The following is a 226,334-nucleotide window of genomic DNA, read 5'->3' on the forward strand; positions in this document are numbered from 1 at the left end:
CAAACCCGAACCCATCGCCATAAAAGCCCAGCAAAGTTAGCAAAACGTTAATGATGATGACCGACCCTGATTTTGTCCTGCGCTTGGCCCAAGATGAGGCTGACCTGATCGCGGCCCAGCGATTGCGTTATGATGTGTTCATCGATGAGTTGGGCGGCACAGGAGATCTGATCGATCATGATGCCCGGTTAGAACGTGATGCGTTTGACCCCTATTTCGATCATCTGATCCTGTTTGATCAGGCCCGCGAAGGGTGTCCTGCGGTGGGTGTCTATCGGCTGCTAAAAGGCGACAGCCTGTCGATAACCGACAACACTGTTTCACGGTTCTATTCCGAGGATGAATATGACCTGACCCTTCTGAGAACTTCGGGACGTAAGTTGTTGGAATTGGGTCGTTCCTGCCTCCATCCGGATTATCGTGGCGGCAGAGCTATGATGGTTCTATGGGGCGGGCTGGCCGACTATGTGGCCGAACACGAGATCGACCTTATGTTCGGTGTCGCTTCGTTTCACGGCACCGATATTGACGCGCTGGCTGCACCATTATCATTGCTCCACCACCGTCATTTGGCCCCCGACGCGTTGCGGGTAAAAGCGCAAGCAGCACATTACCAAGCCATGAACCTGATGGAAGAAGAACAGATCGACAGGCCCGCTGCAATGCGGGCTGTGCCATCCTTGATCAAAGCCTATCTGCGGTTGGGGGGGTATGTCGGTGACGGAGCATATGTTGATCATGCGTTCAACACGACCGATGTATGTTTGATTATGGATACCAAGCAAATGAGCGCGAGACACAAGGCCATTTATTCTACAAAGGCGCGCGCATGACAGCCCTCTGGCAAGGCGAGCCAGAGCCGCACGCATTCCATCCGTCTGGTATGGATTGGGTGCGTATCGTTGCGCGCGGGCTTCCTTTGGCGGTGCTTGTTTTTGGAGGTTTGGGTGTGCTGTTGTTGATCCGCTTGATCGAACGGCCGTTTTTTGGGATCAAACGTCCCTTTACACCTCGTATCACGCAGTTTGTCTGTCGCACGGCCTTTCTGATCCTTGGTATTCCGTTCAAAGCAATCGGAACCCCGATGCGTCAGAAAGGGGCGGTGGTCGCCAATCACGCGGGGTGGCTGGATATTTTCTCGCTCAACGCCAAGAAGCGCGTCTATTTCGTGTCGAAATCCGAGGTCGCAGACTGGCCCGGCATTGGCTGGCTGGCGCGTGCAACGGGCACCGTGTTCATCAATCGCGACCGGCGTGAAGCGACCCAACAGATCGAAGTCTTCCGCGAGCGTCTTCAGGCCGGGCACAAACTGTTGTTTTTCCCGGAAGGTACGTCCAGCGATTCACGCCGCGTTCTACCTTTTAAATCAACGCTTTTTGCGGCCTTCTTCACGCCGAAACTACGCGAATTCATGTGGGTGCAGCCGGTGACTGTGCGCTATATTGCGCCTGACGGCGTCGATCCGCGCTTCTATGGCTGGTGGGGCGACATGGATTTCGCACCGCATCTGGTCCAAACTCTTGCAGCCCGCAAGCAAGGCCGCATTGAAGTGATTTATCATCCCCCGATCAAAGTGTCGGAGTTTACCAATCGAAAAGATCTGGCGGCATATTGCGAAGCCGCCGTGCGGGACGGCTTGGGCGAGTTAGACGTCGAACCTGCTTAGCCTTCCATCGTAGCCAACAGCCGGGTCAGCGTTGCCGATGGATCATCTGTGCGCCAAATCTCTTCGCCGATGGCAAAGAAATCGGTGAAGGGGGTCAGGGCACGGATCGTGTCTTCGTCCAATGCGCCTTCGGCCACTACGGGCACTTCGATCATCTTTGACCACCAGTCGAACAGGTCCGCTTCCGCGCGTGTGCCATCCCCAAGCCCGCTTGCGCCTGCAGGCCCAAAGCTGACGTAATCCGCGCCGACTTCTCCGGCTGTCATGCCGTCATGGCGCGAGACGGCGCAAAAAGCTCCGACAATGGAGTCAGCTCCCAGATCATCGCGGGTCTTGCGCACCCGACGCGCACCGTCGCTCAGATGTACGCCGTCCAGTCCAAGGCGTTCGACCATCAATGCGTGATCTGTAATCACGATCGGCACATCACGGGCATGGGCCACCTCGCGGCAGGCGTCGGCGGCGCGCATGATGCGGTCCTCGTCCGATGTGGCGAGCGACAGCCGAAGACAGGCCGTGTCATGAGTATCCAGCACGTAAGCCAACTGTTCGGGAAAACGCGACAGTTCAAACTCGGGCGGTGTCACAAGATAGAGCTGGGGAAGTTCAATGTCTGTCTCGGCCATCGCGCGCGATCCTCTTCGTGGGGTGTTTGCAGCTTCATAGACGGCTAGAGCGTCTTTGCAAGCCTGACAAGGGGTTGGGCGTCACTTAGGGGGCAGGGTGGTGACATATTCAAGTGCCAAGTGAAGCAACGCAGCGCGTGCGTCTTCGGCAGCCATCGCCTCGGGTCCAGCGTCTATGAAGCCCCCCATACGGCGCCCTGTAAAGGCCATCGGTTTTGCTCCTGGCACGGCAAGTGCTGCGGCTTCATTTTCCTTGCCGACGCGATACATCGCTCCGTCCATGTGCACCCCGCACAGCATGTTTCCATTCAGCATGAAGGCAACGCCACCGAACATCCGTTTCTCCTCCAGACCTTGAAGATCTGCCAGATCGTCCTTGAGAAGCTCATATAGCCCTTCGTCATACGCCATGTGCGACCTCGTGCTTGCCCTGATCCTGCGCTCAGCGTATCACGCGCCCAATCAAAAGGAAGGGTCGGCGGTGGCGGATCAAAAGACGGATACTCTGGGGCCGCAGCCCGAAATCGTGCTGGTGCGCCCACAAATGGGTGAAAACATCGGCGCGGCAGCGCGGGCAATGCTGAATTTCGGGCTGGAACGTATGAGGATCATCGCCCCGCGTGATGGCTGGCCGAACCCGTCAGCGGTTGCCATGGCGTCCGGGGCTGGGCGGGTGCTGGACAAGGCGGGGGTCTACGACACGCTCGCGGACGGGGTTGGTGACTGCGATTATGTTTATGCCACGACGGCACGCTCACGCGATCTGGCAAAACCGATCCTTAGCCCTGAACGCGCGATGGCCGAGGCGCGGGCGATGCGGGCAGCGGGCAAGAAGGTTGCGATCCTGTTCGGGCCAGAGCGGACCGGATTGGAAAATGACGAAGTGGCGCGGGCCAACGCGATCATATCGGTCCCGGTGAACCCGGAATTTGCGTCGTTAAACCTTGCGCAATGCGTGTTGTTGACGGCCTATGAATGGCGCCGCCAGACGACCGATGTTCAACATGACGTGATGGAATGGGCCGGGTCCGAACGCGCGCAGGCGATCGAGGTCGAGAAACTGGCCGAGCATTATGAAACCCGTCTGGATGAAGCTGGATTCTTTTATCCGCCGACAAAAGCTCCTGTAATGAAAACCGCTCTGCGCAATATGTGGAGCCGGATGCCGATGACCCGCGCTGATGTGCAGATTTTTCACGGTATCCTGCGCCAGTTGCTCAGGGGCAAACAGAACTGATCAGGATTTGCGGGTGGCGGCCATGACCCAAATGACGGCTAGAACCAACGATCCGACCGCGTTCAGATTCGCCATGGTGATGCCAAACATCTCCCACGGGATTTCGTCGCAGCGGATCAGGGGGGCTTCGTTGATCTTCGACAGCAGATCGTCAACAGACAGGTCGGCCACGCCGCCACCTGTGCAGGCGGTCGGGCCGTCCCACAGCTTGCGTTCGACGCCCGAGTGATAGAAGCCCAGCGCCGATGTGATCGCGGCAGCCAGTGCACCTAGCCAGGCAAGGGCCTTCTTCTTTGTCGACAGTGCCACGCCTCCAATCACAATAGCTGCGGCATGGGGCCATCGTTGCCAAAGGCACAGCTTACAGGGCGCATAGCCCAAAGCCTGAAAGAGAAACGCGCCGCCTAGGATCAGCGCCGACGAAAGGGCCGCGAAGGCAATAATCTGTGAGGTCGAAAACCGGTCAAGAAGTCTCATAGGTATTTCACCAGATAGAAACCGCCCAGCAGAATCACGACGAACAGGATGAACATCAGGCCCAATCGCCGTTCGATGAAATCACGTATGGGGGCGCCGAATTTCCACAAAAGTGCTGCAACAACGAAGAAGCGCAAACCCCGCGCGATCACACTGGAGACCATGAAGACACCAAAGTTCAATCCCGTGGACCCGGACAGGATCGTGATGACCTTGTAGGGGAACGGGGTGATGCCCGCGATCAGGACCGCCCAAGCCCCCCACTGGTTGTAGGTGTCGGCGAAGTGATCAAACTCACCTGTTTTGCCATAGAATTCCAGCACCGGTTGACCGACGCTTTCAAACAGTCCCCAGCCGATGAAGTAGCCAAACGCACCGCCAAGGACGGACGCAACCAGCGCGACCGTGGCAATGACAAAGGCGCGGGACGGGCGGGCGATGATCATCGGGATCATCAGAATATCGGGCGGGATCGGGAAGACTGAGCTTTCCAGAAACGCCACGAATGCCAACCCCCACAGCGCGTGGCGCGTGTCTGCCAACCCCATGGTCCAATCGTAAAGACGCCTGATCATCTGCGTGCCTCTTGCTTTTTGCTCACGAACCACGCCGCGTGCGTAAGGTCAAGTGACAGGTGGGCTATCATGTCTTGATAGAAGTGGTTTGGCCGGTAAACTGACCGTGAAACGATTGTGTAATGGTCCGATGCGTCAGTTGTCGGGTGGGTAAAAGGAAACATCACGATGAAATGGCAAGGTCGGCGCGGAAGTCGAAACATTGAAGATCGCAGACGCGCAGGCGGCGCAGCGCAAGTCGGCGGACTTGGTTTGTTGGCAGTGCTGGCCATCGGGTATTTCCTTGGCGTGGATGTGACGCCCTTTCTTCAGGGTGGCGGCACGCTGAGTGGTAGCGGTGGCGGCGAGATTACCGAAGCTGACCGGCAGGAAGGAGAGTTCGTGTCTGTCACTTTGGCGGATACGGAAGAGGTGTGGGACGACTTGTTTCGCAGCCAAGTCGGGCAGCCCTACAATCCGGTAACATTGGTGTTGTATAAGGGCGTCACCCAAAGCCCCTGCGGCGGTGCGTCGGGTGCCACCGGTCCGTTCTATTGCCCCGGTGATCGCAAAGTCTATCTGGACACCGCGTTTTTCACCACGCTGTCGCGTCAGTTGGGAGCGAAAGGGGACTTTGCGGCGGCCTATGTGGTCGCACACGAAGTGGCCCACCACGTACAGAATGAATTGGGCATTCTAGGGCAGGCGAATTCAATTCGCGCGCAGGTCAGCGAAGCCGAGGCGAACGCGATTTCTGTCAGGATTGAACTTCAGGCCGATTGCTATTCCGGTATCTGGGCGCGCGAGGCGCAGGCGCGTTTTGGCACGCTGGAACGTGGCGATATTGCCGAGGCGATGAATGCGGCCCGTCAGATTGGCGATGATACGTTGCAACGCAACTCTGGCCGCGTTCCCATGCCCCACACCTTTACCCATGGCACCTCTGAGCAGCGCCAAAACTGGTTTGTGCGCGGGTTTGAAAGCGGTGACATGCGGAGCTGTGACACGTTCTCGGCGGATAGGTTGTAAGTGGTGATTCTTTCTAAACGGTTCGTAATTTGAACCGTTCCTGATCGTGGTAGAGGCCTGTACGCCTTTATTTCATACGTTAAGTAGCAGAAATTTCACCATGTTTATAAGGTTGTTGCGCGTGCAACGAGTTTTGTTTACGAATATTTCAGCGACAGGATCATAACCAAACCCGACCGCGCAGTCGATAATACTTGCGTGTCAGGGTCGAGCCTGTTTTTATCGGACTGTCTGCAGGGTGGAGGAGCCGCCATAGGCAGGCCGGAGATAGTTCGCGTTTGGGAGGAAGCGATATGAAATTCACCATGAAAACTGCTTTTATCGGCGCTGTCGCCTTGGGGGTGACTGCAGGGGCCAGCTTTGCACAAGAGGTCACGCTCCGGTGCCAGCACTTTTTGCCGCCAAAAGGGTCAACGCCGCTCTACTTCATGACGCCATGGGCTGAGAAGGTGGAAAAAGAATCCGGTGGACGGATCAAGGTCGAGCTGTATCCGGCCATGCAACTTGGCGGCAAGCCGCAGGCGCTCTATGACCAGATCCGCGATGGCGTGATTGATTGTGGCTGGGCGCTGCCCGCCTATACGCCGGGCCGTTTCCCCGAAGCCGAAGCGTTCGAGCTGCCATTCATGACCAGCCGTGACGCTGCTGCATCATCGAAAGCTGCGTGGGAGTTTTCTGAAAAATACCTGATGGATCGGATGGGGGACGTCAAACTGTTGGCCACCCATGTTCATGGTCCCGGCATTGTTCATAAGAAAGGCGAGCCTGTGATGGCGCTGGAGGATTTCCAGGGCTTGAAGCTGCGCGGCCCATCGCGCCAGGCCAACGCCTTGCTTGAGACTCTTGGCGCATCGCCCGTTGGCATGCCCATGCCGACCTTCCCCGAAGCCTTGTCCAAAGGTGTTGTTGATGGGGGCGTGACACCTTGGGAAATCGTGCCGCCGCTGAAGCTGCACGAATTGGCTGACAGCCACACAGAATTCCCGGGTGACCGTTCGCTTTACAACACGTTTTTCATCTGGGCGATGAACAAGGACACCTATGCAAACTTGCCGGATGACCTGAAAGCCGTCATCGATGCCAACTCGGGTCTCGAAACCTCGGGCTGGGCCGGCGCGTCCTTTGACAAAGGTGACGTGATTGGTCGCGAAATCGTCGCGGGATCGGATAACAATATTCACCAACTGGATCCTGCTGTCGTCGCCGAAATCCGTGCGCTGGGTGACAAGCAAACGGAAGCCTGGGCGGCTGATATGACCTCGAAGGGGTTGGACGGTGAAGGTATGGTGGCCTTGGCGAAAGAGCTGGTCGAAAAATACTCCGATAACTGATCGTTGATGGATGTGGCTTCGGGCAACAAAGTTTGTCCGAAGCTTTTTTTTGCGCAGGCAATGTTCAACTGCGCATTAACGGATAAGGGGGGCAGTCGTGGCTATCGCAAAAACGGCACAGGTGCGGGTGGGTCGCGTGATGGAGTTTGCAAGCCGCTGGATGGCGTATTCCGGTGGGGCAATTCTGGTTGCGATCGCGCTGACAACGGTGGTCTCGATCATCGGTCGGACGCTTTCGGGCTTTGGCCTTGGCCCTGTCAAAGGCGATTATGAGATTGTTGAAATGGGCTGTGCAGTCGCGGTCTTTGCGTTCATGCCGTGGTGCCAACTGAAGCGCGGTCATGTGACCGTGGACATATTCATTTCGCGGCTGTCCGACAGAAAGCAGGCGATTCTTGGTCTGATCGGGGATCTGTTCCTGACCGGGGCAGCCTTCATCATTTTGTGGCGTTTGTGGTTGGGATTTGGCGAGAAATTCCCCTTTGGCTCGGAAGGGCTGCGCAATGCCCTCGGTATGGGTGACAAACCCTTCTTTCCTGAAAGCACCTATGAGCTTGAAGTCCCGCTGTGGATACCGTTCGGTCTGTGCTTGATCGGCGCGGCATTTTTTCTGATCGTTGCAACCTACTCGGTCTGGCGGTCCTTCAACTGGGTGCTTGATGGCAAGGAGCAACGGGTATGACCGGAATTGAACTGGCGATCATCGCCTTTGCCCTGATGCTGCTTGCGATTTTCCTGCGTCTGCCCATTGGGCTTGCGATGGGGCTGACGGGATTTTTTGGCATCTGGTATTTGATGGGGCATCCTTCCGTGACGCTGAGCCAGCTGAAGACGCTGTCTTACGACACGTTCTCAAGCTATTCGCTGTCCATCGTGCCGCTGTTTCTGCTGATGGGGCAGTTTGCCACCAAGTCCGGCATGTCCGGTGCGTTGTTCGAGGCCGCAAGCGATTGGCTTGGGCATCGTAAAGGCGGTGTAGCGATGGCTGCTGTCGGGGCCTGTGCAGGTTTTGGCGCGGTGTGTGGCTCGTCGCTGGCGACGGCGTCCACGATGGGGCAGGTGGCTTTGCCCGAGATGCGCAAGCGTGGCTATTCCGATGCTTTGTCGACCGGTGTTCTGGCGGCAGGGGGCACGTTGGGCATCCTGATTCCGCCTTCGGTCATTCTGGTGATCTATGCGATCCTGACCGAACAGAACATTGTAAAAATGTTCATTGCCGCACTTGTGCCAGGCATTCTCGCAGCGCTGGGTTACATGCTGACCGTGGCGGTGATGGTGCGCATCAACCCCGATAGCGCAACGACAGCCGAACGGATGCCTTATGCACATCGGTTCCGGACGTTGCTGTCGATCTGGCCGGTCGTGGTGATTTTTGGTCTGGTGATGGGCGGGATTGCGGCCGACTGGAACTGGATAAAACCCGGGGTTCAGGCACTGTTTACACCTACAGAAGGTGCCGCTGTCGGTGCCGTGGCCACGGGGCTGTATGGCGCGATGACCGGTGGACTGACATGGAAAGGGCTTTTGGAAAGCATCCTGGCCACGGCCCAATCCACCGCAATGATCTTTTTCATCGTGCTGGGTGCGCAGATTTTTAACTCGTTCCTTGCCTTTACGCAGGCACCGCAAATGCTGGCTGAATGGGTTTCGGCACAGGGATACGCCCCGTTGGTTGTGCTAACTTTGATGCTGGTTGCCTATCTGGTCTTTGGCTGTGTGATGGACAGCTTGTCGATGATCCTTCTGACCATTCCAATCTTCTATCCGATCATCGAGGTGCTCGATTTCGGTCTGACCCCGGAAGAAGCCGGTATCTGGTTTGGCATCCTTGCCCTGATCGTGGTCGAGGTTGGGCTGATCACGCCACCGGTGGGCATGAACCTGTTCATCATCAACTCGATGGCGCGTGACATTCCGATGTCGGCAACCTACCGCGGGGTCGCGCCCTTCGTGCTGTCCGACCTGATCCGCGTCGTGGTTCTGGTCGCTTTTCCGGGCATCACGCTCTGGCTGGTCGGGGTAATGTTCTAGCTGCAAATAAAAACGCAAGGGGCAGGGAAAAACCTCGTTGACCTTGCCCCGGCGCTTGGGTAATCCCATCGCAGTGCCCAAGTGGCGGAATGGTAGACGCAGGGGATTCAAAATCCCCCGCCTTCACGGGCGTGAGAGTTCGAGTCTCTCCTTGGGCACCACTCCGATGTCAGATGGAACAGTCGTCAGATGGCGCATGTTTGCGCGATGTGTCGTGGGGGATCGAAGTATGAACAAAGCTTCAGGGAAACGTGCCGCTGATCTGTTGCACCTGCGCGGGCAGGGGCTATCGAAGGGCGACCCTGTCGCGTTGCCACTGGTTTCCAGTTCGATGTTTCACCTGCCGGGTGATCCAGATGGTGCGGCAGCCTATGGGCGCATTGACAACCCGACATGGGAGGCATTGGAGCATAGTCTGTCCGTCATAGAAGGCGCGCCTTGTGTCGCATTCCCGTCTGGCATGGCGGCCATCTCGGCGGCGCTGTTTACAACGCTAAAGGCTGGGCAAACCCTGCTGATTCCATCCGACGGTTATTATGTTACCCGGTTGTTGTCTGACCGGTTCCTGTCGCAGTTTGGAGTGCAGGTGATTGAACGGCCCACTATTGGCTTTACCGATGGCGGGTTTGAAGGCATCGACGTGGTGTTCATGGAAAGCCCGTCAAACCCAACACTTGACCTGTGCGATATTGAATCAATTGCTGCGGCAGTGCGCAAAGCTGGCGGGGTAACCATCGTTGACAACACCACGATGACCCCGTTCGGCCAGCGTCCTCTCGATTTGGGAGTGGATATCGTCGTGGCCTCGGATACCAAGGCCCCTGGCGGGCACTCTGATGTGTTGATGGGGCATGTTGCCACGCGCAACGACGCACTGCACGAGGCTGTTCTGGATTGGCGCAAAATGTCTGGCTCCATCCCGTCACCCCATGCGGCTTGGTTGCTGCATCGAGGTCTTGAAACGCTTGAGGTGCGGTTTGATCGTATGTGTCAGTCGGCACAGATCATCGCAGAGGCACTGTCAAATCATCCTGCCGTTTCTCTGCTTCGCTATCCGGGTCTGGTGCATGATCCGTCGTATGAACTGGCGAAACAGCAGATGTCGCAGTTTGGATTTCTGATCGGGTTGACGTTGAACACAAAGGACGTGGCTGAAGCCTTCATTTCTGGTTGTCAGTATCTTCGGCCAGCCACCTCGTTTGGTGGTTTACACAGTTCAGCAGAACGGCGGGCGCGCTGGGGGGATGATGTGGCAGACGGATTTGTGCGGCTGTCCGTTGGCTGTGAACCGGTTGATGAGCTTTTGACTGACTTTACGTCATCTTTAAATGGGCTGACGTGCGATTAACGTAGATAATTCTGAAGGAATCGCGCAAATGTCGCCGCAATGACTTCGGGTGGTTCGACAAGATGTTTGCCTCAACCTTAGGTCGTGAAATATGGCGCTGGAATGGCGCGATCGTCCAAGAAACACCCGCAAGGATTGAAAGCGCCCTGATTTTCAAAGGTTTTCTTCATAATTTCGGCGCAAATTGGTAGTATGTATGTGTTGCCGGACGGGGTATCCGGCTTGTTTTTAGGGGTAATTGAGTTGAGCTTGCGTGACATCCGAGTACAGGAATCGATCCCGATCCACTGGACGGGGTTTTCATCGACATCGACAGTTGACGATCCAATGCGGGGGCGCCATTCCCGCAGGGGTATTGCTTCTTCGGGCCTGTCTGCCAATACACGGGTCGAAACGCTGCGTGGCCCGGTGATTGCACGTGAGTTGCAAATCGGCGATCAGGTGAAGACCTATGGCGGCGGGTATTCTACCCTGCGTTGGGTTGGCACGTCGCGTTTGGGTGACGACGCCGGTGTTCCTATGCGAAGGACTTCATTTGATGGACGTGAAAGCACAACGCTTGTGTCGTCAGATCAATTGGTTCTTGTCGCGCACAATCAAAACGATGCCCTGTTTGGCACAAGCGAAGTTATGTGCCCGGCTGTACTTCTGGCTGCGGCTGGTCTGTTCACACCGGACCCGACAGTGAATCCGACAATTGTTCATTTGCTGTTTGATACCTATGAGCTTGTGAAATGTGGTGACGATTGGGTGGAAAGCCTGCGGCCAGACATGGATCAGATTCGCACCGAAGACGCGGAAACGGCAGACGAAATCCTGTCACATCTGCCCAAGTTGGTCAGCCGACAAGGTCATGCGGCCTATGTCCGCACGCGACCTGTACTTGACGAGCGCGAGGTTGCCTTGCTTTTTGGGGCGTAAATCGCGACTGGCGATTTTACGGCGTGGTTCGGTCCATCCACAACTGCCAGTCTTCCTCGGTATCAATATCAAAGAATGCGTGATCCTGCGGCAAGGGGATAATCCGTGTCGGCATTCCCTTCAGACTGCTTTGTGCCCCTTGATCGCCAGCAAGTGACTCTAGCCTGTCTAGATAACGAGCTGGAACAAGCACCGGGTGGCCGGGCGCAAGATCTTGTGTACCACCTCTAATAATACGATCAGGATCATAGGCTGCGCAGGTTTGGCAAAGATCATCTGCTGTCAGTGCAGGCATGTCAGCCAGCAGGATCAACACCCCATGATGCTCGTCCGGTAACATCCCTATCGCTTCCGACAGGCTGTGGCCCATGCCGAGATGAGCATTGGGGCAGGAAAGCGGAGTAGCTTTTGTCTCCGATACCAATTCACGACGAGGGCTATCATGCTGTGGCAATGCGACAAACACGCGATGCCCTGTTTTGATTGCGGTATCGATCCGATTGGTCAGCAAAGCGACCCCATCCGATCCACAAAGCAACAGCTTGTCGCGCCCCATCCGCCGCGATTGGCCTGCGGCCATGATCAACACGGCAAGGGATGGGGCTTGGGACATGATGGCGCTACTTCTCGGGGATCAGACCTTTCGGGCTGAAACGTAGCACCAAAAGTAGAATGATCCCCATCGAGAACAGGCGCATATGGGCAGCTGAATCCAGAAGATGCGTTTTCAGGGCTGATCCGTCTGTCATACCAGAAGTGACAATCGACATCACCCAGTTGCCGATCGGTTCGACCTGTATCCAGAAAAACCAGATCACGAACGCCCCCAGCACGGACCCAAGGTTGTTGCCCGACCCACCCACGATCACCATCACCCAGATGAGGAAGGTATAGCGCAGGGGCTGGTAGGTGCCCGGCGTCAACTGCCCATCCAGCGTGGTCATCATAGCGCCTGCCAGACCACACAAGGCCGAACCCAGCACGAAGATTTGCAAATGCCGGCGCGTCACGTCCTTGCCCATCGCCTGAGCCGCAACTTCGTTGTCGCGAATGGCGCGCATCATGCGGCCCCACGGTGATTTCAGGGACAGTTGCGCAAGGATCACCAGAACCACCAACACAGCTGTGAACAGCAGGGAATAAGACAGCTTCACAGCCAAAGTCGAGGCTGTGGTGACATTCATGCCAATCGCATCGGCTTTTTCGATGAAACTGGTGCTTTGTTGCAGGTCCACCTCGTAAGGCACGGGGCGGGGAAGGCCGATCACGTTCTTCACACCGCGCCCGAGCCAATCTTCGTTCTTGACAACGGCCAGAATGATTTCTGCAATGCCCAGTGTTGCGATGGCAAGGTAATCCGACCTAAGGCCAAGTGCGGTCTTACCAACCAACCAAGCGGCGCCTGCTGCCAGCAATCCGCCCACCGGCCATGCCAGTAAAGTCATGTATCCATGACCGCGATAATTGTCTTGCCCGCCGGGGTTCAGACCGCCCAGATACCCGGTTTGCGCCGGATTGATCGCTTCGACCCCCGCGACGCCTGCATCAAAAATCCAGCGGAACACGAAAAAGCCGACCACAAGGGTGGCAAACATGACCAGCGCGCGCAGGCGCCCTTGGGCCATGGATTTGTATTGCCAAACCATCAGCATGATCGTTGCTGCGCCCATGATCAGGCCAGCGACGATCCTTAGGCCGCCACCGCTCCATGCTCCCGGAGTGGGCGGCATCGAGATCAAGACGGTTGCCAGACCACCCAGCGCCACGAACCCCATGATCCCGACGTTGAACAGACCCGCATATCCCCATTGCAGGTTCACACCCAATGCCATCACGGCAGAAATCAAAGCCATGTTCAGGATGGTAATGGACGAGTTCCAGCTGCCTGAGAAGATCCAGACCTGGGTCGAGCCTTCAAGGACAAACAGAAGCGCAACAAGGGCGAACATAAGCGGTGTGCGAAGGGATTGGCTCATACCGATTGCCCCTTAAAAAGACCCGTGGGTTTAAACAGCAAGACGATGATCAGGATGACAAAGCTGACCGCGAATTTGTAGTCTGTGGACATCAACTGCACGAGGCCGGACGGCTCAAGGCTTTCAGGCAGCACATAGGTCGCGACCTTCTTCCAGGCATAGGTCACGGCAACCTCAGAGAAGGCGATGACAAAACCACCCGCAATTGCACCCAGCGGACTGCCGAGCCCACCAACAATCGCCGAGGCAAAAATTGGCAAGAGGAGCTGGAAATAGGTGAACGGCTTGAACGTCTTGTCCAGGCCGTAAAGCACACCCGCGATGGTGATCAGCCCAGCCACGATGATCCATGTGATCATGACGACGCGTTCGGGGTTGATGCCTGACAGAAGCGCCAGATCTTCGTTGTCTGAAAAGGCGCGCATGGATTTTCCGGTACGGGTTTTGTTCAGGAACCAGAACAATGCAGCAACGACGATGACGGCTGTCACGATGGTCAAACCTTGGCTGGTCTTAAATGCCAGACCCTCGTCCAAGCCTGTCATGGTCTTGAAATCACGCGCGCTGATGATGAACCGTGCACCGTCACCAAATTGCTGGTCATCAGGTCCGATGATGAAACGCACAACACCATTCATGATAAACATCACGCCCATCGAGGCCATGACAAAGACGATGGGTTTGGCTTTGACCCGTCGGTAAAAGCGATAGACGACCCGGTCAGTGGCCAAAAGCATCAGCGCGGTACCGACAATGCCGAAGGGCAGGGCAAGAAGCGCCGTGGGCAGCGGGTCAATCGACACGCCCATGGATTGGAACCACCACGTCACAAGGATCGTCACCATCGCCCCGAAAGCCATGCTGTCACCATGCGCAAAGTTCGAGAACCGCAAGATGCCATAAATCAGCGTGACGCCCAGCGCACCCAGCGCCAACTGGCTGCCATAGGCCATCGCGGGGATCACGACGAAGTTGAGAAGCGCCACAACGGCGTTCAGAATGTCCATCAGAACTCTCCCTCGCAGGTTCCTAGATAGGTGATCGCGGTCGGCCCGTCATTGGAATGGGCCGTGAAGCGCGCGGTGTCGCCGTTGCGCGACAATAGGTATTCCGCGCCTTCACCTGTCGCAAAGACGGTGGTCAGCGGTGCGACCCGTTTGACACCCACGACAGTCAGATCGCCGAAATCGGTGATCAGCTTTGCGTCATCCAACTCGGCGGTCAGCGCGAAGCTGGTGTCCTGGCAGGTCTCGGCCTCGTAGCATTCCGCGGTGAAGGTGCAGGTTTGGGCAAGGGCGGGCAGGGCGACAAAGCAGGTCGCAGCCGCCGCGCAAATTTGTTTCAGCATCCTCATCCCCCCAGAAACGACCGACGCACTTCAGGATCGGCCAGAAGGTCTTTGCCTGACCCCGTGTGCGCGTTCGCACCCTGCACCAGAACATAGCCTTTATCCGCAATCTCAAGGGCTTGGCGTGCGTTCTGCTCAACCATCAGGATCGAGATGCCGGTGCGCGCGACCTCGATGATCCGATCAAACAGCTCGTCCATCACGATGGGGCTGACGCCAGCCGTCGGCTCGTCCAGCATCAATACCTTCGGTTTGGTCATCAGCGCGCGGCCAACGGCCACCTGTTGACGCTGGCCGCCCGATAGCTCTCCGGCCGCCTGATTGCGTTTTTCATAGAGGATCGGGAACAGCTCATAGACCTGTGCCATGGTCTGGGAAATGTCATCCTCGCGAATGAACGCCCCCATTTCGAGGTTTTCTTTTACCGTCATTGACGTGAAAATATTCTGTGTCTGAGGTACGAAGCCCATGCCCTTATGGACACGTGCCTGCGGGGACAGGTCGGTGATATCTTCACCATCCAGACGGACCGAGCCTTGCCGCAGGTTCAGCATCCCGAACACCGCCTTCATACCGGTGGATTTGCCCGCGCCGTTGGGGCCGACGATCACCGCAATTTGCCCCTTGTCGACGGCGATGGTGCAGTCATGCAAAATGTCGGGGCCGGATTTGCCATAGCCGCCGGTCATGCTGTCGCCGATCAGAAAGGCGTCGCCCGTGTGCATCTGGTGCCCGGTGCCAGCTGCAGGGATTAGTGAACCCTGACCTTTGGGGTTCACGATCGACGCATCCTTATTGCCGCGATCGTCCTGATAGGGGTTACCGCTCATGCGCCCACCTTGTCCTTGTTTTTCAAACCAGTACCCAGATAAGCCTCGATCACGTGCTCGTTGGCTTTGATCTCGTCCAACGTGCCTTGAGCCAGCACCTTACCTTCGGCCATACAGATCACCGGGTCGCACAGGCGGTCGATGAAATCCATGTCGTGTTCAATGACGACAAACGTGTATCCGCGTTCCTCGTTCAGACGTTTGATGGCGTCGGCGATGGTGTAGAGCAGGGTGCGGTTTACGCCTGCGCCGACCTCGTCCAGGAAAACGATCTTGGCGTCGACCATCATCGTGCGACCCAGTTCCAGCAGTTTCTTCTGCCCGCCCGAGATTTCGCCTGCCCGCAGATCGGCGATGTGAGAAATCGTTAGAAATTCAAGCACTTCATCGGCCTTGGCGCGCAGGGCGCGTTCTTCATCGGCGATCCGTTTCCGGCCAAACCACGTGTTCCAGAGCTGTTCGCCCGACTGACCGCCCGGAACCATCATCAGGTTTTCGCGACAGGTCATCGACCCGAATTCATGCGCGATCTGGAAGGTGCGCAGGAGCCCCTTGTGAAACAGCTCGTGCGGCGGCAGGCCTGTGATGTCTTCGCCCGCCATGGTGATGCGCCCCGAGGTCGGGGGCAGTACACCGGCGATTACATTGAACAAGGTCGTCTTGCCCGCCCCATTGGGTCCGATCAACCCGGTGATCGAGCGTTCCTCGATCCGCATTGTTGCGCCGTCCACTGCGTGAAAGCCGCCAAAATGCTTGTGAACGTCTTCGATGACGATCATGTCTGTCCCCTCTCGCAACCGGAAGTTGGCCGCCCGTCTTACCAAAACAGCCCGGAAAACATCCGGGCTGTTTCGTTAGGTTTATAAGGTTGTTTAGTGGAACTTAACAGCCTCGATGGCACCGTCTTTGATTTCGATCTCACGATAGCTGCCACCGCTTTCACCGGGGCCGATCAGCTCAACGTCCGAGCCACCGACATAGTCGATGTCACCGCCAGCTGCGAGGATCTCAAGACCTTTGGCCAGTTCACCCGGTCCGATGGGTTCACCGGGGGCGTTGGCCACCTCGGTCACAGCAGCGCTGACGGCTGCACCGTCGGTTGAGCCTGCGGCTTGCATCGCCAGAAGCAGAACAGCGGCACTGTCATAGCCTTCCTTGGCATAGGGCGATGTGCCGTCAATACCTGCGGCTGCCAGCATTTCTTCCAACTTGCCCGCACCATCATTGGCCGAGCTTGGGTGCTGGCCAAAGCTGCCGTCGATGTCGCTTCCGAACTTCTCGGTCAGGATGTCAGACACCATGCCGTCAGGAAGGACGAATGTGTCAAACGCACCTGTATCAAGCGAGCCTTGGATGATGCCCGAACCGCCTTGGTCCGAATAACCAGCCACGACAAGCGCTTGACCACCAGCAGATGCCAGCGCGCCAACTTCGGCCGAATAGTCGGCTTTGCCTTCTTCGTGGGCAGCGTTGATGGTCACGGTGCCTCCGGCGGCTTCGAAAGCAGCGGCGAAGCTGTCGGCCAGACCTTTACCATAGTCGTTGTTTGTATAGGTAACAGCCACTTCATTGATGCCGCGGCTGGTGATGATGTCGGCCATGATTTCACCCTGACGCGCATCAGACGGAGCCATGCGGAAGAACAAGCCATTGTCTTCAATGGTCGACAGACCCGGCGAAGTTGCCGAAGGCGAGATCTGCACGATCCCGTTGGGCAGTGCAACGCTGGTCAGAACGGCGCCAGTTGCGCCCGAGCACATGGCCCCAACGATGCCTGCAACGCCGTCACCTGTGACCAGGCGTTCAGCGGCAGCGGTGGCCGCAGCGGCATCCACACAGGTTGAATCGCCCCGTACAGCAGTCACGGTGGATCCGTCCATGAACTGACCCGAATCGTTGACCTCGGCAATCGCCAATTCTGCACCGCCAGCGATGTGCGGTGCCAGCGATTCAAGCGGGCCGGTGAAGCCAAGAAGGACACCCACCTTCACGTCTTCTGCAAAGGCTGCGCCGCTCATCAGTGCGCTGGCGGCGGTTGCCATAAGAATCTTTTTCATACTTTCTCTCCCAGTTGGAAAATATCCGAAGCAGAGCCTAGGCAAGCGTTTCGGAAAAGAAAAGGGCCAAGCTGCACCTGACGTGAAAAAGCCCGTACGGTCGGCCAGTTATAGCTCGGGGCGATGTTCGGATCTGGGCTGTTGGGCCTGTGCGACTGGGCGCGTTACGGCGTAACCTTGGCGGCATGGCTGCCGCGTTCACGATAAGGCGTGGTATCGTAGTGCGCGCGGTAACACTTGGAAAAATGAGACGGGCTGGAAAACCCGCAGGCCAGCGCCACGTTGATCACGCTCATATCCGTTTGCATCAACAAGTTGCGCGCCTTCTGAAGCCGCAACTCCATGTAATAGCGTTTGGGCGAACGGTTCAGATAGCGTCGGAACAATCGCTCAAGCTGTCGCGTGGACATACCCACATCGGCGGCTAATATCGACGGCGAAATCGGCTCTTCGATATTGGCTTCCATTTTCTGGATCACATCGCTGAGCTTGGGGTGACGCACTCCGATCCTTGTGGGTACCGACAGACGTTGTGTGTCACGGTCTGTTCGGATCGAGGTGTAAATCTGCTGATCAGCCACGATATTGGCGATGTCCTCGCCGTGCTCATCCGCAATCAGTTTCAGCATAAGGTCAATCGACGATGTGCCGCCCGCAGCCGTCATGATATTACCGTCGATTACGAACACACGTTTAGTCAGATCAACCTCATCAAAGGCTTCGGCGAAGCTGTCGTGGTTTTCCCAGTGAATGGTCGCGCGTTTGTCGTTCAACAAACCCGCTTTGGCGATCACATGCGCGGCAGTGCACAAACCTGCCACCTTTACGCCCCGGCGCGCTTCGCGGCGTAACCAGTTCAGAAGTTTGGTCGAACAATGGGTCTGGACGTCCACGCCCGAACAGATGATCACCGTGTCGTCGCGCCGAAGCTCGCCAAGGTCGCTGTCAAGATTGAACGAAGGGCCTGCAGATGATGTGATGGTCTGGCCGCCTTCGCCCATGATCACCCATTCATATAAGGTGCGACCTGCGGCTCGGTTTGCGATGCGCAAGGCATCCACGGCACCTGCAAAGCTGAGCAGAGTAAACCCTTCGACAAGCACAAAAACAAACCGCTGGGGGGTTGAGCGTGTCGATACAGGCTTTTCAGTCATCCGAGTCACCTTTTGAAGATCGGTCTTTTATGTTGCCGGGGACCACATCAGGTTTGAACGAAAGCGGCAAGAGCGAAACCACCAACATTTGCACAACCGGTCAGGACCGGCATTTCAGGACTTTAACGCGACCTATCCCTATTCCATAACGGTAATTGCACGTTAGCGCTGACCACGCTAGAAGAAGGGCCTTGAACCCGCAGGCGCGGGATAACGACGTAAGACGGAGCAAAGACATGACGGATTGGGACAAGTCGACCTGGCGCAAGAAGCCACGGGTGCAGATGCCTGACTATACCGACGCGGCCAAATTGGCTGAAGTCGAGGCACAGCTTGCGAAGTATCCCCCGCTGGTCTTTGCAGGTGAAGCAATGCGCCTGCGCGCACAGCTTGGGCGCGCCTCACGTGGGGAAGCCTTTTTGTTGCAGGGCGGGGACTGCGCCGAAAGCTTCTCGGACTTTTCGGCGGATGCTATCCGCGACACGTTCAAAGTGATGCTGCAAATGGCGATGGTGCTGACCTATGGCGCGAAAGTGCCGGTCATCAAGGTCGGCCGCATGGCCGGTCAGTTCGCCAAGCCGCGATCGGCCCCGACAGAAACCGTCGGCGGGATAGAGCTTCCCAGCTACCGCGGTGACATCATCAACGAATTGGATTTCACCGAAACCTCGCGCGTGCCGGACCCTCAGAAGATGCTGCAGGCCTATACGCAGGCGGCCGCGACGCTGAACCTACTGCGCGCGTTTTCAACAGGTGGTCTGGCGGATGTGCATAAGGTGCACAGCTGGACGCTTGGGTTCACCGAAAACGATGAAGCCGAGAAATACCGCGAAATGGCCGAACGCATTCAGGATACGCTGGATTTCATGCGGGCTGCTGGCGTTGACAGCGATCGGGCGCACACGTTGCAGACCGTGGACTTCTACACCTCGCATGAAGGTCTGCTGCTGGAATATGAAGAGGCGCTGACCCGTTTGGACGCGACCACTGGCAAGACTGTTGCAGGGTCGGGCCACATGCTGTGGATCGGCGACCGCACACGTCAACCCGACGGCGCCCATGTCGAATTCTGCCGTGGTGTGGTCAACCCGATCGGTCTGAAATGCGGGCCGACCACGACAGCGGAAGATCTTAAGGTTCTGATGGCCAAGCTGAACCCGAACAATGACGCCGGGCGTTTGACCCTGATCGCGCGTTTTGGGGCAGGGAAAGTAGCCGAACATCTGCCACGCCTGATCCAGACCGTAAAAGAGGAAGGTGCGAATGTTGTTTGGTCCTGTGACCCGATGCATGGCAACACCATCAAATCGGCCACCGGCTACAAGACCCGACCTTTCGACGCGGTGCTGAAAGAGGTGCAGGAATTCTTCGCCGTCCACAAATCCGAAAGCACCATCCCCGGCGGTGTGCATTTCGAGATGACGGGTGCGGACGTGACCGAATGCACCGGTGGTGTGCGTGCCGTTACGGACGAAGATCTGTCGGACCGTTATCACACAGCTTGCGACCCGCGCCTGAATGCCAGCCAATCGCTGGAACTGGCGTTTCTGGTGGCAGAAGAACTGTCGTCGATGCGCGCCGAGGATGCAGCGGCAGCCAAAGCCAGCTGATCACCCGATCGCGCGATTGCAAAAAAAAAGAAAACCCCGGTCCGAATGGCCGGGGTTTTTGTAATCTGTGATGGTCGCAAAAAGATTGCGCGGACGACTAGTCCTGTTTCACAAGGCGTAAATGACCACCGGGCCGCGCCGGAGCATTCATGCTCATGGGCCGCGAGGTGCCATGAAAACTTGCCGCAAGTTCCGCCATGCCGGGTACAGGGACGCCACTGGTGTCGGAAGGGCGCATGATGTGGCCTTCGCTTTTGCGGTTTTGACCGATTTGGGTGGGGCGGATGTCAACGCGGGTCACGTCCGGTTTGTCAGATCCCGTTGATCGCGCCGTAGGTGCACCACGGATGTCCCAGTATCCAGGTCGCGCGATGTCGCGTTTTTGGCGACGTGCCGCATCGCTGCTTTTCCTACCAGCGGCTTGTTCCACGGTAAGGGGACGCATCTCTAGACTGCTGATGGTGAAGCGCTGCGGGCCACGGCCCAGTTTGCCATCGACTTGAAACCCACCAAGTACGCGGGTGACATTGCCGTGGATGTCTTTCAGGGGCAGAAGGATAAGTTGGGCATCCAGCTTTTTGTGAAACAGGCTGCTTTCGCTGCGAAGTGTCAGGCTGACTTCGGCAGGCGTTGTGAAGACGCTTTCCAGCGCTTCCTGCACCTCTGGACGAGCGTCAGGTGTAAACAATGCACTTAGCGGCATGCCGCGAACTTCCATTGAAAGAACATCGCTGAGATGTTGACCCGCCAGTCGGATCCGGGCATGACCCGGTGCGATACGTTCTAGGATCATCGCAAAAGATAGGTTTTCGCCGATACCACGGGGATCAACGTCACCGCGTGTGGGCATCAGGCGACCATTCCGCAAGGCATGCCAATAAGCTTCTATCTGCGCGATGGCGGGAAATTTGATCGTCCGCCGGGCTGACGCCAGCGTGACAACATTACCATCTTTAAGATATTCAATTTTCATCTTCGCGTCCCAGGGTTTGAAACGAATTTAATAAATTTGGTGATAACCAGCGAGCTTGTTCAAATTGTGACCGTTTGTTAACGATTGGAAGGATAATCCTTACCGATGTCTTAATATGTCATATTCCATTCGAAATTGGCATAAAAACTTAGCAAATGGTTAATACTACATGCCACAATCCATGACGGGCTTTGCCAGCACCGCGTCAGAAGACGCCGGTTACAACTGGGTCTGGGACTTGCGATCGGTGAATGCGCGCGGGCTGGACATCAAAATTCGCGTGCCCGATTGGCTAAACGGATTGGAAGAAGCTCTGCGCAATAGCCTTAAGAAGGCAGTGGCGCGGGGAAGTGTCTCGGTCAGCCTGAAGATCACCCGTCGGGATGAGGTCGGGGCGCAGTTTATTAATGCTGATGAACTTGCGCGGGTGCTGACCCAACTGACCGCAATTGCCGCCGAGGCCGAGGCGCGTGGTTTGCCCGTCGCACCAGTGCAACCCACTGAAATTGCTGGCATGCGGGGTGTAATGGAACAGCGCGCTATGGCCGACGACGACTTAGCACCTTTGATTGAAAGACTAACGAGCGATATACCCGAATTGATCGAGCAGTTTGTTGCCTCACGTGCGCAAGAAGGCGCCGCTCTGACGCAGGTCTTGTCGGAGCAAATAGACGAAGTGGTTCGGCTTGTCACGGCGGCCGAGGCCGTGTTGGACGCCCGGCAGGATGCACAGATCGCCGGTCTGCATGATGCCTTGTCTCGGGTGATGGACAACTCGGGTGGTGCAGACCCCGATCGCGTTGCGCAAGAACTTGCCATATTGGCCGTGAAAACCGATGTGCGCGAAGAAATCGACAGGCTGAAAGCCCATGTCGACGCCGCGCGTACACATCTGACCTCGGACCAGCCAGTTGGGCGCAAACTTGATTTCCTGATGCAAGAATTCAACCGAGAGGCCAATACATTGTGTTCCAAGGCACAATTCAAAGACCTGACCGCCATTGGCCTTGACCTAAAGCATGTCATAGATCAGATGCGCGAGCAGGTTCAGAACGTGGAGTAACGATATGTCCGACAGGCGCGGCCTTCTTATTATCCTGTCTTCGCCCTCGGGTGCGGGTAAATCGACTCTGGCACGGCGGCTGATGGACTGGGATCCAACGCTCAGCTTCTCGGTGTCGGCCACCACGCGCGCGCCGCGGGACGGCGAGGTGGATGGGCAGCATTACCATTTCGTTGATGAAAGCCGGTTTCGCGAGATGGTAACCGAGGGCGAAATGCTGGAACACGCGCATGTTTTTGGCAACTTCTATGGTTCGCCCGAAGGCCCGGTGCGCCATTCCATCGAAAGCGGCCGCGATGTTCTGTTCGACGTGGATTGGCAGGGGGAGGTGCAGATCCGAAACTCGGCCATGGCGTCGCATTCCCTGTCGATCTTCATCTTACCGCCATCCATCAAAGAGCTGCGCGCGCGGCTGGAAGGGCGCGGGCAGGATGATGCCGCCACCATCGCAAAGCGGATGCAGAAAAGCTGGGACGAGATCAGCCATTGGGGCAGCTATGATTACGTGCTGATCAACGATGATCTGGAAGAGACCGCGCAAAAGCTGATCACAATTGTCGAAGCCACCCGACAGCGCCGCAACCAGCAACCAGGATTGTTGAACCATGTCCGTAAGTTGCAGGCCGAGTTTGAAGAGGGGAACCAATGATTTATGAACTGGGCGGAGTTTCACCTGACATAGCCGACGACGCGTTCATCGCGCCTGACGCCAACCTAATCGGCAAGGTGCGGATCGGCGCGCGCGCTTCGGTCTGGTTCGGCAGCACATTGCGCGGCGATAACGAGTTGATCGACGTGGGCGCGGGCACCAATGTGCAGGAGAACTGCGTGTTTCACACCGATATGGGCTTTCCGCTGACCATTGGAGAGAACGTCACGGTCGGCCACAAGGTGCTTCTGCACGGCTGCACCATCGGTGACGGCAGCCTGATCGGCATGAACGCCACCGTGATGAACGGCGCGGTGATCGGCAAGAACTGCCTGATCGGGGCGGGGGCGTTGGTGACCGAAGGCAAGGTGATCCCCGACGGGTCCATGGTTCTAGGCGCGCCGGGCAAAGTGGTGCGCGAGCTTGACGCGGCCACGATCAACGGGCTGGAGGAGTCCGCCGTGCACTATCAAGAGAACGCGGCGCGGTTTTTGACGGGGTTGAAGGTGGTTGGCGCCTAGCGGTTGCTATGACCCCTTATTGACACGTTCTCACGGATCATTGAGCCTTCCCACTTAGCTAAACAAAAAATTCTAGCCGCCAGAGGATACAGCTTCCCGCTACGGACGGTTCGAAGTCCAAGCCATCGGACGCTGCACGCTATGAATTGTTTACTGAGGATGCACTTATGAATTCAACTGGCCCACTCATCTGCATCTTCATCGGACTTTTGCTCTTTTTCGTTGCGTGGATGTCGGGCTTTGAACCGCCTGATCACAACATCGGGCGTGGCATCGTCAGCGGAATTTTGCGGCAAGTGTATGTGGTTCTTGGTGGCTTGTTCTGTTTTGTGGGCCTTACTTGGTTTCTAGTCCGCTGGTTCGGACGGCCACCAAGATGAACCTTCGTCAAGATAGCAGGTCCTCGCTACCGTCCTTCATCCTCATCAATACGATATAAACTCAGGCGAAGTGGTCATTTGGCTGTGGTGAGCTCAAACCTACGTCGCCAAACGTCGCCCCTATCCACTCAAATTGCTGTCGCTTTTGTTGGGATAGAAGTTCATTTTGCACATAGTTCGTAAAGCAATTTGTCCTTTGAAGAAATACAGTGGTGAGCGCAGTTTTCGGCACCTTCGATGATACCAATAGTCTTCACTGCCATGATGCCTCTATTGATTGAAGCAATAGAACCTGCAGCAGTGTGCAACTAACTTAGTTTGACGACATCGGCGCAAAGCCCGCAAAGCTGGCAAAACACCCTTGTGTTTAAGTCTATGCCGAAAATGATTGGGGCCGCTGAAATCAGCGGCCCTTTCTGTCTGTCAGTCTGAAACGCCTTAAGCGACTTTCTCAGCCGCCTCTTTCAGCCACGCCAGAACCGTTTCGGGTGCGCTTTCGCCATAGGGGTCTTCACCGTGGTTGTCGCAGCGGCCCGGCTCTTCAAACCATGCTTCGACCACACCGTCATTGATGACAGCGGCATAGCGCCACGAGCGTGCGCCGAAGCCCAGATTGTCTTTCTGCACCAGCATGCCGACCTGACGGGTGAACTCGCCCGAGCCATCGGGGATGACTTTGACGTTCGCAAGCTCTTGGTTGCGCGCCCATGCGTTCATGACAAAGCTGTCATTGACGGACATGCAGTAGATCTCGTCGATGCCCTGGGCGCGGAAGTCGTCAGCGCCGTTTTCAAAGCCGGGCAGTTGGTAGGTCGAGCAGGTCGGGGTAAACGCGCCGGGCAGCGAGAACAGAACGACGCGTTTGCCTTTGAAGTAATCGTCCGAGGTCATGTCCTGCCAGCGAAACGGGTTGGGGCCGTCGATGCTGTCGTCACGAACACGGGTGCGGAAGGTGATGTTGGGAACGCGAACGCCAGTTTGCATGTCAAAATCCTTTCAACTATGTCCCGCGCGGGGAATCGCGAGGGCTTGGTCGGGTATGGTGTTAGAACGATTCCAAATGGGTCTCAACGACGATTTTGCAAGTGCAGCATTGGGTCGCAGGCCATGCGCCAAGCACATAACAGCCATGCGGCTTTCAAGGTGACTTGGCCGCGCGATGACGTTATATGTCACGTAGCCGATTTTGGCGCGGAGGAATGCCATGCGTGATCTGAAAATCCCGGAAAGCCGCCATCCTGAAAAGGCGCATCGCCCGGATAATGCACAGCCTAAAAAACCCAGCTGGATCCGTGTGAAAGCGCCCGGCGGCAAAGGCTATGCCGAAACGCACAGGATCATGCGCGAAAACAAGCTGTCCACCGTGTGTGAAGAGGCTGCGTGCCCCAATGCTGGCGAGTGTTGGAGCCAGGGCCATGCCACCATGATGATCATGGGCGAGATTTGCACCCGTGGTTGTACCTTCTGTAACGTTGCAACCGGACGTCCCGACGATCTGGACGCGTTCGAGCCCGGTCGCGTGGCCCATGCGGTGAAAAAGCTGGGATTGAACCACGTGGTGATCACTTCTGTCGACCGCGACGATTTGAAAGACGGTGGGGCGGACCATTTCGCCCAGACCATCCGCGCCATTCGCCATCAGTCGCCCGACACCACCATCGAGATTCTGACCCCGGATTTCCTGAAATGCGATCCGTCCGTTCTGGAAACCGTGGTCGAGGCGCGGCCGGACGTGTTCAACCACAACCTTGAAACCGTGCCCGGCCTTTATCCACAAGTGCGCCCCGGCGCGCGGTATTTTCATTCGCTGCGTCTTTTGCAGCGCGTGAAAGAGCTTGATCCGTCGATGTTTACCAAATCCGGCATCATGGTCGGCCTGGGCGAAGATCGGCAGGGCGTCTTGCAGGTCATGGATGATATGCGCGCCGCTGATATCGACTTTTTGACCATCGGGCAGTATTTGCAACCGACACCGAAACACCATGCGGTGAAACGGTTCGTGCATCCGGACGAGTTCAAGGACCACGAGACCGCGGCTTATGGCAAAGGCTTTCTGATGGTGTCTTCAACCCCGTTGACACGGTCGTCTTACCACGCAGGCGATGATTTCGCCCGCCTGCGCACGGCACGTGAGGAATATCTTGCAAAAGGTTGATCGAAAACAGGATTAAGGTCTGAAACGGATGCGTTCGATTTGCATCCACTCCGGCATACCGAACAGTTTTTCGATCGCCACAAGCAGCACACAAATCGCAACCACGGCAAACACCAGCTTGACCCGCTTTGCCGAGGGCGGATTGCGCGCCCATTTGGACATGCGCATGAACCAACGTGGGTTCATGCCCTAGGCTTCATCCAAAAACCGCACCTTGCCGATATGCGGCAGGTTGCGGTCTCGCTGCGCAAAGTCGATGCCATAGCCGACAACAAATTCGTCCGGAATTTCAAAACCGATCCAGTCGGCGCGGATGTCGACCTCACGCCGGGACGGCTTATCAAGCAGCGCGATAGTCTTGAGCTTTCGCGGGGATTTTGCTTTCAGCAGCCCAACCACATGTTTCAGGGTGAAACCCGTATCCACGATGTCTTCCACGACCAAAACGTCGCGTCCTGAAATCTCGCCGCGCAAATCTTTCAGAATACGCACTTCACGGCTGCTTTCGGTCGAATCGCCATAGGAGGACGCCTCGAGAAAATCGACTTCGACGGGCAGATCCAGTTCCCGAACCACATCGGCGATGAACACGAATGATCCGCGCAACAACCCCACGACCACCAGTTTATCTGTGCCTTTGAACTCGTCATGGATTTCCTGCGACAACTCTTCAACCCGCGCCGCGATCTGCTTGGCCGAGATCATCGTGTCGATGACATATGGTCGCTGTGCCATGTCTTCCCCCTTGATTTCCGGTCGTATTCCTAGGACATGTGCGGGCAAGTGAGAAGGGAAAACGTCGTCATGCCGACACATGGGGAAAAACGCGTCCTGCCATACACGGCAGATCAGATGTATGATCTCGTGGCGGATGTGGGTCGGTATCCCGAGTTTTTGCCTTGGAATTCCGCCGCACGCGTGCGCCGTGTGACACCGCAACCCGACGGGCGCGACCTGATGGACGCTGATCTGGTGATCAGTTTCAAGGTATTTCGCGAACGCTTCGCCAGCCGCGTCTGGCTGGATCAGGCGGGCCGTCGGATTGATACGGAGTATCTGGATGGTCCGTTCAAATATTTGAAATCACACTGGATATTTCACCCGCACGCGGATGGGTGCGAGGTGGAGTTCTTTGTGGATTTCGAGTTCAAGAGCGCGATATTGCAAAAGGTGATCGGGCTTGTGTTCAACGAGGCGATGCACCGCATTGTTGCGGCCTTTGAAAAACGCGCATCCGAGCTTTACCCCCTAACCGGGCAGACACCGACCGGCTAGAATCCAAAACCTGCTTCAGGGTTTCCGCCGTTTCGGCGCACTGTCACCGCCTTTTGCTTTCGCAATTGCCTTGGCGGCAGCACGTGCCCTATTTTTCTTGCTGGACGCTTTTCCTTTTGGCGGGGGTGGTCCTTTTTTGCCGTCGGTCGGGCGCTTAACCTTGGGCTTGTCTCCATCGGGTTTAGACGCCTTGCGTGGTTTTCGGTCCTCGTCTTTCGACTTGGCATAGGCTTTGACCGGACGGTCTGCGTCCTTGTCGTCTTTCCACTTATGCTTGGGGTTGGGCTTGCGTTCGGACGGCGCTGCCCCTTTGGCTGTCCCTTTGCGATGCGGCTTTGGGTCTGTCTTGTCAAACTTGCGCGGCTTGCCACGCGGGGCAGGTTTGCTGCCGCGTACAAGGTCAGGCGGCGTGGTCAGTCGTTCGACGGCAAACGTCTCAATCGTCATGCCTGCGCCGAGGGTAGAGAGGAACCCTTCTACCTGAGCCTCCTTCACTTCGAAGAAGGAGAGATCATCCTGAATGCGAATGGCCCCGATGTCATTGCGGGTGATATTGCCCGCCTTGCACAGCATAGGCAGAAGGTGGCGCGGATCAGCGCCTTGGTTGCGGCCCTTAGAAAGGGTGAACCAAACGCTTGGGCCAAACGGCTTGCGCTCCTCTTGTTTGGCGTTGGCAGCGGACAGCTCTTCAGGGGCGGCATGGGCCGTGTGGTAAAGCTGAAGGTAAGCGGTGGCCAATTGTGCAGGGCTGAATTTCGCGACCAGTTCTTCGGCTAGGGCGGCTTCGTTTGCGGTAGGCTCCTGCGTCCAGACTTCGTCTTCCAGGATGCGTTTCTGATCCTCGGCGTGTACTTCTTGCGCAGATGGGGCAGGGCCCCAGTCCGCAGTCAGCTTGGCAAAGCGCAGCAGGCGCTCTGCCTTTTTACGCGATGCGGGCGGCACAATCAGCGTGCTGACGCCCTTTCGACCGGCGCGGCCTGTGCGGCCCGACCGGTGCAACAGGGTTTCATGGTTGTTGGGCAGTTCGGCATGGATGACAAGATCAAGCTTCGGCAGGTCAATCCCGCGCGCGGCCACATCGGTCGCCACACAGATCCGTGCGCGTCCGTCGCGCATGGATTGCAACGCGTTGGAGCGTTCGTTCTGTGTCAACTCGCCCGATAGTGCCACGACCGAAAAGCCTCGGTTCGACAGGCGGGTCGCCAACCTGCTGACCATCGCGCGGGTGTTGCAGAAGATGATCGCGTTCGGGGCGTCGAAAAATCGCAGCACGTTGATGATGGCGTTTTCGCCGTCACGTGGGGCCACTGCCATGGCACGATATTCGATATCGCTGTGCTGGCTTTTCTCGGCCACCGTGGTCACGCGTTGCGCGTCTTTCTGATACCGCGCGGCGAGCGTTGCGATGCTTTTCGGCACCGTCGCGGAAAAGAGCAGGGTTTGGCGGTCGCTCGGGGTTTCGTCCAGAATGAACTCAAGATCTTCGCGGAAACCGAGATCCAGCATTTCGTCTGCTTCGTCCAGCACCACGCTGCGCAGCGCCGACAAATCAATTGACTCACGCATGACATGATCGCGTAGACGCCCCGGTGTGGCGACGACGATATGGGCACCGCGGGCCAAAGCGCGACGTTCATCGCGCATATCCATGCCGCCCACGCAGGACGCAACCACCGCGCCGGTTTTGGCAAACAACCAGTTCAGCTCGCGTTTCACCTGCATGGCCAGTTCGCGGGTCGGGGCGATGACCAATCCCAGCGGGCTGGCGGCGGGTCCAAATTGATCATCTCCGCCCAACAACACGGGGGCAATAGCAAGGCCGAATCCAACCGTCTTGCCCGATCCGGTCTGCGCAGACACCAAAAGGTCCGCACCTTGCAATGCCGGGTCGGACACGGCGGTCTGGACAGGGGTCAGGGTGTCATATCCGCGCTCGGCGAGCGCGTCAGAAATAAGCTGTTTCACGGGCGATCAATTCTGTTGTTTCGGTAAGGCAGCACGGGTGATCCGTCACGGCAGGTCTGCAATGCAGGGGCGAAAGCGGGCTGATAGCCTGTCTGCACAGGATTGTATAGCGCAATAACGTCCTAATCCGTGTCTGCAAGGGGATGGTGGGTCAGGACGAGGTCTTTCAGACGTTCCTCTAACACATGCGTATATATCTCGGTGGTCGAGATGTCGGCATGGCCCAGAAGGGTCTGGATCGACCGCAGGTCTGCGCCATGGGCCAAAAGGTGGGTGGCGAATGCGTGGCGCAAACGGTGAGGCGTCACAGCCGCGGGCGAAACTCCGGCGGCCACGGCGATTTCTTTGATCAAGCCATAGAAACGATGCCGGGTAAGGTGGCCGTATTTTCCACTAGAAGGAAACAAAAAGGATGATGGCTTTGCGCCTGTCTTGATGCGCGCGTCATCCTCGGCCCCGTCGCGGGCGGAAAGCCATGCGGCCAGCGCATCACGAGCAGGGGCAGAGAGCGGAACCATACGTTCCTTGCCGCCCTTGCCCTTGACCAGCAACATGTGCGGTTCGCCCCGGGCGGCAGCGACGGGCAGGCCCACAAGCTCGCTGACCCGCATCCCGGTGGCATAAAGCAATTCCATCAGGCAGGTGTTGCGCAGTTGATCTTCGCGGCTGCGACCATGGCTGCGGGCGGTGAGCAAAAGAGCCTCGACCTGATCTTCGCTCAGGATTTTTGGCAGGGATTTTGACCGTCCCGGCCCTTTAATCTTGATCGCTGGATTGTCCGTTCGCCAGCCTTCTTCATAGGCGAAACGGTAAAGCTGTTTGATCGCTGACAAGCGACGGGCGCGAGTCGATTGGGCCAACCCCATCGTGTCGCACTCAACCATGAAAGTCTCGATATGGGAACGGGTGATGTCAGCAAAATCAATCTCTTTATCGCCCGCAAACTCAGCAAACCCCTTCAGGTCGCGTCCATAGGCTAAAAGTGTATTCTCTGACGCGTCAAGCTCGGCTGCCTGTGCTTCCAGAAAGGTGGAAATCCAGCGGACGTGGTCGGCGTTCATCCGCGCCTCTCAAGGATCAGAAATTCAAGTGCTGCCTGTCGGGCAACCTGTTCCAGACCCACCTGCCGAAAGAAGGCCAGCGCATCGGTCAACTCGTCTAGATCGCCATTGCTGCCTGACGTGAACAGTTCAATCGCGCGCAGGATCGCTTCACCCAGCCGATCCTGTTCGACAAGCGACCGCAGGCGAACGGGCAGATCGGTGGCAGCAAACCCTTCCAAGACCGCGCGGGTGCGATCATCCATAGGTGTTAGGTCGGCGGTTTGACCGCGCGCAATGCCCAGAAGGATCGTGGCAAGCGGGTCATCCGCATTTGGATGTGCCATTTCGGCCACTTTCTCATGATCCGCTGACAGAAGCCCAAGCCGCAGTGAGATGTCGCCTGCTTTTTCGGGCAAATTGCGCGCGGCAAGCTCGGGGCCGAAGATTTGCGCGAAGGGCACTTCCAGACCGCTTTCTTCCAAATGAGGCCAAAGGTTCAGAACGGCGTGCGCCGTTTGACCATCATCTTTTGCAGCCAAAGCCGTTTCAACGCTTTTTACCGCACGCATGCGATCCCAAATGCCGCCTGACGCGGCGGGTCTGCGTTCGGAATACAGGCCCAGAAGTTGGTTTTCAGTTACTGCCCCCACACGAGCCAACCGTTCGCCCGCCTCGGCGCGGGCTTTCCAGCCGATATTGGCACGCAGGTCAGACTGTGCGAACGCCAAAGGCAGTGAACCTGTGTTGATATGAAGCCCGATGGCTTCGAACATCCTAAAGGTCAGGGGGGACGGGTGATCAGGTCGGGGCAGGTCGGGTTCACCTTCAAACAGGTCCGGGTCAAGAAACCGCGCGAGCAGAGCATCCTCTTCATCACTGATATATCCCAGCGCCCGTCCAGTTTCCAAGGTCAGCACAGCGGCATCCCAATCGCCGCTTCGTGCAAGACAGAAAACCCGTGCTGGATAGGTGGGACTAAGCTCGGGCGTGGCGCGCAGTGTTGTGCATTGCAAGTCTTCGTTGCCCAGCAGAAGCGCGGTATCGAAGGCACGACGAAAAACGCGGGGATTCACCGAACCGGAACGGGACAGCAATGCCTCGGCCTGGTCCAGTGCACCCAGCGACAACAGCCGGTCGACCCGAGCCAGAAACAGGCGATCTTCGCCCGCGCTGGCCCCTTTGGGAGGATCAAGTTCGGCCAGCATCAGCTTTTGAAGCAGGCTTTGCATCGCCGGCTGTAAATCCAGATCAAGCGCCGCAATGCGGCGTGCAAGATCATCGGGGCGTGACAGACCCCAAAGGTCACGCGGCAACCCTGTCACCACACCGGGTAACAATCCGACCGCATCTAAAACCGGCGTTTCCAACAGTGCCATTGTCACCTCGGCGACAGAGGCTCCGGTGCTTGTGGCCGGTTCATCCAATGCCGGGGGCAGGATAGCGCTCTCGGATGACGGGGGCGGCAGCGCGATACTGTCTGAAAGCCAATCGATGGCCGACAAGGGACCAGCCCCTTGCGGAGTCTGTGCCGTAGTAGGGGACGCCAAACTGCTTAGAACACACAACAGCGCGCCGCTCAGGTAAGCGGCGCGTCCTGATTGTCCGTCCCGTCGCCGCTCAGCCACCATTCAGCGTCACAGTACTGCTTTGCGGTGCGGTCCTTGGTGCCATGTCGCCAAAGAACGCGAAACCGGTCAGCCCGATAAAGCCAACGATTGCCAAGAAGAATATAAGCTTGATCAAACGGATCAGCATGTCGTTCCACCCATTTTCTGCCTCAAGTGGTGTTTTGTCTAATTTTATATATGGCATTTTCTGTAAGATCACGCCATTCAGGAAAGAAATTCAAATTTGGGCAAGTGGGCGCCGTTTTGCCATTCAAGTTGAAGAAATCCATCGTCATGGTTGGCATGATGGGTGCGGGCAAGACCGCGGTCGGACAGGCGGTGGCCAACCGTCTGCATGTGCCGTTTCTGGACAGTGACGAAGAAATCGTGCGCGCCGCCAACATGTCCATAGCAGAAATCTTCGAACGGGATGGGGAAGCATTTTTCCGCAAACGCGAGACTGAGGTGATCGGCCGCCTGCTGGACACTGAACGCGCGGTTCTATCCACCGGGGGTGGGGCATTTATGTCCGAGCAGAATCGGAACATGATCTCGGAGCGGGGTGTGGCAGTTTGGTTGAACGCTGATCTTGATTTGCTGTGGGCGCGGGTCAAGCACAAGGACACCCGTCCCTTGCTGCGGACCCCTGATCCCAAGGCAACGTTGACCCAGATCTATGACACCCGTGTGCCTGTCTACGCCAAGGCAGATCTGTCGGTTGAGGCGCAACGCGATTTTACGATTGCAGATATGGCAAATGCGGTGGTGGCGGCGTTGCTGACACGCCCCGACGTGCTTGAGGAGACCTGACATGACCACGGTTCATGTGCCACTTGGTGATCGCGCTTATGACGTGCGGATCGGACCCGGGCTGTTGTCGCGGGCGGGTGCAGAGATTGCGCCTCTGCTGAACCGGCCAAGGGTCTGGATCGTGACGGAACAGACTGTCGCGGGGCTGCATCTTGCAACGCTTCAGGATGGTCTGTCGGCCGAGGGGATTGACTCGGAAGCCCTGATATTACCGCCTGGCGAGGGAACGAAAAGCTGGCCTTACCTGACACAAACTGTCGAATGGTTATTGGATGAACGGGTCGAGCGTAACGACGTTGTCATCGCTTTTGGTGGCGGCGTTATCGGTGATCTGGTGGGTTTTGCTGCCGCAATCCTTCGCCGTGGCGTGCGCTTTGTGCAATTGCCCACCTCGCTGCTCGCGCAGGTCGACAGTTCGGTCGGGGGCAAGACCGGGATAAATGCGCCGCAAGGTAAGAACCTGATCGGCGCTTTTCATCAACCCTCTCTTGTTCTGGCCGATGTCGAGGTTTTGGGCACGCTGACCGCGCGCGATTTTCTGGCCGGTTACGGCGAGGTTGTGAAATACGGCGGTCTTGGCGATGGCGCGTTTTTTGAATGGCTTGAAGTCAACGGCTCTGCGCTGGCCGCTGGGGATATAAGCCTGCGCGAAGAAGCCGTGCGTCGTTCAGTCCAGATGAAAGCCGACATCGTGGTGCGGGATGAAACGGAACAGGGCGACCGCGCACTTTTAAACCTTGGTCATACGTTCGGACACGCGCTTGAGGCGGCGACCGGCTATTCCGACCGGTTGCTGCATGGTGAAGGCGTTGCCATCGGATGTGTGCTGGCTTTCGAAACCTCAGCCCGGTTGGGGCTGATCAGTCAAGAAAGCCCCTCGCGCTTCCGTGCGCATCTGGCCAAGATGGGCATGAAGAAAGACCTGTCCGACATACAGGGCGACTTGCCAGATACCGACGGTCTGATCACGCTGATGGGGCAAGACAAGAAGGTCGAACAGGGCAAGCTGCGTTTCGTGCTGGCCCGCGCCATTGGGGACGCTTTCGTAGCTGATGACGTCGATATGGGCGTCGTTCGATCTGTGTTGGATGACGCTTTGGCGGGACGTTAACGACCTTGCGCGTTTAGGCGGCTCAGGTGGGTTTGCTTGAACGCCTTTGAAGACTTCAGCCCATAGCCAACCGAACGATCAATCCCGATGTGGGCGATCCAAATCAACACCAACGGCAGATAAGGCGGCTGGTAGCTCCAACAAAGTAAGCCAAAAACCATTGGCCCGATATAGCTATGGACTAAGTTATAGCACCACGACCCGATCCGCGCGTTGATCAGATAGCCCAAGGCTGACAAATCCGGCACCAAAAACAGAACGGCGTAAAGGATCCAGTTGCCGGAGAGTGAAGCATAAAGAACGGTGGCTGTGATAAAGACCGCCAAACCCTCAAGTCGGAGTATGGAAATGATGGGTCGTTCGGTGATCGGATGGTTTGAAGTTTCAATGTTCACAGGTGCCTCTTCCGTCATGCGGGCTGATGAAAGCGGGTTCTGAAACCAAAACAGCCGCCCGAAGGGGCGACTGTTTCAGAATATCTGGCTGATCTAGAACGGGATTTCGTCATCGAAACCGCCGCCAGCTGGGGCAGGGCCGGGATCGCCGCCACCATAGCCGCCCTGATTGCCACCGCCTTGATTACCGCCGCCACCGCCTTCACCGCGGCCGTCCAGCATCGTCAACGTGCCGTCGAATCCCTGCAACACAACCTCGGTTGAGTAGCGATCATTGCCGGACTGGTCTTGCCACTTGCGGGTTTGCAGTTTGCCTTCGACGAAAACCTTCGATCCTTTGCGCAGGTATTGCTCGCAGATGCGGACCAAACCTTCCTGGAAGATTGCAACCGAATGCCATTCGGTCTTCTCACGCCGCTCGCCAGTGTTTCGATCTTTCCAGGTTTCTGACGTGGCGATGCGCAGGTTGCACACCTTGCCACCGTTCTGGAATGTGCGCACTTCCGGGTCAGCGCCCAGATTGCCGATGAGCATGACCTTGTTAAGCGAACCCGCCATCCGTCGTCCTTTCGATTCTGTAATTCGACCTCATGGTTACACCATGTGGTGGCACAGTTGAAAACGGAAATCCCCATAAAGCCATTAGATTAACCTGCCCAGACGGGCGGTATTTCCTGCCCATACCGAGCCCGGTTTTGCAAAATGCCGCACCCTCTTCCCCAAAAAGCCGAAGTTGCGTATATTGCGCCCGAGGATTTCAGGGGACAGGTATGTCGCGCAAGATTTTTTTGAAGACGTATGGTGCTGTTTTGGGTCTTGCAGCGGGCATCGCGCCGATTGGCGAAATGGCGTTTGCAGACAACCTTTTCTCGAGTTCGGGTGGGCGGGCCGCCTTTGCGTCGCAAACCCGTGTATTGGATACACGCGCGGCCCAGCAATATGCGGCCAGCACGCGTCTGACCCCGAACAAAGACGCCGAGCCGGCTTATGGCATTCCGTCCTTCACCGGAAAATACAAGGGCGAGTATCTTGCTCTGGCAAAAGCTGCCGCACAACGCCACGGCATTCCACAAGACCTGTTCTTACGATTGGTGCAGCAGGAAAGCGGTTGGAATCCACGCGCGTTAAGCCATGCCGGTGCCATTGGATTGGCGCAGCTTATGCCCTTCACGGCACGCAAACTGGGCGTCGATCCCCATAACCCTGCACAAAACCTTGAGGGCGGAGCACGTTACCTGCGCCAGCAATATGATCGGTTCCGGTCGTGGAAACTGGCCCTTGCGGCATATAATGCCGGGCCGGAAGCCGTGCAAAAATATTCAGGGGTGCCGCCCTATAAAGAAACGCGCGGCTATGTGCGCGCCATTTTGGGCGGCTAAGCGGACATTTAGACGGATCGGCCCTGCGGCCCGGAATACGCGCGTTCAACCTTTGCTACACGAAGATTGTATCTTTCATACCAGCCCTTGATCCCCAGCTTCTGTGCGATCAGATGCTCTGACACCTGCTTCCACGCCTGAATTGCGGCTTCATCCGCCCAATAGGACACGGTGATCCCAAGACCTGTGGCGTCACGAGTGGTCTCAGCGCCCAGATACCCCTGTTGGGTTTGCGCAAGCTCGAAAATCTTATCTGCCATCGCATCATATCCCGGCGCGGTTTCGGCCAGTTGATTGGTGAAAATCACCGCGTAGTAAGGGGGAGTTGGCAAGGGTGCGAAACGGGATTGGGTCATCTGGGCGTGGCCTTATTTGGATCGCGCCCAGACTAGAGTGGCGGTCTTGCTTATTCTACCCCGGACAGCTCTTTCTTATGTAGCCATTCAGCGTGTTTGGGCGCACGTTTGGTCTTGGCCCATTCGTTCAGCATCTCCCATTTAACCTCGTCCATACGAGCCAACATCGCGTCTTCTTCAGGGTCGGGGCAGGCCAGTTCGACCCGGTGCCCATTGGGGTCGAAGAAATATATAGAATGGAAGAGCGAATGGTCGGTGACCCCCAGAACCTCGACACCTTCCTTCTCAAGATGTTCTTTGAACTCAATCAGCTCGTCGCGGTCTTTCACTCTGAAGGCGATGTGCTGAACCCAGATCGGCGTGTTTGGATCGCGTCCCATTTCGGCTTTTGTCGGAAGCTCAAAAAACGCCAGAACGTTGCCGTTCCCGGCGTCCAGAAAGACATGCATATACGGGTCAGGTTCGTGGGTCGATGGAACATGGTCCTCGGCGATTGCCAAAACGAAATCCATATTCAGCATTTTCCCATACCATTCAACAGTTTCCTTTGCGTCCTTACAGCGATAGGCAACATGGTGAATCTGTTCAATCTTCATTGTATCCTCCTAGTTTCACTGTTAACTAACATAAAGTCGTTGCAAATGCAACGAAAAGGGTAAGCAGGCAATACCAGACCATGTTTGACGGCGTTGTAAGGGTAGAGGGGGTGTCAACGAAGGGATGCGAAAGCACCCTGGGGGTTATCCGCCTTTACGAAAAGCGGATGGCGTGGTGCCGGTTTGCTTCTGGAAGGCCCGGGTGAAATAGGCCGCTGAGGCAAAGCCAAGCGAGTCCGCGATATCCTTGATCGGGATATGCGTTTCGGTCAGCAAACGGCGTGCTTCGTAGTGAATGCGATCTTGCAAAATGGCTGATGCCGGACGCCCACAGGTCTTGTTGCACACTCGGCTCAGATGGGTGGGTGTGACGCCCAGTTCGGCCGCATAGTCGCGCACCGTCTTGTCGGTGTGAAACTCTTGTTCAACCAGCGCGGTGAAGGCATTGACCAGCCGTCCTGTCGCCCCGATTTCAGAATGTTCGACCTTGGTGTCGTTTAGTTGCCGTTCCAGCCATACAGACAACAGGCCTGCGTGGCACATCAGGGCACGGTGGGCGGTGTCCGTGCCTTTCTCCATCTCGCGTTGCAGGTCGTCAACAAGACTGTTCAAAACCATTTGCTTGTCGGCTTCGCGCAGACGCATATGAACGGCTTCATCCGGCAAGGCCAGAACATCTTCGCTGCCTTGCGGGAAGACCACGATGGTGCCGTTGACCTGATTGGACATTTCGAATCCGTGCATGGTGCCGGCGGGCAAAAACAGGCAGTTGTGCGGACCATAACCGGCGGTGACACCATTGACGGTGATCCGGCCCTGGCCACGGATGAACCATAAAAGAACCGGTGCGCCATAGGATCGCATCGCTTCAGTGCGCCACCTGCCACCACTGGCCAACCGGGCAAGCGGCAAGACACGGAAGGGCGATGAAAAAGTATCGGATTTTGTCATAGTTTCAGCGTCAGACGTCTAATACGGGCAATAAATAGTAACGTAACATGGGTATCGTAAAAACGCGCTGCTGTCCCAAGATTTTTTCCGACAACTGTGTTATCCACAGCTTGTCCACAGATTCAGGGCGACAAATGATCGGGTTTCGGCGGATTGATGCAGAAATGACAACGGTCCTACGGGGTGTGATGCCCGGTCGCCGTTGTTAGGGCAGGGGAATCACCTGCCAGTTGCCCATCCTTTTGCGAAACCAAGTCCTTTGCCGCTTGGCATATTGCTGCGAGGCGACAATTGCACGATTGCGCGCGTCCTCCAGCGTCATTTCGCCCTTCAGATGCGCGATCAGTTCGGCGGCGCCAATGGCCTTTGCGCTCGGATCCTTGGGGTTCCAATGGGGAAGGTTGGCGCGCGCCTCGTCAAGCGCGCCCTGTTCCAACATCAGATCAAAGCGGCGTGCGATACGGTCACGCAACCAATCCCGGTCGGTATGAAGCACAAAGGGACAGGTATCAGAGAGCGGCAGCAGTGGTGGCGGTGTGCTGTCCTGCCAACTGGCCAACCCGCGACCGGTGGTGCGCTGCACTTCCCAGGCGCGAGCCACACGGGCCGGGTTTTGCCAGTCGATCCGGTCAAGGGTCGCGGTGTCCAGATCAGCCAAAAGGGCAGGTATCCCCCCCTCGGCCATACGTCGTGCGCCTTCGACGCGGATCTCGGGCGGTGTCTGGGGGATGTCGGCCAGTCCCTCGGTCAGGGCGCTCAAGTTCAGGCCGGTTCCTCCGACAATAATTGGACGCAGCGGACCTTTCAGGATCGGGGCTATATCACGCAGCCAATGTCCGGCAGAGAAGGGATAGTTGCGCGGCACATACCCATAGAGCTTGTGCGGCACGCGGGCTTCCTCTTCTGGCGAAGGACGGGCGGTCAAGATACGCCAGTTCTCGAAAATCTGAAGAGCGTCGGCATTGACGATCACCCCACCTGAGGCCTCGGCGATGGCCATGGCCAAGGCTGATTTGCCGGACGCGGTTGGCCCTGCAATCAACACCGGTCGGTCTTTCGGCACGCTTTTAGCGATGGTCGGTATGTCTATTCGGGTCTCGGACATGTGGCCTCGTGCACATCGTGCCCCGATGGGGCTTTTTTGACTTAGGACGTGGATCGCGCATTGAATAATGTGCGTCGATCGGTCATTTTGCGCCAAAACAATCACGACAACCAGAAAGTGGCAACCGATGAGTGATCAGGCCTCAGGGGTTCCGGACACGGACGCGTCAAACAGCGACGCAGACATCCCGCAACCGACCTATAACCGCGTCATGTTGAAAATTTCCGGCGAAGCGCTGATGGGGGATCAGGGGTTCGGTCTGAACCCGCCCACCGTCGAACGCATCGCGCAAGAGGTCAAGTCCGTGCACGACATGGGCGTCGAGATTTGCATGGTGATCGGCGGCGGTAATATTTTCCGGGGCCTGCAAGGTTCAGCCCAGGGAATGGAGCGTACGACTGCCGATTATATGGGAATGCTTGCCACGGTCATGAACGCGCTGGCAATGCAATCCGCGCTGGAAGGGTTGGGTGTCTTTACCCGTGTGATCTCGGCTATTCCGATGGATCAGGTCTGCGAGCCATATATTCGCCGCCGTGCTGTGCGCCACCTTGAAAAAGGCCGAGTTTGCATCTTTGCTGCGGGCACAGGAAACCCGTATTTCACCACTGATACAGCGGCAACTTTGCGAGCAAATGAAATGGCTTGCGAGGCGATCTTTAAGGGAACGAAGGTCGATGGAGTTTATGACAAAGACCCAGTCAAGAACGCGGATGCCGTGCGTTATGACCATGTTTCCTATGACGATGTTCTGGCCAAACGGCTGGGTGTAATGGATGCGTCGGCGATTGCGTTGGCACGTGACAATAACTTGCCGATCATTGTATTTTCGCTGGATGAGCCGGGTGGATTCCGGGGCATCCTGTCCGGCGAGGGCACATATACCCGCGTGGGCAGCTGACGGACAGAGATAGGTGGGGCGATTTTTCGCCAACCGTTGAAACACCGCGCAGGGTTCGGCGAACCAGCCTATACATCTAATGGCTGCTGGCGTTATACCGGGCGAAAGACGCTCGGACGTATATGCGAGAAGAAGACAAGGGGAAGCCACAAGATGGCAAACGAAGATTTTGAATTGGATATGGGTGATCTGGAGCGCCGGATGGATGGTGCGATTGCATCGCTCAGAACGGAATTCGCGTCATTGCGCACGGGACGCGCTTCGGCCTCCATGCTGGAGCCGATCATGGTCGAAGCGTACGGCCAGCGCACACCGATCAACCAGGTCGGCACTGTGAACGTGCCGGAGCCACGTATGGTGACCATCAATGTCTGGGACAAAAGCATGGTCAACGCGGTTGAGAAAGCGATCCGCGAAAGCGGACTGGGTATCAATCCGCAGCTGAACGGCACCATCATCATGTTGCCGATCCCCGAATTGAACGAAGAGCGTCGTCGCGAATTGACCCGTGTCGCCGCGCAATATGCCGAGCACGCGCGCGTTTCTATTCGCAACGTTCGCCGTGATGGCATGGAACAGCTTAAAAAAGCGAAAAATGACGGAATGAGTGAAGATGATCACAAATTCTGGCATGATGAAGTGCAGGGCCTGACAGACAAATTTGTTGGTAACGTCGACAAGGCTCTTGAGGTAAAACAAGAAGAGATCATGCAGGTCTGACCCTATAACGGGTGAATGTGATCTAAAAAACAGAATTGGGCATGTCGATGGGCAGAAAAGCCGCGGACAAAGCAGAGAAGGCGCAAAAGTCGCCTGATCACGTTGCCATTATTATGGATGGCAATGGCCGTTGGGCGCAAAGCCGTGGGAAACCGCGGCTTTTCGGTCATCACGCGGGTGCCAAACGTGTGCGCGAGATTGTCGAAGCCTGCCCGGATCTGGGCGTGAAATACATCACCATCTTTGCGTTCTCGACCGAAAACTGGAAGCGTACCCAAACCGAAGTTGCGGGTTTGATGAGCTTGTTTCGCCGCTATATCCAGAAAGAAGCGCGTGCGCTTTTGGCGGAAGGCGTTCGGGTGCGCTTTATCGGTGATCGGGACCGGCTGGACAAGAAGCTGATCGCCCTGATGCACGAGCTGGAAGCTATGACCGAAGGCAACGACCGCGTGCATCTGACCATCGCCCTGAACTATGGTGGGCGGGACGAAGTCGCGCGTGCAACGCGCCGCATGGCGTTGGATGTGGCTGCGGGCAAGCTTGACCCTGAAAGCGTTAATGAGCAAACGCTTACAAGTTATTTGGATACATGCGTTTTACCCGATCCTGATCTTGTGATCCGAACGTCAGGTGAAGCTCGGATTTCAAATTTCCTACTCTGGCAATCCGCCTATGCGGAATACGAGTTTATTGACACGCTGTGGCCTGATTTTTCAGCCGAAGTGTTCGAAGAAGTGGTTGACCGCTTTGCCGGGCGCGAGCGTCGGTTCGGTGCGGTAGAGACCGCCGCCGAATAACTCTTAAGATACGACGTTGATTGACCCAACAGAGCGCGACATTTGCGCCACGCCGTCCCATTGCCCGACACCCGCGCGATCAACCGCTTGAGGGCCGGGCGTGTGAGTGCCATAAACCCCGCATGACAAGCCCCAATCCTTCATCGAAATGGTCCGATCTGGCACCGCGAGTGCTCTCAGCCGTCGTTATGGCGGGCGTTGCGGTCTTGGCTGTTGCGTTGGGTAACCCGATTTACCTGATCATGATCAGCATCGTGATCGGATTGTGTGTCGGAGAACTTGGCCGTTTGCTGCATCCTACGCCACCACGCATCTATGTTCTGTTGGGTGGTTTGGCAGCGATCGCCACGTTCCTTGTAGGTTACAAGATCGCCCCAAACAGCCCGTTCGGCAACGTGATCGCAACCAAGTCACTTCTCTTACTGATTCCACCGCTGTTGGGTGCGGGATTGATCAAGCAGCACAAGGTGTTGTTTCTGGGCTATTGCAGTCTGATCATGTTGGCGGGACTTGGATTTGTCGTCATCGGACCAGGAGATGTTTTGATTTGGTTTCTGCTGATCATCATCATGTCTGACGTTGCAGGCTATTTCGTCGGGCGCACCGTGGGCGGACCAAAGTTCTGGCCACGCGTCAGCCCTAAGAAAACATGGTCTGGCACGATCGCGGGCTGGGTCGGGGCGCTGTTGATCGGGTTGATCGGGGCCGGTTTCGGGGTGTTTACCCCTACCGAGGCTATGTTTGCACCATTGATCGCCTTCGCCGGTCAAATGGGTGACATTGCTGAAAGCGCGATCAAGCGGAAAGTGAATGTGAAGGACAGCTCGCAGCTTATTCCCGGCCATGGCGGCGTGTTGGATCGGTTTGATGCGATGATCGGTGCCTCGGCGGTGCTTCTGCTGCTCACAGGTGCCGCATGGCTCATGATCTCGACTGGATGACGGGGCAGGGCGTATGACACCGACAGCGCAGCGCAGGGTCTCTATTTTTGGGGCGACCGGTTCCATCGGGCAATCCACCATCGACCTGATTGCCCGTGATCCGGACGCTTATGACGTGGTGGCGCTGACCGGCGGACATAACGTGTCGCAATTGGCGCGGGATGCGATCCGGCTGGATGCTGATATCGCCGTCACTGCACATGAAGATAAACTGCCCGCCCTGCGCGATGCTTTGTCTGGATCTGGGATTGACGCCGCGGCGGGTGAAGTGGCAATTGAAGAAGCGGCCACCCGACCTGCCGATTGGGTTATGTCTGCAATCGTCGGAGCCGCGGGACTTTTGCCCGGATTGCGCGCGTTAGAAGCGCACGCCACCCTTGCGCTGGCCAACAAGGAAAGCCTTGTGACCGCCGGGCCGCTGATGATGGCCACCGCCAAGGCCCATCATGCGCGCATTTTGCCAGTAGACAGCGAACATTCGGCGGTCTTTCAGGGTCTGGTTGGTGAAGACATGGCGGCGGTTGAACGGGTGATCATCACCGCTTCGGGCGGGGCGTTTCGCGACTGGCCGCTGGACAGGCTGGCGCAGGCCACGTTGGAACAGGCCAGCGCCCATCCGAATTGGGACATGGGGCAGCGGATCACCATCGACAGTGCCTCGATGTTCAACAAGGCGCTGGAAGTGATAGAAACCAAAGAGTTTTTCAATTTTCGACCAGATCAGATCGAGGTGCTCGTGCACCCGCAGAGCCTGGTTCATGCTTTGGTGGGGTTCAATGATGGTGCCTTGATGGCGCATCTGGGGGCGCCGGACATGCGTCATGCCATCGGATACGCGTTGCATTGGCCGGATCGGCGCGATCTGCCGGTGGATCGGCTGGACCTGGCCCGGATCGCCACGCTGGAGTTTCGTGCCCCCGACGAAGCCCGTTACCCCGCTTTGCGCCTTGCGCGCGAGGTGATGGCCACAGGTGGGCTGAGTGGCGCGATTTTCAATGCGGCGAAAGAGAAAGCCCTGGACGCCTTCATTGCCGGGGCCATCGGATTCATGGACATGGCAGAGGTGGTGGAACAGGTGCTGACCTGGCTTGACGCAGATGTGTCCCTAATGCAGGGCGCCATGACCCTTGATAATGTGCGTGCCGCCGACCAAATGGGACGCAGAACCGCCCAACTGGTTATCGACACCCGCCCCGCAGTGTAAGCGGCCAAAAGAACAAGAGCAGGAGAGACACCCCATGGAACTGACCGGGTTGCTTCCCGATTTCGGAAACCTCGCCTTTACGATATTGGCGTTCCTGGCGGCATTGACCGTGATTGTGGCGGTGCATGAATATGGCCACTACATCGTGGGGCGCTGGACCGGGATCAAGGCGGATGTGTTCTCGATCGGGATGGGGCCGGTGCTGGCCTCGAAAAAGGACAAGCACGGGACCAGTTGGCAGATCGCGGCTCTTCCGATTGGTGGCTATGTGAAGTTTCGCGGCGATGCGAATGTGGCGTCAGGCAGTGCCGACGAGGGTGCAATAGCTGCGATGAGCGACGAAGAACGCCGTCATACGATGCACGGTGCCCCTCTTTGGGCGCGGGCGGCCACGGTGGCTGCAGGACCGGTCTTCAATTTTATCCTGTCGATTATCATTTTCGCGGGTCTGGCTCTGGCCACAGGTGTAGCGCGCGATCCGCTTTCGGTTGCCAAACCGCTGAACGTACCGGGAATGGAAGACGGGCTGCGGTCCGGTGATGAGATCCTGTCGATTGCCGGAATTGAAACACCACCTTTGGCGGACTTTGCCACACTGGTCGAACAACTGCCTGATACGGCAATGATCGACTATCAGGTTCGTCGCGATGGGCAAGTGATCAATCTGACCGCTACGCATCCGTTTCCCGCTCTTGTTGGCTCGGTCAGCCCGCAATCAGCCGCAATAGATGCAGGGCTGCAAGATGGCGACTTTATCTCGACGGTCGATGGTGCGCCGGTGCCCACCTTCAACACGCTGCGCGAAATTGTGGTGAACGGGGAAGGCGAGCCCCTGACTTTGGGAATCGTGCGCGATGGTGCGCCACTTGAGGTGACACTGACTCCACGGCGGCAGGACATCCCCAGTGCCGATGGCGGGTTTGAAACGCGGTGGCTGATCGGTATTACGTCGGGAATGGTGTTTGAGCCGGCAACCCGCACGCCGGGGGTATGGGAAAGCCTTGTTTCCGGTGCCGATCGGGTGATCTATATCATCAATGCCAGCCTGTCGGGGCTTTGGCATATGATCACCGGCGCGATCTCAAGCTGCAACTTGTCAGGACCGATCGGCATCGCTCAGGTCTCGGGGCAGGCGGCGTCTTTGGGGGCGACTAGCTTCATTAGCTTTATCGCAATGCTGTCCACAGCCATCGGCCTGCTGAACCTGTTTCCGATCCCGGTGTTGGACGGTGGTCATCTAGTGTTTTATGCGTGGGAGGCCGTGACCGGCAAAGCGCCGTCCGACAAAGTGCTGAATGTCTTGTTGGCGATTGGCCTGTCGCTGGTGCTGTCCTTGATGGTGTTTGGGGTCACAAACGACCTGTTTTGTCCGTAGAACATCCAAAAGTTCCCGGAAAAACAGCGTGCGCCACAATCTTGCCACATTTCTGTAGCGGTGACGCCGTAATCCTTACTTATCTTTTGACGTGTCGCCTACCGCGACTCGTTGAAAGGATTTGATTATGGACAGGGCAGATCGCGGATCAACCGCACTTACTGTTTTGGTTGATCTGAACTGGGACCGCTTTTTCTTCGCGGGCGCAATCTCCGCAGCGCTGGTTTTAAGTGCGGCGTTGCACAGCTTTCTGTAACTTAAGTCTGGTCAGACACTCTGCCTGGCGCCATCGTTGACTCAACCCGCCGCAGCAAGGCTGTGCACGGTATTAGTGTTGCCCCAAAGGGCAATTTGCTCTGCACAGCTTATGCACCCAACCACTCCTATTCTGACCGTTGAATTGGCACCTTGCCGCCCCCCTTCGAAAGTCTGCTTTCGCGCTTTGACAAGACCGTCACAACCCCTTATCCACATTGGCACTGGGATGTCTGGGGAAAGTAGATACGATGACATTTGATAAGGGGTTGAGCAGCAACCGTTTCAAAACAACAGGGCGCGGTGCAAAAGGTCTTTTGACCAGCAGCGGACTGGCATTTTTTCTTGCAATTTCCGGTGTTACGGTCACAGCACCTCAGGTCGTTGTCGCGCAATCCTATGCGTTCCAACGGATCGAGATTGAAGGCACGCAGCGGATCGAAGCTGCTACCATTCTGTCCTATTTGGGAATCGCTCAAGGGGAAACAGTCTCGGCAGCGCAGTTGAACGATGGTTATCAACGACTTGTCGGATCAGGTCTTTTCGAAGATGTCCAGATCCTCCCGCGCGGCAACACTCTGGTTGTGAAGGTTCGCGAATACCCCACAATCAATGTCGTGTCGGTTGAAGGGAACCGGAAAGTCAAAGATGATATTTTTTCCCCGCTGCTGAAATCTCAGCCGCGCCAGGTTTATAACCCGGCCAATGCAGAGCTGGACGTTCAAACCATCACCGAGGTCTATCAGGCGCAAGGTAGGTTGGCCGCACAGGTCACGCCAAAAATTATCCGACGATCAAACAACCGCGTTGATCTGGTGTTCGAAGTTGTCGAAGGTAAGAATGTCGAAGTCGAGCGTCTGTCTTTCGTCGGCAACCGACAGTTTTCCGACAGCCGTCTGCGGCGGGTTCTTGAAACCAAACAAGCTGGCATCCTGCGTGCCCTGATCCGTGCGGACACTTATGCGCCCGAACGGATCGAGTTTGATAAACAGGTTCTGCGCGATTTCTATCTGTCGCGTGGCTATGTGGATTTCAAAACTACGGGTGTCACAAGCGAATTTTCCCGCGAACGCGATGCTTTCTTCATCACCTTTTCGGTGCAGGAAGGACAGCAATTCCGGTTTGGCAACATCACAACCTCGTCCGAAGTGACGGGCGTAGACGCAGCTGACTATCAGGCGGTGCATAAATTGCGTTCCGGTGTTGTCTACAGCCCCGCGCTGATGGACAACGCAATTGCGCGCATGGAACGTTTGGCCATTCGCAATGGTCAGGATTTTGTCCGTGTTGAACCGCGCGTGACCCGCAACGAGCGCGCCCGCACGCTGGACATTGATCTGGTTCTTGTCCGCGGCCCACGCATCATTGTCGAGCGAATTGACATTGAAGGCAACGCAACCACGCTGGACCGCGTTGTGCGCAACCAGTTTCGTGTGGTTGAAGGCGACCCGTTTAACCCACGCGAGATTCGCGAAGCCGCAGAGCGTGTGCGCGCACTTGGCTATTTCTCAAACTCAAATGTCGAGGCGCGTGAAGGGTCGGCCCCGGATCAGGTTGTGATCGACGTTGACGTTGAAGAAGCCCCAACCGGTTCGCTTAGCTTCGGCGGTGTCTATAGTCTGGAAAACGGGTTTGGTCTGAACATCGCGTTCAAAGAGCGCAACTTCCTTGGACGTGGGCAATTTATCAGTGCCAGCTATTCAAGCGGCGAGGATGCATCGAGTTTCTCGTTCAAATTTGCTGAGCCTAATTTCCTGGATCGCGATCTGGAACTGGGGTTCGAAGCCTATTATCAGGAAACGGCATTTGCATCGTCTTTCTATAATACGCGGTCTTTGGCGCTACGGCCATCAATCTCGTTCCCGATCAGCGAATACTCCCGGCTCGGGTTGCGCGTCTATGGCGACGGTGCAGAGATCACTGATGTCGATGCTGACAGCTCGCAAGTCCTGAAGAACGAAAGCGCGCGTGGCCGACAAGTAGGCGCAGGCGTCGGATTGACGTGGAGCTATGACACACGGCGTACGGGACTGGATCCCAACCGTGGATATCTTCTGCAGTTCGACGGGGATCTTGGCGGTTTTGGTGCAGATTACCAATACGCAAGAGCAACCGCTTTGGCGCAGGCCCAGACCAAGATCTGGAATGATCAGGTGACTTTGACGGCGACTGTCGAAGGCGGGATCCTTCACGGTCTTGATGGTGCGTCATCCCGTGTGACCGATCGCTTCCGTCTTGGCCCGTCCAAGCTGCGCGGCTTTGCAACCAACGGGATCGGCCCTCGTGACCTGACCGCGATCAACCAAGACACTCTGGGTGGCAACAAGTTTGCCGTCGCTCGACTTGAGGCGCAATTCCCGGTCGGTTTGCCGGAAGAATACGGCATCACCGGCGGTCTTTTCCTTGATGCGGGTACGTTGTGGGGTCTGGACAACACGTTGGGTGGCACGATTGATGATAGCGCACATTTGCGTTCCTCGATCGGAGCGTCGATCTTCTGGGACACGCCGATTGGTCCGCTTCGTTTCAACTTCTCGCACGCGTTGGCCAAGGAAGATTATGACGAAGAAAACAGCTTCGAACTTACGATCTCGGCACAGTTCTGATCTATTGATCTGGAAGACGCTGCGATACGCATTTTGCGGCTTGCGGCGTCATGCCATCGGGGTCGTTTGCCCGGTTACGCTGGCTGCGGGATTTGTTTTCGGATCCGTTCCCGCGTCTGTGCTTGCCCAGCAAGCGGGCAGTGTCGTGTCCCAAATCGTAACCATTGATCGGCAAAGCCTGTTTTCAGACACGCAGTACGGCCGCCGGGTGGTCGAAACGGTCGAAACCGAACGGGTGCGGCTGGCCAGCGAAACGCGAAAAGTCGAAGAAGCGTTGGTGAAGGAAGAACGCGAACTAACCGACAAGCGGGACAGCATGTCGCCCGAAGAATTTCGCAAGATCGCTAAAGCCTTCGACGAAAAAGTTCAGGCATTGCGGACAGAAGGAACCGAGCGCGAGCAGGAATTCGTTCGAACGCTGGAGCGCGAACAAGCAGCATTCTTTGATCGGATCGGTCCGATTTTGGGTCAGCTTGTGCGCGAATTGGGCGCAGTTGTGATCTTGGATCGTCGCGCCATTTTGCTGACGACCCGAAATATTGATATCACCAAACTTGCCGTTGAGCGCATTGATCAAGTGTTGGGTGACGGACGCGATATTCAAGACGGCGCATCCACAACCCCTGCGGGAGAGACTTCCAATCCGGATCAGCCAGCGCCAGAAATGCCTGCCTTTCCCTTGGGCGACGTGACCCCGGATAGCACATCAACCGAGAACTGATTGCAATTGTTTCAGCCGTTCCAGACTGATAGTCAGTTAGGACTGGGCCACCAAGAGCCCCTTATTCAAAGGACGTGAACATGACATCAGACGTGCCCAGCACCGCCGATATTCAGTTGATCCAACAGTGTATTCCCCATCGCTATCCATTTTTGCTGGTGGATCGGGTTGAAGATATCCGCGCCAAGGAGTTTGCCAAGGGCATTAAGATGGTCACGATGAACGAGCCGCATTTTCAAGGTCATTTCCCGGGGCTGCCGATCATGCCGGGGGTCACAATCATCGAGGCGATGGCGCAGACCTCGGCGGTGATGGTGTCATTGTCGCTTGGGTTGGTTGGATCGGGTGCGGTCGTGTATTTCATGGGCATCGACAGTGCCAAGTTCCGTCGAAAGGTGGTGCCGGGCGATGTGCTTGAACTACATGTGACCACCATTCGCGGCGGCGCCAAGGTCTGGAAATTCGACGGACGTGCGATGGTCGGCGATGAATTGGCCTGCGAGGCGACCTTCATGGCGATGATCGACGTGACTGGTGGGAAAGGCTGACCAATGACTGCCAAAGGGGGCGTTGATCCCACTGCTGAGGTTCATGCCAGTGCCATTATTGAAGACGGCGCCGTAATCGGTGCCAATTGTCGGATTGGGCCATTTTGTTTGATCGGACCTAATGTCCAGATCGGCACCGGGGTCGAGGTGAAGTCTCATGTGGTGATCACGGGCGATACCGAGATCGGTGATGACACTGTGATCTTTTCATTTTCGGTGATCGGCGAGATCCCACAGGATCTAAAATTTGCGGGCGAAGACACCCGGCTTGTAATCGGCAAACGCAATCGCATCCGCGAACACGTCACCATGAACACTGGCACTGCTGGTGGTGGGTTTGTCACTCGGATCGGCGATGATGGGTTGTTTATGGCGGGTTGCCATGTCGCCCATGACGCACAGATCGGCAATAACGTCATTCTGGTGAACAATGTCGCCGTGGCTGGTCATGTGGTCATTGAAGACGATGTGATCGTCGGCGGTCTGTCTGGTCTGCATCAATGGATCCGCATCGGACGCGGAGCCATCATTGGGGCACTGTCGATGGTCACCGCAGATGTGTTGCCTTACGGGTTGGTGCAGGGGCCGCGCGCGGAACTGGATGGGCTGAACCTTGTCGGGCTGAAGCGGCGCGGAGTGGCGCGCAGCGACATATCGGCGTTACGAGCCGCGCTGAATGGTTTGAAAACAGGCGAGGGATCGTTCCGAGATCGCGCCGCCGGATTGATGGACGGCGCAGACAGTGACTATGTCCGCGAACTGGTCGCCTTTATCACCGGTGACAGCGATCGTGGGTTCCTGACCCCAAAATAGCGAGCAGCCATGACGACCGACCGCCTTGCCATCATCGCCGGAACCGGGGACTTGCCGCACCGTATTGCCGCCAGCAATCCGAATGCGCTGTTCGTCACCATCAAGGGCGTCGATGTGGCAGTTCCGGACGGGTATGAGTTGGTCGAAGCGAGTTATGAAAAGCTGGGAGCCCTGTTCAAATCTCTGCGCGGGGCAGGGGTTGCTCGGGTGGTTTTTGCCGGCAAGGTCGATCGGCCCAAGCTGAACCCTTTGCGGATGGACCGAGTCACGCTGGGTCTGTTTCCGCGGGTTAAGGCCGTGTTGGGCAAGGGTGATGATGCGCTTTTGCGTCTGGTGGCCGAGGTTTTCGAGGAACAGGGATTTCAGGTTGTCGCCGCAACGGATGTGGCGCAGGGGCTAAGTCTTGACGAGACAATCATTGGACGCGCACCCAGTGACCAAGATCGACGCGATGCAGATCGTGCATGGTCCATTTTGTCGACATTGGTCGCGGAAGACCTGGCGCAGGGAGCCGTGGTGGCAGGGGGGCAATGTTTGGGGATCGAGACCATTCAAGGCACCGACGCCATGCTGCGTTTTGTCTCTGAAACTCCAGAACATCTGAAGCAAGGCGCACGCGGCGTGTTTGTAAAACGGTCGAAACCGGGGCAGGACAGTCGCATGGACATCCCCACCATCGGCCCCGCAACCATCCAGGCTGTCGCCGCCGCTGGTTTGGGGGGCATCGTGATCCCGGCAGGGGACGTCATCGTTATGGAGCAGGACGAGGTGACGCGGCTGATCAAGACTCATGACCTGTTTCTGGATGTGCGCGGGGCGGGGTCATGAAGGTCTTTCTGATTGCGGGCGAACCATCAGGTGATCGGCTGGGGGCTGCGCTGATGGCAGGGCTGAAGACGCTTGTAGACGATATCGAGTTTCTGGGCGTTGGCGGGAGCGCGATGACGGCGGAGGGACTGCAGTCGCAGTTTCCGATGTCCGAATTGTCCATCATGGGCATTGCGGAAGTTGCACCCAAGTATTTTCACCTGAAACGGCGCATTCGCGAAACCGCCGAGGCGGTGATAGGTGCCAATCCCGATGTTCTGATCACCATAGATAGCCCAGATTTTTGTCTGCGTGTGGCGCGGATCGTCAAAGAGGACGAGGTCGAAGGTCTGACCTTTGGACACGACATTCCCACGGTGCATTACGTCGCGCCCTCGGTCTGGGCCTGGCGTCCGAAACGGGCGGAGAAGATGGCGCAATGGATCGATCATGTGCTGGCGCTTCTGCCGTTCGAGCCTCCCTATATGGAAGCTGCGGGGATGAGCTGTGACTTTGTCGGCCATCCGGTCGTGGCCGAACCTGTGGCCTCGGACGCTGAGGCACAGGCGTTTCGCGAACTGCACGGGGTTGATGATGGCCCTCTGATTCTGGCGTTGCCCGGTTCGCGCAAAGGCGAGGTAACGCGGCTCGCGGACCGTTTTGGAAAGAGTTTGGGCCGCGTTCAACACGACCACCCTAGTTTGAAGGTTGCGCTTCCGGTGGCACAAGGCGTGGAAGGGCTGGTGCGGGACGTGACGGTCAATTGGCCTGTGCGTCCGATCCTGATCCCCGCAGAACAAGCAGATCAAAAACGGGTAGCGTTTCGCGCGGCCGATGTGGCGCTTGCGGCATCGGGCACGGTGTCACTTGAGCTGGCCGCTGCTGGAACGCCGATGGTGATTGCCTATGATATGAACTGGCTGAGCCGATTGTTGATCGGACGTCTGTTAAAGGTGGACACAGTTACGTTGGTCAATCTGGTGTCTGAGACGCGCGTTGTGCCCGAGTTTTTGGGTCGCGACTGCGCGCCAGATCTGATCGCCCCGGCGCTGCTGTCGACGCTGGCCGACCCCTCGGCCCAGAAAGACGCGATGGCATTGACCATGGACCGTCTCGGCAAAAGGGGTGAGGCTCCCGGCCTTCGGGCGGCGCGTTCGGTGCTGGACGTGGTGACGCAAAGGCAAGCCATCTGACACGCCACCTGTCAAAATTCAGACTTTATTGCGCGTCGTTGCTTTCGCTCAGGATGGCCTGAACTTTGGGAATGATCTCGGGCATTTTTTCCTGCACCATCTTCAACACCATCGGTGTTTGGCGCTCAGTGACCTGCGGCAGTTTGCTCATCGCTGATCGTCCCAGATCGGTGGCGTAAAAGTCGCGAATGGCCTTGATCTCTTCAAATGTGAATAGTTCGGCCATCACGGAAGCCTGATCACGCATGATGTCATACATCGGACCGGTCATTTCATCCTGATACAGCTGATCAATCCGGGCAATCTGACCATCGTTCAGTGGAATACCCTTGGCGGTCACATCGGCCACAAGCGGTTGCCACATGGTCTTGACCATCGCATCCATGTCAATGTCTTCCAGCGTCGCTTCGATATATCCGGTGGCGATCGCCAGACGTTGTTCATATGTCTCTTCAGCCAAAAGCGGCGTGCCAAGAAGGGCGGCAGCGGCGAGGGCGGGAAACAATCTGCGCATGGGAAATCCTTTTCATGTTACTTCCCACCCATTCTTGACCCATTAAAAGGGCACCGCAAACACATTGGTCAAGTGGCGCGCCCTCTGAGAAAAATTGCTTAGCCGCGCCAGATCCAACCGCCGCCAAAAACCCGCGGGCCGTCCGGGGCATAGAACACACAGGCCTGACCGGGGCTGACACCTTCTTCGGGTGTTAGAAGCTCAACTTCAGCCTCTGTGTCGGAAATCGGGCGGATGATCGCCTCACGCGGCGGGCGGGTCGATCGGATTTTGACGCCCAAATGCCACTCCTTCCGCGCGGTGAACGGCTCGTCGCCCAACCAGTTGATTTCACGCACCGGGACGGTGCGGGTGGCCAGCAACTCTTTCGGGCCAACCACGACCTGTTTGGTGTCCACATCCAGCTTGACCACATAAAGCGGCTCGGACAGCCCGCCGATGCCAAGGCCGCGCCGTTGACCGATGGTGTAGTGGATAACACCATCATGGCGGGCCAGCACGCGCCCGTCGGCGTGAATGATGTCACCGGGTTCGGCCGCACCGGGCCGCAACTTTTCAATGACGCTGGCATAGTTGCCATCGGGCACGAAACAAATATCCTGACTGTCCGGCTTGTCGGCGACTTCAAGCCCGTATTTGCGGGCAAGCGCACGGGTTTCATCCTTGGTTTCCAGGTGGCCGAGTGGGAACCGCAGGTAATTCAACTGCTCTGGCGTGGTCGAGAACAGGAAATAACTTTGATCGCGGGCGGGATCGGCTGCGCAGTGAAGTTCAGGCCCGGCTGTACCATCCACGCGTTGGATATAGTGTCCCGTCGCCATGCAATCAGCGCCCAAATCGCGCGCGGTTTCAAGCAGGTCTTTGAACTTCACCCGCTCGTTACAACGGATGCAAGGCACAGGGGTGGCCCCGCCCAGATAGCTGTCGGCAAACTCTTCGATCACGGCATCTTGGAAGATGTTTTCATAGTCGAGGACATAATGCGGAAACCCCATACTTTCAGCAACATGTCGGGCGTCGTGAATGTCGATTCCGGCGCAGCACGCACCTTTCTTGGCCAAGGCCGCGCCGTGGTCATAAAGCTGCAAGGTCACACCGATCACGTCATAGCCTTCTTCGGCCAGCATCGCAGCCACGACTGAACTGTCCACGCCACCCGACATCGCGACCACGACACGGGTCTCGGCGGGCGGTTTGGCGAATCCCAGCGAATTCACCACCGGAGCGTCTTGCATTTTCACGGCCGTGGACATGACCAAATCCTTTCGAGAAGAATGACGGAATATATGAAAATTCGAACGAACAACAAGGGGCAGCTTCACGTCTCTTTAAGTGTACGGGGTGAAAATTGTCACAGACCAAGACGTGAGGGCTGAATATGTTTTTAAAAAAAGTAGAGGGGCCGCGCGCTGTGACCCTACCGGATGGGTCAGTCATGACCCGCGCTGATCTGCCTCCCAAAACCACGCGGCGTTGGGTGGCCAGTCGCAAAGCAGCGGTTGTGCGGGGCGTGATGTCCGGGTTGATTTCCGAAAAAGACGCGCAAGAGCTTTATGCGTTGTCGGAAGAAGAATTGGCAGAGTGGATCAAGGCAGTTTCCGACCATGGTGAAGCGGCTTTGAAAGCGACATCGCTACAAAGGTATAGACAACCATAGATTGTTTTCGCTAAAAGTTCTGCATGGGTAACGTGTGGTTAACCATTTCACGAGATGCTGACTGCGAACTTTAGGACTTTTAAGCGGAGAACCCAAAACATGCGTATCCTTTTGGTGGAAGACGACCCGACCACATCGCGAAGCATCGAACTGATGCTGACTCACGCCAATCTGAATGTCTATGCAACCGATCTGGGCGAAGAAGGGATCGATCTGGCCAAGCTCTATGACTATGACCTGATCCTTCTGGACCTTAACCTGCCGGACATGAACGGGCACGAAGTGCTGCGCCAGTTGCGCATGGCGCGGGTTGAAACACCCATCCTGATCCTGTCCGGTGCCGATGACACGGAAAACAAGATCAAGGGGTTTGGCTTCGGGGCAGACGACTACATGACAAAGCCGTTCCACCGCGAAGAACTGATCGCCCGCATTCATGCGATCATCCGCAGGTCAAAAGGCCATTCGCAATCGGTGATCAAGACGGGGCCAATTGCCGTCAATCTTGATGCAAAAACTGTCGATGTTGACGGGCGCACCGTTCATTTGACCGGAAAGGAATACCAGATGTTGGAACTTTTGTCGTTGCGCAAGGGCACAACCCTAACGAAAGAGATGTTTCTAAATCATCTTTACGGCGGGATGGATGAACCCGAATTGAAGATCATCGACGTGTTCATCTGTAAACTGCGCAAAAAACTGTCGACGGCGACTGGCGGCGACAGCCACATCGAAACCGTTTGGGGGCGCGGCTATGTTCTGCGCGATCCTGAGCCTGCTGAACTGGACGCAAAGATCGCGATGGGCGCCTAAGTCGGCACCGATCCGCTTTGCGTGACGGATCGGTAGCCTATTAGGGAAAACTCTGGTCAGACCTTCAGTTCACTGGCAATGCGCGCAGCAAGGCGCGCATTGTTTTTGACAAGGGCAATATTTGCCACCAAGGATGCGCCATCAGTTGCGTGAAAGATGCGATCCAACAGATATGGTGTTACGGATTTGGCCGCGACTCCTTCTGCGGCGGCGGCGGTCAAAGCCTCTTCGATCACCGGGGTGATCACCTCGGTCGGGATCTCATCCTCTGAAGGGATCGGGTTGGCGACGAAATGCCCACCCGCCAGGTTCATGCTTTGCCGCATTTTTATTGCGCGAGCGATTTGGGCTGGATCGTTCATCGACAAGGGAGCGGGCAGCCCGGAACTGCGCGACCAAAACGCCGGAAAGTCTGTTTGTCCAAAGGCAATGACCGGCACGCCGAGCGTTTCCAGAACTTCGAGCGTCTTTGGCAGGTCAAGGATGGCTTTTGCCCCAGCCCCAACAACCGTCACCGGTGTCTTGGCAAGCTCATGTAAATCGGCGGAGATATCGAAGCTGTCTTCTGCACCACGATGCACGCCACCGATGCCTCCGGTCGCAAAAACCTCGATGCCTGCCAGATGCGCCGCAATCATCGTCGCGGCGACCGTCGTTGCGCCTGTGCCCCCGGTCGCGATGCACGCGGCCAGATCAGCGCGCGATAGCTTGGCCACATCCTGGGCCTGACCCAAAGCCTCAAGCTCGGCATCGGTCAGACCGATATGCAACTGTCCGTCAAGAATAGCGATGGTCGCTGGGACGGCACCATTTTCGCGGATGACGGCCTCAACCTCGCGCGCAGTCTCAACATTCTGTGGCCATGGCATACCATGCGTGATGATCGTGCTTTCCAGCGCGACGATGGGTTGGCCGGTGCTACGTGCCGTTTCGACTTCGGGCGAGAAATGCAGGTCTATGGTCATGATACTTCTTCTCCGGATACATAATGGGCAGCGGTTTTCTGGGCGTGAGCCAGGGCTTCGATCCGGCTTTTGCCGGCCGTTTCGGCGGCGATATGGGCGGCCATGAAAGTATCGCCTGCGCCTGTTATGCGACGTACGCGCACAGCAGGGCAGGGGGTTTGGATAACATCTTCTGCTTTGCTGCCATCCGCGGCAAAACTGCCGCCATCCGTGACCAACACCCGGTTGGCACCTGCAGCAAGCAGCCCCTCGGCGGCCTCCAGCGCGTTGTCGAATGCTCTGCCAGCCAGATATCCTGCCTCTTCACGGTTCAGATAGAGCGTGGCGCCGGGATGCGACATCAATGGCAACAAGCGGCGTGCTTTGCCGGGGCTGGCTGGAGCGATGCGTAAATCTGCCGCCGCAAAGCTGGGCCGTTTGGCAATGTCCGTCAGCAGAGGTGCCGTCAGATTGCCATCAAGCGCGATCAAACCCGCAAAAGGTGCGTCGGCTGAACCCAACGTGCCATCTTCCAATGGAATCAGGATTGCATCGCCGGCAGCTTCCAACGAATGGGCATCAGCCAGTGCAGAAACAAGTCCCTGTGGACCTTCAATGGCCATGTAGATATCCGTCGGCAGACCGGAGGGGCGGTAAACGTATGAGGTGATAATCCCGCGTGCGCCGCATTCGGCCAACAATTCTTCACCTTCGGCGTCACGCCCGATGGCGGTCAAAATCGCGGGGCGCAGGTTGAACCGCTGCACCGTTTTGGCGATGTTCATCGCGACACCGCCGGGCAGGCGGGTGATGCGGCCGGGCTCGTCCGAGCCGATATCCATCGGCTGCTGTGTGCGCCCGATCACGTCCCACAAAACGGACCCGATGCAAAGAATATCGTGCTTCATGTTCATATCCCTGTTCTGCCGAGGATTCCGAAGCGATACAAGAGTGGATGCGTCTTGCATCCGCATCACCCCATGCGCCAGCAAAATATGGGCAAAACCTTTCTTTTGGGCTTGTCAGGGTTGGACCAGACGTCTATACGCCCCCCATCAATCCACAGGCGGGGTTGGGCTGATGAGGGAGAAATCCTCGGACGTCCGCCGGTTGAGCCGGGGAATGACCAAATGATCCAAGCCGCGAAAGCGGTTTGATTGCAAGGACATGAACCGCTCGTATGGCCCCGTTAAGGTAGAAACCGGAAAGGAAAAGAACATGGCGCTGCCTGATTTTTCGCTGCGTCAGCTTTTGGAAGCTGGCGTTCACTTTGGTCACCAGACCCAACGCTGGAACCCCCGTATGGCTCCGTTCATCTATGGTGAACGCAATGGGATCCACATTTTTGACCTGACGCAAACCTTGCCGATGCTCGACGCCGCGCTGAACGCCGTGCGCGAGACCGTTGCCAAGGGTGGTCGTGTGCTGTTCGTCGGCACCAAGCGTCAAGCTGCTGGAGCAATTGCAGAAGCCGCTGAGAAGTCGGCCCAGTATTATATGAACCACCGTTGGCTGGGTGGCACGCTGACAAACTGGCAGACCGTATCGCAGTCGATCAACCGTCTGAAAGAATTTGACGAGAAACTTGCAAACGGCGCTGAAGGCCTGACCAAGAAAGAGCGTCTGGGCATGGAGCGCGAGCAGGCAAAACTGCAAGCCTCGCTGGGCGGTATCCGCGATATGGGTGGCGTGCCTGATCTTCTGTTCGTCATCGACGTGAAAAAAGAAGCACTGGCGATCGCTGAAGCCAACAAGCTGGGCATCCCGGTTGTAGCTGTCGTCGACACCAACTGCCCGCCGGAAGGTGTGGATTACATCATTCCGGGCAATGACGATGCAGCGCGCGCAATTGCTCTGTATTGCGATCTGGTGTCGCGTTCGGCACTGGACGGTATGTCGGCACAGCTTGGTGCCGCTGGTGTTGATATCGGCGCAATGGAAGAAGCCCCGGCAGAAGAAGCTGTGGCTGAAGCTGCAGAAGAAGCTGCCCCGGCCGAATAACGACCGCACAAACGCGGGGCAGGGAGACTTGCCTCGCGTATCTGTCACAGAATTGATACGGGGCGCATGAATACAGGGCGGCATGTTAACGCGCCTGACACCCCCGACACACCAAGGAGCTGAGATATGGCAATCACTGCTGCACTCGTCAAAGAACTGCGCGAATCCACAGGCGTCGGCATGATGGACGCGAAAAAAGCACTGGTCGAAAACGATGGCGACATGGACGCCGCTGTCGACTGGCTACGCACCAAGGGCCTGGCAAAGGCCGCCAAGAAAGCTGGCCGCACGGCCGCAGAAGGACTGGTGGCTGTCGCCGTGTCTGGCGGTAAAGGCGTGGCCGTTGAAGTGAATTCGGAAACTGACTTCGTTGCAAAGAACGCAGAATTCCAACAGATGGTTTCAGGGATCGCCAATGCTGCTCTGAACGCGGCTGATCTGGACGCGCTGAACGCGGCTGATCTGGGTGGCAAGTCTGTTGCCGATACGATCACCAACAAGATCGCCACCATTGGTGAAAACATGTCACTGCGCCGCATGGCGTCGATCGAAGGTGAAAGCGTTGTTACTTATGTTCACAACGCTGCCGCTGATGGCATGGGCAAGATCGGCGTTCTGGTTGCGATGAATGGCGGCTCGGAAGAATTTGGACGTCAGGTTGCGATGCACATTGCTGCTGCCAACCCGCAAGCCCTGAACGAAGCCGAACTTGACGGTGCTGTTGTTGAGAAAGAACGCACGATCCTGACCGAGCAAGCGCGTGAAAGCGGCAAGCCCGAAAACATTATTGAGAACATGATCAAAGGCCGCATGAAGAAATTCCTGGCCGAAGTGACCCTGCTGGGTCAGGACTTCGTGATCAACCCCGACCTGACCGTCGAAGCTGCCGCGAAAGAAGCCGGCGCCGAGATTGTCGGATATGTCCGCATGGAAGTGGGCGAAGGGATCGCAAAAGAAGAAGCCGATTTTGCTGCCGAAGTGGCCGCTGCCGTTCAAGGCTGATCGGGCCTGACCATTGGATTTGGACAGGGCCGGGCAACCGGCCCTTTTTTTTCGTCTGCAGATTGAGCATAGGTCTGATTGGATCGCCAAATGAATTGCGGCGCCAACGGGAAGGTTGACGCCGCTAAGATTCACACGGGACATGTGTGTTTCTATGTCGATTTCCGGGTATTTAGGTTGCTGGTGTCTCAGGTAAGAATATTCCTTTGACACCAGCTCCCGGTTTCCCGGAAGAATGAGACGTTGTCTGAAATCGCAGTACGTCCACCCCTTCAAGTTCCAACGGCTTCAAAGCCACCACTCACGGAACAAGATCATTATGCCTCAAAATGATGCGAAATGGAAGTCAGGGTTTCCGTACCGTAAGGTCAATAAGACGTGATTATTTGTTCTCGGACGGTCGACAATTTAGGGATTTTACTGCGGATCAGTTCCTACATGCCGCTCTAATCAACCATGAGGGGAGCGAATCTGATTCAGGTAGGAAATTTTGAGAATGGCCTGTGCAGTTGTGTCGACCCCAAGTTTCGACCGAGCGATTCGCAAATGCTTCTCAACTGTAGCGGCTGAAACGCCCATGATCGTCGCGATATCCTGATTGGTCTTGCCGGTGCCTACCCATTCCAAAACCTCACGTTGACGCGCAGACAGTTTCGCACGGTCCGTTTGTTGGGGCAGGGACATGATTTTCAGATGCACTACATGGTTCAGTGTCTCGATGATATTCCCGTGCTCGTCCCAGATTTGATCGACCTGATCCTGAGTTAATCCGCTTCTCGCGGTCAAGGCCATCAATGCGCGCGTTCGTCTAGAGGATTCTGGAAACGAGATCGTATAGCCCGCAGTCACATTCATTTGCCGGTTGATATCCCGGACCTGCAAACCTTTTTCCGACAGTTTATCGACATTTTCATGCACCCAGGACCAACTGCATGCACCGCTGTTCTGCGAGGCCCATTCGATCATCGGTGAATGGCGATAGAGTTCGTCTTCGGTGTACAGACGCTCAACATACTCGCGCGGATGAGATGACAGGATCAGTGTATCTTCACGCGGGCCCAGAGATGTCGGTGTCGTGAAGTGAGTGCAGCCATAGACCAGACGATCGAATTCAAATTCGTTCATGGCCTCACAATGAACATCCCAAAGCTCGGTGACGGACGTGCATTGGCACATACGTGCAACGTAATCGAGCTTGGGATCCATTCAGACAGCTCCAGACATTTCAACGATGGTGTCATGCGGCGATGCCAAGCAGGTCGAGTGTCCAATTGGTGCCGACAATTCACGGCGCGGTGCGTCCAGAACGTGAAACGAAATCATCAATTAAATCCTTTTCTCGACCGTATTCTTTGCTTCTTTAGTAATAATTGTCGAGAAAAAACCTAAGGACAGGGCAACAACGGTGTTAATCCGTCGCATTTCAGCGAAACAACTGCACCAAGGCGAAGTTGCGACCGTGATTGTGACTGCCAGAAAAGCTTATTGGGCAGTAGTGAAACGCCCTTAGCGCTGTACATGAACAAGTTACAGGGTGTTGTTAACAAATACATACATCTGCATCAGATACAATTAACATAATACCGATTATACGCGAATGGTTAAGCGGAGTGTGCCTTACCCCAATGCGTAGCCAGTGCCACGCACAGTTCGCAGCGGATCATCTCCACCCTGTCGACACAGCGCTTTGCGCAGCCGTCCGACATGTACATCAACAGTGCGAGTGTCGACATAGACATCGCGACCCCAAACACGGTCCAGCAATTGTTCGCGGCTCCAGACCCGTCCGGGCTTTTCCATCAAGGTGGACAGAAGACGAAATTCGGTTGGTCCCAGTTTTACCGTGGCCCCGGCCCTCGTCACCCGGTGGCTTTCGCCGTCCAGCAGGATGTCCTGATACTCCAAAAGCTGTCCGACCGCTGCCGGACGTGTGCGCCGCAGTTGGGTGCGGATGCGCGCCATCAATTCACTGACTGAAAACGGCTTCACCACATAGTCATCTGCGCCGGTTTCTAGCCCGCGCACGCGGTCCACCTCTTCTGATCGGGCCGATAGCATGATCACAGGAATCGCGCGGGTTTCCTTGCGAGTTTTCAGGCGGCGGCAGATTTCGATGCCGGACACGCCGGGAAGCATCCAGTCCAGTAACACAAGGTCTGGCTTCACTTCTTCGATCAGGATCAATGCGTCGTCGCCGTTCTCCGCCATGGTGACATCATAGCCCTCTGCGCTCAGGTTGTAGCGCAGGATTTCCCGTTGGGCCGGTTCGTCTTCAACCAGCAAAACACAAGGTGCAGTGGCGCTCATGCCTTGGCTCCGGCATCGGTGGCGGTCGGAATTTCATAGTTGGGCGCATTGCCTTTCGGGCGTGCCTCGTCCGGCATTTCACCTGTGACCAGATAGATCACCTGATCCGCAATCGACGTTACATGATCCCCCATCCGTTCGATATTTTTCGCGATGAAATGCAGATGCATACAGGATGAAATGTTACGCGGATCCTCCATCATGAAGGTCAAAAACTCGCGAAACAGAGCGTTGTACATCTGGTCGATCTCAAGGTCGCGCTGGCGCACATCATGCGCCAGATCAGCATCGCGGCGTATATAGGCATCCAGCGCGTCCGTAAGCATAGATTGCGCTTCCCCTGCCATGCGTTTGATTGCCCCTGATGCGCCATCAATCGGATGCATATGCACCAGAACAGTGGTGCGTTTGGCCATGTTTTTGGCATAGTCGCCAATCCTTTCCAGATTTGCGGCGACTTTCATTACCGTCAGAACCGTGCGCAGATCCGATGCAATCGGCTGACGCAAAGCCAGCAAACGCGCGCATTCCTCTTGGATTTGCAAATCCAGCGCGTCAATCTTCTTGTCATTTTTGCGCACGGTTTCGGCCAGTTCCTCGTCCCGACGCTTCAGCGATCTGGCCCCTTCGCGGATGGCGTCTTCGACCATCCCGCCCATTTTCATCAGGTGGGCCTGGATTTCTTCAAGGTCGCGGTCAAACGCGGATGCGATATGTTGTTCGGTCATGTAAGTCTCCTGCCCCAGAGTTGGGCGAACCGTCGTCAGCCAATACGGCCAGTGATATAGCTTTCAGTGCGCGGGTCTGTGGGATTGGTAAATATCCGATCCGTATCCCCATATTCCACAAGGTTGCCCAAATGGAAGAACGCGGTTTTCTGGCTGACCCGTGCAGCTTGCTGCATCGAGTGTGTGACGATCACCACCGAGTAGTTTTCGCGCAGTTCGTCGATCAGTTCTTCGACCTGCGCGGTGGCAATCGGATCCAACGCCGAGCAAGGTTCGTCCATCAACAGCACCTCGGGCTCGGTTGCAATCGCACGCGCGATGCACAGGCGCTGTTGCTGGCCACCGGACAGCCCGGTGCCGGGTGCATGCAGACGGTCTTTCACCTCGTCCCAGATAGCGCCGCGTCGCAGGGATTTCTCGACGATCTCGTCCAGATCAGCCTTGTTGCGGGCCAGCCCGTGGATGCGCGGCCCATAGGCAATGTTGTCATAGATCGACTTGGGGAACGGGTTGGGTTTCTGGAACACCATGCCGACCTTGGCGCGCAATTGCACGGGATCGACGCGCTTGTCATAGATGTCTTCGCCGTCCAGACGAATATCGCCGTCGACCCGGCAAATGTCGATCGTGTCGTTCATCCGGTTCAGGCAGCGCAGGAAGGTAGATTTGCCGCAACCAGACGGGCCGATAAAGGCGGTCACGGTGTTGTCCTGAATGTCGACCGATACATCCTTGATGGCGTGGGTGTCACCATAGTGGACCTGCACGTTCTTCGCGGTGATCTTGATGTCATGCATCGCTGCGGTCCTTTCAATCTTCGTCATATCGTTCATGTGTTCGGTCTTTCATCTTGTTTTTGCGGTTGGCTTCAAGCCGCTCACCAGCGACGCTCGAACCGGCGGCGCAGGATGATTGCGATGATATTCATGCTCATGAGGAAAAGAAGCAGGATGATGATGCCGCCCCATGCCCGTTCATAATACGCGGGATCGGCGCGCTTGGCCCATTCATAGATTTGCGCGGGCATGGCCGAGTTCGGCGCCATGAACCCTTCGATCAAACCATCGGGGTAGTTCGACGCGATATAGCCCACCATACCGATCAAAAGCAGCGGTGCAGTTTCGCCAAGTGCCTGCGCCAGACCAATGATCGTGCCTGTCAGGATGCCCGGCATGGCCAACGGCAACACATGGTGGAACACCGTTTGCATTTTAGAGGCTCCTACCCCAAGAGCCGCTTCGCGGATCGACGGCGGGACTGATTTCAACGACGCGCGGGTCGAGATGATGATCGTCGGCAACGTCATCAGGGTCAGGACCAGCCCGCCCACCAGCGGCGCGGATTGCGGCAAATGCGCGAACTGGATGAACACAGCAAGGCCAAGGATGCCGAAAACGATGGACGGGACCGCGGCAAGATTTGCAATGTTGACTTCGATCAGATCGGTGAACCTGTTTTGCAGGGCAAATTCTTCAAGATAGATGGACGCCGCCACGCCGATTGGTAATGCGCATGCGAGCACCACTAGCATCATATAGAGACTGCCCAACATTGACACACCGATCCCCGCCTGTTCCGGGCGGCTTTCCGAGGCATCCGCCCCGGTGATAAAATCCAGATTAAAGGATCTGTTCACCAGCCCGGCCGTTTGCAACGCATCGACGATATCTAGATGTGCTGGCGTCAGGTTCTTGTCCCGCGCCAGGCTTTCTCGAGTCACGCGGCCCTTCAGATAGCCATCGACTCTAGACGATGCGAGCAGTTTGAATTCCACCGTTTCACCGATCTGTTCGGGATGGGCGATGACATGGTCACGAATGTCCGCCGCCGCGCCCGAACTGATCATCTTGCGAAGATCTTTGCCTTTGGTAAACGGGTTTTCCATACCTGTATCGGCTATGGCGCGGGCAATGGCATCGTCAATCAGCGGGTTGTAACCAAACGTTGTCACCTTCTTGATGGCCTCGATGTCACGGGTGCCGGATTTGTCCAGTTTTGCTTCCTGAAGGTCGACACTCAAGGTGATGAAGCTTTGCTGAAACGCGCCCACGCCCTTGAAAAAAATCGAACTGATCAGAACCACAAGAAAGATCAGTCCAACCGCGATGGCTGCGATGCCATAGGCGCGGAAACGGGCCTCGGCCGTGTTGCGTTTCTTGGTGCGGGCGTCCTGCGTCAACAGTGACGATGCGGCGTGCGGGGCAGAATTGGGCGCGCCGTCCGAAAATGCTGCGTCGGTCATTCGTATTGCTCCCTGTATTTGCGAACGATCATCAGCGCTAGGATGTTCAGGCCGAGCGTCAGGACGAAGAGCGTCATACCAAGCGCGAAGGCGACAAGCGCCTCAGGGCTGGCGAAGTCGCTGTCACCGGTCAACTGGCTGACAATCTTGGCGGTGACAGTGGTCATCGCCTCGAACGGGTTCAGGTCCAGCCGGGCTGCGGCCCCTGCCCCCATCACCACGATCATGGTTTCCCCGATCGCGCGACTGGCGGCCAGCAGCACAGCGCCGACGATCCCCGGAAGTGCTGCGGGCAAAACCACATGACGCACTGTTTCCGACTGCGTGGCACCCAAACCGAAGGATCCGTCCCGCATCGCCTGCGGCACCGCGTTGATGATGTCATCGGACAGCGAACTGACAAAGGGGATTAGCATGATGCCCATGACCAGACCCGCCGTCATCACCGAGCGTGCGCCCTGCATCCACCCCAGCCCGTCCGCGCCGAATACGCCCACCAGCATTGGCCCAACCACTGTCAGGGCAAACAAACCGTAGACGATGGTGGGAATACCAGCGAGCACTTCAAGCAACGGTTTGGCGAAGGCACGTGTGGTGCGGCTGGCATATTCCGCCAGATAGATCGCTGCAAACAGGCCGATGGGCACCGCGACCAGCAGTGCGACCAGCGATATGTAAAGTGTGCCCCACAGAAGCGGTAGGATGCCCAAATGTTCAGATCCGCCGCGTCCCTCGGGGCTCCAGACTGTGCCGAACAAGAAATCACTGGCCGGGAACATGCCGAAAAAGCTGATCGTGTTGAAGACCAGTGACAGGACGATGCCGATTGTGGTCAGGATCGCAAGGGATGCCGCCCCGATCAGCAACAATTTCACCCCAGCCTCGACCCGGTTGCGGGCCCGGAAAGTTCCCGAGGTCATGCGCATTGCGGCCAGAAAACCACCCGCTGCGATGATCAGGACAACCACCATCAATGCCAAATTTCCAGTTTCAGTTTTGCTGCGCAGCACTTGCGCAGCGGCCAGAACGGCGGGGCTGATATCGCCTCCAACGACGACACCGACCTGTGCCAGTTGCCCGCGCAGATCAGTGGAGGCAGCGTCAAGGTTGGTCACCCCGGCCTCGGTCAGGGAAGTTTGGAGGACCAGTTGGTCCAGCCCGACAGCCACGCGGTTTACGTCGCTCATGATCAGGTTCAACTGACCGCCATCCTCATAAAGCCCGTCGGGGATCAAACTCGCCACACTGGCGTTGATCGCAATGGGCTGCACGACAACCCACAGCGTTAGAACAAGAAGGGCTGGCACCAGGGCCAGCATCGCGACATTGAATCCATAATAATTCGGTAGGGAGTGAAGTTTCCGCCGATCCCCGTCGACCGAGGCCAGCGCGCGGCGGCGTCCAAGGAAAAAACCAAAAACAGCCAGCGCCAGTATGATCACGAGAAGCCAAAGTGCGGACATTGAATAACTCTTACAACAGCGATGCAGATCCTTAAGTGGATCTGTGGAATGATGCGGTGCGGGACCCCTGCCCCGCACCGTTTGGACTTAGTTGGTCAGAACGTCTTCCGCGGCCACCGCGGCTTGTGTGGCGCTCAGCTGGGGATCAGAAACAAGACCGTATTCCGACAGCGGGCCGTCTGGGCCAGCAATCTCGTCCGCGACGAAGAACTCGGCGAATTCCTTCAGGCCGGGGATCACGCCGATATGCGCTTTCTTGATGTAGAAATAGAGCGGACGCGACACCGGGTATGCGCCGGTTGCGATGGTTTCAGTCGACGGCAGAACCCCTGACATGGTGGCCACGTTCAGCGTGTCGGTGTTGTTTTCATAAAACGCCAGCCCAAAGATGCCGATGCCGTCCTTGTTCGAAGAAATCGAAGCCAGCGTCTCTGTATAGTCCCCGTCGATATCGACCGATTTGCCATCGGTGCGCACCGCGATACAGGCTTTCTCGGCGGCTTTTGTCTTGGCTTTTTCATCGTCACCTTCGGCTGCTTCAAGATAGAGCTCGAATGCGCCCGTGGCCTCGCATCCGGCCAGCAGCACCTTGTCCTCGAACACTTCGCGCGTCCCGTGCTTGGTGCCGGGGATGAAGGCGGCGATGTTGGCGGCGGGCAGCGTGTCGTTGAAGTCGGCCCACTGATTGTAAGGATTGTCGACCAGCGCACCGTCGACCACGACCTTCGCGCCCAGGGCGTTGAAGATATCGATGGGTTCGAAGGCGTCAAAATCCGGGCCGTCAATCTGGCTGGCGAAGACGATGCCGTCATAACCGATGCGCACCTCGACAATGTCTGTCACACCAGCGGCGGCGCAGGCTTCAACCTCAGATGCTTTGATCTTGCGTGAGGCGTTCGCGATGTCGATGGTGTTTTCCCCCACCCCTTCGCAGAACCGCTTCAACCCGGCAGACGACCCACCCGATTCGACCACTGGCGTCGGAAAGTCGAAATTTTCCCCGAAGGCTTCGGCCACGATCGACGCATAAGGCAGCACGGTCGACGATCCGGCAACCTGCACCTGATCACGGGCAGACGCAGCGGTTGCAGAGGCGGCAGCAATGGCCAGGGTGGAAGCGGTCAGTTTCACGAATGACATGGATAGCTCCTGATTAAATACGGCATCGCCCCCTCGGACGACATGTGGCTGTCCTATGGGTGTTGATCAAAGGTTTTGTGTAAATTTTGTAAAAGTAATGTGACAAACCGCGTTGCGCAGAGATTTTTCTGGGAAAGATCGCCAAAAATGTCAGGCAGTTTCCGGCATGGGCAGGCTTACAGTGAAGCAACTGCCCGCTCCCGGCGCGCTTTCGATCCGCAACCGTCCACGATGCCGGTTCACGATATGCTTAACGATGGCAAGACCCAGCCCCGTACCGCCCAACTCGCGTGATCGATGGTTGTCGACACGGTAAAACCGTTCGGTCAAACGACCCAAATGCTTGGGGTCGATCCCGTCACCATCGTCTTGCACTGCGACCTCCAGCCCCGGCCCCTTGAAAGCGGACACCTGCGGCAATGCATTCATTGTAATTCGAACAGTCCCACCTTTGCGCCCATATTTGATCGCATTTTCGATCAGATTGGTGAAAACCTGCGTCAACTGATCGCTCTCCCCAACAACGATGGTGGGTTGATCAGTTTCAAAGAAGAAACGGAAATCGACATCGCGATCCCTGGCAGAGGGGCTAAGCGCATTAATGACCAACGAAATCACCTGATCTAACTCGACCAAGTCGGTGGGGCGCACTCGTTCCAAATCTTCAACCCGGCTAAGCGATAACAGTTCCGTGACCAAACGGTTCATGCGGCTTGCTTCTTCTTCCATGATGTCCAGAAACCGCGCGCGCGCATCGGGGTCATCGCGTGCCGGGCCGCGTAGGGTTTCAATGAAACCGGACAGCGCAGTCAAGGGAGTGCGTAACTCATGACTGACATTTGCGACGAAATCCGACCGCATCTGTCCAGCTTCCTCATGGGGCGAGACATCTAGAAAGGTTAGCAGTACACTGTGGTCCGACACCAACTCAGCCAAATGTACGTCGTAGAGCATATCGCGACCATGTTTGGAAATTACCAGCCGCGCATCGGCGTGGGCGTCGCCGGTCAACACAGTTTCGATGGCCTCAAGTAATGAAGGTTGACGGATGGCCGTGGCAACGTGACGCCCAACCAAGTCCACCCCGAAAATGTTCGTCGCGCCATCATTTTGACCGGTGACGCGTTGATCACACCCGACCACCAAAACAGGCACGGGAAAGGCTTGCAACACTTCGTCGGACGACATCAAACAGAAGAACCCTTGGACCAATCTACACTTGCACAGGGATGGCGGCATTATGTCGCCACGTCAAACACCAAAATTGCGAAATTCATCGTGATGCTAGAATTGCAAACCGCAGGCTCGCCTTATATGTGTGATCCGAAAAAGCGAACGACAGGCGGACAACACGATCCTGCGTCGCTGTGCATATCATAGTTGGGGCCACAAGGTTTGCGAACGAGTGTTGGGGTGATGACAGACAGCCACACAAAAAAACCGATGCTGCTTGTATTGGGCGACGGAGTGATCTCAGACGACAGGCTGACCCAGTCATGTCGCCTGACCCATATGTCATGCGATATGTTTTTTGATCTGACACGCGCAGAATTTGATAAACAAGACATTCAATTGGTCGTGTCAGCTCTGTTTTCCACGCAAACAGATTGCATCGAGATTGGACAGCATCTTAGCACAATCGGTTTTCACGGTACCTATCTGATCTGTACCGACACGTTGCCCAATCCGAAGGTCATCAAACGCGAACTGCACCAGCTTTATCCGGACTTACACTGCTTGATTATGACTCCGGACGACCTGATCGATTTTCTAAACAGCGCGCGCCCGGCCGCTGCTCAGTAAATCAGATCATGGTCATCTCCTGTCAATTTATCATAGTGACGCGCTAGATAGCTGAGCGCGACCCGCAGCATGTATTTCCCAGACCGAGCAGGCATCGCCATGTCAGCTTCAATCCGCTCCATGCCGCGTTCGTGGCAACAGACGGCCATTGCTACCTGCGCTAGCTCTGGTCCAAGGGCTGTCATCGCTTCACCAAACCGCTTGCGTGCATCAAGCTTTCGATCAGACGGGTGCCCAGATGCAGATGTTCCTGAAGACTGAATGGCGGCCTGAACACGGTCCCACGTGTTTAGGCCAGAGACCGCGCACTGGCCTAATGCGAAATCGCGGTGCAACCGCTCGGCTGCGCGGACCAAATCGGGACCCAGATAGGGATCTTGTCGACCCTTTGCGCGTGCCAGCACCCGCACGGGGCTGTCAGCGCCAATCGGGCGTTTTGTCCGATTGGCGACATTTTTTTGGATACCGGCACCAAGTTGTTTAGATACCCCCATAAAACTTGCTTGAGATTCCGCAAATCCAGTCGCGCGGCTTTCCATTTGTGCCAATATACGGTTTAGGGCGATACGACCGTCCGGGGTCATGTGATAGCGACAAATCCGTCCCTTTGTGCTGCCTTCGATCCATCCGCGTAGCGCCATCACTTCAACAACCTCGGTGGGGCCTTTGGCCAAGGTCGCCGGATCACCATCATCACGAGCAGCCAACACAACAGCGGTATCAACGCCCTGACTGACAACCATTACAGCCCGGTCCTTCATCATCGCCCGCAGCAAACGAAGCATATGGGGTGAAACCGGATCATCTTCCGGGCTGTCCTGAACGTGTTCACCGGCTTCAAGATCGGTCTGACCGTCGCGCACCCCTGCCCCCAAGCGAGTCAGCAGCGCGTCAACCAAGGGATCATCTCTGCGGGATTCGGTTTTCCGCACCTGCCGCATCACGGTCGAGGCATGAACACCCATGTCGCGTGCAAGTGCCCGGATCGACGTGCCCTTTTCCGTGTGTTTCAGATACAGGTGAACCTCGTCCGGCAACCAGCGCAGTACAGAGTTGTGTTCGATCCCAGATGGCGTCGCGTTTTGCATTCAAGCCCCTTCCAATTGGCATACCGTGCGTTTCGCGATATTCCACCGCGCAACCGCAGGTTGAATTTTAGCCGGTTAGACCTATCATTTGATTGGTTAGCGGTTCGTTAACCTACATTGTCTGCTGTAAGGATTGTTGCTGAACCAGTAAGATTTGTTAAAGGCTGCGCACGGTGACAACAAGGTTGACGCAACACCCGCTTGGGTTGTGCCACGATCACGGGGAATCATTGAAAGGATACTCCATGACCGACCCCTTTATCTGTATCAAAGCCCTTCGCCGTCCTCGCATTCTGGTACGCGCTGCACGGTTTGGATTGGTTGACTACAATCGGGATAGAGATTTGAAAAAGCTCATGAAAACAACGGCAACTCCTTCTCCAACCAAAGCCATTGACGACCTGCTTCAGGAAGAGGCACGGCTAGAGAATACGCGGACATCGGGGGATGCGTCCTATTCAATCGCCCATCATGTCGAGGTTCTGATCGCGCTGATGTCTGAACTGCGTTTGCTGCCCCAAGGCCCTCGCGAAGTTCAGTAGTGCCTACACCCGATCACAAAAAGCTAAGGGGGCAGTTAAGCCCCCTTATCCTGCTGTTAACCGACGAGAACGGATCGCGAACGATTCCACCTTAGCCGAACGCATCCGGCATCGATGCTTTCTTGCTTTCCACATAGTCGCGCAGACCTTCGGCGATCCCTGGATCCATACCGGGTTGTTGGTAATCGGTCAGCAACTTCTGCACCCGTGCCGTGGCAAGCGTTTCGGTGTCACGCGCACCTTCTTCTTCCCATGTTTCAAACGGTTTGTAATCCAGAAGGTCAGACCGCCAGAACGCGGTTTTGAAGTTGGCTTGTGTATGTGCACATCCCAGATAATGCCCACCCGGTCCGACCTCGCGGATGGCGTCCATAGCTTGTGCGTTCTCGTCCACGGCAATGCCTTTGGCCAGATGATGCAACGCACCCAACTGGTCGGCATCCATCACGAACTTCTCAAAGCTCGCAACCAGCCCACCTTCCAGCCAGCCCGCGGCGTGCAACATAAAGTTCACGCCGGACAGAAGCCCCATGTTCAGACTATTGGCGCTTTCATACGCCGCCTGCGCATCGGGCAGTTTCGATCCGTTGAACGATCCGGCAGACCGATATGGAAGGCCCAGTCGGCGGAACAACTGACCCGCGCCATAGGTTACATGGGCAGCCTCTGGTGTGCCGAATGTCGGCGCGCCCGAGTTCATGTCGATCGACGATACAAACGTCCCAGCCACGACCGGTGCGCCTTTGCGCACCAGTTGGCTATAAGCCACACCGGCCAGAACCTCGGCCAGAACTTGCGTCAGCGTACCGGCCACTGACACCGGCGCCATAGCCCCACCCACGATGAACGGCGAAATGATCGAGGCCTGATTGTTGGCCGCAAACACCTCCATCGCGCCCATCATGACGTCGTCATATTGCATGGGCGAGTTGATGTTGACCAACGATGTCATCACCGTGTTTTGCTGCACGAAGTCTTTGCCGAAAAGAATCTCGGACATCTCGACGCTGTCTTGCGCGCGTTCAGGTGCCGTGACCGACCCCATATAAGGCTTGTCGGACAGGGTCATGTGGGCCAGCAACATGTCCAGATGACGCTTGTTGACCGCAACATCTGTCGGTTCGCACACAGTGCCTCCGGAATGATGCAACCACTTGGACATATAGGTCAGTTTTACGAACTTACGGAAATCCTCCATCGTTGCATAGCGACGACCGTTTTTACCGTCGCGCACGAAAGGTGGGCCATAGACCGGCGCAAGCACCAAGTTGTTTCCGCCAATTTCGACGTTCCGTTCGGGATTCCGGGCATGTTGTGTAAAGCTGCTGGGTGCGGTCTTGCACAATTCGCGTGCCAATCCACGTGGAATGCGCACCCGTTCCCCACTGACATCCGCGCCCGCATCTTTCCAGCGTTCAAGAGCTGCCGGATTTTCGACGAAGTTGACACCAACTTCTTCCAGCACGGTTTCTGCGTTGTACTCTATGATCTCTAACGCTTCATCGTTGAGGATCTCAAGGTTGGGAATGTTGCGCGAGATGGTCTTGGCGCATTCAATGCGCACGGCGGTGCGTTCTGCGCGACGTGCTGCGCCTCCGCCTCCGCGACCACGACGTCTGGGTGCCTCGGTCATGGATGTCCTCCAAATTATCCTGTTGAATTGTGAATATCCTGCGCCTTCGTTCAAATCCGCTCGCAAGCGTCCTTCATGAGGCAAAAACGACATCGGGTGAGAAAAGGCGAAAAAAATGTTAGTCAAGCGTGCGAAGTGCCTGTCGCAGGACTTGCGTTGCACCGGCCCCTGCCCTAATCGGTTTCCATGACAGATCAGAGCCACGACCGCCTTCTTATCATCGACTTCGGCAGCCAGGTGACGCAGCTTATCGCGCGACGTCTGCGCGAGTTGAACGTCTATTGTGAAATCCACCCCTACCAGAACGTCACGATGGGTTTCGTGCGCGAGATGGCCCCGAAAGCCGTCATTCTGTCTGGTGGCCCCGACAGTGTCACGCGTGAAGGCAGCCCCCGCGCCCCGCAAGAGATCTTCGATTATGGCGTGCCGATTCTGGGCATTTGCTATGGACAGCAAACGATGATGACGCAGCTTGGCGGCAAGGTGGTCAGTGGCCATGGCACGGCCGAGTTTGGCCGCGCTTACGTCACCCCCGAGGCCAAGCTGGATCTTCTGGACGGATGGTTCGAACACGGGGTCGAGCAGGTCTGGATGAGCCACGGCGATCATGTGTCTGAAATTGCACCGGGTTTTCAGGTGTTTGGCACCTCGCCCAACGCGCCCTTTGCGATTACGGCCGATACGTCGCGACATTTCTATGCTGTGCAATTTCACCCCGAAGTGCACCACACGCCGAAGGGCGCAAAGCTGTATGAGAACTTCGTTAAGATGGCCGGGTTCAAGGGCGACTGGACCATGGACGCCTATCGCGAAGAAGCGATCCGCGTCATTCGCGAACAGGTGGGTGACAAGAAGGTCATTTGCGGGCTGTCCGGCGGTGTCGACAGTTCAGTTGCCGCCGTTCTGATCCACGAGGCGATCGGCGATCAGCTAACATGCGTGTTCGTCGACCACGGGTTGCTGCGCAAGGGTGAGGCCGAAGAGGTCGTCACCATGTTCCGCGACCACTACAACATGCAACTGATTCATGCCGATGAGCAGGAGCTGTTTCTCGGCGAGCTGGACGGACAATCCGACCCCGAAACCAAACGCAAGATCATCGGCCGGCTGTTCATCGACGTGTTCCAGAAGCACGCCGATCAGATCGAGGGAGCCGAGTTTCTGGCCCAGGGTACACTGTATCCGGACGTGATCGAAAGCGTCAGTTTCTCGGGTGGGCCGTCGGTCACGATCAAGTCGCATCATAATGTCGGTGGCCTACCTGAAAAGATGGGCCTGAAGCTGGTTGAACCGCTACGCGAGTTGTTCAAGGACGAAGTGCGCGCCTTGGGTCGCGAACTGGGCCTGCCCGACCATTTCATCGGGCGCCACCCCTTCCCCGGACCCGGTTTGGCAATCCGCTGCCCCGGAGAGATCACCCGCGCCAAGCTTGATATTCTTCGCGAGGCTGACGCAGTCTATATCGACCAGATCCGTAAACACGGGCTCTATGACGAAATCTGGCAAGCCTTTGTGGCGATCCTACCTGTCCGCACAGTGGGCGTGATGGGCGACGGGCGCACCTATGATTATGCCTGCGCGCTACGTGCTGTGACATCCGTCGATGGGATGACGGCGGATTACTACCCGTTCAGCCATGATTTCCTTGGCGAAACCGCCACGCGCATCATCAACGAGGTGAAAGGTATAAACCGCGTCACCTATGACGTGACCTCGAAACCACCGGGTACAATCGAGTGGGAATAGCCGCTCCTCCGCGCTTTCTATCGGCAAATTTAACCGTGCGTGGTGCATTTGCATCTTAGGGTAGTGTTATACTTGATTAACACGCCTGATAGGTGTTGACTGCTGCGAGGGTTCGGCCATCGTGGGAATGTGCACATGAAAGAAAACTTGCAGAGGGCCATCACCTTCTTCACTTCGCATTTGCGGTTTCGCCCTGTCCTAATCGCGCTGCAGAAATGCTATCATTTCCCGCCTGTGCGCCGTGTCGCGCGATTTTTCGATCCGAATTACATCAGAAAAATCAGACCGTTCCGATATCAACCCTCCTTGGCGCATATTGATTGGCAGGGCACCCGATTGTTGGTGGACGTCAACGACCATATTGGATTTCAGACCTTTATACGAAACGAACCGTTTGAAATGGCGGTCTATGCGATTGCCCAAAAGCTGGACCTGTCACGCGGCGACGTCATTCTGGATATCGGCGCCAACATCGGGACTGCCAGCATCCCTATTTGCCGCGAGCGTGGTTGTGAGCTTGCGGCGGTTGAAGCGTCGAAAGATACGGCGGCACAGCTTCTCAGAAATATCTCGCTAAACGGTGTAAAAGCCCATGTGGATGTCATCGCTCTCAGCTCTGAAACAGGAGATGACGGCTTTCTGAAATTGCATCTGCACGACGGGAACCGGGGGGCGAACTCGCTTCAGGAAGACTGGGCGGTATCGGTTGTCGACAACTTATTCGAATGGGTACCTAGTCAATCGCTTGACGACTACATCGCACGGTCGCCATTCGCTGACCGGATCAGTCTGATCAAGATTGATGTCGAAGGCGCTGAGTTGGATGTCCTGCGCAGCGGAGGTATCTTTCTGTCTCACAACACCGCGCCAATCCTTATGGAGTACCGAATAGACGCGAATGAAAAGACACGGGCGATGCTGCACCAAGTTCTGGATGATCTACACGATTCCTATGAGGTTCATGCATTGGACGAGGATGGAAACAAACAACCCTTTGATCGCAACACTGCTTATTCAAACGTGTTTTTTGAACGGCGAAAGCAGAATGTAACTGTCTGATTGTTTTGGCTTTCAAAACCGAAAGTGTCTGTTAACGTGCCGCCATGACAAAGATCCGATTGACCGGCTACATTGATGTTCCTGCGGCCCGTCTTGCGATGGTGCAAGCCGCCCTTCCCACCCATATCGCCCTGACGAGGGATGAGGTAGGCTGTCTTGAGTTCGACGTCACAGAAGACGAAACCCATCCGGGCCGTTATCTTGTTTCTGAATTGTTTGCTTCGCGCGCTGATTTTGACGCCCATCAGGCACGCTCGACTGACAGCCCATGGGCTGCAGTCACAGCGGGCATTCCGCGACATTACACCATAGAAGAGGTTTCGGCGTGACACCCACCTTGCGGGCTGCGCTCTGGATGACCGGCGCAATTGCCTCGTTCTCGGCGATGGCCATAGCGGGTCGCGCGGTCAGTCACCAGCTCGATACGTTCGAGCTTATGCTCTATCGGTCCTGTGTTGGCTTGATCATCGTCCTGTGTATTCTGTTTGTTCATAAACGTCATGACGAAATTACGACGGTCAACGCTCCGCTGCACCTTGTGCGCAACCTTGCCCATTTCGCAGGACAAAATCTGTGGTTTTTTGCGTTGACAGCTATCCCACTGGCCCAAGTCTTTGCATTGGAATTCACATCGCCTCTCTGGGTGGCTGCACTATCGCCACTGGTGTTAGGCGAAAGGCTGACGATGACACGGACGATGAGCGCCGCAGTTGGCTTTGTGGGCATTCTGATCATCGCACAACCCTTCTCGGGCACAGGGATATCGACGGGGCTTGGTGCGGCAGCGTTGTCTGCAGTGTGTTTCGCCTTTACGGCGATGTTCACGCGGCGTTTGACCCGCACTGAAACGACATTGGCGATCCTGCTTTGGCTGACGGCGACGCAGTTGCTATTCGGTTTGATTGCGGCGGGATATGATGCGGACATCACCTTGCCCAGTCTGGTCACAGCACCGTGGTTGGTTCTGATCGGCTGTGCGGGTCTTCTGGCTCATGCCTGCCTGACCACAGCCCTTTCATTGGCCCCCGCTTCTGTTGTGATCCCAATCGACTTTACTCGACTGCCTCTGATTGCCCTGATCGGCGCCCTGTTTTATGACGAACCAATCGGCATCGCACTCGTGCTTGGGGCGAGTCTGATTGTCATCGCAAACCTTGTTAACATTCGTGCAGAAGCAGCGAACAGCGCAAGCTAAATTCCACTGCACAACCTATGCACTAGAGCGTCGCAGCTAAATTTTGGTGCAAAATCGTGTCCTTTCCACATCGTTTGTTCGGATAAAAATGGCGCTGAGTTATCTGACCCAAGGTAACGATTGACCAATATCAAGTGCGACAAATAGCCTTGTCTTAATGTAACCCATCCAATTCGGACAGTTTGTGGTTCACGGGAGGAATGATGAACAAACTTACACTCACAACGGCTGCGCTTTTCACCGCTGCAGCAACCACCGCGCAGGCGGGTATCGACAGGTCTGACCAAGACATCTCGATCTTGTTTGAGGAAGGCAACTACCTGTCTTTCTCATATGCGAATGTCAGCCCGACGATCGAAGGTGTCGGCGCCGGCGTTTTCCCGATCAGCCAATCAGCTGTCGATTTCTCGATGTTCTCGCTTGGGTACAAAACCCAGCTGAGCGACAACCTGAGCCTCGCGCTGATTTGGGACCAACCCTATGGCGCAAGCATCGAATATATTGATGCACCTCTTGCACCCGGCATGGCTGAAGTCAAAAGCTCTGCCCTGACAGGTATTCTGCGCTATGAAATGGGCAACGGGTTCTCGGTTCACGGTGGTGTGCGCGCCCAGAAAGTCTCGGGCGAAATCATTTCAAGCCTTGGCGCCCTGAGTGCCGAAAGTGGCAATGAATGGGGTGGTCTGGTTGGTGTGGCTTATGAAAAGCCAGAAATCGCATTGCGGGTCGCCCTGACCTATTTCACTTCGGTTGACCACACACTGACTGGTTTCCGCGCCACACCGTTTGGTGTGGACGCCGTGACCGGTTCCGTGACCATGCCAGAAGCCTTCAACCTTGATTTCCAGACAGGTATTGCCGAAAACACGCTTGTTTTCGGTTCGATCCGCCATGCAAAATGGGATGGTATCTCACTTGATACAACTGGCCCGGCCTTTGGCGACGCCAACTGGGTAAACTTTGTCGAAGACATCACCTCGTACGAGCTGGGCATCGGTCGCCGCCTGAACGACAACTGGTCTGTTTCGCTTTCGCTGGGATATGAAGGTGGGGCCGACACCGGAACGACGTTCCTGGCCCCGGCTGGCGCTTCGAAATCTATTGCCGTTGGAGCGAAATACACCCAAGGCAACTATGATATCTCGGCTGGTGTTCAGTACACCAAGTTTGACAGCAAAACCGTTACATCGGGTGGTCTGCCCGTTGTATATGACGGCGGCAGCGCCGTCGCCATCGGCGTGAAAATGGGCCTGCGCTTCTAAGCAACCTGTTGAGCTATGAAACACTGAATGCCCCGTGCCCACAGCGCGGGGCGTTTTTCATTTTCTCTTTCCGTCCCAACCTGATGCGAACCATTTGACCCGCCCGGCTTCGCCCCTTACCAAGGTGCAAAATGGTGGACGCAAGATGCTGTATCAAAACGCACAAGAATGGTTGAACGCCCCGCACAAACGGGTGCTGTTCTTTGGAATGTCCGGGTTGGGCAAGACCTATCTTTCGACCATGCTGCGCGAACAGGGTGATTGGTTTCACTATTCCATAGATTACCGGATCGGCACCCGGTACATGGACGAGTTCATCACCGACAATCTGAAAATCGAGGCGATGAAGGTTCCGTTCTTGCGCGAACTTTTGCTGTCGGATTCGATCCGCATTGCCCCAAAGATCCGGTTCGATCACCTGACCCCCGTTGCGACCTATCTAGGAAAACCAGGCGCACCCGCCAAGGGCGGTGTGCCGATCGAAGAATATCGCAGACGGCAAGATCAGTTCCGAACTGCCGAGATCGCTGCCTTGATGGACACAGGTCATTTCATTGACCGTGCCGAGAACATCTATGGCTATCCTCATTTCATTTGCGACAGCGGCGGCTCCATTTGCGAATGGATTGACCCGGCCTTGTGTGAAAACGATCCATTGATTGCCGAACTCAGCCAGCACTGCCTTCTGGTCTGGCTTCGGGGTGACGAGGCTCATACCCAACGATTGGTCGAACGCTTTGACCGCGCTCCAAAACCGATGGCCTATCAACCGGAATTTCTGGCACGAGTGTGGGAAGATTACTTGTTGAAAAACAGCCTTAAAGCCGATGATGTTGAACCGGATGACTTTATCCGCTGGACCTATGCACAGGCGTTGGCACATCGCCAACCGCTTTATGAACATATGGCGCGCTATGGTGTGTCGCTCTGCGCCCATGAAGTTGCCGCGATTAAAACACCGGATGATTTCACGGCAATGATCGCCACAGCGATTGACGCCGCCTGATCAGCCTCTATCTGACAGTTCACCCCACAATCCAAGGACATGTGACATGCCGATCAAGATACCCTCCACCCTTCCCGCAGCAAACGTGCTGAAGGACGAGGGCGTGATGGTCATGTCTGTGGATCAGGCCGACAAGCAAGATATTCGGCCCATGCGCATTGCGATTTTGAACCTGATGCCCAAGAAGATCGAGACCGAGACGCAGTTTGCGCGCCTCATCGGGGCTCACCCGCTGCAGATCGAACTGACTTTGCTGCGTCCGTCCGAGCATACCTCGAAAACCACCAGTCAGGCGCATATCGGCGCGTTCTACCAACCGTGGGAGGACGTGCGCGATCAGAAGTTTGACGGGTTGATCATCACCGGCGCGCCGATTGAACATATGCCGTTCGAGGACGTCACCTATTGGGACGAGATCAGCCAGATATTTGACTGGACCCAGACCAACGTGCATTCGACATTCGGGGTGTGCTGGGGTGGGATGGCGATGATCTATCACTTCCACAAAGTGAAAAAGCACATTCTGGATGCCAAGGCCTTCGGATGTTTCCCACAAAAGAACCGCGATCCAGCATCGCCCTATCTGCGCGGGTTTTCCGATACTTGCGTGGTTCCGGTCAGCCGCTGGACCGAGATGCGGCAAGACGAGATTGATGCGGCAGACGGGTTGACCACTCTGTTGGGGTCGGACGAGGTGGGGCCTTGTCTGGTTGAAGACACCGCCCATCGTGCGCTCTATATCTTCAATCATTTCGAATATGACACGGGCACCTTGAAAGGCGAATATGACCGTGATGTCGCGAAGGGCGCTCCGATCAACGTGCCGATCAACTACTATCCCGGTAACGATCCAACCAAGCGGCCCGAGAACCGGTGGCGCAGTCATGCCCATCTGCTTTACGCCAACTGGATCAGCGAAATGTATCTGACGACGCCGTTCGACATCGACCAGATCGGCGAAAGCAAAGAGGACCGCCGCAACTGACCCGACTGATGCAGTGTTCCAATTGCCAACCCGCAGCCTTCACCCCATAATGGCGTGAAATCAGGAGTTTGCGTATGTCTTTGCCGTTCGATGGTGCCATCTCGAAATTCTTTCAAGAGACCGCGCCAGATGCGGTCCGCGAGGCGATCCAAGACGGTCGCAAGAAGGATATTCTGTCCGACAGCTATCCCTATGACGCCCGCATCGACAAGGATATCTATGAAGCCGAGATTGAAGCTCTGCAGCTTGAACTGGTAAAGTTACAGGCCGATGTGAAAGCCACCGGCAAACGCGTGGTCGTCATCTTCGAAGGACGCGATGCGGCGGGCAAAGGCGGCACCATCAAACGGTTTCGCGAAAACCTGAACCCGCGTGTCGCGCGAGTGGTGGCCTTGTCCAAACCGTCGGACCGCGAGGCAGGCGAGTGGTATTTTCAACGCTATGTCAAACATTTACCGACCGAAGGTGAGATAGCATTATTCGACCGCTCGTGGTACAATCGTGCGGTGGTTGAGAAGGTGTTCGACTTCTGCACTGACCGCGAGCGCGAGGCCTTCTTCCGCCAACTGCCCGAGTTCGAAGATATGCTGGTCGACGAAGGCATCCATTTCGTCAAGCTCTGGCTGAATGTGGGACGAGCCGAACAATTGCGCCGATTCCTTGCCCGCGAAAAAGATCCTCTGAAACAGTGGAAGCTCAGTTGGATTGACGTGGAAGGGTTAAACCGTTGGGATGCCTATACCGACGCGATCAAGGAAACCTTTGATCGCACCCACAACACGCGCGCACCGTGGACCATTGTGCGGTCAGACGACAAGAAACGCGCGCGCCTTGCCGCCATTCGCGCCGTCCTTCAAGGCCTTGATTACGCCGGAAAAGATGAGAACGTCGCCCATGCGCCTGACGGCACTATCTGTGGCGGTCCAGAGGTTTGGGATGGCTAAGCGCGGCTATCATCATGGCAACTTGCGGCAGGCGCTGGTCGATGCGGCGCTTGAGCTGATCGAGGCGAAAGGCCCGACCGGCTTTACCTTGTCGGAAGCCGCCAAGCAGGCGGGTGTGACACCTGCCGCCGTATATCGCCACTTTGCCGGTCGTGAAGACCTGATTGCCGAAGCCGCGCGTCAAGGTTATGAGATTTTTGCCGATCTGATGGTCTATGCCTATGACAAGGGGCAGCCCTCTGCACTGGCCAGTTTCGAAGCAACCGGACGCGCCTATCTGGCCTTTGCGCGCAAGTATCCCGGCCATTACATCTCGATGTTCGAAAGCGGGATTTCAACCAACCATTCTTCAGATCTGGCCCGTGTCGCAGGGCGCGCGATGGGAGTTCTGGAAAAAGCCGCGGAAAAGTTGGCAGAAAACATTCCTGAGGACAAACGCCCCCCGTCGCGAATGGTCAGCGCGCATATCTGGGCAATGAGCCATGGGGTTGTCGAATTGTTTGGGCGCGGCAGTCCGGGTCAGAAAAGTCCTTTTCCGCCCGAAGAATTGTTGGAAAGCGGGATCGGGATCTATCTGCGCGGACTTGGGTTGATCCGTCCTGACGGCTGACGTGGGTCAACTGAGGTCAGACCAAAAGGCGGTGACAAAGCTCCAGCCCGTCGATCAACCGATCAACCTCGTCCTTGGTGTTGTAAAGCCCAAACGAGGCACGCGCGGTTGCCGATACGCCCAGATGCGCCATCAATGGCTTGGCACAATGATGCCCTGCCCGAACTGCGATCCCCTTCTTGTCCAGAATGGTCGAGATGTCATGCGCATGCGCCGCACCTTCCATCGTTAACGAAAAGATCGCGGCCTTACCCGGCGCCGTGCCTTGCACATTAACCCAGTTCAACCCGGCCAGTCGTTCGGATGTATAAGTGGCAAGTGCTGCCTCGTGGGCGGCGACGTTTTTCATACCCAGCTCCATCAGGTATTCCAACGCGGCGCCCATGCCGATGGTTTGCACGATACCGGGTGTTCCGGCTTCGAATTTCAACGGAGGCGCCGCATAGGTTACATTTTCTTTCGTCACCTCGTTGATCATATCGCCGCCGCCAAAAAAGGGCTGCATCTCGGCCTGACGGTCCGTGCGGATATAGATCGCGCCTGATCCGGACGGACCATAGAGCTTATGCCCGGTGATCGCATAGAAATCGCAGCCGATATCCTGCACATCGACTGGCATATGCACAGCGCCTTGTGACCCATCCACCAAGACAGGCACGCCCCGGTTTCGCGCTTCGGAGCAAATGGTTTTTACGTCCACCACGGTTCCAAAGACATTCGAACACTGGGTGATGGCGATCAATTTCGTGCGGTCCGTGATTGCGCCCAGCACCTTCTGTGGATCGAGCGACCCGTCAGGCTCCGGGTCGACCCATTTCAGAATCACTCCCTGACGCTCGCGCAAGAAATGCCACGGCACGATATTGGCGTGATGTTCCAGCGTGGACAAAACGATCTCGTCCCCTGCCTGCATGCGCGGGGCAGCCCACGCGTAGGACACAAGGTTGATGCCCTCGGTGGTGCCAGAGTTGAATATGATTTCGGCCTCGGATCCTGCATTCAGGAACCGCGCAACGGTGCCACGCACCGCTTCGTATTTTTCGGTCGCGAGGTTGGACAGGAAATGCAGACCCCTATGAACGTTTGAATATTCCTCGGCATAAGCGCGGGTCACTGCGTCAATGACCACCTGCGGCTTCTGAGCCGATGCGCCATTGTCCAGATAGGTCAGTGGTTGGCCGTTCACTTGCCGGGACAAGATCGGGAAATCGGCGCGGACTTTGTTGATATCAAACATGACGCGGGCTCCGATCAGTTGGGAAGGGTCATGGGCACAGGTTCAACACCCAGAATGACCAAAATGAACGACAGGGCGAAGACGGCAAGGATCATAAAGCCCAGGATTGACGCAAAGACCAATCCGGTCGACGCAAAGCCGTGGCTTTCCGTGGTGAAGTGGCTCAGTATCCAGAAGAACAACACCACGGATCCGATCATGAGGATGGCAGCCAAACCCGGTGCAAAAAACGTCAGCACCAGCGTCAGCGCCTGAAACATCAGGAAGATGAACTCCATCCAGACAACGGTAATGATCGCGTCGGACAGATAACCCTGCCCTCCGAACATTCTACCAATCGCGTAGATGCCCCACGCCATTCCGAACATGAACACGGCCTCGATCACACCCAGTAGAACCGGACTGGACAGGATGGCACCCATCTGGGTCGGGTCCAGCGGATACATCATCCCAGCCAGCACGCCCAGTGCGGCATTCACCACGACGACCAGCGCCAGCGCGGTCCACAGGACTTCGCGTGGAAGGTTCAAGTCGAACAGGTCACGAGCCACCTTGCGCGGTTCGGGCACCGTTTGCAGCGCCATACCAAACAGATAACCGGGATCAAACCGCATGGATCATCCTTCCACCCTACGTTCCGCTTCACGCAGGTTGATGGACCAGAACAGCAAGAAAGCCAACAGCGCAAGCGCACCGGTCAGGGTCATCTGCACACCTTCGCCAATAAACCCCGCAACCAAACCCCATAAAAGCCAAAGCGGAGTGGCGCAAAGAAGCGCCCAGAAAAGGGCAAAGCGCGCAGCGAAGGCGGTGCCCTGGCCGCCCACAAGTCGCATCAGGACATGACTGAGCGTTCCGATCACATAGAAGACCAGCGGCATGATGAAGATCCACGCCAGCATGGTCGCCCCCATCAGCATATTCAGTTCCTGTCCGGTTTCATGCGCGACGCGCGCCAGACGCGGTAGCTGGGCCGCAAAGACCAGAAGGCAAGCCCCCATCAAGACTGCCAAGGCCTTGTCCTCGCGCGTGCCCATGCTCAACCGATGCCGAAACACTGCGCGAGGCGCGCGATAGCTTCGGATCACATCATCAATCACAGACATAGCATTGGGCCTTGATCAGCCGCGATGGCGGGCAAGCCACGCATCCAGTCGGTCATTGATCTCGGCGGCGATGGCATCGTCTTCGATTTCTTCAATGGCATCGGCCAGGAAGGCCAAAACCAGAAGATCGGTCGCGATATGGGCAGGCACGCCGCGCGAGCGCAGATAGAACAATGCCTCGTCATCAATTGCACCCGAGGTCGAGCCGTGCGAACAGATCACATCGTCGGCATAGATCTCAAGCTCGGGTTTGGCTTGAAAACTAGCGTCTTCGTCTAGCAACAGCGACTGCGACTTTTGATAGCCGTCGGTCTTTTGCGCATCCGGTTTGACAAGAATTTTACCCTGAAACACACCTTTTGCGCCGTTTTTCAGCACTTTCTTGAACACTTGACGGCTTTCGCAGGCTACGGCGTCATGAGTGATAAAGACAGTGTCATCGTGATGAAAATCTGCGTCCGCCCCGTCGCCCAAAGCTGCACCGGCCACATGGGCAATCGCATCATCACCCAGAAGTTCAAGGACACATTCGTTGCGCGTCAGCTTGCCGTTCACGGTCATGGTAAAGCTCTTGAACACCGATTCTGCGCCAAGACGGGCAAACAAGTGGGTGATTGCCAGCCGTTCATGATCGCGTCCCTGCGCGCGGATGTGGTGGAACTCGGCTTTGTCGGCCACGTCCACTTCGCAAACATTTGAAAAACGAGCCGCAGCGGCACCGTTTTCCAGAAGCGTCAGTTTCGCGCCTTCTTCGACACGGATTACATGGTGTAAAACCGCGTCCGAGTTGGTGTCTTCGTGACGATAGAACAGGCTAACCGGACGATTGACCTGCCCGGTGACGCGGATCACCAGACCATCGGTGGCCATCGCTGTATTATGGGCAGCCAATGGGCGGGCGACGGGCGTTTGGCCGCGCGCTTCCAAAACACCATAAAGATCCTTAGCCCAATGGATGTCAGCGGCAGCTGCATCCGCCAGACGCTCGATCTCGATCCCTTCGCCGGACAGATCGTCCGAGGCATCAGCATCGAACACACCATCGACAAAGACGATTTTCAACCGGTCGATCGCATGAAAGACCGGCGGCTCGCCTGCATAATCAAAAACCGCGGCAGGAGACGGCGTGGCGTCGATCAGACTGTCAGGACGGGTCCATTTCCAGTATTCGTCGCGGCGTGTCGGCAGACCCATATTTGCCAAACGCTGTGCGGCGTCAGCCCGCGCCTCTTGCGCCCATGCACCCGAGACCGGGCGCGCATCGGCACTGATCATGGGTGTGGCTTGTTTCGTGGCGGTGTTCATGACTCGACCTCCATCTCGGCAAGGATGTCGGCGTAGCCGTTGTTTTCCACCTCAAGCGCCAGTTCAGGACCGCCGGATTTCACAATGCGCCCTTCGGCCATGATATGTACCACGTCCGGTTTGATATGGTCCAACAGACGTTGATAGTGGGTGATAACGAGGAACGCGCGACCCTGATCGCGCAGGGCGTTCACGCCTTCCGACACCAGTTTCATCGCGTCCACATCCAGACCTGAATCGGTCTCATCCAGAATGCACATTTTGGGTTCCAGCATTGCCATTTGCAGGATCTCATTGCGCTTCTTCTCACCGCCCGAGAAACCCACATTGACAGGGCGTTTCAGCATTTCGGCGTCGATTTTCAGCTCTTTTGCCTTGGCGCGGATGAACTTCAGAAAGTCGGCGGCCGACATCTCCTCTTCCCCGCGCGCCTTGCGCTGCGCATTTACCGCGGTGCGCAGGAAGGTCATGTTGCCCACGCCCGGTATTTCAACCGGGTATTGGAACGCCAGAAAAAGTCCTGCGGCGGCGCGTTCTTCCGGCTCCATCTCTAACAGGTCTTCGCCTTCCAACGAGGCACTGCCTTCGGTCACTTCATAGCCATCACGGCCCGACAGGACATAGGACAATGTCGATTTGCCCGAACCATTTGGCCCCATGATCGCATGTACAGACCCGGCGGGCACTTCGAGGTCGACACCTTTCAGGATTCGCTTATCTTCTTCTTCAAGTTTGACGTGCAGGTTATTGATTTTTAGCATTATATCTGTCCTTACGAAACAGTGACAGCCGTGCCCGAGGCCGACACCATCAGCATGTTGTTGATCACTTCATAGTCGAGGTCCACGCCCACGACCGCGTTGGCGCCCAAGGACACCGCATGTTCTTCCATCTCGGCCAGCGCGGTTTTGCGAGCCTTTCCCAGTTCTTCTTCATAAGCGCCCGAGCGGCCGCCCACGATGTCACGCACCTGCGCGAAGATGTCGCGAAAGATGTTTGCGCCCAGAATGGCCTCGCCGGTGACGATACCGTGATATTTCACGATGGGATTGCCTTCGACGGAAGGGGTAGTTGTGATGATCATCTCGTCCGCTCCTTCAAGTCACGCCGTATCAGCGCCACAGATCCAACAGTTTCATCACACCGCGCGACGTAGCCCATCCCAGAAAGATCCCGAACGGGATCCAGATCATCGGGTTCATCTGATCCATCTTGTGAGTGTTGATGTAAATCACTGCCGCCCCGCCACCGATCGCCGGCAACACATAGGGCAACGCCGATTCAACACTGGCCCAAAATGCCTGACCTTTGTTGTTTTGTTCCATGGTCAATCCTCGGATCATTCGGGGCGTTGGTCAGCCAACGCTCCCTTCCAGCGAAATCGCCACAAGCTGTTGAGCTTCCATGGCAAATTCCATCGGCAGCGCTTGCAGCACTTCCTTGGCGAAGCCATTGACGATCAGGGCAACGGCCTCTTCTTCGTCCATGCCCCGCTGGCGGCAATAGAACATTTGCTCGTCATCCACCTTCGAGGTCGTCGCCTCATGTTCCACGCGCGAGGAATTGTTCTTCACTTCGATATACGGCACGGTGTGCGCACCGCATTTATCGCCGATCAAAAGGCTGTCGCACTGTGTGTAGTTGCGCGAGTTCTTGGCCTTCGGGTGCATCGACACCAAACCGCGATATGTGTTCTGCGCCACCCCCGCCGAAATCCCCTTGGAGACGATCCGTGATTTGGTATCACGCCCCAGATGCACCATCTTGGTGCCTGTATCGGCCTGCTGGTGGTTGTTGGTGATCGCGATGGAATAGAACTCGCCCTGGCTTTCATTGCCGCGGAGCAGGCAGGACGGATATTTCCACGTCACGGCGGAACCGGTTTCCACCTGTGTCCACATCACCTTGGACCGGTCGCCCCGGCAATCGGCGCGTTTGGTCACGAAGTTGTAGATTCCGCCCTTGCCGTTCTCGTCGCCGGGGAACCAGTTTTGAACGGTCGAGTATTTCACTTCCGCGTCTTCTTCGACGATGATCTCGACCACGGCAGCGTGCAACTGCGCGGTGTCACGCTTAGGGGCCGTGCAGCCTTCCAGATAACTGACATACGACCCCTTGTCGGCGATGATCAGCGTACGTTCGAACTGACCGGTATTTTCCGCGTTGATGCGGAAATAGGTCGACAGCTCCATCGGGCAGCGCGTGTTGGGCGGGATGTAAACAAACGACCCGTCCGAGAACACGGCCGAATTCAGCGTCGCATAGTAGTTGTCCGAGACCGGCACGACCGAGCCCAGGTATTTCTTCACCAACTCCGGGTGTTCCTTGATCGCTTCCGAGATCGAGCAGAAGATGACACCGGCCTTTTTCAGTTCGGCCTGAAACGTGGTCCCCACGGACACCGAGTCAAATACCGCGTCCACCGCAACCTTGCGGCCTTCTGCGGGCACGTCTTCGGCGCCTTCGACACCGGCCAGGATCATCTGCTCTTTCAGCGGAATACCCAGTTTTTCGTATGTTGCCAACAGCTTGGGGTCGACCTCGTCCAGCGACTTGGGCTTGACCTCCATCGACTTGGGACGGGCGTAATAATACTGATCCTGAAAGTCGATCTCGGGATAGCTCAGCATCGCCCATTCCGGTTCGACCATCTTTTCCCAGCGCGCGAAGGCTCCAAGACGCCATTCGGTCATCCATTCCGGCTCTTCGTTCTTTTCAGAAATCAGCCGCACGATATCGGTATTAAGGCCCTTGGGGGCATACTCCATCTCGATATCCGTTTCCCAGCCATACTTATATTGGCCGGCCAGCGATTTTACCGCCTCGACGGTTTCTTCTTCCACGCCTTCTTTGACGTTCAGTTCATCTACACCGGCCATGTTGTCCTTTCATCCGGGGATGGGGTTATCGGCCCCGCACCCGAAATTTCTCGTATTCTCTGATCCACGCCTTGGCAAAGGCGCGCACCTCATCCTCACTCGTCATGGGGCCAAGCGAGACACGCATAGCGCATCCCGCATGATCCCGGTCAAAGCCCATTGCCACCAAGGCGGCGCTGGATTTTACCTTCCCGGATGAACAGGCCGAACCTGCGGAAACCGCAAACCCGGCAAGGTCCATCACCATCACCTGCGTTTCCCCCTTCCAGCCTGGAGTGACGAAACACGAGGTGTTGGGAAGCCTGTTCGCGTCTTTCCCGACAAAAATAGTCTCTTTTGCCGATTCCGCAATGGTGTTTTCTAGAATCTTTCTAAGTTTTTCGGTGGCGGTCCAGATGCCTGCCTCCAGATCCGCCTGTGCAGCCTTCGCAGCGGCAGCGAATCCGGCAATGCCGACGACGTTTTCCGTGCCGGACCGGCGGCCCATTTCTTGCCCGCCGCCCTTGATCTGTGCTTCGATATCGGTGCCGCGTTTGACGATCAGCGCGCCCACGCCCTTGGGTCCGCCCAGCTTGTGTGCCGAGACAATCGCCATCTGCGCCCCGCACCAGTTGAAGGCAAAGGGGATCTTGCCGAAGGCCTGTGTTGCGTCGGTCAGCGCCAGCCCCTCCGGCAGGGTCTGGATCACCCCGGTTTCCGAATTCGCGACCTGCACCGCGCTGCGGGCCGGGTCGGGCACCGAGACCGCGCCGTCGATACCGACGCTCAGGCCTTCATCGCACCAACTGCGCACGGCATCATGTTCGATCCCGGCGCAGGCGATCCCACGCCCCTGCAAGGCCAGCGCCGCCGCCTCGGTCGCCGACGAGGTGAAGATAATATCGGCCCCCTCGGCCCCCAGAGCCGCCGCCAGATCCTTCCGCGCCCGTTCGATCAGACCCTTCGCTGCGCGCCCCTCGGCATGGACAGAAGATGGGTTGCCCACCACATCCATGGCCGCAATCATCGCGTCGCGCGCCTCAACTCGCAGTGGCGTTGTGGCATTCCAGTCAAGATAGGTTCGTTTCACCGGCGGGTCCTATTTTGCTTACACGTCTCAGGATGGAAAACAGACGGCACTGCCGCCTATCATTCCTCGTCAACCACCGCAAACAGGGTCGGCACCGCAGGGCACGGGGTCAGCTCGTTCTTCACCACATCCGACAGGCGGGTCTGGTGCAGGAACACATAAACATGGGCCGACAGCCCTTCCCACAGACGGTTGGTCATGGATTGGGCTTTGGAGCCAGAACTGGCGCCCGACGCCCCTGCCCCCTTGTGCATCGCAGACACGGTTTCATCCACGGCCTCAAGCACTTCTGACACGCGAATATCTGACGCAGCACGCGCCAGTCTATAGCCGCCACCCGGACCACGCACGCTGTCCACAAGCCCGGCACGCCGCAATTTAACAAAAAGCTGCTCCAGATATGGCAGGGAAATATCCTGCCGTTTGGCAAGATCGGTCAGCGACAAAAGGCTATCGCCGTCCTGCAAGGCCAGATCGGCCAGCGCGACCATGGCGTAACGCCCCTTGGTTGACAGCTTCATCGCGTAACCTCCCGCAAAAACATTGACCTTTTGGACTATCACCACTAGGTCACTTAGGACTGGTAAAGGCAGGTCTAACACCTGCCAAATCGCCACCCCTGTATTATGGTGCGGGTCCGTATGCGTCAAGAAAGCTGACAGTGGCAGCCTGACGCAGGATCTGACGAAAAAAAAGAGGCTACGACCGAATGCCCGAAGTGATTTTTCCCGGCCCCGAAGGCCGTCTTGAAGGCCGCTATCACGCTCAAAAGGAAAAAGACGCCCCCATCGCCATCATCCTTCATCCGCACCCGCAGTTCGGCGGAACGATGAACAACAAAGTCGTCTACAACCTGCATTATGCGTTTCATAATATGGGCTTCAACGTGCTGCGGTTCAATTTCCGAGGCGTGGGTCGCAGCCAAGGCGAATACGATCAAGGTGTGGGCGAATTGTCCGATGCCGCATCTGCGCTGGATTACCTGCAATCCATGAACCAGAACGCCAAACATTGCTGGGTCGCAGGCTTTTCCTTCGGCGCTTGGATCGGTATGCAACTGCTGATGCGTCGCCCGGAAATCACCGGCTTCATCTCGGTCAGCCCGCCCGCCAACATGTATGATTTCAGCTTTCTGGCACCCTGCCCCAGTTCCGGCCTGATCATCAACGGCACCGCCGACCGCGTGGCGCCGCCGGCAGATACACATGCGTTGGTGAACAAGCTGCATGAACAGAAGGGCATCACCATCACCCATACCGAGATCGAACGCTCCGGTCACTTCTTTGAAAATGACCATATGGACACGATGATCACTCATGTGGATGAATATGTCCGTCGCCGCCTGACCGAAACGACACGCTAAACGGGGCGCGGATGGACCTTCTTGAACAAGTTGCAGACACTCTGGCCAAAGATGTGTTGGAAGCGGTCGAATTGACCGGCAACGAGGATCTGGTGGACGAGATCAAGAAAACCATTGGCGCATCCTCAACCACGCTGGAAGAGGCCTTTATGACCGCCGTTCGCATTCGCCGCGCCGAAGCGCGCGGGCGGGCGCAGCTTAAGCTGTTGTTGCGGAAACTGACCTGAAGCCGCTCTGGCCTAGTTTGCGTTTTCAGTGCGAGAATCGTCCCATTCACATGGTTGCCAAAGCTCAATTTTGTTGCCCTCGGGGTCCATGATCCACGCAAAATCACCGTTCTCATGGCGTTCAGGTCCGGCGACGGACTGCACACCCGCCGTTTTCAGTTGGGCAAGCAAGCCGGCCAGATCGTCGACGCGATAGTTGATCATGAATCTTGCAGAGCTTGGAGCAAACCAATTGCTGTTGCTGTCTGCGGTTGCCCAAACGGTCAGCCCTCCATCGCTGGCGTTGTCGTCCTGCCATTTCAGAATCGCCCCGCCAAAATCAGAGAGTTCAATCCCCAAATGGTCTCGATACCACTTCGCCAGCACCGCACCGTCGCCAGTCGACTTGATGAACACGCCTCCAATGCCAGTTACTTTTGCCATATGAAACCCTCCTGATCATCAGTTCTTACCATGAATGATGGTTGATCGATTGTCTGCATTGAGCCCGCTTTACTGTTTTTCTGTGGCGCGGCGAATGTCGGTTCCCGCGGCCGGTCAGATACGTCTGCAGTCTCAAGTGCTGCAGGTGCGTGTGATCGAGGCCTGATCAGTTTTTGGGTTGCTGGAGAAAGCCCTTTTTCAGACGATCCTATCTTGCAGGGTCAATTGGCCCAGGGCGGCACAGCAAGTGCGAAATGTGTAATCGTCGCATCGAGAGCGTAGAATCCCCAATGCAGTCCGTAGGCCCAGCGGAAACCGTGCCGTTTGCGAAGGTAAAGATAGGGAATGATCAGCCCGAACAGAGTCGCGGCGACGGTAAAGCGGGCGACATAAAGCGGGGTAAACCCGTCCAGCGCCAGCGTCAGGTGAAAGCCACCAAACAAGATGGCCATGAGGATAGAGATTGTCCGGATTGGCAGTCCAACGACATCTGCCCGGCGGACCATCACGGCGACAAGGACCTGCTGGAAGAGGATATCAACCGACTTTGGCAGGTAATAACACGCCGAGGCGAACATGAACTCCGGCGGGTTCCGCGGTGCGCGAACAACGGATACATCCGGCAAAAGCGGCAGCGCGAACGTGACGAAGGCCGCGTAAATCAAGAGAAGCGGAGCCAGGGTGATGGCGTGACCGAAGAACACCGGGCGCGACATCTCGCTCCTTAACGTTCTGCGAAACAGCCAGAGAGCCAATAGCGTCCAACCAAAGTAGAAACCGGCGAAGAGGACAGGCGCGTCATCATAGCCACTTTCTATTTCGAGCACTTCGACCAGCGCATAATAGCCCCAGCTGGAAACGGACCAAAGCAGCGCAATAAGAGCGAAGGTCGGAGCCATCTGCACGAATAGTGAGGCAATAGGCTTGGCGGAGGCTGTCGCGTTCGATGGGTTGGTGTCGGCTTTCGAAATTCGGTCGGTCACGGGAAGGCAATCTTGTTAGGGCTTGTTTATTCCAAATATTTAGCATACGAACTGTTCGTATGCAAACTGACTCATTCAAACTTCACTACTTGCTTCATTCCGCCACCCTGCTGGAGGATCATCTGCGCATGCGGCTTGCCGCCCTGTCCATTCACCCCAGACAGGCGCGCGTTATTGATGCTTTGTCCCGGATGGAGCCCGCATCGCAGGTTCAGCTTGCCCGGGCATTCGGCACCAAGCCCGCCAGCATGAGCACGATGACCGCCCGATTGATCGATGCCGGGTTCATAACGCGCGAGATCGACCCAAAGGAAGCACGCGCTCATGTCTTGCGCCTAACCGATCGGGGTCGCGGTCTCCTGGCCAACATCCACACCGCCTGGCGCGACATCGACCGTCTGATCGAGGACCGGATCGGAGCGGACAGTGCCGCCCAACTCGCCAATCTGACCCGCGATCTGCGCGACTCGCTCGGTGGGCGCGTTCCGGGTGCAGTGCCCGCCAGCACAGCCAATATAGACATTAATAATAGCTGACACTGCCAGCAAAGCGACCGACCCTGACGACCGCATCAACGCCCAACCCCGATCGGAGAAACGCCATGATCCCGAAAGCCACCCTCCTTTGCGCGACTCTGGCCACTCTACCTGGCTATGTCATTGCGGACACGAATGGCGACAGGCTGCATGACCTCAATCACTTTTTTGAAGCCGCCGACGTTCGTGCGGGTCCAGAGATTGTCGATTGCACACTCTCCGAAGGGACCGAGACAACATGTTTCAGGATCACCGTCGCCGCGACCCCGCTGACCTACACGCCCGGTCCGTGGTGTCCGACGCATATCGACGAAGGCGCCGAGGCGGGCGGTATCTGGTTCCTTGATGGCGAGACCGTGGACGTCGATGGCGATTTCATATCACAGCTGTCGGAGATTTACGGCGACACGAACTGGAAACTTTACGATCCCGAAACTGGCGACATCCGCTATACCGGCACGCTGGAGGAATGCGAGGCTGCCGCGCGGCCCGATGTGGACCCCGCTTACCAGAATTACTGCGTGCAGTGCTTGCCGGAAACGCTTCCGGAAGAGGCGGTCGTCACCTATGTGGTCCCACTCGAACCTGTCGCGGCGTCCCGGACAGCCCCCACGAACATGAGCGGCTCCGGCGTGGCCTATAACGGCGTGCGCCTCGATGGTCCGGCCCCGGTCGATGCAATTCTCGGAGCCTACACCATTGCGCCCTTCGACGATTGCGGCGGGCATGTGAACCCCTTCGTGGGCTATCACTATCACGCGGTGACCGATTGTCTGGACGAAGCCCCCGACGTGGCGGAGGCCGACAATCACGGCGCGCCCATCGGCGTTGCGATGGACGGATTTCTAATCTTGCCACACTTGATGGGCGATGGCGTTGCACCGGAAAACCTTGATCAGTGCAACGGGCACGCGGGTGAGGACGGCAGCTATCACTATCACGCAGGCGAGGCTGGTTCGAACGCGATCCTCGGTTGTTTGACGGCGCAGGCAGGTTGCACCCTCGATGATCCGGACGGCACCTGCGACGCCTCGGTCCGTCCGCCACGCCCCTGATATCCAAACCATTTCGATACCGTCATTGCGAAAGGGAATCTGTAATGAACACCTTACCGCACACCGCACTACTACTCGCCCTTGCTGCGACAGCCAGCCACGCACAAGATCTGACTTATCCGGTCGTCGACACGATGCAGGAGACCTGTTTCGATCTTTTGGGCGACGCAATTGATTGCCCCACCGAGGGAGAAGCGCTTTACGGCCAGGATGCCCAATATGCGCGGCTGCCCGCATCCTACAACGACAACGGGGACGGCACGGTTCTGGACAACAACACGACGTTGGTCTGGCAGCAGACGCCACAGGATGATCGTCTGCAATATCTTGACGCCATTGCCTATTGCAGCGCACTGGACCTCGGCGGGCGCACAGATTGGCGGGTGCCTTCGATAAAGGAACTCTATTCGCTTGCCGATAATCGGGGCGAATTGCTGACACCCGAGGAAGGCGAGCCGACCCCTTATATCGACACCTCGGTCTTTGATTTCGAATATCCGCAAGGTCAGATGGCCTTCGCCGGACAATACTGGAGTTCGACGCTCTACGTGAAAGGCCCGGTCCAGAACGGGCGCAATCAGGCCGCCTTCGGGTTCAACTTTGCTGACGGGCATATCAAGGCCTATGGCACCGGCCTCGACTTCTTCACTGGCGCCGCCGCAACCGTCGGTCTGTCAGGGCCGGATGGGCAGGCGCCGGGCAACTATGTGCGCTGCGTCAGCGGCGAGGAAGGTGTTTACGGCGTCAACGCCTTTGTCGACAATGGCGACGGTACCGTCACCGACGACGCCAGCGGCCTGATGTGGCAGCAATCCGATGACGGCACCCGCCGCGAATGGGCCGAGGCGCTGGCCTATTGCGAAGCGCTGGACCTTGCGGACTATGACGACTGGACCCTGCCCAGTTCCAAGGAACTGCAAAGCATCGTGGATTACAATCGCACAGGTTTCCCCGCGATCGACGAGGACTTCTTCACCATCACCGAAGACTCCGAAACGCTGGATTTCTGGACTAGCACGACTTTTGGCGACTGGAAGAACTACGCCAATGTCATCGCCTTCGGCCTCGCTCTCAGTAAATCGGGTGAACAGACCGAATACACCGACTGGCACGGCGCGGGGGCGCAGCGCTCCTCGATCAAGACGATCATCGGTCAGGAGATGACCGAAGATACCACCTGCTAGATCAACGCCTGTGACTACAACCGCTCCGACAACCTCGTGCGCTGCGTGCGCTAGCCACCCATAGGCGGGCCGTCGAATGGCCCGCCGTTTCATCTGCAAGAAGGACACACCATGACACGCCTCATCGCCGCACTGATATTGGTAGCTGGCCCGACAATCGGACAGGCCGAACAATTCACAACTGGCATTTGGGCCGACAACTGGTTCGAAATGCGCGTGGACGGCGTGCAGGTCGCCGAAGACAGCGTGCCGATCACGACAGAGCGTTCCTTCAACGCGGAGAGCTTCACCTTCGAGGCGGAGCGGCCTTTCGTCATCGGCCTTGTCGCGCGGGACTTCATCGAAAACGACACAGGCCTTGAATACATCGGCACCGGGCGGCAGCAGATGGGCGATGGAGGTGTCATCTTGCAGATCATGGATGCGGCAGGTGGAACGGTCGCCGTCAGCAATGCCGACTGGCAGTGTCTTGTGATCCATACGGCACCGCTGGACAAATCCTGCGAGGATGAAACCGATCCGGTTGCGGGCGAAGGTGTCTGCGCCTTTGACATCTTGGACGAACCGGACGGCTGGGACACCGCAGGTTTCGACGCCTCCGACTGGTCGCAGGCCGATGTCTACACCGCCGCACAGGTCGACCCGAAGATGGGCTACGACGATATCGACTGGTCAGTTGAGGCCGAATTTATCTGGGGGCCGGATCTTGAACAAAGCAACACCGTTCTTTGTCGCCTGACCGTCGACTGAGACACCGAAACGTTTCCCCACCCAACACACAGGAATTTTCCAATGCTCAAATTCGCAACATCTGCCGCACTTCTGCTGACAGCCTCCATGGTCCATGCAGAGACCGTCGAAATCTACGCGATCGACCTGCTCGACAACACGCAGAACGGCTATTGTATCGACATCTCCGGCGGACAGGGGGCGCAGGCCGATCCTGCAAACGGCGTGCAAGGGCATACCTGCTACAGCCCCTCGGGCGAAATCTTTGTTGATCAGGGCTTTGATAGCGAAGGCTTCGCCGAAGGTGTTCTCTATATGCCCGAGTTCGATGTCTGTGTCGAAGTCGCCGGAATGGAAGCTGGTTCGGCAATTGGTCTTGCCGAATGCGACGGCAGCGCCGAACAGACCTTTGCCTTCTCAGGCGACGGCACCATCACCCCCGCCAACGCCGCCGACATGTGCCTGACATTGGGCGAGGACACGCGCTCAGGCCGCAGCGACACCAACCAGATCAAGGCGCTGTCGCTTGAGGCGTGCAGTGAAGACAGTACGGCCTACCAGACATGGAGCCACCGGACCGCCGGAGACTGACAGGCCTGATTGCGACCCAAGGGCCTTGACCCTCCCTCTATGTATCAATACTTCAAGAAGTATGGATAAGAAACACGCGCTCGACGCCTTCGCGGCCCTCAGCCAGTCGACTCGTCTCGATGTCTTCCGCCTGCTCGTCAAGGCCGGGGAGGCGGGTATGTCGGCGGGTGACATCAGCGACACCCTTGGGGTTCGCCAGAACACAATGTCGACCAATCTGGGCGTTCTGGCCCGTTCCGGCCTGATCCACAGCGTTCGCGAAGGGCGCACCATCCGCTACTTCGCTGACATGGAAGGAATGCGCGGGCTGCTGGCCTTCCTGATGGAGGACTGCTGCGGCGGACGCCCCGAGATTTGCCAACCTGCCATCAATGAACTCGCCTGTGTTTGCGAGCCCCAACTTGACCTAACAAGAACCGAAAACCTCACATGACCGATACATCGATCCCCGCAAATGCGGGTCTGGGAACCTTCGAACGCGGGCTGTCCGTCTGGGTCGCACTGGCCATCGGCGCGGGATTACTTCTGGGCAATCTTTTTCCCGGCGTCTTTTCTTTGCTGGCCTCGCTCGAGGTTGCCTCGGTGAACCTGCCCGTGGCAGTTCTGATCTGGGCCATGGTCTACCCGATGATGGTCGGCGTCGATTTCGGCGCGTTGCGGCAGGTCGGCGACAAGCCAAAGGGGCTGGTCGTGACGCTGGTGGTCAACTGGCTGATCAAGCCCTTCACGATGGCCGCCCTTGGCGTGCTGTTCTTCAATTACGTTTTCGCGGGGCTTATCCCGCCGGACGATGCACAGGCCTATCTAGCGGGGGTCATTCTGCTGGGGGCCGCGCCCTGCACCGCGATGGTCTTCGTCTGGTCGAACCTCACGCGGGGCGATGCCACCTATACACTGGTGCAGGTCAGCGTGAATGACGTGATCATGGTCTTCGCCTTTGCGCCCATCGTTGCGTTCCTGTTGGGTGTCACGGATATCGTCGTGCCGTGGGACACGCTGCTGCTGTCGGTCGGCCTTTACGTCATGCTGCCGCTGCTGGCCGGGCATGTCACCCGCCGGAACCTTGTGGCCAAGGACGGCGAAGCGGCCGTCGACGCTTTCAAATCCCGTGTGCAACCGTTCTCGATCATCGGGCTGCTGGTGACAGTGGTGCTGCTCTTCGGGTTTCAGGGCGAAGTCATCCTCGACCGCCCGCTTGTCATCGCGCTTATCGCGGTACCGCTGCTCATCCAGTCCTACGGCATTTTCTTCGTGGCCTATGGCGCGGCACGGGCCTGGGGCATTCCATTCAACGTGGCCGCCCCCTGCGCACTGATCGGCACGTCGAACTTCTTTGAACTGGCCGTCGCCGTCGCCATCAGCCTGTTTGGACTGGGGTCGGGCGCTGCCTTGGCCACCGTCGTTGGCGTGCTGGTTGAAGTGCCAGTGATGCTCTCGCTCGTCGCCTTCGCCAACCGGACCCAGCATTGGTTTCCGAAGGATGGAAATGCGTCGTGAGCATCGTCATTCACCACAACCCCGAGTGCGGCACCTCGCGCAATGTGCTGGCGATTATCGAAGCGTCGGGCGAGACGCCCGTGGTCATCGAATACCTTCAAACCGGCTGGACCCGCCCGCAGCTTCAGGCACTGTACGCCGCCGCCGACCTGACGCCACGCACGGCGTTGCGGACAACGAAATCCCCTGCCGATGAACTGGGGCTGCTCGATCCATCTGTTGATGACGAAACCTTGCTCGCCTCGATGCTGGTCCACCCTGTTTTGGTCAATCGCCCGATCGTTTGCTCGCCAAAGGGGGTCCGGCTCTGCCGCCCCAGTGAAACCGTCCTCGACCTGCTTGACCGGCTGCCACCCGGCCCGATGTCGAAAGAGGACGGCACGCCGCTGATCGACGCGGATGGCAATCGCATTGGCTGACACCCCGAACATAGAAGAGGCGCATTCCCACACCGTCGACACGGACCGCCTGTTCTCACCCGCGCGAGCGACACATCTCCCGCACATCCAACTGCTCGGCGGCGTACGCTCGGCACAGGGCAAGACGCTGGCCAACATGCCGGTCAGCGGCAGCTGGATGCGCCGTCTGACCATCCGGAACTAGTCCTCGACCCCACGTCGTTCCCACAGTTTGAAGATGCGGGCCGCATGAAACCCTCGCCGATCTATGACCGGATGGTCGAAGTTATTGAAGCGTTGAAGACGTTTGCGCCGCCCACCCGTGACAACATGATCGAACTGCCAGGTCGTCAAAACTGAGATCAGCGCGACTGAAGCGAAATGTCGCCATAACCGCGCCTCGTTTGTTGGTCCCGGTTGCGGCGAATGTGCGGCCCCAATTTCACCCGTCAGACTGGCTTTGAATGGCGGCGCTGGCGACGCTTGCTGCGTATCGGCGACACCTACGCCGCCCCTGCGGGGTTCTGCGTTAGCAATAGCCGCAGCTGCATTGGTCCGCTTTGTCCGCGCAGCCGCCATAGACTCGTAGTCGCCAAGCCCCGAACTGCACATTGCTAACTCTTTTAGGCCTCTCGCATCATATCCGATAAATCTCGCCAAACTTCGCTTCCAGATAGGACAGCAGTGGTTCGACCGAGACTGGCCTTCCGGTTGCGCGTTCGATCACTTCTTGCGGCGCATAAAGCGCGCCGTGCTGCTGGACGTTGGCGCGCAGCCAGTTGGTCGCATAGGTCGCGTTGCCCTGTGCCAGTTGCGCATCCAGATCGGGTCGGTCGTTGCGCAAGGCCGCGTGTAGACAGCCTGCATAGACATTGCCAAGACTATAGGTCGGGAAATAGCCAAACAGACCCACCGCCCAATGCACATCCTGCAATACTCCGTTTGAGGCGCGGTCGATCTCGTATCCGAAATCGGCCACGAAACGTGCATTCCAAGCCTCTTCAAGATCGGCGACGTCCAACTGGCCCGCGATCAGGCGACGCTCCAGATCGAAACGCAGCATCACATGCAGATTATACTGCACTTCGTCCGATTCCGTGCGGATGTAGCCCTTTTCCAGCCGATTCACCGTGCCATAGAAGGTATCCGCATCGCTGGCAGGCGCATAGCCAAAGCGGCGGTGCATGCGATCAAAAAGCCACGCCGAAAAGGCGCGCGAGCGGCCAAGCTGGTTTTCGTATATCCGTGACTGGCTTTCATGAACTCCCATCGACGCTCCGCGCCCGATCGGTGTAAGCAAATAGGCGCGGTCGACATTCTGTTCGTAACAAGCGTGGCCGACTTCGTGGATGGTGGAATAGAAACAGTTGAACGGATCGGTTTCGCTGGTGCGGGTGGTGATACGCACGTCCAAACCGGAACCGGAACTGAACGGATGCACCGCCTTGTCGATCCGCCCATGGGTCAGGTCATAGCCAAAGGTGCGCGCCAACTTGGCAGACAGCTTCATCTGTTTTTTTGACGGATAGGTGCCGATCACCTTCTCGGGCTGGTGGGTTGATCCAAGTGCCGCATTCCGCAGCTTGACCAATCGGGGACGCATCGCGTCAAACATCGTTTGAATGTCCTGACCCGATGCACCGGGTTCGTAGTCATCCAGCAATGCGTCATAAAGATCGCCGCCATCTGCTAGGGCGGCGGCCTCTTCCCTCCGCAGCGCAACGATTTCCTCCAACACAGGGCAAAAAGCGGTGAAATCATCCTTGGCTCGCGCATCCGCCCATTTGCGTTGCGCCGCCGAGGTGGCACGGGCGATTGCCATCGACAAATCCACCGGCACCTTCAATGCACGTGCCTGTGCCCGTTTGATTTCCCGTATCTGGGCCGCATCAGCAGGGGACAATTGGCTGGATTCAATCGACCCCAACCAATCAGCAATCTTGGGATCTATCCGCCGCGCATGCAGCACGTTTTCAATAGCCGCCATTTCCTCGGCCCGTTGTGGCGCAGCCCCTTCGGGCATAACGGTTTCCTGATCCCAACCAAGGCGACCTGCGATTTCGGCCAGCGCCTGCGTGTCGCGCTGAAACCTCATCAACTCGTCAAAAGCTGTCATCTGTCACCCTCATTTACGAATGGATTGCTCGGCGGGATAACCAGCCAGGAAACGCGCGTTCAGGATCAAAACCCAAGTCAGGATCGCGCCAACTTGATGGGTAATCGCCACATGCAGGGGTGAGGCCTGCAAGACCGTGGTGATGCCCAGCACCACCTGACCCAGCACCATTAACGTGGCAAGGGTGAAACCCGACCGAACCATCTGGTTGCCTGACCGCCGCGAAACGCGCCACGTGACAATGGCGAAGACCAACAGCAGATAGCCAGTGATCCGATGCATGAATTGCACAAGCCCCGCGTTTTCAAAGAAGTTGCGCCAGATCGGGGAAAGGTCAAACGCATCAGGCGGGAAGAACTGACCTGCCATCCACGGCCAATCAACAAAGCTGCGGCCCGCGTCAATCCCGGCAACCAACGCGCCCAGAAGTATCTGCAACAGCGCCAGATGCATAAGACCAGTGCTCATCCCGAACAATTTTGCCTCGCGCCCGCGACGCGCGGCCATCAGGCTCGCCTCTTTCCGGCCCAGCATCAGTACATACCACGCGATCAGCCCCAAAATGACAAAGGCCAACCCCAAATGTATGGCCAGACGGTAGGACGCGACATCGACGCGATCCCCTGACAAGCCAGAAGACACCATCCACCAGCCGATTGCCCCCTGCGCGCCACCAAGCGCGCCTAGAAACAACAACCGCCCAGTCCAGCCATTGGGGATCTTCCGTGCAGCCAAAAGGCCAAAGAAACCAACCGCCCAGACCAGGCCAATGAACCGACCCAACTGACGATGACCCCATTCCCACCAATAGATGGATTTGAACTCGGCGACGTCCATGCCGGTGTTTTGCAACTTGAATTCTGGAATTTGCTGGTACTTCTCAAACTCCGTCACCCAATCGGCGTCATTCATCGGTGGCATCGCTCCGGTAATGGGCGCCCATTCGGTGATCGACAGACCCGAATCCGTCAGCCGTGTCAGCCCGCCAACGACAACCATCATCGCGACCAACGCAAACAGAAGCATCAGCCACAAGCGCACGGCCCCACGCGACGCGCCTCCGCCTGAACCCCGTTCAATCGCGCCCGCTTTTGGCGCGGTGCGCGACGCGGTGCTGTCGTCACTGACTTCTTCAAAAATGCTGCGGGGTTTGGACATTCGGCTCTCCCATAGGCTTTCGCGCGATACTCGTTTACTTGGTCAAGATTGCCAAGGGGGCAAGCCCTAAGAAAATCCGTGAAATTCCGCTGGTTTCCGGGACAAATCCAGTCCTTTCGGTTGCCCCTGCCATCAGGCCGATGATATAGTTTCCCGAACTAGATATAGTGTGAAACGCACCAAAACGGCGGACAACGTGACAGACACCCCAGAACCCCCTGAGCAGACAGGCGAATTGCCGCCTGAACGACCCCATTACGACGGTCCCCAGATCTCGATCGAAGAGGAGATGAAGACCTCCTATCTCGATTATGCGATGAGCGTGATCGTCAGCCGGGCAATTCCTGATCTGCGCGACGGTCTGAAACCCGTTCACCGGCGTATTCTTTATGCGATGTACGGGACGGGCAACACGCACGACAAACCCTATCGAAAATCGGCCCGCCCAGTTGGCGATACGATGGGGAAGTATCACCCACACGGCGATTCAGCGATATATGACGCGTTGGTACGGATGGCGCAGCCGTTTTCCATGTCTCTGCCGCTTTTGGATGGTCAGGGGAACTTTGGCTCGATGGACGGCGATAATGCCGCCGCCATGCGATACACAGAAGTGCGGATGGACAAGCCTGCCGCCTCGCTTCTGGCGGATATCGAAAAAGATACAGTCGATTTTCAAGACAATTACGACGGCAAAGACCTTGAGCCGACCGTCCTGCCTGCTCGTTTCCCGAACATGCTGGTCAACGGCGCAGGTGGTATTGCGGTTGGTATGGCCACCAATATTCCGCCCCACAATCTGGGAGAGGTCGTAGACGCCACGCTCGCGCTGATCGAAAACCCGGACCTGACGTCTGAGGGGCTGATGGAGTATGTGCCGGGCCCCGATTTCCCGACAGGTGGTATCATGCTGGGCCGGTCCGGTGCGCGAAAGGCGTATCTGGAAGGGCGTGGCAGCGTCATCATGCGTGCCAAGACCCGGATCGAAGAGATCCGCAAGGACCGTTACGCTATCGTGCTGGATGAAATTCCCTATCAGGTGAACAAGGCCACGATGATCGAAAAGATCGCTGAACTTGTGCGTGACAAGCGGATCGAAGGCATTTCAGCCGTTCAGGATGAAAGCGACCGGATCGGGGTTCGTGTGGTGGTCGAGTTGAAGCGCGACGCGACACCAGAGGTCGTGTTGAACCAACTGTTCCGCTTCACGCCGATGCAAACCTCGTTCGGCTGCAACATGCTGGCCCTGAACGGCGGTCGCCCCGAACAGCTGACCTTGCGCGATTTTCTAAGCTATTTCATTAGCTTCCGTGAAGAAGTTGTCACACGTCGCACGGCGTTTGAACTGCGCAAGGCGCGTGAGCGCAGCCATGTGCTGTGCGGTCTGGCCGTGGCCGTCACCAATGTGGACGAAGTTGTGGCAACCATTCGTGCGTCGCATGACCCGGCAGATGCCCGCGCCAAGCTGATGGAACGTCGCTGGCCCGCCCATGACATCGCGGAATACATCCAGCTCATTGATGATCCAACCCACAAGATGAACGAGGACGGGACTTATAACCTGTCTGAAACACAGGCCCGCGCGATCCTAGAGTTGCGCCTGCAGCGTCTGACTGCCATGGGTGTGAAAGAGGTCACAGACGAACTTCAAGACCTTGCCGCAAAGATCAGAGATTACTTGGATATTCTGCGGTCGCGTGAGCGCATCATGGCGATTATTTCGGACGAGCTTACCGAGGTGAAGGAAGCTTACGCCGTGCCACGCCGGACCGAGATCGTCGACTGGTCCGGTGACATGGACGACGAAGATCTGATCGAACGCGAAGACATGGTTGTGACCATCACCGCTAGCGGTTGGGCCAAGCGAACCCCACTGGCCGATTTCCGCGCGCAAAAACGCGGTGGCAAAGGTCTGTCGGGAATGCAGACCAAGGATGAGGACGCAATCACAACGCTGTTTGTCGCCAATACGCATACGCAGCTTTTGTTCTTCACAGATGACGGCATGGCGTACAAGCTGAAGACCTGGCGCCTGCCGCAGGGTGGCCGGACCGCCAAAGGCAAGCCATTGGTCAATATCCTTCCGATCCCCACGGGGGTTTCGATCGCCGCTATCCTGCCCGTCGACCGGGATGAAAAGGATTGGGACGACCTGCAAATCGTCTTCGCTACCTCCAAAGGTTCGGTGCGCCGCAACCGTCTGTCAGATTTCACCAACGTGATGCGCAATGGCAAAATCGCGATGAAGTTTGAGGGCGATGACGAAGGAACCCGCCTGATCAATGCCCGGATTTGTGACGAGAATGATGACGTGATGCTGGTCACCTCTGGCGGGCGCGCAATTCGTTTCCCAGTGACCGATGTACGTGTGTTCAATTCGCGCTCCTCAACCGGTGTGCGCGGGATCAAGCTTGTAAACGCCGGAGATGAGGTCATCTCGGCTTCGGTTATCCGCCATTTTGAAGCTACTCCTGACGAACGCACAGCCTTCATCAGACGTTTCCGGACTGAATTGGGCAGTGACGCCGCTGACGAGGAAAACGGTGAGATTTCAGGCGATTTGCCCGAAGAACGCTATCAGGAAATGCTTGCGGCAAACGATCTTCTTGTCACGATCAACAAGGGTGGCATCGGCAACCTCAATTCCAGCCATGACTACCGCGTCAGCGGACGTGGCGGCCAGGGTGTGGCTGCCATGAAAGGCGGTGAGATCATCGCCTGCTTCCCGATTGAGATCGACGACCAGATCATGCTGGCCACCTCGAAAGGCCAGTCGATCCGCTGCCCGGTCAACGGCATCAGCTTCCGTTCGCGCGGGGCTGGCGGCGTCAAAGTGTTCAACACCGGCAAAGGGGAAGAGGTCGTGTCGGTCGCTCGGATCGCCGAAAAATCCGAGGATGAAGACAGCGAAAGCGAGACAAACGACGCCACGGGCAGCGAAAGCTGATCCCGTGGCAAACCGTTTGGCTCTGGTTGCCTTCCTGACAGATGACTATGACCGTGCGATTGCTTGGTTCCGCGATGTATTGCGGTTCGAGCTGCTGGAAGATACCGACATGGGCGGCGGCAAACGTTGGGTGCGCATGGCCCCGACTTCTGATGCAGACACCGCCTTTCTGATTGCCAAGGCCGCGGGCGAACAAGTAAAATTCATTGGTAAACAGGCGGGCGGTCGCGTCGGCCACTTCCTGTTTACCAATGATTTCGACGCGATGGTTGCGCATATACGGACGCAGGGCGTCACCTTCCGTGAAGCTCCTCGCGACGAGCCGTATGGCAAGGTTGTGGTGTTTGAGGATCTGCACGGCAACCCATGGGATTTAATACAACCAAAGCCGTAATCCTGCCCTTCCCTTTGGCTCGATGATCGCCTATCTGCACCCCATGACTGACAAAACATTGCACATCGTGGGCGGCGGCATGGCCGGGTCCGAGGCCGCATGGCAAGCCGCACATATGGGCGTGGACGTGGTCCTGCATGAAATGCGACCAAAGGTTGAAACCTTCGCCCATCAGACCGGCGATTTTGCTGAGATGGTATGTTCGAACTCGTTTCGCTCGGATGATGACGAACAAAACGCGGTCGGGCTTCTGCACTGGGAAATGCGCCAGGCAAATGGGCTGATCATGTCCAGCGCCGATCAGAACCGCTTGCCTGCTGGTGGTGCGCTTGCCGTGGATCGCGAAGCGTTCGCGCAATACGTGACGGAAAAGCTGCGCGCCTTGCCAAATGTGCGCGTCGAATATGGCGAGATCAGCACGTTGCCAACAGACGGGCATTGGATTTTCGCCACAGGTCCCCTGACCTCACCCGCGCTTGGCGAAGCGATTGCGCGCGAAACCGGCACCGACCGATTGGCCTTTTTCGACGCCATCGCCCCTATTGTCTATGCAGACAGCATCGACATGGACGTGGTTTGGGCGCAATCGCGCTATGACAAGGGCGAGACGGAAGCAGAGCAAAAGGCTTACCTGAACTGCCCGATGACCAAAGAACAGTACGAGGGGTTTATCGACGCGCTTCTCACTGCTGACAAAACCGAGTTTCACGACGGCGAAACCGCCACCTATTTCGACGGCTGCCTACCAATCGAGGTAATGGCTGAGCGCGGCCGTGAAACCCTTCGATTTGGTCCAATGAAACCAGTCGGTTTGACCAACGCGTATAAGCCAGAAGACAAACCCTATGCGGTGGTTCAGCTTCGCCGTGATAACGCATTGGGAACACTGTATAATATTGTCGGATTTCAGACAAAGATGAAATACGGCGCACAGACCGACGTGTTCAAAATGATCCCCGGTCTGGAGAACGCATCCTTTGCACGTTTGGGCGGAATCCATCGCAATACGTTCATGAACTCGCCCACCCTGCTCGACAGCCAGATGCGCTTGAAATCGCGCCCCAACCTTCGCTTCGCGGGTCAGGTGACAGGGGTCGAGGGCTATGTGGAAAGTGCAGCTATGGGTCTTCTGGCAGGGCGTCTGGCCGCCGCCGAGCTGCTGGGGCTGGACCTGCCCGATGTGCCGCAGGACACCGCCATGGGCGCGCTGATCCATCACATCACCGGCGGGGCCGAGGCAAAATCCTTTCAACCGATGAATGTCAATTTCGGGCTGTTTCGCCCGGTCGACGGGCTGAAAGGCGGGCGGCGCGGGCGCAAAGATCGCTACAAGGCCTATACTGATCGCGCCAAGGCCGCATGGGTCGACTGGCTTGGAAATCACGCATAAAGTTCTGGGTGCATATGACGGAATTCATTACACGATTTGCACCCAGCCCCACCGGACCACTGCATCTAGGCCATGCCTATTCCGCGATGCTGTGTCACGACATGGCGCGCGCAGCCCAGGGTCAGTTCCGTCTACGAATGGAGGATACGGACCTGCAACGCAGCAAACCCGAATGGGACGCCCTGATCCGCAAGGATCTGATCTGGCTGGATCTCAATTGGGATGGACCAGTGCTGCGCCAATCCGAACAGCTCACCTCCTACGACACCTATCTCGCTCAGTTGGAAGCACGCGACCTTCTCTACCCCTGCTCCTGCAGCCGCGCCGACATACGCGCCGCCCTCACTGCCCCGCAGGAGGGCCACCCGCACGAGGTCTATCCCGGCACTTGCAAAACCCGCGCCATGTCCGACCGAAAGCCCGGTGACGCGCTGCGCCTACACCTTAACCGCGCGTTGGCCCTGCAGGCCAATGCCCTTCCGACTTTTCACGAGACAGGTGTTAAACATCAAGGCATCCACCTGATCGACCCCGATCAAGCTGTGCAGAAAATCGGAGATGTGGTCCTGTCGCGCAAGGGCGAAGACATCATTGCCTATTTCCTTGCATCAGCCATCGACGACGCCGCACAAGGCATCACACATGTGATCCGTGGCGAAGACCTGTTCGACTTTACCGCCATTCAAGTGATCCTGCTCACCCTTCTGAACCTACCGGTGCCCACCTATCATCACCACCGGCTGATCAGGGATGAAGATGGCAAGCGGCTTGCCAAACGGGATGACGCCCGTGCCATCTCAACCTACCGGGACGACGGAAAGTCACCTTTCGACATTCGCAAGATGGTTGGTCTCTGACCGCATCTCTGTTTCTTCTGGCTGAAAAATATCCTGCGGGGGTCTGGGGGTGCAAAACCCCCAGTGCAAAGCTCAGATCATGGGCGCCATGATCTCTACTTCATCCCCGTCCTGGACAGATGTATAGAAACAACTGCGCCGGTTTGTGTGACAGGCTGGCCCGGTCTGCCGGACCTTCACAAGCAGGCAATCGCGGTCACAATCGAAGCAGAATTCGACCAATTCCTGCACATGGCCTGATGTTTCGCCCTTCACCCAGAACGCTTGCCGCGAGCGCGACCAATAAGTGACGCGTTTTGTCGAAAGTGTACGTTCCACAGCCTTGGCATTCATCCAGGCCATCATCAACACATCCCCTGTTTCTGCATCCTGTGCAATGGCAGGTATCAGTTCTTTATCGTCAAATTTCAAACTTCCTGTATCGAATTTCATGGCCTGTCCTTTCCAATCTCCTACCCACACCCTATGTAGACCGGGATACCGCTGCGGAAAAGGCAGGACGAATGAGCGATAGCGACCTTATCAAACTCTATTCAAAACAAATCCTAGCCTTGGCCACGGAAATTCCTCATCTAGGCACCCTTGAAGACGCCGAGGGCGAGGCCAAAGCCCGCTCTCCGCTGTGCGGCTCAACCGTGACGGTCGGTTTGGCACTGGCCGATGGAAAAGTTTCCCGTTTTGCACAGAACGTAAAAGCCTGCGCGCTGGGTCAGGCGTCGGCCGCCGTTCTTGGCAAGGTCGTGATCGGGCTTGACCGCACGACGTTACAACAGGGCCGCGACGCGTTGCATGCGATGCTGACAAAGAACGGCCCCGTTCCTTCTGCCCCTTTCGATGGATACGAAGTTCTGCTTCCAGCTCGTGATTTTAAAAACCGCCACGCCTCGATCCTTTTACCTTTTGACGCCACGCTCAACGCGATCGACGCCTCATAAAAAAAACCGCCGCACTCCTGGCAGGGAGGCGGCGACAGTTGCGGCTCGGGATAATCCGTTCGGGTGCAGGAATGAGGCAGAAGCACCGAAACGAGGGACAGGCGACGGGCAGTGAACCGTCTGGACGCATCGATATTGGGACATGATGCTAAGTCCGGACCCTGAGCTGGCAGAAACTTGGTTTGGGGTCAGATCACCCCCGGCAGATGCAGCGCGCCAAACAGCACGACAAGCAGGGACATACCCCCTATTGCATCCTGCCAAATGGTGGCGGACGAACGGGCCAATGCGGTTTTCACGTCATTCAACATGGATCAACTCCTGCTCTCTACTCTGGTGGCATCTTCGCGCTGCCATCCTTTTGTTGCCCTTTTGTTCGCATATTCCTAACCCGCCTGTAAAGAACTTTTTAAGAACATTTGTGAACTTTTGTGAACAAAGCCCTTAACCCACTGAAATCAAACGAATCGCTTCGTCCTGTCGCATCAGCCACAAAAGCACGCGCGCTGCGTGCCCCCGTGGCGTGGTCAAGTCCGGGTCTTGTTGCAGCAACAGCCGCGCGTCTTTCTGTGCCACAGCCATCAGCCCCGCCTGATGTTCCAGATCACCGACCCAGAAGCGCGGCAGACCGGATTGCGCCGTGCCCAGCACGTCGCCCGCCCCGCGCATCTCCAGATCGGCTTCGGAAATCACGAAGCCATCCTCGGTGTCACGCATCACCGCCAGCCGTTTCTCGCCGCCTTCAGTCAGGGGTGGCTGATACATCAACAGGCAGGTCGAAGCCGCCTGCCCCCGCCCCACGCGCCCGCGCAACTGGTGCAGTTGCGCCAGCCCGAAGTGCTCGGCCCGTTCGATCACCATGATCGAGGCATTGGGCACGTCCACCCCGACTTCGATTACCGTTGTCGCGACCAGCAGCTTGGTCTTGCCCGCGACGAAATCCGCCATTGCCGCGTCTTTTTCCGCAGGCGGCATCTGGCCATGGACCATGCCCACGATGCCTTCGCCCAAGGTCGCGCGCAGATATTTGAACCGTTCCTCGGCGGCGGTCAGGTCCATGACCTCGCTTTCTTCGACCAACGGGCAGACCCAGTAAGCCTGCGCGCCATCGGCCATCGCGCGGCGCAGGCGTTCAACCACCTCGTCGATCCGGCCAGAAGACACCAGAACCGTCTTGATCGGTTTGCGCCCGGGTGGCTTCTCATCCAGGACCGAGACATCCATATCCCCATATTGCGCCAGCGCGAGGCTGCGCGGAATGGGCGTGGCGGTCATCACCAGAACGTCAGCGGCCTGTCCCTTGGCCCCCAGCTCCATCCGTTGCGAGACGCCAAACCGGTGCTGTTCATCCACGATGGCCAACCGAAGGTCATGAAATTCCACGTCTTTCTGGAACACCGCATGGGTACCGACCAGAATGTGAATGTCGCCCTTGGCCAGCGCCTCAAGCTTGGCGCGTCGCTCGGCCCCCTTGTCGCGCCCGGTCAGGATCTCGACCACGACGCCTGCGGCATCGGCCAGCGGGCGCAGCCCTTCCAGATGTTGACGGGCCAGAATTTCGGTGGGGGCCATCATGACGCCCTGCCCGCCGGCCTCGACCGCGACCAGCAGCGCCAATAGCGCGACCAGTGTCTTGCCCGACCCCACATCGCCCTGCAACAGCCGGTTCATCCGCTTGCCCGAGGCCAGATCGGCGCTGATCTCTTCCACCGCGCGGGTCTGGGCGACGGTTGGTTTGTAGGGCAAAGCGGCCAGCACCTTGGCCTGCAAGTCGCCCGTGCCCACGCTGACCCGCCCTTTGCTGCGCCGCACCTTTGCACGCGCCAGCGCCAGCGTCAGTTGATGGGCGAAAAACTCGTCATAGGCCAGCCGGCGACGCGCAGGCGATTGCGGTGACAGATCGTCCGCCCCCTCGGGCGCATGGGCCACCCTGAGTGCCATATGCCAGTCGGGCCAATGTTCGCGCGCCTTCAATTCCGGGTCGATCCATTCTTTCAGAACGGGCAGCCGCGTCAAAACCTCGCCCACCCCCTTGGCGATCACCCGTCCGGTTACACCGGCTGTCAAGCGATACACCGGTTCGAAATCTGGAATGCTGGCGGCGTCTTTCGGGGGCACGATGTAATCGGGATGGACGATTTGCAGCTTGCCGTCGAAGCTTTCGACCTTGCCCGACACCACACGCGTCGCACCTTCCGGCAGTTGTTTGCCAAGCCATGCGCCATTCGCGTGAAAGAACACGAGCTCAAACGTCGTCAGTGCGTCGCGCACTTCGATCCTGTAAGGCGCGGTTTTTGTGCGTCCCGGCCTGTGCTGCACCACTTCGATCTCGACCGTGGCCATGTCGCCCGGCTGCACCTCGGTGACCGAGGCGCGGAATTTGCGGTCGATGCCTGCGTGCGGCAGCCAGAACAGAAGGTCGCGCGGCCGTTCAATGCCCAGTGTTTCCATAGCCTTGGCGGTTTTCTCTCCAATCCCGCCAAGGGTTTCCAGTTCGGCAAACAGGGGAAACAGAATCTCGGGCCGGGTTGCCATGGCTCACGCGTCCCCGATCAAGGTTAACCAGCCGTCTTCGTCGATGGTTTTGACCCCAAGAACAGCGGCTTTCTTGGCCTTCGACCCGGCCCCCGGTCCTGCCACCAACAGGTCGGTCTTGCTTGAGACCGAGCCAGAGACCTTCGCCCCCAACGCCTCGGCCCGCGCCTTGGCTTCGGCGCGGGTCATCTTTTCCAGCGTGCCGGTGAACACCACGACCTTGCCCGCGACGGGGCTGCCGTCGGTCTTGGGCGCGGTGACGGGCTGCACGTCGAGTTCCGTCACCAGCCGGTCGATTGAGGCGCGCTCAGCGTCTTGTGAGAACGCCGCGACCAACGACCCGGCCATGACCGCGCCGACCCCGTCGATGGACACCAGATCGTCCCATTCCGGCGTGCTGGGTTGGGCGGCGGTGATGGCAGCCTCGAACACCTCCCACGTGCCATAGTGGCGGGCCAGCAGATTGGCTACACTTTCCCCCACATGACGAATACCAAGTGCGAAAATAACTTTATTCAAGGGGATTACGCGGCGTTCTTCAATCGCCGCAAATAGGTTCTCGGCGCTTTTGTCGCCCCAGCCATCGCGGTTTTTCAACCGCGCAAGGTTGCCCTTGTCGCGCGCGGCCAGCGTGAAAATATCGGCGGGTTCGCGGATGGGCAGCGTGTCGTCGTGATAGAACATCTCGATCTGTTTGGCGCCCAGACCTTCGATGTCAAACGCCCCGCGGCTGACAAAATGTTTCAGTTTCTCAACCGCTTGCGCGGGGCAGATGATCCCGCCTGTACAGCGGCGCACCGCGTCGCCTTCTTCGCGGATGGCGTCCGATCCGCATTCAGGGCAGGTCTGCGGAAAGGCAAAGGGCTGCGGGTCTTCAGGCCGCTTTGTCAGGTCCACATCCGAGATCTTGGGGATCACATCACCGGCGCGATAGACCTCGACCCAGTCGCCAACACGGATATCCTTGCCATCCCGGATCACCGCGCCCGTGTTGTCACGCCCTGCGATGTAATCTTCGTTGTGCAGGGTGGCGTTCGACACCACCACCCCGCCGACCGTGACAGGCGTGAGCCGCGCCACCGGGCTGAGCGCGCCGGTGCGGCCCACCTGAATGTCGATGGCTTCCAAGCGGGTCCAGGCGCGTTCGGCGGGAAACTTGTGCGCAATCGCCCATCGCGGCGTGGTCGACCTGAACCCAAGCCGCGCTTGCAGACCAAGATCGTCGACCTTGTAAACCACCCCGTCGATGTCATAGCCCAACGTCGCGCGCTGTTCTTCAATCGCGTGGTAATGGGCGAGCATCGCGTCCAACTCGGTGAACCTCTGAGTCAATGGATTGGTCTGAAATCCCAGTTGCGCCAGCCGTTCAACCGCGCCCATCTGGGTGTCGGACAGCGGCGCGCTCAAGGCTCCCCAGGCATAGGCAAAGAACCGGAGCGGGCGGTCTGCGGTGATCTTTGCGTCCAGTTGGCGCAGTGATCCGGCAGCGGCATTACGCGGATTCGCGAAAGTCTTGCCACCCCGTTCGGCCTGCCGCGCATTCAAGGCAGCGAAGTCATCGTGGGACATATAGACCTCGCCCCGCACTTCCAGCACATCGGGTGCCCCACTCAGAGTTTCGGGGATATCTGTAACAGTCCGTGCATTCTCGGTGACTTTCTCTCCGACCGCGCCGTCACCGCGCGTAGCCGCATGGACAAGCCGTCCTTTTTCATAGCGGATCGACAGCGACAGCCCGTCAATCTTCGGTTCTGCCGTGTAAGCCAGCGCGGCATCGCCGCCCAGCCCAAGAAATGATCGGATTCGAACATCGAACTCGGTCACGTCTTCGTCTGAAAACGCATTGCCCAACGACAGCATCCGCACTTCGTGAGTGATCTTGCCGAACCCTTCGGACGGGGTTGCGCCTACCTGTTCGGTGGGGCTGTCCGAGCGTTTCAGATGCGGAAACCGATCCTCGATAGCCGCATTGCGCCGCTTGGCCGCATCGTATTCGGCGTCTGAAATCGTCGGCGCATCTTCAGCGTGATAGGCGCGGTTGGCAGCTGTCAGAATGTCGGCCAATCGGGTCAGTTCATCGCGGGCTGCTGCCTCGGTCAGGTCTTCAACGTCTGTTTCGGCTATCGCGCGCATGGCTCCCCCACACCTGTTTTCAATTTGATAGGCCCCCCCTCGCGCCCCGTCCAGCCCCGATGCGGGGCTTTTGGTTCAGGAAAATGCCTCAGCCCCTTGAAAACCGCGTGATTCATCGGAATGACCGGCTGTCCCCTATTGCCGACGCCCCGCACAGTGCCTAAGTTTCGCACAGTAACACCGGGGAACGGGTTTTCATGAACAACCACGACGACCACACGAAGCGCAAGCGGCGCCCATTTGCAGGGCTGCGCAACAACTTCCTTGCGGGGCTTGTTGTTGTGGTGCCGATTGCCGTGACCATGTGGATGATCTGGACCTTTGTGGGCTGGATCGACAGCTGGGTGCTACCTTTCGTGCCCGCCCGGTACCATCCCGACGCCTTGATCAACACATTTTTCGGCGACAGCGAATGGTTCAAAATGCTGTTTGGCGAAGATGTGCGCATCAACGTGCGCGGGCTGGGCGTCGTGGTGTTTCTTATGTTCACCGTGTTTGTCGGTTGGATCGCCAAAGGGCTGATCGGACGGTCGTTCCTTGCCTGGGGCGAAAGCCTTGTCGATCGGATGCCAGTTGTGCGGTCGCTGTACAATGGCATCAAACAGATTGCGGAAACCATTTTCAGCCAATCGACCGAAACCAAGTTCGACAAGGCCTGTCTGGTCGAATATCCCCGCAAAGGGATCTGGGCCATCGCTTTCATCTCGACCAAGGCAAAAGGTGAAATCGATAAGCGGATCCCGGTCGACGAAGACATCATCTCGGTCTTTCTGCCAACCACTCCGAACCCCACATCAGGCTTTCTTTTGTTCGTGCCACGCCATTCCGTGATCTCTTTGGACATGACGGTCGAGGATGCGGCAAAGCTGGTAATTTCTGCGGGACTGGTCTATCCAAACGGGAAGAACCCCTCGCAACCCCTTGAATTAAAGCCTGAATGATCGGATTGGCCGCACCCGCACTGACCGGTTTCGCGACTGGATTCTCCTTGATCCTTGCCATCGGCGCGCAAAACGCCTTTGTACTAAGGCAAGGCCTATTGCGCCAGCACGTCTTCTGGCTGTGTCTGTTCTGTGCCGCTTCTGATGCTCTGCTGATCGCTGCAGGAGTGCTTGGCTTTGGCGCATTGGTCGAGGCATGGCCCCGCTTGCCTTTGATCATGGCGCTGGCGGGGGCTGGCTTTCTGATCGTTTATGGTGCGATGCGATTTCTGGCAGCCTTAAAAGGCACTTACGCAATGGAGATTGCGGGTAAGTCCCGTTCACTGGGCGCTGTGATCGCTATTGCCGCCGCCTTCACATGGGCCAATCCACATGTCTATCTGGACACGCTTGGCCTGATTGGCGCTATCTCGACCTCATTTGCTGATTGGACGCAGCGGCTAGCCTTCGGCGGTGGTGCAGTGACCTCCAGCTTCGTGTTTTTCTTCTCGCTGGGCTATGGCGCAAGATTGCTGGCGCCGATCATGCAAAAACCCGGTGCGTGGCGGGTGTTGGATGTCGTGATCGGACTGACCATGTGGATCATCGCGGCGGGGCTGATCAAAGGCGTTGTTTCGGGATCAATCGGCTAGCCAAACATCTCTTCCAGATCGACAGTGCCTCGATTGTTCAGATCACCGCGATGGGAGGACAGGAAAGCATCCGCCGCCGCCCGGCCTGCATCTTTCAGGCGATGCAACGTGATTGAAGATGGCACGAGTTTGGTGGCCGTGCTGAGGTCGCGCATCAGGTCGTCATCCGAAATCATGTGCACCAGCACATCGCGCATCTGACCGGATGACAACTGCCCCGCTGCAATCAGTCGCTTTACGAAGTTGATCGCGCGCAATTCACGAAGTAGCGATGAATTGAAGCTGATTTCGTTGATCCGGTTTTGGATATCCGCGCCGTTTCGGGGAACGTCGTGTCGATATAGGGGATTGATGTTCACCACCACGATGTCGGCGGGCAGAGCAGGGTCGAACAGCGGAAACAACGCCGGATTGCCGGTATAGCCACCATCCCAAAACGCTTCGTCCGTACCGGTTTTCGGATCGACCATTTCGACCGCTTGAAACACAGTGGGCAAGCAGGCCGAGGCCAGGATCGTATAGGAGCTGATCTCGTCCCCGCCAAAGACGCGTATCTTGCCGGTGCGCACATTTGTCGCCGAGACATGCAGGCGCGGTCCAATATCGGCGCAGACTTTGTCATAATCGAAGGTCGCAACGATATCGCGCAGCGGATTTCTGTAGAACGGTCCATAGGCATAGGGGCTGACCACACGGCTTGCCATATCGGCCCAGATGAACATCGGTGACGCTTGAAACGCCTGATTGATCAACTCGTTCTGCGGGGCAAACTGCGCAAACCACGAAGTCAGACGCAAATCATGCACACCGGCTACTTTGTGCCAAAGGTCATCCAGATTGGCGCGCGCGGTGTCCCGATCCTGCCCTTTTCCATCCGCGACCAACCCGGCCTTCAGGGCTGCACCGTTCAGCGCACCGGCGGACGTGCCGGAAATGCCCGCAATCTCAATTTCTTCGTCTTCCAGCAGACGATCCAGAACGCCCCACGTGAAGGCGCCATGGGCACCCCCACCCTGAAGGGCCAGGTTAATGCGTTTTGACTTTGCCATACCTGATTACAGTGCTGTCCAGCCGCCATCGACCGAGATAGTGGTGCCGGTGATCTGTGCTGCAGCATCCGAACACAGGAAGACCGCCGTACCGCCCATCTGTTCGACCGTTGCAAACTCTTTCGATGGCTGGCGGGCCAGCATGACATCGCGCACGACCTCGTCCCGGCCCATATTGTGAGTCTTCATCTGATCGGGGATTTGCGCCTCGACCAGCGGGGTCAACACATAACCGGGACATATCGCATTGCTGGTGATCGGATCCTCGGCAGTTTCCAACCCGACCGTCTTGGTCAGACCGACAATTCCGTGCTTGGCCGCGATATAGGCGGATTTATAGGGTGACGCCGTCAATCCATGTGCCGAAGCGATGTTGATCACACGCCCCCACCCGGCTTTGCGCATTATCGGCAGAGCTGCAGCGGTAGTGTGAAATGCCGAAGTCAGGTTGATTGCGATGATGGCATCCCATTTCTCGGTCGGAAATTCGTCAACGGGGGCGACGTGCTGAATGCCTGCATTGTTAATCAGGATATCGCACCGCCCAGCTTTTTCGATCAACGCGCGGCATTGATCACCTTTCGACATATCCGCCTGTATATAGCGCGCGGTGACGCCAAATTCATTGGCAATATCGGCGGCCAGCGCATGGTCTTCGTCGTTGTCCGTGAACGAGTTAAGAACAACATCCGCCCCCGCCCGTGCCATCTCGCGCGCAATCCCCAGCCCGATGCCCGAATTTGATCCGGTGATAACAGCGGTCTTGCCGTCCAGCGATGTTGTGATGGCCATGGTGATCCCTTTCAGAAACTATTGTTGCGACGCAGCATAGCCCAATGTCTTTTGCGCGCCAGTGGTTTCCCACCCGTGTTCTGGCATGTCTGAAAGGTTGGTTTTGTGACAGTTCCATAACACCGATTCTCTTTTGCGGTCCCACCACAAATTCAACCGGTTCTCAGCCATAAAAAAAACGCCCGCACGAAGCGGGCGTTAAGTTATTGAGGCAGGTTTCATACAGGCAAGAAACCTATCGAGCAGTGACCCCTTTATAAGCGGTCAAGCGCCGCGTTCCAAGCTAAAAGTTTGAAAAGACTATTTTACGCCTCTAATGTTTCCCTAAATCAAATGAGGGACGTGAAGGAAAATGACGTTGATGAGAGCAGCCCCCAAAATTACGTTTCGCAGGTTGATCGGGGCGGTAACGCTCTCGGTTTTCGCTGCACAAACCGGGTATGCCGAGCCCAAACATGGCATAGCTATGTATGGCGACCCTGTCCTTCCACCGGATTTTGTGTCTCTGCCCCATGTGAACGCCGATGCGCCCAAGGGCGGCAAGATCATTTTTGCCGAAGCCGGAAGCTATGATTCGCTGCATCCGGCGATCCGTAAAGGCAGCGCGCCGTGGCAATTGCGCTTTATGCTCTTTGAAAGCCTTATGGGCCGCAGTTACGACGAGCCGTTCACGCTTTATGGCCTTCTGGCCGAATCGGTCGAGACAAATGACGAACGCACTTGGGTTGAATACACTCTGCGCGAAGGCACCCAGTTTTCCGACGGAAGCCCCCTGACCATCGAAGATGTGATGTGGTCTTACGAGGTGCTCGGCACGCTTGGCCATCCCCGATATCATGGGGCGTGGCAGAAGGTCGAAACGATGGAGCAGACCGGTCCGCGGTCGGTCAGGTTCACCTTCAACACCGAGGATCGCGAATTGCCACTGATTCTCGGGATGCGACCTATTCTGAAAAAGGCGCAGTGGGAGGGAAAGGACTTCGAAGCCTCCGGCATTGATGTGATCCCGATCGGATCATCGCCTTACGTGATCGGCGATTTCGAACCCGGCCGCTATTTGACCCTGAAACGGAACCCCGACTATTGGGGCAAGGATGTGCCCTTCATGAAGGGGCAAGCCAATCTGGACGAGATCCGGTTCGACTACTACGGTGACGGCGACGTGACCTTCGAGGCGTTCAAGGCTGGCGAAGCCACCACCCACCGTGAAACCAACCTTCAGAAATGGGCGACCCAGTTCGATTTTCCCGCCGTCCAGTCGGGTGATATCGTCCTGTCCGACATCCCCCACCAGCGGCCCACCGGCATCATGGGATATGTGATGAACACCCGCCGTCCGGCGTTTGCCGATATCCGGGTGCGGGATGCGATGATCCACGCGTTCAATTTCGAGTTCATCAATCAAAGCCTGAACGCCGGGGCCAAGAAACGCATCCTGTCTTATTTCCACAACTCGGTATTGGGTATGGAACCCGGCAAACCGGCCGAAGGTCTCGTGCGCGATATACTCATGCAATATGATGATCTGCCCGACGGCGCGGTTGAAGGATACGCCCTACCCGTTTCCGACGGGTCGGCCCGCAACCGAGACGGGTTGCGCCGCGCGATGGACTTGATGGAAGAAGCTGGCTGGACCGTTCAGGACGGCGAAATGAAAAACGCGGATGGCCAGACGTTTACATTCGAAATTTTGCTGAACAGCGGATCATCCGAAAACCGGCAAGAGATCGACATGTTTGCCAGTGCGTTGGAGCGCCTTGGCATCACGCCCACGATCACCTCGATCGACAGTGCGCAGTACAAGGAACGGACCAATGCGTTCGATTTCGACATGGCCTATTACTGGCGCGGCCTGTCGCTCAGTCCCGGTAACGAACAAAAGCTCTATTGGGGATCGGAAAGCGCAGATAAGGAAGGCACCCGCAACTGGATGGGTGTCAAAAGCGCCGCCATTGACGGTCTAATAGACTCCATGCTGAACGCCAAGGGTCAGGACGATTTTCGCGCCGCCACCAAGGCGCTGGACCGCGTGTTGACTGCGGGGCGTTACGTCATCCCACTGGGCTATACCGAGTTGTCACACATCGCCCATGTAAAAGAGCTGAAATACCCCGAGCGCGTGCCGATGTATGGCGACTATCTTGGCTTCCAGCCTGAAATTTGGTGGTACGAAGAATAGGCTTGCCCACTCCCCGCTTCCGCGTTACGGCCCTGTCACAAAACCGGGCTAACCACGTGCGGCACGGGGAACAAGGAGCATCCGATGGGCTTGTTTGAGCGGTATCTGTCGCTTTGGGTGGCGCTGTGCATCCTGGCGGGCGTTGTGATGGGAAACACGGCCCCCAGCCTGTTCGCGCTGATCGCCGGGGGCGAGATCGCCAGCGTCAACCTGGTGGTCGCGGTGCTGATCTGGATCATGATCTATCCGATGATGGTTCAGGTTGATTTCGCCTCGATCAAGGATATCGGGCGCCGTCCAAAGGGGCTGGTGCTGACGCTGGTGATCAACTGGCTGATCAAGCCCTTCACCATGGCCGCGCTGGGTTGGCTGTTCTTCCGGGTGCTCTTTGCCGGGCTGGTCGACCCGGATACCGCCAGCGAGTATATCGCGGGCATGATCCTGCTTGGTGTCGCCCCCTGCACCGCCATGGTCTTTGTCTGGAGCCAACTGACCAAGGGCGATCCGGCCTATACGCTGGTGCAGGTCAGCGTGAATGACGTGATCATGATCTTTGCCTTTGCCCCGATTGCTGCGTTTCTTCTTGGGATCAGCGACGTGACGGTGCCGTGGCAAACGTTACTTCTGTCGGTCGTGCTTTACGTGGTGTTGCCCCTTGCCGCCGGGATCTGGACCCGCCATCGCCTGATGCAATCGGGCGAGGCACAGGTAGAGGCATTCCTTTCCCACCTGAAACCCTGGTCCGTCATCGGCCTTCTGGCCACCGTGGTGCTTCTGTTCGGCTTTCAGGCGCAAACCATTCTGGCCCAACCGCTGGCCATCGTCTTGATCGCCATCCCGCTACTGATCCAGACCTACGGTATTTTTGCCATCGCCTATGGTGCCGCGCGCGCAATGAAACTGCCCCACAACATTGCGGCCCCGGCCTGCATGATCGGCACGTCGAACTTCTTTGAACTGGCCGTTGCAGTCGCCATTTCGCTGTTCGGCCTGAATTCTGGCGCGGCGCTGGCAACCGTGGTCGGCGTGCTGGTCGAGGTACCGGTGATGCTTTCGCTCGTCGCGATTGCAAACCGGACCCGGCATTGGTTCCCGAGGTGAGGCATTGATGGGGCGGTTGGAAGTTAGAGTGTTCTAAATTAGATGTATGTCAACTTAGAGCCCTAATTGCACGATGTCGCAAATCTATTGAACGTTCGTAACTCAGCACGTTCTGAAACGCGATCAGCCTAGCCATATTTGTTGCTGATTGCGACATATCTCCGCCATAAATCTCTGCGACCACTAAGAGCGTTAATCAAATCAGAGTGCCCACTCTGTTCGCATATCATTCGGCAATCGGAGGCCAAGGATGAGAGGCTATCGTTCTATAGACGATTTTTGGGAATATCTTGGGGAACTTGGTGTCCTTGGGCCGGCGGGCAAAGCGTTATTGGCCATGCTTCTTGCGGGCTGTGTGCTGTTGATAGGAGCGTGGCTGTACTCACGATATCAACAGTTTCGGATAGGAGGCGGTTTTGAGGGCCACCGAGCTCGAAGCAAGATAAAGAGACTGCGCACACAAGGGCAATTAGAGGGTGAATTCACCTATGCCGATGCGTTGGAATTGACCAAAACCGGCACCATTCGCACGAAGTCATTGGCAGACAAGATCATCGACTGCATCGTGCCCATAGAGATACTCTTTAGCAGCACAGAACATGACCTCATTTATCAGCTGGAAATGGAGTATCGGAGCGAAAAAGAAGTGGCCGGTTGGGTCGAAGTTTCTCAAACGCTCAACCTCACAGACATTTCAAAAGTTTTGGAAGAAGTTGTTCTAGTGCGTAACATTGTTTGCCACCCAGAGTTCAGCCAACGTAACATGCCGGAGGACGAGACACTTTATGACAATCTGAGAAGGCGCGCACTGGAGTTGCACGATGAGTTTGCAAAGATCGACGGTGTTGCACGACTGAGATCGGCAAGCGTGAGTTACTTGAGTAAACATGCACCTCATATGTTGCCGCTTCCGACTTGGTGATTTTAAGCGGTATGGCGAAGACGCTGAACAGTTTTTCGGATGCATCGCTGCATGATTGGTTAGGGAGGTGATCCACTGGTGTTATGATATAAGGTCAAAATTCCTGAAAGTGATCTTTGGCATTTCTTCAGCAAAAGTCGGTTCTCTCCGCAAGGCCGACAATCACACCACTCCGCCTCAAACCTCACACCAGTGACGTCACCCACAGGATCGTTGCGTCCTCGGCACTGGTTGACACCACATTATGCCCCATGGACGCGTCGTAATAGGCGCTGTCGCCGCGCTTCATCTCGACCGGTTCATAAAACTCGGTGATCAGACGGATCGCGCCGGTCAGGACATAAAGGAACTCCTCGCCGTCATGACGCACCCAGCCGTCGAACTCGTCGAATGATCGCGCCCGCACCCGTGCGCGATAAGGCAACATCGTTTTCTTGGTCAGCGCACCGGCCAGCAATTCGTGTTCATAGGTGGTGGTTGCGTGCGCCGCCCCTTCGCCCGTTTTGGTCACAGCCATGCGGCCCGACACTTGTGCGGCCTTTGGCGCGGTGAACAGTTGTGGCACCGAGATTTCCAGTCCGACAGCCAGTTTCTTCAACGCCTCATAGGTGGGCGACATCTGTCCGTTTTCGATCTTTGACAGGGTCGACCGTGCAAGACCCGCCTGACGCGCCGCCTGCTCCAACGTCCAGCCGCGCGATTTACGCAGGTCCCGCACCCGAGCGCCAAGGTCCAACGGGCTGGGATCGGGAGGCTCGTCCCCGTTCTCACGGGCCAGACGGATCAGACTGGGTTGTTCAGGCTTTATCATGCGCTTTCAATACACGGAAACCCGAGTGATGCAACTGCGCGCCCTTGCAAGTTCAGCCAGAGCTTGGCACATCACACGCATGCTGTCCGAGTTTCACCCCACCACCCCACTGCCGTCGCCGCCTCAAGCTTTCAACATGGCGCGCTATGTGCTGACTCATGCCGCGGATATGGGTGACAAGATCGCTCTGTCAGTGGTGACACCAGACGGGACAGGCGAGACGCATTGGACGTACAAGCAACTGAATCGCGCAGTTCGGGGTGTGGCTGGCGGGTTGTTGGCGCAAGGGTTGTCGCCCGGCGACAGAGTGCTTTTGCGGCTGGGCAACACAGTGGATTTTCCGCTGGCTTTTCTGGGCGCGATTGCTGCCGGGCTGGTGCCGGTGCCGACCTCGTCTCAGTTGACGCAGGCAGAAATCACCAAGATGGCAGCAATGATCACGCCCAGGCTGATAATCGCTGATGACGGGATTGCCTTACCGTCAAAATCAGATGCACCGGTGCTGGAAGTGGATGCACTGCACCAGTTGGCCAACCACACGCCCGCACCGTTTCACATGGGCGATCCTGAGCGTCCGGGTTATGTCGTGTTCACGTCGGGCACATCCGGCAAGGCGCGCGCGGTTGTGCATGCTCATCGTGCCATCTGGGCGCGGCAAATGATGTGGGACGGCTGGTATGGGATAACGCGTGATGATCGTTCGATGCATGCGGGCGCGTTCAACTGGACCTACACGCTGGGCACCGGACTGATGGACCCTTGGTCGGTGGGCGCAACGGCTTTGATCCCGGCGGCAGGCACATCCTCTGATCAGCTCGGTCCATTGCTGGCACGCGAAAACGCGACGATCTTTGCCGCTGCGCCCGGTGTCTATCGACAGATGCTGCGCGCGCCATTGCCTGCCCTGCCCGCCTTGCGTCATGGCTTGTCTGCGGGTGAAAAGCTGCCCGCGACCACGCGCGCCAATTGGGTCGAGACGTCCCGGACCCCGATCCATGAAGCCTATGGCATGTCGGAATGTTCGACCTTTATCTCGGGCGCGCCCAACCACCCTGCCCCGGATGGCACGCTCGGCTATCCTCAGCCGGGACGGCACATCGCGGTGCTGGACACAGACGGTCAGATCATGCCACGCGACACACCCGGCATTATGGCTGTACATCGCAGCGATCCGGGTTTGATGCTGGGCTATCTTGGTGCCGATAAGGACACAAAAAGCCGATACAGCGGTGACTGGTTCCTTACAGGCGACACTGTTAGTATGGCGAAGGACGGGGCGATCACTTTTGAAGGGCGGTCGGATGACATCATGAACGCGGGTGGCTTCCGGGTCTCTCCGATCGAAGTCGAAGCCGCCATGGCTTTACATCCCGGCATACACGAAGCCGCCTGTGCCGAGGTGGCGGTGAAAGACGATGCCACGATCATTGCGTGTTTCTATACGCCTGAAATCGATCCGATCCCTGAAGACACGCTTTCAACCCATGCCCACTCGCAGTTAGCGCATTACAAATGCCCTCGGTTGTTCATTCCACTCGACAATCTGCCACGCGGGGCCAACAACAAGCTTTTGCGCGCCACCCTGCGCGCACAGTTTGAGGCCGGGTTGCTCACCCAACTGTGATCCACAACACTTCCCATCCCCGACAATCCCCGGTAGAGCTTTCGCGTAAGGGAGACCCCAATGATCCGCCTCGACATCTTTTCCGACCCGATCTGCCCCTGGTGCTATATCGGAAAGTCCCGCCTTGATCACGCACTGGAAGCGCGGCCTGACCATCCGTTCAAGATCGAATGGCATCCCTTTCAACTGAACCCGGATATGCCCGAGGACGGCATGGACCGTCGTGCGTATCTTGAAGCAAAATTCGGCGGGCAAGAAGGCGCGGTAAAAGCCTATCTGCCAGTGGCGACCGAAGCTGAAGCCTCGGGCCTTAAGATCAATCTTGAGGGTATCAAGCGCACCCCGAACACCCTGAACGCTCATCGCTTGATCCATTGGGCGGGGATCGAGTTCAAGCAGAACGCCGTCGTAGACCGCCTGTTCCGCGCCTATTTCATCGAAGGTATCGATATCGGCGACCAATCGCAGCTTGCTCGCATAGCGACTTCGGTCGGGATGGATGGTGACGTCGTGACACGCCTTCTGAAGACGGACGCCGATGCCGAGGATATTCAGGCGCGCGATATGGATGCCCGGCGAAAGGGCGTTCAGTCCGTGCCGACCTTCGTCGTGGCCAACCAACATGTGGTTCCGGGCGCGCAACCGACCGAACTTTGGACACAGGTGATTGATGACCTGATCGCACAGCTGGCCGCCAGATCGACCGAAGGTCCGGCGCATTGATCACCCGTTTCATTTCCCAGCATGTTTCGCCTCAGACGCCCTTGCGGTTGCGCGAATATGTGCTGTTGATCGCGGCACTGTTTTCGATGGTCGCGTTTTCCATCGACTCCATTTTGCCCGCATTGCCGGAAATCGGCAGCCAGTTGGTGCCCGATGATATCAACAAGGCGCAGCTTCTGATCAGCGCCTTTGTGATCGGCGCGGGGTTTGGCCAGCTAGTCTTTGGCCCTTTGTCCGACAGCATGGGGCGGCGGTTTTCCCTGTCGATGGGCATGTTGCTTTACATGCTGGCCGCCTTCGCCGCTTTTTGGGCGCAAACGCTAGAGGCCATTCTGTTCTGGCGGTTCGTGCAAGGATTGGGTGCTGCCGGGCCGCGCACCTGCGGCATGGCGATGACCCGCGACCTTTACGAAGGGCGGCAAATGGCGCGGGTGAATTCAATGGCGTTTGGGTTTTTCGTCTTCGTGCCCGCCGTTGCCCCGATGATCGGACAGTGGATTGTGCTGGGCTTTGGCTGGCGGCAGATGTTCACCGCTTACATCTTGCTGGCCGCAGCGATCCTGACTTGGTTTTTACTGCGCCAGCCCGAAACCCTGCCACCAGAGCGTCGGCGGCCCCTGTCGCTGCGCCCCACACTGTCGGCGTTCAAGGTGGTTTTGCAAACACGTGTGACACTGATCTATATGGCGATCATCACGCTGGCATTCGGTCAGCTGATGTCGTTCATCAGTTCGGCCCAGCAGATATTTGTCGACGTATTGGGAGCTGGTACAAACTTCCCTTATTATTTCGCGTTGGTGACGGTTTTTTCCGCCTTCTCTGGGTTCTTAAATGCCCAGCTTGTCGTACGCTTGGGAATGCGTCGGCTGGCGCTGGCGGGGTTTGCGACGCAGACGGTTCTGGCTTCACTGACGCTCCTTGCATGGTGGTATTTGGACCCGCAAGGCGCGTTTGCGCTGTGGCTGTTCTGCGGCTGGGCGACAACACTTTTCTTCTTGAACGGGCTGAGTTTCGGTAATCTGAACGCGCTGGCCATTCAGCCCTTGGGCCATGTGGCGGGCACCGCAAGCGCCGTGATCGGGGCCGTGCCCACCGTCGCCGCCATCGCCATTGCTGCCCCTGTTGGGCTGGCCTTCAACAACACACCCTTTCCACTTTTGATCGGAGTCACGATCTGTTCGGCGCTGGCATGGGCGCTGATGCAGTTGGACCGGGGAAACATGAACTAAGACGCGGTGGGATTGGCTTTCTCAGCCTTCGCACGCGCGTCTTTCACCTTCATCGCCAAATCCTGCGCGATGGCAAACGCGCCTTTGATCTTGTCCGAGGTCTTGCGCCAGTCTCGACGCACCACAATCTTGTTGTCACGCACCTTGGCCAATCCGTTCTGCGCGTGAATGAACTCGACCAACCCTTCGGGCGAGGCGAACTTGTCATTGTGGAACTGGATCGTTGCACCTTTCGGCCCGCCATCCAGCTTGGCAATCCCCGCACGTTTGCACATACCCTTGATCCGCACGACCAGAAGCAAGGTGTTGACCTCTTTCGGCAGCGGGCCAAAGCGGTCGATCAATTCGGCAGCGAAGCCTTCGAGTTCGACCTTCGTGGCGAGCGAGGACAGACGGCGATACAAGCCAAGCCGCACATCAAGATCTGGTACGTAAGTATCTGGAATAAGAACAGGAACGCCTAGATTGATCTGCGGCGCCCATGTACTGTCGGCATCCGACAACCCTTCCAACTCGCCCGCCTTAATCTTGGCAATCGCCTCTTCCAGCATCTGCTGGTAAAGCTCGTACCCCACTTCGCGCATCTGGCCTGACTGTTCCTCGCCCACCAGATTGCCCGCGCCGCGAATGTCCAGATCCTGACTGGCCAGCGTGAAACCCGCCCCCAGCGCATCCAGTGACCCCAACACGCGCAAACGTTTTTCGGCAGTGGGAGTCAGCGGTACACGAGGTTTCGTCGTCAGATAGGCATAAGCCCGGGTTTTCGACCGGCCTACCCGACCCCGGATCTGGTAAAGTTGCGCCAGACCAAACATATCGGCGCGATGGATCACCATTGTATTTGCGGTCGGAATATCGATGCCGCTTTCGACAATCGTGGTCGCCAGAAGCACATCATATTTGCCGTCATAGAACGCATTCATCCGGCTGTCCAACTCGCCCGCAGCCATCTGACCATGCGCCACAACGAACGAGACTTCGGGAACGTGATCAGCCAGAAACGCTTCGATCTCGGGCAAGTCCTTGATCCGTGGCACGACAAAGAAGCTTTGCCCACCGCGGTAATGTTCGCGCAACAGCGCCTCGCGGATGGTGACGCTGTCAAACTCGGATACGTACGTACGGATCGACAGCCGATCCACCGGCGGCGTGCCGATGATCGACAGATCGCGAACGCCGGACAGCGACATCTGAAGTGTGCGCGGGATCGGTGTGGCCGACAGGGTCAGCACATGCACATCCGAGCGCATTTCCTTCAGCCGCTCCTTATGCCCTACACCAAACCTTTGTTCTTCATCAACAATCAGAAGTCCAAGATTTCGGAACCGAATGTCCTTGGCCAACAGCGCATGGGTACCAACAACAATATCCATCGTTCCCCGTGACATGCCTTCACGAGTTAGTTTTGCCTCGCGCTGCCCCACGAACCGGCTGAGCTGTCCGATCTGAATGGGAAAACCCCGAAAGCGTTCGGAGAAGCTCTTGTAATGCTGCCGCGCCAGCAGCGTGGTTGGTGCAATGACGGCCACTTGTTGGCCGGACAACGCCGCCACAAAGGCCGCGCGCATGGCGACTTCGGTCTTGCCGAAGCCCACATCGCCGCAGATCAACCGATCCATCGGGCGACCCGACGACAAGTCGGTCAACACGTCTTCAATCGCGCCCAACTGGTCTTCTGTTTCCTGATACGGGAAGCGGGCCGAGAACTCCTCCCACGCGTGGTGGGGGGCATCCAGCACAGGCGCTTTGCGCAGTTCGCGTTCGGCAGCCAGACGGATCAGCTTGTCGGCAATTTCGCGAATGCGCTCCTTCAGCTTGGCCTTCTTGGCTTGCCACGCGCCGCCGCCCAGCTTGTCCAGCAGTCCAGTCTCTTGACCAAATTTCGACAGAAGTTCGATGTTTTCAACCGGTAGGTACAACCGGTCTCCACCCGCGTACTCCAACGCCAGACATTCATGGGGCGCACCCATGGCGGTGACGGTTTCAAGGCCAGTAAACTTGCCTACGCCGTGATCGACATGGACGATCAGATCACCAGCGGACAGCCCTTGCGCTTCGGTCAGGAAGTTTTCGGCCCGGCGTTTGCGCTTGGGCGCGCGGATCAGGCGGTCGCCCAGCACATCCTGTTCTGAAATCACTGTCAGATCCGGGCCTTCAAACCCGTGCTCCAACGGCCAGACGACCAGATAGACGCCGCCCTTGCCATCCGGCACATCGCGAAAATCTTTGATCCGCGTAGTGGTGACCAGTCCTTCGTCTGACAACAGCCCTTGAAGCCGTTCGCGCGCACCTTCGGAGTAGGACGCAACGATCACGGGTTGGTCGTCTCTCGCAACGATGTGATCGGTCAGGGATTTGAACAGGTTGATGTTTTCCTGCTGACGTTCTCGTGCGAAGTTGCGCCCGATGCGCCCGCCGCCATCCAGCACCCCTGCACCAGTAGCCTGTGGAAGCGCGACCAATTGAACAACCCGCGTATCGGCAAGAGCAGCGTCCCACGCCGAATCGTCCAGATACAGAAGCCCCGGCGGACAGGGTTTATAGACTGTATCCATTCGGTTTTTTGCGGACATGGCAATCTTGCGGGTCTCGTACTGATCGACGATCGCCTCCCACCGGCTCAGGCGTGTGGGCGTCAATTGATCGTCCAACATGACCGTCGCACCGGGCACATAGTCGAAAATCGTCTCGAGCCGCTCGTGAAAGAATGGAAGCCAGTGTTCGTTTCCTTGATGTTTACGCCCGGCAGAAATCGCTTCGTAAAGCGGGTCATCCGACCCTGCCGCCCCAAACTCGATGCGGTAGTTCTGACGAAACCGAGTGATCGCCGCCTCATCCAGAATGACTTCGGACACAGGGGCCAATTCGATGGATTTCAGAGTGTCGGTTGTGCGCTGTGTGACTGGGTCGAAGCGGCGGATGCCATCCAACACGTCGCCGAACAGATCAAGCCGCACCGGGCCGTCATGACCAGGGGCATATATGTCGATGATCCCGCCCCGGATCGCGAAATCGCCCGGCTCCATCACCGTGGGCGCTTGCGAAAAGCCCATGCGTACCAAAAATGCACGCAACGCATCGACGTCGATCTGGTGGTCCACGCTGGCGGTGAACGACGTCTCTTTCAGCAAAGCCCGCTCTGGCACCCGTTGCGTTGCCGCATTCAGGGTGGTCAATAAAACAAATTTTCCTGCGATCTGCCCCGTTGCCAACCCCGCCAGTGTCGCCATGCGTGTGGCAGACACGGCCGCATTGGGCGACATACGATCAAAAGGCAAACAGTCCCAGCCCGGAAAGCGGATGACGGTGACACCAGGTGCGAAGAACGCCAGCGCGGCCTCCATCGCAGCCAATCGTTTGTCGTCACGCGCCACATGGACGACCGGCCCAGACCCGCGAGCCAATTCCTTGACCAGCAGCGTGGCGTCATACCCTTCGGGGGCACCAGAGAGCAGCAATTTTTCCATGGATGCGAGGTAATGGCCTGAGGTTTGGTGTCAAGGGCGCGGGGTCAGCGCAATACACCCAATGACAGGTTTTGATACATCCCCCAGAGCGAGGTCACGAAGATCGCGCCCATGCCAAGGAACTGGGTCTGCACGCGGTGACGGTTCAAGCGCTTACGCAAATCTTCGCCGTCCAACGCACGTTCGCGGATCACGGCGGCGGTGTTCAGCGACATCAAACCAGCCAGTGCTATCGGGAACAAAAGCAGGAACACGGCCTGCGCAAACTCGACCTTGTACCAAAACCCCAGGATCGCCATCGAGGTAAACAAAGCCGCAGCAAATCCAAGGATCCACAAGCCAGACACGCCAGCAACATAAAGCACTCGATTGCAGTTGATGCGCACCAGATCCTCTAGATCCTGTTGGGCCTCGCCTTCCAGCCGGGCGGCCTTCTGGATCAGATCGAATGGCACGCCGACCACCCAATGACTGACCGTCGACCAGGCCACGGCAAGCGCGATCCAATACCACAGGTTCGAGAACGACCGCATGTCTATGATTTCGAATACGGTGGAATACCAATCCACGTGCACTTCACCTTGCTTTTGGGCCGTATTCCGGGCGGTCCGAACTTTGTTCGGATCGACTGCCTGCTCGGGCCTGTCCTGTATTTCGCCAGACTAGCCGTGGCGGCGCAGCAATGCCAGCCCGCTTTTGCGACAAACAGCGGCAGATTGCACACTTGTGATGGGCGCGATCCCATGGCAGGAAGTTTGAAGCCAAGAGGACAGGGCCTTCCGTGCCCTGCCCCAGCCAGAGGAGACGAATATGAGCCGCGCCCCACACACCACCACGGTCGCCCCGTTTCCCATGACACGCTTGCGGCGCACGCGCTCCAGCGCACCTTTACGCAATTTGGTGCGGGAAAACACGCTCAGTGTGGATGATCTGATCTGGCCTGTTTTCGTGGAGGATGGTGATGACCACGAAGAAGCCGTCCCGTCGATGCCCGGTGTTACACGCAGATCCATCGACCGACTGGTCGCGGCAGCCCGGGACGCCGCCGATCTGGGCATCCCGGCGATGTGTATCTTTCCAAACACCGATCCCGCGCTGAAAACGGAAGCCTGTGAAGAGGCTTGGAACCCCGACAACCTGTCGAACCGGGCCATACGCGCCATAAAAGACGCGGTGCCTGAACTTGCCGTGATGACGGATGTTGCGCTCGACCCGTATAACTCGAACGGCCATGACGGGATTGTCGTTGATGGTGAGATTTTGAATGATGAGACGGTCGAGGCCTTGGTCAAAATGGCTTTGGCGCAAGCCGACGCCGGTGCGGACATTCTTGGCCCATCGGACATGATGGACGGACGGATCGGGGCCATGCGCCATGCGCTTGAGGCCGCCGACCACCGCAACGTCACGATCATGAGCTATACTGCCAAATATGCATCAGCTTTTTATGGACCGTTCCGCGACGCCGTCGGTGCCTCCGGCGCGCTGAAAGGTGACAAAAAGACCTATCAGATGGACCCCGCAAACTCGAATGAAGCAATGCGGCTGGTCGAAAGGGATCTGGCCGAAGGTGCTGACATGATCATGGTCAAACCCGGAATGCCCTATCTTGATATCTGCCAAAGGGTGAAAGACACATTCGGCGTGCCCACCTTCGCCTATCAGGTGTCCGGTGAATACGCGATGCTGATGGCTGCAGCAGATAATGGCTGGCTGGACGGTGACATGGTCATGGCGGAAAGCCTGATGGCCTTCAAGCGCGCTGGTTGCGATGGCATTCTGACCTATTTCGCGCCTCGTATCGCGCGGCTTCTCAACGGCTTGTAATCCAAGGTACTTCATAGGCCATTTTTCGCGCCTCTTGCGCTTAACGGGTGACAGCCGTAACGCATGCCGCTATATCTTGTGGCAAGTGGGCCAAGACCCACAAACGAGCACTTGTCGCGGCGGCGGCACATTCAACGAGGCGAAATTATGCAAAAGAACAGGCTTTCCCGCAGAGGGTTCATGATAGCAGCAGGCGGTGCGAGCGTATCGCTGGCCGCATGTGCAAACGGCGTTGGGTCGCGCGACGGAGATCGCATTGACGCCCGCGTCGACAGCACGCTGGACTATCTTTACAACCGGTATCCGGGCACGCGCGAGCTGGCGTCGAAATCGACCGGCCAATTGATTATGCCATTGGTGACGGAAGCAGGCTTTGGTCTGGGCGGCGCTTATGGGCGCGGCGCGCTGCGTATCAACGACGCCACAGTCGACTACTACCTGCTGACACAGGCCAGTGCCGGTCTGCAAATCGGCGCGCAACAGTATGCGCATGTGCTGTTTTTCATGACCGATCAAGCGTTGCAGGATTTCCGCAGGGCTGCTGGTTGGGTGGCCTCGGCCGATATAAAATACGCCTTTCAGACTGAAGGCGACCGTTTGACCGCTGATACGATCACGGCCTCATCGCCAGTGGTTGCGGTAGTGTTCGGTCAAGCCGGATTGATTGCCGGTGCGTCGATCGAAGGGGCAAAATACACACGGATCATTCCCTGATCCAAACGGATAGAACATGCAAAAAAAGGGCGGATCCAATCCGCCCTTTCTGTTTACTGACAACCTCTTACCTGGTGGACTTCAATCGTTTGAACAAACTGGAGGTGTCCCAACGTCCACCCCCCATCTTTTGCACATCCTTGTAAAACTGATCGACCAATGCCGTGACAGGCAGCGACGCTCCGTTCTCATCCGCGGTGGACAGACAGATGCCAAGATCCTTACGCATCCAGTCAACTGCAAACCCGTGTTCAAAGTGATCATCCGCCATGGTTTCATGTCGGTTGACCATCTGCCAACTTCCAGCCGCCCCCCCTTGGATCACATCGACCACTTCGCGAATGTCCAGACCGGCTTTTTCGGCAAAATGCAAGCCTTCGGACAAGCCTTGAACCAGACCCGCTATGCAGATTTGATTGACCATCTTGGTCAATTGCCCCGCTCCGCTTTCACCCAGCCGTTTCACCGTGCGGCCATAGGTCTGCATGATCGGTTCTGCTGCATCAAAAGCTGCATGATCGCCACCGCACATGATCGACAGAACGCCATTTTCTGCCCCGGCCTGCCCGCCTGATACCGGCGCATCGACAAAGGACACGCCCTGATCGGCGGCTGCGGCATACAGCTCGCGGGTGACGGCGGCTGATACTGTGGTGTGATCGACAAAAACAGCGCCGTTCTGCATCCCCGTTAATGCGCCGTCGGCGCCAGCGACCACGGCGCGCAAGTCGTCATCATTACCCACACAGGCCATCACGAAATCCGCGCCCTCGGCCGCCTCGCGCGGCATAGCAGCCCAAGCACCGCCATGTTCCTTGGCCCATGCTTCAGCTTTCGCGGTGGTTCGATTGTAGACCGTCACCTCATGCCCTTTGGAAACAAGATGGCCCGCCATTGGGTATCCCATCACTCCCAAGCCCAGAAATGCACATTTTGCCATGACGGTTCCCTTCCGTTGAATTCCCCTGTGAAGCACAGTAGTTACCGCTTGGACTCGCAAGGTCAACGGATGGCAGCATGACAGTGGATGAAATTTGATGGGTAAGGTCGTTCTTTGGATGATCCGCATTGTGGCTGGCTTGCTTGTTGTTGGCGGGCTTGTGATGACGCTGGTTTATTATCTGGCGGCGCAATCCCTGCCCGATTACAGCGTCACCCGAAAGACGGCCGGGATCACCGCCCCGGTCGAGATCGTGCGCAGCAACGCCAATATTCCCCATATATTTGGCGAAAACGACGCCGATGTGTTTTTCGGCTTGGGATATGCCCACGCGCAGGATCGACTGTGGCAGATGATGATGATGCGCCGCACTGCACAGGGCCGGTTGTCCGAAGTATTTGGCCGACGCACTTTGCAGGTGGACGAGCTGATGCGGCGATTGGACCTTTACTCGCTGGCGAAAGCAGCGGTCGAGGTGCAGGACGATGATGCCAGAACCGCACTGAAAGCCTATAGCTCGGGTGTTAACGCTTATCTCAGCCGCGTGAATTCCGAGGCGCTGGGCCGGGGCGCACCCGAGTTTTTCCTGTTTTCTAACGAATTGTCGCCGTGGCAGCCCGCAGACAGCATTGCCATTCTTAAGCTTATGGGCGTGCAATTGGCCGGTCATCTGGAAGAAGAGCTGCTGCGTGCGCGTGTTACCCTTGCGCTTCCGGAAGAGCGGGTGAAAGATATCCTGCCTGACATCCCCGGCACCGGGGTCGCTGCTCTGCCCGATTATGCAGCACTTCTGAATGTGCCAAAGACCCAGTTTGCCAACCTTCCTACAGGTCAGGAGCGTCCTGACTTGTGGCCTACCCCACGTCGCGGTCTGGCAGGTGCCTCGAATGCCTGGGCCGCTGCGCCTAAACGCTCAGCCGCGGGTGGAACGCTATTGGCCAACGACCCTCATCTGGGCTTCACTGCACCCGCGATCTGGTATCTGGCGCGGCTGGAGCTGTCGACGGGCGGCGTGATCGGCGGCACCATTCCCGGTATGCCTGCGATGATGGTGGGGCGTTCGGATTCTTTTGGCTGGGGGGTCACCGCGTCCTATCTCGACGACCAGGATTTGCATGTCGAGAAACTGAACCCGGACAACCCGACTGAAGTGCAGACCCCCGATGGGTTCAAACCGCTGACCAAACGCGGCTCGATCGTAAAAATCAAAGACGAAGCCCCTGTGACCTTTGACCTCCAATGGTCCGACAATGGCCCGGTCCTGCCGGGACACCTATTCGATGTCGGGATCATCACCCCGCCCGGCCACGCCATGTCGCTGAACTGGACGCTCTTGACCCGCGAAGACCGCTCGATGAGCGCGGCGATCCGCTTGATGCGGTCAAAATCCGTGATGGAAGGGATTGCCGCTGGAGCTGACTACGTCGCCCCCAGTCTGACCCTGACCCTGGCGGATCGCGACAGCATCGCGATGAAAGTGATCGGTGCGATGCCTAAGCGCGACGCACAGCACCAGACACGCGGTCGTATTCCCAGCCCCGGCTGGGTGCCCGAAAATCGGTGGCAAGGTTTACTGAGCTACAGCGCCAATCCTGAATTTGTGCAACCAACGGGGGGGATCGTGGGTAACACCAACAACAAGCTGGTGGATCGCCCCTTCCCCAACCATATGAGCTTCGAATGGGGAGACAGCCAACGTGTGCAGCGTTGGAGCCGCTTGATGCAGGCGCGCGAGGTGCACACCCGCGACAGTTTTATCGAAGCGCAACTTGATTCCGTTTCCGTGACGGCCCGCACGCTGTTGCCCTTGGTGGGTGCGGATCTCTGGTTCACCGGCGAAGCCGCTCCTGATGGCACCCCAGAACGCGCCCGCCAGCGCGCGCTGGAGCTTCTGGCCAACTGGAACGGCGAGATGAACGAGCATATGCCTGAGCCGCTGATCTATTCAGCATGGCTTCGCGCTTTGCAAAACCGCCTGATCCGGGACGAGCTTGGCCCACTGGCAAACGAGTTCCCGCATGTCGAGCCGATCTTCATCGAACGGGTCTTTCGCGATGTCGAAGGCGCTGGCGTTTGGTGCGACGTGATCCAATCCGCGCCAGAAGAAACTTGTACCGACATTGCCCGCGTCGCGCTGGATGACGCTCTGCTGTGGTTGGACGAGAACGCCGGTGGCGCACAGGAAAGCCTGCGTTGGGGCGACTATCACGAGGTGACGCACAAGCACCCGGTGCTGGGGGATGTGCCCTTCCTGAAATGGTTTGTGAACATCCGTCAGTCTACCTCGGGCGGGGACAACACGCTGTTGCGCGGGCGCACTGCGGGGACCGGAAAGAACCCTTATCGCAATGTGCACGGCGCCGGATTTCGTGGTGTCTATGATTTCGCCGATCCCAACAGCTCGCTATTCGTGATTTCGACTGGGCAGTCGGGCCATCCGCTATCGCGCCACTATGACGATCTGGGCGAATTGTGGCGACGTGGAGAATATACGCCGATGTCGCTGGACCCGGCTTTAGCGCGGGCTGCGTCGGTTGGGGTGACCCAGTTGTTGCCGAAGAACTGATCGGGAAGCACTGAACGCGCTAGGGTTCAGAGCGCGGCATATTCCGCCGCTTGCCGATCGGTCCATGTCACCGTGATCGCCCAGCCGTCTTCGCCTGGCTCTTCGGTTTCGACAATGCCTTTGTCAAACAGCCATGCCCGTTTTCGCCCGTCCGAGAACGCCAAGTTAAGCGTCTCAGTCTTGCGCGGTGTATCAAGGGCGGCGTCGATAGCCAGCACCAGATCGTCAAATCCTTTACCGGTCAGTGCAGAGATGGCCAGAATACTGTCGCTACGTTCCGCCTCGCGGCGTCGGGCGTCTTGATCGTCCGTGTCCAGCAGGTCGATCTTGTTCCAGACCTCAATCTGCGGCGTGTCTTCGTTCACCCCCAGTTCGGTCATGATCAAGTCCACATCATGGGCCTGTTCATCGGTGCTTTCATGGCTGATGTCACGGACATGCAGGATCAGATCTGCGGCCAATACCTCTTCCAGCGTGGCGCGAAAGGCGGCCACAAGTTGCGTTGGCAAATCCGAGATGAAGCCCACTGTATCGGACAGGATCACTTTGCGTCCGCCACCCTGCGCCGGCTGCTTCCCTATTGCCGGCAGTTCGATCTGGCGCATTGTTGGATCAAGCGTGGCAAACAGCATGTCCTTGGCCAGCACATTAGCCCCGGTCATACGGTTGAACAGTGTGGACTTGCCCGCATTGGTATAACCGACCAGTGCAACAATCGGATACGGCACCTTGGCGCGTGCCGCGCGGTGCAGTTCGCGAGTCTTCACAACCTTTTCAAGCTGCCGACGCAGCCGGTTCAGCTGATCATCAATGGCGCGGCGGTCCGCCTCGATCTGGGTTTCGCCGGGGCCGCCCACGAATCCGAGTCCACCCCGCTGTCGTTCAAGGTGGGTCCAGGCGCGCACCAGTCGCGTCCGTTGATAGGTCAGCGCGGCCATTTCAACCTGCAACACCCCTTCTCGGGTGCGCGCACGGTCAGAAAAAATTTCAAGGATCAAGCCGGTTCGGTCAAGAATCTTGACCTTCCATTCCTTCTCCAGATTGCGTTGCTGCACCGGGCTGACCGGCCCGTCGATCAGCACCAGCTCGACCTCGGCGGCGTGCAGTTGCTGACCCAGTTCCTGCAACTTTCCCTTTCCGAACAGCTTGCCGGGATGTGGCGTGGGCAGGCGCACGACGCCGGACCCGACCACGTCAAGATCGGGTAACGCCATCGCAAGCGATACAGCTTCCTCAAGCGCAGGGGCCGCGTCGCGGCGGTTGCGGTCGGCTGTCAGTTCGGGATGGAAGACCCAAGCCCGCGTGGGCTGTTCTTCCCGGTCAATGAGATCGCTCAGCTTTCTTCGCCATCATAAAGGTTGATCGGCTGGCCGGGCATGATGGTTGAAATCGCGTGCTTGTAGACAAGTTGCGACTGGCCATCGCGGCGCAGCAAGACACAGAAATTGTCAAACCATGAGATGACGCCCTGAAGTTTCACGCCATTGATCAAGAAGATCGTCACTGGAACTTTCGATTTTCGAACATGGTTCAGAAACGCGTCCTGCAGGTTCTGTTTGTCGGCAGCCATCGCTTTTTTCCTTTTTTCTCTCGTGCTGCCGGAACCCGGCAGAAATTCTTCGTGACGCCACTATGGCGTGAGGACTTGACCTTTTCCACCCCCTTTTTTGCGCATTGGGACAACGGATTGAGAGGAGTTATCATTGGCGTGGATCGCAGTTCAACATCCGACCCAGCGGGTTAGCGTCGCCATATCTCGGGGCTAAGCAACGCGATGATGGCCAGCATCTCCAGACGCCCAAGGATCATTGCGCCGGCTAAAACAGCTTTGGCCGGATCTGATAACGTGCTGTAAGAAATCGGCTCCGCCGATGCGACCTCCGCAATCGGCCCGGTTGTGGTCAATGCGGCAATGGTCAGGGTCATCGCGCTTTCGAAATCCTGCCCAAGCAACGAAAACAAACCTGTGACAAGCGCCACGGACATCGACATCAGCATGAAAAAGACCCACGCCATATAGGCCCCGCGCCCACGGATATGTCGCGCTTCAGTGCCCGATCCGCCGACGGACGACGGGTGGACAAGCTTCTCCATCTCGCGCAACCCATGCAAATAAAGCGCATAGACACGCATCAGCTTCGCGCCTCCTGCGGTTGTGGCAACCCCACCGCCGATCAGCGCCAATGCCATTAGGATCAGTCCTGGTGTCTGAAGACCCGACCAGTTGCGGCTGTCCGCCCAGGCAGCACTTTCAAAGCCGGTGGTCGTCAGAAATGACAGCACGGTAAAGAAACTGCCCCAAAGTGATGTCAGACCCGCGGTCCAGTTTTGCTCCTCGTCTACCTCATACGCCCCGACCCAGTGGCGTAGGAACAGAAACAGCGGCAGCAAGATCACGATCGCCAACGCCATGCGTATTTCGGGATCTTCCGGCAGGCGTCGCCGTCGTTCGCTGCCCTGCATATCCGACGCAAAGGTCACACGTGAGATGGCAAAGATGAAAAAGAATGCCATCACGATCTCGCCGACATAACCCGAATTGCTGCCCGCCGGGCCACCAACCGGAGAGATGCCGCTGGTCGCGATGGTCGACATAGCGTGACACAACGCGATGAAGGCGTTGTCTCCGGCAATGATCAGACCCAGCCACAAGGCCGCCGTCAGACCGATATAAACCGGCAACAGCCGCACGCCATAGGTCCGGATTCGTTCCGAAAAATCAGCAACCCGCGTGATCTGACTGATACCTGCTCCAAATCGCGTATCGCCGGAAGCTGCCGCACCGCGTTTGCCATATCTTGCCCGCACCTCAAACCCGCCCAGCGACATCGGGGCAAGAATGGCAATCGCGCCAACCCAGATGAACAGTCCGCCCATCCATCCCACCAAGGCGCGCCATAGGTGGACCGAGCGGGCGATACGGCTTGCATCTTCGAACAAGGTCGCGCCGGTGGTGGTCAGGGCCGACACCATCTCGACATAAGAGTTCAGGAAGGTTGTGGTGCGCACGGCCTGATGAAAAGGCACAGCCAGCATGATCGGCAGCAGAACGAACAGCCCAAGCAAAGCCAACAGGTGACGCCGATGCCGGGTCGAACGATCTCGATCAGCCATCGCGATGGCTAAAAACGAAGTCAGAAACCCAAACAGCAAAGCGCCATACAGAAACACTCGCGCCTCATAAAACTCGCCAATCATCCAACCAAACCCAGCAGGCAGCAGCATCGCAAACGCGCCGATCCCCATCAGGATCACAAGCAGCGGCAGTTTGGCGATATTGGCGAGCATGGCGTTGGCCTTATCGGTGCGGCGGGATCAGAAAAAGTCGATGGTGACTTGAAGCAGCCGCTCGACCTCGGGCACGTCTGCAGCCATCGAGAACAAGGCGACCACGTCCCCTTCGTCGACCCGTGTCTTGCCCGTTGGTTTCACAACCTTGTCGCCCTTCAGGATCGCACCGACTAGAACCCCTTCGGGAAAGTCGATGTCACGCACCGCCTTGCCTGCAATGGGCGATGTAGACAGCACCTGTGCCTCGATCACTTCGGCCTCGGCATCCCCCAGCGAATAAACCTCGCGCACTTTCCCGCGGCGAATGTGGCGCAGGATCGAGCTGACGGTCTGTGTGCGCGGGTTGATATAGGCGTCGATTTTCAACGGTCCCATCAGGTTGACCAGTGATGGATCGTTGATCAGACAGATCGACATCGCACATCCCGCCGCCTTCGCCCGGACCGCCGCCAACAGGTTCACTCGATCATCATCGGTCACCGACAAGATGGCGTCGGCGCGAGGTACGCCAGCTTCTTTCATCAGTTCGATATTCATCGCGTCGCCATGCAGGACAACGGTGCGCTCCAACGCGTCCGCAGCGCGTTCGGCGACCGCGCGGTTCAATTCCACAACTTTGGCGCGGATGCGGTCGGTTCGGTTTTCCAATTCACGCGCAACGGCCAGCCCCACATTTCCACCGCCCAGAATGACAACACGTTCCTGACGCTTTACCGACTTTCCGAACACCTCAAGGGTACGGTTCACATCTTCAGTGCGGGTGAACACATATATCTGATCGCCGCCAAACAGCTGATCTCCGGCCTCGGGCGCAAACAAGGACCCTTCACGGCGGATGCCAACCACCACCGCGCTGAGCGTCGAGAATAGATCGGTCAACTGTCGCAGGGGCGTGTTCACAACCGGGCAGTCGTCGGCGATCTGAATGCCCAAAAGCTGCACCCGCGAATCCATGAAACTTTCGATATCAAAGGCCGAGGGTGCCTGCAGTCGTTTCAACACCGCTTGCGCCACCTCGCGTTCCGGGCTGATCACAACATCAATGGGCAGGTGATCGCGCCGATACATGTCGGCGTAGATCGCATCCAGATAGCTTTGCGCACGCAGCCGCGCGATCTTTCGCGGGATCGCGAACACGGAATGCGCAATCTGGCAGGTGACCATGTTCACCTCGTCTGAATGGGTCGCCGCGATGATCATGTCGGCATCCCTTGCCCCGGCGCGATCCAGAACATCGGGATAAGAGGCATGGCCAGCCACCCCCTGCACGTCCAACGTGTCAGTTGCTCGCGCGACAAGCTCGGCGTTGTTGTCCACCACCGTCACGTCATTCTTTTCACTGGACAGGTGACGCGCAATTTGCCAGCCCACCTGACCGGCACCGCAAATGATGACCTTCATCCGGTTCTCCCTGATGTCACATCAAAAAAATCCATGGCAGAAGGCCCGTTCAGGGTCAATGCCCACCGATCGACGCCGCCACGCCACATTGCAAGCCCAGCCCACTTTGATCAGGCGTCAGCCTCGATTTCGGTCTCTTCGTTTTCATCTGCGACATAGGCAACCCGGGCCCCCGCTTTTGACCCGGTTACAACACCAAGGGATTTCAGCTTGCGGTGCAGGGCCGACCGTTCCATGCCGACGAAATTGGCCGTGCGTGAGATATTTCCGCCAAATCGATTGATCTGGGTCAGAAGGTATTCCCGCTCAAACGCCTCGCGGGCTTCGCGCAAGGGCATCATCGCCAGCGCACCTGAGACCACGACACCCTGCTCTCCACTGTCATCGTCACCGCTGTCCTGCCCCGGCAGGTCCGTGGCCTGAATTGGCCCTGTGCCTTCCCCCAGAATTAACACACGCTCGATCATGTTCTTCAATTGCCGTACGTTTCCGGGCCATTGCATGGTCTGAAGCATGGCTTCCGCATCCTCGGTCAGATCGCGCAGCGGCAATCCCTGGTCACGATTGAAAGCCTGCAGGAAATAGCGTGCTAGCTCTGGTATGTCCTCGCGCCGTTCGCCCAGAGGAGGCACCGCAATCGGCACCACGTTCAAGCGATGATACAGCTCTTCACGGAATCGACCACCTTCAATTTCAACCTGCAAATCGCGGTTGGTCGACGAAATGACGCGCAGATCGACCGAGACCTTGTCGTTGCCACCGACTCTCTGAAACCGCTGATCAACCAGGACACGCAGGATCTTGGATTGCGTGCCCAGTGGCATGTCGGCCACTTCGTCGAAGTAAAGAACGCCGCCATTGGCTTCTTCCAGCAATCCCGGTTCGACGCCACGCTCGGCGCTTTCGCGACCGAACAGAACTTCCTCCATGCGGTCCGCTTCGATCGAGGCCGAGTTGACCACCACAAACGGCGCCGTGGCCCGGTCAGAATTGGCGTGAACATAGCGTGCGGCCATCTCTTTGCCCGCACCGGCGGCCCCAGACAGAAGTACACGCCCATTTGACTTTGTTACTTTGTCCAGATGCGATTTCAGTGACTTAAACGCCGCACTTGATCCAATCATCTCGGTCGGATGAGTATCGCGGCGCTTCAACTCGGTGTTCTCGCGGCGCAATCGACTGGTTTCCATCGCCCGGGTGATCACCACCATCAACTGATCAATGTTGAAGGGTTTTTCGATGAAGTCATAGGCCCCTTGCTTGATCGCAGCGACGGCAATTTCGATATTACCGTGACCCGAGATGATAACCACTGGCACCTCGGGATGTTCGCGTTTGACCATCTTCAGGATGTCTATTCCGTCCATCGCAGAATCTTTTAGCCAGATGTCCAAGATCATGAGTGACGGCAATTCTGCTTTCACCGCCGCCACGGCTTCGTCTGACGTACCCGCCAATCGGGTCGTAAACCCCTCGTCCTCCAGAATATCCGAGATCAGTTCCCGGATGTCCCGTTCGTCATCGACAATCAGAATATCGCTCATGTTGCCCCCGCTTTCTGTTGCTCTGTCTGCCCGTCATCTCGGGGCAGAAAAATTCTTGCCAACGCGCCGAAATGGGCGCTTTCACTATGAAAGGCGGGCGCGTCTTCTAGGGTCAGACGCCCGCCATGCTCTTCAATAATCTTCTTCACAATTGGAAGCCCCAGCCCTGTGCCTTTTTCACGCGTGGTGACATAAGGTTCAAACAGCCTTGATCGGTCTTCCGGCAAGCCAATGCCGTTGTCGGCAATGGTAATTTCAATCCCGCCTGATACGTCGTGCATATCCACACGGATTTCCGGTGAATGCCCTTCGGGCGCGCCTTTTTCCTCTAGTGTTTCAATGGCTTCCCCAGCGTTCTTGATCAGGTTGGTCAGCGCTTGTCCGATCATCGTGCTATCAATTTCAACGTCAATCGGGCCATCCAGCAGTTCGGCGCGGATCGTCACGCCCTCTTGCCCTGCTTGCTGAAGCAACACTGCGTCACGCACGAGGGAGACAATATCGGTGGCACGGCGTTCTGGTTCCGGCATTCGGGCAAACTTCGAAAATTCGTCTACGATGCGACGTAAATCATTGGTCTGACGCACGATCACGTCGGTGTATTGTTCCAATGCATCCACATCGATGCCGTCCACCTTGCTGAACTTGCGTTTAATACGCTCGGCGGACAGTTGGATCGGGGTCAAAGGGTTCTTAATCTCGTGCGCGATGCGACGGGCCACGTCGCCCCACGCCGCCATGCGCTGGGCCGACACAAGGTCGGTCACATCGTCGAACGCAACCACATAGCCTTCCAGCCCACCCTCGTCAGACCGTCGTGTCGCGATGCGCACCAGCAAGTTTTCCTGCTTGCCTCCGCGCGTCAGGCGCAGTTCTGTTTGGGCGGTTTCGCGTGTGCCACTGGCCACTTCGTCCAGCAGGGATTGGAATTCGGGAACCACCAGCGCCAGTTCCTGCTCGACACCAGTTTCATCACGCACGTCCAGCACTTCTTCTGCAGCGCGGTTGACGAATGTCACCTGACCATCGGCATTGAGCCCAATCACACCGCCGGTCACCGACCCCAGCACGCTGTCAAACAACCGGCGACGGCGTTCAATCTGTTCGGTGTTTTCCAAAAGCCGCTCGCGTTGGCCTTTCAGTTGCGTGGTCATCTGGTTGAAATAGCGCCCAAGCATCGCGATCTCGTCATCGCCTTCCTCTTCGATGACACGCACGTCCAGATCGCCCGCCCCTACGCGCTGCGCGGCTCCTGCCAGCCGCCCTACGGGACGCGCCAGACGTTCGGCAAAGGACATGCCCATCCAGATCGCCGCAAGGATCAGAATGACCGCAAAACCCAGATAGATCAGCCCGAACTGAAACAACCGCTGACCGCGTTGACTTTCCAACTGGTTATAGACCCGGGCCGCTTCCTGTGTTTCGTCGACAAGATCCAGAATTTCGCCGTTCACATCGCGGGTCAGTTGGATCAAGTGATCCGAGAAATTGTCCAGTTTGATCAGAACTCGAAACTCGTTGTTCTGCCAATCTTCGATCACCACGGTTTCGCCTTGAAGAGCCCTGTCAAGATCGTCTTGACTGGGTTGTTCAAAATCAAACAGGTAAGAACCACCACCGCGCACCCGAATAATGCCTTGGGAGTCAATCACATAGGCTTCACGCAAGCCGCGTTGGATCCTCGCCTGCCCCTGTGTCAGCAACGACCCCAGTTCGGCGTCGGTCAGCAACAATTGCGACTGACGTTGACGTTCAAGAAACAGCGCGATGGCCTCGCCGTCCTGCACCAACCCATCCCGACTTTCCTGCTTATAAGCTTGTGCGGCAGACAGCGAGTTGCCAACCACGGTGCGCACCCGGTCTGAAAACCAGCCTTCAAGCCCCATATTCAGGGTCAGCATTGCGAAAATCGCCACTAGGATTGTGGGGCTAAGCGCAATGACCGCAAACACCATTGTCAAACGAAGGTGCAGCCGCGATCCGGCACTTTCCTGACGGCGGGCCACGATCATCCGGCCAAGTCCCGCCAGAACCAATCCGGCCACCATGATCACATAGATTGCGTCTGCCAGAAGGATCAGCCGCAACGTGTTGCTGTCAGCGCGTTGGGCAAATGGGCCAAGCGTCAGGAAGGTCACGATGGCCAGAACCGGGCCAAGGACCACCATGCCAAAGGCTCCAACCGATCTGAACCTGCGCCACCGGCGCATGGACAGATACTGGTCCAGCCTCGACTTCCGCACCGCGCGTCGCGCCACTGTGCTTGCCCCTACTCGTCATGGCCGCGTTACCGCGGCGACCGCCTGAGTGGCCCGGGTCTTGTGCCCAATTGCCACGCTCTGTTGCCCTTTTACATCAACTTACGGCGGCGTGTCACCTCGATTTCGAGCTCGGTGATCTTTTTACGCAAGGTATTGCGGTTGATTCCCAATAAATCGGCACATTTAGCTTGATTGCCGCCGGTCGCATCCAGGGCGATTTCGATCATTGGACGCTCAACTTCACGCAAAATCCGCTGATAAAGACCACTTGGCGGCAACGTTCCACCATGCAAATCGAAGTAACGTTGCAGGTGTCGGGTGACCGAATCTGACAGGCGTTCATCACTGTTATCGGCGGCCACGAATGAGGCCGAGACCGCCCCGCCCAACGCTAGATCAACCTCGGCTTTCGAGATTTCTTCCTCGGCGCTGGTCACGACGAGCCGATTGACCAGATTTTCAAGTTCACGCACATTCCCCGGCCACGGAAACGCCCGCAGGGTTTGTGCTGCATCGGATGAGAACCGGCGCTCCGGCAATCCGTCTCGCGCCGCGCGTGACAAAAAGTGTTCGGACAGCGCGGGAATATCCTCCAACCGTTCACGCAAGCTGGGCACCGGAATCACGACACCGGCAAGTCGGTAGTACAGATCTTCGCGAAACGCGCCTTGCGCCGCAGCTTTGGCCAGATCCCCTTGCGAGATAGCCAGAACGCGCGGGCCACTTTGCCCCATACCATCCAGAAGACGGGACAGACGCGCCTGCGCATCGGTATCCAGATCGCCAACACCATCAAACAGGATGGTGCCCCCACGCGCGCGGCGCACCACGTCATTGACCCCGTCGGACGGGGCAAGATCGTCTGGCGTTGCAATGATGAACGGCCCGTCGCGCCGTTCGGAGAAATCATGAAGGGCTTGCGCGATCAGCGACTTACCCGTACCGCTTTCCCCGGCGATCAACACTGGCAAGTCGACATTCAGAACCCGCGCGACAAGTCGATACAGTTCTTGCATCGCCGGGGTGCGACCGACCAGTGGAAGATCGGTTGCGGTGTTTTGAGGCTTGCTGGCAGCATCTGCTTCGTTGGGTGCGCGGACCCGTTTACGTTCCAACGCCTGTGCCGTGCGTTTCATCAGGTCCGGCAGGTCAAAGGGTTTCGGCAGATAATCGAACGCTTCGGCCTCGGCGGCCTGAATGGCGGTCATGATAGTGTTTTGGGCCGAAATGACGATCACCGGAAGGTTGGGCCGCAATTTTGCGATACGCGGCAAGGATTCAAGCCCATTGCCATCCGGCATCACTACATCCGAGATCACAGCATCTCCGCGCCCGTCCTCTACCCAGCGCATCAGCGTTGCCATTGACCCGGTTGCGTGCACCCGACATCCCGCACGGGTCAGCGCCTGCGTCAATACGGTGCGGATCGTGCGATCATCATCGGCGACAAGAACGGTTCCGTCCATGGTCAGCCTCCTTTTCGATGGGGTGCCGGGGCGACCGGCAAGGATATGCGGAACGCGGTGCGTCCGGGGCGGCTGTCGACCGAGATCAAAGCGCCATGATCGGTCAGGATCTTTGACACCAACGCCAGCCCAAGCCCGGTGCCGTTCTCACGCCCTGATACAAATGGATCAAAGACGTGATCGGCGATGTCCGCAGGCAAGCCGGGTCCATTGTCGATCACCTCGACCTGCAAGGGCAAACTGGCTTGCCCACCGTCTGGAAGGTGCAACCGCAATCCTGCTTCATAGTAGGTGCGAATTTCTATTTTCCCTTCACCTTTGCAGGCTTGAGCGGCATTCTTCAACAAGTTCAGAAAAACCTGTTGTATCTGATCGCCGTCTACCCAGACATCCGGCAAAGAGGGATCATACGCCTCGGAGATCACCATACCCGGCGCGAAGCCTATCTGCGTTGTCGCCCGTGCGCGATCCAGTATATCATGAATATTGATCGGCGCGCAGGCCGGAGGACGCAGATCGCCAAACTGCTCAACCTGCTCTAGCAACGCCACGACCCGGCGGCTTTCGGCGACGATCAAATCGGTCAGTTCCTGATCCTCGGACGACAAGGACATCGACAAAAGCTGCGCGGCACCGGTGATCCCGGCCAATGGGTTCTTGATCTCATGGGCCAACATTTCCGCCATGCCAATAGCCTGTCGCGCCGCCACTTGCGAACCTTGCACCCAACCCAGATGCTCGGCCCCACTGCGTGGTTGAAGCAAGATCAGAACATGTGTCTTGTCGCCCCCTGACGTCGTCAACGGAGAGAACTGGAGGTTGACATCCCGCAGATCGCCACCGGGAAGCGTCAATTTGACCCCATCCACATAAAGCGGTCCGCCTGTGCGGCTGATCCGTGCAAGCGCGTCGTCCATATCGACCGACAATTCAAGTTTTGCACCAAGCCGGGCACCGATCAGGCTGCGCTCCGAGATGTTCAAAAACATCTCGCCCGCCCCGTTTAGCCGTTTCACGCGACCGTCGCTGCTCAGCTCAATCGCGGGCACAGGCAATGCCGACCAGAGATGTACGTCGCCGCTCATGCCGCTCGCCGTTCTGACAACATGGCATCGGGTAGCATTGACAAAACGTCGGTCGTGTCTCGATTTGACAATATGCGACGACGCAGCCCGGCATCCGTACCGACCAAGTCCATATACCATCCCAGATGCTTGCGAATGACCCGCGCACCCAGATCGTGGCCGTAGAAATCTAGACTGGCGCGGTAGTGGTCAGCCACCATGTTCGCCAGGGCCAGTCCACACGGTATGGTCGGGGCAGAAGTGCCCCAGATTTCATGCGCGACCTGCGCCAAAAGCCACGGCTGACCGCCGCTGCTGCGCCCAATCATCACGCCATCGGCTCCGCTGTCGGACAGCGCTTGTCGGGCGGTCGCGGTGTCCACAATGTCGCCGTTGGCAATCACCGGGATAGACACTGCGTCTTTCACCGGACGGATCGCGGACCAATTGGCGCGCCCCTTGTAGAACTGACAGCGGGTGCGACCGTGAATGGTGATCATCTGAATGCCGGCCGCCTCGGCCATCCGCGCCAGCGTCGCGGCGTTCAGGCTGTCATCATCCCAGCCAAGACGGGTTTTAAGTGTAACGGGGACCGACACCGCACCGACGATTGCCTCGATCAGTCTGAGTGCGTGATCCAAGTCGCGCATAAGCGCAGAACCGGACATGCCACCGACCACTTTACGCGCAGGGCAGCCCATGTTGATGTCGATGACCTGGGCGCCGTTCTGTTCGACCATGCGCGCGGCCTCTCCGGCCCAATAGACATCGCGCGCAGCCAGTTGAACCGCCGTGTTTGCGTGCCCAAACCCCAGTTCAGCCCGTTCGCGCACACCGGGTTTGGCCTGCACCATCTCCTGACTGGCCACCATTTCCGACACAACAAGCCCGGCACCGAAACTGGCGACGAGGTTACGGAACGGCAAGTCTGTAATACCGGCCATCGGGGCCAGCAAAACCGGGGGATCAATAGTGATATCCTTAACGCGGACTGACATGCCTAATCCTTGTGCAACACGCTTGACGCTGTAAGACGCCTTGCGAAATAGCAACTTCTGACAATATGCGCGAGGATTAGATTCTCATTCTGCCTAATTTTTGTGCAGCTTTTGCGTCCAAAATGGCCCCATTGTCCTTCATTTCGGCACAGCCTAAACAAGAGCCATGGAAATTGCTGCCCTCATCGTTGCCGCCGGGCGCGGCACCCGCGCAGGTGCTGATCTGCCCAAACAGTGGCGCCGGGTCGCGGGCGCGACTGTCGCACAACACAGCGTCGCCGCGTTTCGCGGCCATCCGCGCGTGACGCGGTGCTTGCTTGTGATTCATCCCGACGATGAGGCATTGGCCCGCAAGATCGAAGGGGTCGAACTTGTGCATGGCGGGGCAACGCGCGACGCCAGCGTTCGCGCAGGGCTTGAGGCACTGACCGGACACGCGCCTGATCAGGTGCTAATCCATGACGTGGCCCGCCCCATGGTCAGTGCGGATGTGATCAACGGCGTGATCGACGCACTTGTAACATCGCCGGGTGCGGCCCCTGCCCTGCCCGTCACCGACGCGCTGTGGCATGGTGCGGACGGCGTGGTCACTGGCACCCAATCGCGCGAGGGGCTGTTTCGCGCCCAAACTCCACAAGGGTTTCACTTCGAGCCGATCCTTGCCGCCCACCGCGCCTACACGGGTGGGGCCGCAGATGATGTTGAAGTGGCGCGCATGGCCGGGCTGGACGTTGCCATCACGATGGGCGATGAGAACAATCTGAAGATCACGACGCCGGGCGACTTTGCCCGCGCCGATCGACTGATACGCGACAAGGCAAAGGAACTCGCCATGGATATTCGCATGGGCAACGGATTTGATGTGCACGCATTTGAAGATGGCGACCACGTCATTCTGTGCGGTGTGCGCATCCCGCATGACCGCGCGCTCAAGGGGCACTCGGATGCGGATGTGGGGATGCATGCGTTGACCGACGCGATCTATGGCGCACTGGCCGAGGGCGACATTGGACAGCATTTTCCACCCTCTGATCCGCAATGGAAAGGCGCTGAAAGCCATATCTTCTTGCGGCACGCGGTTGAACTGGTGGCTTCGCACGGTTTTCGGCTGTCAAATGCCGATGTGACACTGATTTGCGAGCACCCCAAGATTGGCCCCCACGCAGACGCCATGCGTGCAGAATTGGCAAAGATCATGGGGCTGGACGTTGACCGTGTGTCGGTGAAAGCCACCACGTCGGAACGACTGGGGTTCACCGGACGGTCCGAAGGCATTGCGTCGCTGGCATCAGCTACATTGATCAAGGATTGAGCGGATGCAGAAACCGACCGCCAAGCTGATTGCAACTTTCTTTTATTCCGGGCTGTTGAAACCCGCGCCGGGCACTTGGGGCTCGCTGGCTGCCCTGCCAATGGCTTGGCTCTTGCACTTCATCGGCGGCCCCGTCCTACTGACCGGGGCAACTATCGTCGCCTATTATCTGGGTCTGAAAGCGACCGAGTCCTACACGGCCGGATCCGAGAATCACGACCCCGGCGAGGTGGTGATCGACGAAGTGGTGGGCATGTGGATCACGCTTTTTCCCGTTTCTTTCGGTGCTGTTTTGATGGGCGCGGATATCCTTGCACTTTATCCCGGCTGGATCGTTGGCTTCTTCGCTTTCCGCTTTTTCGACATCACCAAGTTCGGCCCCATTGGCACAGCTGACCAGCGTGGCGATGCAACAGGGGTCATGATGGATGACGTTTATGCTGGCGTTGCGGCAGCGATCACAGTGATCGTTGCTGCCTACGGCGCCCATGCCTTTATGATGTGACCCATGCAAGCCACAGACCTTCTTAGTCTTTGTCGTTCAAAAGGCTTAACAATCGCAACGGCGGAAAGCTGCACCGGCGGCATGGTGGGCGCGTGGTTGACCGAAGTGGCTGGCAGTTCAGATGTGTTTGACCGTGGCTTTATCACCTATTCAAACGCCGCTAAACGCGACATGCTCGGGGTTAAGCAAGCCACGCTTGATACCCATGGCGCGGTGTCTGAACAGGTTGCGTCCGAGATGGCACGAGGCGCGCGAGACCGGTCACAGGCGGATCTTGCTGTATCAATCACCGGAATCGCAGGCCCCGGTGGGTCCGAACACAAGCCCGAAGGTCGCGTTTGCTTTGGGATCGCCACGCCAACCACGTGCCAAACCGAGACAATTGAGTTCGGGGCTGTCGGACGCGCCAATGTGCGCACCGAAGCTGCAATACATGCTTTGGCACTATTGTCGCACGCCGCTTTGGCATTAGGCGACACCTGAACGCCGATACGCACACCGCCCGTTTTGCAAACAAACCCGCTGTTGTTTCGACCAATAAATAGGCGCGGCGAGTTTTCGCCTGCCTTTTCCCGGCAGATTGGTCGAACGCTATCCCGCCCGCATCCATGTTGCGCCACAAAACGCAGCACGAAAGATTCACCTAAGGAGGGGATTATGAACGGGGCAGATACTGCTTGGATCATCGTGGCGACGGCACTTGTGCTGTTCATGTCGCTGCCGGGGCTTGCACTTTTCTATGGCGGACTTGTGCGTGCACGCAACGTGCTCAGCGTCTTTATGCATGTCTATGCCATCGCTTGTTTGATGAGCGTTCTTTGGCTGGCCTTTGGCTATACCATCGCATTTGGCGACGCGACGCATGGCTGGTTTGGACGTCTGGACAAGGCCTTCCTGTCCGGCGTTTCAGCTGACAGCCTGTCAGGCACCCTGCCCGAAGTTCTGTTCTTCGCCTTCCAGATGACGTTTGCGATCATCACCCCCGCGCTGATCGTCGGCGCTTATGTCGAGCGGATCGGCTTTGGGTTTGTCATGACCTTCTCGGGCTTATGGATGCTTCTGTGCTATGCGCCAGTTGTGCATTGGATTTGGGGCGGTGGCGCGCTGGCTGATGGGGGTATCTTCGGCGAAATGGGCACGCGTGATTTCGCGGGCGGCATTGTCGTGCATGAAACCGCCGCTATTGCCGCACTGATCGTCGCCATCTTGCTTGGGCCGCGCAAACACCGCACCACGCCTCCGCATGCTCCTTGGATGGTGTTCATGGGGGCTGGCATGCTGTGGGTTGGATGGTTCGGCTTTAACGGCGGATCACAACTGGCGGCGGATGGCGGCGCGGCCATGGCGATCACCGTCACCCATATTTCGGCTGCCGCTGCATCGCTATCGTGGGCTGTATGGGAGCGGATCAAATACGGCAAAGCCAGCCTTGTAGGCATTGTCACAGGCACCATCGCTGGCCTGGCGTCGATTACGCCAGCGTCCGGTTTCGTCGGTCCTGTCGCGGCACTGATCATCGGGGCCGTTGCCGGTATCCTTTGTCAGGAAGCAGTAAACTTCATCCGCAACAAGCTGAACATCGACGATACGCTGGACGTGTTCGCTGTGCATGGTGTGGGCGGTATCCTTGGCACGATCATGATTGCCGCTTTCGGTCAGGGAAGCTGGATCGCACAATTTGGTGCGCTGGCAATTGTCGGAGTGTTCACCGCAATCATGACTGTTGTCCTGGTCAAGTTGGTCGGGTTGGTTCTGCCCCTGCGCGTCGATCTTGAGACCGAAACGAACGGGCTTGATCTGGCAGCACACGGCGAACGCGCTTATGATATCATGTCCTAACGCCGCCGCATGAGCCCGAACCGAGAGCGGCGGGTCATGACCCGCCGTTTCTTTTTACGCGGACCGTAGCAGCGCACATAGCTTTGGCACATCCGGAAGCGATCCGACCGCGTCGATCAGCGACGCAGCCCGCACCCCCAACAACGCCTCGCACTTGGTTTCTAATTTTTCACGCCGATCCTCGATGGTCATCGCGTGGTTTAAATTATGCTCAGTGGTGAAGGCGGCACCGGACAGTAACGTCACCTCGACGCGAGATGCCGTTTCGGCGATGTTATCGTCCGCCACCACATGAACACGCGAAGCCAATGCGGACAGAAACGCATCGCGCGCAATATCGTCCGAGAAACTGTCCAGTGCAGATGTCTCGACACCTGACAATGCCATCGCGGCACAATGGGCCAGTGAGAATTTGACCTCCAGCCCGGTTTTGGGGTGTGGAATGTTGCACACGCTCATCCAACGGGGATGGGTCCATACTTGCACCTCGGCCACTTCGGGTGCGGCGCAGTCGATCAGGGCCAAGGCCTCCAGTAAGGCGTGGATGCCGTGACAGCAGGCGTGAAATTTATGGCTGATGGACAGAATATCCCAGTGCTGTCCAAGACTGTCAAACGCGGTGTCATCGGCTTGCGCCGCATGGGTGGGACCAAAGCCTTGCGGCCCCTCGATTCCGTCCCGTGTTGAAATGAATCCAGCCTTTGCGGCCCGCGCGACTTCGACCCCTGTCTGGGCGGCAAGACCGGCGTGATAGGGCTTGCCCATCGTACCAAACTGGCTTTTCAACCCAGATGCACGCGTAGCGCACAGACCCAAAGCCTGAGCCATCTGGTGCGCACTCAGCGCCAGCAATCGCCCTGCAGCCAGCGTCGCCCCGAACGCGCCCGCTGTCGCGGTTTGATGAAACCCTGTTTGGTAATGGTTACGTCCCAACCAACGCCCCATGCGGATTGAGCCTTCGACACCGACCAGAGCAGCATCCAGCAAATCAGCCCCCGGTGCGTCAATCCATTCTGCAACCGCCAACGCCGCCGGCACCACCGCCACCGAGGGATGGCCGATATGGGCGAAATGAGTGTCATCATAGTCCAGCGCATGTGACGTGGTTCCATTGACCATCGCCGCCGCCCGCACTGGCAGTTTCCGGGTCAGCCCAGCAACACTGGCCTGCGCACCCCCGCCATCATCCACCGCCATTTCGCGCATGATCCGCGCAACAGGTTCGCCAATTCCGGCAATGGTGACGCTGGCCCAGTCCAGCAACGACAAGGCCATCACCTCGCGCGCGTCATGACCTGCATTGCCCTTGACCGACCCAACACCGAAGCGGGTGAGGTCTTCCACGACCGTGCCCATCTGCACCCCTTTCCAGCCTATCCCTTGCCCATCCCTTGAAAGCATACGCGTTGACCTACATAACACTAACAGGAAATTTGAAAGGCAATCAGGAACATCATGGACACCGGTTTTTGGATCAGCAGCGGCGCGATTGCGGCTTTGCTTGTATTGTCTGCCTTCTTCTCTGGATCAGAAACGGCGCTGACAGCAGCATCACGCGGCAAACTTCGCTCGCGTGCAGATCGAGGCGATCGGGGATCGCAACGCGCCCTGACAATTACCGAGGATAACGAGCGCCTGATCGGATCGGTTCTGTTGGGCAACAACCTGGTGAACATCCTTGCAACCTCGCTTGCAACGGCGCTGTTTACACGCTTGTTTGGTGACAGCGGGGTGGCGATGGCGACCCTTGTCATGACCCTGTTGGTTCTGATTTTCGCCGAAGTCCTGCCGAAAACCTATGCCATCACAATGCCCGAAAATGCCGCCGCCAAAGCGTCCGGGCCGATCTCGATCGTGATCATGCTTTTTTCCCCCATTGTGGCAGCAGTGCGCGTCATCACACGCGGCCTGTTGAGCCTTTTCGGCGTGAAAACCGACCCCGACAGCCAAATTCTGGCGGTGCGTGAAGAAATCATGGGCGCCATTGCGCTGGGCCATTCGGAAGGCGCCGTGGAAAAAGAGGATCGCGACCGTCTGCTGGGCGCACTAGATCTGGGCGACCGCGCGGTCGAGGAAATCATGCTTCATCGCAGCCAGATTGAGATGATCGATGCTTCGGCTCCGGCCATTGAGGTGTTGGAACAGATTCTGGCATCACGCCACACCCGCCTGCCCGTATTCCGCGACGAGCCTGAGAACATCATTGGTGTGATCCACGCCAAAGATCTGAGCCGCGCGATGTATATGGCGCAGGCTGAGGGCAAGCCCATCGAGGATTTTGACGTCCTGCAAGTGGCGATGAAACCCTATTTCATTCCCGAAACGACCACCCTAGATGACCAGATGCGCCAGTTCCTGCGTCGTCACACTCATTTTGCGCTAGTCGTGGATGAATACGGATCGCTGGAAGGATTGATCACGCTTGAGGACATTCTCGAAGAGATCGTGGGCGAAATCACCGACGAGTTCGACGTTCAAACCGAACCGGAGATCAAGCGCATCGCCGATGGAAACTATCTTGTCGATGGCGCTGTAACGATCCGGGACATCAACCGGGCCATTGACTGGAACCTGCCGGATGACGAAGCCAACACCATCGCCGGACTGGTAATTCATGAGGCCCAGATGATCCCCAATGAAGGGCAGGTCTTTTCCTTCCACGGCTTTCGGTTCGAGGTCGTGAAGCGTGATGGCAACCGTGTCGCGATGTTGAAAATCCGGCCGTTGTGATGGTGATGCGCGGCTATGTCGCTGGTGTGCCCCTTGCGGCCCACGACCCGATGATGGCTAGCTGGGGCATCAACACAGCCGAATGGAGCCAACCATGATCAAGCGCCCCTTTTTACCCCGCACCCTTGTGACCGCAATCTGCGCATCCGTCGTGCTTGCACCCGTCGCTATGGCAGACAGCGACCCGCAGGACCCGCTTTTCCAAGCGCTGGCTGGAAAGTCTTTTGTCGGCGAGACAGGGCTGGCGATTAAACTGGAAAAGGATGGCACGATCAGCGGTGGCAGTGACGCAATGCAGTTCGGCGGCACATGGTCGGTCGAGGACGGCAAATACTGCCGCACCCTGACAGACCCTACGCCCGAACCCATGCGGTCAAGCGGTTGTCTGGATGTCCAGATCAACGGCGACCAAGCGACCCTGACCAGCGAAGACGGGACGGTTCGGACCTATACCTTGAAGTAAATCAAAGGGTTGCGCCTGACGCATGCCCTAGGAATATCCATTCCACGGGGCAGGAGACGTGCCGATCAGAGCAAGCCGTATTGCACCCTGATTTTGAACAGAACCCAAAATATGGTATGATTGTTTCTTTACAATCACTGAAAATTTCAGGGGGATATTCCATGACCTACGTTCTTATCAAACCAGTTTTGGTCGCAGTATTGCTGACGGGTTGCCAAATGGGCAATCAACAATCCACTTCTGAAGCAACGATGCAGCAAACTGAAACCGGGTCGCTTTCCACCTTGTTGTCCGGCAGAACACTGACCAACAAAGACGCAGATGTAACCTTGCATGCCGACGGGCGGCTCAGCGGCAGTGGCGGAGTCGACGGCACATGGGAAGTCCGCGATGGCAAATATTGCCGGACGATCAGCAAGCCCGACAAATGGAAAGGCACGGAATGCCAAGTCGTGACAACGGCGGGTGATCAGATCACATTTACCAGCCCAAGCGGTCGGACGAGCACCTGGACGATGTAAGGTGCCAAAAGGCCACGCGCCGCGATTTTACCTGTCGCAGCGCTCCTATCGCCCTTTGAACAACGACCCGAAAATGCCGCGCACGATGCGTTTGCCGGTGGTGCCTTTCAACTCTTTGACCACGACGTTCAGAACGGCTTCGCCGAACCCCTCGTCAGAAGACTTGCGGGACCGTCGCCGTGACGCTGGCTTGTCGTCCTCGGTGCCGGTGTATCGACGCCCGCTGTTGAACTCGCGCAAAGTCAAGGTTTCGCCCGCGCGGGCTTCGCGCCGCTCGGCCTCTTCCGCTTCTTTTGCGGCGTCGGCGGCGCGTTTGGTCAGCATCTCATAGGCGCTGTCGCGGTCTTTCAAGGTCTCATATTTTCCGGCAATGGGCGACGCATCAATCAGCGCTTTGCGTTCGCCCGCATCAATCGGTCCAAGTTGCGAACTGGGTGGACGGATCAAAGTGCGTTCGACAACGCCCGGCGCCCCCTTTGCCTCTAGGAACGAGGTGACGGCCTCGCCGACACCAACCTCGCGGATCGCGTCTTCGGTCGAGAAACGAGGGTTGTCTCGATAGGTTTCGGCGGCTTGTTTCAGTTCCTTTCGGTCACGGCCTGTAAACGCGCGCAGGGCGTGCTGAATACGGTTGCCCAGCTGACCCAGAATATCCTCGGGCACGTCGGCCGGATTTTGAGTGATGAAATAGACCCCTACGCCTTTCGAACGTATCAGCCGTGCGACCTGTTCGACCTTATCGACCAACGCCTTGGGCGCGTCGTCGAACAGCAGATGTGCTTCGTCAAAGAAGAACACCATCTTGGGTTTGTCAGGGTCGCCCACCTCGGGCAGTTCTTCGAACAGTTCGGACAAGAGCCACAGAAGGAACGTGGCATAGAGGCGCGGCGCACCCATCAGCTTGTCAGCGGCCAGGATCGAAATGCGTCCGCGTCCGTCCAGATCGGTGCGGATCATGTCGGCCAAGTCCAGCGCCGGTTCACCAAACAGCTTGTAGCCGCCCTGGTTTTCCAGGACCAGAAGCGCGCGCTGGATCGCCCCCACCGAACTGGTCGAGACATTGCCGTATCGCAGCGACAACTCCTTGGCGTTTTCACCCACCCAAACCAGCAGGGCTTGCAGGTCTTTCAGGTCCAGAAGTGGCAAGCCCTGTTCATCTGACACCCGGAATGCAATGTTCAGCACGCCTTCCTGGGCGTCCGTCAGCTCCAGCAGGCGGGACAATAGAAGTGGGCCCATTTCTGTCACGGTGGTGCGGATAGGATGACCCTGTTCGCCATAGAGATCCCAGAACGTGACCGGAAAAGCTCCGTAGGCGTACTCTTCAAAGCCAATCTTCTGGGCGCGGCTTGTAAAGGCCTCATGCAGCTTGAACCCCGCCGATCCGGCCTTTGCCAGCCCCGACAGATCGCCTTTCACATCAGATAGAAACACCGGCACGCCCTGGGCGGCGAAACTTTCCGCAAGAATCTGCAGGGTGACGGTTTTCCCGGTGCCAGTAGCCCCGGCGATCAAGCCATGCCGATTGGCATATTTCAGCAAAAGCCCCTGCTTGATGGCATAGTCTTCACCCCCGCCACCAACGAAAATCGCACCGTCCATATACTCGCCTCCCCAAGGGCCAAAAACACTTTCCCGAACAATACAAAATTAACCGATTTGCGCCATAGTGGATTCACGCTGGCAATTGTAGATTGTCGGGGTTGACATCCTCCCTGTCAGACTGGCCTCGCCTTCGGGCGGGGCATTTTTCTTAACAAGGTGAACTAATTAGCTGTCGAGCGTAGAAAATTCTATGTGTCGTCAGAAACCGACATTTTGCTTGAAAAACGCGTCGCAAAAAACCTTGACCCCTGCGACCAAGTGACATAGCGTCTGCCACATAAGCCGGTCAGTCCGGCAGGGAGAGAACAGTTGAGAAGGGTCCGCCAGTCGGGCCCTTTTCTTTTTCCAGCGTCGGAAGACACCACCGTCCAACGGCAAAGACGCTGTGACCCATCGTTGAAATTCGTGAACCCGTTCGGCGATCCTTTGCCCAAATCACAGTATGAGCGAAGGTCTGACAGTCCCATCCGAGGTTTTGCACCTGACACTCGTTTTTGGTCGTGTTATCCACACACCAAATGAGACCCGAAATATTTGTAAGGATCCGATATGAAGGCTGAGCTGATGAAAACGCTGCCACTGGCAGCCCTTTTGGCGCTGGCGACCCCGGCATTTGCACAGGACACGACCGAGACCCCCACTGAAGAAGCCCCGGCAGCGGAAGCGACAGAAGCCGCACCCGAAGCCACCGCGGAGCAACCACAAGTCGATCTGGGTGAGCCGGTGGACGGCGAACGTCAACCCGGCCAGACCTATATCGAAAAAGTAGTCGGTGACTGGGAACGCAAATGCATCACGCTGCCCGAAGGTCAGGGCGACGATCCGTGCCAGATGTATCAACTTCTAAAAGATGATAAGGGCAATGCGGTTGCCGAAATCTCGCTTGGGCGACTTCCCGATGGTGGTCAGGCAGTTGCCGGGGCGACTGTTGTCGTGCCGCTTGAAACCCTGTTGACCCAACAATTGACCGTTGCGGTCGACGCTGGACAAGGCAAACGCTATCCGTTCCGGTTCTGCGCACAACCCGGTTGCGTCGCCAACATCGGTTTCACCCAAGCCGAAGTCGACGGGTTCAAGCGCGGGGCAAAGGCCACTGTCACTATCGTGCCGGCTGCCGCCCCTGATCAGAAGGTTAATCTGTCCATGTCTCTGAAAGGCTTCACAGATTCATATAACGAGCTGATCGTTCCGGTTCCATCGCAACAATAAGCGAACCAAATTTATGACAAAACGCCGCCTTACTGGGCGGCGTTTTTCATTGCGACACCCTGTTCAGATCACGCCGCGCGCAGTGCCAGAACTGCGTTCAACCCGCCGAAAGCGAAGGCATTAGAAAGCACGGCCTCGACCTTCACGTCGCGCGCCACGTTGGGCACGACGTCCAGCGCACATTCCGGGTCGGGTTCCTCGTATCCGATTGTGGGTGCAATCACCCCATCCCGCAGCGCCATGATGCAGGCCAGAAGCTCGACCGCCCCCGTACCGCCGATCAGATGCCCGTGCATCGACTTGGTGGACGAGATCATCAGGTCATCCGCGTGATGGCCGAACGCGTCCGCAACAGCTGCACATTCCGTCTTGTCGTTGGCGGTGGTGCCCGTGCCGTGGGCGTTCACATAGGCGACATCCTCGGGGTTTAATCCAGCGTCGCGCATCGCCCCGACAATCGCCCGCGATGCGCCCTGTTTTGAGGGCATGACAATGTCGGCCGCGTCCGATGTCATCGAGAATCCCACCACCTCGGCCAAAATCTCGGCCCCACGGGCGCGGGCGTGTTCGTAGTCTTCGAAGACAAACACCGCCGCCCCCTCGCCCTGCACCATGCCGTTGCGATTGGCCGAAAACGGGCGGCAGGCGTCTTTCGACATGACGCGCAGGCCTTCCCACGCCTTGATTCCGCCAAAGCACAGCATCGCCTCGGACCCGCCGGTGATCATTACGTCGGCCATTCCGCCCCGGATCATCTGCATCGCCTGCCCCATCGCGTGGTTCGAGCTGGCACAGGCGGTGGCCACGGTGAAACTTGGTCCCTTCAGGTTCCATTCCATCGACACATGGCTGGCGGCGGCGTTGTTCATCAGCTTGGGCACCACAAAGGGATGGACGCGGTTCTTGCCGTCTTCGTAAACGGTTCGGTAATTCTCATCCAGAGTGTTCATGCCGCCGCCGGACGTGCCAAACACCACGCCGGATCGCGTCGCCAGCTCGCCCGAAAAGGCAAGTCCTGCCTGCCCGATCGCTTCGCGTGCAGCCAGCAGCGTGAACTGCGTGAACCGGTCATACAGCGCGATTTGTTGGCGGTTGAAACTGGTTTCCGGCTCGTACCCCTTGATCTGCGCGCCAATGCGGATGGACAAGCGTTCCACGTCCTGAAACTCCAGATCACTGATGCCACAGCGGCCTTCACGCATTGCTTCAAGTGTTTCTGGCACATTGCGCCCAAGCGCATTGATGGTGCCTTGACCGGTGATCACGACCCGGCGCATGTGACGTGCCACAGTCAAGCAGCCTGCGTGGCAACCAAGCCCTGCACTGCACGGATGATTGCATCGACCGAGGAAATGTCGAATTCCCCTTCGGTCGGGTCATTGGCATTGAACGGCACCGAGACGTCAAAGGCTTCTTCGATGGCAAAGATGCTTTCAACAAGCCCAAGACTGTCGATGCCAAGGTCTTCCAATGACTGGTCCAATGAGATGTCGCCCGGTTCCAACATGGCTTGTTCTGCCAGAATGGCGATCACGCGGTCTTTGATGCTGTCAGACATGACGGTCCCTTTCGCGTTCAGCGGATATCTAGTCCTTGTCCACGAGTTTTGAAACAGTTTTTTGAAGCTCACGTAGCGTCTCGGCCAAACGTGGCAGGCGGCGCAATTCACGGCGAATGGCCATCTCGGTTTCGATCTTCACGGCTGGGCTGCCCAAAACGGCCCGCCCAGCGGGCACGTTGGTATAGATGTTGGTGCCGCCACCCGCGATCACATCATCACCGATGAAGATATTGTCGCTGACCCCGACCTTGCCGCCCAGCACGACACGGTTGCCGATCTTGGCCGATCCGGACACGCCGACATTGCCACACATCATGACATCTTCGCCGACATCAGCGTTGTGACCAACCTGCACTTGGCAGTCGATCTTGGTGCCGCGCCCGATCCGGGTGGCACGGATCGTGCCCCGGTCAATGGTCGAGCTTGCGCCCAGTTCCACATCATCACCGACTTCGACCCCACCCAGTGAATGCACGCGCGCCCAGTGATGACTACCTACCACATTGGCAGCTTTTTCACCCTCGGCCATGCCGCTGCGCAGGCTTTCCACAGCGCTTTCCTTGTCCAGCGTGACATAGGAAAACCCGTCTCCGCCAATGACCGAATTGGATTGGCCAATATAACGATCCCCGATTGTGCACAAATGCGCAATGCGCGCACCGGGATGCAGAACCAGATCATCCCCGATCACTGTGCCATAACCGATAGAGGCATGTGCTGCTACGGTGGCCCGTGCGCCAATGGTGACGTTTGCACCGATCACAGCCAAGGGGCCAATGCTGGCACCGGGACCAATGGTTGCGCTGTCATCAACAACGGCGGTGGGGTGGATACCTTCGGCAATGCCAAGGCCGGGGTCTAGCGCGCGGGTCAGAAGCGGCATTGCAGCCTTGCCCCGGTTCAGACAGATCGCACCGTCCAGACCCAGCGCCTTCCAGTCGGCATCGTCCCATAGCAGAGCCGCACGGGCCTTCCCTTTGACAATTCCGTCTGCGTATTTTGGGTCCATCGCCAGCGCAAGCTGGTCCGGCCCGGCATCCGATGGTTCGGCCGCACCGACAAGAACGATATCGCCATTACCCAGCACCTTTGCCCCCAAAGACTCGGCAATTTCTGAAAGAGTGAACTGCATCTGACCCCCTTGATCCGATGGACCGCAATCAGCGCCACCACCATTGTTCAAGGATTTACCCCTCTACGCTGCCAAGCGCCACCCCGGCATTTTGCAAAGCTTGCCAGATCTTGGCGTCACGACCGTAAATATCACGCCGGTAGTTCATCCGTCCCTTCGCAGGTGCCACGGCTGTACGATAGACCAGATGCACCGGCACAGGGTCGACCAGATCGACCCGCGTCTCGCGCCCCGTGTTCAGAAACTTGTGGAACGTGCCTTCCGGATCAGATGTTTGTTTGGCCAACAACGCATAAGCAAAGTCGAACGGGTCGCTTAGACGGATGCACCCGTGGCTGAACGCCCGTACTTCGCGCCCGAACAAGCTCTTGGAAGGCGTATCATGTAAATAAATGTTGTATTTGTTGGGAAACATGAACTTGACCAGTCCCAGCGCGTTCCGGCTGGAGGGCGGCTGCTTGATCGCAAACGGGAAGGACTTGGCCGAGAAGGCGTTGAAATTCACCGCCGAGCGATTGACAACCCGCCCCCGGCTGTCGATCAGCTTCAGGTGGCTGACCGCGTTGGGGTTGCGCTTGAGCATCGGCAGATACTCTTTCGTTGCGATCGAGCGTGGGACGTTCCAAGTGGGGTTGATCACCATGAACTCCATCACGTCCGAAAACTCCGGGCTGCGCTGGTCGTGGATGTTCTTGCCGATCACCGAGCGTGTGGTGAAGGTGACGCGCCCGCCATCCACGATATTGGCCGTGAAATCCGCCAGGTTGACCCAGATGTGACGCTTGCCGCGCTCAAAATTGGTCCAACGTTCCCGTTCCAGCGCGACAACAATCGATGCCAGACGTTTTTCAGGCGCGGTGTTAATCTCGTCCATTGTGCCCGAACCGGCCACACCATCGGCAGTCAATCCGTGGTCTTGTTGGAACTGCTGCACTGCTATCTGAATGGTCGCGTCATAGGACTGACTGGCCGAGCGGCTTAGGTACCCCATACGGATCAATCTGTTGCGCAGGGCAACAACAGATTGCCCCGCCTGCCCCGGCTTCAACGAGTTGGCGGGAACAGGTTCGCCCCAACCGCCATTGGCAAGCTGGCGATCGAGTCGCAGCTTTTCTTTCATCAGGCGGGCATATTCCGGAGATTTCGGTGGCAACGTCTTCAGATACCCAGCAGGATCTGAGCCAACCAGTTCAGCCAACAGATCCGCCCCGTTTTTACGCGGCACTTTGCGAACGATACCGCTGTCGACTTTTGCAGGCGTTAGAATGCCACTGCTCACACCCTGAGCATAGCTGAGGAACAGCTTTGACAGTTCAACCTCGGCCCGTCCCAGATCGCGCAGGCTGGCAACACTGGTCAAACGGGCTTTCAATTCCGCAATGTTGTAATCCGGCAAGCCGTGATCTCCTGCCGCCGACAGTGCTTTCAACAAGGCCGCACGACGTGCCCGGTCTTGCGCCTGCGTCCCTGTCCAGATGGGTTGATACCCGTTTCCGCGATAGAATTCGGCGACTTCCGCATCGCGCGCCGCGGCTTCCGCGACGGCCTGCGCGAAAGCAGATACCTTCGTTTGCGCGGATATTGGCGCAGATTGAATTGTCAGAAACAGGATCCCCAACAGCATCGAAAAGAAAGTCGTACGGGGGGTGGTACGACGTCGTGGCAGCGCGTTCGTAGTCATAATTCGCCTAATAGTAATATACCTGTGTTTAAATTCAGATAATCCACGATTGCTGGCCATGAGTCCATTCACAAAGACGATTAAAAACGTGTTCCGAACGGGTGTGTCTTGCGCCCCATGCTTTGACGTCTTTTCGCCACGGTTTACCACTATTTCACTGATTTCAGCAAGATTTTGCCGATTTTGCTTGAACACGTTAAGCACTGCAAATCTTTGCTTGGCCCGCGATTCGAGTTGTGCCATAAGATCGGCAAGCCTGGGGAAGAGGCTAAAACACTTGTTAACCTGATTGGACAACGATCCGTTTCAGGCGCAGAAACAGGCAAGCGACGGGACACGCTGGACATGACTATCGACAATTCGGTCGGATCCAAATCCATTCTCACACGCCGTGGATTGCTGGGCGCCTTTGCCGCCACAGCAGTTTCTGCTGCGCCAATGTATGCAAATGCCGCAGGCTTCCTGCGCGGCGGGGGCGATGTTCGCAGGCTCGCCATGTATTCCGGGCGCACCGGTGAAACCATCAACATGATCTACTGGATCGAAGGCAAATATATCAAAGATGCCTTGAAAGAGATCAATCATTTCATGCGCGACTGGCGTACGGATCAGTCGATCAAGATCGACACCCGCACCGTCGACATCATGGCCGCCGCTCACGGACTGCTGGATGTGCGTGAACCTTACATGATGCTATCGGGCTATCGCTCGCCCAAGACCAACGCCATGCTGCGTTCGCGGTCGCGCGGGGTGGCCAAGAATTCGCTTCACATGAAGGGTCAGGCCGCTGACCTGCGTTTGAAGTCGCGTTCGGTGAACCAGATGTTCAAAGCCGCCGTGGCCTGTCAGGGTGGTGGCGTCGGACGATATACTGGTTCAAACTTCGTGCACATGGATTGCGGCGTGGTGCGCTCTTGGGGTCGGTAAGACACCCAAGACCCTGACACATCACACCGATACAAAAAAGGCCCCCAAAACGAGGGCCTTTTTTTGTATCTGCGGCCTTTGACTACACTTCTTTGGGCATCAACCGACCCGGCTCGTTGGTCTCAAGATAGGCCTCTTGTTCTGGCGTCAGGTCGATACAATCATATCCTGTCACCATCGGGCGCACATGAGACCGGAACCCATGCCCCACCGTCAGAAGATAGACATGTGTGATAACAAAGGCGACAATCACGTAAGCGGCCAGCAAATGCACGTTGGCGATGACATAGAGCGCGAAGGTTGACCCCTCATCCACCGCCCAGAAATTGTAGGTGAGATAGAGCAAGCCCGACCCCCAAATCGCGGGAAACACAACAACCTTCAACCCGAAATAGGTCAACGCCTGAAGCGGGTTGTGCTTTCGCCAGAACACTTTGCGATACGGCGGCTCTTCCCCGCGAAAAACACCATAAGCATAGAAGCGTGCCATCTTGAACAGACCTTCAAGCTGAGGAACGAACTGCCGCCAGGTGCCCGTGGTGAACAACCAGAATGTCGCGAAAATCCAGACCGCAAGAAGAACCAGTGCCGCAATCGTGTGCAACATCACTGCCGGACCGAAGGGCAGCAGATTATGCATCCCGTTCAATCCGAATCCTGTGAACATCAACACCATGATCATCACCATCTGTGTCCAGTGCCACAGACGCTCGAACCGGGGGTAAACCTTAACAACGCGCCTAGCCATGATCCGTGCCTCCTTTACGGCCACCCAATAGGCGAAGTGCAATGTGCAGCCCAACGCCCAGAATTGTCAGCGCGACCAGCGCCATTCCCAATAGCCCAATCGGGGATCGGGGATTGGTGCCGGGCATATAGACCGCTGCGATCCCGTCCAGTCGCCCGTCCTGCGCATGACACGCCGCACAATCCAGCGCATCCGAGGCGGGGGCAACCATATGGGTGATCGGCCAATACATCTGCGTATCGACGAAATCGAAGTTGCCGGAATACTCCTGCCCCGCTGCTTTCATCCCTGCTTCGATGGCTTTGGGCCAATCGAAATTGGTCCAGAATGCGGTGTCGGTGGTCGGCCCCCAGACATGAGAATAGGCCAGCTTGTTGCTGTCTGTGTCATAGGCCTGCCGCCCCTCCATCAGTTTGAAAGGCCAGATCCGGCTGTCTGCCCCACCGGGGGCGCCTTTGATGCGGTTCACTTTAACCGCAGCGGTTGGGTCAATTTCTTCGCCCGTAGCATATTCTACATGGCCATTGAACCAGGCATAATGTGGCACCACATCTTCGCCCCACTCGAAATCGCCCTTGGTGGACAGATAGGTGTGCAGTTCCTTACCGTCTGACTGAACAAAGTTTGCCTCGTGCATTGGTTTGCCGTCAGCACCCATGCGGCCTGCGGTCGACCAATCCCAATAAGTCTTGGTAGCGACGCCTCCGCGCGCAAACTCGGGGATATGGCAGCTTTGACAGGCCAGCTTGTCGGTGTGATCATTCAGCTTCACACCCTTGATATTCGAGGGGTGCGGATTTGTGTCGTGGCAGCTTTCACAGGTCGCCGCAGTGCGCACCGCTCCCGGCTTTCCCCGACCAACAACATCCTTGGCCACGGTGTCATAGCGTGACCCGGCCCAATTGTGCTTGTCTTCGACATGGCAGGTCGAGCAGGTAAAGTTCAAACCATCGGGCGACATGTGCACATCCACTTCTTTCGGCGGGGCATAAAGCGCCGAGCTGAGATCGCCGTGTTTCACGTTGTCACCGCCACCGCCATAGAAGTGGCAGTTGCCACAATTGTCGCGCCCCGGCATCCCGACAGACTGCGCTGCCCTGGACAGATCAACCGGCCATGCCGCCGCCCCCGTGATCGTCTTGGTGCCGGCTTTCACCGGTTCAATCGGCGGATGCCCTGCCCCCGTAGCCGTCTTTGTGTACTGCCCTGACCGGTCATGGCAGACCAGACAATCCGGAACCGCACCCGCCTGTTCAGCTGTCTTCGACATATCGTCCCAGCCATAACCCGCATGGCACGAGGTGCAGCGCGCCTCGTTACCGGCCACATTTCCACAGAAAGCGTTGATCACCTTTGACTTTCCAAGGGTCTGGCCGCTGTCGCTGTCGTATTTCCACTCGAAATGGATGGAATGCATGATTTGATCATCCGCTTCGGTGTGGCAGCTGACGCAAGCCTCTGTCACCTCGGGGCCGGACGCAAAGGGCTTCTTCAGGATGTCGAATTTTGTGTGATCCGCCGTGGCACTTGAGATTGACGGCGTCGGTGCGACGGGCGGCATAGGCGTCGCCGGATTGTCTTCGGCTGTTGCGAACCCGGCGCCACCGGCAATCAAACCAAGCGACAGGATCGATGCAAGAAGTCTCTTCATGGCTCAGCCCTCCTCTGCTCCGGTTCGCGCGGCGGAGGATTACATTCTGGTATTCTAATATGTATCAGAGGCCGCAAGGGTCACCTAATGCCAAAATGACGCACCGATGACATTCGCGACGCAGCGGGCGATTGACCCCGGCCTTGCGCTTTGCCATCGTCTTTCGACTTGATACGAGGTGACCATGAAGCCCTTCCTGATCCTACAACTTCGCCCCGAGACAGATGCGTCCGACGATGAGTTTCAGGCGTTTCTGGCCAAAGGTGGGCTGGACCATGACCTAGTTCACCGCATTCGGTTGGATCAGCAGAGCATTCCTGCCGATTTAAACCCGAATGATTATGCAGGCGTCATTGTTGGGGGCGGTCCGGGCTGCGTGTCAGACGCGCCCGACAAGAAAGATCCGATCGAAGCGCGGATTGAAGCCCAATGCCTTGCCCTGATGCCAAAAATCACCGCTCAAGACATTCCCTTTCTGGGGTGCTGTTATGGTATCGGGATCTTAGGCCAACATTTAGAGCCGGGGTCAGTTTCAAAAGAAAGCTATGGCGAACCGGTCAGCGCCAGCTTGTGTAAGATCACTGAAGACGGGCGCGACGACCCCCTGCTGGATGGCATTCCCGACACATTCGAAGCTTTTGTAGGCCACAAAGAAGCAATGCAGCACCTGCCGCAGGGCTGCCAACATCTGGTCTCATCGTCCCGCTGCCCGTATCAGATGATAAAGTGTGGACAGAATGTCTATGCGACGCAATTCCATCCCGAAGCCGATGCTCACAACTTTGAAACCCGCATCGGCATTTACAAACACCATGGCTATTTCCCCCCAGAAGAAGCAGAGGCGCTGGTCGACATGGTGCACGCTGCGAATGTTCATGCACCGGCGCAAATCTTGCGAAATTTTGTGACGCGCTATCGGGCGTAGAAAATACCGTCAATTGTAATTCCTTTCATACAGCGTATTCCGTCTTGTTCGGCTCCAAGTATAACTTTTTCTAATCCCGCACCACGTTCGTACCATTCCAAATGGACTTCGTTGCTCAGCAGAAGACCAGGATTCTGTTTGTAATCTCGATACCAATGGGACCAAGTTCCGTATCCGTTTTCCGAACCAGCAGAATGCTCCATCACGATGGCAAGATCTATGTCGCTATCGGCGCGATTGTCACCCCTCGCCCGGCTCCCATAGAGTATGACTTTAGCTATTTCGGGATGCTTCGCAGCTCACCTGCAGACCAGTTTTCGATCAGTTTTTGAGGTATTCATAGATCGAAGATTCTTCCTCGAAGAAAGCCACAAATCAGCATATTGCAATCTGTTGAACGTAATGGCGCACCCGAGAGGATTCGAACCTCTGGCCTCTGCCTTCGGAGGGCAGCGCTCTATCCAGCTGAGCTACGGGTGCCTATGACACTTGGTCTGGGCCGGGATATAGGCCATCGCCCTGTCCCTCGCAACATGAAAAGCCACCGAAAGACTGGGCAGAAATGAAAAGGGCCGCCCCTGGGCAGCCCTTTCGCAAACTATGTCCGTAGCGATTAACGCTTCGAGAACTGGAAGCTCTTACGAGCTTTAGCTTTACCGTATTTCTTACGTTCCACAACACGGCTATCGCGGGTCAGGAATCCAGCGGCTTTCAGCGCGCCACGCAGGCTGGGTTCGTAAAGCTGCAGAGCTTTCGAAATGCCGTGCTTGACCGCACCAGCTTGACCAGAAAGGCCACCGCCCTTGACGGTTGCAACCACGTCAAACTCGCCTTCAACACCGGCGATTTGCTCGGGTTGGCGCACGATCAACTGCAGAACCGGACGGGCAAAATACTTGTCCATGTCCTTGCCGTTAACGGAAACCTTGCCGGAACCCGGCTTGATCCACACGCGTGCAACAGCGTCTTTACGTTTGCCGGTCGCATAGGCTCGACCCAGCTCGTCACGAACGGGCTCGCGAGGAGCCGCAACTTCGACCACCGCTTCGGTGCCTTCGGCAACAGCGTTCAGGTCTTCGAGTGTTTTGATCTCTTCAGTCATGATCAGCCCTCACGCGTGTTTTTGGCGTTCATGGATTTGACATCCAGCACTTCGGGGCTTTGTGCCTCGTGGGGGTGCTCGGTGCCAGCATAGACGCGCAGATTGGTCATCTGTTTGCGGCTCAGCGGACCGCCGGGCAGCATACGCTGAACGGCTTTGGTCAACAGACGCTCGGGGTGCTCACCCTCAAGGATCTGGCCAGCGGTGCGGGATTTGATGCCGCCCGGATAACCGGTGTGCCAATAGTGCACTTTGTCGGTGCGCTTCTTGCCGGTCATTTGAACTTTGTCCGCGTTGATCACGATGACGTTGTCACCCATGTCCATGTGCGGTGTGAACGAGGCTTTGTGTTTGCCACGAAGACGCGTTGCGATAATCGATGCAAGACGGCCCAGCACGACGCCTTCGGCGTCGATGATGATCCACTTTTTGTCGATATCTGCAGGCGTTGCAGAGAAGGTTTTCATTGATTCAGCCCTGATTGGGTTTCGGATGGGCTGGTTTTAGTGATTTATACACTGCGGTCAAGCGAAGTTATCGGCCAAAACATATGCCAATTCAATGTGTTACAATTATGGTATTATTATACCCCACACTAATCACACCATTCAGCCCTATTCTGGCTGACAAATCTCGTCCTGTGCAATTGCACGTCCGGTGCGCCAGACCAGCCCTGCGACAACACAAACCAAGATGATCAGGATGAAAAACCCGATGGTTTGGTGTACGCGTGATCCATCCAGTTGTGAAAACCGGAAAGACGCGATGGCAAGCGCGGCCAATGGAAAGCTTAAGGCCCACCAACTGAGGGCAAATGGAAGTTTGGCCAGTTTTGGCACCTGCGCCACCACCAGAGCCGCAAAGATATAACCCGCGTTCAGCAGCATGCGTGCAAAACCATCAACCGTTCCGATCATGCTGACATAGGCCAAAAAGGCGACGGCTGGGGGGGCGATCAGGATCACCATGGTGGGAAAAAGTCGGGCGACCATTGGATCATGGAAGATCAGTCGGTTCATCACAAGCGTCAGAAGGACAATCCAGAAGATGATGCCCCCGGAAAAAAGCAGCCAGGAAATCTCAATATAACCGATACGGGCGCCAAGAATGGGTACAATCACGTTGCCAACGGCGGGGATGAACCACGCGGGTGTCAGATGACCCACCTGAAAACTGCGATGGCTGATCCAGCCCGTTACCACCGCAATGGTCAGAACCCCCTGTCCTGCAACACCGGCGAGCCATATCCAGGTGGCCAGTGTTTCCTCATAGGGAAAAATCGCGGTCGCCATCAAAAGCATCGACACCGTGATGGTTGGGAAGAAGGCCAACTTCACAGGGTGATGCCATTCCTCACCCACCATCGCCGGATAGCGCAGAGCCTTGGCAAGATAGAATACAGAAATGACAAGAAAGGCGGCAATCCCGATCAGCAACACAAGGGACGACGCGTTGGCGAGCCACGGCGCGGCTGGCGCAGCTGCGTGCAAGGCGAGTGCCAATCCCATCAGACCCATGACGATCGCAAAGAAGGTCACGTGGAAATGTGCCAGCCGGCTGTGTTCAGCAGGGGGCGTGATGGGATCAGGGGCGTTGGATGTGTGCTCGGACATTTGGGCCTCGTCGCTAGGGTTCGGGTTTTTGGTGCGCCAATCCCCGCCGTCGGTCAAGCCCGTTCGGGCGGGATCGAGTAGGTCAAACTGGCGCGGGCGACCGGAGAGTCATTGCCTTCGGAATGAATCAACACATCCCCGACCGCCAGCACGCGGCCTAGCTTGTGCAGCTGCGCATGCGCCACAAGGTCCGTGTTCGCCGCAGGTTTGCGCATGAAATCAATGGAGCAATTCGTGGTTACGGCCAGCGCTTTTGGCCCGATCATCGCCAAGATCGCCAGATAGATCGACACGTCAGCCAGTGCAAACATCGTTGGCCCCGATACAGTGCCGCCGGGCCGCAGATGTTTGTCACCGATGCGTGTGCGTACAGTGATCTGCATGGGGGCCACATCCGCAATCTCAAAATCTGGGGCGACTTGTGGAAACGCGGTCTCCATAAAGGATTGAAGTTCGTCGCGTGACATTTTCAACTGCATGGTTCCCCCCCGTGATTTTCCCGCCTATCGTGGGCCAGAATATTGAGCGAGGACAAGATGGCAGACCCACTATTGATCAGAGAGGACGCAGCGTCAGTTGCGCGCTTGACCCTGAACAACCCCGGCGCGCTCAATGCGCTGTCTGACGCGATGTTGGCGGCGCTGAAAGCCGAGTTTGCGGCGTTAGCGCAGGATAGCAGCATCCGCGCTGTCGTGATCGCGGGGGCGGGTAAGGTGTTCTGCGCGGGTCACGACCTGAAAGAAATGACGGCCGGGCGACAGGCTGAAGATGGCGGCGCGGCCTATTTCAAAGACCTGTTTGATCGCTGCGCCGAGGTCATGTGCATGATCCCCCGCCTGCCCCAACCCGTGATCGCCGAGGCACACGGGATCGCAACTGCCGCTGGTTGCCAGTTGCTTGCGACCTGCGACATGGCCGTGGCTGCCGAAGGCACGCGGTTTGGCGTGAACGGGGTGAATATCGGCTTGTTCTGCTCGACCCCCATGGTGGCCCTGACCCGTAACGTGCCGCGCAAGGTCGCGTTTGAAATGCTGACCACTGGCGAATTCATCGACGCCACCCGCGCGCGCGAAGTCGGGCTGGTAAACCGCGTCGTCCCGCACGATCAGTTGCGCACGGCAACCGACGAGCTTGCTCAGACTGTGGCCTCGAAGCTCGGGGCGGCGGTCAAGATCGGCAAGGCGAGCTTTTACGATCAGGCCGATATGTCGCTTGAAGCCGCCTATGCTTTCGCCGGTGCTGCCATGGTCGAAAACATGATGCTGCGCGACACCGAAGAAGGCATCAGCGCCTTTATTGAGAAACGCAAACCGGACTGGGATCAGTCCCAGTAAGCTCAAGTCACGAGGTCACCATGCCTTACCTGATCCTCTTCTTTGCAGTGGTTGCAGAAACCATCGGCACAACCGCCCTGCAAGCCAGCCAACAGTTCAGTCGATTTTGGCCATCGGTGACGGTGGTCGTCGCCTATGGCATCAGTTTTGCGTTGCTAGGCTGGGCACTGAAATACATGGCGGTCGGGGTGGCCTATGCCATCTGGTCTGGGCTGGGCATCATCCTGATTGCCCTTATCGGATACGCGCTGTTCGGACAAAGGCTCGACCTGCCCGCATTGATCGGTCTTGCGATGATCCTTGGCGGTATTCTGATCATCCATCTGTTTTCACAATCCGCACAGCATTGACGCCACGCCCGACGAGGCGAGAAAATTAACAAGAGTTGTTTTTTTGGTGGCGTTCAACCGCCAACCGGGCTATGCGCGCCCCTAACTTCTAACATACTTACTCCTATCCCCCACAAGGTGGCCCTATGGACCTGCGCAATATCGCGATCATCGCACACGTCGACCACGGCAAGACAACTCTTGTTGACGAGCTTCTGAAACAATCCGGCGCGTTCCGGGAAAACCAGGCCGTTGCCGAACGCGCTATGGATTCGAACGATCTGGAGCGTGAACGCGGGATCACCATTTTCGCCAAGCCCACGTCGGTCGAATATAAAGGCACGCGTATTAACATCGTCGACACCCCCGGCCACGCCGATTTCGGGGGCGAGGTAGAGCGGATCTTGTCGATGGTTGATGGTGTTGTGCTGTTGGTGGACGCCGCAGAAGGCCCGATGCCGCAAACGAAATTCGTGACCTCGAAGGCACTTGCCCTTGGTTTGCGTCCCATCGTGGTTCTGAACAAGGTCGACAAGCCGGATGCCGAGCCTGACCGAGCACTGGACGAGTGTTTCGACCTGTTCGCCAATCTGGGCGCGGATGATGATCAATTGGACTTCCCGCATATGTATGCTTCGGGCCGCAACGGCTGGGCGGATGCGGAACTGGACGGGCCGCGCAAGGATTTGCACGCGCTCTTTAACTTGATCGTGAACCACGTGCCGAAGCCCAAGCAAATCGCACACCAAAACGAAGATTTTTCGATGCTGGCCACCACGTTGGGTGCGGACCCATTCGTGGGCCGTCTGCTGACTGGGCGTGTGGAAACCGGCCGCCTCAAGGTCGGTGCAACCGTGCAAGCCCTGTCGCGCATCGGCCAAAAGATCGAGCAGTTCCGCGTGACCCGCATTCAGGCCTTCCGCGGCCTTGGTCAACAAGATATCGACGAAGCCATTGCAGGTGACATCGTGTCATTGGCCGGCATGTCAAAAGCCACCGTGGCCGACACGATCTGTGCGTTGGCGGTCGACACTCCGCTGCCTGCGCAGCCGATTGATCCGCCCACCATCACCGTGACCTTCGGCATCAATGATAGCCCGCTGGCTGGCCGTGACGGCAAGAAGGTGCAATCGCGTGTGATCCGCGAGCGGTTGATGAAAGAGGCAGAGAGCAACGTCGCCATCAAGATCGCGGACACCCCCGGCGGTGAAGCCTTCGAAGTCTCTGGTCGTGGTGAATTGCAGATGGGCGTGTTGATCGAAAACATGCGCCGCGAAGGGTTCGAGCTGTCAATCTCGCGCCCGCAGGTGATCATGCGCGACGTGGATGGCGAGACCGTCGAACCGATCGAAGAAGTCACAATCGACGTGGATGACGAATATTCCGGCGCTGTGATCGAAAAACTGACCGGATCGCGTAAAGGCGAAATGACCGAGATGAAGCCCGCAGGTGCTGGCAAAACCCGGATCATCGCCCATGTGCCGTCGCGTGGCCTGATCGGCTATCACGGCGAGTTTCTGACCGACACGCGCGGCACCGGCGTTCTGAACCGGGTTTTTCATGGCTGGGCACCCCACAAAGGCAATATTCCCGGTCGTCGCGCGGGTGTTCTGATCTCGATGGAAAACGGCACCTCGGTCGCCTATGCGCTGTGGAACCTCGAAGATCGCGGCCGCATGTTCATCGGCGCGCAGGAAGAGATCTATCAAGGCATGATCATCGGCGAGCATTCGCGCGAAAACGATCTTGAGGTGAACCCGCTTAAGGGCAAGAAGCTGACCAACGTGCGTGCCTCGGGCACGGACGAGGCCGTGCGCCTGACCACGCCGATCACCATGTCGCTGGAAGAAGCGATCGCCTATATCGACAATGACGAGCTGGTCGAGGTGACGCCGAACAACATCCGCCTGCGCAAACGCTTCCTTGACCCGCATGAACGCAAGCGGCACGCGCGGTCAACAGATCAGTAAACAATTGCAGGTCTGAGAGTTAAAGAAAGCCCCGGTCTGATGCCGGGGCTTTTTCGATTTGTGGGCCGGTCTTACTCATCCGTCTCGACAATCAACAATTCCCGCTCGGATGCGTTCCGCGCATGGCTCAGCGCCTCTTGATATTCGGGCGAATGATAGCACCCTTCCGCGGCCTCGACGCTGGGGAACTTCGCCACCACATTGCGCGGACGGTCTTTGCCTTCAAGCTGCACATAACGTCCGCCACGCGCGATGAAATGCCCACCATGCTTGGCAATCGCGGGGCCAGCAAGGGCGGCGTATTTTCCATAGGCCTCTTCATCAGTCACGGTCACATGGGCGATCCAAAGGGCGGGCATGGTGTCTCTCCTGCAATTAAAAAGCCGCGTAGGTCAGCAGACGATACGCGGCCTTTCAGGATTTGCAATGGGGCTGCTTACCCTGCGATGGCAGCTTCCGCAGCAGCCACCGCCGCCTCGGCGCCCGAGATGTCCTGCCCGCCGCCTTGGGCCAATTCGGGACGACCACCGCCACCTTTACCGCCCACCGCGGGCACAGCCGCTTTCACCAGATCGACCGCCGACACACGGTCGGTCATGTCGGACGTCACAGCAGCAGCGACAGCAACCTTGCCTTCATTGTCCGAAATGATCAGAACAGCGCCCGATCCAAGCGCATCTTTCTGTTCATTCACAAGCGTTTGCAGGTCTTTCCCCGAAACCCCCGAAATGGTCATGGCAAGGAACTTAACGCCATTGATCTCTTTCGCTTCCGCCCCGGCGCCAGCGGCTTTTGCCAGTTCGCGTCTCAACGCAGAAATCTCATTGTTCAGCGCTTTGCGTTCGTCCAGCATCGCTTTGACGCGGCCCACAACCTCGTTTGGTTTTGCCTTCAACATGCCTTGCAGTTCCGACGCCCGCGTGGCTTCTTCCTCAATATAGGCAACGGCGGCCTTGCCGGTCAGCGCCTCAATCCGGCGGATGCCAGCAGCGGTGGCGCCTTCCGATAGAATTACGCAGACACCGATATCACCGGTCTGCCGGACATGCGTGCCGCCGCAAAGCTCGATCGAATAGGTCTGCCCGTCCGTGCCTTTTCCGGTTGGTGAATGCCCCATCGAGACCACACGGACCTCGTCCCCGTATTTTTCTCCAAATAGCGCCTGCGCACCGATCTCACGCGCATCATCCGGCGTCATGATCCGGGTTTCTACCGGTGCGTTCTGTCGAATATATGCGTTCACCTCACGGGCGATGTTGCCCAACTCTTGCGGCGATACTGCTTTGTTGTGGCTGAAATCAAACCGCAGACGATCCGGCGCGTTCAGTGACCCGCGCTGCGCGACATGATCGCCCAACTCATTGCGCAACGCTTCGTGCAACAGGTGCGTGGCCGAATGGTTGGCCCGGATTGCCGTCCGGCGCAGGTGGTCAACCGCCAGTTCAGCGCCCTGCCCATTGGAGATTTCGCCTTCGTCAACTTTGGCGAAATGGATGAACACATCCGCAACCTTCTTGGTTTCGGTGATGTGTGCCGACCCGGTATCAGTGCGGATCAGGCCCGTATCACCAACCTGCCCGCCCGCTTCTGCATAGAAAGGCGTCTGGTTCACGACGATCTGCACTTTATCTCCGGCTTTCGCCCGATCCGTTAGCGCGCCGTCAGCAACAATTGCCAGCACCTGCCCCTCGGCATGTTCGGTGTCATAGCCCAGAAATTCAGTCACGCCGTGCTGCTCGGCCAGATCAAACCAGATGGTCGCATCCGCGGCCTCGCCTGATCCGGACCACGCGGCCCTTGCGCGCGCCTTCTGTTCCTCCATCGCCGCGTCAAATCCAGGCAGGTCCACACCGCGTTCTTTTTCGCGCAACGCATCCTGCGTCAGGTCCAGCGGGAACCCATAGGTGTCATAGAGTTTGAATGCCGTGTCACCCGGCAGGTCCGCCCCGTCAGGCAGGTTCGACACCTCGTCATCCAATAGTTTCAAGCCACGATCGAGCGTCTTCTTGAACCGGGTTTCTTCGTTTAATAGCGTTTCTTCGATCATCGACTGGGCGCGTCCCAGTTCCGGATAGGCCTGCCCCATCTGCGCCACCAACTCGGGCACCAGCCGGTGCATAACCGGATCTTGTGCGCCCAGAAGATGTGCATGACGCATCGCGCGGCGCATGATCCGACGCAGAACATAACCACGTCCTTCGTTTGACGGCATGACCCCGTCGGCCATCAGGAACGAGGTCGAACGCAAATGGTCGGCAATAACGCGGTGGTGTACGTTTTGGTCGCCATAAGGATCGACATTGGTCACATGAGCCGATGCTTCGATCAGCGCCTTGAACAGGTCCGTGTCATAGTTGTCATGGCTGCCCTGCAACAGCGCGCCAATGCGCTCAAGCCCCATGCCGGTGTCGATGGACTGCATGTCCAGCGCCTTCATCGAACCGTCTTCAAACTGTTCGTTCTGCATGAAAACGACGTTCCAGATTTCGATGAACCGATCGCCATCTTCCTCGGCCGATCCCGGAGGGCCACCCCATATATGGTCGCCGTGGTCATAGAAAATCTCGGTGCACGGCCCGCAGGGACCGGTCGGACCCATTTGCCAGAAGTTGTCCGCTGTATCGATGCGGATGATCCGATCCTCGGGTACGCCAACCTTTTTCCAGATTTCAAACGCTTCATCGTCTGTGTGATAAATGGTCGTCAGCAACCGCTCTGGGTTGATACCAAATTCCTTGGTGATCAGGTTCCAAGCGAACGGAATCGCATCATCCTTGAAGTAGTCACCGAAGCTGAAATTCCCCAGCATCTCGAAAAATGTGTGGTGGCGGGCAGTGTATCCGACATTGTCCAGATCGTTGTGTTTACCGCCCGCGCGAACACATTTCTGCGCGGTTGTCGCACGGGTGTAGTCGCGCGTTTCGATCCCTGTAAAAAGGTTCTTGAACTGCACCATCCCCGAGTTGACGAACATAAGGGTCGGGTCGTTGCGTGGTACCAGTGGCGAGCTGTCCACAACCGTGTGCCCGTTATCCTCAAAATACTTCAAAAAAGTGGAGCGAATGTCGTTCAGGCTGGCCATATTATCTTATCTCTGAATGGGCGTTGTCTTTCGTTTACCTTTGCCAGCCCCCCCTGTCCACAGCCACTAACGCCCAAAAAGAAAAGGCCGGGGTTTGCCCGGCCTTCGCAACGCTATTCAGACGCGGCTACGCTTCCAGTAGCCCATCATCGTCGTCATCCTTTTCGGCTTCCGGCATATCGAAATCCAGCCCATGGGCAGCGCGGATTTTGTCTTCGATCTCGAGCGCGGTGCGGGTGTTTTCGCGCAGATAGGTCTTGGCGTTTTCGCGCCCCTGCCCGATCCGTTCGTCACCATAGCTGAACCAGGCACCGGATTTCTCGACCACGCCGGCTTTTACGCCAAGATCCAGAAGTTCACCCATCTTCGAGATGCCTTCACCATACATGATGTCGAATTCAACCTGTTTGAACGGTGGGGCCACCTTGTTCTTGACGACCTTGACGCGGGTCGCGTTCCCTACCACTTCATCCCGATCCTTAATCGCGCCAATCCGGCGGATATCTAAGCGCACCGAGCTATAGAATTTCAGCGCGTTGCCACCTGATGTGGTTTCCGGGCTACCAAACATGACGCCGATTTTCATCCGGATCTGGTTGATAAAGATCACAGTACATTTCGAACGCGAGATTGAACCAGTCAGTTTGCGCATTGCCTGGCTCATCAATCGCGCCTGAACACCAACATTGCTGTCGCCCATATCGCCTTCCAATTCAGACCGTGGGGTCAGAGCGGCAACCGAATCAACGACCACCATGCTGACCGCGCCCGACCGCACAAGTGTGTCGACAATCTCAAGCGCCTGCTCGCCCGTATCGGGTTGGCTGATCAACAGCTCGTCCAGGTCAACGCCAAGTTTCTTGGCATATTGGGGATCAAGCGCGTGTTCAGCATCCACAAAAGCGCAAACGCCACCTTTTTTCTGTTCCTCGGCAACACAGTGAAGTGTCAACGTGGTCTTGCCCGAGCTTTCCGGTCCGTAAATTTCAACAATGCGACCTTTTGGCAGGCCGCCAATTCCCAGTGCAATATCCAGACCAAGGGATCCGGTTGAGGTTGAAGCGATCTCGGCGACGGGATTGTCAGCCCCAAGCTTCATGATCGACCCTTTGCCAAACTGTCGTTCAATCTGCGCTAATGCACTGTCGAGCGCCTTCTGTTTGTCACCTTCACGTTTCATGTCAAAGATATCCGCCGTTGCCATTTGTTATCATCCCTTATTTCACACCCGCGAACGGGCGGCAATCACGCTCATGTTCTGCTCTTGTTCTCATATTTCGTTATGAGCACATAATAAGAACATTTCAAGCTATGTTTTCATTAGTAGTTTTGTCTAGGAATGGTAAGTAAAGGGTTAACGACCGTATTTGAGGTGCAGATATGCTTGAAATCATTGCTGCTTTCTTAAAGTCAATGCAGTTGCCTCTGCACCGTCGCGGTCAGATCGGTCAGCGAGAACGGTTTAGGCAGGAATACGGAATTGGGAATGCGCGATTGATGTTCTGACACCGAATCCTCTGCATAGCCTGATACGAATACAACCTTAACACCCGGTCTATCTTCAAGCGCCTTGGCCACCCAGGTTGGCCCATCCATACCAGGCATGATGACATCGGTGACAAACACATCAATCGACAAGGTCGTGTCTTCCAGCGTTTTCAAGGCTTCTTCGGCATTTTCTGCCTCCAGAACCGTGAAACCGCGCATCCTTAAAGCGCGCGACGCAAAAGCGCGCACCGGTGCTTCGTCTTCTACCAGCAAGACAATACTGTCATTGCCAACTTCAAAATCATGGGTGGGTTTGGGAAGGGGAGCAGAAATAGATGTTAAAGGTGGTTTCCCTGCTGAAGCTGAGACTCCGTCTTGAATACCGGACGGTTGATCTGGACCGTTTACACACGCGGTCGAACCATCCAGAACAATCTGATCCTTGACCGTAAGCGCATCCAGGGTGGTCTGAATCGGATCGTCAATATTGTCCTTAACGTCGTCGATGCGATCGACAGACTCTTCTTCGCCCGGCAGGTCCTGCTCATCAGAATCCTGACACACCGGGAAATAGAGCGAGAAAGTCGACCCAGCGCCAGGGATCGAATCAACAAAGATAAATCCACCCATTTGTTTGACGATGCCATAGGCCATCGACAAGCCAAGTCCCGTGCCTTTTCCCGCCCCTTTAGTGGTGAAAAAAGGCTCGAATATCTTACTGAGTTTATCAGCAGGAATACCGGTGCCCTGATCAATCACACGGATTGTTACATATTCGCCCGCAGGCACAGTTGCCCGGTCGCGATGCAAAGCTTGTTCGACAGTGACATTGCGGGTTTCGACGCGGATTTCGCCCCCCCCCTCCTGCATCGCATCGCGAGCATTGACCACAAGGTTCATGATCACCTGATCCAACTGGCGGCGGTCAGCGCGGATCGGCATCAGATCAAGGTCGTGATCCAAATCCAGCGATAACTTTTCGCCGACCAACCGGTTGAGCAGATGCATCAAATCCGAAAGCGAGTCCGTCAGAGCCAGTTTTTCAGGACAGAGTGTTTGCTTGCGCGAAAAGGCAAGCAGCTGCCGAACCAGGGCGGCGGCGCGATTGGCGTTCTGATGGATTTGCGACAGGTCCGAATATTCGGTGTCGTTTTCATCACGACCCAGCAAAAGAAGATCACAATGGCCGGAAATGGCTGTCAGCAAATTGTTGAAATCATGTGCCACACCGCCAGCCAGCTGTCCGATGGCCTCCATTTTCTGGCTTTGAACAAACTGTGCCTCAAGCGTCTTCAACTCGGTTGCGTCCTGCAACACGGCGACCAGCGCGCGACCGGCCTCATCTGCAACCTGCCCCAGTGAGATCTGCAAAAATACGTCCTTGTCAGGCTTTACGGCGCGTACGACCTCGGCGCGCCCGAGATGCCGCCCAGCATGGGCTTCGCGCAACCATTCGGAAACCGGGCGCCCCAAACCCACTACTTGCTCAGAAAGCTGCGTACCAATGGCGTTTTCATCCCCCAAAAGACCCCGCGCCCGGCGATTGGCCATTATGATCGAACCCGAAGCATCCAACTTGATCAACGGAACCGGCAAACGTTCAATAAAGGCCCATTCTTCATTGGTGATCGCGGGACCAGCCGGGGGTGGAAGAAGATAAATCTCCCGCCGTCCAGCACTGATCTCTAGCTCGAAAACAAAGGCAGGAACGAGTCCGTTCTTGGCCGAGACCTGAACCACCGCGCCTGGTTGCACCGGAAGGTCTGTAAACACGCGGTCCAGTGTGGTTTCGCGCCCACCCAAAAAACGGCGGGCGGATTCGTTCATGAACAGAATGGTCCCGGATTTCGACACGATCATCATGGGAAGGCTGATGTGTTCGCCGGTTCGCCCCCCCTGACCGCGTTCACCAAATTCTTCCAACCGCCACAAGTAACCGCCTCCGGCAACCGTATGCACCGACAACCGAACATGTCCGCGCCGCAAGACAACGTCTTCGCTGGCCGAGCCCTTGGCCTGTGCTTTATTTTGAAGTCGAAACAGAACAGAAGAAGGGGCTGCAAACATGTCCTTCACGGCACCGGCCAGGGTTGACTCAATCTGATCTCCGTATGCCGAGGTCGCAGTATTGTTCTGATAGCGGATCATTCCATCTGCATCCGTCGCGAATATGGCCGCGCCATCGTAGTCGGAAAACCGTTGAACCAATCGAAACATCGACTTTTGCTGGCGCTGATGAACTGCGGTTAACGCTGTTACGGTCATTGCCAGAGACAGAAAGGTCAGCCCGATCAGCAACAAGGTCAGCCCCACGGCAGGGATGCCAACAAACCACGCTGCGCCGACAGAAAGCACCGCAAGCGACAACAGGTACCCGACCCGCGGCGACATGCGCAGCGCAATTTCGGTCAATGGATTGATTGGCAAGTCAGCGTGCGACACAGAGATCCCCTTTTACAGAATCGGCCCCACGGTTATTGCCCGCGGTCAGTTAAGCGCCGATTAATGAGATCAAAGTTAACAACCTTAGATTGTCTTTGCCAAGCATTACATTCGCTTTAGTCGCGCGACATAGAACCCATCGCCCCCATCAAGTGGTGTAAAACGACGTTCAAGGTCGACATCAAAGCCCGAATGATCTTCCATGAACTGGTCCACCTGCGCACGGTTCTCAGACTCCAGAACCGAACAAGTGGCATAAGCAATCGCACCATCAGCCGCCGTTTTGGCAGGAAGCTGATATAAAATTGATTTTTGGATGCCCAGAAGCGCTGCGAACCGATCCGGCGTCATCAGCCATTTACCCTGCGGCGTTCGGCGCCAAGAACCACTGCCAGAACAAGGCGCGTCTGCAAACACAAGATCGAACGTCCCGAAGCGGGCCAATGCATCCGGTGTTGCGACCTGAATTTTACATCCAGCCCGCTCGGCGCGGCTCGGAATATCCTTCATCCGCGCCGGAGAAATGTCGTGCGCCACGACATCGGCGCCAAAAGCGGCCAGCGCCAGCGCCTTACCACCACCTCCCGCGCAGAAATCCAGAACACGCATGCCCGGTACAATCCGTAACGCCTCAACCACCGCCTGGGAAGCCGCATCCTGAAGCTCTACCATCCCATCAAGAAAAGCGCGTGATGCATTGATCTTGCGTGGATTTTCCAAGACTTCCAACGCCGTTGAAGCAAGTGGATGCGCACGCGTTACGATCCCGTCCTCGGCAAGTTGGATTTGTACTTCTTCCTTAGAGGTACGCACATTGTTGACCCGCAAGAAGACAGGCGCGCGATGACGCAATGCCTCCAACACGTCATCAGACTGCCCGCCCAGGCTTTCATCGAACTGCGGCAATAGCCAAGCGGGACAATCAAGGCGCGTAGCGCGAGAAAGGTCGCCAACGGGCTGCCGTTCCTGATCAGTTAAAGCTTCAGGTGCGTGACCTTCCCCAGTGAATAGGGTGTCGGGGTCGTTCCCTTGACCGCGCAAAAGGCCGATCATGATCGCGCGACCCGTCATCCCGCCACCGATTTCAGCGGATGATTGCAGCCGCCGAAGCGCATCAAACACGTGATCACGGATGGCAGCACGGTCTTTTGACCCGGCAAAACGATGCTTGCGCGCCCATCCGGTCAGCGCCTGTTCGGCTGGGGTGCCAGCAAGATAGTCGTCAAGAATTTCGATGGCCGCAGCGACGCGGGCGCCGGGCGTCACAGCCTTGCTCCGGACACATTAATATAACTGCGCAACCACATGATATCCTTATCCAATACGGTAGTTTGGACTCTCACGCGTGATCTGCACGTCATGCACATGGCTTTCCTTGAGCCCTGCACCAGTGATCTTCACGAATTGACAGTTCTTGCGCATCTCGGCCACGGTGGCGCAGCCTGTATAGCCCATCGCCGCCCGCAACCCGCCGACCAGTTGGTGGATGACCGCGCCTGCGCTGCCCTTGTAGGGCACCTGACCCTCGATCCCTTCCGGCACCAGTTTGTCCGACGCCGCGTCTTTCTGGAAATAGCGATCTGCTGATCCGCGTGCCATCGCGCCCAACGATCCCATCCCACGATAGGACTTGAACGAGCGGCCCTGATACAAGATCACCTCGCCGGGGCTTTCATCCGTGCCCGCTATCATCGACCCGACCATCGCACAGCTTGCGCCCGCGGCAATCGCCTTGGCGAAATCGCCCGAGAACTTGATGCCACCATCAGCAATCACCGGCACATCACCAGCCGCTGCGGAACAATCGCCAATTGCCGTCAGCTGCGGCACACCGACGCCCGCCACCATCCGCGTCGTACAGATCGAGCCCGGCCCGATCCCCACTTTCACCGCATCGGCACCTGCGTCGATCAGGGCGCGCGTGGCATCTCCGGTTGCGACGTTGCCTGCAATGACCTGAACGCTGTTGGATTGCGCCTTAATTCGCTTCACCGCCTCGATCACCCCTTCGGAATGGCCATGCGCCGTGTCCACAACGACAATATCCACACCCGCGTCAATCAAGGCTTCGGATCGTGCAAACCCGCTGTCGCCAACTGAACTGGCCGCCGCAACCCTCAGCCGTCCAAGGTCGTCTTTACAGGCCGTGGGGTTCAACACCGCTTGTTCGGTGTCTTTCAGGGTCAGAAGCCCGGTCAGCTTGCCTTCGCTATTAGTAACCAAAAGTTTTTCGATCCGGCGGGCTTTCATCAGGCTTTTCGCCTCTTCCAACTCGGCCGGTTCTTGTAGCATGGCAAGATCTTTCGACGTCATCATCACCTTTACCGGCGTATTGTCATCGGTGGCGAAGCGCATATCGCGGTTGGTAACGATCCCCACCACACGGCCTTTTTCGTCCACGACTGGAAAACCCGTCACGCGATACCGGTCTTGCAAAAGTTTGGCATCGGCCAGCGTTTGGTCGGGTGTCAACGTGATCGGGTTGTAAACAATCCCACTTTCAAACCGTTTCACCCGACGCACCTGTTCGGCCTGTTCTTCCAGATCAAGGTTTTTGTGAATGACCCCGATGCCGCCTGCCTGCGCCATGGCGATGGCCATGCGGGCCTCGGTCACTGTGTCCATCGCCGAGCTCAGCAGCGGGATGTTCATGGCAATCGACCGCGTCACAAATGTGGTCGTATTTGCGGTGGACGGCAGCACATTGCTGGCGGCCGGAACCAGAAGGACGTCGTCGAAAGTGAGCGCCTCGCGAATCTCCATGGGCTTTCTCCTCGGGAGTGTTCGTTTGGCACGTCCCTATCTCATGGAGCAGACGGTTTGGAAAGGGCATTGCCCGAGATTTCTGCGCTTTGCCAAAAAAATCACGTGTCGATTTCGCGATAGCCGCATTTGACAAACCAACTTCGGCACGGAAAGGTCACAGAAATGCAGGCAACGGACGGATCGGAGACAACTCAATGAGTGACCAGAACCGAGGCGCGGCCTTTCGCGCCCTGCACCAGAAGGGCAATCCGTTCATTCTGGCCAACGCCTGGGATATTGGCAGTGCGAAAATGCTTGCGGGATTGGGCGCGCAGGCCATCGGCACCTCGTCCGCAGCCCATGCCTTCACTCTGGGTCGCCCTGATATGGGGCATGTCAGCCGGGACGAAGCCCTTGCCCATGCGCAGGATTTGGTCGCTGCCGTGTCCATCCCGATATCTGGCGATTTTGAAAACGGCTTTGGCGATGATCCCGACAGTTGCGCCGAAACCGTGCGCCTGTCTTTTGAGGCCGGGCTTGCCGGTATTTCGATCGAGGATACCGCCCTGCCATCAGCCAACCCATACGATCGCGCGCTGGCGATCGAGCGCATCAAGGCCGCCACCGCCGCCGCCCGTGCCCTGCCCGGCGATTTTGTCCTTGTGGCCCGCGCGGATGGCGTGATGAACGGTCAATATGATCTGGACGAGGCGCTGGCCCGGATCACCGCTTACGAAGTTGCGGGGGCGGATTGCGTCTATGTCCCCTTTCCCGGCACGCTGTCCGATCAGGCACGGGTTTGCGCGGCCACCGATCTTCCCGTTAATGCCTTGGCGGCTGGTCCCTTATCGCAGGTCAGCAGCGCCGATATGGCACAGGCGGGTGTGGCGCGTATCTCGCTTGGGTCGGCACTGGCTCGCGTGACCCATCGTGTGATCAACGACGCGGCGCAGGCCATGTTTGCAAGCGGGGATTTTTCGATATTGGGCACCGGGATATCGGGCAGCGCGGTCGATGCCTTGTTGAAACCGTAACCCTAACTATATCCGCGTCACATCCGTGTCATAGATCCAGCGGAACCGATTGAACACTTGCTGTGGCGCCATCCGTCCGGCCAATCGCAACGCCCCGTGCCCAACCCGACGCGCAAATGGATTGGCATAGTGATAGTTGCGGGCGTTCTTACCCGCTGCGGCCACGATCTTTTCACATCTTGCGCGGCGCAGTGTCTGATAACGATGCGGTCCCTTATCCAGCCCATGGTGATCCAGACAGGCGGCAAGAACCCACGCATCCTCGATTGCCATAACTGCGCCCTGCGCCATGAATGGCAGAGTTGGATGGGCCGCGTCGCCCAATAACGCGCAATGGCCATAAAACCAGTTCAACGCCACCGGATGGCGGAACAATCCCCACAGATGCGCCGTTTCGACCCGTTCCAAAAGGGCTTGCGCATCGTCGCAGAAACCGCTGAACGCCTTGCGCATGTTGTCGGGGTCATCCTGATGGTTCCACCCTTCATCGGCCCATTCCGTGCGCTCTTCCACCGCAACCATGTTCACCATCGTGCCATCGCGCAATGGATAGGTCACCATGTGTCGTCCGGGGCCCATAAAAACCGTTGCCTCGGCCGGTTCACGGCCAGTCGCGGGCACGGTCGCCCGCCACGCTACCTGACCTGTGAAAAAAGGCGCGCGGGCACCGTTCATGGCTCTATGCACTACGGATCGCAAACCGTCGGCACCAATGACAAACCCCATTTCCTGTGCAGGTTCGCCCACGACCTTCACCTGCGCAGTGGTCAGGCTGGGCAAGACACGTTCGACCTGCGTGCCACAGCGGATCGTCACCCCCGTGTTGCGTGCTGCCTGGGCCAGAAGATCAATCAAATCGGCGCGGTGGAACAGGAGAAAGGTCGCACCGGGTGCCACTTTGTCGAAGTTGAAATCAATCACTTCGTGACCCGAGACACCATCCCGCAGCCAGACCCCATTGCCCTTTACTGCACGGGTACGGGCCGCGTCGCCCAGACCCAGCGCATCCAGAACGCATACGCCATTGGGACTGATTTGTAGCCCTGCACCAACCTCGGTGATCTCGGGGGCTTGTTCAAGTACGGTGACGTTCGCGCCGCGTTGCGCCAAAGCCACCGCCGCCGTCAGCCCGCCGATCCCTGCACCAAGGATGGTGACGTCCTGTCCTGCGATCATAGCGTTGTGCTCCTTGACGGATATTGATCCATTTCACAGTCCGGATGGTTTGGTGTCATTGCACATGACGTCAAAGCAAAAGAAAAGGCGCCGGGGTTCCCAGCGCCTTTTGCCATGGATCAGGGCGTCATGCCACGCGACAAGTGCGCCCATCCCCAGATTTTCAGTGGTTCGCGGCTTAATCGTCGCGGTGAACTTTTTCGCGGCGCTCGTGGCGTTCCTGCGCCTCAAGGCTCAGGGTCGCGATGGGTCGTGCATCAAGACGTTTCAACGAAATCGGATCGCCCGTTTCCGAGCAATATCCATATTCGCCTTCTTCAATCCGACGCAGGGCCTGGTCAATTTTGCCAACCAGCTTGCGCGACCGATCACGTGTGCGAAGCTCTAATGCCCGATCTGTTTCTTCCGAGGCACGATCCGCAATGTCTGGGATGTTCCGAGTGTTGTCTTGCAAGCCTTCCAAAGTATGGCGGCTTTCGTCCAACAACTCTTCTTTCCAGGCCAGAAGCTTGCGACGGAAATACTCCGTCTGACGCTCATTCATAAACGGTTCGTCTTCGGCAGGACTGTAATCGTCGGGCAGGAAAGTCTCTGCTTTCATACCAACTCCCTCAACTTACCGGACTATAACTACCTAACAACCTTGTTGCCCCACAGGAGTCCGGCTTCTTGTGGCGCTCGTTTACACTTGCTTTCGGCAGATGTCACTAGCCAATGAGCGCGTTTGATCAAGGTTTTCGCCTATGACGAGCAAACATCTGAAATCTAATGAGAACACTCGGGATATCATTCACCTGCACACCCTGCGCATTCAAACTGCCATTCCAATTGTCATGGATCACGTCTGGGCTGTGCGCCCTCACCCTTGCCAAAACTTGCCTACCCCATTACTTCGCCCGGTAATGTGAGGTTCGACCGTAAAGGGATGACAGGATGACGAAACGCTTTGAAGGCACTGAAAGCTATGTGGCGACCGACGACCTGAAGGTTGCCGTGAATGCCGCCGTCACCTTGCAGCGCCCCCTGCTGGTCAAGGGCGAACCCGGCACCGGCAAGACGGAACTGGCGATGCAGGTTGCGGGCGCATTGGGTGCACGGATGATCGAATGGAACATCAAGTCCACCACCAAGGCCCAGCAGGGTCTGTATGAATATGACGCCGTCAGCCGGTTGCGAGACAGCCAGCTGGGTGAAGAGCGCGTGCATGATGTGCGAAACTACATCAAGCGCGGCAAGTTGTGGGAGGCGTTTGACGCCGACGAGCGCGTTGTCCTGCTGATCGACGAGATCGACAAGGCCGATATCGAGTTTCCCAACGACCTGTTGCAAGAGCTTGATAAGATGGAATTTCACGTCTACGAGACCGGGGAAACCATCCGCGCCAAGCATCGCCCGATCATCATCATCACCTCGAACAATGAAAAAGAACTGCCCGACGCCTTTCTGCGCCGCTGTTTCTTCCATTATATCCGCTTCCCTGACGCTGATACGCTGGCGAAGATCGTCGAGGTGCACCACCCCGGCATAAAGCCGCGCCTGCTGACCGAGGCGCTGACACAATTCTATGAAATCCGCGAGCAGCCGGGACTGAAGAAAAAGCCCTCGACCTCTGAGGTCTTGGACTGGCTGAAGCTGCTTCTGGCCGAAGATATCGAACCTGAAGTGCTGAAACGCGATGGGGCGTCAGCCTTGCCGACCCTACATGGGGCATTGTTGAAAAACGAGCAGGATGTGCATCTGTTTGAACGCCTGGCTTTCATGGCCCGTCGTGAGGGGCATGGCAGACGGAAATAAGCCCATCTGAACTTGACATTCGGTCCATATGATCCTATCTTCTGCTCAACACGACAGGAGATTCACCATGCACGCCGCCCCACAACCCATCACCCCGCCCCCGGCCCGTCCAACCTCGGATCATGCGGCTGTGGCGTTGAAAGCCTATGGCCGTATCGCCGAGGCTTGGGGGCTTAAACTGGACGACGCCGCCGCGCTGGCGGATATGTCCACGTCCACATGGAAACGCGCGCGCAATCCCGGCTTCAAGGGCGATCTGACCCGCGACCAGATGTTGCGCCTGTCCGCGCTGGTGGGGATCTACAAATCCTTGCACCTCTATTTCGACGTGGCGATCGCCGATCAGTGGATTACCCTTGCCAACACCGGTCCAATGTTTGACGGCGCACGCCCCATCGACACGATGATCCAGGATGGATTGCCGCAATTCCTGCGCGTGCGCAATTACGTCGATGCACTGCGGGGCGGGATGTGACTGACGCTCTGCCGCTGCGATCTGTCAGCGACCGCGCACTGGTTCGCCTGATCCCCGCCACATATCACAAACCGCCGGTTCTGCGCGGGCTGGTGGATAATGACGGTGAAATGGCCCTGTTGGCGGAAGTCGAGGCCATGACCTCGGCCCGCCACATCGCTGAGCGCGGGCGCGATCTGGGAGTGAACCGGCTGGAACTGGCATGGGAACGCCGCGCCGCTGATCTTCGCATCTATGGCCTGAGCCATGTCAACGCGGCCTTCACCTATCGGCGCGTGGGCGGCAACCGGTTCAACGACGAACATCGCGGCGCGTGGTATTGCAGTTGGAGCGCCATGACCTCGGTCGCTGAAGTCGGCTATCACTACACCCGCGAACTGACATACATCGGCGTTTTCGACACCTCGGCGCGCTATGTTGAATTGCTGGCGGATTTCATCGGTGATTTCCCGGACCTGAGCCGCCAGACCGACCATCCGTCACTGCATCCTGAGCCCACTGTCGGGTATCCGCGCGGCCAAGCCTTGGCCAACAAGCTGCGGGACGAGGGTCATCGCGGCCTCGTCTACCCCTCCGTTCGCCATCCCGGCGGCACCTGTCTGGTCGCCTTTGATCCCGCCGCCGTGCAGAACGTTCGACCCGGTGCAAAATGGGAAATCACATGGTCCGGCTCGCCCGATTATGACGTGATCGGGCTGTAGCAAACGATTCGCTGAACCAGCACGTCTCGAACGAACCAACCTAGTGCTGGGTGAGGTAGCCCACACAACATATTGTTTTCCCTTACGGCTTTCCGACCAATCCTTCGCGAAAACCACCGTTTTGCTTGGTAAAACCCGCCCCATACCCTAAAGTCGACCCCTTGCCTGGGGGGGCATAAAATAGGTGTGCGTGTATTGTTATGGGAAACAATGCTCACATTACCGTTCGACCACTGACGGCGTCTGATAGGGCCGCGTGGGATCGCCTGTGGGAAGGCTATCTGCGCTACTATGAGACCGAACTGGACGCGAAGGTCTATGAAACCACCTTCGCCCGACTTCTGTCAGAGGACCCGAACGAGTTCCACGGCCTGTTGGCATGCGTGGACGACCGGCCTGCCGGGCTGGTCCATTACCTGTTCCATCGCCACGCGTGGAAGGTTGAGAATGTGTGCTACCTTCAAGACCTTTACGCGGACCCATCGGTTCGGGGCAAAGGTGTCGGGCGGGCCTTGATCGAAGCAGTGTATGGTGCCGCTGATCGCAACGGCACGCCGTCCGTCTATTGGCTGACGCAGGATTTCAACCATACCGCACGTGCACTCTATGACCGGATTGGCGTCAAGACGCCCTTCATCCGGTATGGGAGGGCTTGACGATGCGACAGATCACAAAAACCGCGGCCTTGGCCCTGACCTGTCTGGCATTTGTCAGTTGCGCGGTGCCGGACGGATCACGCACGCGCGCCGAACAGACCGCTGGGGGCGACGAGGTCACCGCACGCCGCGTCGGTCTGCCGACCACCCTGCCCCCGATGAAAGCCTTCAGTGGCACACAGATCACCCGCCCCACGCGGGCCAACAGTGTGATTGCCGGGGATTTTCTGGACCTGTCCTTCCAATTGGAAAGCGGTCGTCCCCTGCCCGTTCTGACCCGGTTCGAAGGCCCTGTGACCCTGCGCGTCACTGGCAATGCGCCCACTTACATGATGGCCGACCTAAACCGCCTGATGGCGCGACTGCGCATCGAGGCTGGGATCAACATACGGCAAGTGTCCGGGTCTGAAACGGCGTCCATTACGCTTGAGGTCATCCCGAAACGCCAATTGCAGCGCCTTGTGCCCCATGCGGCCTGTTTCGTGGCGCCCAATGTGTCCAGTTGGCAAGACTACAAGGCCGCGCGCGGCACAGCACGGCTGGATTGGGCAAAGATGCGCACCCGCACCAAGATGGCCGTGTTCCTGCCCGGCGATGTCAGCCCGCAAGAGCTGCGCGATTGTCTGCATGAAGAAGTCGCACAGGCGCTGGGACCGGTGAATGATCTGTATCGCCTGCATGACAGCGTGTTCAACGACGACAACTTCCACACCGTTTTGACCGGGTTTGATATGCTGATTTTGCGGGCGTATTACGCGCCGGAACTGGCCTCGGGCATGAGCCGTGGCGATGTCGCTGCCCGTCTGCCGCAGGTGTTGGCGCGTCTAAATCCCGCGGGCGGCACTGGTGCGCCGCGTATGGGGGGTGCGTCGCCCGAAGGATGGAAGGTCGCGATAGAGGTCGCGCTGGGCGGTGGACAGTCCAAAACCCGCCGTCGTGAGGCATCTGCGCAAGCCGTCACAATCGCGCGCAATATGGCCTGGCGCGACACGCGGCTGGCATTCAGCTTGTTTGCCTATGGTCGCCTGAACATGCGCCAGGACAGCAAAGGGGCGTTCGCCGCCTTCCGCGAGGCCGAAGCGATCTACCGCGCCAATCCCGAAACCGCGCTGCACGCGGCCCATATGGGCGTGCAACTGGCGGCCTATGCCCTGTCTGCCGGCCGCGCGAACGAGGCGATTGCCATCGTCAACTCCCACATCTCCCCCGTCATGCGCGCCGAAAACGCGGCGCTTCTGGCGACGCTGATGATGATCAAAGCCGAAGCTCTTGACCTTGCTGGCCGCGGCGCTGAGGCGCAGCTTGTCAGGCTCGACAGTCTGGGCTGGGCGCGGTATGGCTTCGGCTCGAACGAGCAGGTCGGCGCGCGGCTCAGCGAAATCGCTGCCATCTCGCCGGGCTAAAGGGAACGGGGGCCGTCCAAGACCGCCCTTTTTGAAGGGTAGAGGCAGATATGCTGGTCATCGCGGCGCTTATCTTCGGGGCATTAGTTGGCGTTATGCGCGCCCGCAAACGGGGCGGCAATCGGCTGGACATCGCGCAATACGCCGCCGTTCATGCCCTTGGGTTTGCCTTGATCGCCCTCTTCGCCTCGATCTTCATCAGCCGCTAGGTCCGACCGATGTTCCTGCCCTTCTTCGAAAGCCTGCGCGCAAGCAAAGTGCCGGTCTCGCTGCGCGAATTTCTCGCGTTTCTGGAAGCGATGAAGGCCGGGCTGGTCACCTATGACATCGAGGGGTTTTATTACCTTGCCCGCGTTGCGATGGTGAAGGACGAACGCAACCTCGACAAATTCGACCGCGCGTTTTCGATGACATTTGAAGCGCTTGAAGCGATTTCCGCCGAGCAAATGCTGGAAGCCGTGGATATCCCGCAGGAATGGCTGGACAAGATGGCCGAGAAATTCCTGACCGATGAGGAAAAGGCCGAGATCGAGGCGCTTGGCGGGTTCGACAAGCTGATGGAAACCCTGAAAGAGCGTCTGAAGGAACAGGAAGGGCGTCATCAGGGCGGTAACAAATGGATCGGGACCGCCGGCACCTCGCCCTTCGGCGCTTACGGCTACAACCCCGAAGGCGTGCGGATCGGGCAGGACAAATCTCGCCATCAACGCGCGGTGAAGGTCTGGGACAAACGCGAGTTTCGCAATCTGGACGACTCGGTCGAGCTGGGCACGCGCAACATCAAGGTCGCCCTGAAACGCCTGCGCAACTGGGCGCGGGATGGGGCGCATGAAGAGCTTGATCTGGACGGCACCATTCGCGCCACCGCCGAACACGGCTATCTTGACGTGAAAACCCGGCCTGAACGGCACAACGCGGTGAAAGTCCTGTTGTTTCTGGATGTTGGCGGATCAATGGACCCGCATATCAAGGTCGTCGAAGAGTTGTTTTCCGCCGCCCGCGCCGAGTTCAAGCATCTGGAATACTACTATTTCCACAACTGCCTTTACGAAGGTGTGTGGCGCGACAATGCGCGGCGCTGGACCGATCAGATCCCCACATGGGAGGTGCTGCGCACTTATGGGTCCGACTATAAGTGCATCTTCGTCGGTGATGCGTCGATGAGCCCGTATGAGGTCGCCTATCGTGGTGGGGCGAACGAGCATTGGAATGATGAGCCCGGTCAGGTCTGGCTGGAACGCGCCCGCGAACAATGGCCCGACAACCTGTGGATCAACCCACTGCCCGAACATCACTGGCGCTATACCCAGTCGGTGCAGATGATCAACCAGATTTTTGAGGGCCGCATGGTCCCGATGACGCTTGAAGGGATCGAGCGCGGGATGAAAGAATTGGGCCGCTAAACGACGGAAGTTCTGCGCCCACGCGTTCAAGACCCAACCGGCAAGGAAACCGCGATGTTTTCATTTATCAAACGCATCTGGGGCGCGGCCCCAATTGCGACGCTTATTCTGGCGGTCGCCTTGGCAATGAGCGTCTTTTTTGCCGTCCGAACAACCGCCAGCTGGATATACTGGAACGACCCCGCCCATATCGACCAACCGATCGAGGGATGGATGACCGCAAGATACGTTGCCTATTCGTGGGATGTCCCGCGACAGGTGATGTTTGAGGCATTGCAACTGGGCCAACCGGGTGATGGCCCAAGCAGTCTGCGCCGACTTGCCGAGGCTCGCGGTATCCCGCTGGACGTTATGATCGCCGATCTGGAAGCCGCCATTGCCGCGCACCGCGCCTCTCAAGCTGACAGCGAAACCGGTGGGGGCCAATGATCACCACCGAAGCCATCTTTGCCCTGCTCTTGGACTATGGCCCTATCGTGGTTTTCCTCTCGGCCTTTCTGTCGTGTCTCGCGCTTCCCATCCCCACCTCTCTGATGATGCTGGCCGGCGGCGCGTTTGCGGCGGCGGGGGATCTTTCGCTGGCAAATGTCATGCTTTCTGCCTTTGTGGGCGCGGTCATAGGGGATCAGACAGGCTATGCGATTGGCCGATTTGGCGGGGCAAGCGCCCTGCAATGGCTGGCACGCACGCCCGCAAAACGAACCATATTGGAAAGGGCGCGCGCCTTCGTGGACAAATACGGCGGCACTGGCGTTTTTCTGTCGACATGGGCCGTCGCACCCTTGGGGCCATGGGTCAATTTCGTGGCTGGCGCAACCGGACTGGGTTGGGTGCGATTTGCGGTTTGGGATATTCTTGGGGAAACGATCTGGGTCAGCCTTTATGTTGGGCTGGGCTATGGGTTTGCATCCCGCATCGAAAGTCTGGCAGCCCTTCTTGGCAATATCGCGGGGCTTCTGGTCGCCGTGATCGTCGCGGTGGTGATGTTGGTTTGGATCCGCGCTGTCCTGAAAGCGAAAGATGCGCAAGAGGCGCTGAAATCCGACGCCTTGTCGCGTTAATCCCTTTCCAGCGGATAAAATAGCACCCATATAACGCCTATGTTGAAGCTGATCCCCATTCTTCTGCCGATCGCGTATGGCCTTTTGCTCTACCATTTCTCGGTCTGGCGCACCCATCGCGAGTTGGACGCCCAATCGACGCGGTTGGCCGATCCGAAGCTGAAGGCGCTGACGGACCGGATGGCAGCGTCACTGGAGATCGTAGACATTCCGGTTCATATCTACGAGATTGACCCGGTGAACGGGCTGGCCGCGCCAGACGGCCGGATTTTCATCACCCGCGGGTTTTTCAATGAATATCGGCAAGGGCGCGTTACGGCCGAAGAAATGGCAAGCGTGATTGCGCACGAGCTTGGCCACGTGGCATTGGGACATGCGCGCAAGCGGATGATCGACTTTTCCGGTCAAAATGCCCTGCGCACGGTCCTGTCGATGATGATCTCGCGCTTTCTGCCCGGCGCGGGTGTCTATATCGCGCGGTTTCTGACACGGCTTGTTGCCGCAGGTCTGAGCCGCAGCGATGAATACGAGGCCGATGCCTATGCGACCGCGCTTTTGATCAGGTCCGGGATAGGGTCCGAGGCGCAGAAATCATTGTTTGGCAAGCTGGACGCGCTGACCAAAAACCGCGCTGGGGTTATGCCCGCGTGGTTGATGAGTCACCCGAAAACTGCCGAGCGGATCGCGGCTATTGAAAAGAACGAAGCCAAATGGGTGCGGTGAGGCAGTAAGGGGCGTCGCCCCTCTGCGCGTGCGCGCAAGGCTCCGCCCGTTCTGCGGGCGAAATGGTCCCCCGGACCATTTCCGGGAAGCCCTTGAACCCCCAGGATATTTATGGCCAGAAGAAACGCTGGTCAGAGCCGTGCTTCAAGCGCTTTGCCCAATCTTGGCAGGCGTGCTTTTTTCATCAGGCGACGGATCGTCCAATCCTCGCCGGACAGGGTGCGGGCTTGAGTCAAAACACGGTCCGCCACACGGCACATACCGTCGGGATTCTGGTCCAGAAATATGCAGAGAAAGGGATCGGGACTTTCACGGCGCAGCCCTTCCTCGGCCAGCGTATGGCGGGGGAAATCGGCGTTGTTCATGGTCAACAGCACATCCGCCCCGCCTGCTATGGCGGCGGCCAGCACGTGAATGTCGTTTTCATCGGGCAGCCAAAGGCGTCTAAGGTCCCCATCACGGGGTTGAATACCGGCATCCGGCCATCGGTCGCGCAGCAACGCGATTTCAGCGCGCGCGACGCTCTCCTGATCCGGGCCAAGCTTAGCGGCAGCTCTTGCCCATTCTTCCAGTATGCGTGGCGACCACAGGGGGGTGAAAAACCCCTCCTGCGCCGCGCCCAACACCATCTCGCGCATCACCGTCGGGTAAAGCACGCAGGCGTCGATCAGGACTTTCATGGCAGCAGCCGGAAGAACAGCGCCTTCAGGTAGCCACTTTCGGCCAGTTGCGGGTGCATCGGGTGATCTGCGCCCGCAAAGCCGGTGTGGATCAACTGGCTGGCCCGTCCGGCCCGGCCGATGCCCCGGATGGACGCGGCGCGGAACTTGTCGATTGTCGCGGCGTGCGAACACGAGCACAGGGCGAGGTATCCACCGGGGGCCACCAGAGGTGCTGCCAATCGCGCAAGCCGCTCATAGGCGCGCAATCCGGGTTCCAGCGCCTTTTTTGACGGCGCAAAGGCTGGCGGGTCGCAGATGACAACGTCGAACGTCTGGTTTTCTTCAGCCAGTGCGGTCAGCACTTCGAAGGCATCGCCCTGTGCCGTTGTGAACCGATCCTCGGCGCCCATCTGGCGCGCGCCCTCTTCCGCCAATGCAAGCGCGGGGGCTGAACCATCGACTGCCACCGCATGCGTCGCCCCTGCCGCAAGGGCGGCCAGAGAAAACCCTCCGACATGTGAAAACACATCCAGCACACGTGCCCCTTTGGACAGACCTGCTGCAAAAGCGTGGTTGGGACGTTGATCAAAGAACAACCCTGTTTTCTGCCCACCCGTCAAATCGGCCATATAGGTGGCCCCGTTCATCGGCACCGCGACAGGTGCGTCGGGCGTTTGACCATGCAGCACCGCGTTCTGATCGTCCAACCCTTCCAGTCCGCGTGCGCGTCCCGAGGCATTTTTCAGGATTGTTGTGACACCCGTCACCTGCGCAAGTGCGGCGGCAAGATCGTCTAACAATACCTCGGCCCAGGCGGCGTTGGGTTGGATCACGGCAGTGTCACCAAACCGATCGATGATGACACCCGGAAGCCCGTCAGCCTCGGCATGGATCAGACGGTAAAAAGGAGCGTCAAACAGTGTTTCGCGATGGGCTAAGGCCGCTGAAAGGCGTGCGGCCAACCAGGTTCGGTCGATCACAGCATCCGGGTCGCGGTCGAGCATCCGGGCGATAATCCGCGAATCGGGATTCACTGCAACCATGCCCAACGGATCACGTGCGGCATCTTCCAACCGGGCAATTGCACCTGCTTCGATCTTTTTCGTTCGCCGATCCGTCACCAGTTCATTGTCGAACACCCATGGTGCCCCATGTCGAATGGCGCGTGCATTGGCTTTCGGTTTCAATCGGATCGTGACGCGGCCTGCGTCGTCTGTGGCATCCGCCATGGATCGGTCTTTCTGTTTGCTGTATTTTGTCCTGACTAGCCCCTGCGCCCACAGTTTGAAAGGCAGAATGCCGGGTCGCGGGGCGAATCATATTGGAATAAGGTTGTTAGCGCTATCATTTCCTGCTAGAAGCCACTTGAACCCAACCATCTGTGCCATTTTGCCAAGATGAGGAACAGGAACGCAGCCATGACCCTGAACAGCGATCTTCTGAAGGTAACCGAGCGGATCACAACCCGTTCCAAGGACACGCGCCAGACCTATCTGGATAAGATAAACCGTGCAGCCGAGGACGGGCCACGTCGCGGACATCTTAGCTGCTCGGGTCAAGCCCACGCCTATGCCGGGGCGGGACAGGATCAGGGCCGACTGGCCGAAGGACGTGCGCCCAACCTGGGTATCGTCACCGCCTATAATGACATGCTGTCTGCCCACGCACCTTTTGCAACCTATCCCGACCTGATCAAACGCATCGCGCGTGAAGAAGGTGCAACAGCTCAGGTGGCCGGTGGTGTGCCGGCCATGTGCGATGGCGTGACTCAGGGTGAAACCGGAATGGAGTTGAGTCTGTTTTCGCGCGATGTGATCGCGTTGGCCTCGTCCGTCGCACTCAGCCACAACACGTTTGATGCCGCACTTTTCCTTGGCGTTTGCGACAAGATCGTTCCCGGTCTGGTCATCGCCGCGGCCAGTTTCGGGCATATCCCCGCGGTGTTCCTGCCTGCCGGTCCGATGACATCGGGTCTGTCCAACGACGAAAAGGCTAAGGTCCGTACCCAATTCGCCACTGGCGAAGTGGGCCGCAAAGAGTTGATGGCGGCCGAGATGGCAGCCTATCATGGCCCCGGCACCTGCACATTTTACGGCACGGCCAACACCAACCAGATGCTGATGGAGTTTATGGGGCTACACCTGCCCGGTGCTTCGTTCGTGACACCCCACACCGATTTGCGTGACGCGTTGACCGCCGAGGGTACGCGCCGTGCGTTGGCAATCACCAAGGACGGCGCGGCGGGTTTCATTCCTGCAGGGCATGTGCTGGATGAAAAGGCCTTTGTGAACGGGCTGGTAGGTCTGATGGCCACAGGCGGGTCGACCAATCTTGTGTTGCACCTGCCTGCCATGGCGCGGGCGGCGGGCATCATCCTGACGCTTGAAGATTTCGCCGATATTTCGGCCATCGTGCCTTTGATGGCGCGGGTTTATCCCAACGGTCTGGCTGATGTGAACCATTTCCACGCCGCCGGCGGTCTTGGTTATATGATTGGCGAACTGTTGGAGGCAGGTCTGCTGCACCCGGACGCCAAGACCATCATGGGCGATCTGACCGCCTATACGCAGGAGCCGAAACTTGATGGGGACCGCGTGCGTTGGGAACCCGGCCCACGTGAAAGCCTGAACGACAAGATCCTGCGCCCGGCATCCGACCCGTTCCAGAAAACCGGTGGGCTGGTACAATTGTCGGGCAATCTGGGTAAAGGCGTGATCAAGGTCTCGGCCGTCGATCCCGACCGGCACATCATCGAAGCCCCGGCCCGCGTGTTCCACGATCAAGACAGCGTCAAAGCTGCCTTCAAAGCCGGAGAGCTTGAAGGCGACATGATTGTCGTCGTCCGTTTCCAAGGTCCGCGTGCCAACGGGATGCCAGAACTGCACGGTCTAACCCCCACTCTGTCGGTCTTACAACAACGAGGCCAACAGGTGGCGCTTGTCACTGATGGACGGATGTCAGGTGCATCTGGCAAGGTTCCCGCCGCCATACACGTGGCCCCTGAGGCCGCCGATGGTGGCCCGATCGCACGCATTCGCGATGGCGACATTATCCGTCTGGACGCAGACCGCGGCACGCTTGAGGTTCTGACAGAAGGTGCCATGGACCGCCCCGTCGTTCAGGTCGATCTAAGCGACAACACCGACGGCATGGGCCGTGAACTTTTTGAGACCTTCCGTCGTGCGGCCCGACCCGCGACCGAAGGTGCCAGCACTCTGTCCTGAAGGAGACATCCATGACCCCGCAAGAGGCAAGCATCGCCGCCGAGAAAATCTGCCGCCTGGCCCCGGTTGTCCCGGTTCTGGTCGTCGATCAAGTCGCCCACGCCACCCCTTTGGCGCAAGCACTGGTCGCAGGCGGATTGCCCGCACTTGAGGTGACTTTGCGCACCGACGTCGCACTTGAGGTGATCGCCGAAATGGCTCAGGTCGACGGTGGCGCAGTTGGGGCAGGCACGCTTTTGACGTCTAAGGACGTTGAAAACGCAAAGAAAGCGGGTGCAACCTTTGGGGTATCCCCCGGTACAACCGACCGTCTGCTGGACGCGTGCGAAGCCAATGATTTGCCACTTTTGCCCGGTGCAGCCTCCGCGTCTGAAGCCATGCGTCTTTTGGAACGTGGCTACACGGTGCAGAAATTCTTCCCCGCCGAAGCCGCCGGAGGAGCACCATTTCTGAAATCGCTTGCCTCGCCTCTGCCGCAGATCCGATTCTGCCCCACAGGAGGTGTCAGCCTGAAAAACGCAATGGACTATCTGTCCTTGCCCAATACGCTGTGCGTCGGTGGATCATGGGTGGCTCCGGGTGATCTGGTGAAATCCGGCGACTGGGCGGGGATCACGCGACTTGCGACCCAAGCGGCGCAGCTTGGTCGCTGAACGCGAGGAAAACGGGGCGTGGTGCCCCGTTCCTCAATGGCCTAGAGCCATTTCATCAACCTGAAAATGGCGATCTCGACAACCAGAAGCACTGCGATAGCCCCGCTGAATATCCAGAACGCGTTGTTATTATCGACCCCCGGCATGCCACCGACATTGATCCCCAGTAGCCCGGTAAAAAAGGACAGCGGTAGGAAGATCGCCGACACCACCGCCAGCACGTAGAGGGTGCGATTGGTCTTCTCCGCAAGTTCGTTGACGATGTCGTCCTTGATCACCAAGGCGCGTTCCTTCGACTGGTCCAGTTCTTCGATATATCCGATCACCTGATCAGTGGTTTCGCGCAGACTGGTGCGCCAGGTGTCACCTGCCCAGGCGGGTGGGTCCGTCAGCAACTCGCCCATCGCCGCGCGCTGTGGCGCAAGATAACGGCGCAGGATCACGGATTTCTGGCGCATTTCGACGACAGTCCTGCGTGTCTCGGACGCATCACGATCAGCGAGATTGCTTTCGATGTCATCAATCTCGTCTTCGATGCCGTCAATCGTTGGACTGATCCGTTCATTGACGCGGGCAATTAGGCGGACATAGGTCTCGGCAATTGTCGCCGGTCCAGTGCCATGATCGACCAATGCAGCCAGAATGTCGCGCACACTTTGCAGACGTTGGTCGCGCAAGGTGATTACCCGCGCGCCATCGGACCATATGCGCAAAGCGATCATGTCCTCGGACCGTTGCCCTGGGTTCAGATTGGTGCCTCGTATCACCGTGGTCAGCCCGGTCTTACCGTGAAAGACACGGGGGCGGGTTTCTTCGGCCAGCAGCGCCTCGGCGGTGGCGGGAGACAGGCCGCTTTGCTGGCGGACCCAGTCCTGCACCCGCGCGTTGGCACGGTCCAGATGCACCCAGATCGGACCATCTGTGTCGCGCCATCGCTCGACCATCTGCCAGTCGGCAAATGCGCCGTGCCCGTCGCCGGTCAGGGTGATGGCAAAAACCAAACCGTCATCTTCGGGCGCGTCGGTAGCGGGAAGTTCGTATTCGCTCATGGCTTGTTGCCCTTTTGCTTGGCCGCCTCAGATGATCTCATCTTCATCGAACAAGGGATCATCCTCAAGCTGGTTTGAAATGGCGGTCATCTTGTCGTCGGCCTCTTTGCTGTTTTCGACGCGGGCTACATGAAACAATGCATCACCCTCATTCACGATCGGCAACACAGCACGTCCAACGATAATGCCCGACAAAGTGGCAACAACGTCGGCTTCTACCTCGCCAAACGGATCTGAAACAACGGCCATAACATCGCCTTGGTTGACCGTATCACCTTCGGACTTATAGGTGCGTAGAAGCCCGCCCTGCCCGGCCCGTATCCAACGGCTCGAGGTACAAAGGACCGGATCAGCCTTGGATTTCGACACGCCACGACGGCTGATCATGCCCCGATCCAAAAGCACCCGCAAAATGCCCATCACACCCGCGCGGACAGACATTTCGTCAAAACGTAGTGCTTCACCAGCCTCATACAGCAACACATCGACACCAATTTCCTGGGCAGCGGCCCGCAACGACCCGTCGCGCAATGGTGAGCGCAGAACCACCGGCGCACCAAACAGGTGGGCCAACCGGCGTGTTTCGGAATTGTCGGGAGAAATGCGAATTTGCGGCAGGTTTGTCCGATGGGCCGCGGCCGAATGCAGATCAATACCAAGATCACAGCGTGAAACGATCTTGCGCAGAAATATGTCCGCCAACCGCGACGCCAGCGACCCAGCATCAGACCCCGGAAAGCTGCGGTTCAAATCACGCCGATCTGGCAGATACCGGGATCGGATCAGAAATCCGGGAGCGTTCACAATCGGGATGCAGATCAACGTGCCTTGCAACTTTTGCAAGTTCTTGATGGTCAGAAGACGGCGCACAATCTCGACGCCGATCACCTCGTCCCCGTGAATGCCCGCACTGACAAAGATCGTGGGGCCGGCTTTGCGTCCGTGGATCACATGAACCGACATCGTGACCGGCGTATGGTCCGACAAAACGCTGACCGGAAGGTCGATGGTTCGGCGACTGCCCGGTGCCACGTCCACGCCGCCCAGCCGGAACGGTTCGCGCCGCGTCACTAGCCTTTACCCTTGGTTCGGGTCGATCCCCTTTTAATGTCTTTTTCAAGAAACTCGATGATCTTTCCGGCCACGTCGATGCCGGTGGCTTTTTCGACCCCCTCCAGACCGGGGGTGGAGTTCACCTCCATCACTACCGCACCGTGATTTGCCCGCAACATATCAACGCCACATACATTCAGCCCCATGGACTTTGCCGCCCGCACGGCGGTTGACCGTTCCTCGGGGGATATTTTGATTGCCTCGGCACTGCCACCGCGGTGCAGGTTTGACCGGAAATCATCGGCAGCGCCCGTACGCTTCATCGCGGCAATTACCCGGCCGCCGACCACAAGCGCGCGAATGTCGGTGCCGCCTGCTTCTTTGATAAACTCCTGCACAAGTATATTAACCTTGGCCCCACGAAACGCCTCGATCACTGATTTTGCTGAACGATTTGTGTCCGCCAGCACAACCCCAATGCCCTGTGTACCCTCGAGCAGTTTTACCACCAGAGGCGCGCCACCGGCCAGTTTCAAAACCTCGTCAGTCTGTTTCGGATCATGGGCAAATGTCGTTACCGGCAGACCGATTCCGTCGCGTGCCAAAAGCTGCATCGACCGCAGCTTGTCGCGCGACCGGCCAATGGCCACGGATTCGTTCAGGGGATAGACGCCCATCATCTCGAACTGGCGCAGCACGGCAAGACCATAGAAGGTCACAGAGGCACCGATCCTTGGGATAACCGCATCATAGTGGCGCAATTTTTCGCCATTGTAATACACTTCAGGCCGCCGCGAGGCGATGTTCATGTAGCACCGAAGCGTGTCGATGATATCCAACTCATGCCCCCGCGCCTCCGCAGCCTCTTTCAAACGCTGGTGAGAATACAAACCTGCATTACGGGCCAACATGGCAATTTTCATTCTTCTTCTCCTGTGTGCAGGTCGTGGATTGGCATTTGTTCGGGTGTCAGATCGCGTTCAGGCGCGGTCATCACGGCGTTTGGCGGACCGGCCAGATAGGACCGCCGTGGATCCACCAGCATTCGGTGCCTGCGGATCGCGCTGCGCCCAAGGATTACATCAAACTCCATCTTCTCGCGATTGGCCAGCGATACGTCGATCAGCCAATGGCGTTTGCTGATCACAAGCGTTGTGCGCACCACCAGCCGCCGTTCGGGCACGCCGCCGGTATTTTTGATGTCACGTTCTTCCAAAACGGGTGCACAGATGCGACGCGTGGTGCGACGGTTTTTCAATGGGATCATAAACTCGACCCATGGGGCACCGTCGCGGTCGAACAGCTTTTGATCCACCGCATGAAGCGCCGATGTCCGCGCGCCGGTGTCCACCTTAGCGGGCAGATCAAATATTCCGAACTGGGGCAGAGAGATATGTTCGCGCCAACCAATGATTTGTTGCGGGCGAGTCGATCTAGGCTTTGCCATGCATGTTATCCAAGCGTTTCTTCATTGGCCCGCCGATAATTGGTGAAGGAATTTGCGCTCATCACCACAAAGAACACATCCATATCAATCAGAACATAGCCCTTTTCGATCAGTGACCGCGACAGGTGCCGGATATCATCTTCATAGAGCCTGCGCCGCTTGGCCACCTGACGCAGCAGCTTTGCTGAAACGCGATACCGCCCGCCGGGTTTGCCCCCGAACTTGCGACCATAGAGGTCGGCCAACTGGGTGGCCGTATCATCAATCCAATCACTGCGGCTCATAGAGACGCCCTATATTGGTAATTTTTGTTTGTCTATAGAAAGTTTTTTTAACCTAATGGCGATTTATGAAAAATCTCGACCTGCAAGAACAGGCTTCCGCCCGGCCCCTGCAGGTCAGATGCCAAGGTTATCCCAGCACGGACTTCACAGCGCGCAGGGTTGCGGCAATCACAGTGTCCGCCTCGTCGTGGGTCAGGCAGAAAGGAGGTGCGAATCCCAGAATGTCGCCTTGCGGCATTGCACGCGCGATCACCTTGCTCTGTTCAAGCAGTTTGGCCGATATTTGAGGACCGATCTTGTCGGCTGCGTCGAAGAAGGTGCGGCTGTCACTATCTTTCACGAACTCGACCGCGCAAAGCATTCCTTCCCCCCGGATATCGCCCACATGGGCATGGTCGGATAGTGCGTCTTTCATCCCTTGCTGGAGATACGCGCCCACTTCACCCGCATTCTTGATCAGGTTCAGGTCGTCAATCAGCTTGAGGTTCGCAACCCCTGCTGCCGCCCCGATCGGATGAGCGGAATAGGTCCAGCCGTGACCGATAGGGCCGTTCTCGTCCGTGCCCTGCTCCAGCACGTTCCACACCTTGTCGGAAACGATCGACCCGGACAGCGGCGCATAGGCCGAGGTCAGACCCTTCGCGATGGTGATGATATCGGGCGTCATCCCGTAATGGTCCGACCCGAACATGGTGCCCAGCCGTCCAAACCCGGTCACGACCTCGTCCGCGATCAAAAGGATGTCGTGTTTTTTCAGAACCGCCTGAATGGCTGCCCAATAGCCTTCCGGCGGGGGAACGATACCACCGGTGCCCAAAACGGGCTCGCCAATGAAGCCCGCGATGGTGTCCGCCCCTTCGCGTTCGATCAGCGCCTCAAGCTCGGCCACGCAATGGGCGACGAACTCGGCCTCGCTCTGGCTCAGATCGTCGCGACGGAAGTAATAGGGAGCCTCGGTGTGGATCACCTGTGCCAGTGGCAGATCGAATTTCTTGTGAAACAGCTCAAGCCCCGTCAGTGACCCGGTGACAAGCCCCGACCCGTGATAGCCACGCCAGCGCGAGATAATCTTCTTCTTCTCCGGACGCCCAAGGATATTGTTGTAATACCACAGCAATTTCACGTTGGTTTCATTCGCGTCCGACCCGCCCAGCCCGAAATAGACCTTGGACATATTCGCAGGCGCGCGGTCCAGGATCATCTTGGACAATGTGATCGACGCCTCTGTACCGTGACCGACATAGGAGTGGTAATAGGCCAGTTCGCGCGCCTGATCGGCGATTGCATCCGCGATCTCGGGCCGGCCATAGCCGACATTCACACAATACAGACCAGCGAAAGCGTCCAGCAGCTTGTTGCCGTCGCGATCCTCGATATGCACGCCGGATGCGGTGCGGATCACGCGGGTCGGGCTTTCGCCGCGTGCGTGTTGAGCCAGATGGGTTGAGGGGTGGAAAAAGTTTTCGCGATCCCACTGGTCAAGTTGGTCATTGTGAAGCATGGCTTACCTCAGTCGTTCAGGCGGCGCGCCGCCAGGTTCAAAGACGATAGGAGCTTTAGCGCAGGGACCCTTGGCGATAGGCGGCTTTGGGTCGGGCGGGTCAGCTCCGCTCAGCCCCAGCAGCAGCGCGCAATGCCTTTATTGCTTGGGTCAGGGTTTGGATAGCGTATCGGAATTGCGAAATCCAGTCTTGTTAGTCTTCAGCCACGCCGATAACCGCCACGCAATCCCCCGCCTTGATCAGGCCGGGATGGTGGCGGCTGATTAGAATACCGTCGCGTCGCGCGTGATAATCCACCGGCAACTGTCCGGTGCGATCCAGCGGCCAGCGTCGGGCCACGACGTCGCCCTTTTTGACTGGGTCGCCCAGATCGACCATCACCTCGTAAAGCCCGTCGCCTTCACTGAACAAAAAACAATCATCGTCGGGCATCGACAAGGTCTTGGTCATTTCAATCTGCTGGTCCCCCTGCAAAATTTCGAACTCTATCAAGACGTTGCGCACGCCTTTCTTGGCTATCGCATTGCTGCGAAAGGTCGATGTTCCCCCGCCGCCCAATTCCGTCGTGACCAGCACCTTGCCCATATCCTCAACCGCGGTGTCATACATCCCGACATTGTCAATCTCGCGCATCTGTACCGAGTAGGGCGCGTTGAAGGCCTGCATGGCGCGCACGCAATCAGCCTCAAGCACCTTGTCGTCCAGAATATGCACTGCGGCAAAAGGGACGAAATCCAGCGTTTTTCCACCGGCATGGAAATCAACCGCGATATCGGCCATCGGCAGAAGCACGCGCTGGAAATAATCCGCGATCTTCTCCGTTGGCGTGCCATCCGGGCGGCCGGGGAAGGATCGGTTCATATTGCCCTTGTCGATGGGCGACGTGCGGGTGCCCGCGCGGAAGGCGGGATAGTTGAAGGCCGGCACGATGATCACCCGCCCTGTGACCTCTTCCGCCTTCAGGGTCACGGTCAGTTCCTGCAGAGCAATCGGCCCTTCATATTCGTCGCCATGATTGGCCCCTGTCAGAAGCGCCGTGGGACCGGGGCCGTTCTGAATGACCGTGATCGGGATCATGATCGACCCCCAGGCGCTGTCATCGCGGCTATAGGGCAGCCTCAGAAAGCCGTGATGCTCGCCGTCTTGATCCAGCGGGATGGTGGGCGTGATCGGGTTCTTGATCATAGCCTAATCCTTTACGAACATACGTCGAGGCACATTGGACAGGCACTCCGGTCCGTCCATACCAATGCGTATGCTTTCGGTGATTTCAAACCCCCAATCCTCCATCCACAGGCCAGTCATGAAGTGAAAGGTCATGTTTTCTTCAAGCACCGTCTTGTCCCCCGGGCGTAGCGACATGGTGCGCTCTCCCCAATCGGGCGGATAGGACAGGCCGATGGGATAGCCGGTGCGGTTGTCCTTCTCGATCCCGTATTTTTTCAGCACTCCAAAGAAAGCAAGCGCGATATCTTCGCAAGTGTTACCCACGCGCGCCTTGTCCAGCCCGGCCTCCATCCCTTCCAGCACCGCCTTTTCGGCGTCCAGAAAGGTTTGCGTGGGTTTGCCCAAAAATACGGTGCGCGACAGCGGACAATGATAACGGTGGACGACGCCCGCAATCTCGAAAAATGTGCCTTCGCCGGATTTCATTGGTTGGTCGTCCCAGGTCAGATGCGGCGCGGCGGCGTCGGCACCTGACGGCAGCAGAGGCACGATGGCCGGATAGTCGCCACCATACCCAAGCGTATTGTCATATCGCAGGCCAGCATTATAAATCTCGGCCACCAGATCGCATTTGCGTAGGCCGGGTTCCACCTTGTCGAAGATGCGCTGGTGCATCTTTCCGACGATCTGCCCGGCCTGCCGCATATAGGTAATCTCGGCCTCAGATTTCACGGCGCGTTGCCAGTTCACCAAGGCGGTGGCGTCGGTAAACTGCGCGTTCAGCAAATGTTTTTGCAGCGAGGCGAAAGCAGCGGCGGTGAACCAGTAATTGTCCATCTCGACCCCTACCCGGCCTTTATCAAGCCCGCGATCTACCAGTTGTGCGGATAGGTAGTCCATCGGGTGACGCTCGGTGGATTGCACGTAATGATCGGGATAGCCGATGATGTGTTCAGGGGACATGTAACAGGTGCGAAGTGCGCCTGCTGCGTCCTGCCTACGTCCGAACCAGATCGGCGCGCCGTCCATCGTGACAACCACGCATTGGTGGACATAGAAGGACCAGCCGTCATAGCCAGTCAGCCAGTTCATGTTGGACGGGTCGGTGACGATCAGCAGGTCGAGGTTACGCCGCGCCATCTCTTGCCGCGTCTTTTCCAGCCGGTCATGATACTCGTCCCGCGTGAACCAAAGCTTCGGTGTGTCCATCCTGTTCATCCCCCCGCAAGACATGACATCGTAATCCAGCCTACCTGACGCAAGGATGTGATTCTTGGCAAGCGTTGTGATGATGATCCGAACCCAAGATGGTACAGAAAATCGGCTACCACCGCCCTGACAGGATACACCAAAGCAAAGCACCACGGCGGGCAAATTCGGACTGGCCCAAAACTCCACCGACAGCTGCAGATGGGTTTTTCAAGGCCTTTTGCAGGATCGGTTTGGTGCGCCACGCAGATCGCAACGCGGCGTTGCCATCCTTGCCCAGCACGGTATGCGCGTGTTTAAGCGCCGCAAGCCCCGTTTCGGACAGTTCGCGGATCGTGCCTTCGTCAGGCGTGATATGCCCCCGCCCCGCCGCTTTCAACGCGGGTTGGGACATCAGCCAATTGGCTATGCCCAATGCCTCGCCCGCCCCTTCCAAGGCTTCATCCTTTACGTAATGGCCTTCGAAATCAGTCAGCCCCGTGGCCTGCCCCGCCGCCAGCATCAACGCACCCGAGGTGCCACGCAGATAGGCCCGAATTTGGTCAGTGTCGCGGCGCGGCTCGCCTTGCGCGTCGCCCTCGCGCGCCTCAAGCATCGTCAGCAGAGGTGCTGCGCGCAGATCGCCCCAGATCACCAGTTGCGATAGCGGGGTCGCAACATCGTGCTTCGGAGCCTCTCGCCCCTCAACCGCCGCTTCGATCACATCGCGCCAGAATTGAAGACGGATCATCGCGACCATCGGCTCTTGCGACATGTAAGGCGCGCGCGCGATCTCCAGATTGAAGGCATAGAGCGGGAAGAGGCGTTTACGTTCCTCCACGTCGCCCGTCATGGTTGCCAGAAAACGGTCGGGGTCGCCTTTCTGGACCATCTCGGCGCAGGCGGCGATGGGGTCACGCGGGGTGTCGGTCATGCGGGCTTGGCCCCGTCGCGCAAGAGCTTCCATGTGATCGCGTCCAGCAGCGCCTCGAACGATGCATCGACGATGTTGGGGCTGACGCCCACGGTCGACCAGCGGTGGCCGTCGCGGTCTTCGCTGTCGATGATCACGCGTGTCTGCGCCTCGGTCCCGCCTTGGGTAATGCGCACCTTAAAATCCACCAGCCGCAGATCGTCGATGATATCCTGATAGGGTCCAAGGTCCTTCGCCAGCGCCTTGGCCAGCGCGTTGACCGGGCCACGATCGGTGCCGGACGCGTCCATGCTTTCCGACACGGACAGCTTTTTCTCGCTGCCGATTTTCACCACCACGATGGCCTCGGACAGGCTGACCGTCTGGTTGCGCTTGTTCTTGCGCCGCTCGATCGTGACCTTGTAGCGCTTTACCTCGAAAAATCGGGGCAACTGCCCCAGCACGTCGCGCGCAACCAACTCGAACGAGGCTTGCGCGCTGTCATAGGCATAGCCCTGATCTTCGCGTTCTTTCACCCGGTCAAGGATTTGCCCCAGACGTGGATCGCCCGGTTCGACGTCGATCCCGGCATCGGCCAGCCGCGCGCGCAGGTTCGATTGGCCCGCTTGATTGGACATCGGCACGATGCGCGCGTTGCCGACGGTTTCAGGCGGGATGTGTTCATAGGTCGTCGGGTCTTTCAGAATGGCCGAGGCATGCAGCCCGGCCTTATGCGCAAAGGCTGATGAACCGACAAAGGGCGACGCTTTATTCGGAACGCGGTTCAGGATGTCATCCAGCTTGCGTGATATGCGGGTCAGGCCTTGAAGGGCATCCCGTTTGACGCCCGTTTCAAACTGGCTGGCGTAGGGTTCTTTCAACAACAGCACCGGGATCAGCGTGGTCAGATTGGCGTTGCCGCAACGTTCGCCCAGCCCGTTCAGCGTGCCCTGCACCTGCCGCGCGCCCGCGTCGATGGCGGCCAGTGAACAGGCCACCGCGTTGCCGGTGTCATCATGGGTGTGGATGCCCAAATGGTCGCCGGGAATGCCCGCCGCGATCACGGCTTTGGTGATCTGGAGCACCTCGTGGGGCAACGTGCCGCCATTGGTGTCACACAGCACGATCCAGCGCGCGCCCGCATCGTAAGCGGCTTTCAGGCAGTCCAGCGCGTAATCCGGATTGGCCTTGTAGCCGTCAAAGAAATGCTCGGCGTCATAGAGCGCCTCGCGCCCCTGCGCGACCAGATGAGCGACCGAGGCGCGGATGTTTTCCACGTTCTCGTCCAGCGTGATCCCCAGCGCGGTGGTGACGTGGAAATCATGGCTTTTGCCCACCAGACACACCGCAGGCGTGCCCGCATTCATCACGCCCGCCAGCACATCGTCATTCGCAGCCGAGCGCCCTGCCCGCTTGGTCATCCCGAACGCCGTGAAGGTCGCGCGGGTTTTTGGGGCGGCTGCGAAAAAGTCGCTGTCGGTCGGGTTTGCACCAGGCCAGCCGCCTTCGATATAGTCGATCCCCAGCGCATCAAGCGCCTCGGCGATCTGCTGCTTTTCGGTCAGAGAGAACTGCACACCTTGGGTCTGCTGCCCGTCACGCAACGTGGTGTCGTAGAGGTAGAGGCGTTCGGTCATTTAAGGACCTCAAGCTTCGAGGCATCGAAGTCGGGACCCGGTTCTAGCTCAACCCCTTCTTTGGACATACGAACCTGCACGCCAGCTTCGGTAAGGATAGATTTCAACGCATCGACAGTGGAGAAATCCTTGGTTTCCATGGCGACGGTGCGGGCGTAGTGCAATCTTTTAGCAAGGGATGGAAGTTCGATACTATGTGAGAAGATACCGGCACCAAACTGGTCCTCACTGGAAAAAGAAGAGCCAACGATCACCTGGGTTCTCCAATTCCAGCCCCCCAACTCATCTGTCAGAATTCCAAGAAATCTAGCGGAAGCCAGCAACAGAGGAAGCTCATTTCGCTTAGCCAACTTGTGCAACTCTGCCAAAGCGCCCGCAGTATTCAGATCATCCGCCAATGCTGCCACCACCTCGACCGACGGGCTAGACGCTGGCTCGACACTATCGGTCAAAATACGCCACTTGCGCAACGTCGCTTCAGCCTCAGCCCGCTTCTTCTCGGTCCAATCCATCGGCTTGCGATAATGCGTGCCAAGGAACACGAAGCGGATCACCTCGCCCGGCACGCCTTGGTCCAGCAAATCATGCACAGTGAAGAAGTTGCCCAACGACTTGGACATCTTCTTTCCCTCGACCTGCAACATCTCGTTGTGCAGCCAATAGTTCGCAAACCCGGCATCTGGGTGCGCGCATTTCGACTGGGCGATCTCGTTTTCATGATGCGGGAACTGAAGGTCGTTGCCGCCGCCGTGAATGTCGAAGGTTGCCCCCAACAATTCATAGCTCATGGCCGAGCACTCAATATGCCAGCCAGGACGCCCCCGGCCCCACGGGCTGTCCCAGCCGGGCAGGTCATCGGTCGAGGGCTTCCACAGCACGAAATCCATCGGGTTCTTTTTGTAAGGCGCGACCTCGACCCGCGCACCGGCGATCATGTCATCGACAGACCGGCCCGACAGGCGTCCATATTCCTTGTAGCTTTCGACCGCGAACAGCACATGGCCCTCGGCCGCGTAAGCATGACCCTTGGCGATCAGATCCTTGATCATCGCAATCATAGGCCCGATGAACTCAGTCGCGCGGGGCATCTCGTCCGGCTCCAACGCGCCCAACGCGCCCATGTCCTGCAGATACCAGCCGATGGTCTCATCCGAGCGCTCATGCACCAGCTCTTCCAAGCTGCCCTTGGCACCGGCCTCTTTGCTGGCCAGCGCGGTCGCGTTGATCTTGTCATCCACGTCGGTGAAGTTGCGCACGTAAGTGACGTGATCCGGCCCATAGACATGGCGCAGCAGGCGATAAAGCACGTCAAACACCACAACAGGGCGCGCATTGCCCAGATGGGCACGGTCGTAAACCGTCGGCCCGCAGACATACATACGGACGTTATCCGGGTCGATCGGGGTAAAGACCTGCTTTTCCCGCGCCATCGTGTTGTAAAGCTTGATGTCCGTCATGTTGTCCTCGCAAGTCTGCGTACAGGTATTCCCACAGAATTATCCCGAGCGGGCTTAGCAAGTTCCTGACATGTATGGAATAGAAGAACGGCCCGCCTGAGTGTCTCAGCAGGTAATGCAGCAGATAATGTTGATGCTTTTCCGTTTCATGGTCTGCACGCTAGCACCCTTCCCTGCGCCTGCCAAGCGGGTTATCGTGAACTTATGACCCGTAAAGCTGTGAACAAGATATGCGAAGCCCTGCCCGGCGCGGAATGGTCCGAACCCTTCGGGCCGGGGCATGATATCTGGAAAGTGGGCGGCAAGATCTTCGCCGCGATGGGTTCCGTGACCGAAGGCGTGTCAGTCAAAACCCCGGATGTTGAGACGGCGATGATGCTAATCGAGGCTGGCGTGGGCAGCAAAGCCCCCTATTTCCATCGCTCATGGGTGCTGTTGCCGTTTGACGCGGGGCAAGACGAGTTGACCCACCGCATCCACCGATCCTATGCGCTGATCCGGTCCAGCCTCACGAAAAAAGCGCAAGCCACGCTCGCGCCCTTTGATCCTGACGCCTAGGCCGTCGCTGCGTTTGTTTTCGGCGCCAGTTCGCCCTTGGTCCACATCTGAATGACCTTGTAGATGATCGGCAGGATGATCAGCGTCGCCATCACAAGGCTTGCGCCTGCAACGATCCGCATGATGTCGCTGCCGGTGACCACTGCCCCCAATTGCATCAGGCTGGAAAACGCGGCCAATGGGAAAGTGAACGCGCCCCAAAGTGGGCTAAACCCTGCCTTTAACAGCCAGCGCGCCCGCCCGATCAATCCGCTTAGAATCACAATGGCCATGACGCTAAAGACCATAGCCATCTGCGTCTCGCCCAGCAGATAGGCGCCTGTGCCCAAGACGCTGGCCGGGGCCAGATGGATCGCCAGAAGCGGGCGCAATGGCGGCGGGATACGGGTGCGCAGGAATTGGGCGGCACTGGCACCCCAGACAATTGCGGCGGCAAAAAAACCGCCCCAGAAAGACGCTGCTGCAAATCCGGACCACCCCAGCGGCGCGGCCGCCAGCGGGATCAGTACGAACCCCGCAAACAATAGATGCCAGACCGGTGTGACGATCCGGGCTTCAACTGGACCGGTGATCAGCATATGAATGACCCGAATGGCCAGCATCACATGCACCGCAAAGGTCAAAAGTAGGATAGCACCCGCCAATACCAGCGAAAACGGTTCGACCGTGGCAGACAGCAGATATCCCGTCAGCACCATGGCCGCCAGCCCTGCCCGCCCCGGCAAGACGCGTAAATCTTCGGCAAACGTTCCAGCGCGCTGCATGAATTTCATCGCATAGGCCGCAAGACAGAAAAGAAACAACAAGGTGACGGCACCAAGCAGCATCTCTCCGATTGCGGTGGGGGCGGACAAAGTGTCTGCCGCACGCCGCCACGCCAGACCCAGCCCGAACACCCCCATAATCGGAGTGAACACCGCAGGTGGCATCCGTTGAAACATCCGGGTCTTCGGCGGCAGGGGTGGAGGTGGCGGAAAATACGGGGCTTTGGCCATCGGGGAATCCTTGAACTCAACTTGGTCCATTTAACCCGAGTAACATTGCAAAAAAAGCCCTGCAATCGCAACCGATTGCCGCAGGTCGCAACGTCCCGAGCGAACCGCCATGATATTCGCACGTCACCCGATGGTCGCCGCACGGGCGGCACGCAGGTTTTCTATCAACGCAACCCGTAGGAGCGTCGCTTCTGATCCTACCCCAAGAAAGGTCACGCCAAGATCGGCGTAGTAGCCGAAATCGGCATGATCATAGTGCAGAATACCCGCCGCTTTGCCCGCTGCGCGAACGCGTCCGACCGTTTTGGCAATCGCTGCTTTAACATCGGGATGGCCGGGATTGCCGCGATGTCCCATATCGGCCGACAGGTCTGCCGGGCCGATAAAGACACAATCAACCCCATCCGTGTTTGCAATTTCGTCAATGTTTTCAACGGCAAGACGTGTCTCGGCCTGCACGATCAGGCACACCTCGTCATTGGCATTTGTCAGGTATTCATCCACCTGTCCATAACGCGCAGCCCTTGCAACGCCTGACCCCATCCCGCGTCGTCCGTCGGGTGCATAGCGGGTGGCAGCGACGATCTGGGCGGCTTGCGTCCCGGTATCCACCATCGGCACCAAAAGGCTTTGCGTGCCCAAATCCATCACCTGTTTGATCACCCAGTCTTCTCCGACCGGCACGCGCACAATGGGCGAGATGTCGAACGTTGCAAGTGTGCGCAATTGTGTTTGGATAAGGGTCGGGTCATAGGGCGCATGTTCGCCGTCGATCAGCGCCCAGTCATACCCGGTGCCGCCAACAAGCTCGGTCGCGGAAAGACTGGCAAGGTTCAGCCATAAACCGACCTGCATTTCACCCGCGGCCAGCGCGCGCTTCAGCTTGTTTTTCGGCGCTTTCATCGCGGACTCCAATTGCTTAACATGTAAACAAGCAAAGCCTATTCGACCGCGCGAAACCAATCAAGCGATTGGTCGGGCACGACGGACTTAACACCGTCGCGCCCACTTTTAGTTAAGATAGTCAGACCTCTGCAGCCCGTATTTTGCCATCTTCTCGTTCAGAGTCCGGCGCGGCAGGCACAGCTCGTCCATTACCCCGACGATTGACCCCTTGTGGCGGCGCATCGTGTTGTCGATCAACATCCGCTCGAACGCTTCCACGTATTCCTTGAGCGGCTTGCCCTCGGTCGTCATCACCGGTTGAACTTCGTCGTGGTCCGACATCAGCAGGGACGAGATAGTGCCAGTGCCGCGGCGTGACTGCAGAACGGCGCGTTCGGCGATGTTGATCAACTGGCGTATGTTACCGGGCCACGGCGCTTGCAGAAGCTGGGCGGCCTCTTGCGCGCTGACGGTGGGGGCCGCGCAGCCGTATTCATCCGCGAACTGGTCGGCAAACCCGGTGAACAGCATCAGGATATCCTCGCCCCGCTGGCGCAGCGGCGGAAGGGTGATCTTCATCGCGGCAAGGCGATAGAATAAATCGGGCCGCAGGCAATCTTCGCAGGTCTTGCCTTGCTCTTGCAAGTTGCAGATTGCCACGACGCGGGTTTCGGCCGGGGTGCCTTGATCGTTCATCCACGTGAGCAACCGGGCCTGCAGCCCCATCGGCAATGCCTCGATGTCTTCCAACACCAACGTGCCGCCGCGGGCCTCTTCGACCAGCGGTTGCGCACCGCCTTCTTCCATCGGGCCGAACAGGCGGCGAGTCAGGTCGTCTTCTTCCTGCCCCGCGCAGGTGGCGACGACAAATTTCTTGCCCGCCTTTGCCCCAACCGCATGCATTGCATGGGCCACGAGCGTTTTTCCGGTTCCGGTTTCGCCATCGATCAGAACGTGACCGTCAGATTGGCCAATATCCAGAATATCCTCGCGCAGACGCGACATGACCGGGGACGCTCCAATCAGTTTTTTCATGATGGTCGAACCATCGGACAGTTCGCGGCGCAGCGCACGCGCATCCATCGCCAGCCGCCGTTTATGTGTCGCCTTCTTCGCCAGATTGGTCAGTTGATCGGGATTAAACGGCTTTTCAAGGAAATCGAAGGCGCCGACGCGCATAGCCTCGACCGCCATCGGCACATCGCCGTGACCGGTGATCATGATGACAGGCAGCGAACTGTCGAGGCTCATCAGTTTCTTCAAGAACCCCATACCGTCGATTCCCGGCATCTTGATGTCCGAGATGATCACCCCCGGATAGTCCTGCCCGATCACTTTCAAGGCGTCTTCAGCAGACGGAAAGGTCTCTGTCTCGAACCCAGACAGGGACAACCATTGCGAAATGGATTGCCGCATGTCCTGTTCGTCATCGACGATCGCGATTTTCATTGCCTGCGCCATCGCAGCCTCCTGATAAATGGTCCGTTGTCGCCCTTATTCAGCGGCTTCAACGTCAATTTCCTGTTCATCCAAAACGGGCAACTCGACTTCAAAAACCGCGCCACCATCCTGACCGTTACGCGCCGTCAAACGGCCACCCAAATCTGTGACAATGCCCGACGAAATCGCCAGCCCCAGCCCAACCCCGTCTCCGGGGGCCTTGGTGGTGTAGAAAGGCTCGAACAGGTTATCCAGATCTTCCACTCCGTTTCCATTGTCGCGCACTGTGATCAACACATAATCGCCCCGACTGACGATGATATCAACCTGCGGCAAATCAACAGTTTTTGTTGCGTCCAGCGCGTTTCGCAGCAAATTGATCAACACTTGCTCCAGGCGCAAGCGATCTCCCATCACCATAACGGGTTCGCGCGGAATATTGCGCGTGATGCGGACCTCGCGGCTTTTCAGCTGAGGTTCCATCATCGACAGCGCGGTGGAAACACTTTCGCGCACATCCATCGGCTCAAACGCCTCACCACCCTTACGGGCATAACTTTTCAACTGACGCGTGATCGCACCCATTCGTTCGATCAGGTCATCAATTCGTTGGAAACTGGACAGGGCTTCATCCGGACGCTTGCGTTGCAACAACAGCTTCGCCCCGGCCAAATACGTTTTCATCGCAGCCAGCGGTTGGTTCAATTCGTGACTGACCGCTGCCGACATTTCCCCCAACGCTGCCAGTTTCGAGCTTTGCGCCAGCGTCTGTTCAGCCACTTGCAGGTTCTCTTCGGCCCGTTTGCGTTCCGCGATTTCGCGTTGCAATGCGACGTTCAACTGCCGCAAATCCGCCGATTCCTGCGCAAACAGGACCGAGCGCCATTGAGCACGCCGGCTGATCAGATAAAACAGCAGCGACAGGACCATCGCGAACGCCATGATCTCCAGCGCCAAAACCGCATTCACCTTTTCGCGCACCGACGCGTAAGAGGTGAAGGACGCGATCCGCCACCCTTGAAATGGCACTCGGCTTTCGTGGCGCATCACTTCTTCGCCCAAAAACAGCACATCCGACGGTAGACCCGACCAATCCGCCGCCTCGCGCACACTGCGCCGGATTGCATCGGTTGCAGACACGGTCGCAAGTGCCTCGCCTTCTGGTTTGCCACGCCAGCGGGGTTCCGTGGCCAGAATAACGTTGCCTTCGCTGTCGGTGACAAGCACTGCATCCGAAATGCCAGACCAACTGCTTTCAAATTTGCGCAGATCCACGTTGACGACAATCACTCCGATCACGCCATCGCTGTCTTCGATCTTGCGGGAATAGGAAAACTCGTATGATCCGGCCTCTGTCTGCACTGTCGTGAAAACGGTTTCCGAGCTTCTGAGTGCCTCGACATAATAAGGATTGGTGCGGTGCTGCGATCCCAATGTCTCGCGTGTGGTAGCGGCCACGGCGCGCCCGTCACTGTCTAGAAGCATCAGCGACGCGGCTTCGATCTCGTCGCGATAGGAAATCAGTCGGGCCGTGCTTTGTGAGTAATCTGCGGAGTTCAATGCGTTGATCAACGCCGGATCGCGCGACAGCAACAAGGGCACGACCGAGTTTCGTTGCAATTCACTCAGCAGGTTTCCGGAATACAGCGCCACCCGAAGCTCGGCCCGGTTACGGGTGGTTTCGGTGTAACGTTCGGTCAGTAGGCGGTTCGAGAAGAAGACCACAAAGACCGCAAGGGAAATCAACGCGACAAGCACAAGGCGCGCGCGAAGACTGACCCCCGGACGTGGGGGCGGCACTGGACGGTTCTTAAAAACGGCCATGGCTCAAAGATAGGTCCGCAAGACCAGCTTCGCAATCACGCAGCGACGACGCTATCCACCAACGAGCGGAACATCGCCACGCCATCGGTTCCGCCGTGTCTTTCGTCCACACATCGCTCGGGATGCGGCATCATACCAAGCACACGACGGTTCTTGGATATCACCCCAGCAATATCCCCGGTCGAGCCATTGGGATTGTCGATGTATGTGAAAGCAATCCGGTCCTCATCGCGCAACTGCGCCAGCTTTTCATCTGTGACGTTGTAATTGCCGTCATGATGCGCGATCGGAACGGTGATCTCCTGCCCTTTGTCATAGCCGGACAGAAAGCCGCAGTTCGTGGTTTCTACTTTTAAACCAATAGGTTTGCAGATGAACTTCAGGTCGGCATTGCGCATCAGGGCACCGGGCAGAATGCCGGTTTCAGTCAGCACCTGAAAGCCATTGCAAATGCCGACGGCATAGCCGCCGCGCTCGGTATGCTTGATCAACGAACGGGTGATGGGTGACTGCGCCGCGATCGCACCGCAACGCAGATAGTCCCCGAAAGAAAACCCACCCGGAATACCCACGATATCCAGATCATCCGGCAGGTCTGTTTCCTTGTGCCAGATCATCTTGACCTGTGCACCCGTCCGCTCAAACGCCACCGCCAGATCGCGGTCACAGTTAGAACCCGGAAAAACAATGACGCCCGCTTTCATCACAGCACCTGAATGGTGTAGTTTTCGATGACGGTGTTGGCCAGCAGCTTTTCGCACATCTTCTTGATGTCCTCGTCCGAGGTGCCGTCGGCCAGATCAAGTTCGATCACTTTGCCTTGACGCACACGTTCCACGCCCGCAAACCCCAGGTTGCCTAGCGCGTGGCGCACGGCCTCGCCCTGCGGGTCCAGAACGCCGGTTTTCAGCATCACATCAACACGTACTTTCATCGGGCAAATCCTCAGTTGATCAGGGTCGGTTTAGCGGGGGTGTGGGTGACATTCGACGGCATGACGCCCAGACGGCGCGCCACCTCGGTATAAGCATCGGCCAGGTTGCCAAGGTCGCGGCGGAACACGTCCTTGTCCAACTTCTGACCGGTTTCCATGTCCCACAGACGGCAGCTGTCGGGGCTGATCTCATCGGCCACGATCAAACGCGGGAAGTCGCCTTCATAAACGCGGCCCATTTCGATCTTGAAGTCAACCAGCTTGATTCCGACACCATACATCACGCCTGACAGGTAATCGTTCACACGCAACGCCATCGACACGATCTCGTCCATCTCTTGTTGGCTCGCCCAACCGAACGCGGCGATGTATTCTTCCGGCACCAGAGGGTCACCAAGACTGTCGTCCTTGTAAGAAAACTCGACGATCGGGCGGGGCAGCGGTGTGCCCTCTTCCATACCCAGACGTTTGGCCATGGAGCCTGCGGCCACGTTGCGCACGATAATCTCAAGCGGCACGATCTCGGCGGCACGTACTAGCTGTTCACGCATGTTCAAGCGTTTGATGAAGTGGTTGGGAATACCAAGCTGTGTCAGCCCAATCATGAAGAACTCGGACAGGCGGTTGTTCAAAACACCTTTCCCGTCGATCACGTCCTTCTTTTCGGCGTTAAATGCGGTCGCATCGTCTTTGAAATACTGCACGATGGTGCCCGGCTCGGTGCCTTCATACAGGATCTTCGCCTTGCCTTCATAAAGTTTCTTGCGCCGTGCCATAAGACCTCCGTCGGTCAAAGCGGGATGCAGTCCTTGGCGGACCCCCTGCCCGCGCGACTCCCGCTGATGCCCGCCCTATACGTGAAAGCCTGACGCTGGGCAAGAATATCGCCGATATAGCACGATTTCCCCAATTTGAGAGCGCTAGCGGGGTTGCGATAACCGCTTCTCGTTGGCATATCAGTATCGACAAGCGCCATTCGGCCAGCCGAAGGCACCGGACCATGAACAAGGGAATGCCATGACCACCTTTGATGATCGCGAAAACGCCTTCGAAGCCAAATTTGCCCATGATGAAGAAATGCAGTTCAAGGCAGAAGCACGCGCCAACAAGAAACTGGGCCTGTGGGCTGCAGAGAAACTGGGCAAATCCGGGGACGATGCTCTGGCCTATGCAAGCGAAGTGATCAAGTCAGATTTTGAAGAAGCTGGACATGAAGACGTGGTGCGTAAGGTCACAGGTGATCTCAGCACCGTCAGCGCCGATGAAGTCCGCGCCAAACGTGCCGAACTTCTGGCTATTGCCAAAGCCGAACTGATCACCGAAGTCTGATCACCGCTGTCAGGCAACCGATGATACAAGATCACAGGCGCAGCTGTTTCGGCTGCGCCTTTTTTCACAGTGACGGTATGCGGATCGAAAGATCGCTCTCAACCTGCTGCGGAAACAACGTAAGATTGGCACCTCTTAATACGCATTAAGTTTGCGCCCGTACTCAATCCGTGGCAGGTAGCGGCGAAACTCGTTTCTCTATTTTACGGAGACCCCCTGATGACGGACCTGCTGACCCAACTGATGGCGGAACGCGATTGGCTGATGGCCGATGGCGCTACCGGAACGACCCTGTTCAACATGGGCCTGACCTCAGGCGATGCGCCCGAGCTGTGGAACGTTGATAGACCCGACGATATTCGCACGCTTTATAAGGGTGCTGTGGATGCCGGATCTGATATCTTCCTGACCAACTCGTTCGGCGGCAACGCTTCGCGCCTGAAGTTGCACGATGCCCAAAGCCGCGTACGCGAACTGAACCGCGCCGCTGCCGAACTGGGTCGCGAGGTTGCCGATGCGTCAGGTCGCAAGGTTGTAGTGGCCGGATCCATCGGCCCGACCGGCGACATCATGGAGCCGATGGGCAGCCTGACCTTCGACAGCGCCGTTGAGATGTTCCATGAACAAGCCGAAGGGCTGAAGGAAGGCGGGGCGGACGTGCTGTGGGTCGAAACGATTTCGGCACCTGAAGAATACAAAGCCGCTGCCCGCGCCGCCGAACTGGCCGACATGCCATGGTGCGGCACGATGAGCTTCGACACCGCCGGGCGCACCATGATGGGCATCACCTCGGCCGATCTGGCGAAGATGGTCGAGACACTCAGCAAGCCACCCTTGGCCTTTGGGGCAAACTGTGGCGTTGGTGCCGCCGATCTGCTGCGCACAGTCCTGGGCTTTGCGGCACAAGGCAGCGAACGCCCGATCATAGCCAAGGGCAACGCGGGCATTCCGAAATATGTGGATGGCCATATCCACTATGACGGCACTCCGACTTTGATGGCGGATTATGCGGTTCTGGCCCGCGATTGCGGCGCCACGATCATTGGCGGGTGCTGTGGCACCACGCCTGAGCATCTGCGCGCCATGCGCGAAGCGTTGGAGACACGTCCAAGAAGCGACAGCCGGCCAACGTTGGAGCAGATCGCTGCGGCACTTGGCGGCTTCTCATCGGCTTCCGATGGCACGGGCGACGATGCGGGGCAGAAACCAGACCGCCGGTCACGCCGTCGGCGTCGTTAAGCTCACACGACCTGTTCTTGATAGAAACGAGGGTGATTTTCGCCCTCGTTTTTCTTCGCGATCTCAATACGGTCGGTCAAAACAGTGACAGTTGATCCCCGGCTTTGGGCGGCACGGCGAACAGATCACAGCGCAGCTTTGGCAAGCCTTTGGACAGCCCAAGACGCTTGCGGGCAATGTCAAACCGAAGGCGCAACAGGTCTGAAAACGTGCCTTTCCCAACCATCCGGGAACCAAACTCCGCGTCATAATCATCACCTCCGCGCATCTCGCGCATCCGTCCCATCACACGGGCGGCGCGGTCGGGCACGTGTTCAGTCAGCCAATCCTGAAACAGCTCCGAGACCTCGCTGGGAAGGCGCAGCAGAATATAGCTCGCCGCCTCGGCACCCGCATCGCGCGCAGCGCACAGGATCGCCTCAAGTTCGTGGTCTGTCAGGCCGGGCACGACGGGCGCGACCATGACGCGCACCGGGATCCCGGTTTCGGACAGACGTTCGATCATCTGTAACCGTCTTTTGGGGCTGGGCACGCGTGGTTCCATCTTGCGCGACAACGCCGCATCCATCGTGGTGACGGAAACGCCTACATGTGTCAGCCCCGCCTGCGCCATCTCGGATAGCAGATCAAGGTCACGTTCTATCAGAGTGCCCTTGGTGACGATCGTGACCGGATGACGAAACCGCGCGAGCACCTCAAGAACCCCGCGCATGACGCGATACTGCGCTTCGATTGGTTGATAGGGATCGGTATTGGTGCCGATCGCGATAGGTGCCACCGCATAGCGCGCGCGCGACAACTCCTTCTCCAGCCGTCGTGGCGCATTGGGGCGCGCAATCAGGCGCGTTTCGAAATCCAGACCCGCTGAATAGCCCAGATAGGCATGCGTCGGGCGTGCAAAACAATAGATGCACCCGTGTTCGCACCCGCGATACGGATTGATCGACCGGTCAAAACTGATATCGGGCGATCTGTTGCGCGTGATCACGCTGCGCGGATTTTCGATGGCAACATGGGTCAGGATCGTGCGTGGCAGTTCTTGTTGCCAACCATCGTCGACACATACTCTCTGATAAGGTTCGAACCTGCCGGTGTCGTTGCTGTTTGCCGCGCGTCCGCGCCGTGCTTCAGCCCGGATTTTGTTATCGCAATTTGAAACCATGGCCTACCATAAGAACATATAGAGAACATATGAAGCAGATTCACCATTTCATAGCGAATTATTCATTTGCCATTAGGTCGGTCAAAGGGCACTCCATGTCGCAATCGGTCCAGACCAAACGTGCGAAATCGTCGCATGTGGGATTTGAAGACTTTTAGTTTTAGCTAGGGAACGGCAGCCATGTCCGACCAAGAAGACGATATCATCCTGAGCGAGCTGAACGACGAAGAGCTTGTCCAGCAGATGCATGACGACCTTTATGACGGTCTTGCGGAAGAGATTACCGAAGGCGTCAACATCCTGCTTGAGCGCGGCTGGGAACCGTACAAAGTTCTGACCGAAGCGCTTGTGGGGGGTATGACCATCGTAGGGCACGACTTCCGTGACGGGATTTTGTTTGTGCCCGAGGTGCTTCTGGCCGCCAATGCGATGAAGGCTGGCATGTCCATTCTGAAGCCGCTGCTGATCGCCACTGGTGCACCCCGCATGGGCAAGATGGTGATCGGCACGGTAAAGGGCGACATTCACGATATCGGCAAGAACCTTGTATCGATGATGATGGAAGGCGCCGGCTTTGAAGTTGTCGATCTGGGCATCAACAATGCGGTCGAAAGCTATCTTGAAGCATTGGAGGCCGAACAAGCTGACATTCTTGGTATGTCGGCCCTACTGACCACAACGATGCCTTATATGAAGGTCGTGATCGACACGATGATCGAAAAGGGTATTCGCGACGATTATACCATTCTGGTTGGTGGTGCGCCGTTGAACGAGGAGTTCGGCAAGGCGATTGGGGCGGATAGCTATTGCCGTGATGCCGCGGTCGCGGTTGAGACGGCGAAAGACTACATGCTGCGCAAACATAACCAGCTTGCCGCAGGCTGACCTTGCCTAAAAAGTTAAGACAAGGCCCTGCCCCGAAGGCGGGGCCTTTTCTTTTGTCTTCTTAGACCCCAGATATGACAGCATGAGCAAAACACGGTTCTTTTTCCTGATCACCCTCGTGATCCTGTCCGGTGGCTTAACGATCTTGGTCGGCAGCCTCGCCGCCGCATCCGGCAAACTGGATGGTCAGGTGGCCATGGCATTGTTGCCGCTGATCATGTTGGCGTCGATCGGTATCCGGGCTTTATCAGGGCGGAACGGATCATGAAGCCAAGCGACGAAGAACTCACCCGCGACGGGTTGGCACCAACAGATGCCTCGGCCAAGGTTTTGATTTTGGCCTGCGGTGCACTGGCCAACGAAATTCTGGCGCTAATCCGCCTGAACGGTTGGGATCACATGAGCCTGACCTGCCTGCCCGCAATCCTGCACAACACGCCGGACAAAATCCCCGGTGCCGTCCGCGCTGCTGTTGAAAAACACGGCGCCAACTTTGATCAGATCTTTCTAGCCTACGCCGATTGTGGCACCGGAGGCGAGTTGGCCACAATGTGTGACGAAATGGGCATCGAGATGATCCGGGGGCCGCACTGTTACAGCTTCTTCGAGGGCAACGACGCTTTTGCCGCCCGCACCGAAGACGAGATCGATGTTTTCTATCTGACCGACTTTCTGGCACGTGGGTTTGAAAGTTTCGTGATCAAACCGCTGGGTCTGGATCGCCACCCTGAATTGCGGGACATGTATTTCGGCCATTATACGCGGCTGATCTATCTGGCGCAGACTGACAATCCTGACCTTGACCGCATGGCCGAGGCAGCTGCCAAACGGATTGGCCTGATATACGAGCGAAAGTTCACCGGCTTTGGAGATTTGGCCACAGCCCTGAAACACTTGAGGTGATCAGACCGCGTCTGCGGCTTGCATTCGAATACGCTCGACCATCGCGCGCAGCCCGTTGGACCGTTGCGACGACAGATGGTCGTTCAGACCCAACCGCGCCAGTTCTGCCGGGGCGTCGACCATACCGACCTCAGACACCGGCAGATCATTGTAAAGCGCCGCCAGAACCGCAATCAGACCTTTGACGATCATCGCATCGCTGTCACCATGAAAGCGATAGATGTCGCCGTCGATTTCCGGGTGCAACCAGACCTGACTGGCACAGCCTTCCACCTTTGTGGACGGCACTTTCAACGCGTCCTCCATCGGTGGTAGCGCTTTGCCCATGTCGATGACCATCGCATAGCGGTCTTCCCACTCGTCCAGAAACGCAAAATCCTCGACTATATCTTCAAAAGCGGGGCTGGCCATCGGGTTGGTCCTTCATCTTCGTTGTTCATCAGTTAGGGCGATCTGCGCCAAAGGTCCAGACCCCCACAGGGTTCGCAGTGTTCTCTTTTCAAAACCCTGCACATGGGCTAACCCTTTGGTCAGAAGAAGAGGAGCGACCATGACACTGCGCCGTTTTGCCCTGCCCGCCGTGATGACCAGTATTGTTCTGGGTCTGACCGCCTGTGGCAGCACATCGAACCTGAACCCCGTCAACTGGTTCCGGTCGGATGGCGTCAAAGAAGTCGCAGTGATCCCCGAAGGTGGGTTTCTTGAAGATCAGGAATATCGCGGGTTGGTGACAGACGTTGTCGAAGTGCAAGTGTTGCGCAGCACCGGTGGTGCGATCATTCGTGCCAAAGGCCTGCCGCCCCGTCTTGGTTATTGGGATGCGCAGCTCGTGCCAGAAAATTTCGAACGACCCGTCGATGGCGTGCTGACCTACATGTTCCGCATAAGCGAGCCGCCCTATCACACCAACGCAGGCCGCCCGAAACAGCGCGAAGTGTTGGTGGGGCAGTTCGTGTCAAACACCAAATTGCAAGGCGTGCGTACAATCCGCGTTGTGGGCGAGCGTAACAGCCGGTCGTCCAGCCGCTAGGCGAGACCGACTGGATGACGAAGTGATCTAAACTTCGAACACTTCGACCCGATGCCCTTTGGCGGCCAGCGCCAGCTTGCCTTCGCACAGGCGCAGCGCATCGTTGCCAAACACCTCGGCCCGCCAGCCGCGCAGGGCTTGAACGTCGCGTTTTCCCGCCGCCAATGCGTCCAGATCAGCCGCCGACGCGATCAGTTTCTGCGCCACTTTTTCCTGCTCGCAACGCGCTTTCAGAAGCACACGCAAAAGATCGGCCAGTGCCGGGTTCACTTGTAGCTTGTCGCGGGATTTGTCCGACGCTTTGGGCAGGTCTTCCTGCGCCATTTCAACACCGGCGGTCACAGCGTGCAGAATACCTTCGGCGATCTCGCCCTTGCGGGCTTCACGCAACAGTAGACGTGACCGGCCCAGATCCTGCATGTTGCGGGGTTTGGTTGAGGCCAGTTCAAGCAACGCATCGTCTTTCATCACCCGGTTGCGGGGCACATTGCGCGATTGGGCATAGGCTTCGCGGAAGCGGGCAAGCTCTTTGGCGACACCCAGAAAACGCGATGAGTTCGTGCGTGTTTTCAGGCGCATCCACGCCTCTTCCGGTTGGATAGTATAGGTTGCGGGTTCCGTCAGAATGGCCAGTTCCTCTTCCACCCAGGCCCCGCGGCCGCTTTTTTTCAACTCGGCGGCCAAATACTCATAGATCTGACGCAAATGCGTAACATCCCCAATGGCATAGCTCTTTTGTGCATCGGTCAGCGGGCGGCGCGACCAGTCGGTGAATCGGCTGGATTTGTCCATCTGCGCGCGCGCAATCTTGCGCACCAAGGTCTCATACCCCGCTTGATCGCCAAAGCCACAGACCATCGCGGCCACCTGCGTGTCAAACAGCGGTTTGGGAAAGACACCAGCTTCAACAAAGAAGATCTCAAGATCCTGACGGGCAGCGTGGAACACCTTGACCACGTTTTCATCGCGGAACAGCGTATAAAGCGGGTCCAGCGATAACCCGTTAACCAGCGGGTCAACCAGCACAGCGTCTTCGTCTGAATCACCAGGCACGGCCAGTTGCACAAGGCAAAGTTTTGAATAATAGGTGCGTTCGCGCAGAAATTCCGTGTCGACCGTAACATAGGGATGCTTGGCGGCGCGGGTGCAAAACTCAGCCAGCGCCTCGGTCGTGGTAATCGTGATCATACAGGGTCTTTCTGCTCGTTTTCGTGCGCCTTCTGGCCTTTCGACGGGTTTACGGCGAAACCATGAAAAAGGAAAGCCTTGGGCGTCACGGGCGCATCAGGGCAGGAAAACCGGCGTGCAATCGCCATTTGCGAAGCGGCGCAGCACGGCGGGATAAAGCAGGTGTTCCTGATTCAACACCCGCGCGGCCAAACTGTCTGCTGTGTCACTGGGGATGATGGGCACGCGGGCCTGACCAAGGATCGGACCACCATCCAGTTCCGCTGTGACCTCATGCACAGAACACCCGGCCTCGTTGTCACCGGCATCTATTGCACGCTGATGGGTGTGAAGCCCCTTGTATTTCGGCAAAAGCGACGGATGGATGTTCAAGCAGCGTCCCGACCATCTGGCCGTGAATCCTTCAGTTAGGATACGCATGAACCCGGCCAGACAGATGATATCCGGGTGCGCCTGTTCCAAAGCGTCACTCAACGCGGCTTCGAACCCGGCGCGGTCGCCCTTGAAGTCGCGATGGTCCACAACAGCGGTCGGAATACCAAGCGTGCGCGCTTTTTCCAGCCCGCCCGCATCCGGCACGTTCGACAGGACAAGGCAAGGACGTGCAGGGTGGTCGCCGGTCATGCTGTTTGCCAGGGTCACCATGTTCGAACCGCTGCCTGAAATCAGGATGGCGACCCGCTTATGCGCCCCGCCCGCATTGGTCACAGAAGCGTCCCAAGATAGCTGACACCCTCGCCCGCCTGAATGCGGCCCAATTGGGTGACATGTTCGCCGGCATTTGTCAGACGCTCGGTCAAGGCTGCGGCTTGCGGCGCGTCAACAACCAGCACCATGCCCTGCCCGGAATTGAACGTCTTGAGCAGTTCGCCCTGATCCATCCCGCCAGTTGATGCCAACCATTTGAATACAGGCGGCAAATCCCAAGCGTCCAGATCGACAAGCGCGCCCAGCCCATCGGGCAGCACGCGTGGCAGGTTTTCGGTCAATCCGCCGCCGGTGATATGGGCCAGCGCATGAACGCCCCCTGCCTGCACGGCCTCAAGCGCCTGACGCACGTAAAGGCGCGTCGGGGCCAAAAGCGCCTCACCCAGGGTGATGCTACCATCCCATGGGCAGTCCGCGTCCCAGCCAAGACCCGAGACCTTGACCAGTTTGCGCACCAGCGAATAACCGTTGGAATGCACGCCGTCGGACGCCAGCCCCAGCAGAACGTCGCCTTCCTTGACGCCTTTTGGCAAATCTTCACCGCGCTCCATCGCGCCGACCGAGAAACCGGCCAGATCGAAATCGCCATCCTCATACATGCCAGGCATTTCAGCCGTCTCGCCACCGATCAGCGCACAGCCGGACAACTCGCAGCCCTTTGCGATGCCTTCGATGATCCGCGCGGCCTTGTCGGTTTCCAGACGGCCCGTTGCAAAGTAATCAAGGAAGAACAGCGGCTCGGCGCCCTGACATACAAGGTCGTTCACACACATGGCGACCAGATCAATCCCGATCGTGTCGACGTTGCCGGTGTCAATCGCGATGCGCAGCTTGGTGCCAACACCATCCGTGGCAGACACCAGCACTGGGTCCTTGAACCCCGCCCCCTTCAGGTCAAACAGTGCGCCGAAGCCCCCAAGCCCGGCCATGACGCCCGGACGGTTGGTGCGTTTGGCGGCGGGTTTGATCCGTTCAACCAATGCGTTGCCTGCGTCAATATCCACGCCTGCGTCGGCATAGGTGATGCCCTTGGATGCGTCGCTCATCTGGTCCCCCGATTGACCTGCATAAAAACTGCGCTTGCGATAGCTTAAGGGGCGTAAAGAGTCCACGCCTCGCTTGACGCCGCGCGCCAGTTTGCTAGCAAGGGCGGCACCGGGGATTACAGTGGGCCTGTAGCTCAACGGTTAGAGCAGAGCGCTCATAACGCTTTGGTTGGGGGTTCAAATCCCTCCGGGCCTACCATTATTCCCCTGTCGCAAAAAGGCAGTCAAAGCTTAAGCTTCGTTGCGCGATCGTTTCTGGTAGATGATCCATCCCCACCGATAAGCCGCCGCGCAAATTTCTGCGCCTTCATTACATAGTAGACTCTGAGAAAAAAATCCTTAGTAGGATCATGACTGCAAACAACCATAACTAGAAAGAGCGCAATGTCTCGTTGGAAAGAGTTACGAAGGTTCGCCGATAAAGAAAAGCTGGGTATTGAGATTGCTCCATTTTTCCGCCCGATCGCTAAGAAGTCAGACGGCTACAATATTCTGTCCCTAGACATCTTCGACACTAAATCTCTTAAAGAAATTGCAGTAGAAAAACACAATGTCGCCGAGCATAATCTCCATCTAATCGAAGATGTAGACATTGTATCTAACGCGATTGATTTGGGTGAAGCTGTTACAGCCAAAGGCCTTAACGGAAAGATCGACTACATACTTTCCTCGCACAATTTCGAGCATTTGCCGGACCCAATAAAGTTTTTGCAAGGATGTTCGAGCGCTCTGCGGCCTGGTGGCACCCTAACAATGGCTATCCCTGACCACAGAATGTGCTTCGATCACTTTAGAACTCCAAGCAAGCTAAGCGACTGGTTAGCCGCCTATCACAACAATCACAGACAACCAACGCCTGAGACACTGTTTGATTACAATGCAAACATCGGAACTTATCACATAGGCGAAAAGCGGTTGGTCGGGATGTCCCATCCTCGCGACAATCCCGACGGTTTTTGGCCGAAAGGGGAGCTTAAGTCCATTTACGCCACATATGTGGCGGATATCGCAGATCCGTCTGCTTACAGAGATGTTCACTGCAATGTCGTCTTCGGCGCTAGTCTGGAGTTATTGTTAAGCGACCTTAGGTACCTGGGCCTGATCGATTTTGACATTATCGAAATCTTGCCTCCGCAGGGTTTGGAGTTTTTTATTCATCTCAGAAAGTCTGAATCTGGATCAAGCAGCCGAGAGACCGGTGAAGAATTCAATTTGCGTCGTCTAGTGCTTCTCAGAGAAATGAACGCTTCGCTTGGGCGCGCAGGGCTTACACGGCTTGCGTCAAAAATGCCTCTATCGCAAGCCGAGTTAGACAGCCAGAAACCGGCAACCTTTAGATCTTTGTCTAAGAAATTGCTGCATAAAGCTGTTGGCAACCGCATCTACGAGAAACTAAAGCGGCTCAGGTATCAATCTTGAGCTTATCCAAAGTTATACTTGAACACTCAATCACCCATCCGAGTCGCGCCAATTTGCTGGCATGGACGCACGATAAGAATACAGTGGGCCTGTAGCTCAACGGTTAGAGCAGAGCGCTCATAACGCTTTGGTTGGGGGTTCAAATCCCTCCGGACCTACCACTTTGTATAGGGCACGCGCCTGTTAACGGGGCAATACGAACTCGACCTTCAACCCACCTAAGTCAGCGCTGTCACCGAGCCGAAGATGTCCACCATGCCCGCGCGCGATGTCGCTGGCGATGGCCAGCCCCAAGCCCACACCGGATCCCTTGTCCTGATTGCGCGCCTTGTCCAGGCGGGCAAAGGGTTTCAAGGCTTCTTCGCGTGCCTCGGGGGGGATGCCCGGCCCGTTATCTTCGACCACGAAGCGTAAGTCCCCTCGCCCCGTCACAAGCGACAAGCGCACCAGTGATCCATAGCGGGTGGCGTTGCCCAGCAGGTTTTCCAACGCCCTTTCCAATGCAGCGCGCCGCACGGGATAGAGGCCAGGGTCGGCCACATCGCCCAGCACTATATTCTGATCGGCCCGCGAAGCATTGTCGGCCAGATGTCGGGTCAGGGACGCCAAATCGACCGGTTCAGGGTCATCCTCCAACGCGTCCGAACGCGCAAAGCTTAGGAATCGGTCGACCAGTCGCTCCATATCTTCAACATCACGCTCCAGATCTTCGCGACTATCATCGTCGATCATCGCCAAACCCAATCGCAGCCGGGTCAAAGGCGTGCGCAAGTCGTGGCTGACACCAGACAGCATCAGTGTGCGTTGCTCGATCTGCCGCTCGATGCGCGATCGCATGTCCAGAAACGCCTTACCTGCTGATCGCACTTCGGTCGCACCCGCCAATTTGTAGGGCACCACCTGCCCTTTGCCGAAGGCTTCGGCGGCTTTCGCCAACTGACGGATCGGGCGCAACTGATTGCGTAAGAAAAGATAGGCGATCAGCGTCATCAGAATGCCGGTCGCCAGCATCAAAACCAACAACTGGTGAGGGTTCGAGGCTGACACCCGATCCCGCGAGAACCCCACTCGCATTGGTCCATGATTGGTAATAACGCCGACAATTACCCCTGCGCGTTCAGACGCCAGATCGACCCCGGTTAGGTCTGGCAGTCCCGCACGCAAGGTGCGCGCCACCCTCGGCCCAGTCAGGTCCGTCAACCGGATCTTCGTATCCACCGGTGCCCCGGGGAGTTCGATCCACATCGCCAATGGTTTGATCACCCTCTCCACGCTTTGGCGCGCAGCCCTTGGCGTTTCAGCTGCGTTCACCTCGGTCAACAGATAGTCCAATTCCAACACCACGGCAGACGTCATTTGTATGGTGATGCGATTGAAGTGCCGTTGGATGAACACGACAGACACGACCAATTGCAGGGTTACGATTGGCACGATCAGGATCATCGCCGCCCGCCCATAAAGCCCGCGCGGCATGAATTGCTTCAGCCAGCCGAAATCGAGAAACCTGTTCTTGGGCAGTTGGACCATGGCCAGACCCTATGACGCAGCGCCCTGCTTGCCAAGCGGCGACAGCGCGGGGTTACTGTCGACAAGGATTCGCAACAATCGGAGACCCCTGTGGCCAACCGGAAAGCCCCGCCAGACCGTCCGCCCGCCGGAGTGATGACCACGTTGGAGCCCGGCATCCGGCGTGTTATTGCCCCCAACCCGTCGCCCATGACCTATTGGGGCACGAACACATTTGTTTTGGGCGAAGGCGATGTTGGAGTGATTGACCCCGGACCGGCAGACCGACCCCATTTAGACGCCATCATGTCGGGACTCCAACGTGGCGAGCGGATCACACAAATCCTTGTCACCCATTCCCATCTAGATCATTCACCGCTTGCCAGCCATCTATCGGAAGCAACCGGTGCTTCGGTCATCGCCTTTGGTGACGCTTTGGCCGGACGAAGCGAGGTTATGAAAGACCTTGTTGCCCGCGGACTGTCGTCTGGCGGCGAAGGTGTTGACACGGATTTCCGCCCCGACATCAGGGTGGCCGACGGCGAGGTTTTTCGCGCTGGCGGTCTGGACATCGAAGCTATCTGGACCCCTGGTCACTTCTCCAATCACCTTAGCTTTGCATGGCAGAATGTTGTTTTTACAGGTGATCACGTCATGGGTTGGGCCAGCTCTCTGGTTTCACCACCGGACGGCGATCTAACCGCCTTCATGGCATCTTGTGCAAAACTCGCCGCTCGTCAGGATCGCATCTACTACCCCGCCCACGGGTTAGAGATTACAGACCCGGCAGCGCGAATGGCTTGGTTAATTGCCCACCGTACTTCCCGCGAGCAAGATATTCTGGATGCCCTGTCCAACGCCAACCCCATCACCATCCCGGCCTTAACGCGCCTAATCTATACGGAGACACCCGCCCCGTTGATACCAGCCGCCGAACGCAACGTCTTCGCCCATTTGATCGACCTGGCCACTCGCGAAATCGTCGCCGCCGAGCCACGACTTGACGCTCACGCAGAATTTCGCA

Annotated in this window: 228 protein-coding genes and 4 tRNA genes (1 of these 232 only partly in view); 112 read left to right on the plus strand and 120 right to left on the minus strand. The window is 57.5% G+C overall.

Annotated elements, in window-relative coordinates:
* Positions 1-50: 50 nt before the first annotated feature.
* Positions 51-833: a GNAT family N-acyltransferase gene (locus tag MWU51_RS06230; RefSeq protein ID WP_247035679.1), complete on the plus strand. Its 783-nt coding sequence runs from the start codon at positions 51-53 to the stop codon at positions 831-833.
* Positions 830-1,666 carry a lysophospholipid acyltransferase family protein gene (locus MWU51_RS06235; RefSeq protein WP_247035681.1) on the plus strand — a complete coding sequence of 279 codons (837 nt, stop codon included), beginning with the start codon at positions 830-832 and terminating at the stop codon, positions 1,664-1,666. The genes MWU51_RS06230 and MWU51_RS06235 overlap by 4 nt, the downstream gene beginning before the upstream one ends.
* Here MWU51_RS06235 and MWU51_RS06240 read toward each other — a convergent pair.
* A complete protein-coding gene (locus MWU51_RS06240) occupies positions 1,663-2,292 on the minus strand; it encodes a thiamine phosphate synthase (protein ID WP_247035683.1) in 630 nt (209 codons plus the stop codon). The two genes, MWU51_RS06235 and MWU51_RS06240, sit on opposite strands and share 4 nt — an antisense overlap.
* An 81-nt stretch (positions 2,293-2,373) precedes the next feature.
* On the minus strand, positions 2,374-2,703 hold the full coding sequence (locus MWU51_RS06245; protein ID WP_247035685.1) for a TfoX/Sxy family protein: 330 nt from the start codon (positions 2,701-2,703) through the stop codon (positions 2,374-2,376).
* Here MWU51_RS06245 and MWU51_RS06250 point away from each other — a divergent pair.
* Entirely contained in the window at positions 2,702-3,529 is an 828-nt protein-coding gene (locus tag MWU51_RS06250) for an RNA methyltransferase (protein ID WP_281502642.1), read from the plus strand. The two genes, MWU51_RS06245 and MWU51_RS06250, sit on opposite strands and share 2 nt — an antisense overlap.
* Here MWU51_RS06250 and MWU51_RS06255 read toward each other — a convergent pair whose 3' ends face one another.
* Positions 3,530-4,006, minus strand: coding sequence for a disulfide bond formation protein B (locus MWU51_RS06255; RefSeq protein WP_247035687.1), 477 nt, complete (start codon positions 4,004-4,006; stop codon positions 3,530-3,532).
* On the minus strand, positions 4,003-4,581 hold the full coding sequence (locus MWU51_RS06260; RefSeq protein WP_247035688.1) for a YqaA family protein: 579 nt from the start codon (positions 4,579-4,581) through the stop codon (positions 4,003-4,005). Before MWU51_RS06260 ends, MWU51_RS06255 begins: the two co-directional genes overlap by 4 nt.
* Positions 4,582-4,749: 168 nt before the next feature.
* Here MWU51_RS06260 and MWU51_RS06265 point away from each other — a divergent pair, with 168 nt between their 5' ends.
* The 7 genes from MWU51_RS06265 (at position 4,750) to MWU51_RS06295 (ending at position 11,220) form a co-directional block, all read left to right on the plus strand.
* Positions 4,750-5,589 (plus strand): neutral zinc metallopeptidase, encoded by an 840-nt coding sequence (locus MWU51_RS06265; RefSeq protein WP_247035689.1) that lies wholly within the window; start codon positions 4,750-4,752, stop codon positions 5,587-5,589.
* 293 nt (positions 5,590-5,882) lie between these two features.
* On the plus strand, positions 5,883-6,920 hold the full coding sequence (locus MWU51_RS06270) for a TRAP transporter substrate-binding protein (RefSeq protein ID WP_247035690.1): 1,038 nt from the start codon (positions 5,883-5,885) through the stop codon (positions 6,918-6,920).
* A 97-nt stretch (positions 6,921-7,017) separates the two neighbouring features.
* Positions 7,018-7,602: a TRAP transporter small permease gene (locus MWU51_RS06275; protein ID WP_247035691.1), complete on the plus strand. Its 585-nt coding sequence runs from the start codon at positions 7,018-7,020 to the stop codon at positions 7,600-7,602.
* Positions 7,599-8,951: a TRAP transporter large permease gene (locus MWU51_RS06280; protein WP_247035692.1), complete on the plus strand. Its 1,353-nt coding sequence runs from the start codon at positions 7,599-7,601 to the stop codon at positions 8,949-8,951. The genes MWU51_RS06275 and MWU51_RS06280 overlap by 4 nt, the downstream gene beginning before the upstream one ends.
* 75 nt (positions 8,952-9,026) lie before the next feature.
* A tRNA-Leu gene (locus MWU51_RS06285) sits at positions 9,027-9,112 on the plus strand.
* A 68-nt stretch (positions 9,113-9,180) separates the two neighbouring features.
* Complete coding sequence (locus tag MWU51_RS06290; RefSeq protein ID WP_247035693.1) at positions 9,181-10,299, plus strand: cystathionine gamma-lyase; 1,119 nt, start codon at positions 9,181-9,183, stop codon at positions 10,297-10,299.
* A gap of 249 nt (positions 10,300-10,548) precedes the next feature.
* Positions 10,549-11,220, plus strand: a complete 672-nt coding sequence (locus tag MWU51_RS06295) for a Hint domain-containing protein (protein ID WP_247035694.1) — start codon at positions 10,549-10,551, stop codon at positions 11,218-11,220.
* A 16-nt stretch (positions 11,221-11,236) separates the two neighbouring features.
* Here the strand turns inward: MWU51_RS06295 and MWU51_RS06300 are convergent, their stop codons facing one another.
* The 8 genes from MWU51_RS06300 to MWU51_RS06335 all read right to left on the minus strand — a co-directional run bounded on the left by MWU51_RS06300 (position 11,237) and on the right by MWU51_RS06335 (position 18,585).
* Positions 11,237-11,833: a nucleotidyltransferase family protein gene (locus MWU51_RS06300; RefSeq protein WP_247035695.1), complete on the minus strand. Its 597-nt coding sequence runs from the start codon at positions 11,831-11,833 to the stop codon at positions 11,237-11,239.
* A 7-nt stretch (positions 11,834-11,840) separates the two neighbouring features.
* Positions 11,841-13,196 (minus strand): branched-chain amino acid ABC transporter permease, encoded by a 1,356-nt coding sequence (locus MWU51_RS06305; protein ID WP_247035697.1) that lies wholly within the window; start codon positions 13,194-13,196, stop codon positions 11,841-11,843.
* Complete coding sequence (locus tag MWU51_RS06310) at positions 13,193-14,203, minus strand: branched-chain amino acid ABC transporter permease (RefSeq protein ID WP_247035699.1); 1,011 nt, start codon at positions 14,201-14,203, stop codon at positions 13,193-13,195. Before MWU51_RS06310 ends, MWU51_RS06305 begins: the two co-directional genes overlap by 4 nt.
* A complete protein-coding gene (locus MWU51_RS06315) occupies positions 14,203-14,544 on the minus strand; it encodes a hypothetical protein (RefSeq protein WP_247035700.1) in 342 nt (113 codons plus the stop codon). The genes MWU51_RS06310 and MWU51_RS06315 overlap by 1 nt, the downstream gene beginning before the upstream one ends.
* 2 nt (positions 14,545-14,546) lie before the next feature.
* Entirely contained in the window at positions 14,547-15,374 is an 828-nt protein-coding gene (locus MWU51_RS06320; protein ID WP_247035702.1) for an ABC transporter ATP-binding protein, read from the minus strand.
* Positions 15,371-16,153 carry an ABC transporter ATP-binding protein gene (locus MWU51_RS06325; protein WP_247035704.1) on the minus strand — a complete coding sequence of 261 codons (783 nt, stop codon included), beginning with the start codon at positions 16,151-16,153 and terminating at the stop codon, positions 15,371-15,373. Before MWU51_RS06325 ends, MWU51_RS06320 begins: the two co-directional genes overlap by 4 nt.
* A 93-nt stretch (positions 16,154-16,246) precedes the next feature.
* Entirely contained in the window at positions 16,247-17,431 is a 1,185-nt protein-coding gene (locus MWU51_RS06330) for an ABC transporter substrate-binding protein (protein WP_247035705.1), read from the minus strand.
* Positions 17,432-17,595: 164 nt separating this feature from the next.
* Positions 17,596-18,585, minus strand: coding sequence for a GlxA family transcriptional regulator (locus MWU51_RS06335; protein WP_247035707.1), 990 nt, complete (start codon positions 18,583-18,585; stop codon positions 17,596-17,598).
* Positions 18,586-18,821: 236 nt separating this feature from the next.
* Here MWU51_RS06335 and MWU51_RS06340 point away from each other — a divergent pair, with 236 nt between their 5' ends.
* Positions 18,822-20,195, plus strand: coding sequence for a 3-deoxy-7-phosphoheptulonate synthase class II (locus tag MWU51_RS06340; RefSeq protein WP_247035709.1), 1,374 nt, complete (start codon positions 18,822-18,824; stop codon positions 20,193-20,195).
* Positions 20,196-20,292: 97 nt separating this feature from the next.
* Here MWU51_RS06340 and MWU51_RS06345 read toward each other — a convergent pair whose 3' ends face one another.
* The gene (locus MWU51_RS06345; RefSeq protein ID WP_247035711.1) at positions 20,293-21,168 is read right to left on the minus strand and encodes a PAS domain-containing protein; all 876 of its coding nucleotides are present in this window, start codon (positions 21,166-21,168) and stop codon (positions 20,293-20,295) included.
* A gap of 169 nt (positions 21,169-21,337) precedes the next feature.
* Between MWU51_RS06345 and MWU51_RS06350 the strand changes: the two genes are divergently transcribed.
* From MWU51_RS06350 to MWU51_RS06360, 3 genes are read left to right on the plus strand one after another with little or no spacing between them, the layout of a single operon-like run.
* Positions 21,338-22,231 (plus strand): YicC/YloC family endoribonuclease, encoded by an 894-nt coding sequence (locus MWU51_RS06350; protein WP_247035713.1) that lies wholly within the window; start codon positions 21,338-21,340, stop codon positions 22,229-22,231.
* A gap of 4 nt (positions 22,232-22,235) precedes the next feature.
* Positions 22,236-22,880 carry a guanylate kinase gene (gene gmk, locus MWU51_RS06355; protein WP_247035715.1) on the plus strand — a complete coding sequence of 215 codons (645 nt, stop codon included), beginning with the start codon at positions 22,236-22,238 and terminating at the stop codon, positions 22,878-22,880.
* The gene (locus MWU51_RS06360) at positions 22,877-23,401 is read left to right on the plus strand and encodes a gamma carbonic anhydrase family protein (RefSeq protein WP_247035717.1); all 525 of its coding nucleotides are present in this window, start codon (positions 22,877-22,879) and stop codon (positions 23,399-23,401) included. Before gmk ends, MWU51_RS06360 begins: the two co-directional genes overlap by 4 nt.
* Before the next feature lie 818 nt (positions 23,402-24,219).
* Here the strand turns inward: MWU51_RS06360 and MWU51_RS06365 are convergent.
* Positions 24,220-24,765 carry a peroxiredoxin gene (locus MWU51_RS06365; protein ID WP_247035718.1) on the minus strand — a complete coding sequence of 182 codons (546 nt, stop codon included), beginning with the start codon at positions 24,763-24,765 and terminating at the stop codon, positions 24,220-24,222.
* Between the two features lie 220 nt (positions 24,766-24,985).
* Here MWU51_RS06365 and lipA point away from each other — a divergent pair, with 220 nt between their 5' ends.
* A complete protein-coding gene (lipA, locus tag MWU51_RS06370) occupies positions 24,986-25,936 on the plus strand; it encodes a lipoyl synthase (RefSeq protein ID WP_247035720.1) in 951 nt (316 codons plus the stop codon).
* Between the two features lie 12 nt (positions 25,937-25,948).
* On the opposite strand, the gene MWU51_RS06375 is transcribed toward lipA, so the two are convergent.
* A complete protein-coding gene (locus tag MWU51_RS06375; protein ID WP_247035722.1) occupies positions 25,949-26,122 on the minus strand; it encodes a hypothetical protein in 174 nt (57 codons plus the stop codon).
* 3 nt (positions 26,123-26,125) lie between these two features.
* The gene (hpt, locus tag MWU51_RS06380; protein WP_247035724.1) at positions 26,126-26,671 is read right to left on the minus strand and encodes a hypoxanthine phosphoribosyltransferase; all 546 of its coding nucleotides are present in this window, start codon (positions 26,669-26,671) and stop codon (positions 26,126-26,128) included.
* A gap of 69 nt (positions 26,672-26,740) precedes the next feature.
* On the opposite strand from hpt, the gene MWU51_RS06385 reads away from it, so the two are divergent.
* Entirely contained in the window at positions 26,741-27,211 is a 471-nt protein-coding gene (locus MWU51_RS06385) for a type II toxin-antitoxin system RatA family toxin (RefSeq protein WP_247035725.1), read from the plus strand.
* 15 nt (positions 27,212-27,226) lie between these two features.
* Here the strand turns inward: MWU51_RS06385 and MWU51_RS06390 are convergent, their stop codons facing one another.
* The 4 genes from MWU51_RS06390 to MWU51_RS06405 form a co-directional block, all read right to left on the minus strand.
* The gene (locus tag MWU51_RS06390; RefSeq protein ID WP_247035726.1) at positions 27,227-29,176 is read right to left on the minus strand and encodes a DEAD/DEAH box helicase; all 1,950 of its coding nucleotides are present in this window, start codon (positions 29,174-29,176) and stop codon (positions 27,227-27,229) included.
* A gap of 122 nt (positions 29,177-29,298) precedes the next feature.
* The gene (locus MWU51_RS06395; protein ID WP_247035727.1) at positions 29,299-30,237 is read right to left on the minus strand and encodes a site-specific tyrosine recombinase XerD; all 939 of its coding nucleotides are present in this window, start codon (positions 30,235-30,237) and stop codon (positions 29,299-29,301) included.
* The gene (locus MWU51_RS06400) at positions 30,234-31,721 is read right to left on the minus strand and encodes a hypothetical protein (protein WP_247035728.1); all 1,488 of its coding nucleotides are present in this window, start codon (positions 31,719-31,721) and stop codon (positions 30,234-30,236) included. The genes MWU51_RS06395 and MWU51_RS06400 overlap by 4 nt, the downstream gene beginning before the upstream one ends.
* 115 nt (positions 31,722-31,836) lie before the next feature.
* Entirely contained in the window at positions 31,837-31,974 is a 138-nt protein-coding gene (locus MWU51_RS06405) for a hypothetical protein (RefSeq protein ID WP_247035729.1), read from the minus strand.
* A 116-nt stretch (positions 31,975-32,090) separates the two neighbouring features.
* Here MWU51_RS06405 and MWU51_RS06410 point away from each other — a divergent pair, with 116 nt between their 5' ends.
* Both MWU51_RS06410 and aroB read left to right on the plus strand, forming a co-directional pair.
* Complete coding sequence (locus MWU51_RS06410; protein ID WP_281502643.1) at positions 32,091-32,636, plus strand: shikimate kinase; 546 nt, start codon at positions 32,091-32,093, stop codon at positions 32,634-32,636.
* 1 nt (position 32,637) lies between these two features.
* A complete protein-coding gene (gene aroB / locus MWU51_RS06415) occupies positions 32,638-33,747 on the plus strand; it encodes a 3-dehydroquinate synthase (RefSeq protein ID WP_247035730.1) in 1,110 nt (369 codons plus the stop codon).
* Here aroB and MWU51_RS06420 read toward each other — a convergent pair.
* Positions 33,744-34,142: a DUF4260 domain-containing protein gene (locus MWU51_RS06420; protein WP_247035732.1), complete on the minus strand. Its 399-nt coding sequence runs from the start codon at positions 34,140-34,142 to the stop codon at positions 33,744-33,746. The genes aroB and MWU51_RS06420 overlap by 4 nt on opposite strands.
* A gap of 93 nt (positions 34,143-34,235) precedes the next feature.
* Entirely contained in the window at positions 34,236-34,700 is a 465-nt protein-coding gene (ssb, locus tag MWU51_RS06425; RefSeq protein ID WP_247035734.1) for a single-stranded DNA-binding protein, read from the minus strand.
* Between the two features lie 287 nt (positions 34,701-34,987).
* Between ssb and MWU51_RS06430 the strand changes: the two genes are divergently transcribed.
* Positions 34,988-35,521, plus strand: coding sequence for a lytic transglycosylase domain-containing protein (locus MWU51_RS06430; protein ID WP_247038737.1), 534 nt, complete (start codon positions 34,988-34,990; stop codon positions 35,519-35,521).
* A gap of 8 nt (positions 35,522-35,529) precedes the next feature.
* On the opposite strand, the gene MWU51_RS06435 is transcribed toward MWU51_RS06430, so the two are convergent.
* The 4 genes from MWU51_RS06435 to miaA all read right to left on the minus strand — a co-directional run bounded on the left by MWU51_RS06435 (position 35,530) and on the right by miaA (position 38,529).
* Positions 35,530-35,877 (minus strand): antibiotic biosynthesis monooxygenase, encoded by a 348-nt coding sequence (locus MWU51_RS06435; RefSeq protein WP_247035736.1) that lies wholly within the window; start codon positions 35,875-35,877, stop codon positions 35,530-35,532.
* 50 nt (positions 35,878-35,927) lie between these two features.
* Positions 35,928-36,473 carry a VOC family protein gene (locus tag MWU51_RS06440; protein ID WP_247035737.1) on the minus strand — a complete coding sequence of 182 codons (546 nt, stop codon included), beginning with the start codon at positions 36,471-36,473 and terminating at the stop codon, positions 35,928-35,930.
* Between the two features lie 144 nt (positions 36,474-36,617).
* Positions 36,618-37,424, minus strand: coding sequence for an AraC family transcriptional regulator (locus MWU51_RS06445; protein WP_247035738.1), 807 nt, complete (start codon positions 37,422-37,424; stop codon positions 36,618-36,620).
* Positions 37,425-37,629: 205 nt separating this feature from the next.
* On the minus strand, positions 37,630-38,529 hold the full coding sequence (miaA, locus tag MWU51_RS06450; protein WP_247035739.1) for a tRNA (adenosine(37)-N6)-dimethylallyltransferase MiaA: 900 nt from the start codon (positions 38,527-38,529) through the stop codon (positions 37,630-37,632).
* A 211-nt stretch (positions 38,530-38,740) separates the two neighbouring features.
* Here miaA and pyrH point away from each other — a divergent pair, with 211 nt between their 5' ends.
* From pyrH to lpxB, 13 genes are all read left to right on the plus strand, one after another.
* Positions 38,741-39,430 carry a UMP kinase gene (gene pyrH, locus MWU51_RS06455; protein ID WP_247038739.1) on the plus strand — a complete coding sequence of 230 codons (690 nt, stop codon included), beginning with the start codon at positions 38,741-38,743 and terminating at the stop codon, positions 39,428-39,430.
* Between the two features lie 153 nt (positions 39,431-39,583).
* The gene (gene frr, locus MWU51_RS06460) at positions 39,584-40,150 is read left to right on the plus strand and encodes a ribosome recycling factor (protein ID WP_247035740.1); all 567 of its coding nucleotides are present in this window, start codon (positions 39,584-39,586) and stop codon (positions 40,148-40,150) included.
* Between the two features lie 47 nt (positions 40,151-40,197).
* The gene (locus MWU51_RS06465) at positions 40,198-40,947 is read left to right on the plus strand and encodes an isoprenyl transferase (RefSeq protein ID WP_247035741.1); all 750 of its coding nucleotides are present in this window, start codon (positions 40,198-40,200) and stop codon (positions 40,945-40,947) included.
* A gap of 122 nt (positions 40,948-41,069) precedes the next feature.
* On the plus strand, positions 41,070-41,888 hold the full coding sequence (locus MWU51_RS06470) for a phosphatidate cytidylyltransferase (RefSeq protein ID WP_247035742.1): 819 nt from the start codon (positions 41,070-41,072) through the stop codon (positions 41,886-41,888).
* Positions 41,889-41,901: 13 nt separating this feature from the next.
* On the plus strand, positions 41,902-43,092 hold the full coding sequence (gene dxr / locus MWU51_RS06475) for a 1-deoxy-D-xylulose-5-phosphate reductoisomerase (protein WP_247035744.1): 1,191 nt from the start codon (positions 41,902-41,904) through the stop codon (positions 43,090-43,092).
* 34 nt (positions 43,093-43,126) lie between these two features.
* Positions 43,127-44,467, plus strand: coding sequence for an RIP metalloprotease RseP (rseP, locus tag MWU51_RS06480; protein ID WP_247035745.1), 1,341 nt, complete (start codon positions 43,127-43,129; stop codon positions 44,465-44,467).
* Between the two features lie 127 nt (positions 44,468-44,594).
* A complete protein-coding gene (locus tag MWU51_RS17050) occupies positions 44,595-44,723 on the plus strand; it encodes a hypothetical protein (RefSeq protein WP_281502645.1) in 129 nt (42 codons plus the stop codon).
* A 250-nt stretch (positions 44,724-44,973) separates the two neighbouring features.
* Complete coding sequence (gene bamA / locus MWU51_RS06485) at positions 44,974-47,328, plus strand: outer membrane protein assembly factor BamA (RefSeq protein ID WP_247035746.1); 2,355 nt, start codon at positions 44,974-44,976, stop codon at positions 47,326-47,328.
* Positions 47,282-48,049 (plus strand): OmpH family outer membrane protein, encoded by a 768-nt coding sequence (locus MWU51_RS06490; protein ID WP_247035748.1) that lies wholly within the window; start codon positions 47,282-47,284, stop codon positions 48,047-48,049. The genes bamA and MWU51_RS06490 overlap by 47 nt, the downstream gene beginning before the upstream one ends.
* An 80-nt stretch (positions 48,050-48,129) precedes the next feature.
* Positions 48,130-48,597, plus strand: a complete 468-nt coding sequence (gene fabZ, locus MWU51_RS06495) for a 3-hydroxyacyl-ACP dehydratase FabZ (RefSeq protein WP_247035749.1) — start codon at positions 48,130-48,132, stop codon at positions 48,595-48,597.
* Between the two features lie 3 nt (positions 48,598-48,600).
* On the plus strand, positions 48,601-49,410 hold the full coding sequence (gene lpxA / locus MWU51_RS06500; protein WP_247035750.1) for an acyl-ACP--UDP-N-acetylglucosamine O-acyltransferase: 810 nt from the start codon (positions 48,601-48,603) through the stop codon (positions 49,408-49,410).
* A gap of 9 nt (positions 49,411-49,419) precedes the next feature.
* Positions 49,420-50,238: a UDP-2,3-diacylglucosamine diphosphatase LpxI gene (gene lpxI / locus MWU51_RS06505; RefSeq protein ID WP_247035751.1), complete on the plus strand. Its 819-nt coding sequence runs from the start codon at positions 49,420-49,422 to the stop codon at positions 50,236-50,238.
* A complete protein-coding gene (lpxB, locus tag MWU51_RS06510) occupies positions 50,235-51,410 on the plus strand; it encodes a lipid-A-disaccharide synthase (RefSeq protein ID WP_247035752.1) in 1,176 nt (391 codons plus the stop codon). The genes lpxI and lpxB overlap by 4 nt, the downstream gene beginning before the upstream one ends.
* A 25-nt stretch (positions 51,411-51,435) precedes the next feature.
* Here the strand turns inward: lpxB and MWU51_RS06515 are convergent, their stop codons facing one another.
* Positions 51,436-51,924: a DUF2059 domain-containing protein gene (locus MWU51_RS06515; protein WP_247035753.1), complete on the minus strand. Its 489-nt coding sequence runs from the start codon at positions 51,922-51,924 to the stop codon at positions 51,436-51,438.
* A 98-nt stretch (positions 51,925-52,022) separates the two neighbouring features.
* On the minus strand, positions 52,023-53,177 hold the full coding sequence (gene mnmA / locus MWU51_RS06520) for a tRNA 2-thiouridine(34) synthase MnmA (protein WP_247035754.1): 1,155 nt from the start codon (positions 53,175-53,177) through the stop codon (positions 52,023-52,025).
* Positions 53,178-53,302: 125 nt separating this feature from the next.
* Here mnmA and MWU51_RS06525 point away from each other — a divergent pair, with 125 nt between their 5' ends.
* On the plus strand, positions 53,303-53,581 hold the full coding sequence (locus tag MWU51_RS06525) for a DUF1153 domain-containing protein (protein ID WP_247035756.1): 279 nt from the start codon (positions 53,303-53,305) through the stop codon (positions 53,579-53,581).
* Between the two features lie 99 nt (positions 53,582-53,680).
* On the plus strand, positions 53,681-54,394 hold the full coding sequence (locus tag MWU51_RS06530; RefSeq protein WP_091430055.1) for a response regulator transcription factor CtrA: 714 nt from the start codon (positions 53,681-53,683) through the stop codon (positions 54,392-54,394).
* Positions 54,395-54,450: 56 nt separating this feature from the next.
* Here the strand turns inward: MWU51_RS06530 and MWU51_RS06535 are convergent, their stop codons facing one another.
* Both MWU51_RS06535 and MWU51_RS06540 read right to left on the minus strand, forming a co-directional pair.
* Positions 54,451-55,359: a pseudouridine-5'-phosphate glycosidase gene (locus tag MWU51_RS06535; protein ID WP_247035757.1), complete on the minus strand. Its 909-nt coding sequence runs from the start codon at positions 55,357-55,359 to the stop codon at positions 54,451-54,453.
* The gene (locus MWU51_RS06540; protein WP_247035759.1) at positions 55,356-56,252 is read right to left on the minus strand and encodes a PfkB family carbohydrate kinase; all 897 of its coding nucleotides are present in this window, start codon (positions 56,250-56,252) and stop codon (positions 55,356-55,358) included. Before MWU51_RS06540 ends, MWU51_RS06535 begins: the two co-directional genes overlap by 4 nt.
* Before the next feature lie 304 nt (positions 56,253-56,556).
* Between MWU51_RS06540 and rpsB the strand changes: the two genes are divergently transcribed.
* Both rpsB and tsf read left to right on the plus strand, forming a co-directional pair.
* Positions 56,557-57,339 carry a 30S ribosomal protein S2 gene (gene rpsB, locus MWU51_RS06545; RefSeq protein ID WP_247035761.1) on the plus strand — a complete coding sequence of 261 codons (783 nt, stop codon included), beginning with the start codon at positions 56,557-56,559 and terminating at the stop codon, positions 57,337-57,339.
* Between the two features lie 126 nt (positions 57,340-57,465).
* On the plus strand, positions 57,466-58,341 hold the full coding sequence (tsf, locus tag MWU51_RS06550) for a translation elongation factor Ts (protein ID WP_247035763.1): 876 nt from the start codon (positions 57,466-57,468) through the stop codon (positions 58,339-58,341).
* Between the two features lie 450 nt (positions 58,342-58,791).
* Here the strand turns inward: tsf and MWU51_RS06555 are convergent, their stop codons facing one another.
* From MWU51_RS06555 to MWU51_RS06590, 8 genes are all read right to left on the minus strand, one after another.
* Positions 58,792-59,547, minus strand: coding sequence for a LuxR family transcriptional regulator (locus tag MWU51_RS06555; RefSeq protein ID WP_247035765.1), 756 nt, complete (start codon positions 59,545-59,547; stop codon positions 58,792-58,794).
* A gap of 411 nt (positions 59,548-59,958) precedes the next feature.
* Complete coding sequence (phoB, locus tag MWU51_RS06560) at positions 59,959-60,648, minus strand: phosphate regulon transcriptional regulator PhoB (RefSeq protein ID WP_247035767.1); 690 nt, start codon at positions 60,646-60,648, stop codon at positions 59,959-59,961.
* The gene (gene phoU, locus MWU51_RS06565) at positions 60,645-61,376 is read right to left on the minus strand and encodes a phosphate signaling complex protein PhoU (protein ID WP_247035769.1); all 732 of its coding nucleotides are present in this window, start codon (positions 61,374-61,376) and stop codon (positions 60,645-60,647) included. The genes phoB and phoU overlap by 4 nt, the downstream gene beginning before the upstream one ends.
* 35 nt (positions 61,377-61,411) lie before the next feature.
* On the minus strand, positions 61,412-62,209 hold the full coding sequence (gene pstB, locus MWU51_RS06570) for a phosphate ABC transporter ATP-binding protein PstB (RefSeq protein WP_247035770.1): 798 nt from the start codon (positions 62,207-62,209) through the stop codon (positions 61,412-61,414).
* Between the two features lie 44 nt (positions 62,210-62,253).
* Positions 62,254-63,618 (minus strand): phosphate ABC transporter permease PstA, encoded by a 1,365-nt coding sequence (gene pstA / locus MWU51_RS06575; RefSeq protein WP_247035771.1) that lies wholly within the window; start codon positions 63,616-63,618, stop codon positions 62,254-62,256.
* The gene (gene pstC, locus MWU51_RS06580) at positions 63,615-65,081 is read right to left on the minus strand and encodes a phosphate ABC transporter permease subunit PstC (RefSeq protein WP_247035772.1); all 1,467 of its coding nucleotides are present in this window, start codon (positions 65,079-65,081) and stop codon (positions 63,615-63,617) included. The genes pstA and pstC overlap by 4 nt, the downstream gene beginning before the upstream one ends.
* Before the next feature lie 87 nt (positions 65,082-65,168).
* Positions 65,169-66,221, minus strand: coding sequence for a substrate-binding domain-containing protein (locus MWU51_RS06585; protein WP_247035773.1), 1,053 nt, complete (start codon positions 66,219-66,221; stop codon positions 65,169-65,171).
* A gap of 150 nt (positions 66,222-66,371) precedes the next feature.
* On the minus strand, positions 66,372-67,409 hold the full coding sequence (locus tag MWU51_RS06590; RefSeq protein WP_247035774.1) for an ATP-binding protein: 1,038 nt from the start codon (positions 67,407-67,409) through the stop codon (positions 66,372-66,374).
* A gap of 228 nt (positions 67,410-67,637) precedes the next feature.
* On the opposite strand from MWU51_RS06590, the gene MWU51_RS06595 reads away from it, so the two are divergent.
* Positions 67,638-68,024, plus strand: coding sequence for a hypothetical protein (locus MWU51_RS06595; protein ID WP_247035775.1), 387 nt, complete (start codon positions 67,638-67,640; stop codon positions 68,022-68,024).
* Here the strand turns inward: MWU51_RS06595 and MWU51_RS06600 are convergent.
* Positions 68,018-69,112, minus strand: coding sequence for a DUF6456 domain-containing protein (locus MWU51_RS06600; protein WP_247035776.1), 1,095 nt, complete (start codon positions 69,110-69,112; stop codon positions 68,018-68,020). The genes MWU51_RS06595 and MWU51_RS06600 overlap by 7 nt on opposite strands.
* 245 nt (positions 69,113-69,357) lie before the next feature.
* Here MWU51_RS06600 and MWU51_RS06605 point away from each other — a divergent pair, with 245 nt between their 5' ends.
* Positions 69,358-69,654, plus strand: a complete 297-nt coding sequence (locus tag MWU51_RS06605) for a DUF6477 family protein (RefSeq protein ID WP_247035777.1) — start codon at positions 69,358-69,360, stop codon at positions 69,652-69,654.
* A 91-nt stretch (positions 69,655-69,745) separates the two neighbouring features.
* Here the strand turns inward: MWU51_RS06605 and MWU51_RS06610 are convergent, their stop codons facing one another.
* The gene (locus MWU51_RS06610) at positions 69,746-71,287 is read right to left on the minus strand and encodes a trimethylamine methyltransferase family protein (RefSeq protein ID WP_247035779.1); all 1,542 of its coding nucleotides are present in this window, start codon (positions 71,285-71,287) and stop codon (positions 69,746-69,748) included.
* Positions 71,288-71,473: 186 nt separating this feature from the next.
* Between MWU51_RS06610 and guaA the strand changes: the two genes are divergently transcribed.
* The 9 genes from guaA to MWU51_RS06655 all read left to right on the plus strand — a co-directional run bounded on the left by guaA (position 71,474) and on the right by MWU51_RS06655 (position 80,094).
* Positions 71,474-73,033 carry a glutamine-hydrolyzing GMP synthase gene (gene guaA / locus MWU51_RS06615; RefSeq protein ID WP_247035781.1) on the plus strand — a complete coding sequence of 520 codons (1,560 nt, stop codon included), beginning with the start codon at positions 71,474-71,476 and terminating at the stop codon, positions 73,031-73,033.
* A 135-nt stretch (positions 73,034-73,168) separates the two neighbouring features.
* A complete protein-coding gene (locus tag MWU51_RS06620) occupies positions 73,169-74,092 on the plus strand; it encodes an FkbM family methyltransferase (RefSeq protein ID WP_247035784.1) in 924 nt (307 codons plus the stop codon).
* Between the two features lie 44 nt (positions 74,093-74,136).
* A complete protein-coding gene (locus MWU51_RS06625; protein WP_247035785.1) occupies positions 74,137-74,421 on the plus strand; it encodes an antibiotic biosynthesis monooxygenase in 285 nt (94 codons plus the stop codon).
* On the plus strand, positions 74,418-75,287 hold the full coding sequence (locus MWU51_RS06630; RefSeq protein WP_247035786.1) for a DMT family transporter: 870 nt from the start codon (positions 74,418-74,420) through the stop codon (positions 75,285-75,287). Before MWU51_RS06625 ends, MWU51_RS06630 begins: the two co-directional genes overlap by 4 nt.
* Positions 75,288-75,490: 203 nt before the next feature.
* Positions 75,491-76,549 carry a hypothetical protein gene (locus tag MWU51_RS06635; protein ID WP_247035787.1) on the plus strand — a complete coding sequence of 353 codons (1,059 nt, stop codon included), beginning with the start codon at positions 75,491-75,493 and terminating at the stop codon, positions 76,547-76,549.
* Positions 76,550-76,694: 145 nt separating this feature from the next.
* Positions 76,695-77,555: an ATPase gene (locus MWU51_RS06640; RefSeq protein ID WP_247035788.1), complete on the plus strand. Its 861-nt coding sequence runs from the start codon at positions 76,695-76,697 to the stop codon at positions 77,553-77,555.
* A gap of 46 nt (positions 77,556-77,601) precedes the next feature.
* Entirely contained in the window at positions 77,602-78,540 is a 939-nt protein-coding gene (gene metA, locus MWU51_RS06645; protein ID WP_247035789.1) for a homoserine O-succinyltransferase, read from the plus strand.
* A 74-nt stretch (positions 78,541-78,614) separates the two neighbouring features.
* Complete coding sequence (gene ppk2, locus MWU51_RS06650; protein WP_247035790.1) at positions 78,615-79,484, plus strand: polyphosphate kinase 2; 870 nt, start codon at positions 78,615-78,617, stop codon at positions 79,482-79,484.
* The gene (locus tag MWU51_RS06655; RefSeq protein ID WP_247035792.1) at positions 79,477-80,094 is read left to right on the plus strand and encodes a TetR/AcrR family transcriptional regulator; all 618 of its coding nucleotides are present in this window, start codon (positions 79,477-79,479) and stop codon (positions 80,092-80,094) included. The genes ppk2 and MWU51_RS06655 overlap by 8 nt, the downstream gene beginning before the upstream one ends.
* A gap of 16 nt (positions 80,095-80,110) precedes the next feature.
* On the opposite strand, the gene MWU51_RS06660 is transcribed toward MWU51_RS06655, so the two are convergent.
* The 10 genes from MWU51_RS06660 to MWU51_RS06705 are packed head-to-tail and all read right to left on the minus strand — an operon-like array spanning position 80,111 to position 88,211.
* Positions 80,111-81,331 carry a cysteine desulfurase gene (locus MWU51_RS06660; protein ID WP_247035794.1) on the minus strand — a complete coding sequence of 407 codons (1,221 nt, stop codon included), beginning with the start codon at positions 81,329-81,331 and terminating at the stop codon, positions 80,111-80,113.
* 14 nt (positions 81,332-81,345) lie between these two features.
* Positions 81,346-81,945, minus strand: a complete 600-nt coding sequence (locus MWU51_RS06665) for a YIP1 family protein (protein WP_247035796.1) — start codon at positions 81,943-81,945, stop codon at positions 81,346-81,348.
* Positions 81,946-81,948: 3 nt separating this feature from the next.
* On the minus strand, positions 81,949-82,437 hold the full coding sequence (locus MWU51_RS06670) for a YIP1 family protein (RefSeq protein WP_247035798.1): 489 nt from the start codon (positions 82,435-82,437) through the stop codon (positions 81,949-81,951).
* Positions 82,438-82,452: 15 nt separating this feature from the next.
* Complete coding sequence (locus MWU51_RS06675; protein ID WP_247035800.1) at positions 82,453-83,742, minus strand: SufD family Fe-S cluster assembly protein; 1,290 nt, start codon at positions 83,740-83,742, stop codon at positions 82,453-82,455.
* The gene (gene sufC, locus MWU51_RS06680) at positions 83,739-84,503 is read right to left on the minus strand and encodes a Fe-S cluster assembly ATPase SufC (protein WP_247035802.1); all 765 of its coding nucleotides are present in this window, start codon (positions 84,501-84,503) and stop codon (positions 83,739-83,741) included. Before sufC ends, MWU51_RS06675 begins: the two co-directional genes overlap by 4 nt.
* Before the next feature lie 11 nt (positions 84,504-84,514).
* A complete protein-coding gene (locus MWU51_RS06685) occupies positions 84,515-84,826 on the minus strand; it encodes a heavy metal-binding domain-containing protein (RefSeq protein WP_247035804.1) in 312 nt (103 codons plus the stop codon).
* Positions 84,827-84,854: 28 nt separating this feature from the next.
* Positions 84,855-85,067, minus strand: a complete 213-nt coding sequence (locus MWU51_RS06690) for a hypothetical protein (protein WP_247035805.1) — start codon at positions 85,065-85,067, stop codon at positions 84,855-84,857.
* Positions 85,068-85,097: 30 nt separating this feature from the next.
* Positions 85,098-86,621 (minus strand): Fe-S cluster assembly protein SufB, encoded by a 1,524-nt coding sequence (gene sufB, locus MWU51_RS06695; protein ID WP_247035806.1) that lies wholly within the window; start codon positions 86,619-86,621, stop codon positions 85,098-85,100.
* A 25-nt stretch (positions 86,622-86,646) separates the two neighbouring features.
* Positions 86,647-87,690: a cysteine desulfurase family protein gene (locus tag MWU51_RS06700; RefSeq protein ID WP_247035807.1), complete on the minus strand. Its 1,044-nt coding sequence runs from the start codon at positions 87,688-87,690 to the stop codon at positions 86,647-86,649.
* A gap of 59 nt (positions 87,691-87,749) precedes the next feature.
* A complete protein-coding gene (locus tag MWU51_RS06705; protein ID WP_247035808.1) occupies positions 87,750-88,211 on the minus strand; it encodes an Rrf2 family transcriptional regulator in 462 nt (153 codons plus the stop codon).
* Between the two features lie 188 nt (positions 88,212-88,399).
* Here MWU51_RS06705 and MWU51_RS06710 point away from each other — a divergent pair, with 188 nt between their 5' ends.
* Both MWU51_RS06710 and MWU51_RS06715 read left to right on the plus strand, forming a co-directional pair.
* Complete coding sequence (locus MWU51_RS06710) at positions 88,400-89,053, plus strand: alpha/beta hydrolase (RefSeq protein WP_091430111.1); 654 nt, start codon at positions 88,400-88,402, stop codon at positions 89,051-89,053.
* An 11-nt stretch (positions 89,054-89,064) separates the two neighbouring features.
* Positions 89,065-89,280 (plus strand): hypothetical protein, encoded by a 216-nt coding sequence (locus MWU51_RS06715; RefSeq protein WP_247035809.1) that lies wholly within the window; start codon positions 89,065-89,067, stop codon positions 89,278-89,280.
* Positions 89,281-89,292: 12 nt separating this feature from the next.
* Here MWU51_RS06715 and MWU51_RS06720 read toward each other — a convergent pair whose 3' ends face one another.
* Positions 89,293-89,703: a VOC family protein gene (locus MWU51_RS06720; RefSeq protein WP_247035811.1), complete on the minus strand. Its 411-nt coding sequence runs from the start codon at positions 89,701-89,703 to the stop codon at positions 89,293-89,295.
* 221 nt (positions 89,704-89,924) lie between these two features.
* The gene (locus MWU51_RS06725; protein ID WP_247035812.1) at positions 89,925-90,686 is read right to left on the minus strand and encodes a hypothetical protein; all 762 of its coding nucleotides are present in this window, start codon (positions 90,684-90,686) and stop codon (positions 89,925-89,927) included.
* A 59-nt stretch (positions 90,687-90,745) separates the two neighbouring features.
* Here MWU51_RS06725 and MWU51_RS06730 point away from each other — a divergent pair, with 59 nt between their 5' ends.
* From MWU51_RS06730 to MWU51_RS06770, 9 genes are all read left to right on the plus strand, one after another.
* Positions 90,746-91,222 (plus strand): MarR family winged helix-turn-helix transcriptional regulator, encoded by a 477-nt coding sequence (locus MWU51_RS06730; protein WP_247035813.1) that lies wholly within the window; start codon positions 90,746-90,748, stop codon positions 91,220-91,222.
* 65 nt (positions 91,223-91,287) lie between these two features.
* Positions 91,288-92,277 (plus strand): YHYH protein, encoded by a 990-nt coding sequence (locus tag MWU51_RS06735; RefSeq protein WP_247035814.1) that lies wholly within the window; start codon positions 91,288-91,290, stop codon positions 92,275-92,277.
* A gap of 44 nt (positions 92,278-92,321) precedes the next feature.
* The gene (locus tag MWU51_RS06740) at positions 92,322-93,461 is read left to right on the plus strand and encodes a DUF1566 domain-containing protein (protein WP_247035815.1); all 1,140 of its coding nucleotides are present in this window, start codon (positions 92,322-92,324) and stop codon (positions 93,459-93,461) included.
* 111 nt (positions 93,462-93,572) lie between these two features.
* Positions 93,573-94,211, plus strand: coding sequence for a PEBP family protein (locus MWU51_RS06745; protein ID WP_247035816.1), 639 nt, complete (start codon positions 93,573-93,575; stop codon positions 94,209-94,211).
* Between the two features lie 42 nt (positions 94,212-94,253).
* A complete protein-coding gene (locus MWU51_RS06750; protein WP_247035817.1) occupies positions 94,254-94,781 on the plus strand; it encodes a ricin-type beta-trefoil lectin domain protein in 528 nt (175 codons plus the stop codon).
* Positions 94,782-94,842: 61 nt separating this feature from the next.
* On the plus strand, positions 94,843-95,214 hold the full coding sequence (locus MWU51_RS06755; RefSeq protein ID WP_247035819.1) for a helix-turn-helix domain-containing protein: 372 nt from the start codon (positions 94,843-94,845) through the stop codon (positions 95,212-95,214).
* Positions 95,211-96,278, plus strand: coding sequence for an ACR3 family arsenite efflux transporter (arsB, locus tag MWU51_RS06760; protein WP_247035821.1), 1,068 nt, complete (start codon positions 95,211-95,213; stop codon positions 96,276-96,278). The genes MWU51_RS06755 and arsB (MWU51_RS06760) overlap by 4 nt, the downstream gene beginning before the upstream one ends.
* Positions 96,275-96,697 (plus strand): arsenate reductase (glutaredoxin), encoded by a 423-nt coding sequence (gene arsC / locus MWU51_RS06765; RefSeq protein ID WP_247035823.1) that lies wholly within the window; start codon positions 96,275-96,277, stop codon positions 96,695-96,697. The genes arsB (MWU51_RS06760) and arsC overlap by 4 nt, the downstream gene beginning before the upstream one ends.
* Positions 96,678-96,881: a hypothetical protein gene (locus MWU51_RS06770; protein ID WP_247035825.1), complete on the plus strand. Its 204-nt coding sequence runs from the start codon at positions 96,678-96,680 to the stop codon at positions 96,879-96,881. Before arsC ends, MWU51_RS06770 begins: the two co-directional genes overlap by 20 nt.
* A gap of 432 nt (positions 96,882-97,313) precedes the next feature.
* Here the strand turns inward: MWU51_RS06770 and MWU51_RS06775 are convergent, their stop codons facing one another.
* Positions 97,314-98,792, minus strand: a complete 1,479-nt coding sequence (locus tag MWU51_RS06775) for a carboxypeptidase M32 (protein ID WP_247035827.1) — start codon at positions 98,790-98,792, stop codon at positions 97,314-97,316.
* A 9-nt stretch (positions 98,793-98,801) separates the two neighbouring features.
* Positions 98,802-99,950 carry a heme A synthase gene (gene ctaA / locus MWU51_RS06780; RefSeq protein WP_247035828.1) on the minus strand — a complete coding sequence of 383 codons (1,149 nt, stop codon included), beginning with the start codon at positions 99,948-99,950 and terminating at the stop codon, positions 98,802-98,804.
* A gap of 196 nt (positions 99,951-100,146) precedes the next feature.
* On the opposite strand from ctaA, the gene gyrA reads away from it, so the two are divergent.
* From gyrA to gluQRS, 4 genes are read left to right on the plus strand one after another with little or no spacing between them, the layout of a single operon-like run.
* Positions 100,147-102,897 (plus strand): DNA gyrase subunit A, encoded by a 2,751-nt coding sequence (gyrA, locus tag MWU51_RS06785; protein WP_247035829.1) that lies wholly within the window; start codon positions 100,147-100,149, stop codon positions 102,895-102,897.
* A 4-nt stretch (positions 102,898-102,901) separates the two neighbouring features.
* Positions 102,902-103,291, plus strand: a complete 390-nt coding sequence (locus tag MWU51_RS06790; RefSeq protein ID WP_247035830.1) for a VOC family protein — start codon at positions 102,902-102,904, stop codon at positions 103,289-103,291.
* A gap of 43 nt (positions 103,292-103,334) precedes the next feature.
* Complete coding sequence (gene trmFO / locus MWU51_RS06795) at positions 103,335-104,681, plus strand: methylenetetrahydrofolate--tRNA-(uracil(54)-C(5))-methyltransferase (FADH(2)-oxidizing) TrmFO (protein WP_247035831.1); 1,347 nt, start codon at positions 103,335-103,337, stop codon at positions 104,679-104,681.
* A 14-nt stretch (positions 104,682-104,695) separates the two neighbouring features.
* Positions 104,696-105,538, plus strand: a complete 843-nt coding sequence (gene gluQRS / locus MWU51_RS06800; RefSeq protein WP_247035832.1) for a tRNA glutamyl-Q(34) synthetase GluQRS — start codon at positions 104,696-104,698, stop codon at positions 105,536-105,538.
* A 72-nt stretch (positions 105,539-105,610) separates the two neighbouring features.
* Here the strand turns inward: gluQRS and hisI are convergent, their stop codons facing one another.
* Positions 105,611-105,970, minus strand: a complete 360-nt coding sequence (hisI, locus tag MWU51_RS06805; RefSeq protein WP_247035834.1) for a phosphoribosyl-AMP cyclohydrolase — start codon at positions 105,968-105,970, stop codon at positions 105,611-105,613.
* Positions 105,971-106,041: 71 nt separating this feature from the next.
* Between hisI and MWU51_RS06810 the strand changes: the two genes are divergently transcribed.
* Positions 106,042-106,473: an iron-sulfur cluster assembly scaffold protein gene (locus MWU51_RS06810; RefSeq protein WP_247035836.1), complete on the plus strand. Its 432-nt coding sequence runs from the start codon at positions 106,042-106,044 to the stop codon at positions 106,471-106,473.
* A gap of 188 nt (positions 106,474-106,661) precedes the next feature.
* On the opposite strand, the gene MWU51_RS17055 is transcribed toward MWU51_RS06810, so the two are convergent.
* The 3 genes from MWU51_RS17055 to ligA form a co-directional block, all read right to left on the minus strand.
* Entirely contained in the window at positions 106,662-106,784 is a 123-nt protein-coding gene (locus MWU51_RS17055) for a hypothetical protein (RefSeq protein ID WP_281502647.1), read from the minus strand.
* Positions 106,785-106,917: 133 nt separating this feature from the next.
* On the minus strand, positions 106,918-109,008 hold the full coding sequence (gene recG / locus MWU51_RS06815; RefSeq protein WP_247035838.1) for an ATP-dependent DNA helicase RecG: 2,091 nt from the start codon (positions 109,006-109,008) through the stop codon (positions 106,918-106,920).
* Between the two features lie 3 nt (positions 109,009-109,011).
* Positions 109,012-111,141: an NAD-dependent DNA ligase LigA gene (gene ligA / locus MWU51_RS06820; RefSeq protein ID WP_247035840.1), complete on the minus strand. Its 2,130-nt coding sequence runs from the start codon at positions 111,139-111,141 to the stop codon at positions 109,012-109,014.
* Positions 111,142-111,338: 197 nt separating this feature from the next.
* On the opposite strand from ligA, the gene MWU51_RS06825 reads away from it, so the two are divergent.
* Entirely contained in the window at positions 111,339-112,082 is a 744-nt protein-coding gene (locus tag MWU51_RS06825) for a DUF502 domain-containing protein (protein ID WP_247035842.1), read from the plus strand.
* Entirely contained in the window at positions 112,079-112,714 is a 636-nt protein-coding gene (locus tag MWU51_RS06830) for a LysE/ArgO family amino acid transporter (RefSeq protein ID WP_247035844.1), read from the plus strand. Before MWU51_RS06825 ends, MWU51_RS06830 begins: the two co-directional genes overlap by 4 nt.
* On the opposite strand, the gene MWU51_RS06835 is transcribed toward MWU51_RS06830, so the two are convergent.
* Both MWU51_RS06835 and MWU51_RS06840 read right to left on the minus strand, forming a co-directional pair.
* Positions 112,711-113,763: a patatin-like phospholipase family protein gene (locus tag MWU51_RS06835; protein WP_247035846.1), complete on the minus strand. Its 1,053-nt coding sequence runs from the start codon at positions 113,761-113,763 to the stop codon at positions 112,711-112,713. The genes MWU51_RS06830 and MWU51_RS06835 overlap by 4 nt on opposite strands.
* 6 nt (positions 113,764-113,769) lie before the next feature.
* On the minus strand, positions 113,770-114,555 hold the full coding sequence (locus tag MWU51_RS06840; protein ID WP_247035847.1) for a 3-hydroxybutyrate dehydrogenase: 786 nt from the start codon (positions 114,553-114,555) through the stop codon (positions 113,770-113,772).
* A gap of 466 nt (positions 114,556-115,021) precedes the next feature.
* On the opposite strand from MWU51_RS06840, the gene MWU51_RS06845 reads away from it, so the two are divergent.
* The 3 genes from MWU51_RS06845 to MWU51_RS06855 all read left to right on the plus strand — a co-directional run bounded on the left by MWU51_RS06845 (position 115,022) and on the right by MWU51_RS06855 (position 118,757).
* Positions 115,022-116,734 (plus strand): extracellular solute-binding protein, encoded by a 1,713-nt coding sequence (locus MWU51_RS06845; RefSeq protein WP_247038741.1) that lies wholly within the window; start codon positions 115,022-115,024, stop codon positions 116,732-116,734.
* Positions 116,735-116,818: 84 nt separating this feature from the next.
* Positions 116,819-117,835, plus strand: a complete 1,017-nt coding sequence (gene arsB / locus MWU51_RS06850; RefSeq protein ID WP_247035848.1) for an ACR3 family arsenite efflux transporter — start codon at positions 116,819-116,821, stop codon at positions 117,833-117,835.
* 250 nt (positions 117,836-118,085) lie between these two features.
* Entirely contained in the window at positions 118,086-118,757 is a 672-nt protein-coding gene (locus MWU51_RS06855; protein WP_247035849.1) for a hypothetical protein, read from the plus strand.
* Positions 118,758-118,941: 184 nt separating this feature from the next.
* Here the strand turns inward: MWU51_RS06855 and MWU51_RS06860 are convergent, their stop codons facing one another.
* Complete coding sequence (locus MWU51_RS06860; protein ID WP_247035850.1) at positions 118,942-119,568, minus strand: XRE family transcriptional regulator; 627 nt, start codon at positions 119,566-119,568, stop codon at positions 118,942-118,944.
* A gap of 79 nt (positions 119,569-119,647) precedes the next feature.
* Between MWU51_RS06860 and MWU51_RS06865 the strand changes: the two genes are divergently transcribed.
* The 3 genes from MWU51_RS06865 to MWU51_RS06875 are packed head-to-tail and all read left to right on the plus strand — an operon-like array spanning position 119,648 to position 123,144.
* Positions 119,648-121,192: a class I adenylate-forming enzyme family protein gene (locus tag MWU51_RS06865; protein ID WP_247038743.1), complete on the plus strand. Its 1,545-nt coding sequence runs from the start codon at positions 119,648-119,650 to the stop codon at positions 121,190-121,192.
* Positions 121,193-121,252: 60 nt separating this feature from the next.
* Entirely contained in the window at positions 121,253-121,915 is a 663-nt protein-coding gene (locus MWU51_RS06870; protein WP_247035851.1) for a DsbA family oxidoreductase, read from the plus strand.
* Positions 121,912-123,144, plus strand: a complete 1,233-nt coding sequence (locus MWU51_RS06875) for a multidrug effflux MFS transporter (protein ID WP_247035852.1) — start codon at positions 121,912-121,914, stop codon at positions 123,142-123,144. The genes MWU51_RS06870 and MWU51_RS06875 overlap by 4 nt, the downstream gene beginning before the upstream one ends.
* On the opposite strand, the gene mfd is transcribed toward MWU51_RS06875, so the two are convergent.
* Together mfd and MWU51_RS06885 are read right to left on the minus strand one after the other, a co-directional pair.
* Entirely contained in the window at positions 123,141-126,611 is a 3,471-nt protein-coding gene (gene mfd / locus MWU51_RS06880; protein ID WP_247035853.1) for a transcription-repair coupling factor, read from the minus strand. The two genes, MWU51_RS06875 and mfd, sit on opposite strands and share 4 nt — an antisense overlap.
* Positions 126,612-126,655: 44 nt before the next feature.
* Positions 126,656-127,180: a component of SufBCD complex gene (locus tag MWU51_RS06885; protein WP_247035854.1), complete on the minus strand. Its 525-nt coding sequence runs from the start codon at positions 127,178-127,180 to the stop codon at positions 126,656-126,658.
* 241 nt (positions 127,181-127,421) lie between these two features.
* Between MWU51_RS06885 and hemB the strand changes: the two genes are divergently transcribed.
* Together hemB and MWU51_RS06895 are read left to right on the plus strand one after the other, a co-directional pair.
* The gene (gene hemB / locus MWU51_RS06890) at positions 127,422-128,438 is read left to right on the plus strand and encodes a porphobilinogen synthase (RefSeq protein WP_247035855.1); all 1,017 of its coding nucleotides are present in this window, start codon (positions 127,422-127,424) and stop codon (positions 128,436-128,438) included.
* Between the two features lie 180 nt (positions 128,439-128,618).
* Positions 128,619-129,152 (plus strand): YSC84-related protein, encoded by a 534-nt coding sequence (locus MWU51_RS06895; RefSeq protein ID WP_247035857.1) that lies wholly within the window; start codon positions 128,619-128,621, stop codon positions 129,150-129,152.
* A 67-nt stretch (positions 129,153-129,219) separates the two neighbouring features.
* On the opposite strand, the gene MWU51_RS06900 is transcribed toward MWU51_RS06895, so the two are convergent.
* Positions 129,220-130,092, minus strand: coding sequence for an NAD(P)-dependent oxidoreductase (locus tag MWU51_RS06900; protein ID WP_247035858.1), 873 nt, complete (start codon positions 130,090-130,092; stop codon positions 129,220-129,222).
* A 97-nt stretch (positions 130,093-130,189) separates the two neighbouring features.
* Between MWU51_RS06900 and MWU51_RS06905 the strand changes: the two genes are divergently transcribed.
* Entirely contained in the window at positions 130,190-132,658 is a 2,469-nt protein-coding gene (locus MWU51_RS06905) for a penicillin acylase family protein (protein WP_247035860.1), read from the plus strand.
* A 26-nt stretch (positions 132,659-132,684) separates the two neighbouring features.
* On the opposite strand, the gene hflX is transcribed toward MWU51_RS06905, so the two are convergent.
* The 6 genes from hflX to MWU51_RS06935 form a co-directional block, all read right to left on the minus strand.
* Positions 132,685-133,983, minus strand: coding sequence for a GTPase HflX (gene hflX, locus MWU51_RS06910; RefSeq protein WP_247038744.1), 1,299 nt, complete (start codon positions 133,981-133,983; stop codon positions 132,685-132,687).
* A gap of 8 nt (positions 133,984-133,991) precedes the next feature.
* Positions 133,992-134,228 (minus strand): RNA chaperone Hfq, encoded by a 237-nt coding sequence (gene hfq, locus MWU51_RS06915; protein WP_133488330.1) that lies wholly within the window; start codon positions 134,226-134,228, stop codon positions 133,992-133,994.
* A gap of 170 nt (positions 134,229-134,398) precedes the next feature.
* Complete coding sequence (locus tag MWU51_RS06920) at positions 134,399-135,946, minus strand: potassium transporter TrkG (protein ID WP_247035861.1); 1,548 nt, start codon at positions 135,944-135,946, stop codon at positions 134,399-134,401.
* 27 nt (positions 135,947-135,973) lie between these two features.
* Positions 135,974-137,350 (minus strand): Trk system potassium transporter TrkA, encoded by a 1,377-nt coding sequence (gene trkA / locus MWU51_RS06925; protein WP_247035863.1) that lies wholly within the window; start codon positions 137,348-137,350, stop codon positions 135,974-135,976.
* Between the two features lie 110 nt (positions 137,351-137,460).
* On the minus strand, positions 137,461-138,894 hold the full coding sequence (locus MWU51_RS06930; RefSeq protein WP_247035864.1) for a sigma-54 dependent transcriptional regulator: 1,434 nt from the start codon (positions 138,892-138,894) through the stop codon (positions 137,461-137,463).
* Positions 138,891-141,062 carry a PAS domain-containing sensor histidine kinase gene (locus tag MWU51_RS06935; protein ID WP_348646719.1) on the minus strand — a complete coding sequence of 724 codons (2,172 nt, stop codon included), beginning with the start codon at positions 141,060-141,062 and terminating at the stop codon, positions 138,891-138,893. Before MWU51_RS06935 ends, MWU51_RS06930 begins: the two co-directional genes overlap by 4 nt.
* Here MWU51_RS06935 and MWU51_RS06940 point away from each other — a divergent pair.
* A complete protein-coding gene (locus MWU51_RS06940; RefSeq protein ID WP_247038884.1) occupies positions 141,061-141,201 on the plus strand; it encodes a hypothetical protein in 141 nt (46 codons plus the stop codon). The genes MWU51_RS06935 and MWU51_RS06940 overlap by 2 nt on opposite strands.
* A 43-nt stretch (positions 141,202-141,244) precedes the next feature.
* Here the strand turns inward: MWU51_RS06940 and MWU51_RS06945 are convergent, their stop codons facing one another.
* Genes MWU51_RS06945 through dusB form a run of 3 tightly spaced genes read right to left on the minus strand, consistent with a single transcriptional unit; the run spans position 141,245 to position 144,683 of the window.
* Positions 141,245-142,621 carry a response regulator gene (locus tag MWU51_RS06945; RefSeq protein ID WP_247035865.1) on the minus strand — a complete coding sequence of 459 codons (1,377 nt, stop codon included), beginning with the start codon at positions 142,619-142,621 and terminating at the stop codon, positions 141,245-141,247.
* A 2-nt stretch (positions 142,622-142,623) separates the two neighbouring features.
* Complete coding sequence (locus tag MWU51_RS06950; protein ID WP_247035866.1) at positions 142,624-143,706, minus strand: ATP-binding protein; 1,083 nt, start codon at positions 143,704-143,706, stop codon at positions 142,624-142,626.
* Positions 143,703-144,683: a tRNA dihydrouridine synthase DusB gene (gene dusB / locus MWU51_RS06955; RefSeq protein ID WP_247035867.1), complete on the minus strand. Its 981-nt coding sequence runs from the start codon at positions 144,681-144,683 to the stop codon at positions 143,703-143,705. Before dusB ends, MWU51_RS06950 begins: the two co-directional genes overlap by 4 nt.
* 166 nt (positions 144,684-144,849) lie before the next feature.
* Here dusB and MWU51_RS06960 point away from each other — a divergent pair, with 166 nt between their 5' ends.
* The 4 genes from MWU51_RS06960 to MWU51_RS06975 all read left to right on the plus strand — a co-directional run bounded on the left by MWU51_RS06960 (position 144,850) and on the right by MWU51_RS06975 (position 148,339).
* Entirely contained in the window at positions 144,850-145,995 is a 1,146-nt protein-coding gene (locus MWU51_RS06960; protein WP_247035868.1) for a bifunctional 2-C-methyl-D-erythritol 4-phosphate cytidylyltransferase/2-C-methyl-D-erythritol 2,4-cyclodiphosphate synthase, read from the plus strand.
* 4 nt (positions 145,996-145,999) lie between these two features.
* Complete coding sequence (locus MWU51_RS06965; RefSeq protein ID WP_247035869.1) at positions 146,000-146,500, plus strand: phosphatidylglycerophosphatase A; 501 nt, start codon at positions 146,000-146,002, stop codon at positions 146,498-146,500.
* A 3-nt stretch (positions 146,501-146,503) separates the two neighbouring features.
* Positions 146,504-146,983 (plus strand): CinA family protein, encoded by a 480-nt coding sequence (locus MWU51_RS06970; protein WP_247035870.1) that lies wholly within the window; start codon positions 146,504-146,506, stop codon positions 146,981-146,983.
* Positions 146,984-147,157: 174 nt separating this feature from the next.
* A complete protein-coding gene (locus MWU51_RS06975) occupies positions 147,158-148,339 on the plus strand; it encodes an ammonium transporter (RefSeq protein WP_247035871.1) in 1,182 nt (393 codons plus the stop codon).
* Positions 148,340-148,393: 54 nt separating this feature from the next.
* Here MWU51_RS06975 and MWU51_RS06980 read toward each other — a convergent pair whose 3' ends face one another.
* On the minus strand, positions 148,394-149,695 hold the full coding sequence (locus MWU51_RS06980) for an MmgE/PrpD family protein (RefSeq protein ID WP_247035872.1): 1,302 nt from the start codon (positions 149,693-149,695) through the stop codon (positions 148,394-148,396).
* 99 nt (positions 149,696-149,794) lie between these two features.
* Here MWU51_RS06980 and MWU51_RS06985 point away from each other — a divergent pair, with 99 nt between their 5' ends.
* The 3 genes from MWU51_RS06985 (at position 149,795) to MWU51_RS06995 (ending at position 152,053) form a co-directional block, all read left to right on the plus strand.
* Positions 149,795-151,069 (plus strand): HlyC/CorC family transporter, encoded by a 1,275-nt coding sequence (locus tag MWU51_RS06985; protein WP_247035873.1) that lies wholly within the window; start codon positions 149,795-149,797, stop codon positions 151,067-151,069.
* A 94-nt stretch (positions 151,070-151,163) separates the two neighbouring features.
* A complete protein-coding gene (locus MWU51_RS06990; RefSeq protein WP_247035874.1) occupies positions 151,164-151,532 on the plus strand; it encodes a hypothetical protein in 369 nt (122 codons plus the stop codon).
* Positions 151,533-151,612: 80 nt separating this feature from the next.
* Positions 151,613-152,053, plus strand: coding sequence for a glycoside hydrolase family 43 C-terminal domain-containing protein (locus tag MWU51_RS06995; RefSeq protein ID WP_247035875.1), 441 nt, complete (start codon positions 151,613-151,615; stop codon positions 152,051-152,053).
* Between the two features lie 45 nt (positions 152,054-152,098).
* On the opposite strand, the gene MWU51_RS07000 is transcribed toward MWU51_RS06995, so the two are convergent.
* Positions 152,099-153,655, minus strand: a complete 1,557-nt coding sequence (locus tag MWU51_RS07000; RefSeq protein ID WP_247035876.1) for a helicase HerA-like domain-containing protein — start codon at positions 153,653-153,655, stop codon at positions 152,099-152,101.
* 552 nt (positions 153,656-154,207) lie between these two features.
* Between MWU51_RS07000 and MWU51_RS07005 the strand changes: the two genes are divergently transcribed.
* Positions 154,208-154,867 carry an invasion associated locus B family protein gene (locus MWU51_RS07005; RefSeq protein ID WP_247035877.1) on the plus strand — a complete coding sequence of 220 codons (660 nt, stop codon included), beginning with the start codon at positions 154,208-154,210 and terminating at the stop codon, positions 154,865-154,867.
* Between the two features lie 68 nt (positions 154,868-154,935).
* On the opposite strand, the gene MWU51_RS07010 is transcribed toward MWU51_RS07005, so the two are convergent.
* From MWU51_RS07010 to MWU51_RS07025, 4 genes are read right to left on the minus strand one after another with little or no spacing between them, the layout of a single operon-like run.
* Positions 154,936-156,144, minus strand: coding sequence for a beta-ketoacyl-[acyl-carrier-protein] synthase family protein (locus MWU51_RS07010; protein WP_247038748.1), 1,209 nt, complete (start codon positions 156,142-156,144; stop codon positions 154,936-154,938).
* A 14-nt stretch (positions 156,145-156,158) separates the two neighbouring features.
* Entirely contained in the window at positions 156,159-156,425 is a 267-nt protein-coding gene (locus MWU51_RS07015; protein WP_247035878.1) for an acyl carrier protein, read from the minus strand.
* A gap of 28 nt (positions 156,426-156,453) precedes the next feature.
* Positions 156,454-157,560 (minus strand): UDP-3-O-(3-hydroxymyristoyl)glucosamine N-acyltransferase, encoded by a 1,107-nt coding sequence (locus tag MWU51_RS07020; protein WP_247035879.1) that lies wholly within the window; start codon positions 157,558-157,560, stop codon positions 156,454-156,456.
* A 55-nt stretch (positions 157,561-157,615) separates the two neighbouring features.
* Complete coding sequence (locus MWU51_RS07025) at positions 157,616-159,184, minus strand: L,D-transpeptidase family protein (RefSeq protein ID WP_247038750.1); 1,569 nt, start codon at positions 159,182-159,184, stop codon at positions 157,616-157,618.
* A 402-nt stretch (positions 159,185-159,586) separates the two neighbouring features.
* On the opposite strand from MWU51_RS07025, the gene MWU51_RS07030 reads away from it, so the two are divergent.
* A complete protein-coding gene (locus MWU51_RS07030) occupies positions 159,587-160,168 on the plus strand; it encodes a DUF882 domain-containing protein (RefSeq protein ID WP_247035880.1) in 582 nt (193 codons plus the stop codon).
* An 82-nt stretch (positions 160,169-160,250) separates the two neighbouring features.
* Here MWU51_RS07030 and MWU51_RS07035 read toward each other — a convergent pair whose 3' ends face one another.
* Together MWU51_RS07035 and MWU51_RS07040 are read right to left on the minus strand one after the other, a co-directional pair.
* Positions 160,251-160,916, minus strand: coding sequence for a cytochrome b/b6 domain-containing protein (locus MWU51_RS07035; RefSeq protein ID WP_247035882.1), 666 nt, complete (start codon positions 160,914-160,916; stop codon positions 160,251-160,253).
* A complete protein-coding gene (locus tag MWU51_RS07040; RefSeq protein ID WP_247035883.1) occupies positions 160,909-162,567 on the minus strand; it encodes a tetrathionate reductase family octaheme c-type cytochrome in 1,659 nt (552 codons plus the stop codon). The genes MWU51_RS07035 and MWU51_RS07040 overlap by 8 nt, the downstream gene beginning before the upstream one ends.
* A 184-nt stretch (positions 162,568-162,751) precedes the next feature.
* Between MWU51_RS07040 and MWU51_RS07045 the strand changes: the two genes are divergently transcribed.
* Positions 162,752-163,492 carry a glutamine amidotransferase gene (locus MWU51_RS07045; RefSeq protein ID WP_247035884.1) on the plus strand — a complete coding sequence of 247 codons (741 nt, stop codon included), beginning with the start codon at positions 162,752-162,754 and terminating at the stop codon, positions 163,490-163,492.
* Positions 163,493-163,895: 403 nt separating this feature from the next.
* On the opposite strand, the gene MWU51_RS07050 is transcribed toward MWU51_RS07045, so the two are convergent.
* The 5 genes from MWU51_RS07050 to MWU51_RS07070 all read right to left on the minus strand — a co-directional run bounded on the left by MWU51_RS07050 (position 163,896) and on the right by MWU51_RS07070 (position 166,686).
* A tRNA-Arg gene (locus MWU51_RS07050) sits at positions 163,896-163,972 on the minus strand.
* A 133-nt stretch (positions 163,973-164,105) separates the two neighbouring features.
* A complete protein-coding gene (rpsI, locus tag MWU51_RS07055) occupies positions 164,106-164,594 on the minus strand; it encodes a 30S ribosomal protein S9 (protein WP_247035885.1) in 489 nt (162 codons plus the stop codon).
* Between the two features lie 2 nt (positions 164,595-164,596).
* The gene (rplM, locus tag MWU51_RS07060; protein WP_247035889.1) at positions 164,597-165,061 is read right to left on the minus strand and encodes a 50S ribosomal protein L13; all 465 of its coding nucleotides are present in this window, start codon (positions 165,059-165,061) and stop codon (positions 164,597-164,599) included.
* A 147-nt stretch (positions 165,062-165,208) separates the two neighbouring features.
* A complete protein-coding gene (locus tag MWU51_RS07065; RefSeq protein ID WP_247035891.1) occupies positions 165,209-166,207 on the minus strand; it encodes an SLAC1 anion channel family protein in 999 nt (332 codons plus the stop codon).
* Between the two features lie 53 nt (positions 166,208-166,260).
* Positions 166,261-166,686 (minus strand): PaaI family thioesterase, encoded by a 426-nt coding sequence (locus tag MWU51_RS07070; protein WP_247035894.1) that lies wholly within the window; start codon positions 166,684-166,686, stop codon positions 166,261-166,263.
* A gap of 57 nt (positions 166,687-166,743) precedes the next feature.
* On the opposite strand from MWU51_RS07070, the gene MWU51_RS07075 reads away from it, so the two are divergent.
* The 3 genes from MWU51_RS07075 to typA all read left to right on the plus strand — a co-directional run bounded on the left by MWU51_RS07075 (position 166,744) and on the right by typA (position 169,840).
* Complete coding sequence (locus MWU51_RS07075) at positions 166,744-167,541, plus strand: enoyl-CoA hydratase (protein ID WP_247035895.1); 798 nt, start codon at positions 166,744-166,746, stop codon at positions 167,539-167,541.
* Between the two features lie 20 nt (positions 167,542-167,561).
* Positions 167,562-167,891, plus strand: coding sequence for an SMR family transporter (locus tag MWU51_RS07080; RefSeq protein ID WP_247035896.1), 330 nt, complete (start codon positions 167,562-167,564; stop codon positions 167,889-167,891).
* Between the two features lie 125 nt (positions 167,892-168,016).
* Positions 168,017-169,840 (plus strand): translational GTPase TypA, encoded by a 1,824-nt coding sequence (gene typA, locus MWU51_RS07085; RefSeq protein ID WP_247035897.1) that lies wholly within the window; start codon positions 168,017-168,019, stop codon positions 169,838-169,840.
* Positions 169,841-169,911: 71 nt separating this feature from the next.
* On the opposite strand, the gene MWU51_RS07090 is transcribed toward typA, so the two are convergent.
* From MWU51_RS07090 to guaB, 6 genes are all read right to left on the minus strand, one after another.
* Positions 169,912-170,199, minus strand: a complete 288-nt coding sequence (locus MWU51_RS07090; protein WP_247035898.1) for a DUF1330 domain-containing protein — start codon at positions 170,197-170,199, stop codon at positions 169,912-169,914.
* 77 nt (positions 170,200-170,276) lie between these two features.
* A complete protein-coding gene (gene alaS / locus MWU51_RS07095; protein ID WP_247035900.1) occupies positions 170,277-172,922 on the minus strand; it encodes an alanine--tRNA ligase in 2,646 nt (881 codons plus the stop codon).
* A gap of 127 nt (positions 172,923-173,049) precedes the next feature.
* Entirely contained in the window at positions 173,050-174,126 is a 1,077-nt protein-coding gene (gene recA, locus MWU51_RS07100; protein WP_281502648.1) for a recombinase RecA, read from the minus strand.
* A 206-nt stretch (positions 174,127-174,332) separates the two neighbouring features.
* The gene (locus tag MWU51_RS07105; RefSeq protein WP_247035902.1) at positions 174,333-176,852 is read right to left on the minus strand and encodes an ATP-binding protein; all 2,520 of its coding nucleotides are present in this window, start codon (positions 176,850-176,852) and stop codon (positions 174,333-174,335) included.
* Positions 176,853-176,957: 105 nt separating this feature from the next.
* Positions 176,958-178,118 (minus strand): RsmB/NOP family class I SAM-dependent RNA methyltransferase, encoded by a 1,161-nt coding sequence (locus tag MWU51_RS07110; protein WP_247035904.1) that lies wholly within the window; start codon positions 178,116-178,118, stop codon positions 176,958-176,960.
* Positions 178,119-178,166: 48 nt separating this feature from the next.
* The gene (gene guaB / locus MWU51_RS07115; RefSeq protein WP_247035906.1) at positions 178,167-179,615 is read right to left on the minus strand and encodes an IMP dehydrogenase; all 1,449 of its coding nucleotides are present in this window, start codon (positions 179,613-179,615) and stop codon (positions 178,167-178,169) included.
* 197 nt (positions 179,616-179,812) lie between these two features.
* Between guaB and MWU51_RS07120 the strand changes: the two genes are divergently transcribed.
* Positions 179,813-180,631 (plus strand): isocitrate lyase/phosphoenolpyruvate mutase family protein, encoded by an 819-nt coding sequence (locus MWU51_RS07120; RefSeq protein WP_247035908.1) that lies wholly within the window; start codon positions 179,813-179,815, stop codon positions 180,629-180,631.
* Between the two features lie 6 nt (positions 180,632-180,637).
* Here the strand turns inward: MWU51_RS07120 and MWU51_RS07125 are convergent, their stop codons facing one another.
* Positions 180,638-181,807 carry an FAD-dependent oxidoreductase gene (locus MWU51_RS07125; protein ID WP_247035909.1) on the minus strand — a complete coding sequence of 390 codons (1,170 nt, stop codon included), beginning with the start codon at positions 181,805-181,807 and terminating at the stop codon, positions 180,638-180,640.
* A gap of 178 nt (positions 181,808-181,985) precedes the next feature.
* A complete protein-coding gene (gene dksA, locus MWU51_RS07130; RefSeq protein ID WP_247035910.1) occupies positions 181,986-182,408 on the minus strand; it encodes an RNA polymerase-binding protein DksA in 423 nt (140 codons plus the stop codon).
* A 332-nt stretch (positions 182,409-182,740) separates the two neighbouring features.
* Here dksA and MWU51_RS07135 point away from each other — a divergent pair, with 332 nt between their 5' ends.
* The 10 genes from MWU51_RS07135 to MWU51_RS07180 all read left to right on the plus strand — a co-directional run bounded on the left by MWU51_RS07135 (position 182,741) and on the right by MWU51_RS07180 (position 190,023).
* Entirely contained in the window at positions 182,741-183,601 is an 861-nt protein-coding gene (locus MWU51_RS07135) for a MoxR family ATPase (RefSeq protein ID WP_247035912.1), read from the plus strand.
* Between the two features lie 67 nt (positions 183,602-183,668).
* Complete coding sequence (locus tag MWU51_RS07140) at positions 183,669-184,076, plus strand: antitoxin Xre-like helix-turn-helix domain-containing protein (protein ID WP_247035914.1); 408 nt, start codon at positions 183,669-183,671, stop codon at positions 184,074-184,076.
* Positions 184,073-184,777: an RES family NAD+ phosphorylase gene (locus MWU51_RS07145; protein WP_247035915.1), complete on the plus strand. Its 705-nt coding sequence runs from the start codon at positions 184,073-184,075 to the stop codon at positions 184,775-184,777. The genes MWU51_RS07140 and MWU51_RS07145 overlap by 4 nt, the downstream gene beginning before the upstream one ends.
* Positions 184,778-184,977: 200 nt before the next feature.
* Positions 184,978-185,433: a GNAT family N-acetyltransferase gene (locus tag MWU51_RS07150; RefSeq protein ID WP_247035917.1), complete on the plus strand. Its 456-nt coding sequence runs from the start codon at positions 184,978-184,980 to the stop codon at positions 185,431-185,433.
* A 2-nt stretch (positions 185,434-185,435) separates the two neighbouring features.
* Positions 185,436-186,836, plus strand: coding sequence for a DUF2927 domain-containing protein (locus MWU51_RS07155; RefSeq protein WP_247035919.1), 1,401 nt, complete (start codon positions 185,436-185,438; stop codon positions 186,834-186,836).
* A gap of 50 nt (positions 186,837-186,886) precedes the next feature.
* Positions 186,887-187,045: a hypothetical protein gene (locus tag MWU51_RS07160; RefSeq protein ID WP_247035921.1), complete on the plus strand. Its 159-nt coding sequence runs from the start codon at positions 186,887-186,889 to the stop codon at positions 187,043-187,045.
* Positions 187,046-187,054: 9 nt separating this feature from the next.
* Positions 187,055-188,239 carry a VWA domain-containing protein gene (locus tag MWU51_RS07165; protein WP_247035922.1) on the plus strand — a complete coding sequence of 395 codons (1,185 nt, stop codon included), beginning with the start codon at positions 187,055-187,057 and terminating at the stop codon, positions 188,237-188,239.
* A 54-nt stretch (positions 188,240-188,293) separates the two neighbouring features.
* Positions 188,294-188,668 carry a hypothetical protein gene (locus MWU51_RS07170; protein ID WP_247035924.1) on the plus strand — a complete coding sequence of 125 codons (375 nt, stop codon included), beginning with the start codon at positions 188,294-188,296 and terminating at the stop codon, positions 188,666-188,668.
* On the plus strand, positions 188,665-189,300 hold the full coding sequence (locus MWU51_RS07175) for a VTT domain-containing protein (protein WP_247035926.1): 636 nt from the start codon (positions 188,665-188,667) through the stop codon (positions 189,298-189,300). The genes MWU51_RS07170 and MWU51_RS07175 overlap by 4 nt, the downstream gene beginning before the upstream one ends.
* Before the next feature lie 39 nt (positions 189,301-189,339).
* The gene (locus MWU51_RS07180) at positions 189,340-190,023 is read left to right on the plus strand and encodes a M48 family metallopeptidase (protein ID WP_247035928.1); all 684 of its coding nucleotides are present in this window, start codon (positions 189,340-189,342) and stop codon (positions 190,021-190,023) included.
* Between the two features lie 131 nt (positions 190,024-190,154).
* Here the strand turns inward: MWU51_RS07180 and MWU51_RS07185 are convergent, their stop codons facing one another.
* Positions 190,155-190,703: a PIN domain-containing protein gene (locus MWU51_RS07185; protein WP_247035931.1), complete on the minus strand. Its 549-nt coding sequence runs from the start codon at positions 190,701-190,703 to the stop codon at positions 190,155-190,157.
* Positions 190,700-191,914: a class I SAM-dependent rRNA methyltransferase gene (locus MWU51_RS07190; RefSeq protein ID WP_247035932.1), complete on the minus strand. Its 1,215-nt coding sequence runs from the start codon at positions 191,912-191,914 to the stop codon at positions 190,700-190,702. Before MWU51_RS07190 ends, MWU51_RS07185 begins: the two co-directional genes overlap by 4 nt.
* A gap of 189 nt (positions 191,915-192,103) precedes the next feature.
* Here MWU51_RS07190 and edd point away from each other — a divergent pair, with 189 nt between their 5' ends.
* Together edd and eda are read left to right on the plus strand one after the other, a co-directional pair.
* The gene (gene edd, locus MWU51_RS07195) at positions 192,104-193,909 is read left to right on the plus strand and encodes a phosphogluconate dehydratase (RefSeq protein WP_247035933.1); all 1,806 of its coding nucleotides are present in this window, start codon (positions 192,104-192,106) and stop codon (positions 193,907-193,909) included.
* Between the two features lie 11 nt (positions 193,910-193,920).
* The gene (eda, locus tag MWU51_RS07200; RefSeq protein WP_247035934.1) at positions 193,921-194,562 is read left to right on the plus strand and encodes a bifunctional 4-hydroxy-2-oxoglutarate aldolase/2-dehydro-3-deoxy-phosphogluconate aldolase; all 642 of its coding nucleotides are present in this window, start codon (positions 193,921-193,923) and stop codon (positions 194,560-194,562) included.
* A gap of 41 nt (positions 194,563-194,603) precedes the next feature.
* Here eda and MWU51_RS07205 read toward each other — a convergent pair whose 3' ends face one another.
* From MWU51_RS07205 to cysS, 11 genes are all read right to left on the minus strand, one after another.
* Positions 194,604-195,611, minus strand: coding sequence for a zinc transporter ZntB (locus MWU51_RS07205; protein WP_247035935.1), 1,008 nt, complete (start codon positions 195,609-195,611; stop codon positions 194,604-194,606).
* A gap of 27 nt (positions 195,612-195,638) precedes the next feature.
* Positions 195,639-196,682, minus strand: a complete 1,044-nt coding sequence (locus MWU51_RS07210; protein WP_247035936.1) for a succinylglutamate desuccinylase/aspartoacylase family protein — start codon at positions 196,680-196,682, stop codon at positions 195,639-195,641.
* Complete coding sequence (gene rimK, locus MWU51_RS07215; protein ID WP_247035937.1) at positions 196,682-197,587, minus strand: 30S ribosomal protein S6--L-glutamate ligase; 906 nt, start codon at positions 197,585-197,587, stop codon at positions 196,682-196,684. Before rimK ends, MWU51_RS07210 begins: the two co-directional genes overlap by 1 nt.
* Positions 197,584-198,111 carry a RimK/LysX family protein gene (locus MWU51_RS07220; protein WP_247035938.1) on the minus strand — a complete coding sequence of 176 codons (528 nt, stop codon included), beginning with the start codon at positions 198,109-198,111 and terminating at the stop codon, positions 197,584-197,586. Before MWU51_RS07220 ends, rimK begins: the two co-directional genes overlap by 4 nt.
* Positions 198,112-198,116: 5 nt before the next feature.
* Entirely contained in the window at positions 198,117-198,395 is a 279-nt protein-coding gene (locus MWU51_RS07225; RefSeq protein ID WP_247035939.1) for a hypothetical protein, read from the minus strand.
* 127 nt (positions 198,396-198,522) lie between these two features.
* Entirely contained in the window at positions 198,523-199,896 is a 1,374-nt protein-coding gene (locus MWU51_RS07230; protein WP_247035940.1) for an aspartate aminotransferase family protein, read from the minus strand.
* Between the two features lie 193 nt (positions 199,897-200,089).
* On the minus strand, positions 200,090-201,082 hold the full coding sequence (gene doeB / locus MWU51_RS07235; protein WP_247035941.1) for a N(2)-acetyl-L-2,4-diaminobutanoate deacetylase DoeB: 993 nt from the start codon (positions 201,080-201,082) through the stop codon (positions 200,090-200,092).
* Between the two features lie 3 nt (positions 201,083-201,085).
* Positions 201,086-202,273: an ectoine hydrolase DoeA gene (gene doeA, locus MWU51_RS07240; RefSeq protein WP_247035942.1), complete on the minus strand. Its 1,188-nt coding sequence runs from the start codon at positions 202,271-202,273 to the stop codon at positions 201,086-201,088.
* Positions 202,274-202,388: 115 nt separating this feature from the next.
* Positions 202,389-203,186, minus strand: a complete 798-nt coding sequence (locus tag MWU51_RS07245) for a squalene/phytoene synthase family protein (protein WP_247035943.1) — start codon at positions 203,184-203,186, stop codon at positions 202,389-202,391.
* Positions 203,183-204,802, minus strand: a complete 1,620-nt coding sequence (gene cimA, locus MWU51_RS07250) for a citramalate synthase (protein ID WP_247035944.1) — start codon at positions 204,800-204,802, stop codon at positions 203,183-203,185. Before cimA ends, MWU51_RS07245 begins: the two co-directional genes overlap by 4 nt.
* Complete coding sequence (gene cysS / locus MWU51_RS07255; RefSeq protein ID WP_247035945.1) at positions 204,799-206,259, minus strand: cysteine--tRNA ligase; 1,461 nt, start codon at positions 206,257-206,259, stop codon at positions 204,799-204,801. The genes cimA and cysS overlap by 4 nt, the downstream gene beginning before the upstream one ends.
* A gap of 204 nt (positions 206,260-206,463) precedes the next feature.
* Between cysS and MWU51_RS07260 the strand changes: the two genes are divergently transcribed.
* Complete coding sequence (locus tag MWU51_RS07260; protein ID WP_247035946.1) at positions 206,464-206,817, plus strand: MmcQ/YjbR family DNA-binding protein; 354 nt, start codon at positions 206,464-206,466, stop codon at positions 206,815-206,817.
* Here MWU51_RS07260 and MWU51_RS07265 read toward each other — a convergent pair.
* The 7 genes from MWU51_RS07265 to purC form a co-directional block, all read right to left on the minus strand.
* Positions 206,814-207,812, minus strand: coding sequence for a tellurium resistance protein (locus tag MWU51_RS07265; RefSeq protein ID WP_247035948.1), 999 nt, complete (start codon positions 207,810-207,812; stop codon positions 206,814-206,816). The two genes, MWU51_RS07260 and MWU51_RS07265, sit on opposite strands and share 4 nt — an antisense overlap.
* Before the next feature lie 123 nt (positions 207,813-207,935).
* Entirely contained in the window at positions 207,936-208,715 is a 780-nt protein-coding gene (locus tag MWU51_RS07270) for an HpcH/HpaI aldolase/citrate lyase family protein (protein WP_247035950.1), read from the minus strand.
* Between the two features lie 108 nt (positions 208,716-208,823).
* Positions 208,824-210,158: a sigma-54 dependent transcriptional regulator gene (locus MWU51_RS07275; RefSeq protein WP_247035952.1), complete on the minus strand. Its 1,335-nt coding sequence runs from the start codon at positions 210,156-210,158 to the stop codon at positions 208,824-208,826.
* A 33-nt stretch (positions 210,159-210,191) separates the two neighbouring features.
* On the minus strand, positions 210,192-211,961 hold the full coding sequence (locus tag MWU51_RS07280; RefSeq protein ID WP_247035954.1) for an ATP-binding protein: 1,770 nt from the start codon (positions 211,959-211,961) through the stop codon (positions 210,192-210,194).
* Positions 211,962-211,996: 35 nt separating this feature from the next.
* Entirely contained in the window at positions 211,997-212,665 is a 669-nt protein-coding gene (purQ, locus tag MWU51_RS07285) for a phosphoribosylformylglycinamidine synthase subunit PurQ (protein WP_247035956.1), read from the minus strand.
* The gene (gene purS, locus MWU51_RS07290; RefSeq protein ID WP_247035958.1) at positions 212,665-212,895 is read right to left on the minus strand and encodes a phosphoribosylformylglycinamidine synthase subunit PurS; all 231 of its coding nucleotides are present in this window, start codon (positions 212,893-212,895) and stop codon (positions 212,665-212,667) included. The genes purQ and purS overlap by 1 nt, the downstream gene beginning before the upstream one ends.
* An 11-nt stretch (positions 212,896-212,906) precedes the next feature.
* Positions 212,907-213,671, minus strand: coding sequence for a phosphoribosylaminoimidazolesuccinocarboxamide synthase (gene purC / locus MWU51_RS07295; protein WP_247035960.1), 765 nt, complete (start codon positions 213,669-213,671; stop codon positions 212,907-212,909).
* Positions 213,672-213,912: 241 nt separating this feature from the next.
* Between purC and MWU51_RS07300 the strand changes: the two genes are divergently transcribed.
* Positions 213,913-214,224, plus strand: a complete 312-nt coding sequence (locus tag MWU51_RS07300) for a DUF1476 domain-containing protein (RefSeq protein WP_247035962.1) — start codon at positions 213,913-213,915, stop codon at positions 214,222-214,224.
* A gap of 219 nt (positions 214,225-214,443) precedes the next feature.
* Positions 214,444-215,463, plus strand: a complete 1,020-nt coding sequence (gene bmt, locus MWU51_RS07305) for a betaine--homocysteine S-methyltransferase (protein WP_247035964.1) — start codon at positions 214,444-214,446, stop codon at positions 215,461-215,463.
* Positions 215,464-215,539: 76 nt separating this feature from the next.
* Here bmt and MWU51_RS07310 read toward each other — a convergent pair whose 3' ends face one another.
* Positions 215,540-216,625, minus strand: coding sequence for a PA0069 family radical SAM protein (locus tag MWU51_RS07310; RefSeq protein ID WP_247035966.1), 1,086 nt, complete (start codon positions 216,623-216,625; stop codon positions 215,540-215,542).
* Positions 216,626-216,805: 180 nt separating this feature from the next.
* Here MWU51_RS07310 and MWU51_RS07315 point away from each other — a divergent pair, with 180 nt between their 5' ends.
* The 3 genes from MWU51_RS07315 (at position 216,806) to MWU51_RS07325 (ending at position 218,413) form a co-directional block, all read left to right on the plus strand.
* Entirely contained in the window at positions 216,806-217,510 is a 705-nt protein-coding gene (locus MWU51_RS07315; protein WP_247035968.1) for a B12-binding domain-containing protein, read from the plus strand.
* 82 nt (positions 217,511-217,592) lie between these two features.
* Positions 217,593-217,778 carry a hypothetical protein gene (locus MWU51_RS07320; protein ID WP_247035969.1) on the plus strand — a complete coding sequence of 62 codons (186 nt, stop codon included), beginning with the start codon at positions 217,593-217,595 and terminating at the stop codon, positions 217,776-217,778.
* On the plus strand, positions 217,775-218,413 hold the full coding sequence (locus MWU51_RS07325) for a DUF1638 domain-containing protein (RefSeq protein WP_247035971.1): 639 nt from the start codon (positions 217,775-217,777) through the stop codon (positions 218,411-218,413). Before MWU51_RS07320 ends, MWU51_RS07325 begins: the two co-directional genes overlap by 4 nt.
* Here the strand turns inward: MWU51_RS07325 and MWU51_RS07330 are convergent, their stop codons facing one another.
* Positions 218,414-218,824 carry a SufE family protein gene (locus MWU51_RS07330; RefSeq protein WP_247035974.1) on the minus strand — a complete coding sequence of 137 codons (411 nt, stop codon included), beginning with the start codon at positions 218,822-218,824 and terminating at the stop codon, positions 218,414-218,416.
* 139 nt (positions 218,825-218,963) lie between these two features.
* Here MWU51_RS07330 and MWU51_RS07335 point away from each other — a divergent pair, with 139 nt between their 5' ends.
* Positions 218,964-219,443 carry a hypothetical protein gene (locus MWU51_RS07335; RefSeq protein WP_247035975.1) on the plus strand — a complete coding sequence of 160 codons (480 nt, stop codon included), beginning with the start codon at positions 218,964-218,966 and terminating at the stop codon, positions 219,441-219,443.
* Positions 219,444-219,470: 27 nt separating this feature from the next.
* Here MWU51_RS07335 and rnd read toward each other — a convergent pair whose 3' ends face one another.
* From rnd to purM, 3 genes are all read right to left on the minus strand, one after another.
* Positions 219,471-220,631 carry a ribonuclease D gene (rnd, locus tag MWU51_RS07340; protein WP_247035976.1) on the minus strand — a complete coding sequence of 387 codons (1,161 nt, stop codon included), beginning with the start codon at positions 220,629-220,631 and terminating at the stop codon, positions 219,471-219,473.
* A gap of 96 nt (positions 220,632-220,727) precedes the next feature.
* The gene (purN, locus tag MWU51_RS07345; RefSeq protein WP_348646720.1) at positions 220,728-221,339 is read right to left on the minus strand and encodes a phosphoribosylglycinamide formyltransferase; all 612 of its coding nucleotides are present in this window, start codon (positions 221,337-221,339) and stop codon (positions 220,728-220,730) included.
* The gene (gene purM / locus MWU51_RS07350) at positions 221,336-222,385 is read right to left on the minus strand and encodes a phosphoribosylformylglycinamidine cyclo-ligase (RefSeq protein WP_247035978.1); all 1,050 of its coding nucleotides are present in this window, start codon (positions 222,383-222,385) and stop codon (positions 221,336-221,338) included. The genes purN and purM overlap by 4 nt, the downstream gene beginning before the upstream one ends.
* Before the next feature lie 123 nt (positions 222,386-222,508).
* Here purM and MWU51_RS07355 point away from each other — a divergent pair.
* From MWU51_RS07355 to MWU51_RS07365, 3 genes are all read left to right on the plus strand, one after another.
* Positions 222,509-222,584: transfer RNA gene (locus MWU51_RS07355), tRNA-Ile, on the plus strand.
* Positions 222,585-222,769: 185 nt separating this feature from the next.
* A complete protein-coding gene (locus tag MWU51_RS07360) occupies positions 222,770-223,804 on the plus strand; it encodes a class I SAM-dependent methyltransferase (RefSeq protein ID WP_247035980.1) in 1,035 nt (344 codons plus the stop codon).
* Positions 223,805-223,889: 85 nt separating this feature from the next.
* Positions 223,890-223,965 (plus strand) — tRNA-Ile (locus MWU51_RS07365).
* Positions 223,966-223,987: 22 nt separating this feature from the next.
* On the opposite strand, the gene MWU51_RS07370 is transcribed toward MWU51_RS07365, so the two are convergent.
* Positions 223,988-225,331, minus strand: a complete 1,344-nt coding sequence (locus tag MWU51_RS07370) for an ATP-binding protein (RefSeq protein WP_247035982.1) — start codon at positions 225,329-225,331, stop codon at positions 223,988-223,990.
* 135 nt (positions 225,332-225,466) lie between these two features.
* Here MWU51_RS07370 and MWU51_RS07375 point away from each other — a divergent pair, with 135 nt between their 5' ends.
* On the plus strand, positions 225,467-226,334 hold the 5' portion of the coding sequence (locus MWU51_RS07375; protein ID WP_247038756.1) for an MBL fold metallo-hydrolase. The gene runs 11 nt beyond the window's last position; 868 of the gene's 879 nt are visible here — the first part of the coding sequence; it begins with the start codon at positions 225,467-225,469; its stop codon lies beyond the right edge, outside the window.

The sequence above is a fragment of the Aliiroseovarius sp. F47248L genome (assembly GCF_023016085.1).
Lineage (GTDB): Bacteria > Pseudomonadota > Alphaproteobacteria > Rhodobacterales > Rhodobacteraceae > Aliiroseovarius.

What these genes read in the sequence shown, in the direction of transcription:
- MWU51_RS06230 (WP_247035679.1), top strand. Translation starts at nt 51, where the DNA reads ATGATGATGACCGACCCTGATTTTGTCCTGCGCTTGGCCCAAGATGAG.
- MWU51_RS06235 (WP_247035681.1), top strand. Translation starts at nt 830, where the DNA reads ATGACAGCCCTCTGGCAAGGCGAGCCAGAGCCGCACGCATTCCATCCG.
- MWU51_RS06240 (WP_247035683.1), bottom strand. Translation starts at nt 2,292, where the DNA reads ATGGCCGAGACAGACATTGAACTTCCCCAGCTCTATCTTGTGACACCG.
- MWU51_RS06250 (WP_281502642.1), top strand. Translation starts at nt 2,702, where the DNA reads ATGTGCGACCTCGTGCTTGCCCTGATCCTGCGCTCAGCGTATCACGCG.
- MWU51_RS06245 (WP_247035685.1), bottom strand. Translation starts at nt 2,703, where the DNA reads ATGGCGTATGACGAAGGGCTATATGAGCTTCTCAAGGACGATCTGGCA.
- MWU51_RS06255 (WP_247035687.1), bottom strand. Translation starts at nt 4,006, where the DNA reads ATGAGACTTCTTGACCGGTTTTCGACCTCACAGATTATTGCCTTCGCG.
- MWU51_RS06260 (WP_247035688.1), bottom strand. Translation starts at nt 4,581, where the DNA reads ATGATCAGGCGTCTTTACGATTGGACCATGGGGTTGGCAGACACGCGC.
- MWU51_RS06265 (WP_247035689.1), top strand. Translation starts at nt 4,750, where the DNA reads ATGAAATGGCAAGGTCGGCGCGGAAGTCGAAACATTGAAGATCGCAGA.
- MWU51_RS06270 (WP_247035690.1), top strand. Translation starts at nt 5,883, where the DNA reads ATGAAATTCACCATGAAAACTGCTTTTATCGGCGCTGTCGCCTTGGGG.
- MWU51_RS06280 (WP_247035692.1), top strand. Translation starts at nt 7,599, where the DNA reads ATGACCGGAATTGAACTGGCGATCATCGCCTTTGCCCTGATGCTGCTT.
- MWU51_RS06290 (WP_247035693.1), top strand. Translation starts at nt 9,181, where the DNA reads ATGAACAAAGCTTCAGGGAAACGTGCCGCTGATCTGTTGCACCTGCGC.
- MWU51_RS06300 (WP_247035695.1), bottom strand. Translation starts at nt 11,833, where the DNA reads ATGTCCCAAGCCCCATCCCTTGCCGTGTTGATCATGGCCGCAGGCCAA.
- MWU51_RS06305 (WP_247035697.1), bottom strand. Translation starts at nt 13,196, where the DNA reads ATGAGCCAATCCCTTCGCACACCGCTTATGTTCGCCCTTGTTGCGCTT.
- MWU51_RS06310 (WP_247035699.1), bottom strand. Translation starts at nt 14,203, where the DNA reads ATGGACATTCTGAACGCCGTTGTGGCGCTTCTCAACTTCGTCGTGATC.
- MWU51_RS06315 (WP_247035700.1), bottom strand. Translation starts at nt 14,544, where the DNA reads ATGCTGAAACAAATTTGCGCGGCGGCTGCGACCTGCTTTGTCGCCCTG.
- MWU51_RS06320 (WP_247035702.1), bottom strand. Translation starts at nt 15,374, where the DNA reads ATGAGCGGTAACCCCTATCAGGACGATCGCGGCAATAAGGATGCGTCG.
- MWU51_RS06325 (WP_247035704.1), bottom strand. Translation starts at nt 16,153, where the DNA reads ATGATCGTCATCGAAGACGTTCACAAGCATTTTGGCGGCTTTCACGCA.
- MWU51_RS06330 (WP_247035705.1), bottom strand. Translation starts at nt 17,431, where the DNA reads ATGAAAAAGATTCTTATGGCAACCGCCGCCAGCGCACTGATGAGCGGC.
- MWU51_RS06335 (WP_247035707.1), bottom strand. Translation starts at nt 18,585, where the DNA reads ATGACTGAAAAGCCTGTATCGACACGCTCAACCCCCCAGCGGTTTGTT.
- MWU51_RS06340 (WP_247035709.1), top strand. Translation starts at nt 18,822, where the DNA reads ATGACGGATTGGGACAAGTCGACCTGGCGCAAGAAGCCACGGGTGCAG.
- MWU51_RS06345 (WP_247035711.1), bottom strand. Translation starts at nt 21,168, where the DNA reads ATGAAAATTGAATATCTTAAAGATGGTAATGTTGTCACGCTGGCGTCA.
- MWU51_RS06350 (WP_247035713.1), top strand. Translation starts at nt 21,338, where the DNA reads ATGCCACAATCCATGACGGGCTTTGCCAGCACCGCGTCAGAAGACGCC.
- gmk (WP_247035715.1), top strand. Translation starts at nt 22,236, where the DNA reads ATGTCCGACAGGCGCGGCCTTCTTATTATCCTGTCTTCGCCCTCGGGT.
- MWU51_RS06360 (WP_247035717.1), top strand. Translation starts at nt 22,877, where the DNA reads ATGATTTATGAACTGGGCGGAGTTTCACCTGACATAGCCGACGACGCG.
- MWU51_RS06365 (WP_247035718.1), bottom strand. Translation starts at nt 24,765, where the DNA reads ATGCAAACTGGCGTTCGCGTTCCCAACATCACCTTCCGCACCCGTGTT.
- lipA (WP_247035720.1), top strand. Translation starts at nt 24,986, where the DNA reads ATGCGTGATCTGAAAATCCCGGAAAGCCGCCATCCTGAAAAGGCGCAT.
- MWU51_RS06375 (WP_247035722.1), bottom strand. Translation starts at nt 26,122, where the DNA reads ATGAACCCACGTTGGTTCATGCGCATGTCCAAATGGGCGCGCAATCCG.
- hpt (WP_247035724.1), bottom strand. Translation starts at nt 26,671, where the DNA reads ATGGCACAGCGACCATATGTCATCGACACGATGATCTCGGCCAAGCAG.
- MWU51_RS06385 (WP_247035725.1), top strand. Translation starts at nt 26,741, where the DNA reads ATGCCGACACATGGGGAAAAACGCGTCCTGCCATACACGGCAGATCAG.
- MWU51_RS06395 (WP_247035727.1), bottom strand. Translation starts at nt 30,237, where the DNA reads ATGAACGCCGACCACGTCCGCTGGATTTCCACCTTTCTGGAAGCACAG.
- MWU51_RS06405 (WP_247035729.1), bottom strand. Translation starts at nt 31,974, where the DNA reads ATGCTGATCCGTTTGATCAAGCTTATATTCTTCTTGGCAATCGTTGGC.
- aroB (WP_247035730.1), top strand. Translation starts at nt 32,638, where the DNA reads ATGACCACGGTTCATGTGCCACTTGGTGATCGCGCTTATGACGTGCGG.
- ssb (WP_247035734.1), bottom strand. Translation starts at nt 34,700, where the DNA reads ATGGCGGGTTCGCTTAACAAGGTCATGCTCATCGGCAATCTGGGCGCT.
- MWU51_RS06430 (WP_247038737.1), top strand. Translation starts at nt 34,988, where the DNA reads ATGGCGTTTGCAGACAACCTTTTCTCGAGTTCGGGTGGGCGGGCCGCC.
- MWU51_RS06435 (WP_247035736.1), bottom strand. Translation starts at nt 35,877, where the DNA reads ATGACCCAATCCCGTTTCGCACCCTTGCCAACTCCCCCTTACTACGCG.
- MWU51_RS06440 (WP_247035737.1), bottom strand. Translation starts at nt 36,473, where the DNA reads ATGAAGATTGAACAGATTCACCATGTTGCCTATCGCTGTAAGGACGCA.
- MWU51_RS06445 (WP_247035738.1), bottom strand. Translation starts at nt 37,424, where the DNA reads ATGACAAAATCCGATACTTTTTCATCGCCCTTCCGTGTCTTGCCGCTT.
- miaA (WP_247035739.1), bottom strand. Translation starts at nt 38,529, where the DNA reads ATGTCCGAGACCCGAATAGACATACCGACCATCGCTAAAAGCGTGCCG.
- pyrH (WP_247038739.1), top strand. Translation starts at nt 38,741, where the DNA reads ATGTTGAAAATTTCCGGCGAAGCGCTGATGGGGGATCAGGGGTTCGGT.
- frr (WP_247035740.1), top strand. Translation starts at nt 39,584, where the DNA reads ATGGCAAACGAAGATTTTGAATTGGATATGGGTGATCTGGAGCGCCGG.
- MWU51_RS06465 (WP_247035741.1), top strand. Translation starts at nt 40,198, where the DNA reads ATGGGCAGAAAAGCCGCGGACAAAGCAGAGAAGGCGCAAAAGTCGCCT.
- MWU51_RS06470 (WP_247035742.1), top strand. Translation starts at nt 41,070, where the DNA reads ATGACAAGCCCCAATCCTTCATCGAAATGGTCCGATCTGGCACCGCGA.
- dxr (WP_247035744.1), top strand. Translation starts at nt 41,902, where the DNA reads ATGACACCGACAGCGCAGCGCAGGGTCTCTATTTTTGGGGCGACCGGT.
- rseP (WP_247035745.1), top strand. Translation starts at nt 43,127, where the DNA reads ATGGAACTGACCGGGTTGCTTCCCGATTTCGGAAACCTCGCCTTTACG.
- MWU51_RS17050 (WP_281502645.1), top strand. Translation starts at nt 44,595, where the DNA reads ATGGACAGGGCAGATCGCGGATCAACCGCACTTACTGTTTTGGTTGAT.
- bamA (WP_247035746.1), top strand. Translation starts at nt 44,974, where the DNA reads ATGACATTTGATAAGGGGTTGAGCAGCAACCGTTTCAAAACAACAGGG.
- MWU51_RS06490 (WP_247035748.1), top strand. Translation starts at nt 47,282, where the DNA reads ATGACGAAGAAAACAGCTTCGAACTTACGATCTCGGCACAGTTCTGAT.
- fabZ (WP_247035749.1), top strand. Translation starts at nt 48,130, where the DNA reads ATGACATCAGACGTGCCCAGCACCGCCGATATTCAGTTGATCCAACAG.
- lpxA (WP_247035750.1), top strand. Translation starts at nt 48,601, where the DNA reads ATGACTGCCAAAGGGGGCGTTGATCCCACTGCTGAGGTTCATGCCAGT.
- lpxI (WP_247035751.1), top strand. Translation starts at nt 49,420, where the DNA reads ATGACGACCGACCGCCTTGCCATCATCGCCGGAACCGGGGACTTGCCG.
- lpxB (WP_247035752.1), top strand. Translation starts at nt 50,235, where the DNA reads ATGAAGGTCTTTCTGATTGCGGGCGAACCATCAGGTGATCGGCTGGGG.
- MWU51_RS06515 (WP_247035753.1), bottom strand. Translation starts at nt 51,924, where the DNA reads ATGCGCAGATTGTTTCCCGCCCTCGCCGCTGCCGCCCTTCTTGGCACG.
- mnmA (WP_247035754.1), bottom strand. Translation starts at nt 53,177, where the DNA reads ATGTCCACGGCCGTGAAAATGCAAGACGCTCCGGTGGTGAATTCGCTG.
- MWU51_RS06525 (WP_247035756.1), top strand. Translation starts at nt 53,303, where the DNA reads ATGTTTTTAAAAAAAGTAGAGGGGCCGCGCGCTGTGACCCTACCGGAT.
- MWU51_RS06530 (WP_091430055.1), top strand. Translation starts at nt 53,681, where the DNA reads ATGCGTATCCTTTTGGTGGAAGACGACCCGACCACATCGCGAAGCATC.
- MWU51_RS06535 (WP_247035757.1), bottom strand. Translation starts at nt 55,359, where the DNA reads ATGACCATAGACCTGCATTTCTCGCCCGAAGTCGAAACGGCACGTAGC.
- MWU51_RS06540 (WP_247035759.1), bottom strand. Translation starts at nt 56,252, where the DNA reads ATGAACATGAAGCACGATATTCTTTGCATCGGGTCCGTTTTGTGGGAC.
- rpsB (WP_247035761.1), top strand. Translation starts at nt 56,557, where the DNA reads ATGGCGCTGCCTGATTTTTCGCTGCGTCAGCTTTTGGAAGCTGGCGTT.
- tsf (WP_247035763.1), top strand. Translation starts at nt 57,466, where the DNA reads ATGGCAATCACTGCTGCACTCGTCAAAGAACTGCGCGAATCCACAGGC.
- MWU51_RS06555 (WP_247035765.1), bottom strand. Translation starts at nt 59,547, where the DNA reads ATGGATCCCAAGCTCGATTACGTTGCACGTATGTGCCAATGCACGTCC.
- phoB (WP_247035767.1), bottom strand. Translation starts at nt 60,648, where the DNA reads ATGAGCGCCACTGCACCTTGTGTTTTGCTGGTTGAAGACGAACCGGCC.
- phoU (WP_247035769.1), bottom strand. Translation starts at nt 61,376, where the DNA reads ATGACCGAACAACATATCGCATCCGCGTTTGACCGCGACCTTGAAGAA.
- pstB (WP_247035770.1), bottom strand. Translation starts at nt 62,209, where the DNA reads ATGAACGATATGACGAAGATTGAAAGGACCGCAGCGATGCATGACATC.
- pstA (WP_247035771.1), bottom strand. Translation starts at nt 63,618, where the DNA reads ATGACCGACGCAGCATTTTCGGACGGCGCGCCCAATTCTGCCCCGCAC.
- pstC (WP_247035772.1), bottom strand. Translation starts at nt 65,081, where the DNA reads ATGTCCGCACTTTGGCTTCTCGTGATCATACTGGCGCTGGCTGTTTTT.
- MWU51_RS06585 (WP_247035773.1), bottom strand. Translation starts at nt 66,221, where the DNA reads ATGTCATTCGTGAAACTGACCGCTTCCACCCTGGCCATTGCTGCCGCC.
- MWU51_RS06590 (WP_247035774.1), bottom strand. Translation starts at nt 67,409, where the DNA reads ATGTCGTCCGACGAAGTGTTGCAAGCCTTTCCCGTGCCTGTTTTGGTG.
- MWU51_RS06595 (WP_247035775.1), top strand. Translation starts at nt 67,638, where the DNA reads ATGACAGACAGCCACACAAAAAAACCGATGCTGCTTGTATTGGGCGAC.
- MWU51_RS06600 (WP_247035776.1), bottom strand. Translation starts at nt 69,112, where the DNA reads ATGCAAAACGCGACGCCATCTGGGATCGAACACAACTCTGTACTGCGC.
- MWU51_RS06605 (WP_247035777.1), top strand. Translation starts at nt 69,358, where the DNA reads ATGACCGACCCCTTTATCTGTATCAAAGCCCTTCGCCGTCCTCGCATT.
- MWU51_RS06610 (WP_247035779.1), bottom strand. Translation starts at nt 71,287, where the DNA reads ATGACCGAGGCACCCAGACGTCGTGGTCGCGGAGGCGGAGGCGCAGCA.
- guaA (WP_247035781.1), top strand. Translation starts at nt 71,474, where the DNA reads ATGACAGATCAGAGCCACGACCGCCTTCTTATCATCGACTTCGGCAGC.
- MWU51_RS06620 (WP_247035784.1), top strand. Translation starts at nt 73,169, where the DNA reads ATGAAAGAAAACTTGCAGAGGGCCATCACCTTCTTCACTTCGCATTTG.
- MWU51_RS06625 (WP_247035785.1), top strand. Translation starts at nt 74,137, where the DNA reads ATGACAAAGATCCGATTGACCGGCTACATTGATGTTCCTGCGGCCCGT.
- MWU51_RS06635 (WP_247035787.1), top strand. Translation starts at nt 75,491, where the DNA reads ATGAACAAACTTACACTCACAACGGCTGCGCTTTTCACCGCTGCAGCA.
- MWU51_RS06640 (WP_247035788.1), top strand. Translation starts at nt 76,695, where the DNA reads ATGCTGTATCAAAACGCACAAGAATGGTTGAACGCCCCGCACAAACGG.
- metA (WP_247035789.1), top strand. Translation starts at nt 77,602, where the DNA reads ATGCCGATCAAGATACCCTCCACCCTTCCCGCAGCAAACGTGCTGAAG.
- ppk2 (WP_247035790.1), top strand. Translation starts at nt 78,615, where the DNA reads ATGTCTTTGCCGTTCGATGGTGCCATCTCGAAATTCTTTCAAGAGACC.
- MWU51_RS06655 (WP_247035792.1), top strand. Translation starts at nt 79,477, where the DNA reads ATGGCTAAGCGCGGCTATCATCATGGCAACTTGCGGCAGGCGCTGGTC.
- MWU51_RS06660 (WP_247035794.1), bottom strand. Translation starts at nt 81,331, where the DNA reads ATGTTTGATATCAACAAAGTCCGCGCCGATTTCCCGATCTTGTCCCGG.
- MWU51_RS06665 (WP_247035796.1), bottom strand. Translation starts at nt 81,945, where the DNA reads ATGCGGTTTGATCCCGGTTATCTGTTTGGTATGGCGCTGCAAACGGTG.
- MWU51_RS06670 (WP_247035798.1), bottom strand. Translation starts at nt 82,437, where the DNA reads ATGTCTGTGATTGATGATGTGATCCGAAGCTATCGCGCGCCTCGCGCA.
- MWU51_RS06675 (WP_247035800.1), bottom strand. Translation starts at nt 83,742, where the DNA reads ATGAACACCGCCACGAAACAAGCCACACCCATGATCAGTGCCGATGCG.
- sufC (WP_247035802.1), bottom strand. Translation starts at nt 84,503, where the DNA reads ATGCTAAAAATCAATAACCTGCACGTCAAACTTGAAGAAGAAGATAAG.
- MWU51_RS06685 (WP_247035804.1), bottom strand. Translation starts at nt 84,826, where the DNA reads ATGATCATCACAACTACCCCTTCCGTCGAAGGCAATCCCATCGTGAAA.
- MWU51_RS06690 (WP_247035805.1), bottom strand. Translation starts at nt 85,067, where the DNA reads ATGGAACAAAACAACAAAGGTCAGGCATTTTGGGCCAGTGTTGAATCG.
- sufB (WP_247035806.1), bottom strand. Translation starts at nt 86,621, where the DNA reads ATGGCCGGTGTAGATGAACTGAACGTCAAAGAAGGCGTGGAAGAAGAA.
- MWU51_RS06705 (WP_247035808.1), bottom strand. Translation starts at nt 88,211, where the DNA reads ATGAAGCTGTCAACCAAGGGGCGTTACGCCATGGTCGCGCTGGCCGAT.
- MWU51_RS06710 (WP_091430111.1), top strand. Translation starts at nt 88,400, where the DNA reads ATGCCCGAAGTGATTTTTCCCGGCCCCGAAGGCCGTCTTGAAGGCCGC.
- MWU51_RS06715 (WP_247035809.1), top strand. Translation starts at nt 89,065, where the DNA reads ATGGACCTTCTTGAACAAGTTGCAGACACTCTGGCCAAAGATGTGTTG.
- MWU51_RS06720 (WP_247035811.1), bottom strand. Translation starts at nt 89,703, where the DNA reads ATGGCAAAAGTAACTGGCATTGGAGGCGTGTTCATCAAGTCGACTGGC.
- MWU51_RS06730 (WP_247035813.1), top strand. Translation starts at nt 90,746, where the DNA reads ATGCAAACTGACTCATTCAAACTTCACTACTTGCTTCATTCCGCCACC.
- MWU51_RS06735 (WP_247035814.1), top strand. Translation starts at nt 91,288, where the DNA reads ATGATCCCGAAAGCCACCCTCCTTTGCGCGACTCTGGCCACTCTACCT.
- MWU51_RS06740 (WP_247035815.1), top strand. Translation starts at nt 92,322, where the DNA reads ATGAACACCTTACCGCACACCGCACTACTACTCGCCCTTGCTGCGACA.
- MWU51_RS06745 (WP_247035816.1), top strand. Translation starts at nt 93,573, where the DNA reads ATGACACGCCTCATCGCCGCACTGATATTGGTAGCTGGCCCGACAATC.
- MWU51_RS06750 (WP_247035817.1), top strand. Translation starts at nt 94,254, where the DNA reads ATGCTCAAATTCGCAACATCTGCCGCACTTCTGCTGACAGCCTCCATG.
- MWU51_RS06755 (WP_247035819.1), top strand. Translation starts at nt 94,843, where the DNA reads ATGGATAAGAAACACGCGCTCGACGCCTTCGCGGCCCTCAGCCAGTCG.
- arsB (WP_247035821.1), top strand. Translation starts at nt 95,211, where the DNA reads ATGACCGATACATCGATCCCCGCAAATGCGGGTCTGGGAACCTTCGAA.
- MWU51_RS06770 (WP_247035825.1), top strand. Translation starts at nt 96,678, where the DNA reads ATGGCAATCGCATTGGCTGACACCCCGAACATAGAAGAGGCGCATTCC.
- MWU51_RS06775 (WP_247035827.1), bottom strand. Translation starts at nt 98,792, where the DNA reads ATGACAGCTTTTGACGAGTTGATGAGGTTTCAGCGCGACACGCAGGCG.
- ctaA (WP_247035828.1), bottom strand. Translation starts at nt 99,950, where the DNA reads ATGTCCAAACCCCGCAGCATTTTTGAAGAAGTCAGTGACGACAGCACC.
- trmFO (WP_247035831.1), top strand. Translation starts at nt 103,335, where the DNA reads ATGACTGACAAAACATTGCACATCGTGGGCGGCGGCATGGCCGGGTCC.
- gluQRS (WP_247035832.1), top strand. Translation starts at nt 104,696, where the DNA reads ATGACGGAATTCATTACACGATTTGCACCCAGCCCCACCGGACCACTG.
- hisI (WP_247035834.1), bottom strand. Translation starts at nt 105,970, where the DNA reads ATGAAATTCGATACAGGAAGTTTGAAATTTGACGATAAAGAACTGATA.
- MWU51_RS06810 (WP_247035836.1), top strand. Translation starts at nt 106,042, where the DNA reads ATGAGCGATAGCGACCTTATCAAACTCTATTCAAAACAAATCCTAGCC.
- MWU51_RS17055 (WP_281502647.1), bottom strand. Translation starts at nt 106,784, where the DNA reads ATGTTGAATGACGTGAAAACCGCATTGGCCCGTTCGTCCGCCACCATT.
- recG (WP_247035838.1), bottom strand. Translation starts at nt 109,008, where the DNA reads ATGGCAACCCGGCCCGAGATTCTGTTTCCCCTGTTTGCCGAACTGGAA.
- ligA (WP_247035840.1), bottom strand. Translation starts at nt 111,141, where the DNA reads ATGCGCGCGATAGCCGAAACAGACGTTGAAGACCTGACCGAGGCAGCA.
- MWU51_RS06825 (WP_247035842.1), top strand. Translation starts at nt 111,339, where the DNA reads ATGAACAACCACGACGACCACACGAAGCGCAAGCGGCGCCCATTTGCA.
- MWU51_RS06830 (WP_247035844.1), top strand. Translation starts at nt 112,079, where the DNA reads ATGATCGGATTGGCCGCACCCGCACTGACCGGTTTCGCGACTGGATTC.
- MWU51_RS06835 (WP_247035846.1), bottom strand. Translation starts at nt 113,763, where the DNA reads ATGGCAAAGTCAAAACGCATTAACCTGGCCCTTCAGGGTGGGGGTGCC.
- MWU51_RS06840 (WP_247035847.1), bottom strand. Translation starts at nt 114,555, where the DNA reads ATGGCCATCACAACATCGCTGGACGGCAAGACCGCTGTTATCACCGGA.
- MWU51_RS06845 (WP_247038741.1), top strand. Translation starts at nt 115,022, where the DNA reads ATGTATGGCGACCCTGTCCTTCCACCGGATTTTGTGTCTCTGCCCCAT.
- arsB (WP_247035848.1), top strand. Translation starts at nt 116,819, where the DNA reads ATGGGCTTGTTTGAGCGGTATCTGTCGCTTTGGGTGGCGCTGTGCATC.
- MWU51_RS06855 (WP_247035849.1), top strand. Translation starts at nt 118,086, where the DNA reads ATGAGAGGCTATCGTTCTATAGACGATTTTTGGGAATATCTTGGGGAA.
- MWU51_RS06860 (WP_247035850.1), bottom strand. Translation starts at nt 119,568, where the DNA reads ATGATAAAGCCTGAACAACCCAGTCTGATCCGTCTGGCCCGTGAGAAC.
- MWU51_RS06865 (WP_247038743.1), top strand. Translation starts at nt 119,648, where the DNA reads ATGCTGTCCGAGTTTCACCCCACCACCCCACTGCCGTCGCCGCCTCAA.
- MWU51_RS06870 (WP_247035851.1), top strand. Translation starts at nt 121,253, where the DNA reads ATGATCCGCCTCGACATCTTTTCCGACCCGATCTGCCCCTGGTGCTAT.
- mfd (WP_247035853.1), bottom strand. Translation starts at nt 126,611, where the DNA reads ATGGAAAAATTGCTGCTCTCTGGTGCCCCCGAAGGGTATGACGCCACG.
- hemB (WP_247035855.1), top strand. Translation starts at nt 127,422, where the DNA reads ATGAGCCGCGCCCCACACACCACCACGGTCGCCCCGTTTCCCATGACA.
- MWU51_RS06895 (WP_247035857.1), top strand. Translation starts at nt 128,619, where the DNA reads ATGATAGCAGCAGGCGGTGCGAGCGTATCGCTGGCCGCATGTGCAAAC.
- MWU51_RS06900 (WP_247035858.1), bottom strand. Translation starts at nt 130,092, where the DNA reads ATGGCAAAATGTGCATTTCTGGGCTTGGGAGTGATGGGATACCCAATG.
- MWU51_RS06905 (WP_247035860.1), top strand. Translation starts at nt 130,190, where the DNA reads ATGGGTAAGGTCGTTCTTTGGATGATCCGCATTGTGGCTGGCTTGCTT.
- hfq (WP_133488330.1), bottom strand. Translation starts at nt 134,228, where the DNA reads ATGGCTGCCGACAAACAGAACCTGCAGGACGCGTTTCTGAACCATGTT.
- MWU51_RS06920 (WP_247035861.1), bottom strand. Translation starts at nt 135,946, where the DNA reads ATGCTCGCCAATATCGCCAAACTGCCGCTGCTTGTGATCCTGATGGGG.
- trkA (WP_247035863.1), bottom strand. Translation starts at nt 137,350, where the DNA reads ATGAAGGTCATCATTTGCGGTGCCGGTCAGGTGGGCTGGCAAATTGCG.
- MWU51_RS06930 (WP_247035864.1), bottom strand. Translation starts at nt 138,894, where the DNA reads ATGAGCGATATTCTGATTGTCGATGACGAACGGGACATCCGGGAACTG.
- MWU51_RS06940 (WP_247038884.1), top strand. Translation starts at nt 141,061, where the DNA reads ATGCCAAAGGCTCCAACCGATCTGAACCTGCGCCACCGGCGCATGGAC.
- MWU51_RS06935 (WP_348646719.1), bottom strand. Translation starts at nt 141,062, where the DNA reads ATGGTGGTCCTTGGCCCGGTTCTGGCCATCGTGACCTTCCTGACGCTT.
- MWU51_RS06945 (WP_247035865.1), bottom strand. Translation starts at nt 142,621, where the DNA reads ATGGACGGAACCGTTCTTGTCGCCGATGATGATCGCACGATCCGCACC.
- MWU51_RS06950 (WP_247035866.1), bottom strand. Translation starts at nt 143,706, where the DNA reads ATGAGCGGCGACGTACATCTCTGGTCGGCATTGCCTGTGCCCGCGATT.
- dusB (WP_247035867.1), bottom strand. Translation starts at nt 144,683, where the DNA reads ATGTCAGTCCGCGTTAAGGATATCACTATTGATCCCCCGGTTTTGCTG.
- MWU51_RS06960 (WP_247035868.1), top strand. Translation starts at nt 144,850, where the DNA reads ATGGAAATTGCTGCCCTCATCGTTGCCGCCGGGCGCGGCACCCGCGCA.
- MWU51_RS06965 (WP_247035869.1), top strand. Translation starts at nt 146,000, where the DNA reads ATGCAGAAACCGACCGCCAAGCTGATTGCAACTTTCTTTTATTCCGGG.
- MWU51_RS06970 (WP_247035870.1), top strand. Translation starts at nt 146,504, where the DNA reads ATGCAAGCCACAGACCTTCTTAGTCTTTGTCGTTCAAAAGGCTTAACA.
- MWU51_RS06975 (WP_247035871.1), top strand. Translation starts at nt 147,158, where the DNA reads ATGAACGGGGCAGATACTGCTTGGATCATCGTGGCGACGGCACTTGTG.
- MWU51_RS06980 (WP_247035872.1), bottom strand. Translation starts at nt 149,695, where the DNA reads ATGGGCACGGTCGTGGAAGACCTCACCCGCTTCGGTGTTGGGTCGGTC.
- MWU51_RS06985 (WP_247035873.1), top strand. Translation starts at nt 149,795, where the DNA reads ATGGACACCGGTTTTTGGATCAGCAGCGGCGCGATTGCGGCTTTGCTT.
- MWU51_RS06990 (WP_247035874.1), top strand. Translation starts at nt 151,164, where the DNA reads ATGATCAAGCGCCCCTTTTTACCCCGCACCCTTGTGACCGCAATCTGC.
- MWU51_RS07000 (WP_247035876.1), bottom strand. Translation starts at nt 153,655, where the DNA reads ATGGACGGTGCGATTTTCGTTGGTGGCGGGGGTGAAGACTATGCCATC.
- MWU51_RS07005 (WP_247035877.1), top strand. Translation starts at nt 154,208, where the DNA reads ATGAAGGCTGAGCTGATGAAAACGCTGCCACTGGCAGCCCTTTTGGCG.
- MWU51_RS07010 (WP_247038748.1), bottom strand. Translation starts at nt 156,144, where the DNA reads ATGCGCCGGGTCGTGATCACCGGTCAAGGCACCATCAATGCGCTTGGG.
- MWU51_RS07015 (WP_247035878.1), bottom strand. Translation starts at nt 156,425, where the DNA reads ATGTCTGACAGCATCAAAGACCGCGTGATCGCCATTCTGGCAGAACAA.
- MWU51_RS07020 (WP_247035879.1), bottom strand. Translation starts at nt 157,560, where the DNA reads ATGCAGTTCACTCTTTCAGAAATTGCCGAGTCTTTGGGGGCAAAGGTG.
- MWU51_RS07025 (WP_247038750.1), bottom strand. Translation starts at nt 159,184, where the DNA reads ATGCTGTTGGGGATCCTGTTTCTGACAATTCAATCTGCGCCAATATCC.
- MWU51_RS07030 (WP_247035880.1), top strand. Translation starts at nt 159,587, where the DNA reads ATGACTATCGACAATTCGGTCGGATCCAAATCCATTCTCACACGCCGT.
- MWU51_RS07035 (WP_247035882.1), bottom strand. Translation starts at nt 160,916, where the DNA reads ATGGCTAGGCGCGTTGTTAAGGTTTACCCCCGGTTCGAGCGTCTGTGG.
- MWU51_RS07040 (WP_247035883.1), bottom strand. Translation starts at nt 162,567, where the DNA reads ATGAAGAGACTTCTTGCATCGATCCTGTCGCTTGGTTTGATTGCCGGT.
- MWU51_RS07045 (WP_247035884.1), top strand. Translation starts at nt 162,752, where the DNA reads ATGAAGCCCTTCCTGATCCTACAACTTCGCCCCGAGACAGATGCGTCC.
- rpsI (WP_247035885.1), bottom strand. Translation starts at nt 164,594, where the DNA reads ATGACTGAAGAGATCAAAACACTCGAAGACCTGAACGCTGTTGCCGAA.
- rplM (WP_247035889.1), bottom strand. Translation starts at nt 165,061, where the DNA reads ATGAAAACCTTCTCTGCAACGCCTGCAGATATCGACAAAAAGTGGATC.
- MWU51_RS07065 (WP_247035891.1), bottom strand. Translation starts at nt 166,207, where the DNA reads ATGTCCGAGCACACATCCAACGCCCCTGATCCCATCACGCCCCCTGCT.
- MWU51_RS07070 (WP_247035894.1), bottom strand. Translation starts at nt 166,686, where the DNA reads ATGCAGTTGAAAATGTCACGCGACGAACTTCAATCCTTTATGGAGACC.
- MWU51_RS07075 (WP_247035895.1), top strand. Translation starts at nt 166,744, where the DNA reads ATGGCAGACCCACTATTGATCAGAGAGGACGCAGCGTCAGTTGCGCGC.
- MWU51_RS07080 (WP_247035896.1), top strand. Translation starts at nt 167,562, where the DNA reads ATGCCTTACCTGATCCTCTTCTTTGCAGTGGTTGCAGAAACCATCGGC.
- typA (WP_247035897.1), top strand. Translation starts at nt 168,017, where the DNA reads ATGGACCTGCGCAATATCGCGATCATCGCACACGTCGACCACGGCAAG.
- MWU51_RS07090 (WP_247035898.1), bottom strand. Translation starts at nt 170,199, where the DNA reads ATGCCCGCCCTTTGGATCGCCCATGTGACCGTGACTGATGAAGAGGCC.
- alaS (WP_247035900.1), bottom strand. Translation starts at nt 172,922, where the DNA reads ATGGCCAGCCTGAACGACATTCGCTCCACTTTTTTGAAGTATTTTGAG.
- recA (WP_281502648.1), bottom strand. Translation starts at nt 174,126, where the DNA reads ATGGCAACGGCGGATATCTTTGACATGAAACGTGAAGGTGACAAACAG.
- guaB (WP_247035906.1), bottom strand. Translation starts at nt 179,615, where the DNA reads ATGGAGATTCGCGAGGCGCTCACTTTCGACGACGTCCTTCTGGTTCCG.
- MWU51_RS07120 (WP_247035908.1), top strand. Translation starts at nt 179,813, where the DNA reads ATGAGTGACCAGAACCGAGGCGCGGCCTTTCGCGCCCTGCACCAGAAG.
- MWU51_RS07125 (WP_247035909.1), bottom strand. Translation starts at nt 181,807, where the DNA reads ATGATCGCAGGACAGGACGTCACCATCCTTGGTGCAGGGATCGGCGGG.
- dksA (WP_247035910.1), bottom strand. Translation starts at nt 182,408, where the DNA reads ATGAAAGCAGAGACTTTCCTGCCCGACGATTACAGTCCTGCCGAAGAC.
- MWU51_RS07135 (WP_247035912.1), top strand. Translation starts at nt 182,741, where the DNA reads ATGACGAAACGCTTTGAAGGCACTGAAAGCTATGTGGCGACCGACGAC.
- MWU51_RS07140 (WP_247035914.1), top strand. Translation starts at nt 183,669, where the DNA reads ATGCACGCCGCCCCACAACCCATCACCCCGCCCCCGGCCCGTCCAACC.
- MWU51_RS07150 (WP_247035917.1), top strand. Translation starts at nt 184,978, where the DNA reads ATGGGAAACAATGCTCACATTACCGTTCGACCACTGACGGCGTCTGAT.
- MWU51_RS07155 (WP_247035919.1), top strand. Translation starts at nt 185,436, where the DNA reads ATGCGACAGATCACAAAAACCGCGGCCTTGGCCCTGACCTGTCTGGCA.
- MWU51_RS07160 (WP_247035921.1), top strand. Translation starts at nt 186,887, where the DNA reads ATGCTGGTCATCGCGGCGCTTATCTTCGGGGCATTAGTTGGCGTTATG.
- MWU51_RS07165 (WP_247035922.1), top strand. Translation starts at nt 187,055, where the DNA reads ATGTTCCTGCCCTTCTTCGAAAGCCTGCGCGCAAGCAAAGTGCCGGTC.
- MWU51_RS07170 (WP_247035924.1), top strand. Translation starts at nt 188,294, where the DNA reads ATGTTTTCATTTATCAAACGCATCTGGGGCGCGGCCCCAATTGCGACG.
- MWU51_RS07175 (WP_247035926.1), top strand. Translation starts at nt 188,665, where the DNA reads ATGATCACCACCGAAGCCATCTTTGCCCTGCTCTTGGACTATGGCCCT.
- MWU51_RS07180 (WP_247035928.1), top strand. Translation starts at nt 189,340, where the DNA reads ATGTTGAAGCTGATCCCCATTCTTCTGCCGATCGCGTATGGCCTTTTG.
- MWU51_RS07185 (WP_247035931.1), bottom strand. Translation starts at nt 190,703, where the DNA reads ATGAAAGTCCTGATCGACGCCTGCGTGCTTTACCCGACGGTGATGCGC.
- MWU51_RS07190 (WP_247035932.1), bottom strand. Translation starts at nt 191,914, where the DNA reads ATGGCGGATGCCACAGACGACGCAGGCCGCGTCACGATCCGATTGAAA.
- edd (WP_247035933.1), top strand. Translation starts at nt 192,104, where the DNA reads ATGACCCTGAACAGCGATCTTCTGAAGGTAACCGAGCGGATCACAACC.
- eda (WP_247035934.1), top strand. Translation starts at nt 193,921, where the DNA reads ATGACCCCGCAAGAGGCAAGCATCGCCGCCGAGAAAATCTGCCGCCTG.
- MWU51_RS07205 (WP_247035935.1), bottom strand. Translation starts at nt 195,611, where the DNA reads ATGAGCGAATACGAACTTCCCGCTACCGACGCGCCCGAAGATGACGGT.
- rimK (WP_247035937.1), bottom strand. Translation starts at nt 197,587, where the DNA reads ATGAAAATTGCCATGTTGGCCCGTAATGCAGGTTTGTATTCTCACCAG.
- MWU51_RS07220 (WP_247035938.1), bottom strand. Translation starts at nt 198,111, where the DNA reads ATGGCAAAGCCTAGATCGACTCGCCCGCAACAAATCATTGGTTGGCGC.
- MWU51_RS07225 (WP_247035939.1), bottom strand. Translation starts at nt 198,395, where the DNA reads ATGAGCCGCAGTGATTGGATTGATGATACGGCCACCCAGTTGGCCGAC.
- MWU51_RS07230 (WP_247035940.1), bottom strand. Translation starts at nt 199,896, where the DNA reads ATGCTTCACAATGACCAACTTGACCAGTGGGATCGCGAAAACTTTTTC.
- doeB (WP_247035941.1), bottom strand. Translation starts at nt 201,082, where the DNA reads ATGATCAAGAACCCGATCACGCCCACCATCCCGCTGGATCAAGACGGC.
- doeA (WP_247035942.1), bottom strand. Translation starts at nt 202,273, where the DNA reads ATGGACACACCGAAGCTTTGGTTCACGCGGGACGAGTATCATGACCGG.
- MWU51_RS07245 (WP_247035943.1), bottom strand. Translation starts at nt 203,186, where the DNA reads ATGACCGACACCCCGCGTGACCCCATCGCCGCCTGCGCCGAGATGGTC.
- cimA (WP_247035944.1), bottom strand. Translation starts at nt 204,802, where the DNA reads ATGACCGAACGCCTCTACCTCTACGACACCACGTTGCGTGACGGGCAG.
- cysS (WP_247035945.1), bottom strand. Translation starts at nt 206,259, where the DNA reads ATGACGGACATCAAGCTTTACAACACGATGGCGCGGGAAAAGCAGGTC.
- MWU51_RS07260 (WP_247035946.1), top strand. Translation starts at nt 206,464, where the DNA reads ATGACCCGTAAAGCTGTGAACAAGATATGCGAAGCCCTGCCCGGCGCG.
- MWU51_RS07265 (WP_247035948.1), bottom strand. Translation starts at nt 207,812, where the DNA reads ATGGCCAAAGCCCCGTATTTTCCGCCACCTCCACCCCTGCCGCCGAAG.
- MWU51_RS07270 (WP_247035950.1), bottom strand. Translation starts at nt 208,715, where the DNA reads ATGAAAGCGCCGAAAAACAAGCTGAAGCGCGCGCTGGCCGCGGGTGAA.
- MWU51_RS07275 (WP_247035952.1), bottom strand. Translation starts at nt 210,158, where the DNA reads ATGGCGCAGGCAATGAAAATCGCGATCGTCGATGACGAACAGGACATG.
- MWU51_RS07280 (WP_247035954.1), bottom strand. Translation starts at nt 211,961, where the DNA reads ATGGCCGTTTTTAAGAACCGTCCAGTGCCGCCCCCACGTCCGGGGGTC.
- purQ (WP_247035956.1), bottom strand. Translation starts at nt 212,665, where the DNA reads ATGAAAGCGGGCGTCATTGTTTTTCCGGGTTCTAACTGTGACCGCGAT.
- purS (WP_247035958.1), bottom strand. Translation starts at nt 212,895, where the DNA reads ATGAAAGTACGTGTTGATGTGATGCTGAAAACCGGCGTTCTGGACCCG.
- purC (WP_247035960.1), bottom strand. Translation starts at nt 213,671, where the DNA reads ATGGCACGGCGCAAGAAACTTTATGAAGGCAAGGCGAAGATCCTGTAT.
- MWU51_RS07300 (WP_247035962.1), top strand. Translation starts at nt 213,913, where the DNA reads ATGACCACCTTTGATGATCGCGAAAACGCCTTCGAAGCCAAATTTGCC.
- bmt (WP_247035964.1), top strand. Translation starts at nt 214,444, where the DNA reads ATGACGGACCTGCTGACCCAACTGATGGCGGAACGCGATTGGCTGATG.
- MWU51_RS07310 (WP_247035966.1), bottom strand. Translation starts at nt 216,625, where the DNA reads ATGGTTTCAAATTGCGATAACAAAATCCGGGCTGAAGCACGGCGCGGA.
- MWU51_RS07315 (WP_247035968.1), top strand. Translation starts at nt 216,806, where the DNA reads ATGTCCGACCAAGAAGACGATATCATCCTGAGCGAGCTGAACGACGAA.
- MWU51_RS07320 (WP_247035969.1), top strand. Translation starts at nt 217,593, where the DNA reads ATGAGCAAAACACGGTTCTTTTTCCTGATCACCCTCGTGATCCTGTCC.
- MWU51_RS07325 (WP_247035971.1), top strand. Translation starts at nt 217,775, where the DNA reads ATGAAGCCAAGCGACGAAGAACTCACCCGCGACGGGTTGGCACCAACA.
- MWU51_RS07330 (WP_247035974.1), bottom strand. Translation starts at nt 218,824, where the DNA reads ATGGCCAGCCCCGCTTTTGAAGATATAGTCGAGGATTTTGCGTTTCTG.
- MWU51_RS07335 (WP_247035975.1), top strand. Translation starts at nt 218,964, where the DNA reads ATGACACTGCGCCGTTTTGCCCTGCCCGCCGTGATGACCAGTATTGTT.
- rnd (WP_247035976.1), bottom strand. Translation starts at nt 220,631, where the DNA reads ATGATCACGATTACCACGACCGAGGCGCTGGCTGAGTTTTGCACCCGC.
- purM (WP_247035978.1), bottom strand. Translation starts at nt 222,385, where the DNA reads ATGAGCGACGCATCCAAGGGCATCACCTATGCCGACGCAGGCGTGGAT.
- MWU51_RS07360 (WP_247035980.1), top strand. Translation starts at nt 222,770, where the DNA reads ATGTCTCGTTGGAAAGAGTTACGAAGGTTCGCCGATAAAGAAAAGCTG.
- MWU51_RS07370 (WP_247035982.1), bottom strand. Translation starts at nt 225,331, where the DNA reads ATGGTCCAACTGCCCAAGAACAGGTTTCTCGATTTCGGCTGGCTGAAG.